211 protein-coding genes and 1 tRNA gene (2 of these 212 only partly in view) are annotated in these 230,686 nt (G+C 41.1%); 106 read left to right on the forward strand and 106 right to left on the reverse strand.

Annotated features, from left to right (window positions below):
• The 5 genes from GTQ34_RS08475 to GTQ34_RS08495 form a co-directional block, all read left to right on the forward strand.
• Nucleotides 1–1,463, forward strand: the 3' portion of a protein-coding gene (locus GTQ34_RS08475; protein WP_166523338.1) for a DUF4270 family protein. The gene continues 352 nt to the left of window position 1, outside the view; 1,463 of the gene's 1,815 nt are visible here — the last part of the coding sequence; its start codon lies off the left edge, out of view; it ends in the stop codon at nt 1,461–1,463.
• 109 nt (nt 1,464–1,572) lie between these two features.
• On the forward strand, nt 1,573–3,420 hold the full coding sequence (gene glmS / locus GTQ34_RS08480) for a glutamine--fructose-6-phosphate transaminase (isomerizing) (RefSeq protein WP_166523339.1): 1,848 nt from the start codon (nt 1,573–1,575) through the stop codon (nt 3,418–3,420).
• Between the two features lie 208 nt (nt 3,421–3,628).
• Nucleotides 3,629–6,421 (forward strand): TonB-dependent receptor, encoded by a 2,793-nt coding sequence (locus tag GTQ34_RS08485; protein WP_166523340.1) that lies wholly within the window; start codon nt 3,629–3,631, stop codon nt 6,419–6,421.
• Between the two features lie 162 nt (nt 6,422–6,583).
• Nucleotides 6,584–8,092 (forward strand): F0F1 ATP synthase subunit beta, encoded by a 1,509-nt coding sequence (gene atpD, locus GTQ34_RS08490; RefSeq protein WP_166523341.1) that lies wholly within the window; start codon nt 6,584–6,586, stop codon nt 8,090–8,092.
• A gap of 20 nt (nt 8,093–8,112) precedes the next feature.
• Nucleotides 8,113–8,391, forward strand: coding sequence for a F0F1 ATP synthase subunit delta/epsilon (locus tag GTQ34_RS08495; RefSeq protein ID WP_166523342.1), 279 nt, complete (start codon nt 8,113–8,115; stop codon nt 8,389–8,391).
• A gap of 51 nt (nt 8,392–8,442) precedes the next feature.
• Here the strand turns inward: GTQ34_RS08495 and GTQ34_RS08500 are convergent, their stop codons facing one another.
• Nucleotides 8,443–8,973, reverse strand: a complete 531-nt coding sequence (locus GTQ34_RS08500) for a GNAT family N-acetyltransferase (protein ID WP_166523343.1) — start codon at nt 8,971–8,973, stop codon at nt 8,443–8,445.
• A gap of 38 nt (nt 8,974–9,011) precedes the next feature.
• Here GTQ34_RS08500 and GTQ34_RS08505 point away from each other — a divergent pair, with 38 nt between their 5' ends.
• The 3 genes from GTQ34_RS08505 to bioD are packed head-to-tail and all read left to right on the forward strand — an operon-like array spanning nt 9,012 to nt 11,163.
• Entirely contained in the window at nt 9,012–10,166 is a 1,155-nt protein-coding gene (locus GTQ34_RS08505; protein WP_166523344.1) for an aminotransferase class I/II-fold pyridoxal phosphate-dependent enzyme, read from the forward strand.
• Nucleotides 10,166–10,552, forward strand: a complete 387-nt coding sequence (locus GTQ34_RS08510) for a putative signal transducing protein (RefSeq protein WP_166523345.1) — start codon at nt 10,166–10,168, stop codon at nt 10,550–10,552. Before GTQ34_RS08505 ends, GTQ34_RS08510 begins: the two co-directional genes overlap by 1 nt.
• Nucleotides 10,549–11,163, forward strand: coding sequence for a dethiobiotin synthase (bioD, locus tag GTQ34_RS08515; protein ID WP_166523346.1), 615 nt, complete (start codon nt 10,549–10,551; stop codon nt 11,161–11,163). Before GTQ34_RS08510 ends, bioD begins: the two co-directional genes overlap by 4 nt.
• Here bioD and GTQ34_RS08520 read toward each other — a convergent pair.
• Entirely contained in the window at nt 11,155–12,639 is a 1,485-nt protein-coding gene (locus GTQ34_RS08520) for an ArnT family glycosyltransferase (protein WP_166523347.1), read from the reverse strand. The two genes, bioD and GTQ34_RS08520, sit on opposite strands and share 9 nt — an antisense overlap.
• Before the next feature lie 80 nt (nt 12,640–12,719).
• Here GTQ34_RS08520 and bioA point away from each other — a divergent pair, with 80 nt between their 5' ends.
• The 4 genes from bioA (at nt 12,720) to GTQ34_RS08540 (ending at nt 17,278) form a co-directional block, all read left to right on the forward strand.
• The gene (bioA, locus tag GTQ34_RS08525) at nt 12,720–13,988 is read left to right on the forward strand and encodes an adenosylmethionine--8-amino-7-oxononanoate transaminase (RefSeq protein WP_166523348.1); all 1,269 of its coding nucleotides are present in this window, start codon (nt 12,720–12,722) and stop codon (nt 13,986–13,988) included.
• A gap of 9 nt (nt 13,989–13,997) precedes the next feature.
• Entirely contained in the window at nt 13,998–15,158 is a 1,161-nt protein-coding gene (locus GTQ34_RS08530) for a beta-ketoacyl synthase N-terminal-like domain-containing protein (protein ID WP_166523349.1), read from the forward strand.
• Between the two features lie 84 nt (nt 15,159–15,242).
• The gene (gene bioB, locus GTQ34_RS08535) at nt 15,243–16,343 is read left to right on the forward strand and encodes a biotin synthase BioB (protein WP_166523350.1); all 1,101 of its coding nucleotides are present in this window, start codon (nt 15,243–15,245) and stop codon (nt 16,341–16,343) included.
• Nucleotides 16,344–16,402: 59 nt separating this feature from the next.
• Nucleotides 16,403–17,278: a cupin-like domain-containing protein gene (locus GTQ34_RS08540; RefSeq protein WP_166523351.1), complete on the forward strand. Its 876-nt coding sequence runs from the start codon at nt 16,403–16,405 to the stop codon at nt 17,276–17,278.
• Nucleotides 17,279–17,280: 2 nt separating this feature from the next.
• On the opposite strand, the gene GTQ34_RS08545 is transcribed toward GTQ34_RS08540, so the two are convergent.
• The 4 genes from GTQ34_RS08545 to GTQ34_RS08560 form a co-directional block, all read right to left on the reverse strand.
• The gene (locus GTQ34_RS08545) at nt 17,281–17,757 is read right to left on the reverse strand and encodes a regulatory protein RecX (RefSeq protein ID WP_166523352.1); all 477 of its coding nucleotides are present in this window, start codon (nt 17,755–17,757) and stop codon (nt 17,281–17,283) included.
• Between the two features lie 2 nt (nt 17,758–17,759).
• Complete coding sequence (locus GTQ34_RS08550; RefSeq protein ID WP_166523353.1) at nt 17,760–20,138, reverse strand: alpha-L-rhamnosidase-related protein; 2,379 nt, start codon at nt 20,136–20,138, stop codon at nt 17,760–17,762.
• Nucleotides 20,139–20,231: 93 nt separating this feature from the next.
• On the reverse strand, nt 20,232–21,779 hold the full coding sequence (locus GTQ34_RS08555) for an Rne/Rng family ribonuclease (RefSeq protein ID WP_166523354.1): 1,548 nt from the start codon (nt 21,777–21,779) through the stop codon (nt 20,232–20,234).
• 270 nt (nt 21,780–22,049) lie between these two features.
• Nucleotides 22,050–22,340: an HU family DNA-binding protein gene (locus GTQ34_RS08560; RefSeq protein ID WP_166523355.1), complete on the reverse strand. Its 291-nt coding sequence runs from the start codon at nt 22,338–22,340 to the stop codon at nt 22,050–22,052.
• 121 nt (nt 22,341–22,461) lie between these two features.
• Between GTQ34_RS08560 and mutY the strand changes: the two genes are divergently transcribed.
• The 4 genes from mutY to gldD are packed head-to-tail and all read left to right on the forward strand — an operon-like array spanning nt 22,462 to nt 25,857.
• Nucleotides 22,462–23,499 carry an A/G-specific adenine glycosylase gene (mutY, locus tag GTQ34_RS08565; protein WP_166523356.1) on the forward strand — a complete coding sequence of 346 codons (1,038 nt, stop codon included), beginning with the start codon at nt 22,462–22,464 and terminating at the stop codon, nt 23,497–23,499.
• 23 nt (nt 23,500–23,522) lie between these two features.
• A complete protein-coding gene (locus GTQ34_RS08570) occupies nt 23,523–23,978 on the forward strand; it encodes a single-stranded DNA-binding protein (RefSeq protein WP_166523357.1) in 456 nt (151 codons plus the stop codon).
• Between the two features lie 24 nt (nt 23,979–24,002).
• Nucleotides 24,003–25,313 (forward strand): gliding motility-associated protein GldE, encoded by a 1,311-nt coding sequence (locus GTQ34_RS08575; RefSeq protein ID WP_166523358.1) that lies wholly within the window; start codon nt 24,003–24,005, stop codon nt 25,311–25,313.
• The gene (gldD, locus tag GTQ34_RS08580; protein WP_166523359.1) at nt 25,303–25,857 is read left to right on the forward strand and encodes a gliding motility lipoprotein GldD; all 555 of its coding nucleotides are present in this window, start codon (nt 25,303–25,305) and stop codon (nt 25,855–25,857) included. The genes GTQ34_RS08575 and gldD overlap by 11 nt, the downstream gene beginning before the upstream one ends.
• 3 nt (nt 25,858–25,860) lie before the next feature.
• On the opposite strand, the gene GTQ34_RS08585 is transcribed toward gldD, so the two are convergent.
• A complete protein-coding gene (locus GTQ34_RS08585) occupies nt 25,861–26,286 on the reverse strand; it encodes a hypothetical protein (RefSeq protein WP_166523360.1) in 426 nt (141 codons plus the stop codon).
• A gap of 159 nt (nt 26,287–26,445) precedes the next feature.
• On the opposite strand from GTQ34_RS08585, the gene GTQ34_RS08590 reads away from it, so the two are divergent.
• The gene (locus GTQ34_RS08590) at nt 26,446–26,829 is read left to right on the forward strand and encodes a hypothetical protein (RefSeq protein ID WP_166523361.1); all 384 of its coding nucleotides are present in this window, start codon (nt 26,446–26,448) and stop codon (nt 26,827–26,829) included.
• 69 nt (nt 26,830–26,898) lie between these two features.
• Nucleotides 26,899–29,010 carry a TonB-dependent receptor domain-containing protein gene (locus GTQ34_RS08595; RefSeq protein WP_166523362.1) on the forward strand — a complete coding sequence of 704 codons (2,112 nt, stop codon included), beginning with the start codon at nt 26,899–26,901 and terminating at the stop codon, nt 29,008–29,010.
• A gap of 120 nt (nt 29,011–29,130) precedes the next feature.
• Here GTQ34_RS08595 and GTQ34_RS08600 read toward each other — a convergent pair whose 3' ends face one another.
• The gene (locus tag GTQ34_RS08600) at nt 29,131–30,603 is read right to left on the reverse strand and encodes a M16 family metallopeptidase (protein ID WP_166523363.1); all 1,473 of its coding nucleotides are present in this window, start codon (nt 30,601–30,603) and stop codon (nt 29,131–29,133) included.
• Nucleotide 30,604: 1 nt separating this feature from the next.
• Nucleotides 30,605–31,927, reverse strand: a complete 1,323-nt coding sequence (locus tag GTQ34_RS08605) for a M16 family metallopeptidase (protein ID WP_166523364.1) — start codon at nt 31,925–31,927, stop codon at nt 30,605–30,607.
• 175 nt (nt 31,928–32,102) lie between these two features.
• Between GTQ34_RS08605 and GTQ34_RS08610 the strand changes: the two genes are divergently transcribed.
• The 3 genes from GTQ34_RS08610 (at nt 32,103) to rpmA (ending at nt 33,491) form a co-directional block, all read left to right on the forward strand.
• The gene (locus GTQ34_RS08610; RefSeq protein WP_166523365.1) at nt 32,103–32,549 is read left to right on the forward strand and encodes a DUF4199 domain-containing protein; all 447 of its coding nucleotides are present in this window, start codon (nt 32,103–32,105) and stop codon (nt 32,547–32,549) included.
• A gap of 105 nt (nt 32,550–32,654) precedes the next feature.
• Nucleotides 32,655–33,206 (forward strand): 50S ribosomal protein L21, encoded by a 552-nt coding sequence (gene rplU / locus GTQ34_RS08615; protein ID WP_166523366.1) that lies wholly within the window; start codon nt 32,655–32,657, stop codon nt 33,204–33,206.
• A 24-nt stretch (nt 33,207–33,230) separates the two neighbouring features.
• Entirely contained in the window at nt 33,231–33,491 is a 261-nt protein-coding gene (gene rpmA / locus GTQ34_RS08620) for a 50S ribosomal protein L27 (RefSeq protein WP_166523367.1), read from the forward strand.
• 59 nt (nt 33,492–33,550) lie between these two features.
• Here rpmA and GTQ34_RS08625 read toward each other — a convergent pair whose 3' ends face one another.
• Nucleotides 33,551–34,663: a D-TA family PLP-dependent enzyme gene (locus GTQ34_RS08625; RefSeq protein ID WP_166523368.1), complete on the reverse strand. Its 1,113-nt coding sequence runs from the start codon at nt 34,661–34,663 to the stop codon at nt 33,551–33,553.
• A gap of 144 nt (nt 34,664–34,807) precedes the next feature.
• On the opposite strand from GTQ34_RS08625, the gene GTQ34_RS08630 reads away from it, so the two are divergent.
• Together GTQ34_RS08630 and GTQ34_RS08635 are read left to right on the forward strand one after the other, a co-directional pair.
• Nucleotides 34,808–35,389, forward strand: coding sequence for a DUF3332 domain-containing protein (locus tag GTQ34_RS08630; protein ID WP_166523369.1), 582 nt, complete (start codon nt 34,808–34,810; stop codon nt 35,387–35,389).
• 201 nt (nt 35,390–35,590) lie between these two features.
• Nucleotides 35,591–37,486, forward strand: coding sequence for a M61 family metallopeptidase (locus GTQ34_RS08635; RefSeq protein WP_166523370.1), 1,896 nt, complete (start codon nt 35,591–35,593; stop codon nt 37,484–37,486).
• A gap of 72 nt (nt 37,487–37,558) precedes the next feature.
• Here the strand turns inward: GTQ34_RS08635 and ahcY are convergent, their stop codons facing one another.
• Nucleotides 37,559–38,875, reverse strand: a complete 1,317-nt coding sequence (gene ahcY, locus GTQ34_RS08640) for an adenosylhomocysteinase (RefSeq protein WP_166523371.1) — start codon at nt 38,873–38,875, stop codon at nt 37,559–37,561.
• A gap of 71 nt (nt 38,876–38,946) precedes the next feature.
• Here ahcY and GTQ34_RS08645 point away from each other — a divergent pair, with 71 nt between their 5' ends.
• The 6 genes from GTQ34_RS08645 (at nt 38,947) to GTQ34_RS08670 (ending at nt 46,136) form a co-directional block, all read left to right on the forward strand.
• Nucleotides 38,947–39,603: a 4'-phosphopantetheinyl transferase family protein gene (locus GTQ34_RS08645; protein ID WP_166523372.1), complete on the forward strand. Its 657-nt coding sequence runs from the start codon at nt 38,947–38,949 to the stop codon at nt 39,601–39,603.
• 30 nt (nt 39,604–39,633) lie between these two features.
• Nucleotides 39,634–39,894 carry a YkoF family thiamine/hydroxymethylpyrimidine-binding protein gene (locus tag GTQ34_RS08650; protein WP_166523373.1) on the forward strand — a complete coding sequence of 87 codons (261 nt, stop codon included), beginning with the start codon at nt 39,634–39,636 and terminating at the stop codon, nt 39,892–39,894.
• Nucleotides 39,878–40,513 carry a nicotinamide riboside transporter PnuC gene (gene pnuC / locus GTQ34_RS08655; protein WP_208103864.1) on the forward strand — a complete coding sequence of 212 codons (636 nt, stop codon included), beginning with the start codon at nt 39,878–39,880 and terminating at the stop codon, nt 40,511–40,513. The genes GTQ34_RS08650 and pnuC overlap by 17 nt, the downstream gene beginning before the upstream one ends.
• Nucleotides 40,474–42,573: a DUF4301 family protein gene (locus GTQ34_RS08660; RefSeq protein ID WP_166523374.1), complete on the forward strand. Its 2,100-nt coding sequence runs from the start codon at nt 40,474–40,476 to the stop codon at nt 42,571–42,573. The genes pnuC and GTQ34_RS08660 overlap by 40 nt, the downstream gene beginning before the upstream one ends.
• A 395-nt stretch (nt 42,574–42,968) precedes the next feature.
• A complete protein-coding gene (locus tag GTQ34_RS08665) occupies nt 42,969–45,092 on the forward strand; it encodes a TonB-dependent receptor (protein WP_235915015.1) in 2,124 nt (707 codons plus the stop codon).
• A 45-nt stretch (nt 45,093–45,137) separates the two neighbouring features.
• Nucleotides 45,138–46,136, forward strand: coding sequence for a Gfo/Idh/MocA family protein (locus tag GTQ34_RS08670; RefSeq protein ID WP_166523376.1), 999 nt, complete (start codon nt 45,138–45,140; stop codon nt 46,134–46,136).
• Nucleotides 46,137–46,140: 4 nt separating this feature from the next.
• Here the strand turns inward: GTQ34_RS08670 and GTQ34_RS08675 are convergent, their stop codons facing one another.
• Complete coding sequence (locus GTQ34_RS08675) at nt 46,141–46,584, reverse strand: Rieske (2Fe-2S) protein (RefSeq protein WP_166523377.1); 444 nt, start codon at nt 46,582–46,584, stop codon at nt 46,141–46,143.
• Between the two features lie 188 nt (nt 46,585–46,772).
• Between GTQ34_RS08675 and greA the strand changes: the two genes are divergently transcribed.
• Nucleotides 46,773–47,249: a transcription elongation factor GreA gene (gene greA, locus GTQ34_RS08680; protein ID WP_166523378.1), complete on the forward strand. Its 477-nt coding sequence runs from the start codon at nt 46,773–46,775 to the stop codon at nt 47,247–47,249.
• A 65-nt stretch (nt 47,250–47,314) separates the two neighbouring features.
• On the forward strand, nt 47,315–47,707 hold the full coding sequence (locus tag GTQ34_RS08685; protein ID WP_166523379.1) for an HIT family protein: 393 nt from the start codon (nt 47,315–47,317) through the stop codon (nt 47,705–47,707).
• Here GTQ34_RS08685 and GTQ34_RS08690 read toward each other — a convergent pair.
• Together GTQ34_RS08690 and GTQ34_RS08695 are read right to left on the reverse strand one after the other, a co-directional pair.
• Nucleotides 47,700–48,050: a hypothetical protein gene (locus GTQ34_RS08690; RefSeq protein ID WP_166523380.1), complete on the reverse strand. Its 351-nt coding sequence runs from the start codon at nt 48,048–48,050 to the stop codon at nt 47,700–47,702. The two genes, GTQ34_RS08685 and GTQ34_RS08690, sit on opposite strands and share 8 nt — an antisense overlap.
• Nucleotides 48,051–48,053: 3 nt before the next feature.
• The gene (locus GTQ34_RS08695; protein ID WP_166523381.1) at nt 48,054–49,205 is read right to left on the reverse strand and encodes a sensor histidine kinase; all 1,152 of its coding nucleotides are present in this window, start codon (nt 49,203–49,205) and stop codon (nt 48,054–48,056) included.
• 123 nt (nt 49,206–49,328) lie between these two features.
• Between GTQ34_RS08695 and GTQ34_RS08700 the strand changes: the two genes are divergently transcribed.
• From GTQ34_RS08700 to aat, 3 genes are read left to right on the forward strand one after another with little or no spacing between them, the layout of a single operon-like run.
• Nucleotides 49,329–49,706: a DUF3127 domain-containing protein gene (locus GTQ34_RS08700; protein WP_166523382.1), complete on the forward strand. Its 378-nt coding sequence runs from the start codon at nt 49,329–49,331 to the stop codon at nt 49,704–49,706.
• A gap of 6 nt (nt 49,707–49,712) precedes the next feature.
• The gene (locus GTQ34_RS08705; protein WP_166523383.1) at nt 49,713–51,092 is read left to right on the forward strand and encodes a short-chain fatty acid transporter; all 1,380 of its coding nucleotides are present in this window, start codon (nt 49,713–49,715) and stop codon (nt 51,090–51,092) included.
• A 31-nt stretch (nt 51,093–51,123) separates the two neighbouring features.
• Nucleotides 51,124–51,786, forward strand: a complete 663-nt coding sequence (gene aat, locus GTQ34_RS08710; RefSeq protein ID WP_166523384.1) for a leucyl/phenylalanyl-tRNA--protein transferase — start codon at nt 51,124–51,126, stop codon at nt 51,784–51,786.
• A gap of 1 nt (nt 51,787) precedes the next feature.
• Here the strand turns inward: aat and GTQ34_RS08715 are convergent, their stop codons facing one another.
• From GTQ34_RS08715 to GTQ34_RS08740, 6 genes are all read right to left on the reverse strand, one after another.
• The gene (locus tag GTQ34_RS08715; protein ID WP_166523385.1) at nt 51,788–53,446 is read right to left on the reverse strand and encodes an alpha-glucosidase; all 1,659 of its coding nucleotides are present in this window, start codon (nt 53,444–53,446) and stop codon (nt 51,788–51,790) included.
• A 17-nt stretch (nt 53,447–53,463) separates the two neighbouring features.
• Nucleotides 53,464–55,122, reverse strand: a complete 1,659-nt coding sequence (locus GTQ34_RS08720; RefSeq protein WP_166523386.1) for a solute:sodium symporter family transporter — start codon at nt 55,120–55,122, stop codon at nt 53,464–53,466.
• A 236-nt stretch (nt 55,123–55,358) separates the two neighbouring features.
• Complete coding sequence (locus tag GTQ34_RS08725) at nt 55,359–55,922, reverse strand: DNA-3-methyladenine glycosylase I (RefSeq protein ID WP_166523387.1); 564 nt, start codon at nt 55,920–55,922, stop codon at nt 55,359–55,361.
• 32 nt (nt 55,923–55,954) lie between these two features.
• Nucleotides 55,955–56,917 (reverse strand): sodium-dependent bicarbonate transport family permease, encoded by a 963-nt coding sequence (locus GTQ34_RS08730; RefSeq protein ID WP_166523388.1) that lies wholly within the window; start codon nt 56,915–56,917, stop codon nt 55,955–55,957.
• A 3-nt stretch (nt 56,918–56,920) separates the two neighbouring features.
• Entirely contained in the window at nt 56,921–57,214 is a 294-nt protein-coding gene (locus tag GTQ34_RS08735; protein ID WP_166523389.1) for a hypothetical protein, read from the reverse strand.
• Nucleotides 57,215–57,229: 15 nt separating this feature from the next.
• Nucleotides 57,230–57,466, reverse strand: coding sequence for a hypothetical protein (locus GTQ34_RS08740; protein ID WP_166523390.1), 237 nt, complete (start codon nt 57,464–57,466; stop codon nt 57,230–57,232).
• Nucleotides 57,467–57,547: 81 nt separating this feature from the next.
• Here GTQ34_RS08740 and GTQ34_RS08745 point away from each other — a divergent pair, with 81 nt between their 5' ends.
• Nucleotides 57,548–58,471, forward strand: a complete 924-nt coding sequence (locus GTQ34_RS08745; protein WP_166523391.1) for a LysR family transcriptional regulator — start codon at nt 57,548–57,550, stop codon at nt 58,469–58,471.
• Here the strand turns inward: GTQ34_RS08745 and GTQ34_RS08750 are convergent.
• The 3 genes from GTQ34_RS08750 to GTQ34_RS08760 all read right to left on the reverse strand — a co-directional run bounded on the left by GTQ34_RS08750 (nt 58,468) and on the right by GTQ34_RS08760 (nt 60,815).
• Entirely contained in the window at nt 58,468–58,839 is a 372-nt protein-coding gene (locus GTQ34_RS08750) for a hypothetical protein (RefSeq protein WP_166523392.1), read from the reverse strand. The genes GTQ34_RS08745 and GTQ34_RS08750 overlap by 4 nt on opposite strands.
• Nucleotides 58,802–60,241: an NADP-dependent isocitrate dehydrogenase gene (locus GTQ34_RS08755; protein WP_166523393.1), complete on the reverse strand. Its 1,440-nt coding sequence runs from the start codon at nt 60,239–60,241 to the stop codon at nt 58,802–58,804. The genes GTQ34_RS08750 and GTQ34_RS08755 overlap by 38 nt, the downstream gene beginning before the upstream one ends.
• Nucleotides 60,242–60,461: 220 nt before the next feature.
• Entirely contained in the window at nt 60,462–60,815 is a 354-nt protein-coding gene (locus GTQ34_RS08760) for a hypothetical protein (RefSeq protein ID WP_166523394.1), read from the reverse strand.
• A gap of 142 nt (nt 60,816–60,957) precedes the next feature.
• Here GTQ34_RS08760 and GTQ34_RS08765 point away from each other — a divergent pair, with 142 nt between their 5' ends.
• The 6 genes from GTQ34_RS08765 to GTQ34_RS08790 all read left to right on the forward strand — a co-directional run bounded on the left by GTQ34_RS08765 (nt 60,958) and on the right by GTQ34_RS08790 (nt 67,705).
• Nucleotides 60,958–61,635 carry a TetR/AcrR family transcriptional regulator gene (locus GTQ34_RS08765; RefSeq protein ID WP_166523667.1) on the forward strand — a complete coding sequence of 226 codons (678 nt, stop codon included), beginning with the start codon at nt 60,958–60,960 and terminating at the stop codon, nt 61,633–61,635.
• Entirely contained in the window at nt 61,636–63,303 is a 1,668-nt protein-coding gene (locus GTQ34_RS08770) for a peptidase domain-containing ABC transporter (RefSeq protein WP_166523395.1), read from the forward strand.
• 6 nt (nt 63,304–63,309) lie between these two features.
• Nucleotides 63,310–64,662, forward strand: coding sequence for an HlyD family secretion protein (locus tag GTQ34_RS08775; protein ID WP_166523396.1), 1,353 nt, complete (start codon nt 63,310–63,312; stop codon nt 64,660–64,662).
• Nucleotides 64,646–66,061 (forward strand): TolC family protein, encoded by a 1,416-nt coding sequence (locus GTQ34_RS08780; RefSeq protein WP_166523397.1) that lies wholly within the window; start codon nt 64,646–64,648, stop codon nt 66,059–66,061. The genes GTQ34_RS08775 and GTQ34_RS08780 overlap by 17 nt, the downstream gene beginning before the upstream one ends.
• Before the next feature lie 3 nt (nt 66,062–66,064).
• A complete protein-coding gene (locus GTQ34_RS08785) occupies nt 66,065–66,964 on the forward strand; it encodes a YitT family protein (protein ID WP_166523398.1) in 900 nt (299 codons plus the stop codon).
• Nucleotides 66,965–67,072: 108 nt separating this feature from the next.
• Entirely contained in the window at nt 67,073–67,705 is a 633-nt protein-coding gene (locus GTQ34_RS08790; RefSeq protein WP_166523399.1) for a thioredoxin family protein, read from the forward strand.
• On the opposite strand, the gene GTQ34_RS08795 is transcribed toward GTQ34_RS08790, so the two are convergent.
• The 6 genes from GTQ34_RS08795 to GTQ34_RS08820 form a co-directional block, all read right to left on the reverse strand.
• Entirely contained in the window at nt 67,688–68,404 is a 717-nt protein-coding gene (locus GTQ34_RS08795) for a hypothetical protein (protein ID WP_166523400.1), read from the reverse strand. The genes GTQ34_RS08790 and GTQ34_RS08795 overlap by 18 nt on opposite strands.
• An 84-nt stretch (nt 68,405–68,488) precedes the next feature.
• Complete coding sequence (gene truB / locus GTQ34_RS08800) at nt 68,489–69,187, reverse strand: tRNA pseudouridine(55) synthase TruB (protein WP_166523401.1); 699 nt, start codon at nt 69,185–69,187, stop codon at nt 68,489–68,491.
• A gap of 17 nt (nt 69,188–69,204) precedes the next feature.
• Nucleotides 69,205–69,723, reverse strand: coding sequence for a GNAT family N-acetyltransferase (locus tag GTQ34_RS08805; protein WP_166523402.1), 519 nt, complete (start codon nt 69,721–69,723; stop codon nt 69,205–69,207).
• Between the two features lie 9 nt (nt 69,724–69,732).
• Nucleotides 69,733–70,527 (reverse strand): undecaprenyl-diphosphate phosphatase, encoded by a 795-nt coding sequence (locus tag GTQ34_RS08810; RefSeq protein ID WP_166523403.1) that lies wholly within the window; start codon nt 70,525–70,527, stop codon nt 69,733–69,735.
• A 1-nt stretch (nt 70,528) separates the two neighbouring features.
• Entirely contained in the window at nt 70,529–70,792 is a 264-nt protein-coding gene (locus tag GTQ34_RS08815; protein WP_166523404.1) for a DUF3098 domain-containing protein, read from the reverse strand.
• Nucleotides 70,793–70,801: 9 nt separating this feature from the next.
• A complete protein-coding gene (locus tag GTQ34_RS08820) occupies nt 70,802–71,680 on the reverse strand; it encodes a cell division protein FtsX (protein ID WP_166523405.1) in 879 nt (292 codons plus the stop codon).
• 88 nt (nt 71,681–71,768) lie between these two features.
• Between GTQ34_RS08820 and GTQ34_RS08825 the strand changes: the two genes are divergently transcribed.
• The 6 genes from GTQ34_RS08825 to GTQ34_RS08850 all read left to right on the forward strand — a co-directional run bounded on the left by GTQ34_RS08825 (nt 71,769) and on the right by GTQ34_RS08850 (nt 78,258).
• Entirely contained in the window at nt 71,769–74,792 is a 3,024-nt protein-coding gene (locus GTQ34_RS08825; RefSeq protein WP_166523406.1) for a leucine--tRNA ligase, read from the forward strand.
• A 110-nt stretch (nt 74,793–74,902) separates the two neighbouring features.
• Nucleotides 74,903–75,157 carry a SemiSWEET family sugar transporter gene (locus tag GTQ34_RS08830; RefSeq protein ID WP_166523407.1) on the forward strand — a complete coding sequence of 85 codons (255 nt, stop codon included), beginning with the start codon at nt 74,903–74,905 and terminating at the stop codon, nt 75,155–75,157.
• A gap of 188 nt (nt 75,158–75,345) precedes the next feature.
• Nucleotides 75,346–76,446 (forward strand): alanine dehydrogenase, encoded by a 1,101-nt coding sequence (gene ald, locus GTQ34_RS08835; protein WP_166523408.1) that lies wholly within the window; start codon nt 75,346–75,348, stop codon nt 76,444–76,446.
• A 93-nt stretch (nt 76,447–76,539) separates the two neighbouring features.
• A complete protein-coding gene (locus tag GTQ34_RS08840) occupies nt 76,540–77,241 on the forward strand; it encodes a zinc metallopeptidase (protein ID WP_166523409.1) in 702 nt (233 codons plus the stop codon).
• A gap of 122 nt (nt 77,242–77,363) precedes the next feature.
• Nucleotides 77,364–77,711, forward strand: a complete 348-nt coding sequence (locus GTQ34_RS08845; protein WP_166523410.1) for a winged helix-turn-helix transcriptional regulator — start codon at nt 77,364–77,366, stop codon at nt 77,709–77,711.
• Nucleotides 77,712–77,715: 4 nt separating this feature from the next.
• Nucleotides 77,716–78,258 (forward strand): DinB family protein, encoded by a 543-nt coding sequence (locus GTQ34_RS08850; RefSeq protein WP_166523411.1) that lies wholly within the window; start codon nt 77,716–77,718, stop codon nt 78,256–78,258.
• 44 nt (nt 78,259–78,302) lie between these two features.
• Here GTQ34_RS08850 and GTQ34_RS08855 read toward each other — a convergent pair whose 3' ends face one another.
• The 4 genes from GTQ34_RS08855 to GTQ34_RS08870 form a co-directional block, all read right to left on the reverse strand.
• Complete coding sequence (locus tag GTQ34_RS08855; RefSeq protein ID WP_166523412.1) at nt 78,303–78,824, reverse strand: ferritin; 522 nt, start codon at nt 78,822–78,824, stop codon at nt 78,303–78,305.
• Between the two features lie 120 nt (nt 78,825–78,944).
• Nucleotides 78,945–79,265 carry a hypothetical protein gene (locus tag GTQ34_RS08860; RefSeq protein WP_166523413.1) on the reverse strand — a complete coding sequence of 107 codons (321 nt, stop codon included), beginning with the start codon at nt 79,263–79,265 and terminating at the stop codon, nt 78,945–78,947.
• 38 nt (nt 79,266–79,303) lie between these two features.
• Nucleotides 79,304–79,774, reverse strand: coding sequence for an Lrp/AsnC ligand binding domain-containing protein (locus tag GTQ34_RS08865; RefSeq protein WP_166523414.1), 471 nt, complete (start codon nt 79,772–79,774; stop codon nt 79,304–79,306).
• Between the two features lie 48 nt (nt 79,775–79,822).
• Entirely contained in the window at nt 79,823–81,196 is a 1,374-nt protein-coding gene (locus GTQ34_RS08870) for a saccharopine dehydrogenase family protein (protein WP_166523415.1), read from the reverse strand.
• Between the two features lie 79 nt (nt 81,197–81,275).
• Here GTQ34_RS08870 and GTQ34_RS08875 point away from each other — a divergent pair, with 79 nt between their 5' ends.
• Together GTQ34_RS08875 and pckA are read left to right on the forward strand one after the other, a co-directional pair.
• Nucleotides 81,276–81,668: a DUF423 domain-containing protein gene (locus GTQ34_RS08875; RefSeq protein WP_166523416.1), complete on the forward strand. Its 393-nt coding sequence runs from the start codon at nt 81,276–81,278 to the stop codon at nt 81,666–81,668.
• Nucleotides 81,669–81,731: 63 nt separating this feature from the next.
• Nucleotides 81,732–83,348 (forward strand): phosphoenolpyruvate carboxykinase (ATP), encoded by a 1,617-nt coding sequence (pckA, locus tag GTQ34_RS08880; RefSeq protein WP_166523417.1) that lies wholly within the window; start codon nt 81,732–81,734, stop codon nt 83,346–83,348.
• A gap of 51 nt (nt 83,349–83,399) precedes the next feature.
• Here pckA and GTQ34_RS08885 read toward each other — a convergent pair whose 3' ends face one another.
• Genes GTQ34_RS08885 through GTQ34_RS08895 form a run of 3 tightly spaced genes read right to left on the reverse strand, consistent with a single transcriptional unit; the run spans nt 83,400 to nt 86,464 of the window.
• On the reverse strand, nt 83,400–84,143 hold the full coding sequence (locus GTQ34_RS08885; protein ID WP_166523418.1) for a uroporphyrinogen-III synthase: 744 nt from the start codon (nt 84,141–84,143) through the stop codon (nt 83,400–83,402).
• A 6-nt stretch (nt 84,144–84,149) separates the two neighbouring features.
• A complete protein-coding gene (locus GTQ34_RS08890; RefSeq protein WP_235914997.1) occupies nt 84,150–84,767 on the reverse strand; it encodes a DUF4271 domain-containing protein in 618 nt (205 codons plus the stop codon).
• A gap of 35 nt (nt 84,768–84,802) precedes the next feature.
• Entirely contained in the window at nt 84,803–86,464 is a 1,662-nt protein-coding gene (locus GTQ34_RS08895; RefSeq protein WP_166523420.1) for an ArnT family glycosyltransferase, read from the reverse strand.
• Nucleotides 86,465–86,585: 121 nt separating this feature from the next.
• Between GTQ34_RS08895 and GTQ34_RS08900 the strand changes: the two genes are divergently transcribed.
• From GTQ34_RS08900 to GTQ34_RS08910, 3 genes are read left to right on the forward strand one after another with little or no spacing between them, the layout of a single operon-like run.
• Entirely contained in the window at nt 86,586–87,314 is a 729-nt protein-coding gene (locus GTQ34_RS08900) for a polyprenol monophosphomannose synthase (RefSeq protein ID WP_166523421.1), read from the forward strand.
• A gap of 2 nt (nt 87,315–87,316) precedes the next feature.
• Nucleotides 87,317–88,651: a dihydroorotase gene (locus GTQ34_RS08905; RefSeq protein WP_166523422.1), complete on the forward strand. Its 1,335-nt coding sequence runs from the start codon at nt 87,317–87,319 to the stop codon at nt 88,649–88,651.
• A gap of 3 nt (nt 88,652–88,654) precedes the next feature.
• Nucleotides 88,655–89,089, forward strand: a complete 435-nt coding sequence (locus tag GTQ34_RS08910) for a DUF4296 domain-containing protein (RefSeq protein WP_166523423.1) — start codon at nt 88,655–88,657, stop codon at nt 89,087–89,089.
• Here the strand turns inward: GTQ34_RS08910 and GTQ34_RS08915 are convergent.
• On the reverse strand, nt 89,073–90,077 hold the full coding sequence (locus GTQ34_RS08915) for an NAD-dependent epimerase/dehydratase family protein (protein WP_166523424.1): 1,005 nt from the start codon (nt 90,075–90,077) through the stop codon (nt 89,073–89,075). The two genes, GTQ34_RS08910 and GTQ34_RS08915, sit on opposite strands and share 17 nt — an antisense overlap.
• A gap of 84 nt (nt 90,078–90,161) precedes the next feature.
• Between GTQ34_RS08915 and tyrS the strand changes: the two genes are divergently transcribed.
• Nucleotides 90,162–91,457: a tyrosine--tRNA ligase gene (gene tyrS, locus GTQ34_RS08920; protein WP_166523425.1), complete on the forward strand. Its 1,296-nt coding sequence runs from the start codon at nt 90,162–90,164 to the stop codon at nt 91,455–91,457.
• Between the two features lie 56 nt (nt 91,458–91,513).
• The gene (locus tag GTQ34_RS08925) at nt 91,514–91,894 is read left to right on the forward strand and encodes a hypothetical protein (RefSeq protein WP_166523426.1); all 381 of its coding nucleotides are present in this window, start codon (nt 91,514–91,516) and stop codon (nt 91,892–91,894) included.
• On the opposite strand, the gene GTQ34_RS08930 is transcribed toward GTQ34_RS08925, so the two are convergent.
• From GTQ34_RS08930 to GTQ34_RS08950, 5 genes are all read right to left on the reverse strand, one after another.
• Nucleotides 91,891–92,877 carry a LuxE/PaaK family acyltransferase gene (locus GTQ34_RS08930; RefSeq protein WP_166523427.1) on the reverse strand — a complete coding sequence of 329 codons (987 nt, stop codon included), beginning with the start codon at nt 92,875–92,877 and terminating at the stop codon, nt 91,891–91,893. The two genes, GTQ34_RS08925 and GTQ34_RS08930, sit on opposite strands and share 4 nt — an antisense overlap.
• A 66-nt stretch (nt 92,878–92,943) precedes the next feature.
• Nucleotides 92,944–93,267, reverse strand: a complete 324-nt coding sequence (locus GTQ34_RS08935) for a T9SS type A sorting domain-containing protein (RefSeq protein ID WP_166523428.1) — start codon at nt 93,265–93,267, stop codon at nt 92,944–92,946.
• Between the two features lie 137 nt (nt 93,268–93,404).
• Entirely contained in the window at nt 93,405–93,713 is a 309-nt protein-coding gene (locus GTQ34_RS08940; RefSeq protein ID WP_166523429.1) for a T9SS type A sorting domain-containing protein, read from the reverse strand.
• A gap of 141 nt (nt 93,714–93,854) precedes the next feature.
• Nucleotides 93,855–95,060, reverse strand: coding sequence for a multidrug transporter (locus tag GTQ34_RS08945; RefSeq protein ID WP_166523430.1), 1,206 nt, complete (start codon nt 95,058–95,060; stop codon nt 93,855–93,857).
• A gap of 21 nt (nt 95,061–95,081) precedes the next feature.
• Nucleotides 95,082–97,907, reverse strand: a complete 2,826-nt coding sequence (locus tag GTQ34_RS08950) for a TonB-dependent receptor (RefSeq protein WP_166523431.1) — start codon at nt 97,905–97,907, stop codon at nt 95,082–95,084.
• 188 nt (nt 97,908–98,095) lie between these two features.
• Here GTQ34_RS08950 and GTQ34_RS08955 point away from each other — a divergent pair, with 188 nt between their 5' ends.
• The 9 genes from GTQ34_RS08955 (at nt 98,096) to GTQ34_RS08995 (ending at nt 104,609) form a co-directional block, all read left to right on the forward strand.
• A complete protein-coding gene (locus GTQ34_RS08955; RefSeq protein ID WP_166523432.1) occupies nt 98,096–98,782 on the forward strand; it encodes a response regulator transcription factor in 687 nt (228 codons plus the stop codon).
• Complete coding sequence (locus GTQ34_RS08960; protein WP_166523433.1) at nt 98,782–99,846, forward strand: sensor histidine kinase; 1,065 nt, start codon at nt 98,782–98,784, stop codon at nt 99,844–99,846. The genes GTQ34_RS08955 and GTQ34_RS08960 overlap by 1 nt, the downstream gene beginning before the upstream one ends.
• Before the next feature lie 125 nt (nt 99,847–99,971).
• Nucleotides 99,972–100,640, forward strand: coding sequence for a tRNA (guanosine(46)-N7)-methyltransferase TrmB (trmB, locus tag GTQ34_RS08965; RefSeq protein ID WP_166523434.1), 669 nt, complete (start codon nt 99,972–99,974; stop codon nt 100,638–100,640).
• Nucleotides 100,641–100,643: 3 nt separating this feature from the next.
• On the forward strand, nt 100,644–101,273 hold the full coding sequence (locus tag GTQ34_RS08970; RefSeq protein ID WP_166523435.1) for a LysE family transporter: 630 nt from the start codon (nt 100,644–100,646) through the stop codon (nt 101,271–101,273).
• A 1-nt stretch (nt 101,274) separates the two neighbouring features.
• Entirely contained in the window at nt 101,275–101,601 is a 327-nt protein-coding gene (locus tag GTQ34_RS08975) for an MGMT family protein (RefSeq protein WP_166523436.1), read from the forward strand.
• A gap of 120 nt (nt 101,602–101,721) precedes the next feature.
• On the forward strand, nt 101,722–102,861 hold the full coding sequence (locus GTQ34_RS08980) for an Mrp/NBP35 family ATP-binding protein (RefSeq protein ID WP_166523437.1): 1,140 nt from the start codon (nt 101,722–101,724) through the stop codon (nt 102,859–102,861).
• Between the two features lie 2 nt (nt 102,862–102,863).
• The gene (locus GTQ34_RS08985) at nt 102,864–103,103 is read left to right on the forward strand and encodes a NifU family protein (protein WP_166523438.1); all 240 of its coding nucleotides are present in this window, start codon (nt 102,864–102,866) and stop codon (nt 103,101–103,103) included.
• A 66-nt stretch (nt 103,104–103,169) separates the two neighbouring features.
• Complete coding sequence (locus tag GTQ34_RS08990) at nt 103,170–104,228, forward strand: NAD(P)/FAD-dependent oxidoreductase (protein ID WP_166523439.1); 1,059 nt, start codon at nt 103,170–103,172, stop codon at nt 104,226–104,228.
• A gap of 48 nt (nt 104,229–104,276) precedes the next feature.
• Nucleotides 104,277–104,609 carry a 2Fe-2S iron-sulfur cluster-binding family protein gene (locus GTQ34_RS08995; RefSeq protein WP_166523440.1) on the forward strand — a complete coding sequence of 111 codons (333 nt, stop codon included), beginning with the start codon at nt 104,277–104,279 and terminating at the stop codon, nt 104,607–104,609.
• On the opposite strand, the gene GTQ34_RS09000 is transcribed toward GTQ34_RS08995, so the two are convergent.
• Entirely contained in the window at nt 104,606–106,345 is a 1,740-nt protein-coding gene (locus GTQ34_RS09000) for an ABC transporter ATP-binding protein (RefSeq protein WP_166523441.1), read from the reverse strand. The genes GTQ34_RS08995 and GTQ34_RS09000 overlap by 4 nt on opposite strands.
• Before the next feature lie 75 nt (nt 106,346–106,420).
• Here GTQ34_RS09000 and GTQ34_RS09005 point away from each other — a divergent pair, with 75 nt between their 5' ends.
• Both GTQ34_RS09005 and GTQ34_RS09010 read left to right on the forward strand, forming a co-directional pair.
• Nucleotides 106,421–107,524 carry a TPM domain-containing protein gene (locus tag GTQ34_RS09005; protein ID WP_235914998.1) on the forward strand — a complete coding sequence of 368 codons (1,104 nt, stop codon included), beginning with the start codon at nt 106,421–106,423 and terminating at the stop codon, nt 107,522–107,524.
• Nucleotides 107,525–107,575: 51 nt separating this feature from the next.
• Nucleotides 107,576–109,738, forward strand: coding sequence for an acylase (locus tag GTQ34_RS09010; protein ID WP_166523442.1), 2,163 nt, complete (start codon nt 107,576–107,578; stop codon nt 109,736–109,738).
• On the opposite strand, the gene GTQ34_RS09015 is transcribed toward GTQ34_RS09010, so the two are convergent.
• The 4 genes from GTQ34_RS09015 to GTQ34_RS09030 all read right to left on the reverse strand — a co-directional run bounded on the left by GTQ34_RS09015 (nt 109,739) and on the right by GTQ34_RS09030 (nt 113,767).
• Entirely contained in the window at nt 109,739–110,383 is a 645-nt protein-coding gene (locus GTQ34_RS09015; protein ID WP_166523443.1) for a hypothetical protein, read from the reverse strand.
• Between the two features lie 74 nt (nt 110,384–110,457).
• The gene (locus GTQ34_RS09020) at nt 110,458–111,600 is read right to left on the reverse strand and encodes an acyltransferase family protein (RefSeq protein WP_208103865.1); all 1,143 of its coding nucleotides are present in this window, start codon (nt 111,598–111,600) and stop codon (nt 110,458–110,460) included.
• 92 nt (nt 111,601–111,692) lie between these two features.
• Entirely contained in the window at nt 111,693–112,871 is a 1,179-nt protein-coding gene (locus GTQ34_RS09025) for a helix-turn-helix domain-containing protein (RefSeq protein WP_166523444.1), read from the reverse strand.
• A complete protein-coding gene (locus GTQ34_RS09030; protein WP_166523445.1) occupies nt 112,868–113,767 on the reverse strand; it encodes a metallophosphoesterase family protein in 900 nt (299 codons plus the stop codon). The genes GTQ34_RS09025 and GTQ34_RS09030 overlap by 4 nt, the downstream gene beginning before the upstream one ends.
• Nucleotides 113,768–113,897: 130 nt before the next feature.
• Here GTQ34_RS09030 and GTQ34_RS09035 point away from each other — a divergent pair, with 130 nt between their 5' ends.
• Nucleotides 113,898–116,270: a GAF domain-containing protein gene (locus GTQ34_RS09035; RefSeq protein ID WP_166523446.1), complete on the forward strand. Its 2,373-nt coding sequence runs from the start codon at nt 113,898–113,900 to the stop codon at nt 116,268–116,270.
• A 2-nt stretch (nt 116,271–116,272) separates the two neighbouring features.
• Here GTQ34_RS09035 and GTQ34_RS09040 read toward each other — a convergent pair whose 3' ends face one another.
• A complete protein-coding gene (locus GTQ34_RS09040; protein ID WP_166523447.1) occupies nt 116,273–117,481 on the reverse strand; it encodes a Pycsar system effector family protein in 1,209 nt (402 codons plus the stop codon).
• A gap of 53 nt (nt 117,482–117,534) precedes the next feature.
• On the opposite strand from GTQ34_RS09040, the gene GTQ34_RS09045 reads away from it, so the two are divergent.
• Nucleotides 117,535–121,239 carry a metallophosphoesterase gene (locus GTQ34_RS09045; protein WP_166523448.1) on the forward strand — a complete coding sequence of 1,235 codons (3,705 nt, stop codon included), beginning with the start codon at nt 117,535–117,537 and terminating at the stop codon, nt 121,237–121,239.
• Here GTQ34_RS09045 and GTQ34_RS09050 read toward each other — a convergent pair.
• The 7 genes from GTQ34_RS09050 to GTQ34_RS09080 form a co-directional block, all read right to left on the reverse strand.
• Complete coding sequence (locus GTQ34_RS09050; protein ID WP_166523449.1) at nt 121,204–122,097, reverse strand: hypothetical protein; 894 nt, start codon at nt 122,095–122,097, stop codon at nt 121,204–121,206. The genes GTQ34_RS09045 and GTQ34_RS09050 overlap by 36 nt on opposite strands.
• Nucleotides 122,094–122,990, reverse strand: a complete 897-nt coding sequence (locus GTQ34_RS09055; protein WP_166523450.1) for a GyrI-like domain-containing protein — start codon at nt 122,988–122,990, stop codon at nt 122,094–122,096. The genes GTQ34_RS09050 and GTQ34_RS09055 overlap by 4 nt, the downstream gene beginning before the upstream one ends.
• 16 nt (nt 122,991–123,006) lie before the next feature.
• Nucleotides 123,007–124,341, reverse strand: a complete 1,335-nt coding sequence (locus tag GTQ34_RS09060; protein ID WP_166523451.1) for a vanadium-dependent haloperoxidase — start codon at nt 124,339–124,341, stop codon at nt 123,007–123,009.
• Complete coding sequence (locus tag GTQ34_RS09065; protein ID WP_166523452.1) at nt 124,338–127,589, reverse strand: VCBS repeat-containing protein; 3,252 nt, start codon at nt 127,587–127,589, stop codon at nt 124,338–124,340. The genes GTQ34_RS09060 and GTQ34_RS09065 overlap by 4 nt, the downstream gene beginning before the upstream one ends.
• Complete coding sequence (locus GTQ34_RS09070) at nt 127,582–130,923, reverse strand: CRTAC1 family protein (protein ID WP_166523453.1); 3,342 nt, start codon at nt 130,921–130,923, stop codon at nt 127,582–127,584. Before GTQ34_RS09070 ends, GTQ34_RS09065 begins: the two co-directional genes overlap by 8 nt.
• Before the next feature lie 365 nt (nt 130,924–131,288).
• A complete protein-coding gene (locus tag GTQ34_RS09075) occupies nt 131,289–132,884 on the reverse strand; it encodes a RagB/SusD family nutrient uptake outer membrane protein (protein WP_166523454.1) in 1,596 nt (531 codons plus the stop codon).
• 18 nt (nt 132,885–132,902) lie between these two features.
• Complete coding sequence (locus GTQ34_RS09080) at nt 132,903–136,028, reverse strand: SusC/RagA family TonB-linked outer membrane protein (protein ID WP_166523455.1); 3,126 nt, start codon at nt 136,026–136,028, stop codon at nt 132,903–132,905.
• 367 nt (nt 136,029–136,395) lie between these two features.
• On the opposite strand from GTQ34_RS09080, the gene GTQ34_RS09085 reads away from it, so the two are divergent.
• The 3 genes from GTQ34_RS09085 (at nt 136,396) to GTQ34_RS09095 (ending at nt 141,652) form a co-directional block, all read left to right on the forward strand.
• Entirely contained in the window at nt 136,396–137,415 is a 1,020-nt protein-coding gene (locus GTQ34_RS09085; RefSeq protein WP_166523456.1) for a LacI family DNA-binding transcriptional regulator, read from the forward strand.
• Nucleotides 137,416–137,477: 62 nt separating this feature from the next.
• A complete protein-coding gene (locus tag GTQ34_RS09090) occupies nt 137,478–139,784 on the forward strand; it encodes a glycoside hydrolase family 65 protein (protein ID WP_166523457.1) in 2,307 nt (768 codons plus the stop codon).
• The gene (locus GTQ34_RS09095) at nt 139,781–141,652 is read left to right on the forward strand and encodes an alpha-amylase family protein (RefSeq protein WP_166523458.1); all 1,872 of its coding nucleotides are present in this window, start codon (nt 139,781–139,783) and stop codon (nt 141,650–141,652) included. Before GTQ34_RS09090 ends, GTQ34_RS09095 begins: the two co-directional genes overlap by 4 nt.
• 51 nt (nt 141,653–141,703) lie before the next feature.
• Here GTQ34_RS09095 and GTQ34_RS09100 read toward each other — a convergent pair whose 3' ends face one another.
• Nucleotides 141,704–142,126, reverse strand: a complete 423-nt coding sequence (locus GTQ34_RS09100) for a hypothetical protein (protein WP_166523459.1) — start codon at nt 142,124–142,126, stop codon at nt 141,704–141,706.
• 178 nt (nt 142,127–142,304) lie between these two features.
• On the opposite strand from GTQ34_RS09100, the gene GTQ34_RS09105 reads away from it, so the two are divergent.
• Both GTQ34_RS09105 and GTQ34_RS09110 read left to right on the forward strand, forming a co-directional pair.
• A complete protein-coding gene (locus GTQ34_RS09105) occupies nt 142,305–143,057 on the forward strand; it encodes a glycerophosphodiester phosphodiesterase (RefSeq protein ID WP_235914999.1) in 753 nt (250 codons plus the stop codon).
• Nucleotides 143,057–144,322, forward strand: coding sequence for a BaiN/RdsA family NAD(P)/FAD-dependent oxidoreductase (locus GTQ34_RS09110; protein WP_166523460.1), 1,266 nt, complete (start codon nt 143,057–143,059; stop codon nt 144,320–144,322). The genes GTQ34_RS09105 and GTQ34_RS09110 overlap by 1 nt, the downstream gene beginning before the upstream one ends.
• Here the strand turns inward: GTQ34_RS09110 and GTQ34_RS09115 are convergent.
• Both GTQ34_RS09115 and glpK read right to left on the reverse strand, forming a co-directional pair.
• Nucleotides 144,319–145,047, reverse strand: a complete 729-nt coding sequence (locus GTQ34_RS09115; RefSeq protein ID WP_166523461.1) for an MIP/aquaporin family protein — start codon at nt 145,045–145,047, stop codon at nt 144,319–144,321. The two genes, GTQ34_RS09110 and GTQ34_RS09115, sit on opposite strands and share 4 nt — an antisense overlap.
• Before the next feature lie 12 nt (nt 145,048–145,059).
• Entirely contained in the window at nt 145,060–146,556 is a 1,497-nt protein-coding gene (glpK, locus tag GTQ34_RS09120; protein ID WP_166523462.1) for a glycerol kinase GlpK, read from the reverse strand.
• 68 nt (nt 146,557–146,624) lie between these two features.
• Between glpK and GTQ34_RS09125 the strand changes: the two genes are divergently transcribed.
• Nucleotides 146,625–147,170, forward strand: a complete 546-nt coding sequence (locus GTQ34_RS09125) for a DUF1697 domain-containing protein (RefSeq protein WP_166523463.1) — start codon at nt 146,625–146,627, stop codon at nt 147,168–147,170.
• Here the strand turns inward: GTQ34_RS09125 and GTQ34_RS09130 are convergent.
• Nucleotides 147,160–147,636, reverse strand: coding sequence for a TspO/MBR family protein (locus GTQ34_RS09130; RefSeq protein WP_166523464.1), 477 nt, complete (start codon nt 147,634–147,636; stop codon nt 147,160–147,162). The genes GTQ34_RS09125 and GTQ34_RS09130 overlap by 11 nt on opposite strands.
• Nucleotides 147,637–147,729: 93 nt before the next feature.
• Here GTQ34_RS09130 and GTQ34_RS09135 point away from each other — a divergent pair, with 93 nt between their 5' ends.
• The 5 genes from GTQ34_RS09135 (at nt 147,730) to GTQ34_RS09155 (ending at nt 152,750) form a co-directional block, all read left to right on the forward strand.
• Nucleotides 147,730–148,812: a diphosphomevalonate decarboxylase gene (locus GTQ34_RS09135; protein WP_166523465.1), complete on the forward strand. Its 1,083-nt coding sequence runs from the start codon at nt 147,730–147,732 to the stop codon at nt 148,810–148,812.
• A gap of 125 nt (nt 148,813–148,937) precedes the next feature.
• The gene (locus tag GTQ34_RS09140; RefSeq protein WP_166523466.1) at nt 148,938–149,876 is read left to right on the forward strand and encodes a mevalonate kinase family protein; all 939 of its coding nucleotides are present in this window, start codon (nt 148,938–148,940) and stop codon (nt 149,874–149,876) included.
• Between the two features lie 9 nt (nt 149,877–149,885).
• Nucleotides 149,886–150,791 (forward strand): geranylgeranylglycerol-phosphate geranylgeranyltransferase, encoded by a 906-nt coding sequence (locus tag GTQ34_RS09145; RefSeq protein WP_166523467.1) that lies wholly within the window; start codon nt 149,886–149,888, stop codon nt 150,789–150,791.
• The gene (locus GTQ34_RS09150; protein ID WP_166523468.1) at nt 150,791–151,744 is read left to right on the forward strand and encodes a carbon-nitrogen hydrolase family protein; all 954 of its coding nucleotides are present in this window, start codon (nt 150,791–150,793) and stop codon (nt 151,742–151,744) included. The genes GTQ34_RS09145 and GTQ34_RS09150 overlap by 1 nt, the downstream gene beginning before the upstream one ends.
• A 163-nt stretch (nt 151,745–151,907) precedes the next feature.
• Complete coding sequence (locus tag GTQ34_RS09155; protein WP_166523469.1) at nt 151,908–152,750, forward strand: pseudouridine synthase; 843 nt, start codon at nt 151,908–151,910, stop codon at nt 152,748–152,750.
• A 7-nt stretch (nt 152,751–152,757) separates the two neighbouring features.
• On the opposite strand, the gene argH is transcribed toward GTQ34_RS09155, so the two are convergent.
• The 11 genes from argH to GTQ34_RS09210 all read right to left on the reverse strand — a co-directional run bounded on the left by argH (nt 152,758) and on the right by GTQ34_RS09210 (nt 163,957).
• The gene (argH, locus tag GTQ34_RS09160; RefSeq protein ID WP_166523470.1) at nt 152,758–154,038 is read right to left on the reverse strand and encodes an argininosuccinate lyase; all 1,281 of its coding nucleotides are present in this window, start codon (nt 154,036–154,038) and stop codon (nt 152,758–152,760) included.
• A 76-nt stretch (nt 154,039–154,114) separates the two neighbouring features.
• The gene (locus tag GTQ34_RS09165; RefSeq protein WP_166523471.1) at nt 154,115–155,185 is read right to left on the reverse strand and encodes a M20 family metallo-hydrolase; all 1,071 of its coding nucleotides are present in this window, start codon (nt 155,183–155,185) and stop codon (nt 154,115–154,117) included.
• Nucleotides 155,182–155,961, reverse strand: a complete 780-nt coding sequence (argB, locus tag GTQ34_RS09170) for an acetylglutamate kinase (RefSeq protein ID WP_166523472.1) — start codon at nt 155,959–155,961, stop codon at nt 155,182–155,184. The genes GTQ34_RS09165 and argB overlap by 4 nt, the downstream gene beginning before the upstream one ends.
• Nucleotides 155,958–156,896, reverse strand: coding sequence for a Rossmann-fold NAD(P)-binding domain-containing protein (locus tag GTQ34_RS09175; protein ID WP_166523473.1), 939 nt, complete (start codon nt 156,894–156,896; stop codon nt 155,958–155,960). Before GTQ34_RS09175 ends, argB begins: the two co-directional genes overlap by 4 nt.
• Complete coding sequence (locus GTQ34_RS09180; protein ID WP_166523474.1) at nt 156,893–158,020, reverse strand: aspartate aminotransferase family protein; 1,128 nt, start codon at nt 158,018–158,020, stop codon at nt 156,893–156,895. Before GTQ34_RS09180 ends, GTQ34_RS09175 begins: the two co-directional genes overlap by 4 nt.
• Nucleotides 158,021–158,100: 80 nt before the next feature.
• A complete protein-coding gene (gene proC / locus GTQ34_RS09185) occupies nt 158,101–158,895 on the reverse strand; it encodes a pyrroline-5-carboxylate reductase (protein WP_166523475.1) in 795 nt (264 codons plus the stop codon).
• Between the two features lie 52 nt (nt 158,896–158,947).
• Nucleotides 158,948–159,922 carry an N-acetyl-gamma-glutamyl-phosphate reductase gene (gene argC / locus GTQ34_RS09190; RefSeq protein WP_166523476.1) on the reverse strand — a complete coding sequence of 325 codons (975 nt, stop codon included), beginning with the start codon at nt 159,920–159,922 and terminating at the stop codon, nt 158,948–158,950.
• Nucleotides 159,915–161,105, reverse strand: a complete 1,191-nt coding sequence (gene argG, locus GTQ34_RS09195) for an argininosuccinate synthase (protein ID WP_166523477.1) — start codon at nt 161,103–161,105, stop codon at nt 159,915–159,917. The genes argC and argG overlap by 8 nt, the downstream gene beginning before the upstream one ends.
• An 81-nt stretch (nt 161,106–161,186) precedes the next feature.
• Nucleotides 161,187–161,801, reverse strand: coding sequence for a GNAT family N-acetyltransferase (locus tag GTQ34_RS09200; RefSeq protein ID WP_166523478.1), 615 nt, complete (start codon nt 161,799–161,801; stop codon nt 161,187–161,189).
• A 202-nt stretch (nt 161,802–162,003) separates the two neighbouring features.
• Nucleotides 162,004–163,380, reverse strand: a complete 1,377-nt coding sequence (gene mptB, locus GTQ34_RS09205; protein WP_166523479.1) for a polyprenol phosphomannose-dependent alpha 1,6 mannosyltransferase MptB — start codon at nt 163,378–163,380, stop codon at nt 162,004–162,006.
• Between the two features lie 118 nt (nt 163,381–163,498).
• The gene (locus GTQ34_RS09210; RefSeq protein ID WP_166523480.1) at nt 163,499–163,957 is read right to left on the reverse strand and encodes a GyrI-like domain-containing protein; all 459 of its coding nucleotides are present in this window, start codon (nt 163,955–163,957) and stop codon (nt 163,499–163,501) included.
• Nucleotides 163,958–164,325: 368 nt separating this feature from the next.
• On the opposite strand from GTQ34_RS09210, the gene GTQ34_RS09215 reads away from it, so the two are divergent.
• From GTQ34_RS09215 to GTQ34_RS09225, 3 genes are read left to right on the forward strand one after another with little or no spacing between them, the layout of a single operon-like run.
• A complete protein-coding gene (locus GTQ34_RS09215; protein WP_166523481.1) occupies nt 164,326–164,784 on the forward strand; it encodes a MarR family winged helix-turn-helix transcriptional regulator in 459 nt (152 codons plus the stop codon).
• Nucleotides 164,785–164,789: 5 nt separating this feature from the next.
• On the forward strand, nt 164,790–165,305 hold the full coding sequence (locus GTQ34_RS09220; protein WP_166523482.1) for a PepSY domain-containing protein: 516 nt from the start codon (nt 164,790–164,792) through the stop codon (nt 165,303–165,305).
• Between the two features lie 52 nt (nt 165,306–165,357).
• Nucleotides 165,358–167,301 (forward strand): glycoside hydrolase family 3 protein, encoded by a 1,944-nt coding sequence (locus GTQ34_RS09225; protein WP_166523483.1) that lies wholly within the window; start codon nt 165,358–165,360, stop codon nt 167,299–167,301.
• Between the two features lie 150 nt (nt 167,302–167,451).
• Here GTQ34_RS09225 and GTQ34_RS09230 read toward each other — a convergent pair whose 3' ends face one another.
• From GTQ34_RS09230 to GTQ34_RS09250, 5 genes are all read right to left on the reverse strand, one after another.
• Nucleotides 167,452–168,174, reverse strand: coding sequence for a helix-turn-helix transcriptional regulator (locus GTQ34_RS09230; protein ID WP_166523484.1), 723 nt, complete (start codon nt 168,172–168,174; stop codon nt 167,452–167,454).
• Nucleotides 168,175–168,315: 141 nt separating this feature from the next.
• Nucleotides 168,316–169,800 carry a cellulose synthase family protein gene (locus GTQ34_RS09235; RefSeq protein ID WP_166523485.1) on the reverse strand — a complete coding sequence of 495 codons (1,485 nt, stop codon included), beginning with the start codon at nt 169,798–169,800 and terminating at the stop codon, nt 168,316–168,318.
• 1 nt (nt 169,801) lies between these two features.
• Nucleotides 169,802–170,491, reverse strand: a complete 690-nt coding sequence (locus GTQ34_RS09240; protein WP_166523486.1) for a glycosyltransferase family 2 protein — start codon at nt 170,489–170,491, stop codon at nt 169,802–169,804.
• A 105-nt stretch (nt 170,492–170,596) separates the two neighbouring features.
• Nucleotides 170,597–172,201 (reverse strand): 4Fe-4S binding protein, encoded by a 1,605-nt coding sequence (locus GTQ34_RS09245; protein WP_166523487.1) that lies wholly within the window; start codon nt 172,199–172,201, stop codon nt 170,597–170,599.
• Between the two features lie 10 nt (nt 172,202–172,211).
• Nucleotides 172,212–173,561 carry an NAD(P)/FAD-dependent oxidoreductase gene (locus GTQ34_RS09250; RefSeq protein WP_166523488.1) on the reverse strand — a complete coding sequence of 450 codons (1,350 nt, stop codon included), beginning with the start codon at nt 173,559–173,561 and terminating at the stop codon, nt 172,212–172,214.
• Nucleotides 173,562–173,711: 150 nt separating this feature from the next.
• Between GTQ34_RS09250 and GTQ34_RS09255 the strand changes: the two genes are divergently transcribed.
• Together GTQ34_RS09255 and GTQ34_RS09260 are read left to right on the forward strand one after the other, a co-directional pair.
• The gene (locus GTQ34_RS09255; protein WP_166523489.1) at nt 173,712–174,716 is read left to right on the forward strand and encodes a glycoside hydrolase family 113; all 1,005 of its coding nucleotides are present in this window, start codon (nt 173,712–173,714) and stop codon (nt 174,714–174,716) included.
• 156 nt (nt 174,717–174,872) lie between these two features.
• Nucleotides 174,873–175,766 carry a hypothetical protein gene (locus GTQ34_RS09260; RefSeq protein ID WP_166523490.1) on the forward strand — a complete coding sequence of 298 codons (894 nt, stop codon included), beginning with the start codon at nt 174,873–174,875 and terminating at the stop codon, nt 175,764–175,766.
• Here the strand turns inward: GTQ34_RS09260 and GTQ34_RS09265 are convergent.
• The 4 genes from GTQ34_RS09265 to GTQ34_RS09280 form a co-directional block, all read right to left on the reverse strand.
• The gene (locus GTQ34_RS09265) at nt 175,739–176,485 is read right to left on the reverse strand and encodes a TIGR04283 family arsenosugar biosynthesis glycosyltransferase (protein WP_166523491.1); all 747 of its coding nucleotides are present in this window, start codon (nt 176,483–176,485) and stop codon (nt 175,739–175,741) included. The two genes, GTQ34_RS09260 and GTQ34_RS09265, sit on opposite strands and share 28 nt — an antisense overlap.
• The gene (locus tag GTQ34_RS09270; RefSeq protein ID WP_166523492.1) at nt 176,472–177,215 is read right to left on the reverse strand and encodes a DUF547 domain-containing protein; all 744 of its coding nucleotides are present in this window, start codon (nt 177,213–177,215) and stop codon (nt 176,472–176,474) included. Before GTQ34_RS09270 ends, GTQ34_RS09265 begins: the two co-directional genes overlap by 14 nt.
• Nucleotides 177,216–177,323: 108 nt before the next feature.
• The gene (locus tag GTQ34_RS09275) at nt 177,324–178,139 is read right to left on the reverse strand and encodes a purine-nucleoside phosphorylase (RefSeq protein WP_166523493.1); all 816 of its coding nucleotides are present in this window, start codon (nt 178,137–178,139) and stop codon (nt 177,324–177,326) included.
• A complete protein-coding gene (locus GTQ34_RS09280; protein ID WP_166523494.1) occupies nt 178,136–178,750 on the reverse strand; it encodes a TIGR04282 family arsenosugar biosynthesis glycosyltransferase in 615 nt (204 codons plus the stop codon). The genes GTQ34_RS09275 and GTQ34_RS09280 overlap by 4 nt, the downstream gene beginning before the upstream one ends.
• A 198-nt stretch (nt 178,751–178,948) precedes the next feature.
• Here GTQ34_RS09280 and GTQ34_RS09285 point away from each other — a divergent pair, with 198 nt between their 5' ends.
• Nucleotides 178,949–180,502 carry a glycoside hydrolase family 32 protein gene (locus GTQ34_RS09285; RefSeq protein ID WP_166523495.1) on the forward strand — a complete coding sequence of 518 codons (1,554 nt, stop codon included), beginning with the start codon at nt 178,949–178,951 and terminating at the stop codon, nt 180,500–180,502.
• Between the two features lie 99 nt (nt 180,503–180,601).
• Complete coding sequence (gene gap / locus GTQ34_RS09290; RefSeq protein WP_208103866.1) at nt 180,602–181,594, forward strand: type I glyceraldehyde-3-phosphate dehydrogenase; 993 nt, start codon at nt 180,602–180,604, stop codon at nt 181,592–181,594.
• Between the two features lie 395 nt (nt 181,595–181,989).
• Here gap and GTQ34_RS09295 read toward each other — a convergent pair whose 3' ends face one another.
• Nucleotides 181,990–182,217 carry a hypothetical protein gene (locus tag GTQ34_RS09295; protein ID WP_166523496.1) on the reverse strand — a complete coding sequence of 76 codons (228 nt, stop codon included), beginning with the start codon at nt 182,215–182,217 and terminating at the stop codon, nt 181,990–181,992.
• A gap of 316 nt (nt 182,218–182,533) precedes the next feature.
• On the reverse strand, nt 182,534–182,827 hold the full coding sequence (locus GTQ34_RS09300; RefSeq protein WP_166523497.1) for a hypothetical protein: 294 nt from the start codon (nt 182,825–182,827) through the stop codon (nt 182,534–182,536).
• A 284-nt stretch (nt 182,828–183,111) separates the two neighbouring features.
• Here GTQ34_RS09300 and GTQ34_RS09305 point away from each other — a divergent pair, with 284 nt between their 5' ends.
• The 5 genes from GTQ34_RS09305 (at nt 183,112) to GTQ34_RS09325 (ending at nt 185,376) form a co-directional block, all read left to right on the forward strand.
• The gene (locus GTQ34_RS09305; protein WP_235915000.1) at nt 183,112–183,675 is read left to right on the forward strand and encodes an SOS response-associated peptidase; all 564 of its coding nucleotides are present in this window, start codon (nt 183,112–183,114) and stop codon (nt 183,673–183,675) included.
• Nucleotides 183,675–183,938, forward strand: coding sequence for a hypothetical protein (locus tag GTQ34_RS09310; RefSeq protein WP_166523498.1), 264 nt, complete (start codon nt 183,675–183,677; stop codon nt 183,936–183,938). The genes GTQ34_RS09305 and GTQ34_RS09310 overlap by 1 nt, the downstream gene beginning before the upstream one ends.
• 83 nt (nt 183,939–184,021) lie before the next feature.
• A complete protein-coding gene (locus GTQ34_RS09315) occupies nt 184,022–184,510 on the forward strand; it encodes a T9SS type B sorting domain-containing protein (RefSeq protein ID WP_166523499.1) in 489 nt (162 codons plus the stop codon).
• Nucleotides 184,511–184,548: 38 nt separating this feature from the next.
• Nucleotides 184,549–184,767 carry a hypothetical protein gene (locus GTQ34_RS09320; protein WP_166523500.1) on the forward strand — a complete coding sequence of 73 codons (219 nt, stop codon included), beginning with the start codon at nt 184,549–184,551 and terminating at the stop codon, nt 184,765–184,767.
• Nucleotides 184,768–185,022: 255 nt separating this feature from the next.
• Entirely contained in the window at nt 185,023–185,376 is a 354-nt protein-coding gene (locus tag GTQ34_RS09325) for a hypothetical protein (RefSeq protein WP_166523501.1), read from the forward strand.
• A 160-nt stretch (nt 185,377–185,536) separates the two neighbouring features.
• On the opposite strand, the gene GTQ34_RS09330 is transcribed toward GTQ34_RS09325, so the two are convergent.
• Nucleotides 185,537–186,211: a hypothetical protein gene (locus GTQ34_RS09330; RefSeq protein ID WP_166523502.1), complete on the reverse strand. Its 675-nt coding sequence runs from the start codon at nt 186,209–186,211 to the stop codon at nt 185,537–185,539.
• 132 nt (nt 186,212–186,343) lie between these two features.
• Between GTQ34_RS09330 and GTQ34_RS09335 the strand changes: the two genes are divergently transcribed.
• On the forward strand, nt 186,344–187,123 hold the full coding sequence (locus GTQ34_RS09335) for a hypothetical protein (protein WP_166523503.1): 780 nt from the start codon (nt 186,344–186,346) through the stop codon (nt 187,121–187,123).
• Nucleotides 187,124–187,141: 18 nt separating this feature from the next.
• Here GTQ34_RS09335 and GTQ34_RS09340 read toward each other — a convergent pair whose 3' ends face one another.
• Entirely contained in the window at nt 187,142–188,188 is a 1,047-nt protein-coding gene (locus GTQ34_RS09340) for an AbiH family protein (protein WP_166523504.1), read from the reverse strand.
• 86 nt (nt 188,189–188,274) lie between these two features.
• Nucleotides 188,275–188,347, reverse strand: a tRNA-Phe gene (locus GTQ34_RS09345).
• A 105-nt stretch (nt 188,348–188,452) separates the two neighbouring features.
• Between GTQ34_RS09345 and GTQ34_RS09350 the strand changes: the two genes are divergently transcribed.
• The 7 genes from GTQ34_RS09350 (at nt 188,453) to GTQ34_RS09380 (ending at nt 196,230) form a co-directional block, all read left to right on the forward strand.
• On the forward strand, nt 188,453–189,181 hold the full coding sequence (locus GTQ34_RS09350; protein WP_166523505.1) for a type III pantothenate kinase: 729 nt from the start codon (nt 188,453–188,455) through the stop codon (nt 189,179–189,181).
• Nucleotides 189,182–190,447, forward strand: a complete 1,266-nt coding sequence (locus GTQ34_RS09355) for a BamG family beta-barrel-assembly machinery protein (protein WP_166523506.1) — start codon at nt 189,182–189,184, stop codon at nt 190,445–190,447.
• A gap of 103 nt (nt 190,448–190,550) precedes the next feature.
• Complete coding sequence (locus GTQ34_RS09360) at nt 190,551–191,924, forward strand: hypothetical protein (protein WP_166523507.1); 1,374 nt, start codon at nt 190,551–190,553, stop codon at nt 191,922–191,924.
• Nucleotide 191,925: 1 nt separating this feature from the next.
• Nucleotides 191,926–192,528 (forward strand): LPS export ABC transporter periplasmic protein LptC, encoded by a 603-nt coding sequence (lptC, locus tag GTQ34_RS09365; RefSeq protein ID WP_166523508.1) that lies wholly within the window; start codon nt 191,926–191,928, stop codon nt 192,526–192,528.
• Nucleotide 192,529: 1 nt separating this feature from the next.
• Nucleotides 192,530–192,733: a hypothetical protein gene (locus tag GTQ34_RS09370; RefSeq protein WP_166523509.1), complete on the forward strand. Its 204-nt coding sequence runs from the start codon at nt 192,530–192,532 to the stop codon at nt 192,731–192,733.
• 2 nt (nt 192,734–192,735) lie between these two features.
• Nucleotides 192,736–194,025: a hemolysin family protein gene (locus tag GTQ34_RS09375; RefSeq protein WP_166523510.1), complete on the forward strand. Its 1,290-nt coding sequence runs from the start codon at nt 192,736–192,738 to the stop codon at nt 194,023–194,025.
• Between the two features lie 84 nt (nt 194,026–194,109).
• On the forward strand, nt 194,110–196,230 hold the full coding sequence (locus GTQ34_RS09380; RefSeq protein WP_166523511.1) for a peptidylprolyl isomerase: 2,121 nt from the start codon (nt 194,110–194,112) through the stop codon (nt 196,228–196,230).
• 48 nt (nt 196,231–196,278) lie between these two features.
• Here the strand turns inward: GTQ34_RS09380 and GTQ34_RS09385 are convergent, their stop codons facing one another.
• Together GTQ34_RS09385 and GTQ34_RS09390 are read right to left on the reverse strand one after the other, a co-directional pair.
• Nucleotides 196,279–197,187: a GYDIA family GHMP kinase gene (locus tag GTQ34_RS09385; RefSeq protein ID WP_166523512.1), complete on the reverse strand. Its 909-nt coding sequence runs from the start codon at nt 197,185–197,187 to the stop codon at nt 196,279–196,281.
• A complete protein-coding gene (locus GTQ34_RS09390) occupies nt 197,187–198,503 on the reverse strand; it encodes a hydroxymethylglutaryl-CoA reductase, degradative (protein ID WP_166523513.1) in 1,317 nt (438 codons plus the stop codon). Before GTQ34_RS09390 ends, GTQ34_RS09385 begins: the two co-directional genes overlap by 1 nt.
• A gap of 177 nt (nt 198,504–198,680) precedes the next feature.
• On the opposite strand from GTQ34_RS09390, the gene GTQ34_RS09395 reads away from it, so the two are divergent.
• Both GTQ34_RS09395 and GTQ34_RS09400 read left to right on the forward strand, forming a co-directional pair.
• Entirely contained in the window at nt 198,681–200,879 is a 2,199-nt protein-coding gene (locus tag GTQ34_RS09395) for a S9 family peptidase (protein WP_166523514.1), read from the forward strand.
• 16 nt (nt 200,880–200,895) lie between these two features.
• A complete protein-coding gene (locus GTQ34_RS09400; RefSeq protein WP_166523515.1) occupies nt 200,896–202,428 on the forward strand; it encodes a peptide MFS transporter in 1,533 nt (510 codons plus the stop codon).
• Here the strand turns inward: GTQ34_RS09400 and GTQ34_RS09405 are convergent.
• The 5 genes from GTQ34_RS09405 to surE are packed head-to-tail and all read right to left on the reverse strand — an operon-like array spanning nt 202,425 to nt 207,231.
• The gene (locus GTQ34_RS09405) at nt 202,425–204,443 is read right to left on the reverse strand and encodes a ComEC/Rec2 family competence protein (RefSeq protein WP_166523516.1); all 2,019 of its coding nucleotides are present in this window, start codon (nt 204,441–204,443) and stop codon (nt 202,425–202,427) included. The genes GTQ34_RS09400 and GTQ34_RS09405 overlap by 4 nt on opposite strands.
• Entirely contained in the window at nt 204,443–204,988 is a 546-nt protein-coding gene (locus tag GTQ34_RS09410; RefSeq protein WP_166523517.1) for a C40 family peptidase, read from the reverse strand. Before GTQ34_RS09410 ends, GTQ34_RS09405 begins: the two co-directional genes overlap by 1 nt.
• Before the next feature lie 33 nt (nt 204,989–205,021).
• The gene (gene lpxB / locus GTQ34_RS09415; RefSeq protein WP_166523518.1) at nt 205,022–206,134 is read right to left on the reverse strand and encodes a lipid-A-disaccharide synthase; all 1,113 of its coding nucleotides are present in this window, start codon (nt 206,132–206,134) and stop codon (nt 205,022–205,024) included.
• Nucleotides 206,135–206,173: 39 nt separating this feature from the next.
• On the reverse strand, nt 206,174–206,461 hold the full coding sequence (locus GTQ34_RS09420; protein WP_166523519.1) for a hypothetical protein: 288 nt from the start codon (nt 206,459–206,461) through the stop codon (nt 206,174–206,176).
• On the reverse strand, nt 206,461–207,231 hold the full coding sequence (gene surE / locus GTQ34_RS09425) for a 5'/3'-nucleotidase SurE (RefSeq protein WP_166523520.1): 771 nt from the start codon (nt 207,229–207,231) through the stop codon (nt 206,461–206,463). The genes GTQ34_RS09420 and surE overlap by 1 nt, the downstream gene beginning before the upstream one ends.
• 200 nt (nt 207,232–207,431) lie before the next feature.
• Between surE and GTQ34_RS09430 the strand changes: the two genes are divergently transcribed.
• Nucleotides 207,432–209,606: a carboxy terminal-processing peptidase gene (locus GTQ34_RS09430; RefSeq protein WP_166523521.1), complete on the forward strand. Its 2,175-nt coding sequence runs from the start codon at nt 207,432–207,434 to the stop codon at nt 209,604–209,606.
• A 94-nt stretch (nt 209,607–209,700) separates the two neighbouring features.
• Nucleotides 209,701–210,498 (forward strand): DNA/RNA non-specific endonuclease, encoded by a 798-nt coding sequence (locus GTQ34_RS09435; RefSeq protein WP_166523522.1) that lies wholly within the window; start codon nt 209,701–209,703, stop codon nt 210,496–210,498.
• Here GTQ34_RS09435 and rodA read toward each other — a convergent pair.
• From rodA to GTQ34_RS09475, 8 genes are all read right to left on the reverse strand, one after another.
• A complete protein-coding gene (gene rodA / locus GTQ34_RS09440; RefSeq protein ID WP_166523523.1) occupies nt 210,495–211,778 on the reverse strand; it encodes a rod shape-determining protein RodA in 1,284 nt (427 codons plus the stop codon). The two genes, GTQ34_RS09435 and rodA, sit on opposite strands and share 4 nt — an antisense overlap.
• Nucleotides 211,768–213,636: a peptidoglycan D,D-transpeptidase FtsI family protein gene (locus tag GTQ34_RS09445; protein WP_166523524.1), complete on the reverse strand. Its 1,869-nt coding sequence runs from the start codon at nt 213,634–213,636 to the stop codon at nt 211,768–211,770. The genes rodA and GTQ34_RS09445 overlap by 11 nt, the downstream gene beginning before the upstream one ends.
• A gap of 55 nt (nt 213,637–213,691) precedes the next feature.
• Nucleotides 213,692–214,198 (reverse strand): rod shape-determining protein MreD, encoded by a 507-nt coding sequence (locus GTQ34_RS09450; RefSeq protein ID WP_166523525.1) that lies wholly within the window; start codon nt 214,196–214,198, stop codon nt 213,692–213,694.
• Nucleotides 214,191–215,006, reverse strand: coding sequence for a rod shape-determining protein MreC (gene mreC / locus GTQ34_RS09455; protein WP_166523526.1), 816 nt, complete (start codon nt 215,004–215,006; stop codon nt 214,191–214,193). Before mreC ends, GTQ34_RS09450 begins: the two co-directional genes overlap by 8 nt.
• Before the next feature lie 56 nt (nt 215,007–215,062).
• Nucleotides 215,063–216,091, reverse strand: coding sequence for a rod shape-determining protein (locus tag GTQ34_RS09460; RefSeq protein ID WP_166523527.1), 1,029 nt, complete (start codon nt 216,089–216,091; stop codon nt 215,063–215,065).
• 53 nt (nt 216,092–216,144) lie between these two features.
• Entirely contained in the window at nt 216,145–217,677 is a 1,533-nt protein-coding gene (gene purH, locus GTQ34_RS09465) for a bifunctional phosphoribosylaminoimidazolecarboxamide formyltransferase/IMP cyclohydrolase (protein ID WP_166523528.1), read from the reverse strand.
• A gap of 92 nt (nt 217,678–217,769) precedes the next feature.
• Entirely contained in the window at nt 217,770–218,231 is a 462-nt protein-coding gene (locus tag GTQ34_RS09470) for a GAF domain-containing protein (protein ID WP_166523529.1), read from the reverse strand.
• A 47-nt stretch (nt 218,232–218,278) separates the two neighbouring features.
• Nucleotides 218,279–220,696 carry a hypothetical protein gene (locus GTQ34_RS09475; RefSeq protein ID WP_166523530.1) on the reverse strand — a complete coding sequence of 806 codons (2,418 nt, stop codon included), beginning with the start codon at nt 220,694–220,696 and terminating at the stop codon, nt 218,279–218,281.
• 165 nt (nt 220,697–220,861) lie between these two features.
• On the opposite strand from GTQ34_RS09475, the gene GTQ34_RS09480 reads away from it, so the two are divergent.
• The 4 genes from GTQ34_RS09480 (at nt 220,862) to GTQ34_RS09495 (ending at nt 224,688) form a co-directional block, all read left to right on the forward strand.
• Entirely contained in the window at nt 220,862–221,272 is a 411-nt protein-coding gene (locus GTQ34_RS09480) for an HYC_CC_PP family protein (protein ID WP_313790416.1), read from the forward strand.
• Nucleotides 221,273–221,355: 83 nt separating this feature from the next.
• On the forward strand, nt 221,356–223,590 hold the full coding sequence (locus GTQ34_RS09485; RefSeq protein WP_235915002.1) for a TonB-dependent receptor: 2,235 nt from the start codon (nt 221,356–221,358) through the stop codon (nt 223,588–223,590).
• A gap of 18 nt (nt 223,591–223,608) precedes the next feature.
• Nucleotides 223,609–223,977 carry a heavy-metal-associated domain-containing protein gene (locus GTQ34_RS09490; protein ID WP_166523531.1) on the forward strand — a complete coding sequence of 123 codons (369 nt, stop codon included), beginning with the start codon at nt 223,609–223,611 and terminating at the stop codon, nt 223,975–223,977.
• A complete protein-coding gene (locus tag GTQ34_RS09495) occupies nt 223,978–224,688 on the forward strand; it encodes a heavy metal translocating P-type ATPase (RefSeq protein ID WP_166523532.1) in 711 nt (236 codons plus the stop codon).
• A 50-nt stretch (nt 224,689–224,738) separates the two neighbouring features.
• Here the strand turns inward: GTQ34_RS09495 and groL are convergent, their stop codons facing one another.
• From groL to miaB, 7 genes are all read right to left on the reverse strand, one after another.
• Entirely contained in the window at nt 224,739–226,370 is a 1,632-nt protein-coding gene (groL, locus tag GTQ34_RS09500) for a chaperonin GroEL (RefSeq protein ID WP_166523533.1), read from the reverse strand.
• A 20-nt stretch (nt 226,371–226,390) separates the two neighbouring features.
• Nucleotides 226,391–226,669, reverse strand: coding sequence for a co-chaperone GroES (locus GTQ34_RS09505; protein WP_166523534.1), 279 nt, complete (start codon nt 226,667–226,669; stop codon nt 226,391–226,393).
• A 145-nt stretch (nt 226,670–226,814) separates the two neighbouring features.
• Nucleotides 226,815–227,186 (reverse strand): preprotein translocase subunit SecG, encoded by a 372-nt coding sequence (gene secG, locus GTQ34_RS09510; protein ID WP_166523535.1) that lies wholly within the window; start codon nt 227,184–227,186, stop codon nt 226,815–226,817.
• Nucleotides 227,187–227,193: 7 nt separating this feature from the next.
• Nucleotides 227,194–228,090 carry a hypothetical protein gene (locus tag GTQ34_RS09515; protein ID WP_166523536.1) on the reverse strand — a complete coding sequence of 299 codons (897 nt, stop codon included), beginning with the start codon at nt 228,088–228,090 and terminating at the stop codon, nt 227,194–227,196.
• A 4-nt stretch (nt 228,091–228,094) separates the two neighbouring features.
• On the reverse strand, nt 228,095–228,622 hold the full coding sequence (locus GTQ34_RS09520) for an LptE family protein (protein WP_166523537.1): 528 nt from the start codon (nt 228,620–228,622) through the stop codon (nt 228,095–228,097).
• A 22-nt stretch (nt 228,623–228,644) separates the two neighbouring features.
• Nucleotides 228,645–229,916, reverse strand: coding sequence for a sigma-54 interaction domain-containing protein (locus GTQ34_RS09525; protein ID WP_166523538.1), 1,272 nt, complete (start codon nt 229,914–229,916; stop codon nt 228,645–228,647).
• 82 nt (nt 229,917–229,998) lie between these two features.
• Nucleotides 229,999–230,686: the final stretch of a tRNA (N6-isopentenyl adenosine(37)-C2)-methylthiotransferase MiaB gene (gene miaB / locus GTQ34_RS09530; protein ID WP_166523539.1), read on the reverse strand. The gene runs 776 nt beyond the window's last position; 688 of the gene's 1,464 nt are visible here — the last part of the coding sequence; its start codon lies off the right edge, out of view; its stop codon occupies nt 229,999–230,001.

The raw sequence follows: 230,686 nt of genomic DNA on the forward strand, positions 1-230,686 counted from the left end.
CAGAAAACGAGACGGTAAAGGAAGTGTTTTTGTACATCCCATTTCAGCAACCACCCAGTTCACTTCAGGATAGTGATGGCGATGGGGTTCCAAACGAATTTGACAATGATTCCAGTAACCCAAATTCAGATGAGGATGGCGACGGGGTGTCGGATAATGATGAACGACTACTAGGATCTGACCCATTTGATCCCAATGAGGATGGCACCGGAGACGATTTTGTGGCCAATACCTTCCAAAGAACCTTTGATTTAGACAGTATATATGGAGATCGAAGCCAAACGTTCAATTTGATGGTTTCCCAATCAACATTTTTTCTTAGGGATTTGGACCCCAATACCAATTTTGAGGAAGCACAGACCTATTTTTCTAATCAGGACTTCTCCAGCTTTATAGGCATGGAGTTGTTCAATGGCGAGGTATCGATAGATAACAAGGAACTATTGTTTTTTGCGGAGGATGACCCTGATACAGAAGACGTAAACGAGTCTCTAACCGTGGTGGAGAACCGATTGAACCCTGGTATTCGGGTACCCTTAAATGCTGCGTTTTTTCAGGAAAACATTTTGGATAAGGAAGGCCAGCCCGAATTGTTGAGCCAGAATAATTTCAGAGATTTTTTTAGAGGAATACACTTAACGGGAGCTAGCGATTCGGAAGAATTAATGTTCTTGTTGGATTTAACGCAAGCCAACATCACAATTACCTACGAATATCAGGACTATAACGAGGCTAACGAAACCGTTGAGACTTCTGAAAGGGATTTTGTTTTGAACCTTATTCAAATTGCACAAAATGGCGGCCTTATAGGCAATGCGGTCAATACAATTGCCAATGACCCATTTTCACCAGATATCGTCAGCGCATTGGATACTGAGGAAAATGCCTCAAGAATATATGTAAAAGGAGGCGGCACGCTAACTGAGGTACGATTGTTCGATGAACTTGAAAACGGAGGTACAGAAATCATAAATCAAATAAAACAAAACAATTGGATCATTAACGAGGCCAATCTGGTGTTTTATGTAGATCAAAACACCTTAGGGGGTAATGTGATAGAGCCTCCGCGACTCTATTTGTACAATGCCGAAACCAACCAAGTTATTTTTAATCCCGCAACGGAAAATGATATTGTAGATGAGCCTCTAGGACGTTTTTTGAACTATGATGGCATATTGGAACAGGAGAACAATCTCGGTACAAAATATACGATCCGTATCACGGAGCATATAAACAACATTGTTGTTAGGGACTCAGCGAATGCGCGATTGGCCCTAACACTCACGTCGGACATTCGAAATGGATTTGTTTTTGAGTCATTGGGAGTTGGGGATTCAAGAATTGATATACCCGTGATGTCTTCCATCAGCCCTTTGGGAACTGTCTTATTTGGGAGCAATGTGGATGCCGCAAACGAGGATAAAAAACTAAAACTTGAAATTTTTTATACCGAAGCCAATTGATGAGGTGAACCATTCAAAGATTTTTTTAGTTATATAGCACAAAGAATAATCAAATTCATCTAATCCAGCGTACTTTTGGGCAACGTATATTTACTTAAATACTTTTCTTATGTGTGGAATTGTCGGATATATTGGTCATAGAGATGCCTATCCCATAATCATAAAAGGGTTGCAAAGGCTGGAGTACCGCGGGTACGATAGTGCCGGAATAGTTTTATTCGATGGAGTGGATACCCATTTGTCCAAAACCAAAGGAAAAGTGGAAGACTTGAAGAAAAAGTCAGAAAGTTCAATATCTCTTGATGGGAAATTGGGCTTGGGCCACACCCGTTGGGCCACCCATGGAGTGCCAAACGATATTAATTCCCACCCACACTATTCTAACTCGGGAGATTTGGTGATCATACATAACGGAATCATTGAGAACTACGAGTCCATTAAGAAAGCATTGATCAAGCGGGGATATTCTTTTGAATCTGACACAGATACTGAAGTACTTGTTAACCTCATTGAAGAAGTAAAAAAGAAAGAGGGTGTAAAGTTGGGCAAGGCGGTACAAATTGCGCTCAACCAAGTTGTTGGTGCTTATGCAATCGCCGTTTTTGATAAAAATAAACCAGACGAAATTGTCGTAGCCAAGTTAGGGAGCCCGTTGGCCATTGGAATTGGAGAAAATGAATATTTTATTGCCTCAGATGCATCACCGTTCATAGAATTTACCAATAACGCGGTGTATCTGGAAGATGAAGAAATGGCCATAGTCCGAATAGGGAAAGAAATTAAACTTCGTAAAATAAAGGATGATGCCATTGCCTATCCAGACATCTTGGAACTTCAATTGAATCTTGAGGAAATAGAAAAAGGAGGGTATGATCATTTCATGCTCAAAGAAATCTATGAACAACCCAGAGCTATCTTGGATACTTATCGAGGACGTTTGCTTGCGGACCAAGGAATTATCAGAATGGCGGGCATTGACCAAAACTTGGAAAAGTTCTTAAATGCCAACCGAATCATCATAGTGGCATGTGGCACTTCGTGGCATGCAGGTCTTGTTGCCGAATATATTTTTGAAGATTTGGCTAGAATTCCCGTTGAAGTTGAATACGCTTCGGAATTTCGTTATCGAAATCCGGTCATCACCGAAAATGACGTGCTGATAGCCATCTCCCAATCCGGGGAAACAGCCGATACATTAGCGGCCATAAAATTGGCCAAGGAAAAAGGCGCCTTTGTTTTCGGGGTGTGCAATGTAGTTGGTTCTTCTATCGCCAGGGAAACCATGGCAGGAGCTTATACCCATGCCGGACCCGAGATAGGAGTGGCCTCCACAAAAGCGTTTACGACGCAGATTACGGTGCTTACCTTGATTGCCTTGAAACTGGCCCACGAGAAAGGAATCTTCTCAAATTCAAAATATCACGAATACCTTACAGAGTTGGAGGGCATTCCGGCCAAAGTTCAAAAAACTTTGGAATCCAATGCATTGGTCGAGCATATCTCTGAAATTTATAAGGATTCGAGCAACTGTCTTTATTTAGGTAGGGGTTACAATTTTCCCGTAGCATTGGAAGGAGCATTGAAGTTGAAAGAAATCAGCTATATCCATGCTGAAGGCTATCCAGCGGCTGAAATGAAGCATGGCCCCATCGCTTTGATAGACGAACAAATGCCAGTTGTTGTAATCGCAACCAAAAAAGGACACTATGAAAAGGTGGTGAGCAACATACAGGAAATCAAATCAAGGAGTGGACGAATTATTGCTGTGGTCACCGAAGGTGATAAAACGGTAAAAGAATTGGCAGACCACGTTGTTGAAGTTCCAGAGACATCAGAAAGTCTTACTCCGTTGTTGACGACCATCCCTTTACAATTGCTTTCATATCATATTGCGGTCATGAGAGGTTGTAATGTAGATCAACCACGAAATTTAGCTAAATCGGTTACCGTCGAGTAACTTCCCAGAATATCATAATCTATGAAATGGCGCTGATATCAGCGCCATTTTTATTAACTATGCATATATTGAGGGGATTTTTTAGCAAAAAAGTATTATGCATGCATAATTTTTTTCAATTTTCTGGAAAGCAAATAAAAAAAAATGTATCTTCCCCAACCAATACTTAACACATACTTAATTCTAAATTAACTCTAATTCGAACCTAATGAGAAGACTAGTAATTATTTCCCTAATGCTGTTTGGCGTTTTCTCCTATGCCCAAACAACCGTACAGGGAAGTGTAGTTGACGAAGATAACAATCCCATCCCCGGGGCCAATGTGGTCCTGGTCGGAAAAGCGGAAGGAACCACTACGGACTTTGACGGTAATTTTACCTTCAATACATCAGAACAACCGCCGTTTCAGCTACGATTTACGAGTATCGGGTTTTCAGACTTTATAACCGATGTCACTTCAAACAATCAAACCCTGAACATTACGTTGAGCGAAGCATCCACTATCTTGGATGAAATTGTAATTTCTGCATCCAGAACACCCGAACGTATTTTTGAATCTCCGGTTTCTGTTGAAAGATTTGGACTCAATGATATAAAGAAGACCACGGCAGAATCGTTCTATGGAGGATTGCAAAATTTAAAAGGAGTAGATATAAATACCAACAGTTTAACCTTCCAGTCTATCAATACTAGAGGGTTTGCCACTTTTGCCAATAATCGATTCCTACAATTGGTCGATGGAATGGACAATTCTGCCCCTGGTTTGAATTTTGTACTAGGTAACCTTGTTGGAATGTCCGAATTGGACGTGCAGAGTGTGGAAATTCTACCGGGAGCATCATCGGCACTTTATGGAGCAGGTGCCTTTAACGGAATTCTGTTCATGAACAGTAAAAATCCATTTGACTTTCAAGGTATAAGTGCTTATGGAAAAACGGGGATAACCTCTCAAGAAGCCGCTGGGGACAACAACTATTACGATTTTGGAATACGGGCTGCCCACGCATTTAGTGATAAGTTGGCCGTGAAGGCAAATCTATCATTCCTGAAAGGGGAGGATTGGCATGCAACTAGTTTAGTAGATGTAAACAACCCTGGGGCAGATAGAACAGATCCAGGCTATGATGGTCTCAATGTCTACGGTGATGAAGTGGCGGATGTTATTGATTTTGATTCCTTTGCTGGTTTGCCTACTGGAACCATAGGAAGTGCTTTAGTTTCTAGGACTGGATATGAGGAAAGGGATTTGGCCAATTACAATGCCGAAAGTGTAAAAACCGATTTTGCAGTGCATTATCGTCCTTTTGGGAATGATTTGGAATTTATTTACAATGGCCGGATTGGTCGGGGTACTACAATTTATCAAGGGGCAAACCGATATTCCGTGGACGGGTTTACCATGCAGCAGCACAAATTGGAGATAAAAAATGACAATTTCTTCATTCGAGGATATATTGTGTCTGAAAATTCAGGGGATGCCTATGATACCCGTTTTGCCGCCATCAATGTTAATAGACAATGGAAGAGAGATCTTCCAAACCCAAATGATCCTAATGAAAGGTCCTGGTTTGGAGACTACATCGGAACTTATATCCCTACCTATTTGGGAGGTATCCAACAAGCGGGATTATCTCCGGAACAAGCTTCGGCTGCTGCCCATGCAGCGGCACGAGAATTTGCAGATGAGGGAAGATTAATTCCTGGGACGCCACAATTTGAGAGCGCTTTTAATACGGTAATCAGTGATGGGGATTTGACAACGGGAGCCAAGTTTATCGACAACACCAAGTTTCGCCATGTGAACGGCAACTATAACATTGCGCATTTGATTGATGATTGGGCAGACATTCAGATTGGAGGTTCTTTCAGGGAGTACGAATTAAATTCACAAGGAACTATTTTTACGGATATAGATGGGCCCATTACCTATAACGAATATGGCGCTTATGCCCAATTACAAAAGAAACTCTTGGATGATCGCTTGAAGTTTACGGGCTCCGTTCGATACGATAAGAATGAATTTTTTGATGGGTTCTTATCTCCAAGGGTTGCCTTAGGGTATACCGCAGGAGCAAGAAGAAATCACAATTTCAGAATTTCTGCTCAGCAAGGTTTCAGAAACCCTACTACCCAAGATTTGTTTATTGGTTTGAATGCGGGAAGGGCCATATTGGTAGGTTCTGCTCCTGCCAATTTAGATAGAGATGTTAGAACCTTCAATGATGTGAGCCTTAATGGTCAGCAAGTGATTGGCCAATCTTCGGTGCAAATCGTAGGTAGGGCGGCTTACGAAAATGCATTTTCCCTGAGCTCAGTACAAAGTGGAGCCCCCGAAGCTGTAAACACGCCTATCATTAAGCCAGAAGAGATTACCACATTTGAAGCGGGGTACCGAGGACAAATTGGAAAATTTACCATTGACTTAAGTGGATACTTTAACCGGTACAAAGACTTCATCGCAAACACTACTGTAGTCGTACCTTACTATGGAACAGCAGGAGACAATGCACTTTCACTTCTAGCGTTGCAGAATGGAGATTTCCAGCCCTATCAAACTTATACCAATGCCGAAGTGGATATTGACTCTTGGGGTGGCACGGTTGGTGTAGACACCAAAGTGTTCGGGGACTTTGATTTAGGTGTAAATTATACGTACGCAGAATTTGATTTTGACCAAGCACGCTTCCCGGATTTCAGGCCAAGTTTCAATACGCCCAAGCATAGGGTAAAGGCCTCTTTTGGGAACACAGAACTATTTAAAAACTTTGGATTCAATGTAAACTACAGATGGAGCGATGCATTCTTTTGGCAAGCTACATTTGCTGACGGTGATGTTCCAGCCTATACCGTTGTGGATGCACAGATAAATTACAGTGTGCCCAGCATAAAATCAATTTTCAAGGCGGGCGGCTCTAACCTCCTCAACGAAGAGTATTTTACTGCTTTTGGATCAGGTAATATCGGAGCTATTTACTATATCTCTTGGACCATCAATCCATAGATAACAAAACAAATACTATCAAAGAGGCACTGATTTTTTCAGTGCCTTTTTTATTGCCAAAAAAAGAGGGTTTTTAGTTTCTGAATAAAAACGGAAAAGTATATCTTTGCAGCCGGAAAAAAAGAGGATTTTTTCCATGAAGTAAATCAAAATAACGCACGAATGTCTAAAGTAACAGGTAAGGTTGCCCAAATTATAGGCCCGGTCATCGATGTTGAGTTTGAATCGGGAGTAGAAATTCCGAAAATCTACGATTCATTGGAAATCAAGAGAGAAGACGGCTCCATTTTGGTATTGGAGGTACAATCCCATATTGGGGAGAACACCGTAAGGACCATTTCGATGGACTCTACCGATGGACTGAGCAGGGGAGTTGAGGTATTGGCTACTGGAAATCCAATTCAAATGCCCATCGGAGAAGAAGTTTATGGCAGACTTTTCAATGTAATTGGTGATGCTATCGATGGAATGGAAAACCTTCCAAAAACTGGCGACAACGGACTTCCTATACACAGAGAAGCGCCAAAATTTGAGGATCTTTCTACTTCTACCGAGGTACTTTATACCGGTATTAAGGTTATCGATTTGATTGAGCCCTATGCCAAAGGAGGAAAAATTGGATTGTTTGGTGGCGCTGGTGTTGGAAAGACTGTTTTGATTCAGGAATTAATTAACAATATCGCCAAGGGACACGGTGGACTTTCTGTATTTGCAGGGGTTGGCGAACGTACTCGTGAAGGAAACGATTTGCTTCGTGAGATGTTGGAGTCCGGTATTATAAAATATGGAGATGATTTCTTGCACTCCATGGAAGAAGGTGGATGGGATTTGTCCAAGGTTGACAAAAAGGCCATGAAGGAATCCAAAGCCACTTTCGTGTTCGGTCAGATGAACGAACCTCCAGGAGCCCGTGCCCGTGTGGCCCTTTCTGGGTTGACCATTGCCGAGTATTTCCGTGATGGAGCAGGAGACGGTCAAGGTAAGGACGTACTTTTCTTCGTGGATAACATCTTCCGATTTACACAAGCAGGTTCCGAAGTATCGGCACTTTTGGGACGGATGCCCTCTGCGGTGGGTTACCAACCTACATTGGCCACAGAGATGGGTGCCATGCAGGAAAGGATTACATCCACCAAAAGAGGTTCCATTACATCCGTACAGGCAGTGTACGTACCTGCGGATGACTTGACAGACCCTGCACCAGCTACTACATTTGCCCATTTGGATGCAACAACCGTACTTTCTCGTAAAATTGCGGAGTTAGGGATATATCCCGCAGTGGACCCATTGGATTCTACCTCTAGGATTTTGAGCCCAGAGATTTTGGGCAAAGAACATTACGAATGTGCGCAACGGGTAAAAGAGTTGTTGCAACGGTATAAAGAACTTCAGGATATTATCGCCATTTTGGGTATGGAAGAGCTTTCCGAAGAGGATAAATTGGCTGTAGGTAGGGCACGACGTGTGCAACGTTTCTTGTCACAACCTTTCCATGTGGCAGAGCAGTTTACCGGAATCCCAGGAGTTTTGGTAGATATCAAGGATACCATTAAAGGATTCAACATGATTATGGATGGTGAACTCGATCACCTACCAGAATCTGCCTTTAACCTTAAAGGAACTATTCAAGACGCCATTGAGGCTGGAGAAAAAATGTTGGCTGAAGCCTAATCAGTACTGAATAAGAACTTATGTACTTAGAAATAGTATCACCAGAAGCCACCTTGTTTGCCGGAGAGGTAACTGCCGTTACCGTACCAGGAATAAATGGTGAGTTCCAAATGTTGGAGAACCATGCCCCAATCGTTTCCTTGTTACAAGAAGGCAAGGTCAAGGTAAAAGGGGACATCACCATCGATGAAGAATTTCAAAACAAATTTTCCAGGGGAAGCAATGGCGAGACCATACTCTCTATTACAAGTGGAACGGTGGAAATGAACGATAATAAAGTTATTGTTCTTGCTGATTAGATGAGAACGTTTTCTGATAATAAAAAAAACCGTTCACGTGAACGGTTTTTTTTATTCTAGAATAATTAGATGCCATTCCCTTCCTTCGGAATGGTATATCCTCAAAGTCTCAAATCCAACTGAAAAATGGGCAAAGAGTGACCGTTTGTTTTTTCCGTCAACCTCAGTGATTATAGTATCAAAACCAGGTGGTAGCTTGTTGTGCATGGTAGCATACAGATTTCGGAATACTCCTTTACCCCTATAGTTCTTGTCCACACAAACCTGACCCATTACCATGTAGTTGTCTTTTCCCCCAATTGCTCTGCTGATTTCTTCATACATTGGCCGCAAGACGGCAATGGAGTCAGCAAATTTGGGGTGCATGCATAGTGCATAGCCAACAAGCCGTCCGCCCTCCATAGCTATGATATGGGCACATTCATCATTCATTTCCTGTAAAATGTCCATGGTATGTTCCACGGTTAAAAAGCCGTCTACTTCCCTTTCAGAAACTGATAGCACATTCTTCAAGTTCTTTCGCTGAAGTTCCAGAATCTGTTGTAGTTCCTTTTGGGATGAAACTTGTTTGTAAATAATCAAACCAGCACGTTTTTGAATAAAGATAGTACATTTGAAGGATGGCAGAATTACCCAAAAAATTGATACAGAAACTGGAGAAAAGGCGTTCAGAAGACGCTTTAAGGCACTTGCCAGAATCTTTGGAGTTGGTGGACTTTTCTTCGAATGATTATTTGGGCTTTGCACAGAATGAAGATTTAACTAGAGCTACTACAGACTTAACGTCTATACCTATAAACACAGATGGGTCTACGGGATCAAGATTGCTTACTGGGAACCATATACTTTATGCACAATTGGAGCAAAAATTGGCCGATTTTCATGGTACACCATCTGCTTTGGTATTCAATTCAGGGTATGATGCCAATATTGGCTTTTTTTCTTCTGTCCCACAACGCGGTGATATTGTTTTTTATGATGAATTGGTCCATGCCAGTATACGGGATGGGCTGCAAATGGGTAAAGCCAACACGTATAAGTTTGCCCACAATAATTTGGAACAGCTTAAAGAAAAAACCAGGTTATTGCGAGCACGGACCAAAAGCGATAATCAAACAGTATATGTTGTTACCGAATCGGTTTTCTCCATGGATGGTGACAGCCCCAATTTAGGGGGCCTTGCAGACTTTTGTAGTGTAAACGGATTTCATCTTGTAGTGGACGAAGCCCACGCTGTGGGCATTTTTGGGAATGGAAAGGGACTGTTGAACCAACTTGGATTGGAAAACGAGGTATTTGCCCGCATCATTACTTTTGGGAAGGCATTTGGCCGTCATGGAGCAGCTATTTTGGCTGGAAACCGCTTAAAAGAATACCTGATCAACTTCGCACGCAGTTTAATTTACACCACTGCGCTTCCACCCCATTCCATTGCCGCCATTTTGGCTTCCTATGCACAAATGGAAACTAGTGGGAAAACACACCGGAAAAAGTTATTGGAAAACATTCGCCACTTTAACGATGAAATTATGGCTTTAGAGCTTATTGAGGTTTTCATCCCGAGCGATTCTGCAATACAATGTGCTGTAATCTCGGAAAATCAAAAGGTAAAAGAAATTTCAGGGCAGTTACAACAATCAGGATTTAACGTAAAGCCCATACTTTCCCCAACGGTAAAAAAGGGTGATGAGCGACTGCGCTTTTGTCTACATTCCTATAACACAAATGAAGAAATATCCCGAGTTTTGTTATTGTTGAAAAACCTTTTAACCTAATGCAATCAGAATTTCACACCTTGGGGACTTTCGAATTCCCGGCCGATGTACAGATAATCAAAGCCAAACTGGAATCTGAAGGAATTCCTGTTTTTCTTAGGGATGAGGCTACCATAAACTCAGACCCCCTAATTAGCTCGGCCATTGGAGGCGTAAAACTTCAGGTATATTCTTCGGATTGGGAACGGGCCAAACAGATTTATGACGAGGTACGGAATTATGCTACTGATGCAGAAGGAAATCCCATTGTTTGCCCCAATTGCAAAGCAATGAAATCGGAGATTTATTATTCCAGAAGGAATGTATTTTATAAGTTATTCCCTTTTTTCGAATCGAAGAAGTACAAGTGCTTGCAGTGTAACTTCATCACCAAACCCACAAAATGAAACTATTCGTCACTGGAATATCCACGGAGGTTGGGAAAACCATAGCCTCTGCCATTATAGTTGAAGCTTTGGAGGCCGATTATTGGAAACCCGTTCAAGCAGGAGATTTGGAGTACTCGGATAGTCACAAAGTAGAAGAACTTATTTCTAATGCCAAGACCAGAATCCATAAAAACAGTTATGCGCTTAATACACCAATGAGTCCCCACGCCGCTGCGGAGATTGATGGCATTACTATTCAATTGGATGAAATAAAGCCACCTGCTACGGACAATCATCTGGTAATTGAGGGTGCCGGAGGCCTATTGGTTCCTTTAAACGATACGGATACCATAATGGATTTGATTTTACCTGATTACAAGGTAATCGTGGTTTCCAGACATTACTTGGGGAGCATCAACCATACCTTGCTGACTTTGGGGAAGTTGCAAGAAAAGCATTTCGATGTCGGAATTATCTTTAGCGGGGATGAACACCCAACAACAGAAAGTATAATTTTAAATAAAACGGGAGTTACTTTTTTGGGCAGAATTAATGAAGAGCCTCAGTTTAACAAAGAAATTGTTTCGAAGTATGCGGCGAAGTTTCGGAATGCACTAAAATCATTCTAACCGTTGATAGATGAGACCTCGGTCTATGGTTGCCAAAAGGGTATAATGGCGTTCCAAATAGGCATCAATATAGGTATTGTACTCCACTAACTTTTTGTCGAATATTTCCTTGCCTTTGCGTGCTACCAATGTTTTGGGTTGAAGCTCTTCCATGATATATTTGAGTTCTTCTAGGCCTGTTTTTCTGGGATTGTTCATGTAGGGGAACAACGCATCACGGGTTATATTACTGGGGTGGGTAGCAACTTTGGTGGGAGGTTCCACGCCCAATACCCAGTAACCAATATGATATTCGGTAAAGAATAGATTTTTGGTATCTAAACTATTGTTCAAAATGTAATTGGGCACATCTATTCCCTCACCATTGAAAAAAGTGCCCTTTTCCCTTTTGTTTGAAATTACATTGGCATATTCCAAGTAAGCTTCCATGGGAATAAGCACAAGGACAAGAACAATCAAAGACCGATAAACTTGTTTCACTGGGGAAAGCTTCCCCAAAGCGATACCTATGGGAATCAAAATAAAAGGGTAAACCTGAATAAGATAATGCCCGTTCGCCCTTCCGGCCTGAACAAAGGATAAAAGTACCCCAATGACAATGACACTTAAAATTTGCAGTGGCTTTGATTTCAGGTCCAATACTTTCGAAGCAAATCCGGCAATCAATAATCCCAAAAAGAAAATGACCGCGGGCAATACTTTTAATCGTGAATTGAGCTGGTACTCAGAGTAAGCCAAAGGGGCTTCAAAAATGGACACCCACCATGTACTTATTTCATGTTGCAGATAGTAGGGGATAGCCGTAATAAAAACTACCAAAAACAATCCAACGCCCAATAGGACAAGTTTTCCAATTGTGTCTTTTAATCTGTTTTTGAGATGACCATCATACAGTAGGTAAAGTCCTAAACACAATAACGGATAAGCCATGTTCAGTTTGGACATGATAGATAGTCCAAAGAAAATACCCATGAAAAGACACCAAAATTTCTGTTCTTTGGCCAATAGCAGATATGTCCCCACCACAAAGAAAAAAGTACAAATGTGCTCAGACATCACCCCTTGTAAACTGCCAAAAAGGCTCTGCAGTAAAACGCAGAAAATAGCAATCCAAAATGCCACCTTTTGGGAAGTGATTTTGGAAGCCATTCCATAAGTGAACAGACCAGTGAGTGCTACCAGGAGCGTTCCAAAGAAACGAATGGCTATAAAGCTTTTCCCAAAGACTTTAATGATTGCAGCAAAGAACAAAAAGGTTACAGGTGGTTTTAAATCCCAAAGCCGGGTATAGGGTAAAAATCCATCCGCCCATGATTGCCCCATGATGATGAACGTGCTTTCATCCCTATCAATATAATCACGAAAAAAAAAGGGAAACCGGATAAAAAGGGCAACCAAAAGCAATACCCAAAAAACCGTACCCCATTTCAGGTTTTTATAAATAATGGTAAAAGGAGTGTTGGTTACTTTAAGCACGCTGAAGATTAAGTTTTTTGGCTATTAATTATCATATTTGCAAGATAGATAAATTGAGGCTTTTGACTAATCAGGCAACAGTGCAAAATTTAACGGAACGGGACAAAAAACATGTATGGCATCCATTGACCCAGCATAAGACACATCCAAATATGTTGGCTCTTTCAAAAGCTGAGGGAGTGATGCTTTTTGATGAGAAGGGCAATGAATATATAGACGGAATTGCATCGTGGTACACCTGTATGTACGGCCATTGCAACCCTTATATTTTGAAAAAGGTGTCAGCACAGATGCAACAACTGGATCAAGTGGTGTTCAGTGGTTTTACGCATGAACCGGCGGTTAAACTTTCCGAGGAACTCATCAAGGTGCTTCCAAAAAATCAGGAAAAGTTATTTTTTTCCGACAATGGGTCAACAGCAACCGAAGTGGGGATAAAAATGGCGTTGCAATACCACTTCAACAAAGGAGAAAAAAGAAATGTGCTTTTAGCCTTTGAGGAAGGCTTTCATGGAGACACTTTTGGAGCCATGTCCGTCTCTGGCCTTTCCGTTTATAATGGACCCTTTGAGGAACATTTTATTCAAGTGGAACGGATTCCAGTACCGACGAAAGACAATATTGGGGATATTTTGGCACAATTGAACTGTCGATTGGAAAAAGAGAACGTGGCCGGATTCATCTACGAACCTTTGGTTCAAGGAGCTGCTGCAATGAAAATACACGATGGAAAGGGGCTCAATCAAATCCTTGAATTGTTAAAGAAACATGATGTACTCACCATAGCCGATGAGGTGATGACCGGTTTTGGTAAGACGGGCCGCTTTTTTGCTTCGGACCATTTGGATTTGAAACCGGACATCATTTGCTTGTCCAAAGCATTGACTGCCGGATTAGTCCCTATGGGACTGACAACATGTACCGAGGAAATTTACCAAGCCTTTTATAGTGATGAAACGGCAAAAGGACTGTTTCATGGGCATACTTACACAGCAAATCCTTTAGCCTGCACAGCAGCCTTGGCTGCATTGGAATTACTTCAAACCAAGGAAATACAGGAAAACATCACCAATATTGCCAATTGGCATCAACAGTTTGATGAAGAAATTAGGAATTACCCAAAGGTTGCCAACACCCGACAATTGGGTGTAATCTATGCCTTGGATTTGGACATTAAGATGGAACGTTATGGCAATTTGAGGGATAAACTTTTCCATCATTTTATGGATCAGGGAGTGTTCCTTCGTCCTTTGGGCAATACCATATACATTCTCCCCCCTTATGTAATTTCCAAAAGACAAATGGAAAAAATTTATGAAGCTATAAAATCTGCCATTGAATTGGTATAGCCCCAAACTATGTTAAAAAATCCTATTTCCATTACTGCCCTGGCATCCATTTCCGCATTGGGAGACCATTGGGAAAAGGTATGGCCTGTTTATCAAACCCACAGGCATTACTTATCTGAAATAAATATTGACGGTCAATCGGTTTGGGCTGCCGTATTGCCCGAATCCATCAAATTGGAAATTGATAAAATAAGAGAAGCGGACGCCAAGTACGAACATTTGGATGATACTGTGCTCTACGCCTTGTACACTGCTCGTAAAGCATTGAAGCAAGCAGGTTGGCAAAAAGGCTGTGATTTTGGAATAAATATAGGTTCGTCAAGAGGAGCGACACACCTTTTTGAGAAGTATCATAAATTGTATTTGGAGGAAGGAAGGGCCTCGACCTTGACATCACCAACTACGACCTTAGGCAACATTTCATCTTGGGTCGCTCACGATTTGAAGGCTAGGGGACCCGAAATTTCGCACTCCGTCACCTGCTCTACGGCATTGCATGCTATGTTGAATGCTGTGGCTTGGATTCAGAGCGGAATGACAGAGAAATTTTTGGTGGGGGGAAGTGAAGCCCCCCTGACTCCATTCACCATTGCACAAATGCAGGCATTAAAAATTTATACAAGGAATACTGGGCCTTATCCTTGCAGAGCATTGGATTTGGAAAAGAACCAAAACACCATGGTACTGGGCGAAGGTGCCGGAGCAGCCTGTTTGGAAAAAGGGGAAAAAGCCAATGCACTGGCCCTAATAGAGGGAATCGGTTTCGCCACAGAGCCCCTTGAGCATAGCGTTTCTATTTCAGCCGATGCCCAGTGTTTTCAAGATTCCATGAAAAAGGCCTTGGGCGATATTGGGATTGATGAAGTGGATGCTGTGGTAATGCATGCCCCAGGTACTGTAAAAGGAGATTTGTCGGAGTACAAGGCTATCGAAAAGGTTTTTGAGGGAAGACTCCCTTACCTGACTACAAACAAATGGAAAGTGGGACACACCTTTGGTGCTTCAGGGCTTTTAAGCGTTGAAATGGCGGTGTTGATGATGCAAAAACAACAAGGTATTTCCACACCTTTTTTCAAAAACAAACCACGTCAAGAATTCAATAAAGTACTTGTCAATGCCGTAGGATTTGGAGGAAATGCGGTCAGTATACTATTGAAATGCCTTGGGTAATAAGAGATAGTTTCCTTAAATCTTGTGAAGCCTGTTCTTAATTATGAAGAATACTTTATTTTTAACCCCAGATATCCAACTAAGATGAGAAGTACAAAGCACGACTGGACGAAAGAGGAAATTCTTGAAATTTACAACAAGCCCATGATGGAATTGCTCTACGTAGCGGCCTCCATCCACAGGGAACATCATGACCCAAACACGGTCCAAGTGTCCACCCTACTCTCTATCAAAACTGGAGGATGTCCCGAAGATTGTGGTTATTGTCCTCAAGCGGCAAGATATCATACAGACATTGAAGGTAACGACTTAATGTCTGTACAGCAGGTAAAGGCGCAAGCACTGAGGGCCAAGGCCTCTGGAAGCTCCCGTGTTTGTATGGGAGCAGCATGGCGAAATGTAAAGGATGGTCCTGAGTTTGACCAGGTTTTGGAGATGGTACGGACCATAAACAAATTGGATATGGAAGTATGCTGCACCTTGGGAATGGTCACCGAAAATCAGGCGAAACGATTGGCTGAGGCGGGGCTATACGCGTATAACCACAATTTGGATACATCGGAAGAATATTACAAAGAAGTAATTTCTACAAGAGGTTATGAAGATAGACTGCAGACCATAGAAAACGTGCGGAAGACAAATGTCACCGTTTGCAGTGGTGGTATAATTGGTATGGGTGAATCGGTAGAAGACCGAGTGGGTATGTTGGTTGCCCTCGCTACTTTGAACCCTCAACCTGAATCGGTTCCCATAAATGCTTTAGTGGCCGTTGAGGGAACACCAATGGAAGATGAAAAACCCGTAGAGATTTGGGATATGATTCGTATGGTGGCCACAACGCGCGTCGTGATGCCCAAAACACAGGTACGATTGTCTGCTGGCAGAACTGAAATGAGTCGAGAGGGTCAGGCATTGTGTTTCTTTGTGGGGGCCAATTCCATTTTCGCTGGAGATAAGCTCTTAACAACCCCAAACCCGGATGTGAACGAGGATATGGAAATGTTCAAGCAGCTTGGATTAAATCCCCAAAAAGCATTTGTGAAAGCGCCGCAGCCAGAAACCGTAGAAGCATCCGAATCAGCGTATGAAGCTTTAGGTGAAAAACCAAAATGGACAAGGCCAGGACATTCTATTGAACGCAATGAAACTGCCAAACAAAAGCATAGATCACTTTCCGCCAAATAGAATTTATAAAAGAATTAAAAACCTTTTACTAATTTAGTTGGTTCAAAATCATTGAAATTTTGAAACTGAACCTTGAAAAGATCCCTAGGGAAAAAACGCTTTCCAAACAGGAATTCTTACGTAAATACTTCAAGCCCCAAAAGCCTGTAGTAATTGAAAGCTTTATTGATGATTGGCCGGCCTATTCCAAATGGAATTTGGACTATATGAAGCTTATAGCTGGAGAAAAGACCGTTCCACTTTATGACGATAGGCCCGTGAAGCACGACGAGGGGTTCAACGAGCCACACGCCAAAATGAAGATGTGCGACTATATTGATCTTTTGAAGAGCAGACCTACCAAGTACCGTATTTTTCTCTGGAATGTTTTAAAGGAAGTTCCTGAACTGCAAAAGGATTTCAAGTATCCAGATTTTGGTATCAGTTTGATGAAAGGATTGCCCATGTTGTTTTTTGGAGGTAGCGATTCGCACACCTTCATGCACTATGATATCGATTTGGCGAATATCTTTCACTTTCATTTTGAAGGAAGAAAACAGTGCATCCTTTTTCCGCAGTCAGAAACCAAGTTTTTGTATAAGATTCCACATTCCCTGATTACTAGAGAGGATATTGATTTTACCAACCCAGATTTGGAAAAATGGCCGGCATTGGAGCATGCAAAGGGGCACATTGCGCATCTAGAACACGGCCATGTGCTGTATATCCCAGAGGGCTACTGGCATCATATGAAATATATATCACCGGGGTTCTCCATGAGTTTGAGGGCCATTGCCAGAAAACCTAAAAATTTTGGAAAGGCCGTGTACAACATCCTCGTCATGCGGCATTTTGACAATTTAATGCGCCGAGCCCAGGGACAAAAATGGATTGATTGGAAGAATGACCAAGCCATAATCCGGACGCAAAAAAAAATCCATTCAAACGTAGCATAAGCTTAAATCAGTTCTTGGATTTTAGCATAAACCAAATCACTTTCCCAACCTCGATAAAGTAGATAGTCAGCTAGTTTTTTCTTTCGCTTCTGAATGTTGGTTTCGGTTAGTTGGGACAATCGTTTTTTCGCAAGTTCATCTAAGGTTTGCAAGTAATCCTCTTCTTCAATTTCCGATAAGGCACCTTTAATGTTGTACATAGAGATTTTTCGCTGCTTCAATTCTTGCACAATCCTTTTCTTGCCCCATTTTTTTATTCGGAATTTTCCTCGGGCGAAGGATTTGGCAAAACGTTCCTCGTTTAAGTAGTTCTCTTGGATAAGATGGGTCATAATTTGGTCAATCGCAGTGGGAATCATCCGAAGCGCCCTGAGTTTTTCAAACACCTCTTGATGACAGCGTTCTTGATACGCACAAAAATGCTCCATTTGTTTCTGGGCTTCCTTTACCGAGGTATGTTTCGAAGTGGGTCGATACATAGTTATTGGTTCAGGGAAATCAGCAATTGTTTGTCAGAGGAAGTAAAAATGGAAGAATTCCCTTCGGTTGAATGTTCCGAATTGCCTGTTACAATGGAATAATTGTTCTTCGGCAAAATCAGTTGTATTGTCCAATCTGGGTTGGACTGATTTACTTCTATTTTAAGATTGTTTCCATCTTTGTGGTATAAGATGGACACGGCGTTATCCGAAATTTTTACATTTTCCAGTTGGGCTCGGTCCCAAGCATCGGGCATTTGAGGCTCAATAACAACAATTTTTTTATGTGCCAGGGGCATGATCCCGAAGAACTGTTGCACAATGGGAATGGCATAGGAGTAAATATTCCAAGCCTGGGCCATCATCCCATAATCTGGCGATACTTCATACATACTACCAGGTAGAGCATAACTAAAAGTACGTGTCATTCTATTTAAATAATCCAGTGCCTCATTGGGACGGCCATAATTGTTCTCTGCAATGGCCTGTACCCCTGTGGGCAAGGTCATTACGGCTCCCGTGTAAGAGAAAACTTTGCTTCCTTTAAATGACCCCAAATCTTTGCCAGCAGAGTCATCCCTGTCAATTCCGGTTACGAAAACCCCAAAGGGGTTGGTGAACTTTTTGGCAGTATCTAAAGCGGTAATCGCTTTGGCCGAATCAGCAATTCCCATTTCCATGGGAGTGTTCACTACCCAGTTATGATGAAGCACAAAAGGTTTCAGTGCACCATGGGAAGGATTGCGTATAATCTTCTCTTTTGTTGTCTTCAATTCCTCAATGGCCCAAGGTTTATTTAGGGTATCGGCACGTACTATGGCATCTTCAATCAAATGTAAAGCCTGCTCATCCGTACCCAAAAAATCGGCGTAGGAGTCAAAATCTTCTGACCAGAATTCCTCATTTATTTTTTTCTTTAATGTATCAGCCAAGATTTTATATGACTTGGATGCTTCAGGTAGATTTAATTCAGCGGCCATTTTGGAAGCATCATCAAAGGCCCTTTGTGTATAGGCGGCCACATCGATCATTTCACTGTCCAGTCCGTGTATTTCCATCATACCGAAGCCATCGGGAAAAAGATTTTTGTTTTCATCGTTTTCCTTCAACAACCAATCAAGTCCTTTTTGTACCGTTGGGAAGTATTTTTCCAAAAATTGTTTGTCCCCATTCCATAAGTATATTTCCCATATCAAAGAGGTGAATTGAGGCGTTTCGTTTATGTTACCTTTATTGAAAACGGAACCGTTCGTGGACATTTCATGTAAAATTTTCCCGTTTCCGTTCACGTCCATGGATACACTATCCAGCAATTTGATGGTCTTTTCCACAATTTCATTCTGCCCGATGGCCATATACCCTTTCAGGGAATATTCGCTGTCCACACCAAACCACCAAGGATAGTCTGGGATTCCTGCTCCGATACCGGTTCCAATTTCTGGCACGGTGCGGACCAACCAATCACAGTTATATTTGAGCCATTCGAAGGTTTGTTGTAGATCAGCATTGGGAATTGTCAACTTGGTTTGTTCAGACAGTTTGTTATAGCGAGCTTTCTTTTGTTGGCCCAAATCATAGAATTCGTTTTGAATGGTTTCATAGTTCTTTTTGGCATCATCAAGTGATGTGTATGAACCTGCCACTGTAAAATTCAGATTGTGCCGAGACTTGGCCGCCAAAGAAATATTGTATACCAACTCGCCGGATAAATGGTTTTCTCCTTTCTTCCTGGGCAGTTTTCCATTATCGGAAGGTGTCCGATCTGAACCATAAATGTTGAACCATGGATTTGATTTGTCTTTTACAATCCACTTTCCTTCTTCATATCGTGCTTCATCCACATCATCATACATTTGTGTGTGCTCGCCAAGCCAAGTGGGTCTTAGGTCTGTGTGGCCAAAAAACTGAAAAGAGCCGGACATGTTCTCGTTCGAATCATTCTTGATGACATATTGAACGAATACTCCCTGTTGCCCGTCCGGAACAAATTGATAACGTTCCACAACCAAATTCTTGCTGGGAAATTCAAAAATATGTTTGTTGGCAAACGGATAGTTTACGAAACTTGAAGCTTGGTTCAAAGACAATGTATCGCCACCTATAATCACTTTAGCATCGAAACCGTCCATAAGTTTGATGGGATGGTTCCAAATCCCACCCATTTCTCCTTTAATATGCCATCCGAGGGAGGGAAAAGTTCCGTTTTGGTGACCCACCATATACACACGATCACCAGCGGTAACGAACGGAGAATCCAAGTAGGCTTCCTTGCCTTGTATTGATTGGGAATCCGTTAAAAGGTCGGACAGGTATAATGGCGCCTCTGTTGAACAACTTAAACATAGTATGGAGGTAAAGAAAAAAAGAAAGAATTGCCTCATAATATCGACCCAATTGGTGTGCTATAAAAGTAGTATTTTGAAATGAAAACCGATCTAAACAAAAAAAGCGACCTCATTACGAGGTCGCTTTTTTTATCTAATAATTTTACCTTCTTTATCCTTGAAATGATATTCAAGGTATTTATAGGCATCCCTAGGTTGTACCTTTATCCATTTTTTATAGGTTTTGAACCATTTGGAACGGATAGAGGGAAATCCTTTGGTGAGATAAGCAGCAATAAAAGGGTGAGTATTCAGCTCAATTCCCTTTTGCTTGTTGTTTCCGTTGAGGATTCTTTCTAAATCAACCTGGATCTTATCTATCAAAACTATAGGGGCCTCTACCTCGGCACCTGTAACATTGGGATTTTCCTCACTGGTTTTTATCTTCATTTCAGGACGCACCCTTTGTCTAGTAATTTGTACCAATCCAAATTTGCTGGGGGGTAAAATCTTGTGTTTTGCCCTATCATCCTTCATTTCTTCCCTTAGGTGGTCGAAGAGTTTTCTTCTATGGTCACCTTTGGTCATATCGATAAAGTCTATTACAATGATGCCTCCCATATCCCTTAACCGCAATTGTCTTGCAATTTCGGTTGCGGCCAACAGGTTCACCTCAAGAGCGGTGTCTTCTTGGTTTTTGGCCTTATTGGAACGATTGCCACTGTTTACATCAATTACATGGAGTGCCTCCGTATGTTCAATGATCAAATAGGCTCCTTTGCTCATAGAAGCGGTGCGCCCAAAAGATGTCTTTATTTGACGCTCAATCCCAAATTTTTCAAATATGGGAGCAGAGCCCGTGTAAAGTTTTACAATGGATTCTTTTTTTGGTGCAATCTCACTTAAATAATCCTTTATTTGATCATGTAGCACTTCGTCGTCAACATGGATTCCAGCAAAGGAGTCGTTGAAAACATCTCGAAGAAAGGAGGAGGCCCTATTGACTTCCACCAGCACTTTTGAGGGATGGTCTGCTCTGTGCAATTTCTTGCACATGGTTGTCCATTTGGACATTAAATTCTGGAGATCTTTGTCCAGTTCTGCAACTTTCTTGCCTTCTGCAACGGTACGTATAATTACCCCAAATCCTTTGGGCTTAATGCTTTTCACAAGACGTATAAGCCTGTTTTTCTCTTCCTTGGTTCCGATTTTTTGGGATACGGAAACACGATCGGAAAAGGGGACCATGACCAAATAGCGACCGGCTAAAGATAGTTCGGAGCTGATTCGTGGCCCTTTGGTGGAAATAGGTTCTTTTACAATTTGTACCAGTAATGACTGATTGGCCTTGATAACTTCATTTATACTGCCATTCTTGTCAATGTCTTTTTCAAATGGAAAATCTTTTAGGGAGAAATCCTTTAGTCTCCCTGTTCTTGCTTTTTTAATGAATTTAAGCATTGAGGACAATTGCGGGCCGAGGTCATGATAGTGCAGGAACGCATCTTTTTCATAACCTACGTTGACAAAGGCCGCATTTAGGCCTGTAACGGGTTTTCGTATCTTGGCTAGGAAGATATCCCCTACAGAAAAGTTGTTGTTGTCCTCTTCTTTATGTAGTTCAATAAGTTTTCCATCCTTTAGTAAGGCAAAATCGACTGCATCAGGACCAGATCTTACAATTAATTCTCTATTCACCTGAATCGATTTTTATTTATCCCTGTTCATTTTTGGGATAAATGATTAAACAATATGTAGAAATCGGCTATTTTTCAAACCGACTGAAATTCTTTATTTGAATCTCTATGTCAAAGAACGTATACGCTAAAAATGAAAAAGTAGTTACAACAACTACTTTTTCTTGTGTCGGTTAGCTCTCCTGCGTTTTTTACGCTTGTGGGTCGCAACCTTATGTCTTTTTCTTTTTTTACCACTCGGCATATGGCTCTTCCTTTTATATTAGTTATATTACTTTACTTGGACGTTGCTTTTTACACCCTCAACAAAAACCTTTGCAGGCTTAAAGGCAGGGATATTGTGTGCAGGAATTTTAATAGTTGTGTTCTTTGATATGTTTCTTCCTGTTTTTTCTGCCCTTGTCTTTATGATAAAGCTTCCAAAACCTCTTAGATAAACATTATCTCCATTCTCTAAGGATGATTTCACTTCGTCCATAAAAGATTCTATCGTTGCTTGTACGTCTCCTTTCTCAATTCCTAGTTTCTCCGAGATTCTAGTTACGATATCTGCTTTCGTCATTTCGTCTAATTATTTTCTGTTTTTTAGGGTTGCAAATATAAACATTAAAATTAATCTTTCATTTAATGCCTTTAATTTTAAGTATATAAACTACTACATTTGATCCCTAGTATTTCCTGCTATGCTTTTTTCCCAAAAAATATTGAAGTGGTATCACGAAAACAAACGGGAACTTCCTTGGAGAAGTACCAAGGACCCTTATCGAATTTGGCTCTCTGAGGTGATATTGCAGCAAACCAGGGTAGCACAGGGATTACCCTATTACCAAAATTTCTTGGAATCATTTCCCACGGTATACCATTTGGCCTGCGCTTCAGAACAAAAAGTCTTGAAATTATGGCAAGGACTGGGGTACTATTCCCGTGCAAGAAACCTGCATGCCACCGCTAAGATGGTTGTGGAGCATTACGACGGAAAATTTCCCAACACCTACGAAGAGCTCAAAAAACTCAAGGGGATAGGGGACTATACGGCCAGCGCCATTGCTTCAATTTGTTTTGGAATACCCGAACCCGTTGTGGATGGCAATGTGTACAGAGTGCTCGCTCGGTTTTTTGGCGTAGAGCTTCCCATAAACACCACCAAGGGCATCAAGTATTTTAAAAAATTGGCAAGGGAAGTCATGGATTCTGAAAATAGTGCCGATTATAATCAGGGCATAATGGAATTCGGGGCTGTGCAATGTGCCCCCAAAAATCCAAAGTGCCAAGAATGTCCATTGAATGCGGGTTGTAAAGCATTAAAGGACAATAAAGTGCAACTTTTACCACTTAAACAAGGAAAGACCAAGATAAAGAACCGGCACTTTAACTATTTGGTTTATTTGGATTCCAAAAAAAATACAATTCTTGAACAACGTCAGGGAAGGGGAATCTGGCAAAACCTATATCAATTTCCATTGCTTGAATCGGAAAAGGAAATGGATTTGTCAGAGGTTAAGGATAAGGCAAAAAACGCGGATTATTTACCCTCATGGGATACCGCTGACCTCTATAATGGGCAGCCGATAGTGCACAAACTTTCGCACCAACACCTCTATACCAAATTCTGGATTTTGAGAACGGAAGAAATACTGGTCGGTGCAACACCTTGGAACAAAATACATGCTTTTCCTGTACCTGTTTTGATTGCAGATTTCATCCAGAGATTTAAAATTTAGTACTTTTGCCTAATTAAACAGTTATGAGCGGAACATTAAACAAAGTAATGCTGATTGGGCATTTGGGAGACGAGGTGAAAATCCACTATTTTGAAGGGGGCAACTGTATTGCAAGATTTCCTCTGGCCACCAATGAAACCTATACCAACAGGCAAACTGGTGAAAAGGTTACCAATACTGAGTGGCACAATATTGTTGTCAGGAATAAAGCTGCTGAAATTTGCGAAAAGTATCTTAGCAAAGGCGATAAAGTATATGTGGAAGGACGATTGAAAAATCGGCAATGGCAAGGTGAAGATGGCAATATGCGTTATACCACCGAGGTGCATGTGCAAGATTTTACCTTTCTGTCTACCAAAAAGGAGAGTATGGCCAATTCCCAACAAGGTGCTGGCGCAATATCACAGAATGAGCCTGTAAAATCAGCGGAGACTCCAACGGTTCATGAAACAGAGGAAGATGATGACCTTCCTTTTTAGAAAATAAGTTTAAAACGATATACTTTGGATCCCGAGCCCCATTGTTTGGCGTTTTTCTTTACCGCATTCGGTGGAATATTCTATGTTAAGATAATTGTGCTTCTGCTTCTTTTAGGTTGCTCAGCCATGATTTCGGCTGCAGAGGTAGCCTTGTTCGGCCTTTCCCAAACCGATTTGAACGAAATGGGCGAAAAGGATTCCGCCAGGGGGAAGATTCTGATTTTGTTATTGGAGCGCCCAAAAAAATTGCTGGCCACCATTTTAATAACCAATAATGCCATAAACATTGGTATTGTTTTGCTGTTCAGCTCTATTGGGGACACTATTTTTACTGGGCTCGATGGTACGCTCCGCTTTGTGTCTGAGGTTGTTGTCGCCACCTTTTTAATTTTGATGTTTGGGGAGATACTCCCAAAAATATATGCCAGCAGAAACCGAATCCAGTTTTCCTACCTTATGGCATTGCCACTCAAATTTTTGAATGCTTTGCTAACACCATTAAGTGGCCCTATGCGTTCGGCAACCATTTTTATGGAAGAGAAATTGGGAAAACAAAAATCCAGCCTAAGTGTAAACCATTTGTCCCAGGCTTTGGAACTGGCTTCGGAAGGGGACACCACTAAGGAAGAGCAAAAAATTTTGGAAGGAATTGTAACCTTCGGCAACACCGACACCAAACAGGTTATGCGGCCCAGAATAGACATATTTGCCCTTAATGAAAAAATGAAGTTCCCTGAGGTTATCCGAGAGATAAAGAAGAACGGATATTCCAGAATCCCCGTTTTTTCCGAGAATATGGATAACGTGCTGGGGGTTCTCTATGTAAAGGACCTGCTTCCTTATCTGGATCGGAAAACTTTTAACTGGATGTCATTGATTCGTGAACCCTATTTTGTCCCAGAGAATAAAAAACTGGATGACCTACTGTTGGAATTTCAGGGTAAAAAAAATCATTTGGCGGTTGTGGTTGATGAATACGGCGGTACTTCAGGCATAGTTACCCTTGAAGATATCATTGAAGAAATTGTTGGGGATATCAGCGATGAATTTGATGATGAAGATCTTATTTTTTCCAAATTGGATGACCATACCTATGTTTTTGATGGAAAAACTGCCTTGAAAGATTTTTATCGAGTGGTCAAGATTGAAGATGAATCAATTTTTGAAGAACAAAAAGGCGAGTCGGAGACCATAGCTGGATTTGTCCTCGAAATTTCTGGAAGTTTTCCCAAAAGAGGGGAGAAAGTCCAGTTTAAAGACTATCAATTTTTAGTGGAAAGCTCCGATAAAAAAAGATTGAAACGCATTAAAGTAACTTTGCCCCATGAAACATAACCCTATCATTGCCCTTATCCTTATAGTGTTGCTTTCAGGGTGCAGGGATGAAGTGCAGCCCAAACCTAAGGCCATGTTGCGTCTGGAATATCCTAAAGCGGGATATCAAACCTCTGATTTAGGTTGTGCCTATGTTTTTGATCAAAATAAGCTATCCACCCTAAAGGAGAATAAAGATTGTTCTTTGGTTTTGGACTACCCCATGATGAAGGGGTCTATTTTTCTTACCTATAAAAAAGTGGATGGGAACATTCGGGAACTTTTGGTAGATGCTCAAAAGCTGACCTATGAGCATGTCGTAAAAGCCGACAACATAGCTCCAAAGGAGTACATCAACCGGGATGAAAAAGTGTACGGAATGTTTTATGAAGTAAGTGGAAACGCAGCCTCCCAATCCCAATTTTATGTCACGGACAGTACAGACCATTTCTTGACTGGATCACTTTATTTTTATGCCAAGCCCAATTATGACTCCATTTTCCCGGCTGCGGTATACCTACAAAATGATATTAAGCGAATAATGGAATCTCTACGTTGGAAGTAGCGACTATTCTTCTGACAACAACTGTTCTGCCTCGGCAATACTTGAATTGATTTGATTTTTAAGTGCCTTAACCTTTTCTTCCTCCTCGTTAAGCCACAGTTGTTTTTCCTCTGAAAGCGCTTTTCCCTCCAAAATCTCTTCAGAGTCAAAACGATCACCAAAGTTTTTCATCCAATCCATCATGGCAGTGTTGGCATCTTGTAAGTCTTTCATGGCAGCTTCGTATTGCTGACCCATTGCCGTGGTATCCACTTTGCTTTTAAGTTCTCCAACCAATTTGCCAAGCTTTCCCATTTTGGGCATTACCTCATCGTGTATGGCCATTACCTGTTCCATTTGAGAGGGTTTCTCATCTCCCTTTTTTTTCTGGTTACAGGAGATAAATGCAAGGCCGAACAGTAGAAGTGAAAGTGAAAGAATTTGTTTCATGCTGTAGATTTGAAAACAAATTTAACCAATGTAAATAGAAACCCTGTTGTTAAAATGTGCAATTTGATTTGGAAGGTGACTTATGTCACTTTTTAAAAAAGTGGACTTCCATATTTTTGCCGCTGAAACAGTTTTTGTATTTAGGATAAATAGATTACAGTGTCACCAAAGCAATACAAATCGCTTGCCTTTTCGTTGCTTTTCATCACCCTGATTTTGATGAGCAACCTGCGCTTTTCAGCGATGTATGTGTACTACAGTGTTGCCAAGGAAGACTTTATAGAGCGGCTTTGTGAAAACAAGGATAAACCACAACTTAACTGCGATGGTAAATGTATGCTTTCCCAGATGTTGGTCGCACAAAGTGAAGAGGAAGAACAACCTTTGCCGACCATTGGATGGGAGCAGTTGGTTTTATTTTTGCCTGAATATCCAAACTATGTTCTCGCAGACCTTACAAAAACCAATGAAGTAAACCACTATCCTCAAACCAATTATTCTTTTAATTTCATAGTTGTACCCTATAAACCTCCCATTTTTTAAGGTTTTGTATAAACAAGATGCGTTACGGCATCAGATAAAGAATACATAAACCTTAAATTTTAATACAATATGAAATCGTCAATATTGACAAAACTCTTCGTTTTGTCCCTTGGGACCTTGGGGTTCCATGTACAAGCTCAGGTTCAGCAAGATTCCCTTACCAACAAACTTGTTTCATTAAACGAAGTAGTTGTTGAGGGAGAAGACAGGTCGGACCCTGTTTTTTCCATGGTGGAGAGTGAGCACGCTAAGAAAGTGGTCCAACCCAAAAATGTGGCAGACTTGTTCAAAGACATTAATGGTTTTGCCCTGATCAAAAGAGGGAATTACGCTATTGACCCCTCATTTAGAGCTTCCCAATACGAACAATTGAACGTTCAATTTAACGGGGGCACCAAAGTGATGCACGCCTGCCCAAACCGGATGGACCCAATAACCACCCATGTTATTCCAGAGGAGATTGAGCGAATAGAGGTGGTAAAGGGGCCTTATACGTTTCGCTATGGGGCTACATTTGGGGGTCTGATAAATTTGGTCACCCATGATGTTGAAAAAGGAGAAAAAGGGTATCATGGTCGGGTAGAGTTTGGGGATGAGACCAATGGTAACTCCATCACTTCTTTGGTCAACCTTAAGTTGGTAGAAGACAAGTATGATGTCAACGCTAATTTTGGATATCGAAATTTCGGCAATTATGAGGACGGCAACGGAGTCGAAGTTCCATCCTCTTTTAAAAGCACGGATTATGGATTGCAAATGGGATATAACCTAGGCAAGAAACAACGTCTTCAAATGGAATTTAGGCAATCCTTTGGTAGGGATGTGCTTCATGCAGGATTGCCAATGGATACCGAGGAAGATAACAGTACGGTGCTATCACTCGATTACAAATGGCAGGATTTGGGCGGAATTTTGTCCACCTTGAGGAGCAAAGTATATTATTCAGGAGTAGACCACATCATGACCAACGAACTGCGCCCCAGTTTTATGATGACCGAAGCCGTTTCCAATGTGGATGCGGATACTTTTGGAGGTAGGTTGGAGTTAGAATGGAAACCTGTGGCCGATTTAAAACTCTTTACGGGAATGGATGCCCTTTCCATAGGTAGGGAGGGCGAAAGAGTTCGTTTGGTAAAAATGAACATGGCCGGAAACCCGCTACTTGTACCAATAGAATTTATAGATGACGTTTGGCAGGATTCCAAAATCGAAGATTATGGCCTTTTTGTTGAAGGCCAATATCCTGTAACGGACAAATTATTGTTGAAAGGCGGAGTGAGATATGATTTGGCACTATCGGAAAGCAGAGATCCAGATGAAGATTTTGCAGCACTCTATCCTGAGCTTGATTCAAGAACAGAAAACAATATCAGTGCCACGGCTTCTTTGAAATATGGCATTGCCAAAAACCTGTTGGTGGAGTTTGCCTATGGAAGGGGTGTTCGCTCTGCCAACATGATCGAAAGGTTCATCAACCATTTTAATGTGGGCCAGGATCCTTTTGAACATGTGGGAAATCCATTTCTTGAAGCAGAAGTAAACAACCAGTTTGAGGTAGGTGTAAAAGGGAAGGTTGATTTCGAAGGGCCTTTCGTGGACCAATTGCGCTATGGAGCTTCAACCTACTATTCAATCTATGAAAATTATATAGCTCCTCTGATTGATGAATCTTTGCAAAGGAAGTATATGCCCATGGCCCAACCCCAAGCGGTAAAACGTTTCGTGAACCTTGAAGATGCGTACAAGACAGGTTTTGAAGTTTTTGGGGAAATTCAATTTTTGGATCATTTCAACTTTAAGAGCGAGGTAGCCCATGTGTATACAAAAAATAAGGATTTGGATGAAGCTCTTCCTTTGACCCCACCCTTGGTGACGCGCTTTAACCTAGGCTTTGAAAGGGAAAAAATATGGGCAAGAGGTACCTACACGCTAACCTCGGAGCAAGCGGACATTGCAGATTCGTTTGGGGAGCAGGTAACCGCAGGCTATGGAGTGCTGGACCTCCGTTTTGGGGCCAAACCTTTTAAGCATGTCAATTTGGGCGTTGCGGCCATAAATGTTTTTGACAAAGCGTACAATAACCATTTGAACTTCGCATTTGTGAACCAAGCCGATTTTGGAAGAGTTCCCATAAATGATCCAGGAAGAAATCTTTCGTTTTTTGTGCAATACAGTTTTTAGAATTTACTGCCAATCAAAAAAGGACGCCAATTTGGCGTCCCTTTTTATTGAACAAATAAAGAGAGTTATTTGAGACCATCAGTCCAAAACCCTGAGTGACTCTGTTTTGCCAAAACCGATCTAGTCTTTTATTATTTTATCCTCTGGTAAGGAAATCTCATTGTTTGGTTTGTCGGCTTTGTTGGCATACTTATCATAGTACAAAACAGGAACCGCTTTACCATTAAAGGAAACTTTTTCCAGATTTTCCAAAACATCCTGCCCTCGTCCAGTAACAACAACTCGAGCGTTGGAAGTAGAAAAATATTTTTGTGCCGCTTTTTGGACATCCTCTCTGGTAACCGCTTCAATTCGCTCGAGATACGTTTTATAAAAGTCATCTGGCAGGTCTTCGGTTTCAATATTTAGGGCATAATTGGCCACAGTTTCAGGTTTTTCCAATGCCATCACAAAATTACCAGCGTATTTGGCTTTTGCATTGGCAAGCTCTTCGTCGGAAACCGGCTCTTTGGTTATCCTATCCAATTCGCTTAAAATCTGTACCACTGAACTATCAGTAACCGCATTGCGCACCTGGGCATAGGCACTAAAACGCATGGGGCTGTATTTGTTATCTCTAATGGAAGAATAAGCACCATACGTATAGCCTTTATCCTCCCTAAGGTTTACAAATAATCGAGCTTGAGACCCACCACCTAGTATTCTATTGGCCAAAAGAGCATCCAAATAGTCTTCATCCTTCATTTTAAGTTCCGTGATGTTCTGCACAGTTACTTCGGATTGCACCGCATTGGGCATATCCACAAAGTTAATCTGTGTGTACTGGGCATCACTGGGTTTGGTATAGGTAAACGAGGGAGGCACCGCTTTGGACCAGGGGGTAAAAGCCTTGGTTACCAGTTCTTTTACATTATCAAATTCCACATCCCCAATAACCACAAGGTAGGCATTGGCCGGAACAAAATAATTGCGGTAATGTTGCTCAACATCCATCAAAGCGACGTTGTTCACGGTTTCCTCAGAAGTGATTTGTCCGTAGGGATGTTTTTTTCCATATGCAAGTGCCAACTCAACACGGTTTGCAATGGCCGACACATCCTTTTCCTCTGACTTTATGTTTGTAAGAAGCTTGTCTTTTTCCTTTTCAAATTCTTCCTGTGTGAAATTGGGATTCAATGCTGCATCGGCCATTAGTTCCAAGATTCTTGGAAAGTATTTGGAAAGACAACTGGCGGAAGCGCTCTGCGCTCCAATGTTGATTGATGCACCCAGAAAATCCACTTCTTCATAAAAATCGTCTTTGGGAATGGAGGTAGAGCCCTTGCCCAACAAACTTGAAGTTAGGGAGCCAACTCCTGCCTTATCTCCCTCAAAAATAGGCGGATTATCAATCATCAATTGTATGCGCACACGCGGGAGTTTGTGGTTTTCGACCACCATGACCTTCAATCCATTGTTTAGTTCAAAACGTTCAGGTTCCTGAAGATTTATCTCTGGAGCTGGTCCGGGTGTGGGTTGTTTGGTCCTATCAATCTGGGCCAATGAAATTGACGTAAAAAATGATAGTGCGATCAGCAGAAAATATTGTTTCATCTTAATTGGCATCTTTTTGTTCTGGCAGATATTCTAGTTCTACCCGTTGGTTTACTTTTAAATATTTTTTGGCTACTTCCCTTATTTCTTCACGGGTTATTGATCGATAAATTCCAAGTTCTTCATTGATGAGGTTGGTATTGTCCCTGAGCATATAGTTTTCTGCCAGTGAATTTGCTATACCAGAAATACTGCTATTGGCGTTCACAAACCGGTTCTCGAACTTGTTCAGCAATTTTTGGTAATCCTTTTCTGAAATCAAATCGGTCTGGACTTTTAAAATTTCCGCATCTATTTCGTCTTTGATTTCTTGAATGGAATTGTCACCTACCGGAAGGCCACCAACAATGTAGGAACTGTAATCCTCTGCATCTATAGGGACCGAGAATATTTGGAGGGCAATTTTCTTTTCGTCCACCAGTTTTTTGTACAACTTGGAACTTTCACCGTCACTGAGGTAGGTGGATATCATGTTGATCACATAGGCATCCCTTTCCGCCTGCCCCGGGGTTCTGTAAGCCAATAGAATGGCCGGAATTTGGATATTCGGATCATGGTACTTTGCCATTATGGTGTTGGAAATGGGCTCCTCCCTTATTTCAGTTCTATCTATACTGGCACCTCGGGGAATGGGGCCAAAATAATCGGCTACCATTTTTTTGGTCTTTTCTTTATCAATGTCGCCGGCAACCACCAATACGGCATTATTCGGTACGTAATACGTTTTGTTGAATTTCTTGAAATCATCCAAAGTAGCACTGGCCAGGTGATCTAAAGAACCTATTACACCCCATCGGTAGGGATGTTTTTCATAAAGGTTTTTCAGTAGCTGTTCAAAGAAAGCACCATAGGGAGAATTGTCGACACGCAGACGACGCTCTTCCTGTACCACTTCTTTTTGGGTGTTGACCCCAATTTCTCCAATTATGGGGTGCATCATCCTTTCCGATTCTAACCAAAGTCCGACCTCCAAACTGTTTGATGGAAATGTCTCATAATAGTAGGTTCGGTCCAAAAATGTATTTGCATTGCCACTTCCACCATTGGAAGATACTATTTTGTCCCACTCGCCTCGATCAATATTTTTGGTTCCTTCAAACAAAAGATGTTCAAAAAAATGGGCAAATCCTGTTTTGTCCGGATCTTCATCTTTGCTACCCACATGGTACATAACCGCAGTGGTTACTACTGGGGCGCTATTGTCCTGATGTAGGATTACGTGCAGGCCATTGTCCAGGTCGTACTCTTCAAAGGTCACTTCTTGAGCTATCAGAAAATTAAGACTGACTAAGAGTACAAGTGCCAAAAGCAGATGTCTTTTCATATTATTAAATTTTACTAGGGTGCAAGTTTAAGGTTAGTAAGCGTTTTTTGATTGATGTTACACTAATATAGGATAAAATTTGAAAGTGCATTGTAAGATGGAAAGTCTTTAGAAAGAAACTATGTATAATTCGCAAACATTTGGTAAATTAAGCCATCGTTCATAACCTTGACAAATGAAAAATTTGACTTTGCCCATCCGTTTCGGAATAGTTACAAGTGCTGTGCTCATTGCCTATTTTTTAATTCTTTCACTAATGGGCAAGCATACCAATGTATTTTATAGCCTTTTTAATGGTGTGATTACTGGTTTTGGAATTTATGAGACCATAAAGTACACCAAAATCAAACTGGCCAAAGAGTTCAGTTATGGAAAAGGATTCACGGCAGGTGTGACCACAGGATTTATAGCTACGCTCTTGTTTACCATTTTCTTTGCTTTGTACAGTACTGAACTGAACAGTAACTTCTTGACCGACCTTTCTGAGGCATGGGCGAAGGACTTTAATCATTTTGAGGCTATTGTGTTTTTTACTGTTGCGATAATGGGTTTTGCCACTACCTTGGTTTTGACACTTTCCTTCATGCAGCTCTTCAAAACCTCCAATAACCCTAAAAAATAATACCCTTATTGCCTAAATTATACTTGTAGATTAAGGATTTAGCAGTATATTTGCACCCGCTAATTTTTGGAAAAGCGACAATATTTTAAATCTAATAAACGCATTATGTACGCAATTGTAGAGATGGCAGGGCAGCAATTTAAGGTTGCGAAAGACCAGAAAGTGTACGTTCACCGTTTGCAGACCGAGGAAGGAAAAAAAGTCACTTTTGACAAGGTTCTTCTTTTGGAAGATGGTGGAAACGTTACTGTAGGCGCCCCGGTCATAGAAGGTGCGGCCGTTGAGGCCAAAGTGGTAAAACACCTAAAAGGAGATAAGGTTATCGTCTTCAAAAAGAAAAGACGTAAGGGATACCGCAAGAAAAACGGTCATAGACAATTCTTGACCGAAATTGTTGTGGAAAGCATTGTTGCCAAAGGAGGTAAAAAAGCGGCACCGGCAAAAGTCAAAGCTGAAAAGCCCGCTGCAGAAACCAAAAAGGCTTCTGAACCAAAGGCAGCCCCTAAAAAAGCAACCCCCAAAAAATCAGCTCCCAAAGCTACAGAGGACTTAAGCTCCAAAACTGTGGCCGAATTGAAGGAAATGGCAAAAGCAAAGGGAATTTCTGGAATCTCTTCCATGAAGAAAGCCGAGTTGATAGAAGCGCTAAGTAAATAAGAAAAGAACTAAAAATTATATATCATGGCACATAAGAAAGGTGTAGGTAGTTCAAAAAACGGTAGAGAATCAGAATCGAAACGCTTGGGCGTTAAGATTTTTGGTGGACAAGCTGCTGTTGCTGGTAATATCATCGTAAGACAACGTGGTACCAAGCATAATCCTGGTGAAAATGTTTACGCCGGAAAAGACCATACATTACATGCCAAAGTTGATGGTCTTGTAAAATTTGAAAAGAAAGCTGGTGGAAAATCTTTTGTTTCCATCGAACCTTTTGAAGCGTAAGAAAAACTTTTAAATAGAACAAAAACTCCACCCCAGCGGTGGAGTTTTTGTTTTTAGCACTAAAACGTAATTTTCCTTTTTCTTGCTGTAATTTCCCAAGAATCGGTTTTTACTCCATTTTCAATAACGGAAACCTCATCATGTAGGTTGATAGTGGGGCAAATGTGGTAAGGAACACCATAGAGGACACTACCAACTTTCAAAGAATGCCAATCGGCCACTTTAAGCACGCCATGTTCCTCGCTTTGTGAAAGCAGTTCATAGTTGTCCAGATTGAGAAACTTTACCCGCTTGTCAATCGGATTTTCGGAAGCCACTGATTTATGGCCTAAATCTACCGTAACAATCTCTTCCGTAGGTTTTGAGATAATCCGGGTTACCAATAAGGCCGCATATTTGAAGTTCTGTTCAGTCAGTTTTTCTCCGTAACCCCAGTCCCAAAGCACACAGGTCCCTGGGCTAGTAATCCTGTTTTCTTGTTTTAAGTGGGAAGTAAATGAAGGAGTTCCTCCACAAATCATTTTTATATCTGGATGTTTCTCCCTTAAAGTATCAAAGTATGCGCTTACCTCTTCCAGACCTTTTTCAATTTTTTGGTTTCGTATGGAAAAATTATTGTCTCGAAGATGGCCATCATATACGTGCAACCCATTAAACTTTAGAGCATCACAGGTTTCAATAAAAGCTGCCAGCTTATCTAGACCAGCACCTACTTTGATTCCGGAACGATTCATACCATTATTGATGTCGATATAAACAGATACATTTAATCCTTTATCCAAGGCTTTTGTGTTCAATGATCGAGTTGTGTCTACATCATCCAAAATGGTTGCAAATTGAGTGTCCGGAAAATGCGCAATAAGCTTCAGAAAGCGGTCTATCTTAGGCCCTACCAATTGATGGGCAATCAATACGCTCTCGGCACCGGCATTAGAAGCCATTTCGGCTTCGGCAATCGTGGAAGCTTTAAAATTGGAAATACCAGAATCCAACAATTGTCGCATTACCATGGGCATTTTGTTGGTCTTTACATGCGGCATCAATCGGGATGCATCCCCACCGATTAGGGAAAGCATTTCTTTTATGTTGTATTTAAGATAGTCCAAATACAGAACTATTGAGGGGGAGTCAACAATTTCTATGTTTTCAATTTTAAACCAGTCAGGGCTCATACTTCTTTTTTTATAGTTACCCAATGTAAGCATTTCACCAATTAAAGGAAACTAAATACTTCGTTCAAACTTCGGTTGGATAGAGCAAAAAACTGTTTAGATCTTTTTGTAGCTTTAAAAACATTAACCATAAATCTTTACATGATGAAAAAAGCAATTAGTTGTTTACTACTATGCAGTGCGATTTTGTTCTCCAGCTGTTTGGGATCTTTTCGTGCTTTTAACAATTTGAAGGATTGGAACCAAGGGCTGACTGACAGTAAGTTTTTGGACAACCTTATTTTCTGGGGATTGTGGATTGTTCCTGTTTACGAGCTATTTTTCCTTGGAGATGCCATAATTTTTAATGTGATTGAATTTTGGTCTGGGTCCAATCCGATTGCCATGAAACCGGGTGAGTCCGAAACTCAGATGGTGGAACACGAGGGTAACACCTTTAAAATGGTGGCCACAAAAAATCGTGTACAGATTGCTGTGGTCGATGGGCCCAAAAAAGGAAAAAAACTGGATTTGGTTTACAAGCCTGATGAAAAATCATGGAATGCTATCCGTCCTAATGGTGAAATAATCAAATTATCCTCCTTCGAGGAAGGATTTTACATTGTATACATGCCCAATGGGGAACAAATAAAGATTGACCCATTAAAAACTAGAGAAGAAGGATTGGCTATCTTACAACAGAGCAAAACCTGCTATTATTCCGAAGGGATTTTGGCAGCGGATTGAGCCTGCCCACAGATTAACGAATCAAAGACCCATGGTACCCGCCATGGGTTTGTTGTTTATAAATGTGTGTTAGGTGTTTAGAGTCAATAACAAAGTTGGTTTAAAAGATGTCCATGAATGTAACAAAAAAAAGTTTTCGACTACCAATGGTAGTCGGAGACTTTGTTCTCTGTAATTTTAGTACTATTTAAATTGTAAGCAATGATTAAAAAGTTTGGACTTTTCGCTGTTGCCCTCGCAACAATCCTCTCCTGTGGCACCAAAAACCTGATCAATGATCTGGCAACGGACAACCCCATAAATGCCCAAATGGACTTGGTCAATATTCAAGACGACAAGGTCGATGTGACCATTGACCCTGGTAGGTTTGTTCAAGATACGGTAACCTATAGATTGCCAAGAGTGGTCCAGGGTACCTATGCTGTTTCTGATTTTGGAAAATATGTGGAAGCATTTAAAGCCTATGATTATGACGGCAATGAATTACAGGTCAGCAAGATGGACACCAATACGTGGATTCTCACGAACGCCAAGAATTTGGATAAAATCGCGTATGCCGTAAACGATACTTTTGATCAGGAAGTAGAAGGGGGTATCGGAGAGGAAGTGCCCTTTTCGCCATCAGGAACTAACATTGAGCCCAAACAGGTGATGTTGAATCTTCATGGTTTTGTGGGTTATTTTGATGAACTGCGGAACAATTCCTATAAGATAGATATCACTTCCCCTACCGACTTTAATTATACTTCACCGCTGCAAGAAATAAATTCAGGACAAAGTGAGGATGGGGCCACAAAAACTTCAACATTTTTCGCCTCCCGGTATTTTGAGGTTACCGATAACCCTATGATGTTTGGGGAAACAGAGGTAGAGGAATTTATGGTAGGGAACATCAAAATAGTGTTGAGCGTTTTTTCACCCAACGGGGTGCATAAGGCTTCTGAAATCAAACAAATAATGATTGAAATGATGCAGGCACAGAAAAGATATTTAGGGGATTTGAATAGCACCCCACGTTATGATATTCTGGTGTATTTGTCAGATACTGAAAAGGCGGATTCGCCAAAGGGTTTTGGAGCGTTGGAGCACCATACCTCAACAGTGGTGGTTCTTCCGGAGCAAATGCAACCCGAGGCTTTGGCCGAATCTATGATTGATGTGGTTGCCCATGAATTTTTTCATATCGTTACGCCCCTGTCAGTACATTCTGAAGACGTGCATTATTTTGACTATAACGACCCCACCTTTAGCAAACACTTATGGCTTTATGAAGGTGTAACAGAATATTTTGCACAGCACTTTCAGGTATATGAAGGGCTTATTGACCGAGATGAGTTCTATGTCCGTACCATGGAGAAAATCAACACATCAAAATCCAACTATGACGATACCATGAGCTTTACGCAAATGAGCGAAAACATTTTGGAAAATCCATACAAGGACAACTATGCCAATGTCTATATGAAAGGGGCCTTGATAGGCATGTGCATTGATATTTTGATGCGAGAGAACAGTGAAGGCCAGCGAAGTCTTCGTTCATTATTGGGTGAGCTTTCTGTTAAATATGGTAAAAACAAGCCTTTTGAAGATGATAATTTGATTGATGAAATCACCAAAATGACTTATCCGGAAGTTGGTGAGTTTTTTGACACCCATGTAGTGGGAACCACGCCAATTGATTATGACAAAATATTTGAAAAAGTAGGACTTTATTTTGCCGAGGCCGAGGTAGAGACCAGCTACATTCAAAATGCCGGCAATATTATTGTAGGAGCAGATCCCATAAAAAGAGCTATAAAGTTCAACGAACTTGTGGCCAACAACAGTTTCTGGAATGACAATGGGGCCAAGGCAGAGGATGTCTTCAAATCCATTAATGGAACCGAAGTGAGTTTGGCGAATGCGAACCAAGTTTTTGGTGATATGTTTTCATGGAAACCCGGCAAAGAAGTTGAAGTGGTTCTATTACGGGGAGATGAAGAAATTATGATAAAAACAACAACAACGCCCTCCTTTACCAAGGCCATTACCTTGTTGGAAAACCCAAATGCTACTGAAGCTCAAAAAGAGTTGCGCAAAGCTTGGTTAAAAGGATAGTATGGAACCTTTGAAAAATAAAAGCCCCGGTTACAAAACCGGGGCTTTTATTTTGGGTTGTACGACTATAATCTAATACCTATAATATTCAGGCTTATAAGGCCCTTCAACGGTGACGCCGATATACTCAGCTTGGTCTTGCTTCAGTTCGGTCAACTCAGCCCCAAGGCGCGACAAATGTAGCTTTGCCACTTTTTCGTCCAAGTGTTTGGGCAAGGTATACACCTTGTTTTCGTAGTTGTCATTGTGGTTCCAAAGCTCAATTTGGGCCAAGGTTTGGTTAGTGAACGAGTTGCTCATTACAAAACTCGGATGGCCCGTGGCACAACCCAAATTGACCAAACGACCTTCAGCCAGAACGACCAAATCTTTTCCTTCAATCGTGTATTTGTCCACTTGGGGTTTTATTTCATCCTTGGTATCGCCGTAGGCATCATTTAACCAAGCCATATCAATTTCATTGTCAAAATGCCCAATGTTACAAACAATAGCTTTGTCTTTCATGGCCCGGAAATGTTCTTCACGAATGATGTCCTTATTTCCTGTAGCCGTAATCACGATATCGGCCTTTTGGACCACGGATTCCAATTTTTTCACTTCAAAACCATCCATACACGCCTGTAATGCACAAATAGGGTCTATTTCGGTAACTGTGACAATGGCTCCGGCTCCACGGAAAGATGCTGCAGTTCCTTTGCCCACATCACCATATCCGGCAACTACTACCTGCTTTCCGGCCAGCATAGTGTCCGTGGCCCTTCGAATGGCATCCACAGCGCTCTCACGGCATCCGTATTTGTTATCAAACTTGGACTTGGTCACAGAATCGTTCACGTTGATGGCTGGCATGGGCAAGGTTCCATTTTTAAAACGCTCATACAAACGATGTACGCCGGTAGTGGTCTCTTCAGAAAGTCCCCTTATCCCAGCTGTTAATTCTGGATATTTGTCCAAAACCATGTTAGTGAGATCACCACCGTCATCCAAAATCATGTTCAGCGGTTTTTTGTCTTCTCCAAAAAATAAGGTTTGTTCAATGCACCAATCAAACTCCTCCTCGGTCATTCCCTTCCATGCATAAACAGGAATGCCAGCATCAGCAATAGCCGCCGCCGCATGGTCTTGGGTGGAAAAAATGTTGCAGGAGCTCCAGGTGACTTCGGCGCCAAGGGCAACTAGGGTTTCTATCAAAACAGCGGTCTGTATGGTCATATGCAGGCAGCCCGCAATCCGTGCTCCTTTTAGGGGCTGTTCTTGTCCATACTCTTCTCGCAAGGCCATAAGTCCTGGCATTTCCGCCTCGGCCAATTCAATCTCTTTTCGTCCCCAAGCCGCTAGGGAAATATCCTTAACCTTATAAGGTACATATGAAATTGTCTTTGTGCTCATACTCTATCTAATTTTACTTTTGTAGCTTCGCTTTATAGCGGAGCAAAGATACGAAATCACTTAGTTTAGTCGTGCCCATTTACAAAACCATAACAGTTTCCCCCACTACTTCGGTCTATATCTGGAAAGTCACAGAAAGAGAAGACGTGTTGTCTGACGGAATAGTGCTCACACCGCATTGCCAAAATCGGATGGATGGGATGAAATCTGAAACACACCGTAGAGGATTTTTGAGCATACGGCACTTAATGGCGGAGGCCGGTTACGTTGATAGTGACCTTTTTTATGATGATTTTGGAAAGCCCCATTTAAAAGATGGTAAATATATCTCCATTACCCATTCCCATAACTTTACGGGAATTATTGTGAGCAGTACCGATGAGGTGGGCATTGATATTGAGATGCAAAGGGAAAAGATTCTTCGTATCGCCAACAAGTTCACCCCTTTGGAAGAATATCGTACGTTGGCCAACACGGAGGCCGTAATTCGCAAATTGACCATTGTTTGGGGAGCCAAGGAGTCGCTGTACAAAATTTATGCTCAGCAAGGCCTTAGTTTTTTAAGACACATTAATATCATCGATTTTGCATTTGATGATGCACGCACGCTGGGTGAAATCTTGTATAAAGGGCGAAAAACGTACTACGAAATCGAGTTTTTGGAATTTGAGGGCTTTACTTGTGTCTTTGCCCTTAAAATGTTGGATGGTGGGCAGCAGTCTTTTTAGTAGTTTTGCCGGACAAAAGCCGCATAGCCCATGAATATATCCGTTGAGCTCACTTTGACCCCTCTTAAAGATGATTTTGAACCTCCCATCATTGATTTTATAAATAAATTACGGGCTTCAGGACTAACAATACTGGAAAACCCTTTGAGCACACAGATTTATGGGGACTACGATACTGTTATGGAACTGCTTCAATCAGAAATTAAACAAACCTTTTACAGACTGGAACATGTGGTTCTGACCATGAAGATTGTAAAATCGGATAGAAGCAAATATGAGCCCCATTTTTGAGTTTTTTTTAGGACCGTATCAAGAAAGGGAACTTTCTTTGATCATATTGGAGGCTACTGCTTTTTTCTTTGGAATAGCTAGCGTCATTTACGCTAAAAAGGAGGACATAATGGTATATCCCACCGGATTGGTCGCTACGGCAATTACCACTTATATTTTCTTTATTGACCGACTTTTGGGGGACATGATGATGAATTTCTACTTTTCCATCATGAGCATATATGGCTGGTGGAATTGGGCGCGTAGAAAACAAAATAGGGAGTTGGTGGTGCACATTTCAAGAACCAATGCCCGAGAAAAATGGATTGGTTTAGGTTTGTTCTTGGTTACAATATTCGTCACCTATGCTGTTTACAAAGGTTTTGGAGCAGAAATTGCCCCTACCAACTACGTTGACATCTTTACATCGGGCATCTTTTTTACCGCTATGTGGTACATGGCCAACAAAAAACTGGAAAATTGGACGCTTTGGATATTGGGAGACCTGATCACCGTACCTCTATATGCTTATCGGGGGTGGGGGATGTTTTCATTACAGTACCTCATTTTTACTATATTGGCTGTTCAGGGATATTTGGTATGGAAGAAAAGCTTGGTCAAGAGCCCTCAAACCTCATAAAAATTGTACTCTTCGGACCCGAGTCCACAGGCAAGACTACCTTGGCCAAGGACTTGGCAGAACACTACCATACCCAATGGGTGCCCGAATACGCACGTCAGTATCTACAAGATAAATGGGACCGGGAACAAAAAACCTGTGAGCCCCATGATTTATTGCCCATAGCCTACGGTCAAATGAATCTGGAAAACCAATTGTCCAAAAAAGCTAAAAATGTACTCATTTGTGATACAGACTTATTGGAGACCAAGGTATATTCCGAAGCCTATTATTTGGGATATTGTAATCCAGTTTTAGAGAAGTATGCCCTGCACAACCAATATGGCCTTTATCTACTTACTTATATCGATACACCTTGGGAAAAAGATGACCTTCGTGACAAGCCACATGAACGTGAACGGATGTTCAAGTATTTTAAAGATACCTTAAAGAAATACAATCGGAATTTTGTTATCTTAAAAGGGGATAAAAGGGCCCGGTTTAGAACAGCCGTAAAACACATAGATAAATTGCTGAAAAACATGATAGACTTAAGTCCAAAAGACTTGGAACAACTAAAAGATAAAGGAATTTCAAAAGAAAAAGTAGCGAATCAGATTCAAACCTTTAAGGAAGGAATCCCTTTTGTCAATTTGGTGAAACCGGCCGTGGTGTCGGATGGAATTCTTAGATTCTCTGAAGAGGAGGAGAAAGAATTGGCGCACTATTTTGAGCGTAATCAAGGTAATTTGAACCTGCTCAAGTTTGTACCAGCCTCCGGAGCTGCATCACGGATGTTTAAGGCCATGTTCAATTTTTTGGACACCTATGATTCAGATGAAGAAACTCTGGCCGATTACATAGAGCGCACAGGCGACAAAGATGTAAAGCAGTTTACGGGAAGCATGCATCAACTTCCTTTTTACGACCTCATCATGGAGAGAATAGCTGGCAAAGCATCCAGCAAAGATGAAGAGGCCTATCTATTTGTGAAAGAAATGTTGATGGAGGATGGGTTGAACTATGGCTTTTTTCCGAAAGGGCTGCTGCCCTTTCACCGCTATAAAGATGGCAGCGCAACCCCTTTTGAAGAACACCTAAAAGAAGCCGCACTATATGCAAAGACCAACGGCAATGCACATCTTCATTTTACCGTTTCCGAACAGCATGATGACATGTTCAAAGAAGAAGAATCCAGAGTTTCCCCAAAGATTGCATCCTCTACTGACACTTCCTTTCATATAACATATTCCAATCAAAAACCATCTACAGATACAATTGCAGTAGATATGGAAAACAAACCATTCAAGAACAATGATGGCTCTATTCTTTTTCGGCCTGGGGGACACGGGGCCCTGATTGAAAACCTAAATGATCAAGATGCCGACATCATCTTCATTAAAAATATAGATAATGTGGTAATCGAGCAGAATCTTGAAAAAGTGTCCAACAGCAAAAAAATGCTGGCAGGGGTGCTTAAAAAAGTGCAGGATAAAGCGTTTGCATATGCTAAACTTTTGGAAAAAGGTGAAATCTCATCGGATAAGGCCAATATGATAAAAACCTTTTTGGAAAAGGAGTTGAATGTTAGATTTCCAGACCATTATGCAAGCTTATCAGCTGAAGAACAGTCTGCTTTTCTAAACAAAAGCATAGATAGGCCTATAAGAATCTGTGGGATGGTCAAAAACGAAGGGGAACCTGGTGGTGGACCATTTTGGGTCACAGATTCCGAGGGCAAAGTTTCCCTTCAAATCATTGAATCGGCACAAGTTGATATGTCCAATGCAGAACAAGCGGGCATATTTAAAAATTCTACCCATTTTAATCCCGTGGACATTGTTTGTGGGGTGAAAAATCACAAAGGAGAAAAGTTCGACCTTTTGCACTTCGTGGATACCAAACAAGGATTTATTACGGGCAAGACCAAAGAGGGCAAAGAACTCAAGGCTCTGGAACTTCCCGGACTTTGGAACGGTGCCATGGCCTACTGGAACACCATTTTTGTGGAAGTGCCCTTGATTACCTTTAATCCGGTGAAGACAGTAAACGACCTCTTGAAACCTACCCACCAAGTTTAATTTGCGACAAATAGTGCATTGCTTTTTCTGTTGAAACAATGTTACTTTGATTATGAAATATTAATGGTAGGTGCTACCTTTGCACTATCTCAAAGGGGTGCTTTTGAAAAAAGGCTGAGATTATACCCAATGAACCTGGGCGGGTAATGCCGCCAAGGGAATGCGCAAAGCGCATCTTGGAATTCTAAGTTTCTTTAGAAACAAAAATCAAATAGCAACAAGAATAATGGCCCCTTTTATTCGTAAAAATTTTACGAATGAAACTGCTCTATTCAATTATTCATTACAAGACCGTTGAACCAAAAAGCGGAGTAAGGCGACCAAAAAATTATGCGATAAACAATCGCGTTAAAACTATTTCCACAACGATTGTTTTTCTTGGCTTGGCCCTTGCGATGCATTCCCAAGAAGAGTCAAAGGATTCTCTGGAAAACAGAAAAATCATATTGGACGAGGTATTGGTCCAGGCCATTCGGGTGACCAAGGAATTTCCCATTACATTTTCCAACCTGGAAAATGAGGAAATCGCTCCAAGGAATCTGGGACAGGATATTCCAATTTTGATGAACTATATGCCTGCGGTGGTAACCACCTCGGACGCTGGTTCTGGAGTGGGCTATACTGGAATTCGAGTACGGGGAAGCGATGCCACACGGGTAAATGTCACCATCAATGGAATCCCTTATAACGATGCCGAATCCCAAGGTACGTTTTGGGTAAACATGCCGGATTTCGCTTCCTCAACCCAAAGCCTTCAATTACAGCGGGGTGTTGGCACGTCCACCAATGGTGCAGGAGCCTTTGGGGCCAGTTTGAACCTTTTGACCGATGCCTTCTCCGAAGAAGCATATGGGCAAATATCAACTTCCATGGGGAGCTTCAATACACTGCGCAACAATGTAAAGTTCAGCACAGGTATCCTCAATAACCATTTTGAACTCTCTGGAAGGCTGTCAAGAATTACATCCGACGGCTATATTGATCGGGCGAGCTCCGAATTGGACAGCTATTTCCTGCAGGGAGTATACAAAGATGACAATACACTTGTCAAAGCATTGCTTTTTGGAGGTCATGAAATTACGTATCAATCTTGGTTTGGTATCGATGCCGAGACCTTAGAAACAAACAGGACCTTTAATCCAGCGGGTATCTTTACCGATGATAATGGAAATACCCAATTCTATGACAAGGAAGAGGACAACTATAAACAAGACCATTTTCAGTTGCATTGGAACGAGAATATCAATGAATATTGGAACACCAATTTGGCCCTCCATTACACAAAGGGGAGAGGATATTTTGAGCAATTTCGAGAAGATGATGACTTTGAAACCTACAGTTTTGAACCCATAAACGTGAATGGGGAAGAGGTAAACACCACAGATTTGATACGAAGGAGATGGTTGGACAATGATTTTTACGGTGTTGTTTTTTCCGCAATCTACGACAAAGGAAACCTCAAATTAATTCCCGGTGGAGGGTACAATGTTTATGAAGGGGACCACTTTGGAGAAGTAATCTGGGCTCGTTTTGCCACTGATAGCCAAATTCGGGACAGGTACTACGATGACAACTCCAGAAAAACAGATTTAAATGTTTATGTAAAGGCAAATTATCAATTGGCTCAAAAGTGGTCTCTTTTTGGGGACTTACAATACCGCGGAGTAGCCTATCAAGCCAATGGCGAAGATACTGGTTTGGTGGATGACACATTCAATTTCTTTAACCCTAAGGCTGGGGTCACTTTTGATTTAAACCGAAACAACAATCTATATTTTTCCTATGCCAGGGCAAACCGGGAACCTAACAGAAACGACTATGAAAATGGAAATCCCAAACCTGAGCGACTAAACGATTTTGAGTTGGGGTGGCGTTATGTATCGCCAGATTTTCAGGTAAACACCAATGTATACTATATGCGGTACAAAGACCAACTGGTGCTAACGGGTGAGTTGAACGATGTTGGGGCACCTCTGCGTGCCAATGTAGGGGACAGTTACCGATTAGGATTGGAAGTGGATGCTAATGTTGATTTGGGTGACAAATGGTCAATTCGTTCTAATATTGCGTTGAGCGATAACAAAAACATCGATTTTGTCTTCCAAAGGGATGGCGAACTACAGAATCTAGGCGACACCCGTATTGCCTATTCGCCTCAAGTTGTGGCTGGAAACATCTTATCTTTTCAGCCCAATCAAAAACTTCAGTTGTCCCTGCTGTCCAAATTTGTGGGCAAGCAGTATATGGGAAATATTGACTCAGAGGTTTCCGTTTTGGACAGCTATTCACAAACCGATTTTAATGTGCAATACGAACTGCAGACTAACTCCTTCATTAAAAGTATTGTACTTTCTGGCTTGGTCAATAACATATTTGATGCGGATATAGTCTCTAACGGATACTTTTTTACTTTTGACGACGATTTTACCAATCCGGGAACGGTGACCACCATTGAAGGTGCAGGCTTTTATCCCCAAGCGGGAATCAATTTTTTGGTAGGTGCGACATTCAATTTTTAAGACAAACCACAACAATTATAGGGGATTCTTTACTTTTAACCTGTGATGGAATCCCCTTTATCTTTTTCGGGAATAAATCCCTTACGTTGGGGCGTGATTGGCTGCGGAAGTGTTGCCGAGAAAAAGAGTGTCCCCGCCTATCAAATCACATCTGGATTTGAAGTACGCATGGTAATGCGGAGAAACGCCAAAAAGGCTCAAGACTATGCCAGAAGGCACAATGTTCCCAACTGGACAGCAAATGCAAAAGAAGTAATTGAAAACCCAGAAATTGATGCGGTTTATATTGCTACACCTCCCGATTCCCACAAATTGTATGCATTACAAGTGGCGGCCAAGGGCAAACCTTGCTGCATAGAAAAACCCATGGCCCCAAGTTTTAAGGATAGTCTCGAAATTTTTGAGGCTTTCCAAAAAAGGGATATTCCTCTTTTTATCTCCTATTATAGAAGGTCGCTGCCCCGGTTTCTTAAAATAAAGCAGTGGTTGAAAGAAAGACAAATAGGCGATGTAGAGCATATTCATTGGAAAAAGACCAAACCACCGAACGAGGTAGATTTTTCAGGAAAATATAACTGGCGAACGGATGGGCAAGTTGCAATGGGAGGATATTTTGATGATTTGGCCAGCCATGGATTGGATTTATTCATTTTCTTACTGGGAGACATTATTGAAGCCCATGGAGAAGCGACCAATCAACTAGGATTGTACACTGCTTTTGATCTAGTTTCCGGCTCTTGGAAGCATAAGAACGGAATAATGGGTAAAGGAGTTTGGGACTTTACCAGTAATGATCGTTCAGATGAAGTGGAGATTTTAGGTGCTAAGGGTAGGATCAGTTTTTCGGTGCTGGATGAGGCTCCAATTAGTTTGGAAAACCATAGTGGGATCAAAAAGTTGGATATTCCTAATCCTGAGCATATACAACAATACCATGTGGAGAATATAAAAAGTCATCTTTCAGGATTCAAACCCCATCCATCAATAGGAAAAACTGGATTGCATACCAGTTGGGTTATGGATAAAATATTGGGCAGGATTTGAACAATCAATTGGAAATTGTTACTGTACTTCCACTTTGGGTAGCCCTGTAGAAAAGCAAGTCGTAATACCTATTGCCATCATTTGGCCTATCCAGCTGTTGTCCTGTAAAAAGGCTATAAGTGTAGCCCTCACAATCACAGACTACGGTTTGGCCCTCAATGTTCATTGTGGAACAACTGTTAGGGGCATGGTTGGGGCAACTGGCCTCAAAAGCCACAAATTGCGTTCCGCTCAAACCGGCTTTCATTACAAATGCACCGCGAGTACCTACACCGTTGTTGCCCACATATACGGGATTGCCAATGTTGTTCAATCCGCTATACAAAGGAAGGTTCAAATTCAAATCGAACCGAAAACCCACTTCTTGAAGAAAAGGATTTCTATTGGTACTATCTGAACTGCATGAGAATAAAAAAATCAGCAGCACAAAACCATAAAAGCGCCTCATAGCATGTATTTCAAAGGGTTGCAAGAACAAAGTTGAACAAAAAATACCTATCTTTGCGTTAAATCCTCGCAAAAAAACCGTGCAGGTCATGGTAATCGTTGAGGATTTTTTGTATTTGCCAAATAGTAGTGCATTGAGGGGAATTTTTTTGTTTCCTTCAGTGTTCTTTTGTATTAAAAAATGACGGTATGAGTAAAATATCTTATTACACAGAAGAGGGATTGAAGAAATTGCGTGATGAGCTTAACCAGTTAAAGGACGTGGAACGGCCAAAAGCCTCACAGGCCATTGCAGAAGCCAGGGACAAGGGGGACTTATCAGAAAATGCGGAATATGACGCCGCCAAGGAAGCACAGGGACTACTGGAAATGAAAATAGCAAAAATGGAAGAAACATTGTCCAATGCCAGATTGATAGACGAATCCCAGTTGGATACTTCCAAAGCCTTGGTATTGTCCACTGTAAAATTGAAGAACCAAGCCAATGGTATGGAAATGAAATATACCCTAGTGGCGGAAAGTGAGGCAGACCTTAAATCGGGGAAAATATCCGTGACTTCCCCAATAGGTAAGGGGCTGCTGGGCAAATCGGTTGGTGATACCGCCGAAATTCAGGTGCCCAATGGAATATTAAAGTTTGATATTTTAGAAATAACAAGAGAATAGAAGCTTTCAAAATCCGTATATTTAATCCTGTCAATAGACAGGATTTTTTCATTTTAAACCAGCTTATGCCAAGCATATTCACCAAAATCATCAACGGAGAAATTCCTTGCTACAAGATTGCTGAGGATCACGACAATTTTGCCTTTCTGGATATAAATCCAAATGCTAAGGGGCATACCCTCTGTATTCCCAAAAAAGAAGTTGACAAGTTGTTGGACATGGATGAAGAAGATTACATGAAACTAATGGCATTTTCCAGAAAAGTGGGCCAGGCCATACAGGCCGCCATTCCATGTAAACGGGTGGGCATGTCAGTCATTGGCCTGGAAGTCCCCCATGTGCATGTACACCTGATTCCCTTGCATAGCATGCAAAATGTTACTTTTCGGTACAAGGAAAGTATGACCCCAGAAGTATTTGAAAGTACCGCGGCCAGAATCCGGGAGCATCTTAAATAAGCCCTTCCATACGTAGGTAAATGCCTGCAGCCACCAAGGCAATCATTAAAATAAGAAGAGCAAAAAACAGCCAAGTGAACCTCACCGAGGCGCTATCTGGCTCGACCAACTTATTGTAGTAATCGAACACACGTTCAATATCAGGCGTCCAGTTGACAGGATAGATAATGGAATGACACTTTTTGCATTGTATTTCATGGGTAACCTGATTCGTGGTCCTATGAAATAGTGCATTGTACGTATGTTTTTGATAAAAACTGATTTTCAGTTCTTGGTTGAAGCACTCAGGACAGTTATTGGTAATATCGGCTTCCTTGATTGCAATTCTCTTTTCCTTTGCCATAGTTCATTGTTCATTTGATTTTAGGGTAATCTGCATAATGGTACCTTCCTTATTGGATGAAAGTACTCTAATTTTTCCTTTATGATATTCTTCCACAATCCTCTTAACCAAGGAAAGTCCTAGACCCCAGCCTCTTTTTTTGGTAGTTACACCAGGGTTGAAGATGTTTTGAAAATCACTTTTGGGAATCCCGTGACCTGTGTCCGAAACAAGAATGTTTACATGGCTACCCTTCTTCTCAATTTGAATACCAATGCTGCCCTTTCCCTTCATGGCATCGATACCATTTTTTACCAGATTTTCAATACTCCAATTGTATAGGGGAGGGTTCATTAGCACAGGAACGGCCCCTATATTTGAGCTAAAGGAGAAATGGACCAGTTTCGAACTTCTTTGTTTCAGGTACTGATAGGCTTTTTCTGTTTCTTCCACAATATCATGGACTTGCAACTCGGGAATAGACCCAATTTTGGAGAATCGCTCGGTAATGGATTGCAAGCGATTGATGTCTTTTTCGATTTCTTTGGTAATCTCTGGGTTGATTTTTTCCGTTTTCAACAATTCGTTCCAGCCCAAAAGGGAGGTCAGCGGTGTTCCAATTTGGTGGGCCGTCTCCTTGGCCATGCCAGCCCATAATTTATTTTGCTCCGATGCCTTATTGGTCTTGAAGAAAAAGAAAATGACGGCACCAAAAAGGAATATGATCAACAATAGCGCCAATGGGTAATATTTCAATTTGTTCAAAACCTCAGAATTGCCATAATAGAGTGTTTCCAAAAGCTCACCCTCCTGAACAATTTGTATGGGTTCGTTCTCGCTTCTGAACTGCCTTATTTTTCTTTGGATGTAAACACTGTCAGAAGCTTTTTCTTCCGCAATATTATGAGTTTTAAAAGAACCCTCTTCATTTACCAGAATCATTGGGGTAGAGGTATTGTTGCCCATAACTTTAAGGGTCAGGTTGCCCAATTCTTGATCTACTGAAGATTGGATGAGCTCCAATTGGGCCGTGGCCCAAATCTCCATTTTTAACCGCTCCTCTTCCTTAAACTTTTTGAAAAAACTATTGGTGTTCCACAAAATGAGGCTAACAATAACAAAGGCTGAAATCAACAGCACAATATTGGAAGCTTTCTTCTTGGGGCTAAAGTTCATTTTTTTGGTAGAATTGTGAATAAAGATAGCGGAAAATGGAAAACATGTTGATACTTCCTTTAGTTTACAATTCAGAATAGGGCTCATTTTATGTACATTTGAAGCTTATAAAAACTGGCTTACATGGAAGTTCAAGGAAGAATAAAAATGATAGATGAAACCAAAACCTACGGTAGCAATGGTTTCAGAAAAAGAGAAATGGTAATTACCACAGAAGAGCAATATCCACAGCATATTTTGGTGGAATTTGTTCAAGATAAATGTGATTTGTTGAACAACTACAACGAGGGTCAACAAGTGAAGGTGAGTATCAATCTTAGAGGCAGGGAATGGGTAAATCCCCAAGGGGAAACCAAATATTTCAACTCCATACAAGGTTGGCGTATTGAAAACCTTGAGGCCGCAGCGGGAGGTGAAAACATGCCACCTGTTCCACCCATGGAGGCCTTTGAACCAGCCGAGGATTTAAACGAAGAGGAGCACGACGATCTACCATTCTAATCTGTTTTGGGTGCGACCAAGGCAATAGAGCAACTTTTTAAGAGGTTTCTGCCGACCCCGTTCACCATAGCTGTATTGCTTACTGCTGTGGCCATGGTAATGGCACTGGTTTTTACTGAGAACACATCTGGGGAAAACCATTTTTTCAACATTATGTCCCATTGGGAAAATGGGATTTGGAACACGGGTCTTTTGGTATTTGCCTACCAAATGATGCTCATTTTGGTTTTGGGCCACGTGCTGGTGCTTAGCCGACCTATGGAAAACCTAATCCTGAGCATCACAAAATTGGTTACCAATCCGTGGAATGCTGCCATACTGGTAGCCATGCCAACGATGTTGGTCTCATTTTTTAACTGGGGACTTGGTCTCATTTTTGGGGCAATTTTGGCCAGAAAAGCGGGAGAATCGGCAAAATCACGCAACATTCCAATCAATTACCCATTGATTGGAGCTTGTGGCTATACAGGCCTGATGGTATGGCATGGAGGCATCAGTGGGTCTGCACCCATCAAGGTGTCGGAAGAAGGGCACTTGACTGAATTGATGCAAGGAGTCTCCCAAACAGGATTATTGTCCAAACTGCCAGAGTCAATACCTACCTCCTTGACCGTTTTCAGCTATTGGAACCTCATAGTGTTCGCCCTTGTCGTGGCCTCAATCTCCATAACCGCCTATTACTTGGGAAAAAGAACAGACGCCACCCAAATTGATTTGCCTCAATACAAATTCAAATCCCATGATGGGACGGAAAAATTGAAGGGAGCGGAAAAGTTGGACTATTCAAAATGGCTTTCCACTTGTTTTGGCCTATTGATTCTTTTCGTTTTCTTGCTTCAATACCTACCTGCTCTTACAGCCTTGAACATTACGCCGAACATGCTCAACTTTTTTATGTTGGGATTGGCCATTGTCCTTCACGGAAGTTTCAAGAGTTTTTTGACAGCCTTGGAAGAGGCAATTGGAGATGTGGCGGGAATCTTGATTCAATTCCCTTTGTATTTTGGCATTATGGGAATCATGGCCGGAAGCGGAATGATCAATGCAATTTCCGATTTCTTCGTGTCGATAAGTTCCTCAACCACACTACCGATTTTTACTTTTTTTAGTGCAGGACTTGTAAATATTTTCGTTCCCAGCGGAGGAGGACAATGGGCGGTTCAGGGTCCTCTGGTCTTGGAGTCGGCCTTGCGATTGGGTGTTCCTTTGCCCAAAGCCGTAATGGCCTTGGCCTACGGCGATCAAGTAACCAATATGTTACAGCCTTTTTGGGCACTTCCCCTATTGGGGATTACCAGATTAAAGGCTAAGGAAATACTGCCTTATACCCTTATTTTTATGATAATAGGAAGCCTAATTTATTTAGCAGGGCTGCTGATTTTTTAGACCTATTCGTATTTTTATAAAAAAATAGCCCTTGGAAAATAACGGAAATAACTTCCCCCTATATTTTTTGGGAGAACGGTTGGAGTTTCCTCCTGTTGAACAAGCAAATCAGGATGGTTTGTTGGCTGTTGGGGGTGATTTGTCCACTGAAAGAATGCTACTTGCCTATAAAAGCGGAATTTTCCCATGGTTCAATCAGGATGCCCTGATTCTGTGGTGGAGCCCCGATCCTCGAATGGTCCTTTTTCCCGAAAGGATAAAAATTTCGAAGAGTATGCGTAAAGTAATGAGTAGCCAACAGTTCAATCTCACTCAGAACACTTGTTTTGAAGCCGTGGTAGAAGCCTGTTCCCAAGTTGAGCGTAAGGGTCAGGAAGGTACTTGGATAACGGAAAACATGAAATCTGCTTATTTGGAATTGCACAAAAAGGGATATGCCAAGTCTTATGAAGTTTGGGAAAATGAAAAATTGGTTGGCGGGCTTTATGGAGTGGATTTAGGCCACGTTTTCTGTGGAGAAAGCATGTTCAGCCTCACCCCGAACGCATCCAAGTTTGCATTTATCAAGTTAGCGGAAGAACTGGCAAAAAAGAAATATAGAATGATAGATTGCCAGGTGTACACGAATCACTTGGAAAGTCTTGGTGCTGAGGAAATACCGAGGGCAAAATTCTTGGAAATCCTACAATCCTGAGCTACACTATCTTCAATATCTTACTCTGCCAAGGGTCCAAACTAAAATTATTCAATTTATTGGTATTGAGATTGGATTTGGCCAAAGTGTAGTTGTTTTCTTTTAAATCCGCGTTAAAGGTTTGGGGCGCATCACTAAAATTATGCAGTACCAGAAAATCCCCATCTGCATCCCAGCGGCGATACACATATAACTGCCCATGATTTTCATCCAAACAAGCATAGTTTCCATAAACTAGAGCGGGATTGGCCTTTCTAAAGGCAATCATTTCACGGTAATAATTTAAAATGGAGTTTGGGTCTTGTTCTTGTTTTGCCACATTGATGTGAGTATAATTCGGATTTACCTTTAACCAAGGTTCTCCTTTGGAAAAGCCGGCATTTTTATCGTCATTCCATTGTACAGGTGTTCTGGCATTGTCCCTACTTTGGGAATGAACTATGGATAGAAATGCATCCATATCTTCACCCTGCTGTTCGGCTTCTTTCCAAGCATTAAGGGTCTCTACATCATTATAATCCGAAATACTGTCAAAGGCAACATTGGTCATACCGATCTCATCCCCTTGATACACATAAACGGTACCTCGAAGCGTAAGTAAAAGGGTTGCCAAAAGTTTAGCTGAAGCTTGATGGTACCGGCCATCATCCCCAAAACGTGAGACCATGCGCGAAAAGTCGTGATTGCCCAGAAAAATGCTTCCCCAGCCTTTATCCTTTAGGACATCGTCCCAATTTGTAAAGACTTGTTTAAAATCATTTAAGGTAAAAGGTTGGGGATCGTACTTGCCACCAATTCCACAATCGATGAACATGTGGTCAAAATGAAACACCATATCCAATTCCTTTCTTTCCTCGCCTACATATAAAGGGCCATTTTTTAAATCGATTCCAGGACCTTCACCAACAGTCATGATGTCGTATTTTGAGAGAACTTCTTGGTTCATCTCTTTGAGATAGTCATGAATTTTGGGCCCATTGGCATAGTCGTGTACAATGGTATCCTGGAACTTCTCATATTTGGTATTGGGAAGGCCTTCGGGTTTTGAAATCAGGGAAATTACATCCATACGAAAACCATCAACCCCTTTTTCGAACCAATATTCGACAACGTCAAAAATTTCTCTTCTCACTTTGGGGTTTTCCCAGTTGAGGTCGGGTTGCTTTTTGGTGAAATAGTGTAGGTAATATTGCTGGGTAGCTTCATCATATTCCCAAGCACTTCCACTGAAGAAAGAAGTCCAATTGTTGGGCGGCCCACCATTTTTTCCATCTTTCCAAATATAGTAATCCCTAAAGGGATTGTCTTTTGATTTTTTGGCTTCTTGAAACCAAGCATGTTCATCAGAGGTATGGTTAGCCACTAGGTCCATGACCAATTTAAGCCCCTTTTTATGCATTTGTTCCAAAAGTTCGTCAAAGGCATTTTGACCTCCAAAATCCTCAGAAATTTTACGATAATGGCTTATGTCGTAACCATTATCATCATTTGGAGATTCATAAACCGGACAAAGCCAAATCACATCAACCCCAAGAGATTTAATATAATCCAGCTTTTCGAGGATTCCCCAAATATCTCCTACGCCATTTCCCGTAGTATCCCTAAACGAACGCGGGTATACCTGATACACCACGCTCTCTTTCCACCATTTTTTTTTCATCAAGTTGTCCTGGCTTATTAAGAGAAGACAAAATATGTGCTAATTACCAAAATAGAAATGAAGGCACCAACGACAAAAGCATATTTCCAAGGGGTAATATCGATAACATCGGTACTTTCTTCTTTTGTCACTTCTTTTTTGGGTCTTATTTTACCGAAGAGTAGCATCACCAGAATGTTGAACACAAATAAAATGCCCATTACGTGAAGATAATGTGGATAGGCTTCAGCTTTTATTATGCTCAACTGTGAAACATCGGTTATACCTTGGGCCTGTGCAAGTGCAACGGCACTTTCCCTAAAATTGGGTTCCAAAATCAACAAGCTGATCAAGTAAAGAATCACTCCTCCAATCATCACCACCTTGGCACCCAAAGCAGGAACTCTTTTGGTCAAAATTCCTGTCATCACCACGGCCAAAATAGGAACACTCAAGCTTCCCAACGATTGTTGAATGTAACTGAACAGGCCGTCTGGAGCATTGGCAATAAAGGGAGCAATGATCATGGAAACGATTCCCAGTCCAAGGCCAAATCGTTTCCCTGCCTTTACCGTTTCCATATCTGTGGCTTCCTTGTTGAAGAAGAATTTATAAAGATCGAAACCAAACAAGGTTGCACTACTGTTCAGCAAACTATTGAAAGAACTTAGGACCGCTCCAAAAAGTACTGCTGCAAAGAAACCTGTTAATCCCGCAGGAAGCACCTTTGCAACCAAAGCAGGATAAGCTTGATCCGCATTTTCCAGCTGGCCATCAAAAACATGCCATGAAATAATACCTGGAACCACCACAATGATGGGGATGAGGAACTTAACAAAACCGGCAAGCAACATTCCTTTTTGTCCCTCTTTTAAACTTTTTGCACCAAAAACACGCTGCAAAATGGATTGATTGGTCCCCCAATAGTAAATTTGGGCAAGCATCATTCCGGTAAAAACAGTCCCGAAGGGGATTGAGGAGTCCACCGCACCTTTCATTACGAATTTATCCGGATTGGATTCCCAGAGTGTATCCAGTCCTTGTGAAAAACTTCCATCTCCAATAAGCATCAATCCAAAAACGGGTATTAACAGACCACCTACCAACAACCCGATGGCATTGATGAGATCGGATACAGCAACAGCCTTTAACCCACCAAAAATAGCGTACACCATACCTATTAAACCTATGGACCACACACAAATCCAAATCACGGTCCATGGTTCCATGCCCAGCACATTGGGCAGGTCGAACATGGTACTGAACGCCAGCGAACCAGAATAGAGTATAGTTGGTAAAAGCACCACACCATAGGCAAAAAGAAAAAGAATGGAGAGCAGTGCCTTGGTCTGTTTGTCAAATCGATTTTCTATAAATTCTGGAATTGTGGTAATCCCTTTTTTCATGTATTTGGGGAGCAAAAATATGGCGGTAAAAACCATCGCTATAGCCGCTAGGGTCTCCCATGCCATTACCATAAGTCCTTCAGAAAAGGCCTGCCCGTTCAACCCTACAATTTGTTCTGCTGAAAGGTTGGTCAACAGCAGTGACCCTGCAATAGTTACAGCGCCGAGGGAGCGCCCTCCCAAATAATATCCATCAGCTGATTTTTCATCGGTTTTACGGGTGGCATACCAGGCCACCACGGCAACAAATAGTGTGAATCCCGTGAAAGAAATAAGTGTAAGTACTCCCATGGTAGTGAATCAAGTTAGTTTGTGTTGATTTCAGCAAGATAGAGAAATTTCTATGTGTTTGTAAAAATATGGCTTGTAAGTTTGTGCTGGGGGGACCCATAAGCGTTGTTGACATCACGTGTAAAGTTGTAATGAAATAACTGAAAAACAAAACAGGAATTAACTATATAATTAAAAATCAAATACTTACAAAAAATAAGTTATATCGAGCCAATTATGGGAAAAAACAAAAAGGGCTAAACCTCATGATATCTAAAACAGGTTATTTCATGGTCGTTCACCATGCCCGTAGCCTGCATATGCGCATAGATGACGGTACTGCCCACAAATTTGAACCCTCGCTTTTTTAAGTCTTTGCTAATGACGTCTGAAAGAGTTGTCGTAGCCGGTGCATCCTTATAATTTTTCCATGTGTTCTTGATGGGTTTTCCATCCACAAAATCCCAAATGTAGTCACTAAAACTTCCAAATTCCTTTTGTGCTTCCATAAAGGCCTGGGCATTGGAAACTGTGGCGCGCACTTTTAGTTTATTTCTTATGATACCGGGATTCTGTAGCAATTCTGCAATCTTGTCTTCGTTGTAGTTGGCAATTTTTCTATAATCAAAATCGTCTAGGGCTTGCCGAAAGTTCTCTCGTTTTCTCAAAATGGTGATCCAGCTAAGTCCTGCTTGAAAGGTTTCCAAGATCAAGAATTCAAAAAGTGTGGCATCATCTTTTACAGGTACTCCCCATTCGAGATCATGGTATTCCTCGTATAGCGGGTCTCCCACACACCAACCACAGCGATGTTTTTCCATTTGTACTTCTTTTCACCAAAAATAAGCGAAAATCAGAACCATTGGATGATTACGAGATACAGGGGCATGCCAAGTGTGATGTTGAATGGGAAAGTGACGCCCAGGGCCATGGGCAGGTAAAGACTGGGATTGGCCTTGGGAGCTGCTATTCTCATGGCAGCGGGCACAGCGATGTAAGATGCACTGGCGGCCAATATGGCAAATAAAAATCGATTTCCTATACTTTCGGTGATATATTGGCTGAACCAAGCTACAAAGCATCCATTGATAATGGGTAACCCTATGGAAAATACCATGGCAAACCACCCTTTTTTCAGAAAATCGTTGAGTTTTTTACCGCTAGTTATGCCCATATCCAAAAGGAACACCGCCAAGAACCCCTTAAAAATATCGGTGGTGAAGGGTTTTATGCCTTCGGCCTGTTGGTCGTTAGCCAAAAAACCAATGGCCAAACTGCCCAAGATAAGCAGCACGCTACCGTTGGTAATGGAATGGTGCAAGACCTTAGAAAGTTTTCCTTTTTCTTTTTTGTCCTTTCGGAAAAGGTTCATCAAAAGTACTCCTATAATGATGGAAGGTGCTTCCATAAGGGCCATTACCGCCACCATGTGCCCGCCAAACTCAATCTGTTCCATTTCCAGAAACGAAATTGCGGTCACAAAAGTGACCGCACTTACCGATCCGTAGGCTGCTGCAATGGCCCCGGAATTTTCAACACTAAACTTACGCCTCAGAATAAAGTAGGCAAAAATGGGGACGGATATTGCAAGAAACACTCCAAAAAAAAGTGACCACACAATCTCCATGTTAAATTGGCTGTGGGACAACTCCAACCCTCCTTTGAACCCTATGGCAAAAAGCAAGTATAGGGAAATGAACTTTGATGAGTTTTGGGGAATTTCAAGATCACTCTTGACTTGTACCGCAAAAATCCCTAAAAAGAAAAATAATAAAGCAGGATTTGTGAGGTTGTCAATCAGCAGGTGCAGATCCATCCACTATTCTTCTAGGGTAATTTTAAGAATCCCATCGATGCGAAGTCTTTTTCCTTCTCCGCGAATGCTGTTAATGAAATCCTTGGCAATTCTCTTTTCTTTTTCAAGTTCTTTTATCCTTTCATCGGGAAATTTGGTATTGGCATTTTTGTCACCCTCGCACCAAGATAACCGTTGAAGCTTGTGGAAGTTGATTTTTTCATCAAGCAGCGCCTGGATTACATCATTGGCTTCCGAAGCGGTAAAAGTACCATCTACCAATTGTATTTTTTGTTTTGTGTCTATCATTGTTTCCATGATTATATGTTTTTGTTATGATCTTTTTACTTGACTTTTCCCCATAAGATGAATAAACATCAGCCCGAGAACAATGGCCATCGAAATAAGTAGCCAGCCAAAGAACAGATAGTTGTTCAGTGCGGACATCATCAGTATGATAGCGAACATGAAACCCATCAGGGTAAAATAAATAGGATAGTAACGCTCTGAATTTTTGGTTTTTTCCCTGGTTAGAGAAAATCTGGAATCTTGAGTTATTTTTTCAGCCATGATTAATATTTTATGCAAATCTCTGATAAATTATTTATATAATTTTATTTATATTTATTATGCTTTATATTATTAATATTTATGAATTATACTTTAAATCAACTTCGTATTTTCTTGAAAATTGTTGAAAAACAAAGCATTACCAAAGCATCTGAAGAACTTCACCTGACCCAGCCAGCGGTTTCTATTCAGCTGAAAAACTTTCAAAATCAATTCCCAATTCCTTTGACGGAGGTGGTGGGAAGGCAACTTTTTGTTACCGATTTTGGACAGGAAATTGCAGAAGCTGCTAGACGAATTTTAAAGGAAGTGGATGGTATCAACTACAAATTATTGGCATATCAGGGAGAGTTGGCGGGCAGGCTGAAGATTTCTGTCGTCTCTACGGGAAAGTACGTCATGCCTTATTTTCTTTCCAATTTCATGCGTGAAAACCCCGGAGTGGACTTGGTGATGGACGTTACCAATAAATCACGGGTAGTGGAAAGTCTGGAAGAAAACCAAGTGGATTTTGCCTTGGTGAGTGTTTTGCCCCAACACCTGAACTTGAACAAAGTGGGTTTGATGAAAAATATCTTGCATTTGGTGGGCAATCCCAAATACTTCAACAAAGTAAAATTGGGCAAGAGTTCATTTTCGAAGGATACGCCGTTGATCTTCCGGGAAAAGGGCTCGGCCACTAGGGCAGCCATGGAAACCTATCTCACCAAAAAAAATGTAACAGTGAGCAAGAAAATTGAGCTAACATCCAACGAGGCGGTAAAACAGGCCGTTATTGCAGGTTTGGGATGTTCTATAATGCCTTTGATAGGTGTCAATAATGAACTAAAAAAAGGGGATTTAAAAATAATCCCCTTGAAAGACCTTCCAGTTATCACCACATGGAACCTAGTATGGCTCCAAAACAAAAAACTATCACCCGTCGCTTTGGCCTTGTTAGATCATTTAAACGCGACCAAGGAGAAAGTCATCAAGGACAACTTTGCATGGGTTCAAGAATACTAGGTGTTCTGAGGTGATGGCATTTTAGGGGTTATTTTTATGGTGCTGTCTATTTGTAGGTTCCAACCGTTATTACGAGCTTCCAAAACCAACTTGGTCACCTCCTGTTTTGCAGCCTTTAGGGCATCAATACGCTTTTGGGAGTTCTCGGAATCAGCGTTTTTCACTTCTTTTAGGTTTAAAAGTCTAACCGAATGAAATTTTACCTTATAATTGAGAAGGGAAAGCAGAACCTCTGCGGATTCTGCTGGTTCAAATTCACCTTCTACCAAGCTAACTTCAAATTTGGGAGAAACATCTGACGGCTGGTCGTTTTGGGGCAGTGTTTTCGATTTACTGCCCCTGAGCCATTGAAAAAGCTTGTTTTCCATCGAAAAAGTATAGGTTTTCCGTCTTGATTACATCAAGATTGTTTGCAATTGCATTTTGCAGCAACTGTGGAATATCTGCCTTTGAAGGATGGACGTTATCTTCCAAAGCGATAAATCGACATCTCCAGTGGTCCGTGCAGAAAGTTTCCTCAAAGCCATTGGGCCAAACCTTGACCCCACGGTTAGTGATAACCTGCAGTTTTAAATCTTCAGTTTCAATTTGTTGCAGTTTGGAAGCTATTTCATCTGGATTTTCCCCCGACCAATCAACAAAAAGGTCAACGCCTCTCAACTGCTTATCCCGAGACTTTTTCCGCTCAGCCTTTGGAATACTTATTGGAGCACTGGTTTCATATTTTACTTTTTTGAGCGTTTCAGGTTCGTTGCCCAAATTGGCTATAACAGCATCCGCAAATTCTTGGGTGCCAACTTTTCTGTTGCTGACGGTTTCGTCATATACGTCATACGTATGGATGCCATCTTCCATGGTTTTTAGCCAAGCATTTTCAATTTTTTCAGCTATTTTGTTCTGTCCTAGGTGGTTGAGCATCATGACCGCGCCTTGAAGCAGACCTGAAGGGTTGGCTAGATTTTGACCGGCTCTTCGGGGTGCGGACCCATGAATGGCCTCGAACATGGCGCAGCTTTCACCGATGTTCGCGGAACCGGCCAAACCTACCGATCCTGTAATTTGGGCCGCTACATCAGATAGCACATCACCATAAAGATTGGGCATAACGATCACATCAAAGTTCTCTGGAGTATCAGCCAGTTTGGCAGCACCTATGTCCACAATCCAGTGTTCGTTTTCAATTTCGGGGTATTCAGGGGCTATTTCATCAAAAACTTGATGGAACAATCCATCAGTTTGTTTCATTATGTTGTCTTTAGTGAAACAGGTCACCTTTTTTCTGCCGTATCTTTTGGCATACTCAAAAGCATAACGGACAATTTTTTCACAGCCTGGTCTGCTGATGAGTTTAAGACACTGCACCACCTCATCGGTCTGCTGGTGCTCTATACCAGCGTAAAGGTCTTCTTCATTTTCTCTTATAATTACAACGTCCATTTTTGGATGCTTTGTCTTAACAAAGGGATGGATGCTACGACAAGGTCTTACATTGGCAAACAATCCCAAGGATTTACGCGTGGTTACATTAAGACTTTTGTAACCACCACCCTGTGGGGTGGTTATGGGAGCCTTTAAAAAAACCTTGTTCCGTCGTATTACTTCCCATGAATCTTTTGAAATACCAGAGGTGTTTCCTTGAAGATAAACACTTTCACCAACCTGTATTTCGTCAATTGCCAATTGTGCGCCCGCCGCTTTTAAAATTTTCAACGTGGCATCCATAATTTCGGGACCGATTCCGTCCCCTTTTGCTATTGTAATTCTATCCATAGTTTAAAATTTGGACAAAAATGAAATTAATTTTGCATATATTTTTATTTATATTAATTATCGATAACATTAAATAAAATTATATCAATCAGAAATAGATTGCGTTTGAATAGCATCATAGCCTTGACTTTGGGACGCTGATTCATGGCTCTAAGAAGCAGACTTTTAAGTGTTCAATAGGTTTTAGAAAAGCTGACTGTTCCTGAAAATTGTCAGGCACTTACTGAAGATTTTTGCTCAGAATAGCTCGTATTGTTGGTTTGTATCCATAAAAATCTTTGCCATCTTCACGGCGCAATACAACCTGAGTGGTTCCGTCCGGCATGGTTTCCATTTGATCAACGACCACCACGCTTCCATAAAGGTTTAAAGTCATGCCAAAACCAGATTTGGAGTTCAGCGAATTGTTCATGATCACAACTTGGGAGTTGGGAATTTCGAGCAGTAAGGTCTCATGCGCATCACCACGACTTTCTGAGAAATGTTCAACGGTCATTATCTGTTGCTGTTGAGAACTAACATTAAATATGACTAGCAACATGAAAATTGAAAGTGGGAGTATTCTTCTTTTCATAAGCCTAAAATTTTATATAACTTTAAATATAAGCATTAATCGCCCATCAAAAAGTAATGCTATTGTTAAAAAGTAGTTAAACTATTACTAATTGATAGTATTACTTTTATATTTGAATCTTGTAATAATTAATTGAATGGATATGGACCGATTGATGCAGTCTTTGCGAATAGGAATAAATGAAAAAATCTATGTAAAGGATCCAGAATCTTCCGATTTGGGTAAAAGGATCGTGGAGCAAAGCATCCTGATGATAAATGAAATGGGCTTTGAGAGTTTCACTTTCAGAAAGCTTGGTAACCGTATCGGCTCCAACGAAAGTTCCATTTATAGATATTTTGAGAACAAGCACAAGCTGTTGTTGTATCTTACCTCATGGTATTGGGGATGGTTGGAATATAAAATGGTCTTCGCCACCAATGGCATAGCCAACAAGGTTGAAAAGCTTAAAAAGGCCGTGGAGATTCTTACACAAACCGTAGAAAAAGATAACTCCTTCTCCCATATTGATGAGATAAAGCTCAATGAAATTGTAATCAATGAATATTCCAAGTCCTATCTCACCAAAGAGGTGGACCAAGAAAATAAGGAAGGTTATTTCGAAATCTATAAAAGACTGGTCCAACGCCTAAGTGAGATGATTGTGGATGTAGATGGGGAATACCCATATCCATCCAGTCTTGCAAGCTCTATATTGGAAGGTTCGCTGCATCAATATTTTTTGAAAGAGCATTTTCCCATGCTTACAAATTGTGACGACAAAGTTACCCCAACACAGTATATTGCAGACTTGGTTTCCAGAACCCTTAACACGGCATAAATGGCAAAAAATATACTTACCGCATGGCAACGCCTTATGGGATTGCTTGCCTTGGACAAGAAAGACATTTTACAAATATTTTACTACGCCATTTTCGCCGGCTTGGTAAACCTATCCCTGCCTTTGGGAATTCAGGCCATCATTAACCTGATTCAGGGTGCACAGGTTAGCACTTCATGGATTGTTTTGGTAATCTTTGTGACCCTGGGAGTTGCCTTTGTGGGAGGGCTTCAGTTGATGCAGATACGCATCATTGAAAATGTACAGCAGAAGATATTTACGAGGTCTTCCTTTGAGTTCGCCTATCGTTTTCCAAAAATCAAGATGAGCCAATTGCGAAACTATTATCCGCCCGAGTTGGCCAACCGTTTTTTTGATACCTTGACCATTCAGAAGGGGCTCTCAAAGATTTTGATAGACTTTCCGGCAGCGCTCTTGCAAATTATTTTCGGACTGTTGCTTTTATCCTTCTATCACCCATTTTTCATCATCTACGGGCTGTTGTTGCTCTTATTGATTTATGTCGTCTTTAAGTTTACCGCCCAAAGAGGACTGGAAACAAGCTTGGAAGAGTCTAAAAACAAATATAAAGTGGCCCATTGGATTCAGGAGGTGGCAAGGTCGATTGTAAGTTTTAAATTATCGGGAAAAACATCCCATGCCATTGATAAGAACGATACCTTGGTGGCGGACTATTTAGATGCCAGGGAAAGCCACTTTAAAGTTTTGGTGCTCCAATTCATCCAAATGATAGGGTTCAAGGTATTGGTCACTGCAGGATTATTGCTTATAGGTGGACTTTTGGTACTGAATCAAGAAATGAACATCGGTCAGTTCGTTGCGGCAGAGATCATCATACTTTTGGTTATCAGCTCCGTTGAAAAATTAATACTCGGATTGGAAACCTTTTACGATTTGCTCACTTCCCTTGAAAAGTTGGGTCAGGTCGTTGATAAAGAACTAGAGCCACAGGAAGGAGAAAAGCCATTTGCAGAGGACCAAGGATTCACGGTGGAACTTAAAGACGTGGTTTATAATGTTCCGGACAGGGAAAAAAGAATAATTGATAACGTTTCCTTGACCATAACGCCGACCTGTGTTATTCTGTTGAATGGCCCAAGTGGTTCAGGAAAATCCACCCTGCTTAGGCTTATTGCGGGCATATTGGAGCCCGACAGCGGAAAAGTATTTGTAAACAATGTAGCATTACAGGGATTAAATCTGAATTATTATCGGGCTCATTTAGGTCAGTCCTTAACAGAAGAATCACCTTTTGAGGGGACCATTTTAGACAACATTACCTTTGGCAACAAAAACATATCCAAAGAAGATATATACTGGGCTTTGGAGAATACCGGATTGACACAATTTGTAAAAGAACAACCACAAGGACTCAACACCATGTTGTATCCTGAGGGGAAACAAATACCCTACACCATTGCCAAGAAAATAGTATTGGCAAGAAGTGTGGTCAACAGACCAAAAATGTTGATTTTAAAAGATCCGTTGGATCAATTTGGAGAGAAGGAATCAGAAAGAATCATCAAGTTCCTTACCGACCCGGCCAATGGTTGGGCCCTGGTAATCGTGAGCGACAATCCAAAATGGGAGCAACGCTGCAGCAGGATTATTACCATGGAAGATGGAAGATTGATAAACGAAAGATAAAAGACCATGCTCAACATAACAGATAATAAGTTAAACCAAAAGGTGGACATTACCGGATACAAAGCGGGCCAGAAAGTATTTCATGCACGCCACTATAAGCACTTTAACCGATTTCTGGCGGCTTTTTCCATTATCATGCTCATTGTCCTTTTCTTACCTTGGACCCAGACTATCTCTGGAAAAGGATACCTGACCACCTTGACACCGGACCAAAGGCCACAAACCATACAGTCCCCCATTCCAGGACGTATAGAGAAGTGGTATGTACGCGAAGGTGACTTTGTAGAGAAAGGAGATACCATACTGCACATTTCCGAGGTAAAAAGTGAATACTTCGACCCCAATTTGGTGCAACGAACCGGACAGCAGATTAAAGCAAAGTCTATGGCCGTAAACTCATATCAGGGAAAGGTAAAAGCACTGGAAATGCAAATAGGAGCACTCACTAGGGAGCGTGGATTGAAATTGGAGCAGGCCAAGAACAAGCTCATGCAATCAAAGCTTAAAGTGGAGAGCGATAGTATTGATCTTGAGGCCGCAAACACAAATATAACCATTGCCCAGAGGCAGTATGACCGTGTGGTTCAGTTGGAAAAGGAAGGTCTTAAGGCTGTGACCGATGTGGAAGAAAAAAGGTTGAAACTACAGGAGACCCAAGCAAAGCTGATTTCTCAGCAGAACAAGTTGTTGGCCAGCAAGAATGAGGTAATTAATGCCAGGGTAGAAATCAACCGAGTGCAGGCGGAATACACGGACAAAATTTCAAAGGCACAGAGCGAAATGTTCACAGCCCAATCCAACCAGTTCGATTCGGAGGCCCAAGTGACCAAGTTGGAAAATGAATATACTAACTATGAAATGAGGAACAATTTGATGTACATACGTGCACCTCAGAGTGGTTTCATTAACAAGGCCATTCAATCGGGTTTAGGAGAAACCTTTAAAGAAGGAGATCGACTTGTGGGGATAATGCCATCCAAATATGACATGGCGGTGGAAACCTTTGTGGAGCCTATCGACCTACCTCTGGTGCACATAGGCGAAGAGGTTCGAATCCAGTTTGATGGATGGCCCGCGATTATTTTCAGTGGTTGGCCCAATGTATCCTACGGTACTTTTGGCGGAAAAGTGGTGGCCATAGAAACGTTCATAAGTGATAACGGTAAATATCGTATACTTTTGGCCCCAAACGAGGAAGAGGCTCCTTGGCCGAAAGACTTGAGAGTGGGCTCTGGGGCAAATACCATGGCCTTGTTGGAAGATGTGCCCATTTGGTTCGAATTGTGGCGACAGCTTAATGGCTTCCCACCCAATTATTATCAACCCGAAAACACGACAGCCGATGTCAAAAAGAAGTAGAAGAATACTTTCCTTGTACATTCTATTTTTCACGGTGTCTCTCCAGCTTTCTGCTCAGCAGGACACGTTGGTGCTCACCTTTAAGGAGTATTTGGGCTATGTGAAAAAGTATCACCCCGTTGCCAAGCAGGCCCAATTGACCATTGCGGTAGGCCAGGCCAATCTTATGCGGGCTAGGGGAGGCTTTGACCCAAAGGTAGAGGTGGACTATGAGCGAAAAGAATTTAAAGGCACGGAATATTGGGATAGATTGAATACCACATTCAAAATACCCACCTGGTTTGGTATCGAACTCAAAGGTAACCTGGAACAAAACGAAGGAACCTTTATAAATCCCGATGAGACCGTTCCGGTAGATGGACTTTACAGTGCAGGGGTGTCCATGTCGCTGGCTCAAGGATTTTGGATAAACGAAAGAATGGCCACCTTACGTAAGGCCAAGTTTTTTAGGGAGCAATCCAAGGCTGACCAAGATTTGCTTGTAAACAAAGTGCTCTACAATGCCTCACTTGCCTATTTTGACTGGTTAAGAGCCTATCGTGATGCGGAGGTATACCAAGACTTCTTGCGGAATGCTGAAGTTCGGTTTCAGGGAGTCAAGAGTAGTGCTTTAGCTGGGGACATTGCCATTATTGATACGGTTGAGGCAAAAATAGCGGTACAGAACAGAGCGCTTGGCTTGGAACAAGCTAAGGTAAAGTTGATGAAAAAGTCTTTGGCACTCTCTAACTTTCTATGGATCAATGATGTTCCTGTTGAATTACAGGAAAATGTGATTCCCAATTTGGAATCAGAGGGAGAAATAGATACCACACTGGAAATAATGGGTAAGCCATTGGACAGCTTTACATTGGAAAACCACCCGAAAATAAGGTCCTTGGAATTTAAGATTGATGGTCTGGTTGTCGACAGACGATTAAAGGCCAACAAACTCCTTCCCAAATTGGATGTGGAGTATAATTTTTTGACTGAGACCCCCGAATTGGCCAATTCTTTGGTCACTGACAACTTTAAAGGAGGCTTGACCTTTCGTTTTCCCTTGTTCTTGAGAAAGGAAAGGGGTGATCTTAAATTGGCAAAGTTCAAATTGCGGGATGCGGAATACGAACGAGATAATGCCCAGGTTGAAATACAGAACAAAGTAATCGCCATTTATCGGGAGTTGGATTCTTACACTATCCAAAACATGTTGATAGCCAATATCGTAAGGGATTATGGCACCTTATTACAGGCCGAGGAAAGGAAGTTCAGTTTTGGAGAAAGCTCCCTATTCTTGATAAATTCCAGGGAAAGCAAGCTTATCGACGCCTTTTTAAAGAGGAACGAGATGCAAAACAAATTTTTTGAGGCCAAGGCACAACTTTTTAGAAGCTTGGCAATAAATCCGCAAAACCTATAGACCATGCTACAAAAACTAAAAAAAGGTAAGAGGTCTGTATCATCAAAATTAATCCTTAAGGACACAGGTTTTATAATTTTGGGAATAGGTTCGGCTGCTTTTGGCTTAGAAAGCTTTTTGCTGCCAAATCGATTTATTGATGGTGGGGCCACAGGGGTATCCCTACTTATAACTGAAATTTTGGGATGGCCGCTTTGGTTATTGATCATTCTGGTCAACCTTCCCTTTTTGGTTTTGGGTTACCAAACCATAGGTCGGTCGTTTACCATAAAGGCCATTTTGGCCATACTGGGCCTGGCCGCTACCCTGGCATTGGTGACTTTTCCAGAAGTAACGCAGGATAAACTGTTGGTAGCCGTATTTGGTGGCTTCTTTTTGGGTGCAGGTATTGGTCTTTCCATTCGGGGAGGTAGTGTATTGGATGGTACAGAGGTACTAGCCATTTTTTTGAGCAGAAAGTTTTCTTTAAAGATTGGGGATGTCATCATTTTGATAAACGTTGTCATATTTCTAGCAGCAGCCTATCTTCTTTCCATAGAAGCTGCACTTTATTCCATGCTCACCTATTTATCGGCCTCGAGAACACTGGATTTTGTCATAGATGGTATAGAGGAGTACACCGGAGTTACCATTATTTCAAAAAGCAGTGATGAGATCCGTCACATGATTTCTGAAGAAATGGGTAGGGGTTTGACAATATACAAGGCCAAGGGAGGTTATGGCAAGGATGGAATCCATAACGAATACGATGTAATTTATACGGTGATTACTAGACTGGAAATACGAAAACTTAATATTGAAGTCAACAAAATAGACCCCAAAGCCTTCGTAGTCATGAACAGCATCAACGACACCCGAGGGGGAATGGTAAAGAAACGGTTTATGGACAAACCCGCTTCATGAACAAATCATAATGCTCCAGATGACTTACCAAGCTGTAAGGATTCCATTGAAGATGCAACAAAGAAGGCACAAAGTTATAACACCCCATTTCAAAATATTAATTGAGTTATGGAATTATTAAAGGGTAAAACTATGGCCAGTAAACAAGAACTTGTACAAAATGCAACCAAACGAAGTATGGTGTATAAGGAATATAAAAAGCTGGTTCAAAGGTTGGCAGAAGAATCAAAAACTACGGGATTTGTTCAATCCGAAGCTAATATCAACTACACCCAACTCAATAATCGTCGCATGGGCAGATGGGACAAAACGTTAAAGATTTCCAATGAAACAGCGAAAAAAATCACCAAAATAGATTCCAAGCTTTTATTCCTTGTTCTTACTGAAAGTTGGTGTGGTGATGCTGCCCCAAGTTTGCCTGTCATGAATAAAATAGCTGAGCTAAACCCCAATATTGAGTTGAAAGTTGTACTTAGGGATGAAAATCTGGAATTAATGGATGCTTTTCTGACCCGGGGTGCTAGGTCGATACCAAAACTCATTATCCTCGACAAGGAAAAGGAAAAAATATTGGGAGAATGGGGTCCTAGGCCAAGTATAGCCACTCAAATGGCAGCGGAGTATAAACAAAAACATGGAAAGTTATCTCCAGAATTCAAGAAGGACCTTCAAGTGTGGTACAATAAGGATAAGGGAAAAAATATTCTAGAAGACCTGGTGGCTTTACTTACTTTGAAATAAATAGGTAATGGTACCAATTTGAGAAGCCTTTGAATCGCTGCTGAAACGTGCCTTTAGCGCATAGGCAATGGCATTGTCCACCAAACAACCATTACTGGTACCCGAACTTTTATCGTTAAAATCCGCTTCCGTGACAAATCCGTTGGAATCCACCTTAATATTGATAACAACTTTGCCTCCCTCAATACAGGTATAGATTGGGGGCGGTAAGTGGTAGGCGTTTCTGTCTATCAAAGAATAGGAAATAGAGGTACGCCTATCTTTTAAATAGTCGGTGAATTCTTCCTTTTGAGCTTCACGATCCCCCAACTGTTGTTTTCTCTCATCACGTTGGGCCGCCAATTGTTTCAGCTGTTCCGAGAAGTCAGAATCTCCTGAAGGTTCCCCATCTTCGCTGTTCAATTCCCTTTCTTCCATCAGTTCCTCCAGGGTTTTCAGCGGTTCGGGATTACCAATGGTGGGCTTGGCAGTTTCGTTAAGGGCCATATGGCTTTTAATGGGGTCGTTTTGGGCCAGTTCTTCCAAACGCTTTTCTTCTTCCTCCAACAATTTCTGGATGTCCTCATCGGCCAGACTCATTTCAATAACATATTCATCCTCCTTAATGCCACCCAAGTGAATGTTAAACAATAACAAAACAACGATGGACATGGAGAAGAAGGTTATTATGAATGATAACTGACTTCTGTTGAGGTTCATGGTTCTAGTATAACCGTTTTTTTACCAAAATATTTTATTTTATCGGCACCCACAATTCATTTTTGTAGAGCAATTTAACGTTTTTCAAGAGAGGTTTTCCCTGAAAACATGGGGAGTGCTAGCATTATTTACGTTGAAATCGCCTATTTTGGTTCTTCGCAAGGACGATAAATGGGCTCCTGAGCCTAAGGCCTTTCCAAAATCATGGGCCAAGGAACGGATGTAGGTTCCCTTGCTGCAAACTACCCTAAAATCTACCTCAGGAAGTTCAATACGGGTAATTTCAAACTCAAATATTTCTATTTGGCGAGGTTTTACTTCCACTTGTTTTCCTGCTCTGGCCAGTTCATACAATCGTTTTCCATCTTTCTTCAATGCAGAAAATATGGGCGGAATTTGCTCAATTATTCCTATGAATTGGCTAGTAGTACTTATTATCTTTTCATCTGTCAAATGTTCTATAGGATAGGTTTGGTCCACCTCAGTTTCCAAATCATAGGAGGGTGTGGAGGCACCTAAAGTGAATGTTCCGGTATATTCCTTTACCTGCCCTTGAAATTCTGGGATTTTTTTTGTGAATTTCCCTGTACAGATAATTAAAAGCCCCGTAGCAAGAGGATCCAAAGTTCCGGCATGTCCAATTTTTATTTTCTTAAGCCCAAACTTCTTGCGGATGGCCCATTTTAAGGCATTCACCGCTTGAAAGGAGCTCCATTCCAAGGGTTTGTCGATCAAGAGAATTTGACCGTTTAAAAAGTCGTCTTTGGTTTTAGGTGTGGTCATCGTTTCATGGACACATTTTATTTGAAAACCTTATTCATTACCAAATTGACATAGGTATTGGTTTCCATTGGAAAATCAACTTTACCCAACAATTTATAACCATGTTTTTCATAGAATTTTATCGCTTTCAAATTATTTTCCCAGACCTCTAGATTTAGCTCTTTATATCCTTTGAGCCTAGTTATTTCCTCTACTTTTTGCATGAGATGGCCCGCTACACCTGTTCGATGAAACCTTTCAAGAACATATAATTTCCCCAATTCCGGTGTAGCAATCTTTCTAATCGGACACTCACTATTATAAATAATTTCAGCTATGCCGATTGGGTTGCCATTGCAATGGCAGACTAATAAATTATCAGGGTTTTCTTTTATTTTTTCTTCAATTTTTTCTTTGGAAAATTTTTCTTCGATAAAGTTGGCAAATTCAAAAGTTATCCCCTCAATGGCATAAGCTTGAATATAGACTGTTTTTAGAAGGATAGAAATTCTCAGTGAGTCGCTAAGTCTGGCTTTGTCTAAGCTAAGGTTGTCCATACTTAATAATTATCCCCAAATGCTCCAAGCTATGGCAATTAGTCCAACGATAAGGCAATAGATTGCAAAATAGCTAAGCTTGCTCTGGCGAACCAATTTTATCATCCAGGTACAGGCAGCGAGACCAGCAGTAAACGCAGCCAAAAAGCCAGCTCCCATTGCTATAGCTTGTTCCCCGACAAAATTTACTTCACCTCCCAAAAGGTCCTTGGCCATTTTCCCAAGAATCAATGGCACCACCATCAAGAAAGAAAACCGTGCTGATTTGGTCTTGTCCACCCCCAAAAGAACGGCAGCAGAAATAGTAGCACCACTGCGTGAGATACCCGGCAATATGGCAACGGCCTGCGCCAAACCAATTATAAAGGCACCGTTGTAAGAGACCCCTTTGTCCGTTGTCTTTGACAAATCGGCCAAATAGAGTAAAACGGCGGTGATGATGAGCATAATGCCCACGATAATAATGGCGCCATCAAAAAAGACCTCCAAAAAATCTTCCAGAAAAAAGCCAACCAAGGCCGCGGGAATCATAGAGATGACAATTTTGAGCGAAAATTGGGTTTCTTCATTCCATGAGAACTGAAAAAGTCCTCTAAAAATTTCCGCCACATCTTTTCGAAAAACAATTAGTGTGCTCAAAGCGGTGGCAAAGTGGAGTACTACTGTAAACAACAGACTCTCTTCAGGGAGTGCCTGTGCACCCAAAATGGCTTTGCCCAACTCCAAGTGACCACTGGAGGATACAGGCAAAAACTCGGTCAACCCCTGGATGATTCCAAGGATGATAGCATCAATGATGTCCAAACTATTTTTTGTTTTTGTTCGGGTTCAACAAAATGGCATAGACTTGAATCCCCAAGCCTATCAATACCAATGTAGGGGCCAATCGAATTCTCCTAAAATTGTAGATGTCGGGATTGAATACATTGGGGTCGTCACTGCCACCGCCGCTCATCAATATGAATCCCAAGACAATAAAGGCCAAACCTATGAAAAGGAAAATGTAGTTCTTCCTTTGAAAGGTAAATTCCACCTTAGGTTTTTGGACTTGCTTATTTTTCTTGCTCATGCCGCAAAGTTAATAATAAAGATCGTCGGTCCTTAAATTTAGGAATCGTTGCGTGGCAAAATGGGTGCTTGCCCATGATATGATGACGCCAAGACCAAATACTACAACAAACAGGGCAATGAGCAACAAATAGTCTTGAAAGAGTTGCAATTCCGGAAAGTTTTGATCTACATAATACAGCAAAACGCCTAAGGCGATAAGGGCGAGCCCGGCGCCCAACATGCCCAGTTTAATGTTGGTCCAAATAAAGGGTCTTCGGATAAACTTTTTGGTGGCGCCCACCATTTGCATGGTCTTGATGATAAATCGCTTGGAATAAATGGAAAGCCGAATGGAACTGTTTATCAACAGAACGGCAATAACAGTGAATATGGCACTCGCAATCAAAATCCAAAGACTGATTTTTTGAACGTTGTCACTGAGCAATTCAATGAGCGGTTCGTCATAACTGACTTCGTCCACATAGGTTTTTGAGGAAATGTTGTTGGCAATTTCCGCAACTTGGTCCGGGGAGACAAAATCGGCCTTTAAGTTCACATCTATGGAATTTTTTAGCGGATTGTAGCCCAAAAACTCCACAAAGTTTTCCCCAATATCCTCACTGTACTGTTCTGCAGCGTCCTCTTTGGAAATATATTCGGCCGACTTGGTATATTCGGCCAAAACGAGACTTTTTTGCAACTGATCGATTTCCACCGGTTTGGCGTTGTCCTTTAAATAGACTGAAATGGTGATTTGCTCCTTAAAATGATCGGCCAATTTTTTGGTGTTGAGAACCAAAAGCCCTAAAACACCCAACAAGAACAGCACAAGTGCGATGCTCAAAACCACAGAAAAGTAGGAGGAAATCAACTTTCTACGTTGATATCGTTCAATATATTGACTCATATAGTGGAATCAGTATGTAAAAATAGAAAAGTAAATTGTATTTAGGGGATTAAAGCTATTTTTGCACTCGAAAATGAAAGTGAATAGCATGAACTACGATTTCCGTAAGATTGAAGCCAAGTGGCAGGAATATTGGGCAAAGCACGAAACCTTTAAGGCGTCCAACAATTCTGACAAACCGAAATTTTATGCACTGTCCATGTTTCCTTATCCTTCAGGGGCAGGCTTGCATGTGGGTCACCCGCTGGGCTACATTGCCACGGACATCTATTCACGCTACAAAAGGCACAAAGGATTCAATGTGCTGCACCCGATGGGCTACGACTCCTTTGGATTACCCGCGGAGCAATATGCCATCCAAACTGGACAACATCCGGCCATTACCACTGAAAACAACATCAAAAGGTATCGGGAGCAGTTGGACCAATTGGGTTTTTCCTTTGATTGGAGCCGTGAGGTACGAACTTCCAATCCCCAATACTACAAATGGACGCAATGGATTTTTATTCAATTGTTCAATTCATGGTACAATAAGAAATCTGACAAAGCGGAGGACATTGTTGATTTAGTTGCTCTATTTGAAAAAGAAGGCAATGTAATTGTTGAAGCAGTTTGTGATGAGGATACTCCTATTTTCACTGCAGACGAATGGGCCAGTTTTTCAGAAAAGACCAAACAAGAAATTTTACTGAAATATAGATTGACGTATCTGGCGGATACCGAAGTTAACTGGTGTCCCGCATTGGGCACCGTATTGGCCAACGATGAAATCGTAAACGGCGTTTCGGAACGTGGCGGGCATCCTGTTATCCGAAAAAAAATGACCCAATGGAGCATGCGCATCACCGCTTATGCCCAACGCTTGCTGGATGGATTGGACAAAATCGATTGGCCACAGCCCTTGAAAGACTCCCAGACCAATTGGATCGGTCGCTCCGAAGGAGCGTCTGTGACTTTCAATGTCATTTCGAGCGATAGCGAGAAATCTCAAGACACCATTGAAGTCTTCACCACCCGCCCCGATACCATTTTCGGTGCAAGTTTCATGACCTTGGCCCCCGAACACGACTTGGTGCCAAAAATCACGACCGAGGCCCAAAAAGCAGAGGTGGAAGCCTATGTGGAGGCCACGGCAAAACGTTCTGAGCGCGACCGCATGGCAGATATCAAAACTATTTCCGGGGTTTTCACCGGAGCCTATGCAGAGCATCCGTTTACCAAGGAACCTGTTCCCATTTGGATTGGCGATTATGTCCTTGCCAGCTATGGAACCGGAGCGGTAATGGCCGTGCCGTGTGGGGATCAACGGGACTACGATTTTGCAAAGCATTACAACATTCCCATTCCCAACATTTTTGAGGGAGTGGATATCTCCGAAGAGGCTTTTGCCGATAAGGCCAATACCGTTATTGCCAATTCTGACTTTTTGAATGGACTTTCCTATAAAGAGGCCACCAAAAAAGTGATTGCGGAATTGGAAAGGATAGGCCATGGGCAAGGAAAAGTGAACTACCGATTGCGTGATGCCGTTTTTAGCCGTCAGCGGTATTGGGGGGAACCCTTTCCAGTCTATTATGCGGATGGGATGCCACAAATGATTGACGAGGAACACTTGCCGTTGGAACTTCCCGAAGTGGAAAAATACCTCCCCACCGAAACGGGCGAGCCGCCCTTGGGCAATGCTACGCACTGGGCCTGGGACCGCCTCAAGGCGGAAGTAGTCAGTAATGACCTCATTGATCATGTTAACGTGTTCCCACTGGAGTTGAACACCATGCCGGGTTGGGCGGGAAGCTCCCAATACTTTAATCGCTACATGGATCCACGGAACGATGAGGCTATTTTCTCCAAAGAGGCGATTGGCTATTGGCAGGATGTGGACCTATATATTGGCGGTAGCGAACACGCTACGGGCCACTTGTTGTATTCCCGTTTTTGGCAAAAGTTTATGTTCGACAAAGGCTATGTGCCCAAGGATGAGTATGCCCAAAAGTTGATCAACCAAGGGATGATTACGGGGTCTAGTGCTTTTGTATTTAGATTGTTATTAGAAGCTCGTCAAGCAGACTCAATATATGACAAAAAAGAAGTTGAAGATTTTTATTCTAAATTACTATCAGGGAACCCTGTTTTGGTATCTAAAAGAATAAGAAATCAATTGGTTCATACTCAAGACTCATTGCCCTTTGATAATTTAAAAATCCGATTAAAGGATTTGTTCTTCAAACTTGAAAATGAGGTTAAATCTAAATTTCCAGAGGCAGAGCTTGTTTCAATTGATTTTGACCGTCGAATCGGAGGCATAGTTCCTATTCATGCAGATGTTTCCTTAGTAAATGCTTCGGACGAACTGGATATCGAAGCCTTCAAGGAATGGCAACCCGAATATAAAGATGCCGAATTCATCCTTGAAGAAGGAAAATACATTGTCGGTCGCGAAATCGAAAAAATGTCCAAATCCAAATATAATGTCGTCAACCCCGATGCCATTTGTGAGGAGTATGGCGCCGATTCATTAAGACTCTACGAAATGTTCCTTGGGCCTTTGGAGCAATCCAAACCTTGGAACACGGCCGGGATAACCGGGGTGCATTCGTTTTTAAAGAAAATGTGGCGCCTTTATGAAACCATTGAGGACGTTGAGCCCAATAAGGATAATCTAAAAACACTGCATAAGACCATTAAAAAAGTGGAGGAAGATATCGAGAACTTCTCGTTCAACACTTCGGTAGCCACTTTTATGATCTGCGTCAATGAATTGACCGCCCAAAAATGTACCAGCAAGGCCATCTTGGAGCCTTTGGCCATTTTGATCTCACCTTACGCCCCCCATATTGCAGAAGAGCTTTGGGAGCTACTGGGTCATGCCGAATCCATCGCCGAGGCCCCATTTCCCAAATTCGAGGCTAACTATTTGGTGGAAAGCAGCAAGGAATACCCCATCTCCTTCAATGGAAAGCTTCGCTTTAAACTGGAACTCCCTTTGGATATGGGCAAGGATGCCATTGAGGCTGCGGTTATGGCCCATGAAAAGACCCAGGAGCAATTGCAAGGACGCACTCCCAAGAAGGTTATTGTGGTTCCCGGTAAAATCGTCAACATCGTAGGGTAAACAAGAAGAAATTCTTCTCGAATAATGTCATCTTGAGCGCAGCTGAAAGGTGACTGGTGTATACAAAACAATCATTTAAGTTTCTACCTTTAGAGCTTAAACGATTTTCCATGGACACTATTGAAATCCTTGGGTTGGTTGCCGCCAGCCTTACCACCTCTGCTTTTGTTCCCCAAGTATACAAGGCTTTAAAGCACAAATCCACTGCTGATGTTTCCCTGACCATGTACATTGTACTATTGGTTGGCCTAATTCTTTGGGTATTCTATGGGGTGTACCATAACAGTCTGAGCATCATATTGGCCAATGTGATCACGGGTATTTTGGCCTTGACCATGTTGATACTGAAATTGAAACACAAGTAAATCACATTAAAACCGAGGGGTCTGGTTAAAATATTTTATATTATTTTCATATTACCCCCTAATCTTATAGGGTATAATTTCAAAAACTTGTCTTTTTAATCATATAACCCCTACTTTTTATCGATTTTATTTCTTCATTTGTTTTTTTTATAACACTTTTGGGGTATTAACCATAAAACAATAACAAAATGGTCGTAGGGGTACCCAAAGAAATCAAAAACAATGAAAGTCGGGTTGGCATGACGCCAGCCGGGGTTTTCGAAATGGTAAAACACAATCATACCGTCTATGTGCAATCTGGAGCGGGTGTCGGCAGTGGTTTTTTTGATAAGGATTACCAAAAAGTGGGGGCTCAAATCTTGGATACCATGGCTGAGGTGTATGCCAAAAGCGATATGATTGTAAAAGTAAAGGAGCCGATCCGTGAAGAATACAACTTGATCAAAGAGGGTCAGATTGTATTCACCTATTTCCATTTTGCTTCCAGCGAAACCTTGACCCAAGCGATGATTGATAGCAAAGCCATTTGCATTGCCTATGAAACGGTAGAAAATGAAGACGGTTCGCTGCCCTTGCTTACACCCATGTCGGAAGTGGCTGGACGTATGGCCATTCAGCAAGGAGCAAAGTATTTGGAAAAACCGGTTAAGGGGAAAGGTGTGCTTTTGGGAGGAGTTCCCGGCGTATCTCCAGGCCGTGTTTTGGTACTTGGGGCCGGCACGGTCGGTGTTCAAGCTGCAAAAATGGCAGCCGGATTGGGCGCCCATGTAACGATTATGGATGTGAACATGAAAAAGCTACGCTATGTAAATGATATCATGCCCAATCACGTAGTAACGGAATTTTCCAATGAACTCAATATCAGAAAACACATCAAATCACACGACCTGATTATTGGGGGAGTACTTTTAAAAGGGGCAAAGGCACCCAACCTGATAACGCGGGACATGCTAAAGGAAATGCATCCCGGGACTGTAATTGTAGATGTTGCAGTGGATCAAGGAGGTTGTGTGGAGACCACCAAACCTACCACACATGAAGACCCCACTTATATTATTGATGATGTGGTGCATTACTGCGTCGCCAATATGCCAGGAGCAGTTCCTTATACCTCTACGGTAGCTTTGACAAATGTAACGCTGCCATATGCACTTAAGCTGGCCAATATGGGTTGGCGAAGTGCCTGTAACCTGGATAAGACGCTTGCCAAAGGATTGAACATCGTGGAAGGCGAAGTGGTTTATAAGGAAATTGTGGAAGCTTTTAAATGGGAGCCGGTTTTGGCCTAACATACATTTTGTCAGTAAACATTGCCCTGCCATATATTGGCGGGGTTTTTGCTTTATTATGGTATATTTATAGTTACAAAAAACAGAAACGTTATGATGACATATTATATATTGATTGGTGGAATTGCATTGATCAGTTGGCTGGTCAGCAGCAGACTAAAAAGCAAGTTCAAACAGTATTCCAAAGTGCACCTACGTAATGGAATGAGTGGGGCCGAGATTGCACAGAAGATGCTGGATGACCATGGAATCCGTGATGTGAAGGTTATTTCCACTGCGGGAATGTTGACGGATCACTACAACCCGAAGAACAAGACCGTAAATTTGAGTGAAGGGGTTTATAGCCAACGCAATGCGGCTGCGGCTGCAGTTGCCGCGCACGAATGTGGTCATGCCGTGCAACATGCACAGGCCTATGAGTGGTTGACCATGCGTTCCAAGCTTGTACCCGTGGTAAGTGTTACTTCAGGAATGTCCACATGGATTGTGTTTGGAGGTATTGCCCTTATGGCAGCTACCGGTGTGGCCGGCGGAATCGGATTTTACATCGCAGTCGCTGGGTTGGCTATGATGGGCATGGCCACCTTGTTCAGTTTTGTCACACTTCCGGTGGAATATGATGCCAGTAAAAGGGCTTTGGTATGGCTGAAACAAAAAAATATGGTGAGCCAACAGGAGTATGCAGGTGCCGAAGATGCCTTAAAATGGGCAGCAAGAACCTATTTGGTTGCCGCGCTGGGTGCACTCGCTTCCCTACTATATTGGGCCTTCCAAGTTTTTGGGGGACGCGATTAAGAAACGTCCATGAATAATAACAACCTGTTTGGGAACTCCTGAACAGGTTTTTTGTTGGTAGAGACAACAATAGTTTTTATGATGCTACAATTTTTGTAGTTTTGCTATTAAAATTGTAGCATATGATAATTCCTAAACCCGGATTACCAGTTAGAGGCTCCAAAACGGGCCAACCCATTATGGCCTTGCTCGATTTATTGGGTAGAAGCTGGGCCATGGGGATTGTATGGCATCTCTACAAGGGACCAAGTACCTTTCGAGAATTACAGGACTATTGCGAATCGATATCCCCGACCACCCTGAACACAAGACTTGGCGAACTCAATAAGTGTCATTTGGTGGAAAGATGCCTGGAAGGTTATGTGCTTACCGAATATGGTAGAGAGTTGTTCGAACTCTTGGAACCCATGGGGAGTTGGGCGCGACATCGTTGGGCAAAAAGTTTTGAAGAAAACGATAGGAAAAAATAGGACAATGAGATACATCAATAAACCGGCAGAGGATGAATATCCTGCCTATTCACATATCTATATGGATTTGTTGGAAGATGATGGCAAAGTGTTGGAGCATCTATGGCAAAATTTCTTGGCAATAAAGGAATATGTCTATGCCCTGCCAGAAGAAAAACTGGCGTACCGATACGCAAAAGATAAATGGACCATCAAGGAGATTTTGGTTCACTTGATTGATGATGAACGCATTTTTGCATACAGGGCGCTTCGCTATGCACGGAATGATGACACACCACTACATGGCTTTGATCAAGACAGCTATACAAGGTTTTCCCGAGCTAATCAGCGCAGTTTGGATAGTATTTTTGAAGAGTATGAATGGGTAAGAAAGTCCACGCTAGCCCTTTTTCAGTACTTGCCCGAGGAAAGTTTTACCAGGGGCGGTGAGGGAATTGATTATGATGGGAGTATTATAAATAGGAGAACAGTTCGGGGTTTGGCGTATCACATTGCAGGACACGAACTACGGCATTTTAATATCATCAAAGAGCGATATATAAACTAAAAAAGGGGCATTCGCCCCTTTTTAAATAAAAAGTCTCTTAGATGCTATTCTTCAATCCAGTTGCCAACTTGGTTATCAATCATCTGAAGTCCTACACCTTCAGTGCCCGTTACTTCAATCATATCCAAGATGTCACGGATGGTGTTTTCTTCTTCAACCTGCTCCAGCACAAACCAATCCAAAAAGCGTTCTGTGGCAACATCTCCAATTTCTCTTGCTTTTTTTACGATATTGTGGATTGCCTTGGTCACAGACACTTCATGTTCCAACGTGCTTTCAAAAACATCTACAATAGATGAATAATCATGATTGATGTTGGTTACTTCTGGGGAAACAGGGCTTCCTCCCGTATCTATCAAAAAGTTGAAAATTTTCATCATGTGTTGGCGTTCTTCCTCCGTTTGTTTGAAGAAAAACTTGGCACTTGTAAAAAAGCCGTTCTGCTCACACCAAGATGCCATTGCCAAATAAATTGCTGAGGCCTTGGCTTCCATTTTTATTTGCGCATTGAGCATATCCATGGACTCCACTTTTATGCTCATACTTTGTCGTGCTATATCTTTCATGGATTTATTTTTTATCAAATTGTTTAACAAAAATACGGAATTTCAAAACGTATAAAAAGTAATCCCTTAGTTTTAGGGTAGTTTAAGATAGGATAAAAATAAGAGAGCAACGGGCCGAGATTAAGCGGGCACCACATTTTTTGCTGCAGCAAGACCAAGGGCCACAAAACCTTGATCAATAAGTTCCTTTAAATCCAAAACTTCCAAGGTATTTAGGATGAATAGATGTTCTTTGTTACAAAGCATTAAAACTTCGAAACCATGTCGGTTCAAGTCGCTGTCAAAATGGTCTTCAATGGAAATATCAAACACTTTTTGCCTTAGTGAAAGTAGTTGGCACAAGGACATTCGGACCGTTTTTTGACCGAAATCCACATAAAAGCAGCGCTCTCCAACAGGCTGATAAAGGGAATAGTATTTTGAGCTATGAACTAACTTCACAAGACAAAAGTAAAGCTTATTTAGATTGAATACAAATATTAAATTTGTATTTGCCTATCAATCTGTTGATTCAAGGAGATAAAGGTTTCGGTCCGGGACACGCCTTCAATTTGTTGTATCTTTTTGTTCAAAACTTGCATAAGGTGTTCGTTATCCCTACATAAAACTTTTATGAGGATGGACCAATTACCAGTAGTGTAATGGCATTCCAATACCTCGGGAATCTTTTCCAACTCTTTTACCGCACTTGGATTGGCCATGGCCTTATCTAAAAATATGCCTATGTATGCCATTGTGGTATAGCCCAACACCCTGGGGTTTATAATGAATTTTGAGCCTGAAAGCAGCCCTGATTTTTCAAGTTTACGGAGCCTTTGGTGGATAGCAGCCCCCGAAATCCCAATGTTTCTGGCAATCTCTAAAATCGGTTTGCGCGCATCGGTCATCAGAAACCTGAGTATTTTTTTGTCTATGCCGTCAATTTTAACGGAATTGTTATTGTTTTTCATCAGATTCCTTCAATATGAAACCTAAAGATAACTAAAAGCCTTTGAATGTTATCCTCCTACATTATCCGGGTTGTATCCCAAATAGGGAACTTCGTACTCTTTAAATTCCATGCCATAGGTTTTTAATTCAGAGAGAATAGGATGATATACTTCAGCGCTTATGGGTATTTGGACCCCGGGTGTCTTTATTTTGCCGTTCAGTATTTGTAGTGTAGCTATGGCCACGGGAAGCCCTACAGTTTTGGACATGGCCGTAAAGGTTCGATTTTCGCCCAATACCACCATATTGGCATCAATCTGTTTCTTTTGACCGTTCATCTCAAAACCGAACTTATGGTACATAACGATCATGTCTTTTTCATCTTCCTGCAAGGTCCAGCTATCCTCTAAAATATACTGGAGCATTTGGGCGGGCGTCGCCTTTTTGAGTGGTATCTTTTTTGTACGATCAAAAATGTTCAAATCCAACAATTTGCCCCAACGAATATCATCTTGGTCGATTTTGAGATAGTGGCGCAGTTTAAGTTCCACCGAATCTGTTGGAGAATAGGGCAAAAACAGATTTACAAATTCCCGGTAGGACATACCTTCGGAATTTTCGATTACGTAGGTGTCATCGGTCATTCCCAAAATAACAAACATGTGCCAAGCTTTGGAAAATCCAACCCGTCGCATGGTTCCTCGGAAAAGGGTCAATGCTTCTTGAAGCCCGTAAGCTTCCCTATATTTTAAAGAATCTCTATTGGCATAGGCTTCGAAAGTGCCGTAACCTTCCACGTCCAAAAATTCAGTTCGTCTAAAAAGCTTTTGATACGGAATGTACTTATAGCTGCCTTCTTGGATGAACTTTGCCGCTCCGCCTTGACCCGCCAATACCACATTTCTTGGGTTCCACGTGAACTTGTAGTTCCACAAATTGGAATCGCTCTCTGGCGCCACCAAGCCTCCTGTAAAAGACTCAAAAAGGAGCATTTTGCCTCCCTTGTCCGTGATGCGGTCTATTACCTCCATGGCGCTCATATGATCGATACCAGGGTCGAGGCCGATTTCATTCATAAATACTAGACCTTTCTTTTTGGCCTCATCATTCAATGCTTCAATTTCTTTGCTTACATAAGATGCTGTGACCAGATGCTTCTCAAACTGGATACAATCCACGGCAATTTTGATATGCAATTTCGGAGGAAGCATCGAAACCACTATTGAGGCCTCTGCAATGGCCTTTTTTCGACTATCATCCTGAAAAATGTCCAGGGCAATTACCTTGCAATTGGGATGTGATGAAAATTGTGTTGGAATATTCTCTGGATGCAGATCTCCGATGGTCAAAAGCAACTGTTCTTCTTCGGATTTATTTAGAAGATAATCCAATAGATAGGAGGTTGATTTTCCAGCGCCAAGAACCAAAATCGTGCGGGCCATAGGTTTTAGTTACTTTTGTTTTAAACGGATACTAAAGTATCAAATTGTTATATTTTTAAAAAAATGAAGGGTTAAAGTTATGAACAAAACAATTTTATTGACTGGAGTAGTCTTTGGGCTTTTAGCTGTTGTTTTTGGAGCTTTTGGCGCCCATGGACTGGAAAAAATGGTGGAACCAGAGGCCATATCTACATTTGAGATAGGTGTACGCTACCAAATGTACCATGCCTTGTTTCTACTATTTATAGGATTATGGACAGGTTTGAAAGCAAATAAAAAGCGGATTGTCTATACTTTAATCGTCTTGGGCATTGCTCTGTTCTCCTTCAGTATTTATGGTCTTGCACTGAACAGTATTATCAAATTTGACTTTAGATCCATCGCTTTTTTGACCCCTATCGGAGGTGTTTTTTTGATTTTTGGCTGGTTTTTTACAGGATACTTCATTTTGACCCAAAAACGTATCAATTAAGCCTTTTGAATTGCCCTAAAAGCATTTATTTTTCTAGCTTTGCACCAAAATAAATAACAAAAAATGAAAGCTTATACACCGGCTTCGAAAACGATTTCGTTACAACCTTATGGAATACAGCACGAAAATGTGCGCTATCAACTTTCACCTGACGAATTGCATGACCTTACGATTGAAGAAGGAATGGGCAAAGAAGCTTTTTCGGGGGCATTGGCCGTAAGTACCGGCGAGTTTACAGGAAGGTCACCCATGGACCGCTTCATAGTCAAGGACAGTATCACCGAGGACAAAATTTGGTGGGGAAAAATCAACATCCCCTTCGAAAGTGAAAAGTTTGATAAATTATACGATAAGGTAATAGCGTACCTCAATGAAAAAGAACTCTACGTTCGGGATTGTTTTGCCTGCGCAGACCCAAATTACAAATTGAATATTAGGGTAGTAAACGAATACCCTTGGTCAAATATGTTCGCGTATAACATGTTTTTGAGGCCCACGGAGGATGAGCTGGAAGCCTTTGAACCCGAATGGACCGTAATCAACGCCCCAGGATTTAAGGCCGATGCTGAAATTGATGGAACCCGTCAGCATAATTTTGCCATTTTAAATTTCACCAAAAAGATTGCGCTAGTAGCTGGCACCGGATATACTGGGGAAATCAAAAAGGGAATTTTCTCCGCATTGAATTTTATTTTACCAGTGGACAAGAATGTTTTGCCCATGCACTGTTCGGCCAATATGGGCGAGGACGGCGATACCGCTTTGTTCTTTGGACTCTCCGGAACAGGAAAAACCACACTTTCCACCGATCCCAACCGTAAATTGATTGGAGATGATGAACACGGTTGGACAGCCAAGAACACCGTTTTTAATTTTGAGGGTGGATGCTACGCAAAAGTCATTGATCTCTCTGAGGAAAAAGAACCAGAAATATATGGTGCTATAAAGAAAGGGGCCATTCTTGAGAATGTGATCATGGATGAACGGGGTGTGGTCGATTACTCGGATACATCCATTACCCAAAATACAAGGGTTAGCTATCCCATTTATCACATTGAAAACATTCAGGAACCTTCCATTGGGGAGAACGTAAAAAATATTTTCTTTCTTACTGCAGATGCCTTTGGCGTTCTGCCCCCCATCTCCAAATTGACACCGTCGCAAGCGGCCTATCACTTCATTTCGGGCTATACGGCAAAGGTAGCAGGTACAGAGGCAGGTGTGATAGAACCACAACCATCTTTTTCTGCTTGTTTTGGAGCTCCCTTTATGCCGTTGCATCCGACAAAATATGCCGAAATGTTGAGCCGTAAAATGAAGGAATCTGGAGTGGACGTTTGGTTAATCAACACAGGGTGGACCGGTGGACCTTATGGCGTGGGCACTCGAATGAAATTAAAATACACAAGAGCCATGATCAGTGCGGCTTTAAATGGAGAGCTCGGACTTTATTCTTATGAAAATTACCATATCCATTCCGTATTTGGGGTGGCTCAACCCAGGGAATGTCCTGGGGTTCCCACAAAAGTGCTCAGTCCAAGGGCTACTTGGAACAACGATGAGGCGTATTATAAAACGGCATTCAAATTGAGCAACGCTTTTAGGGAAAACTTCAAAAAGTTTGAACCCTTTGCCAGTGAAGAAATACGGCGTGGAGGCCCACAGCGCTATGCCTTTTAAAAGAAAAAGCCCGGTTTTGCCGGGCTTTTTCTTTATCTAGTCTTTTTCAATTTATTTATTTACGCTGGTAATATACTTCTGCAACGCCATGGTCATCGAAGGTGTTTCAGGGGTCGGTGCCTGAATGTCGATACGCAGACCTGCATCTGTGGCAGCTTTTACCGTGCTGTTTCCAAAAACTGCGATACGGGTGTCCTTCTGTTCAAAATCCGGAAAATTTTTCAATAAGGATTCAATTCCGGAGGGGCTAAAAAACACTAGCACATCATAATAAACATTCCTTAAATCGGAAAGGTCGCTAATGACCGTTTTATAGAAGATCCCACGTTTCCAATCTATCTTCAAATCATCCAAAGCTTGGGGAACTGAAGGTTTAAGCGTGTCTGAAGATGGCAAAAGGAATTTTTCGTCCTTATACTTTTTGATAAGAGGGATTAAATCAGGGAACGTTCTCTTGCCCACATAAATCTTGCGCTTTCTGTAGACAACATATTTCTGTAGATAATAGGCAACTGCTTCCGACTGACAGAAATACTTCATGGTATCAGGCACCTTAAAACGCATTTCTTCAGCTATTCTGAAAAAATGGTCCACCGAATTTCTACTGGTGAGGACAATGGCCGAAAAGTTGTTCAAATCAATTTTTTGCTGCCTTACATTTTTGGCTTCAACCCCCTCCACGTGTATGAAGGGTCTAAAATCTACCTTTACCTTTTCTTTCTCAATCAATCGGGAGTAGGGAGAATTTTCGATTTTGGGTTCAGGTTGGGAAACCAAAATTGTTTTTACTTTCATAAGCTTTCAATCTTTTAGATAGCTTCCAATTACCACTAGGGGTGCAATTTCGAGTGTGCAAAGGTACAAAATAAAATAGAAAAAATTGGGCAGGAGTGTTTTTTGATGGTTCTTCAACAGCTTGGCAATTCCAATGCCATTAATAAAAACAATCAACAAGATTGTTCCATAAATTACGATTTTTGAGTCTTTTAGAATGTAGATTAGAAGTACATTCCCAGCACAAATAAGTAGGCCGCTATAGTTGAGATAGGAAAATTTGCTGAATATCAATTGCGATATAAGCTGCTGTGTATTGAAAACATAGGCTTTAATTCTTTGCAGGACAAACTTGCCCGTTTGAAAAAGAATCAAAAATCCCAGAATATAGAAGAAAGCACTCTTATCAGCACCAACAGGAGCATTCAACAGCACTTTTTGCGCCAAGAAAACAAAGAGCGACAAATTGATGAGCTGAAATGCGGTCAAAAGGATATGGAACACATTAAAAAATTGCCTTTTCCTATGGTCCAGGGATACATATTTGTCGTTGAAGGGCAGCACAATAAAATTCACAAAACGCGCCTGAAAAAGATACTTTCCAAGCGCTAGCAACAGCAGACTTAAAAAAACGGATAGCGTCATCCAATCCAAAGAAAAATTTGTGCGCTCTATCCAATTCATGGTGCTAAACTAATGGGTTTGCCATTTAGTCCGGGAGGAAGACCGTGTTCCGAAATACCTATCCTGAAATAACCGGGATTTTCCATTTTCGGCAAAGGCAATCTAAAATTAAAGAAAGCAGTGTCTTTTGGTTCCAAAAACTGCTGATATTGCTTTTTAGCTGTTACCTTCAATGGCAGTAATTCTTGAACCTGTTTATGCTTGTTGGAATAGGCCACTGAATATTTCAGAGCATCCAAAGCAATTGCAAAATCATACGGATTATACACTTTCAATATATTCTCTGAACCATTGTTAGTTTGTTCTACAATACATTTCAAGTTGCGGTAAGACTGAAAGTCATCCTTAATAAAACCATTAAAAACGGTACTGTCCAAATGCATGTACCTTAAATCTCCACCTTTCCGGTATTTAGTCACGTATACTACTTTTTTCCCCCGCACCCTTTCCTCTGAATTGTCAATGGAATACTGGTTTTTTCTATACATATAGTTGTTAAGTGAAATCGCGGGAATTCCCGTATAAAATTCATATTTCGGCGCCCGCCGATAGGAATTTTCAAAGATAATAGGTAGGTTTCCGGCCTTTGATTTGAGTTCGGCGACCCACTTTTTGTTGCCATGTGTTTCGTAGATGACAGGGGGAAACAAAGGTTGATAAATCAACCATGCCCTTGCGTACAAAAGCAACACCAGACTCACGAGACCAACCCGATACATCAATTTCCTGCTTTTGGCATTCTCAAGCAAATGATTAAAAGCTATAACAATCAAGGGAATGGAAATTACAATGGCCCACTGGGCCTGCACCCTTCTGTTGAAACTGGATATAAAAAAGAAAATCAGCACTCCATAGATCAAATAAACCATTGCCTTCGAGAACTGATCTTTCACTTTAAAACGAAACAACGATGCATAAACCCAGTAAAAAAGTAACCCAATAATCACTATGAGGTTAAGAAAATAACCCAACGTAAAACCTTCAAAGGAATAGGGCTGGTTGGGCCGCTCATATATGTGGAATTGAATGGAGATAAAATCATGCTGGCACAACCAAAAAAAGTGCGGCAAATAGCAAACCAATGCCAAAACCAAAGCCAACCAAGCTTTCTTTTGGGTGATGAGTTTAATATTGGAAACAAACACAAACAAAATCACCAAAACAGCATGGTATTTGCTATACATCAATGCCGCCATCACCAGTCCCAGCAACACGGTCACCCACAGCGAAGGATTTTGCAGGTATCGTTTGTACAGCAGTAAAAAGAGCGCCGTAAAGAATAGCAATGGAGTATCGGGCAATGTCAAAAAACCATAGGCGTTCATAAGTGTAAAGGAAAACACCAATAAGAAAAAATGGATGACATAGTCCTTCTTCTTGGGATTGTCGATCAGCAACCATAAAACAAAATAGGTCACTACCGAAAGCACGCAACTCATAAAACGCACCCCAAGCTCTCCATTAAAAAACCAACTACCGATCCAAATCAAGAACGCCACCATTGGAGGATGGTCAAAATAGCCCCAATCCAAATTTTGGGCGTAGTACCAATAATAGGCCTCATCGTAAATGAGTTCGGTAAAATGACTCTGAATCAGATTGAGGACAAAAAGCACAGCGGATAGAATGAGAAATAGCCGGGGAAATTTTTGGATCATCAATCTGGATTTACAATGGCCCAAAGTTACAAATATTGACCAACTGCGAATCAATCAAAATGTGCAAACCGGTTATACAACAAACCAGAAAACCGTATTTTTACGCTCTAATCTTGTGCGAATGGCAGACGGCTTGGTCATCATACCCACCTATAATGAGATAGAAAACATTGAGGCCATCATAAAAACGGTTTTCGACCTTAAAAAAGATTTTCACATCTTGATCGTGGATGATAATTCTCCCGATGGAACCGCAAATGTCGTAAAGAAGTTGCAAGAGCAATTTCCTGAAAGACTTTTTTTAGAGGTCCGAGAGGAAAAATCCGGTTTGGGAACTGCCTATATCCATGGTTTTAAATGGGCACTTAAAAGGGGCTATGACTACATTTTTGAAATGGATGCCGACTTTTCCCATCGACCTGCGGATTTAATACGCTTGCACCGTGCCTGTCTCAATGGTGCCGATGTGGCAGTGGGCTCCAGGTACAAAAAAGGAGTGAACGTGGTCAATTGGCCACTGTTCAGAATTTTACTGTCCTATGGCGCTTCATTCTATGTGAAGATCATCACAGGAATGAAAGTTCATGACCCGACGGCAGGCTTTGTTTGTTATAAGCGGGAAGTGCTGGAAAATATCAACTTGGATAATGTCCGATTTATCGGGTATGCTTTCCAAATTGAGATGAAATACAGAGCTTATCTAAAAAAATATAAGATAGAGGAGGTTTCCATCATTTTTACCGATAGGGTAAATGGAAAGTCCAAAATGAATTCAGCGATTATTAGGGAAGCCATTTTTGGAGTGATCGTCATGAAATTGAGAAGCATATTCTACAGAAAAAAATTTTGATGATGTCAAAAACCATATTGAAGAATGCTAAAGTGGTGAATGAAAATGCCATTTTTGAAACGGACGTGCTTTTGGAAAACGACTTCATAACCAGAATAGACGATAGCATTTCTGATGCCAACGCCGATGTAATAGAACTGAACGGGAACCTGCTCCTTCCTGGAATAATCGATGACCAAGTACATTTTAGAGAGCCAGGACTTACCCACAAGGGAACCATAGCTACTGAAAGTAGGGCCGCCATTGCTGGAGGCATCACCTCTTTTATGGAGCAGCCCAATACCAATCCACAAACCACCACGATTGCGAAACTGGAAGAAAAGTTTGCCATAGCTGCCAAAGATTCCTTTGCCAATTATTCTTTCAAATTTGGAGGCACCAACGACAATTTGGAAGAACTAAAGCGGCTTGATAAAAATACGTGCTCTGGAGTGAAATTGTTCTTAGGGTCTTCCACGGGAAATATGCTGGTTGATGATGAAGAGGTCTTGGAAAAAATATTCAAAAACACTGAAATGGTAATTTCGACCCATTGTGAGGATGAGACTACCATAAGGGCCAATTTGGCAAAATATCAAGAACAATATGGAGATGATATTCCTATTGAGCTCCATCCCATAATTCGAAGTGCTGAGGCGTGCTATCTTTCTTCTTCAAGAGCCATTGCCTTGGCAAAGAAAACTGGAGCAAGGCTACATGTTTTTCATGTGTCCACAGGACAGGAAACCAACCTGTTCATCAATACCATTCCTTTGGAACAAAAGAAAATAACGGCAGAAGTATGTATTCACCACCTTTGGTTTTCTGACGAAGATTATGAAAAAAAGGGCACCTTGATCAAATGGAACCCCGCAGTGAAGACCAAGGAGGACCGAGATCAACTTTGGAAGGCACTTTTGGATGATCGTATTGATGTGGTTGCCACAGATCATGCTCCGCACACTTTGGATGAGAAAAACAACCCCTATACAAAGGCTCCCTCAGGCGGACCTTTGGTTCAGCATGCCTTGCAGGCCATGTTGGAGAAAGAAACTGAAGGAAAAATAAGCTTGGAAAAATTGGTTGAAAAAATGTGTCATAATCCGGCCAAGCTCTTCGATTTGGACCGACGCGGCTTTATAAGGGAAGGGTACTACGCCGATTTGGTGCAGGTAGACCGTAATGCTCCAAACAAAGTGGAGAAGTCCAACATCCTATATAAATGTGGATGGTCGCCGTTTGAAGGAACCACTTTTGGTTCACAAGTTGTGCGAACTTTTGTGAATGGACATCTGGCTTATGATAGAGGGCGTTTTTCCGAAAAGAAGAATGCCAAAAGACTTACCTTCAACAGATAAAATATGAAAAAGTTTGTCCTTTTTTTTCTTTTACTGTCCATCGGAAGCTGTGCAGAAAAAGTCATGGAAAAGCCCGAAAATCTTATTCCTAAAGAAAAAATGGTGCTGATATTGCACGATTTGGCTATCCTGAATGCCGCCAAATCATCCTTTAAAAGTATGTTGGAGAAGAATGAAATTGAAACCATGGAATTTCTCTATGAAAAATATGGAATAGATAGTGTGCAGTTTTCGCAAAGTGACCTGTACTACGCGTCTGTTCCCTTGGAGTATCAGGCCATTTATGAAGAGGTAGATGCCCTATTGGAAAAAAAGAAAAAAGTATTGGAAGACTTCACCAAACAAAGAAATGATAGTATTAGAAAGATAAACCAAAAGACAAAGGACAGCTTACAGGCCAAAGATTCCGTACTACAGAAAACTACTTCCGACTCTTAAACCTCTCGCAACAAAAAGCAATAGCGTGGTCCAGATTCTCAAAATCAATGTTAAGGGTTGTTTTTAGCTTTTCACTGCTATACGTATCTTGACGATATAGTCCTTTCATCATGGTTTTGGTCAGCCTTCTTCTTTTTCCTCTAATATTACTGCGTAACCAGTCCCACCGCCAAAAAAGTTCCAATACCCAAAAAGGCACTTTTTTTGAGGGAGGATCTACCCCTAGCTTAGGGGCTATTTTTTGAAAAAGGGTTTTGTAACTCCAATTTTCACTGACAAGGATAAAGCGTTCCCTTTCCACATTGGATTCCATCAATGAAATCATCGATAACACAACATCGTTTACAGAGACAAAACCCGTTCCACCCGGAAGAAACGATTTCTTGCCTTTGGCAGCATACGTAAAAAAGGTGCCGCTCCCAGTTCTCCAAAACCCTGGGCCAATTACCACACCTGGATTCACGATTACAGCAGGCACACCTTCTTGTGTGCCACGCCAAACTTCCAGTTCAGCATTATGCTTGGTGAGCCCATATACAGAAACATTCCCATCGTGCCAAGGATTTTCCTCAGTAACCATTTTGCCTTTACTGCCATTACCAATGGCAGCAATGGAACTCACATAACAAAGTTTCTTTACTTGGTACTTGTTACATAAATTGACCACATTGGCCGTTCCCTCCACGTTGGCCTTTACCAACGACTTGTAATCTCGGGGGTCAAAAGAGATAAGGGCCGCGGAATGATATACGTGTTCTATCCCTTCAAACGCGCTGTCCAAACTAACAAGGTCAATAATATCTCCCTTGACCCACTCAATTTTATCAAAAGCTGTCGAAGGGTCATCGGAATAAAATCCAAAAACATGGAGTACTTTCTTCAGCGAGTCTTTGCTACGGTAAAGCGCTCTGACCTTTTTATGCTGGTTCACCAAATGGTACAACAAGTGGGAACCTATCAAACCTGTGCCGCCAGTAACTAAAATCATTTGATAAAAGTACCCATTTGTAGTTGATTTATTAAAGGATGTTCTAAGTTCATTTTATATTTGCAGCTATCCTAATTGATTACAATGGAGAAGAATTTTGTTCAAGAACTACAATGGAGGGGAATGGTGCACGATTTTATGCCAGGGGTTGAGGAGCATCTCATGGAAACTATGCGTGCTGCCTACGTGGGAATAGACCCAACAGCAGACTCCCTGCATATCGGACACTTGGTCAGTGTAATGATGTTGAGACATTTTCAATTGGCGGGACACAAGCCTTTTGCCCTAGTAGGAGGAGCAACAGGTATGATAGGTGACCCTTCAGGAAAGTCACAAGAACGTAATCTTTTGGATGAAAAAACATTACGACACAACCAAGAAGCGATTAAGGAGCAATTAAGTCGTTTTTTGGACTTTGACAGCAATGAACCCAATGCAGCCGTTTTGGTGAACAACTACGATTGGATGAAAGATTTTTCTTTTCTGGATTTCATCCGGGATGTAGGGAAACACATTACTGTGAACTATATGATGGCGAAAGATTCTGTAAAAAAAAGATTGATGTCCGATGCCAAGGAAGGCATGTCTTTCACAGAATTTACCTATCAATTGGTACAGGGATATGACTTTTTATATCTGTATCAACATCACGATTGTACCTTGCAAATGGGTGGAAGCGATCAATGGGGAAACATTACCACAGGAACGGAGCTTATTCGTAGAATTGGTGGAGGAAAAGGTTTTGCCCTTACATGCCCCTTAATCACCAAAGCCGATGGCACCAAGTTTGGCAAAACAGAGGGTGGAAATGTTTGGTTGGATGCGGAAAGAACCTCCCCGTATAAATTTTATCAGTATTGGTTGAATACTTCGGATGAAGATGCCGCAAAGTATATCAAGATTTTCACATTCATGGAACGTTCCGAGATTGAGGGTTTGATTGAAACACATAAAGAAGCTCCCCATGCAAGAGCATTGCAAAAAAGATTGGCGGAAGAGATTACGACTATGGTGCATTCCAAGGAAGATTTGGAAAATGCGATCAAGGCAAGTTCCATACTTTTTGGCAAATCGACTTCTTCAGATCTAAAACAGTTGGACGAGAAAACGTTTTTGGATGTTTTTGATGGAGTGCCCCAAGCCAAAATTTCAAAGTCAGAGTTGGATTCTGGACTGGACATGATTGCAGCATTGGCAGCCAAAACAGGTTTTTTGGGATCTAATGGAGAAGCCCGAAGGGAATTGAAGCAGAATTCCATCTCCGTGAACAAAGAAAAGGTCAAAGAGGATTATCGTATTACTACCGATGACTTGATTAACAACCGTTTTGTTTTATTGCAACGGGGCAAAAAAAATTATTTTGTGCTAGTAATGCAATAGGCCACGCAACGGATATTCCGAGGAACCATCCTAAAAGAGAATCCACCTCGCAAAAGATGAAGAAAACAATCTTGATGTTATGTGCTTTGGGCATTGTTGCGTGCAGTAGCAATGACAATAATGATATTGAACCCACTGGCGAAAAATGGGTCTTGAACAGCGTGGTCTGTTTTTGTTTCTTTGGGGATAATGTAGATTTTAGCACTCATACAATTCAATTTGACCGTACAAACAAAAACGTGGTCATAGAAAATGATGAAGTAATACAGTTCTTGGCACCAGAGGGTACATATCCATATACGGTTGATGGTTCGGTGATTACCATTTTAGAAAGGCAATACCGATACCAAGAAGATGGCGATTCTCTAATTTTGACCTTTGTGGATGAACCGCTAATAGCCGATGATGAGATTACCTACTTCTATTCCAGAAACTAAAGCGCCATTAAATTACATCCCCTTATATCTGAATGGTCAAAACGCCCCAAGACTTCAAAAGACCCATTCGAAAATGTTTTCCCTAAATCCTGGGTTGCAATAAAACTGCAGGAGTGGACATTGGCGAGATCAATAATATTAAGTCCACCAGTTTCCCCATACGATTTTGTAGAAAGTGGGTCTTCGGGGTCCCGCACAAGAACACGCATCCAAGGCGGGGCATGAAAAATTCCATCACCTTTGGAATAGGCTTGGGACAGTAGTTCTGTCATTCCATATTCCGAATGTACATGGGATGTGCTAAAGGCATTTTTTAAGATGGTGTGCAGCTCTTCGCGTATTAGTTCTTTTCTTCTCCCCTTCATTCCACCTGTTTCCATAACGGTGGTATGTTTTAGAGGTAGTGGAAACCGTTCAGCCAAGTCAAGTAAGGCAAAAGAAACACCAATTAACAGTGTTTTGGTCTGTTTTTTTTCCAACTGTATAAGTTTTTTGTTCAGAACCTTCAAATCATAAAGGTAGAAACCACTTTGCGAATGTTTTGAACGTTGCACCAAATCGTTGACCATATAAATCAAAGACGAACCTTGGCGTTCCAAATAGGAGGGCAGCAGGGCCAAGATGCAATAATCATCAACCGGACCGTAAAATCGTTCAAAACCTTTTCTAAAACTTTGTCCATACAGAGATAGATCCGCAATATAGTGTTTGCTTGTTCTGGTGCCCGATGTGCCACTACTTTCAAAAACGGCTTCGATTTCTTTGTCCGCTGAGGTTACTTTGTGCGTTTTGAAAAATTGGATGGGCAAAAATGGCACATCATCAATGCGGGAAACATTGGATGCCGATTTTCCCAAATAATTACAAAAGGTTTGATAAACGGAATTGTGACGGTATTGAAATTTAAAAATTTCCATAGCCAACTGATTGAATTCAGCGGCATTGGAAATTGAGAAAACATCTTGAATACGGTGCAGATCCATTTGGGCATAAAAGTACCCAAAAATAAAAAGCGCTTCGGGGAGAAACGCTTTTGCTAGATTGTTCTTTTACTTTACCACGAGTTTTCGGGTCATGGTCTTTTCCCGTTCGGTCACTTGAAGTACATAAACACCAGGAACCAGTCTAGAAATGTTCAACGTATTTGTTGAGATTCTTTCAGTAAGTACCACATCACCAAAAACATCAAATATTTTAATTTGTTTGCTTCCGTTGGTTTCGGTAGTTATGTAAACTTCCTCCCCATAGGCCGGATTCGGATACATTTTGAATCCTTCCAGTTCTTGCGTTTGTTGGGTGTTGACTGTAACCAGTTCTTGACCAAATGAGAATAGGGGTAAAGCCATAATAAGAATAAAGTAGAGTTTTCTCATATACTCCGATTTGGGATTATGCGGAATATAAAAGTATGTAAATCAATGGGGAAGGGCCATAAAATGTTGTGAAACGGCCTATTTTGTTGGGAAAGGGGTGAATTTTGATGTTTACTGGAGATAAAACAAGAGCAAAACTACTTGATAATAAGCTTTCTAGTAGCTACGCGATTGTTTTCAAAAACTCGCAGAATGTAGACTCCTTTGTCCAATTGTGAAAGATTCAACTCCCTGCCCAGAATGGTTGTTTTAAGCACTTGGGTCCCCAGTACATCAAATATAAAGATTTGTTTAGGGGCATTTTTTGGAGTTTGGATGTAAACTTTACCTTGTGTGACTGGGTTGGGGTACAACTTCAGGCCATCAATATCGGTACCTGCTTGGTTGTTTTGTGCAAAACCAAGGGAGCAGACCGTAAAGAAGAGAACAAAGTAAAGTTGCTTCATAAGGTATTGATAACAAAGGCTATGCCACAAAGATATAAAAATATAGAAGTGACCGCGTGCAGTTTGACGAAAAGGTGTTTTGAATTGATGAATACAAAAAAGCCCCTTTTTAAGGGGCTTTTTCAATTAATTCAAGATGTTTTAGTTGATACCCACGGTCCAACCAGCGCCCCAACTGGCCACATCGGTACCTGTACCGTTTCCAACGCCAGAGATAACATCAGTTTCGTCGAAAACAAATCCAGTATCATTTTTCAAGTTTGTAGTAACGTTATTGAAAGTTACATCAACAATGTTCAACAAATTATCAAGTACCCCTTGACCGGTTGGGTTATCGCCCATGTCCCCGTCCAGGTCAAATGCCTCATCATAGTTATTGATTACCACGTTGGTGAAGACACCTTGTGTACCAGCTCTCAATCGTATGGCTTCGTCATCATCAGCGGTACCATCACCCACAATTGTAACATTGGTCACGGTAGGGGCGGAGAAATATCCACCTTCGTTGCTAAAGTCGGTATTATAACCATCACATTCGAAAGCCTTGTCGTGGGAATCACCATGCTGAATATAAACATCGGTCAAAGAACCAACAAAACCTTCGGTCCAGTCTATGGAATCGTCTTCGGAGTTAACAACGACCAAATGACTTGCATTAACGGTTCCACCGAAAAATTCAAATCCATCGTCAGAACCCTCAAAAACTTGTACAAAATCGATGGTAGTTCCAGTTCCGACACCGTAGATGGAAACCCCATTTAGCTCAGCATTGCCATCTATGGCACCACCCGCATATTCCACGCGAACGTATTCTAAAATACCAGAGTCATCGGCAGCATTATTACCACCAAAAGATAGACCACCTACTTCAGTTGTTGCGGTATCATCAGAACCATCAGGGGTCGAGTTGATGGGCGCTCTTCCACAAAGCACGATGCCGCCCCAGTCTCCAGAAGAGGGATTGTCTGCATTTGAAGTAAATACAATCGGATTATTAGAGCTGCCATCTGCAATTATCCTTGCACCTTGTTGAATGGCGATATAGGCATTTACACCAACAGGTTCAGCTCTAACAGTCATTCCTGCAGGTACAGTTAGGGTTGTTCCTGAGGACATCAGTACAGGACCGGTAATTAAATAATCAGTATCTGGGTCCAAGATCAAATCTTCCGTATAAACACCACTAAGGCTAACAGCATCATCTGTAGTGGGTTCATCGCTGCCACCAGTATTGGTGGTATTGTTTGTTACACTGTTATCATTGATAACAATATCGGAGGTATCGTCACTTTCGCAAGCAATGAACAAAGCAGTGGCTATACCTAAAAATAAAAACTTGTTTTTCATTTGTTTGAGTTTAAAAAAGAATTAAAATTTATATTTAAGGGTTAGCCCAACGTTAACCCCAAGGCTATACTCTCGTATTACAATATCTCCAATACCCGTGCCTTGACGAATAAAAGAGATGTCTGGATCTAAAATGTTCTTGGCAGAAAGATTGGCTTCAAAATGCTCACCAAAGGAGTTTTGCCAAACAAAATTCAAAGTAGGAACAGCCTTTTCCACAATATTGCCCAAGCTACCTGCTCCCAAGGAAAAAATACGATTGGAGAAATAGGAAAAGGCCACTGTGGCTTTTGGCTTATAAGTGCCAAAAATGGGACTGAAGTTTAAGTCCGCGTTCATTATGAAAGGAGATGCTCCTTCCAACTCGTCCGAATCCCTATCGAACGTAGTGCCAAAAGTATTTTCCTCACCAGCGGGAATATCTATCAAATCTTGTTCTGTGTGGGTATAAGCTGCATTAACACCTACCGAAACTATGGCATTGTCATCAGCATCCGTGTACAGATTTTTTCTTACCTCCAATTCAATACCGAATATATCAGCTTGGTCCCCGGTTCTAAAATAACGCTGGGTTCCCGTAGCATCGGCGGCCACGACACGATTCACCGGATCCTTTATGGTTTTGGCGAAAGCTGCAAGCGATATAATTTCTCCTCGTTCCAAGAACCATTCATACTTGAGGTCATAGTTGTAGATATCTGAATAGGTTGCTCCAGTTCCGTCCAGTCCTCCTAAAAGATCAGGGTTACCACCATACCTTATGGTCACTGCTTCGTATACGAAAGGTGCCACTTCCTTGAATTCGGGAAAAGAGGCTGTTTTACTGACTGCAAACCTCAAATTTGAATTTTCGTTCAATTCATACCTTACGTTTAGGCTTGGCAGAAAGATGTTCTCATAAACGCTTCTGAAGCCTGGATCATCTGGTCTTATGTTGATCACATCATAGACAATGTCCTGATCAAAGGTTTCTACCCGAAAACCGGGAACAAAAGTCCATTTTTCGCCTACCTGAATGTCAGCTGCCGCATATACCCCATGAACATCTAAGTTTCCAGTATAGGTGTTCTCAGGTAATCCGGGGCGGTTACGGTTACCAATATCGTTGTTGATGGGATTTAGGACGAGAAGATCCCACAATCCTTCTCCGTTGGGAATATTGATATTGTTTACATCAAAAATGCTGTTGAAATTGTTGACATCTGCAATGGGTGTGCCATCACGATCCTGAATTTCATAACCATATCGGATACTATTAAATCTGCGCTCCTTTGTCCTTCCATTGTATCCAAAGTTTAGCTTGAACTTATCGGATACTTGATATCCAAGATGTATAAAACTATTCAATTCATCATCCTCGATGCTTTGAAAAAAACGTTGATTATCAAAAGGAATATTGGTATAAAATACCGGATTGGTATTGGTATCAGTATCTAAAGCCAATTGATAGTTTTCCAACGTTATCCTTTTTCTATCGGGTTCATCAGAAAAGACCTTGTTGAAGCCTATGCCCCAATCCATATCCAACTTCTCATTGAAAACATGCTGTCCCGTGAGTTGATTTACAAAAATCATATCTTGATTGAACTGTACATTTTGTACAAAGAAACCTTCATCAGTAGTTAGAATTGCATCTCTATTGGTGCCTTGCCCATTTATACCATAAAATCCAACAGCATCGGCAGAACTGTTGATGAAAAGAGAACTTAACTTTACCTTGTGGTCATTGTTTATGCGATATAAGACATTTCCCAGTGCAGTGGTATTGGTTGTATAGGCAAACTCGCGAACATTGGGAAAATCAACCTTGAGAACATTGGTGAAGTCCCGTGCTGGCCCTTCCCAAATTTCATAGCCGTTGTTGAAACTTGCAGCTCCGAAGAAGCTCAATCTGGAATTGTCTTTGTTGAGGTTAAAAGAATAACCCCCTTCAATGGCAGCAGAAAGGTTAATAGGACTCCAAGCTTCTTGAGGGTCAACGCCATGAGAAAGAACCACGGCAAAAGGATCATTATCATAGCGATTGTAGAATCCGAAATTGCTTGGCCCTTCGCTTCGCACAAAATCTTCGCCAGATGCATTGGTATTTATGCCACTTCCCAAAGTGACCTCCACATATCCGTCACCGGTATACTCCTTGGAATCAATATTTACATTACCTGCGGCAAAGTCCCCAAAAAATGATGAGTTGTACGCCTTGCTGACCGCCACATTTTCAATAATACCTGATGAAAATAAATCGAGATTAATGTTCTTTTTATTCACATCGTTGGAGGGAAGGGAAAGACCGTTCATGGTAGTGTTCTGGTAGCGGTCGCCCAAACCCCTTACATAGACATTACTTGATCCCTGCTGCTTGGAAATACCTGAGATTTGGGCAACAGCCGCCGCCGCATCATCTATTCCTTTTAATGTAAGCGCTTCGGCACTAATGGCTTCTTGTATGACCAAAGCTTGTTTCTGTGCTAATAACAGGGCTACTTCAGAGTCTTTGCTTGCGCTGGTGGTTACAACCACCTCATCTAAACCCACGCTTGCCGCCCCCAATCCTGCATTTATTTGAGTTACTTTCCGCGGTTCTACCAACACGTTGGGAACTTCCAAGGTTTCATAGCCCAGAAAGCTTATCACCAATGTGTAGGTTCCAGGTTCTACCCCATCGATTTCGAAAAGACCATCAAAATCGGAAGTGGTTCCATTCGTGGTCCCCTTTATCAATACATTAGCAAAAGCCAAAGGCTCGTCGTTGAGCTCCTTATCTGTCAATTGACCAACAATGCTTCCGTTTTCTTGACTAAAAGCTACGACGGTAAAAAGAGATAATAGCAATATCAGAGTAGTTTTCATGCGATCTGCAGTACAGTTTGATTTCGGGGGCAAAGAAAGGGGGGGGTTGTAAAAGCCGTGTTAGCTGTTTGTTAAGTATTTATTTGAAAACCGTTACAATAAGGTTATGACATTAAATGAACGTTAAGCGTTTATGCCGTTATAGTATTATCTTTACATTTGAATGATAAAAGACAAAAAAACTTTCCATGAAGAATAAGGATATTAAGATCCTCCTTGTAGATGATGAACCGGATATTTTGGAAATAGTTGGGTATAATTTGTCCTCCGAGGGTTATGAGGTTTTCACGGCAAAAAATGGAGCCGAAGGTGTGGCAAAGGCCAAGAAGAAAAAACCCCATTTGATCATTCTAGATGTTATGATGCCTGAAATGGATGGCATAGAAGCCTGCGAGATAATCCGAAACACTCCAGGATTGGAACATACCATCATCACATTCTTAACCGCACGTGGGGAAGACTATTCCCAAGTGGCAGGTTTTGAGGCCGGGGCCGATGACTATATCACCAAACCCATAAAACCCAAAGTTTTGGTGAGCAAGGTGAAAGCGCTACTGCGTAGGCTGAAGGAAGATAAAAAAGAGGTCGAGGATATTGTTAAGGTTGGGAATATCGTCATCAATAGGGAAGAATACAAGATAGTGAACGATGGTAAAGAAATCATTTTGCCCAGAAAAGAGTTTGAGCTTTTATCACTACTAACATCCAAGCCCAGCAAAGTGTTCAAGCGTGAGGTGATTTTAGATAAGGTATGGGGCAACGAAGTGGTCGTTGGGGGCAGAACCATTGATGTGCACATTCGAAAACTTCGCGAAAAAATTGGGGACCACCACTTCAAAACCGTCAAGGGAGTGGGGTATAAGTTTGTTCTGTAATGGCCATTAAGCTTAGGAAATCCTACAAATTTGCCTTTAGATCCTCTCTTTTCATCACCATTTTTATTACGGCATTATTTCTGATTTTTCTTTTGATAGTTGAAAATCAGTATTGGTTTTATGCCCTTCCTTTTGCCCTACTATGTTTTGCTATATGCTTTATAGTTCTTCAAATTCGCGTAGAACGTTTCATATACAGGAGAATCAAAAAAATATATGATGATGTGTCCCTGCTTGAATCTTCCACTTTTTCTTCCAGACCTGTGACCACGGATATGAAAACCCTTACCGAGGAAATTGAAAAGTTTGCAGAAGGCAAGAAAATAGAAATAGACACCCTTAAAATACGTGAAGAATATAGGAAGGATTTTTTGGGGAATGTTTCCCATGAGCTTAAAACACCTTTGTTTACAGTTCAAGGGTATATTCTAACATTATTGGATGGTGCCATGAAGGATAAAAAGCTCAGGGAAAAGTATTTACAGCGTGCCAGCAAAGGAGTAGAACGACTCATCTATATTGTTAAAGATCTTGATTTGATCACTAAACTTGAAGTGGGTGGATTGAAATTGGAAAGAACGGATTTTAACATCATCGAACTCATTCAAAATATCTTTGATTTATTGGAGATGAAAGCGGCCCAAAAAGAAATTACACTGACATTTGATATGGAGTACGAAAACCCCATTTATGTTAATGCGGATAGGGAGAAAATCCAGCAAGTCATCAGTAATCTTTTGGTGAATTCCATAAAGTATGGATCTCCAAACGGCACTACAGAGGTCAGTGTAGAAAACCTTATAAAAAATAAAGTCATTGTCAGAGTTACGGATAACGGTGAGGGAATTCCAAAACAGCACATCCCAAGACTTTTTGAACGATTTTACCGCGTGGACCAAAGTGGTAGCCGCAGTGAAGGCGGTTCAGGCCTTGGATTAGCCATTGTAAAACACATCATTGAGGCGCACGGTGAAAAAATCTATGTTGAAAGTGAAGAAGGCGTAGGTTCTGAGTTTTCATTTACTTTGGAAAAACGGAGGACGAATCTTCCTGAACAGCACTAAATCGGGCAACAAGATTATTACCTCTCCAGGTTGAGGATATGCGGTTAAATATGTATGCCATTTGCCCATCATCAAGATTGCCTTAGCTTTGTCAAAAACCATAGGTTTTTTCAATCTATATCAAAGTGGGAAGTAAAAACAAGTTAAAAAGGTTTAAGGAGAACGAGAGTTTTGGCAACGTGGTCCAGCCCACTCGGGAAGAAGCATTAAAGGGATTTAACCTGCAAGGCAATTGGGCCTCCTTTTTTAACAATGACCATCCCATAATTTTGGAACTTGGCTGCGGTAAGGGAGAATATACCGTGGAGCTGGCTAAGCGGAATTCAAATAAAAATTACATTGGTGTTGACATAAAGGGAGCTCGTTTTTGGAGAGGGGCCAAGGCGGCATTGAATCAAAAGTTGGACAACGCGGCTTTTCTTAGGACACAGATAGAGTTGATTGATTGTTTTTTTGGGGAAGAAGAGGTGGATGAAATCTGGATTACCTTTCCAGATCCCCAAATAAAATATAAGCGCACTAAACACCGACTGACCAACCCACAGTTTTTAGAGAGGTACAAGCGAATTTTGAAGAAAGGGGGAATCCTCCACTTAAAAACGGACAGTGAGTTTATGCATGGCTATACGTTGGGGCTGTTGCAAGGTCTAGGGCACGAAATTAGCTATGCCAACCATAACGTGTACCGAAATGAAGGCAGTCCTGCCGAAGTTTTGGAAATTCAGACTTTTTATGAAAAACAGTATCTTGAAGAAGGAAAACCAATAACCTATATCCAATTTAGGATCAACTGACCAATGACCCACATTTTAATTCTCTTTTTTGCGACTTTTTCAGCAGCTTTTATGGCTACCGTGCCACCCGGCTTGCTCAATATGAATGCAGCCAAGACCAGTGTGGAAAAAGGGAAGAAAAATGGGGTGATTTTTAGCTTGGGAGTCTCTACAATGATTATGATACAGGCTTATATCGCTGTGCACATATCCAAATTTTTGTATCGACATCCTGAAGTAATTGACCTATTATTAAAAATAGCGATAGCCGTTTTTGCATTTTTTGCCATTTATTTCTTCATCACTGCCAAACGGAAGAAGAAACAAAAGATGAAAGAAGTGAACCTAAGCAAAAAGAACAGCTTTTATAAAGGCACATTGTTGGCAGCCTTGAACTTGCTGACCATACCTTATTACAGTGGACTCAATGCTATGTGGAACGAAGCCGGTTGGATACAATTTAAGGCACAAGACATTATCACTTTTGTACTAGCTGCCGGAATGGGCACATTTTCAGTGTTATATCTGTATACCTTTTATTTCAATAAATTGGAGACCAAGACCAATAGATTTTCCAAAAACTCCAATTATATACTTAGTGCCTTGATGCTAGTGCTTTTGGTCATTACCCTAATCCGGATTTTTTATCGCTGACATGGAGGAACAAAATTTTTTTGACAACGTGTATGAGGTGGCAAAGCAGATTCCCTACGGTAGGGTCACCTCGTACGGAGCCATTGCCAAATATTTAGGAGCAGCTCGAAGTGCACGCATGGTGGGTTGGGCGATGAACAATTCATCGGGCAAAGATGTTCCAGCACACCGCGTGGTCAACCGTATTGGAGTATTAACGGGAAAGCATCATTTTGATGGAACAAACTTAATGCAACAACTGTTGGAGAACGAGGGCATTGAAGTGGTCGATAATCAAATTGTGAGTTTTAAGGAACATTTTTGGGATCCAGCTAAAGAGCTTGGATAGTATAATTCGTTACAATCCCACCATCTTCATTTTCAATGGGCCAGCTTCTTTAGATCGGCCTTAAGGCGTATCTTTGTAATTTAGAATCAGTACAAACGACTGCATAGAAAATTAGGACAGATGAAGCTGAAAAAGGCAGACATTCTCAAAGCATTGGAAAAAATATCCGCCCCCGGCGAAGGTAAAAATCTCGTGGAAAGCGGTGCAGTGACCAATGTACAGCTGTTTGGAGATGAGGTTGAGGTGGATGTTACCATCAAAAACCCAAGTCTTCAGGCCAAAAAGAAAACCGAAGTGGAGATTTTGAAGATTATCCACAGTGAGGTATATGAAAAGGCTAAGATTAAAATCAACCTAAAGGTTGATGCCCCACAAAAGCCGAAGGTAAACCAGATCAAAGGGAAACCGATACCCGGAATCCAAAACATTATAGCCGTAGCTTCAGGAAAGGGAGGTGTTGGAAAATCCACAATAACAGCGAACTTAGCGGTGACCTTGGCTAAAATGGGCTTTAAAGTAGGACTGTTGGATACTGATATTTATGGACCGTCCATGCCCATTATGTTTGATGTCACTATGGAAAAACCATTGTCCATCAATGTGAACGGAAAGGCCAAAATGAAGCCTGTGGAGAACCACGGTGTCAAATTGCTTTCCATCGGATTTTTCACTCAACCCAATCAAGCAGTTATTTGGCGGGGTCCCATGGCCTCAAAGGCATTGAACCAGATGATTTTTGATGCCCATTGGGACGAGCTGGATTTCTTGTTGCTTGACCTGCCTCCCGGAACGGGTGACATTCATTTGAGCATTATGCAATCCTTGCCGGTGACTGGTGCCGTGGTCGTGAGCACACCGCAAGAGATTGCATTGGCAGATGCCAGAAAGGGGGTTGCTATGTTCCAGCAAGAGGCCATCAGTGTTCCTGTGCTGGGTATTGTTGAAAACATGGCCTATTTTACTCCTGAGGAGTTGCCTAACAACAAATACCATATCTTTGGACAAAATGGAGCCAAAAATCTGGCCGAGGACTTGAAAGTGCCATTCTTGGGCGAGGTTCCCCTAGTGCAAAGTATTCGCGAGGCTGGAGATGTGGGCAGACCGGCGGCGTTGCAAACGGCTACCCCTTTGGAGGAGGCTTTTGAAGAATTGACTAAAAATGTAGTTCAGGAACTGGTCAGAAGAAATGAGGACCTGCCCCCCACCGAAGCAATTAAAATAACAACAATGGCTGGTTGTGCCGCTGTTAAAAAGAAATGAGCATGACATCGGAAGAAATCAAAATTAATGTTGAAAAGGCCTTGGAAGAAATAAGACCCTTTCTCCAGAGTGACGGAGGTGATATCACCTTGGTTTCCATAGAGAACGATACTTCTGTCAAAGTAAGGTTGGAAGGCAACTGCATCGGGTGCAGCGTCAATCAAATGACCTTAAAAAGTGGGGTTGAAATGACCATTAAAAAATATGTCCCACAAATTGAAGAAGTCATTAACCTAAGTTAAATGACAAATATCATAGACACTTCCCATCGCAAGCAATAAGTTGCGCTTTCAAAAAAACACATTTAAATGATTAAAACCGATATATTGATCATTGGAGCGGGGCCTACGGGTCTTTTTGCCGTTTTTGAAGCAGGTCTTTTACAACTTAAATGCCATTTAATAGATGCTCTGCCCCAACCTGGAGGGCAATGTGCTGAAATTTATCCCAAGAAACCTATCTACGACATTCCTGGGTTTCCTGAGGTGCTGGCAGGAGAGTTGGTGGATAACCTTATGGAGCAGATAAAACCATTTCAGCCAGGTTTTACTTTGGGAGAACGAGCTGAAACCATTGAAAAATTGGAGGACGGTTCTTTTTTGGTGACCACCAATAAAGGAACCAAGCATCAAGCCCCTATTGTTGCCATTGCAGGCGGATTGGGAAGTTTTGAACCCAGAAAACCGCTGATGAAAAATCTTTCGGATTATGAGGACAATGGTGTGGCCTATATGATCAAGGAACCTGAAATTTATAGAGGAAAAAAAGTATTGATTGCCGGAGGAGGGGATTCGGCCCTGGACTGGTCCATTTTTCTGACCGAAGTTGCCGATGAAGTTACTTTGGTGCACAGGCGCAACGAATTCAGGGGGGCTTTGGACTCTGTGGAAAAAGTGCAGGAGCTTAAAAACCAAGGAAAAATCCATCTGATTACCCCAGCAGAAGTGGTTACGCTTCATGGTGAAGGAAAATTGGAGAAAGTCACGGTGAGAAAGACCGACTCTGATGAGGAAGTGGATGTTGTTGTAGACAATTTTATTCCCTTATTTGGCCTATCTCCAAAGCTTGGCCCTATAGCCGATTGGGGCTTAGAGATTGAAAAAAATGCCATCAAGGTTAACAATGCGCTGGATTACCAAACCAATATTCCCGGAATATATGCCATTGGAGATGTCAATACCTATCCAGGTAAACTGAAACTCATCCTTTGTGGGTTCCACGAGGCGACACTGATGTGCCAAAGTGCTTATCAACGCATTCATCCCGACAAAAAGTATGTAATGAAATACACAACTGTTGGTGGTGTCATAGGATTTGATGGTAGTAAAAAGGAGGCTCCAAAAGCCGTAGTCAAAGCAATTGATTAACAGTAATTGTCTCCTCAAGGGGACTTTAGGGGTGTTACCCAATTAACTATGAGCGACATCAAAATTAAGATTACCGACCGAGAAGGGCTGTTGCATGAAGTTGATGCACCCACAGACATGAACATGAATTTGATGGAGGTAGTGCGGTCGTACGAACTTGCTCCCGAGGGAACTATTGGAATCTGTGGAGGCATGGCCATGTGTGCCTCTTGCCAATGTTATATAAAATCCAATCATACGCTTCCAGAAAAATCGGATGACGAAGAAGCCATGCTATCCGAAGCTTTTTTTGTTGAAGAGAATAGCCGTTTGGGCTGCCAAATACATATGACCCCTGAACTCGATGGGCTTGAAGTGGAATTAGCACCTGAAGAAGCCTAAATCCTAGCCTGATAGGTAAACAAATTATAATACCTTCCTTCAGAGGCAATCAGCTCTTCATGGGTGCCTTGTTCGGCAATCCTACCATTTTCAATGACTAAAATCTGGTCTGCTTTGCGGATGGTGCTCAAACGGTGGGCTATTACAAAGGTGGTCCTTCCCTTGGTAAGTTCTGCCAAACTTTTTTGAATCAAAGCCTCAGATTCCGTATCCAAACTGGAGGTAGCTTCATCCAAAATCAAAATCCTCGGATCGGCCAAAACTGCTCTTGCTATGGCAATACGTTGGCGTTGTCCCCCGGAAAGCTTCACACCACGTTCGCCTATCAAAGTATCTAACCCATCATCAAAACGGTCGGTAAATTCATCAACATAAGCAGCTTTGACTGCTTTGACCAATTGCGCTTCGGTCGCATCTGGTCTTGGAAAGAGGATATTTTCGCGAATGGTTCCCTCAAACAAAAAATCGTCTTGAAGGACAACACCCAAAAATTGTCGAAAACTTGTCAAATCCACTTTGGCCATATCATTTCCATCAATGGTTATCCTTCCCGAATCAGGATTTAAAAAACTTGCAGCCAGACCCGCGATGGTCGATTTTCCTGATCCTGAACTGCCTACCAAAGCAATTACTTCACCCGAGCCAGCTTTAAAACTTACATTGTGCAGCACTTCTTTGTCTTCTTCATAAGCAAAAGAAACGTCCTCAAAATTTATGTCTCCCACAATATTTGAAAGAATTATGTTTCTTTCTTTGTTGTCTGCTTCCACTGTTTCGTTCATCAATTCTTCGGTACGGTCAAGCCCAGCAAGCGCTTCCGTCAACTGGCTTCCAATATTGCTCATTTGAACGATGGGCGCTACCATCAAGGCGAGCAAAAAGGTAAATTCAAAATATTGGCCGGTGGTCAAATCACCTTGCATCATTTTATAACCTCCGTACCCCATCATGATTCCGGTAGTGGCAAGTCCCAATAGAAAGGTCGAGGAACTCGTCATGACGGCTGTTGCGGTAAGACTCTTCTTTACATTTTCATAGAGTCGTTGTACACCGTGTTCAAAAACTTCAGCTTCTTGAGATTCAGCATTGAATCCTTTAATTACCCGAATTCCACCTAATGTTTCGGTAAGTCGACCTTTAACTTCTGCGTTGATTTTTCCACGGTCCCTAAAAACGGGGCGAATTATTTTAAAGGCTTTCAAGGCAATTAAGGCAAATACAATCAGTGGAATGAACGTTAGCAGGGTCATCGTAGGGCTTATCCGTAGTAGTAAAATTAAAGATACCACCGCCGTGATGGTCCCACCAACCAGTTGTACCAACCCAGTGCCAATTAGATTTCGGACTCCCTCAACATCACTCATAATACGAGAGACCAATGCTCCCGATTTGGTGTTGTCAAAAAAACGTACCGGGAGGGCAAGGACCTTTTTTTGAACCTGTGCCCTTAGCTCAGATATCATATATTGTGCTTGAATGCTCAACACTTTGGTCAAAAGAAAGGACATCACGGCCTGTACCAGAAAAGCCAAAATGACAACTATGACCAAAATTTTGAGTAAATCGTAATTTTTATTGGGGACAATGTCATCTAAAAAATAGCGAAGCGAAATGGGTGCCACAAAACTGGCTGCTTTACTTATTACGATGAGCAGTAAACCCATAAAAACCAGATTTCTTCTGGGCCAGATTATTGTTTTGAATGCCTTTAAAATGCTTACCTTTTTTTCTGCCATGCTTTTTTTGAAAGAAGATGCAAGTTAGTTCAAATTTAGGGTACGTAAAACCTTAGGGGGCAAACATCCATTCAAATGGAAAAACACAAAAAACAAATAATATCTTTAAATGTTTTTAGTCATACAATGGTCCAGAAAGTGTCTCTATATTTCTTCCTGTTATTTGTTTTGTCCGTAACCGCACAAGAAAAGTATTTAACGCTGAGTGAAATTGTAACGGATAACGCTAAAATATTAACGCCGGAACAGTTAAGCCGATTAAGGTCAAAGCTTACCCAGTTTGAGAAAGAAACTACGCATCAATTGGTTGTTCTGACCATTGAAGCCCTACCCAATGAAACCATAGAACAGTACACGAATGGGACCTTCAACCAGAATAAGTTGGGGCAAAAAGATAAGGACAATGGTATTTTAATCCTTTTTGCGGAAGCAGACAGAGAGGTTCGTATGGAGGTAGGATATGGACTTGAATCGTACATCACGGATGCTGTGGCCTCTCGAATTATCCGAAATACGATGATTCCCAATTTTAAAGAAGAAGAGTATTTTGCCGGAATTGATTTAGCCACCGATCAAATTATACTGCTTCTAACTGATTCGGAAGCCTTGGAGGAATTCAAGAAGGAAATAGAAGAAGAAGGTGAAATGGGCCTGGGGTTAAAAATATTTGTGTTGTGTTTCCTATCAATTTTTGTAGCTGCAGGGGGCTTCATTTTTTACAAAACCTATTCCAACATTATTGAGGTTTTCAGAGGAATATTTATTGGAAAACTAGGGTTAATACCAGGTTTGTTGATGGCCGCCTTTAGTTTGATTCCTGTAGTTTTCTCATTGGGTTTCATTATAATGCCGTTGGTTTTTGCAACTGTATTCCTTGATTTTGGATTGGATTTGGAGCAATATGAATATTTGCTCGATAATCCTAGGTGGATAGGGATTGTTCTCATCGGATTTTTATTATTCACCATATTACTGGCGTTTTTTAAAATACTGCTTAAGGGTAAAGAGGATTTTAAGCTTTCGTGGCTCAAAAATGACAAGAAATATATGTCTAAAACCTTTTCTTCAGGAGGTACACATTCTTTTGGTTCAAGTTCTGGCAGTGGTTCCAGCGGTTCCAGCAGCTTTTCAGGAGGTGGTGGAAGTTCAGGAGGTGGTGGAGCTAGCGGAAGTTGGTAAATGCCAAGGAATTCCCGTATTTTCACAATATTAAGTTTTAAAATAACCATAATGAAATTAGTTGTAGTTGCAGCTTTTGTATTGTTGACCTCTTGTATTCAAAAGCAGGAAGATGAGGTTGAGAGATGGGAAGCACAGGCGGAAAACGTAACCATCATAAGGGACGATTTTGGAGTACCCCATATTTATGGAAAAACCGATGCCGATGCTGTTTTTGGATTGCTTTACGCTCAATGCGAGGACGATTTTAATCGTGTGGAGCAAAATTACATCTGGGCCACCGGACGTTTGGCCGAAGTAGAAGGCGAAGAAGCGTTATATAGTGATTTGCGGGCCAATTTGTTCATGACTCAAGAAGAGGCTGTGGAAAAATATGAGAATAGTCCTGAATGGCTTAAGAAATTGTGCATGGCTTTTGCCGATGGCATCAATTATTATCTACATACCCACCCCGAAGTAAAGCCTACGCTATTGACCCGTTTTGAACCTTGGATGCCCATGTATTTTAGCGAAGGATCCATTGGAGGTGATATTGAAAGGATTTCCACTGAAAAAATTAAGGCCTTTTACCAGAGTGATATGGAAATTCCCCAATTAGATTTGATGAAACAAAGCAAAGAAGCCAAAATGGCTGAGCCTCAAGGGTCAAACGGTATCGCCATTTCTGGAAAACTGACCCAGTCTGGCAATGCTATGTTGCTTATAAATCCCCATACCTCATTTTACTTTCGAGGAGAAGTGCATGTAGTAAGCGAGGAGGGCCTTAATGCATACGGTGCGGTGACTTGGGGACAGTTTTTTGTCTACCAAGGCTTCAACGAAAAAACAGGTTGGATGCATACGTCTACATATACTGATGTGATGGACGAGTTTAAAGAAACAATAGTGCAAAACGATGGCAACCTGTTTTATCAATATGGACAAGAATTGCGTCCTTTGGATTCTTTGGAGGTGATACTTAGGTACAAAGACGGGAACCAAATGAAGGAAAAAACCTTTCCTATGTACCGTACTCACCATGGTCCAATAACGCACAGTGTCGATGGCCAATGGACCTCCTCTGCCATGATGTGGGAGCCTGTAAAAGCATTGGAGCAATCCTATATTCGAACCAAACAGGATGGGTATGAAGGTTTCAGAAAAATGATGGACATTCGCACAAATTCTTCCAACAATACGGTATATGCCGATGCTGAGGGGAACATTGCCTATTTCCATGGAAATTTTGTCCCTAAAAGGGATACCATTTTTGATTTTACCAAACCCGTGGACGGCAGCAACCCAAAAACAGACTGGCAAGGTTTGCATACGGTGGATGAAAATATCTTAGTTCTGAATCCAGATAATGGATGGATTCAAAATTGTAATTCCACGCCCTATACGGCAGCTTTGGAATTCGGTCCGAAGCGAGAGGATTATCCAAGATATATGTCCCGTGACCAGGAAAATTTTAGAGGGATACATGCCATTGCATTATTAAAAGGGCGAAGTGGGTATACACTGGATAGTTTGGTCCAATTGGCCCATGACCCTTATCTACCGGCGTTTGAAGCTTTGATTCCCGGGTTGGTAAATGCCTTTGACAAAAACCCTTCTTCCGAATTGCAAGAATCGATTGAGGTATTAAGAAATTGGGATTATATCACTTCAAAAGAATCTGTTGCTATGACCTTGGCCCATTATTATGGGACATTATGCTATCAAAAAGCAGAAAGACCTGAGGGATTGTACGCTATGCAACTCGTTCAATATTGGGGGAGTGACTCTCCAGATTCCGAAAAACTGAAACTGTTTCAAGAAGTCATTGAAAAACTTTCTACTGATTTTGGAACTTGGAGAATGCCTTGGGGCGATGTTCACCGATACCAGCGATTAAATGGGGACATTCGCCAAGCTTTTGACGACAACAAGCCCAGTATGCCCATTGGTTTTGCCAGTGGAAGATGGGGTGCTTTGGCAGCTTACGGTGCTCGATATGACAACAATACCAAAAAGATATATGGTACACGAGGGAACAGTTTTGTGGCCGTAGTGGAATTTGGCGACAAAGTGAAGGCCAAAACAATTCTTGCCGGAGGCCAAAGTGGTGACCCAAACTCACCGCATTTTGATGATCAAGCCCAACGTTATGCCGATGTCAACTTTAAAGATGCGGCTTTTTATAAAGAAGATGTCTTGAATCGTGCAGTGAGGACATATAAACCAGGGGAGTGATTATTCACCTTCCTTTATTATGATAAGGCTCGCTTTAGATCCCGTAGAGAGATTCCAGCGGTTATTGTGGATTATTTTCCCCTCTTCATCAGCCACTACAACTTGGGCAGTGTTAGGTCCTGAAGAGCCCTGATTGAGTGCTTCAAATTCAATTCTATTAAAACCTTCGGTCAAATCCACATTTACACCTTTGAAGGAACCGGTTAGCAGCACATTATACTCCACGATTTCTCCGTTGAGGTATATTTTTATTCGGTCACCGTCCACATATTCATGGTCTCGACATACAACGCCGACAAATTTTGCGGTGGTTTTAACATCCCCTAAATATTGGTCGCCATAATGTTTATTGGAGCTTTTCTTTTCTTTTTCGCCAACTTTGGGATCAATTACAAGGTCGTGCCCAGCTTTAACCAACTCCTTGTCGGGTAACATTTTTACTCCAGGTTGGTCGTCTTTTGAAGTAAGATTTTCATCAATGACGGAGGGCATACGGAGCAAAGTTCCTTGATTGCTCGCTTTTACATCCAAGTTATTGTTGTCACCAACTTGAAGCGGACGCGTCGTGGGAATATCCGATTGTGCAAGCAAACTCAAAGGAGCTGCCATGCAAAATACGAACAATAAGAAAATCAGCCTTTTCATAGCAATTAGGTCGAATGGATATATTAAAGTTAACAAATACCTTGCCATGAACATGATAAAAAGGCGTTAAATCGTTAAGTGGCAGCCTGTTTCTTTTTCTCCGGCTTTAATCCAAAAAGTGGATGTAGCCACGGTAATGGTAAAATTATGAGATGATAAATCAACCAACTGATACCAAACGTACCTATTGTCAATATTGTTGCTTTGAGAAGAAATCCCCATTCTAAATGGATAAGAAAATATGCTATTATAATGGTGATGGTTTGATGCAGTATATAAAACGGATAAACGGCCCTATTGGCATAGGCGATTTCTTTGCTTGGACGGTTTAAGTGCTTGGCTCCATAACCAAAAAGAATCAATATCCATGACCAAAGATTGACCACCTTGACCATACCTTCGATAAAATGGATAACGATACTGTCCTCAAAGAAAATCCAAACAAACAATAGTGTGACAAAGGCAACTGTTCCCATAACCAGGACTTTCTTTCTTATTTTGACAAGTGTTTCCCAAAAAACATCACCGCATGCGATGAGCATAAAACCATAAAAGAAGAGAATACTATAAAATGTAATCGCAAACCAATCGCCAACCAAGGCGTGATTGGCTGGAAAGAAGGGTTCCATGAAAACCTCTACTAGATACAACGGTATAACAAATAAATATATGCCCCATGTTTTTTGTATCAATCTTTGGATTGATTGGATGAAAAGGGTATCATGTTTTCTAAGAAAGACGAATAAAGGAGCAAGTAACAGGGAGAATAAGAAAAGATAGGGCAAAAACCAGAGATGGTGCCAGCTTACGTTGCCTTCTGGATAAATACCATCAAAAGCTACTGAAGTAAAGTACTGAAAATAAGAATGGGTAAAATCGCCGTCCACCAAACGTTCAACATATACCTGCGGAGGCACAATCAATAGCATGCCAATGAATAAGGGTATGCCCAGTCTAAGATAGCGTTCCAAAATAAACTTGCCGATGCTTCTTTTGCCCAAAGCATAGTAGGTTCCCATACCTGAAATTACAAATAGTATGGGCAACCGCCATTGATTTAAAAAAAGCATGGGCCATTTTAACCAATCATAAATCACATTGTTTTTAATATGCCAACCCCAAGGAACGAAAAACATGCCCACATGATAAAAAATGAGCAAAGCAAAAACGATTACTCTTAACCAGTCCAAATCGTATCTTCTAATCTGTGTTTCCATATCGAGAATTCTTTGCCCAAAGATGACACGCTATATTGAAACAGGATGATATTTGAGGATTGGAAATGTCCTAAATTACAATGTGGGAGGAATTAGTCGTCTTTTTGAGCATTTTGAGTCTTCAAAAAAGAAGAAGGAGATTCACCAACATGTTTCTTGAAGGCATTGTAGAATGCAGATTTAGATTTAAAACCAACGGAATGTCCAATGGCCTCCACGGTAAGGTGGGCGTAGTTGGAATCACATAATCTCTCCTTCGCCATTCGCACTCGTTTTAGATTGATGTAATCATTGAAATTGGAGCCAGTTTTAGAATTGATCATTTTTGACACCAAGTTGGAATTGGAACCAAGAATATCCGCCAGACTTTTGAGCGAAGCATTCTCATTTAAATAAAATTGCTCACTTTCTGCAGCATGTTCAATCTCCTCAAACGCGATGCTGTTTCCCTTAAGCGTTTCATACTTATCCGCTACCCATGATTTCTCAAAAAATCGCGATTCCATAAGAATTATAGCTGATGTTAAAAAGGTAATCGCAGTATTGAAAATGCCAATAAGGTGATCACCACCATCATCTTCGTAAGAATAAAAAACAGAGAATAACACTATGAAAAGAGCGGTCAACACCAAAACGGAATTTCGAGTAAAGGTATACTTGTCTTTCTTTGCATTTCCTGGGAGGGAAGCAATTCTTTTTCGTTCTTTCCATACCAACGCAGCTGACAAAAGGCTATAGAAAAGGAAACTGAACAGAACCAGATAGTGAAAATAATCTTTTATCCAATGGTATCCATGGGAAAAGGAGTCTGGGACATTTGCCGTATCGAGATGGGAATGATAAGCACCTAGGTAAGCATTAAGCTTTACCTCTATTGGAGCTGTATAATATGGAATTTGGGTTAGGGCGTACCCTACAGGTAGTATAAAATGAATCCATATTTTTTTAATATTCAATGGTTTACGAACAAGCAGTCTATGGATGAAAAAATAAATAGCAGGTCCGATTAGAAGTACAATGGGCTCAGTGGAATCATTCCAGGGGATTACATATTTCATTAACCCGGTATAACATAGATAAACATCAAGAAAAACAATACTCTGAAATAACAAGGTCCATCCGAGAAAGGCAACAGCCGCATTTTTTGCAGCCCTAAACATGATAATCAGGGACAGGAAAACCCCTTGAACTATACCGATCAACATGATATGCGAAGCCAAGTCGTGCCAAACAGAAATTTGGTCTAGGATATGGTGCACATTGCCAATCATTGTTTGAGAATGTAGTTTGCCAATTTTTGGGGACCCTCTAGCAGAACCCGGACAATTTGCAATGTACCGTCCTCCTTGGTGTCAATATGCCATTTTATAAGAGAAATTTGTCCTTTTTCAATTTCTATACCAGTAATGCTTCGTGGATGCACACAACTACCATCATTAAAAAATGGAATTTGACCAGGCTCTGGAAAACGTGGCCTATGGGTATGCCCAACTAGGGTAATTTGGAGGTTTTTCTTTAAAATCCAACGTTTGATACGCTTTTCTATCCGTATAAGTTCTTTGTAGTTTTTCGCTGGACTTGTAGGATCGGCAATGCCCCACACCTGTAAAGGTTTCCAAAGCACCCGCACCAGAAACCGACCTATCCTCCAGCACACATAGTTCCACCAGTCGGCTTGATGCCCATGCACGCAGAACAAGGTTTGGCCTGTTTTTTCATGTTTTAGGATCAGCGCCTCATGATAAGTGATTCCTTCAAAAAGTTGTTTGTCCTTGCCATCAATGGGTTCAAAATATTGTGTGAGATGCTTGTCCACGTACTCTTGATTTTGGTAGATCATATCGTGGTTACCCCAGACCATATGTAGCCTTTTTTCTAGATGGTATCTCCGTAAAAGTTGGTATACGTTTTTGTGTGCCTCAAAAATTGCCTCAAAACTCAGATTCTCCCATAATTCGTCGCCATCCCCAAGCTCACAATAGTGGAACCCTTCTCGATAGTAGTGATTAAGCGCATGAAAGTAAATATTCCGATTGTTGGCAAAATCGTCCGCAAAACTATTGTCACCTCTATGGCAATCACTAAAAAAGATGAACTTGGAGTCATCATTAAAAGAAATGGTCTTGGCTTTTTGGTAGGCCCTGTTCAATCTGCGGGTAGAGGACATGAACTATTTTTTCTTAAATATCCTGAAAAAATGGGGATTAATCCATAATTAGACGGTTTACAAGATTCGCAAAGCTACTTTTTGTAACTTTATCGGTCCAATTGCGACCAATCGCATACAACCTCGTACAATGGAAAAACACTATCAGGGTGAGGCTCCTTTGATTCAACTTGTAAGTTTCAACAAATTGTTGGAGCATTACGACGAATTGGCCGAAAGCGAAGATACCTTTGCTGCATCGCGAGCACAACATATTTTGGATGCCCAGGCACCATATCCTGAACTTAGGGAGGGTTTTGACGATCTTTCCATTCTTGAAGAGCGCAAGGAGGTCATACACACCATTTTGGCAGATACCTTTTCCACGGCTTTGACGCATAATGAAATCAAGGCAGCATCCATTGCTTTTGCCAACTTGGTTTTCAATTCTTCAAAAAGGTTTCAAAAAATTCTTGAGGATGCAGGCGATGATTTTGAATTGGAAATCCAAAACATGTCAGATGACATACACTACATTATGCAGTGTACGGTAATCCTCAGCTTTTATTATGGATTCAAAGTGGACTTCAGAAGACCGTTGTTTTTTGACATACCGGATGCTAACGGAATCATGCGACATTATCGCATTCTGTACAATGCAGACTTTATGGAATTGATACCTACTGAAAAAGCAAAGAAGCTTACCCAGGCCGATTTTGATGAGTTGTTGGAGAATTTTGAAAATTTGGATCTGTGGAAAGAGAAAATACCCCCAAACAGTTTTATTTCCAAAGGGTTTGTGATATGTAACATGTTCGATGTAACAGCCGAACATTCCATTTCCGAAATAAAATCGACACTGATAGGAAGTAACAAGCGGGGCAATGAAAATTTCATGGAGAATTTTCAGTCCACCTTTAGATCGCTTTTTAACCTAAAGAACATCAATGTGGGTTTTGCAGGGTACGATGCAAGTGCCAATCGGTTTTTGCGGATATATGGCAAGGGGATATCAAGTTATATATTAAAGGGTTTGGAAACAGAATCTTGCGATATCATGCTATGTGAGTATTCCCATGCCAAACTTTTTAAGGAGAACGCCTACTTCGCTATTCCGAATGTAGAAAAGTACTTTAAAAAATCAGAAGGGGCTCAGCCCTATAAAAATCTTCATGAGCAGGGAATAAAAAGTGCCATTTTGGCCCCGATTGCGGACGATGGTAATTTGTTGGGAGTGTTGGAGCTGGTCTCCAAAAAAACCAATGAACTCAACAGCATTAATGCCAACAAGTTGGATGATGTAATGCCCTATATTGTATCGGCGGTGCTAAGGTCCATTGAAGAGGAGCAAAATCTTGTAGATGCCATTATCCAACATGAATGTACCACGGTGCACGAATCGGTATATTGGAAATTTCAACAGGAAGCCAAACGCTTTATGGTAGACGACATTGCCGGGAAACAGCCGGTTTTCAATGATATAGTCTTCAAAGATGTTTACCCCTTATATGGGCAGACAGACATTAAGGATTCTTCCCGAGAACGCAATCTTGCCATCCAAAGGGATTTAATGATTCAGCTCTCCGAAATAAATGGGATTTTGAAAGAAGCTATTAAGGAATACAAACTTCCTATCTACGAGGAACTTATGTTTCGGGTAGAAATGTATCTGAAGGAAGTGAAAGAGACCCTGTATACACATACGGAGCAGGCTGTATTCGATTTTGTCAAGGAGGAGGTGAAACCTGTACTGGAACATCTAAAAGGAGAGCATAAATTCCTTAGTAAAAAGATTGAGGAATATGATTCCAAAATAGATGAGACCACCGAATCCTATTACGACCACCGACGTAATTATGATGACAGTGTTATGGAGGCCAACATGCAATTGGCAGTCCTATTGGACAAAAAGCAGGATGAGGCCCAGGCGATGTTCCCCCATTATTTTGAACGGTACAAGACTGATGGAGTGGAGCACAATATGTACATTGGAAGTTCCATTTCCCAAAACAAGTCCTTCAGTGAATTGTATTTAAGCAATTTACGACTGTGGCAGCTTCAGGTCATGTGCGAAATGGAAAACAAGTATTACAAGCTAAAGCCCCATCTGCCAGTAAAGTTGGACGTGGCTTCTTTGATTTTGGTCTATAGTACTTCGCTTTCCATACGATTCAGGATGGATGAAAAACGCTTTGATGTGGATGGTACCTACAATGCCAGATACGAGGTCATCAAAAAACGTATTGATAAGTCATACATAAAGGGCACCAACGAAAGGCTTACCCAGAAAGGAAAATTGGCCATCGTATATTCCCAATTAAAAGATGAAAGGGAGTATATGCGGTACATACAATTTTTAAAGGCGAAAGGCTATTTCACCAACAATATTGAGATTGTGGAGTTGGAAGGGCTTCAGGGAGTGTCCGGCCTTAAGGCCATACGTGCCGAGATACTCTACCGCAAGGATAAAAAATCCGAAAAGACCTATACCTACGACGACTTGATGGAAGAATTAAAGAATTAACATCATTCTACCTTAGGTAACTCAAGCACTCTTTCAGGCCCAAAAAATTCCAATCCTACAAAAAAAGCGATTACGGATAAGATCATGCCAATCATGAATATGGTGTAGGTCCATCTGAGCAATTTGTACTTCGTGTTCAAAACCACCCCCAAAAAATAGAGATCTTTCGTCAACGAAGAGTACACAAATTTTTTGTCCTTTATCAATTCCTGGATGGCCCATTCGTATTCTGGAAGTTCCATTTTATGAAAGTTGCCAAAGAACAACAGGTTAACCTTTTTTTCCTCTACATCTTTTTTGGTGAACTGCCCACTGGTTACATTGGGTCTAGTGGCCAAAATGGCAAAAATCATGGAGATAACACTAAAAAGCACGAATATGGCGGTAGGATAAATTAGATAGTCGTTGGAAGGATTGTCCAATTTTGGAATAAGATTGGCAAGCACCAGTGAAATAATAATCGCATTGACCGATAAAAGAATGTTGGCTTTGGTATCGGCAATATCGCTGAGCTTTAGATGATTTCGCATAGTAACCCTGAACATGGTTTGGATGCCACGTTCGGGACTTTCATTTTTAAACTTCGCCTTTAACTGTTCCTTCTTTGCCAGCTTTTTGCGACTTTTTTTCGCTTTTACCAGCTTTCTAAGATTTTTATCTTTCCGTGGTTGCCAGTTTTCTATGGCATAATCTGTATAAAATCGATGTTCTGTTCGAAACATTTCAATATTGAGCTCGCGCCATTCCTCAGATGAGTATTGGCCAATCCCCAATCTAGAAAGTTCTTCCCTAAGAAGCTCACTGGTTTCAATATAACTTTTCTGACCTAAGTGTGAAGCATCGGCATCCCTGATGATTTCTTCATCGAGACCCCTGGGCTCATAAAAGCGCTCGGTAGCCATGATCAGCCTGGAGATTTCCTGTATCCTCTTGCCATCAAGATTATGCTCGTTTAAAAATGTTTCGCTTATTGAACAACTATTTTTTTCATGATTGGGCACTCCCTTGGTGTATCCCGTATCGTGAAACCATGCAGCAAGCTCAAGATCTTCTGCCTTCGTAGTGCCCAGCTCATAATGCTCTATAAGCTCTTTGGCGTTTTCTACGACACGCTGAGTATGACGCAAATTGTGGTACAAAAAATCAGGATTTAGCTCATTTGTCAACAGATCTGTAACATAATTTTCAGCTTTTTGAAGGATTTCCGACATAGTTGTATATTGAAGTATCCAAAATACAAAATTTTGGAATCAACCCAGATATCATGAAAAAACATTACGTGCTCTTTTCCTTGCTCTTTTTGATATTTAGCTGTGCTACTTACAAGCCAAAATATGCGGAGCCGTTTGTGGAAAATGGTAGTAATTCGGACAAGGAAATCGAACATACCTTCTATTTAATCGGTGATGCCGGGAAATCGCCAATAGGGGGTATGAATAATGCACTAAAGGCTTTTAAAACCGAACTGGACAAGGCCGATAAGAACAGCACAGCGATTTTTTTGGGAGACAATATCTACCCAGCTGGTCTCCCAGATAAAAAGGATTCAACAAGAGCTTATCTAGAGGCCAAAAACCATTTGGATGCTCAGCTTGCCACCTTGGATAACTTTAAAGGCAAAAGAGTTTTTATACCGGGCAACCATGACTGGTATACCGAGGGCCTAGTTGGCTTAAAAAGGCAAGAAAAGTACGTGGAAAAACAGCTCAATAGCAAGGAAGTCTTTTTTCCTGAGAACGGGTGTCCCATGGAGACCATAGAGATAGGTGATGATATTGTGGTCATTGTTATTGATACGGAATGGTATCTCACAAATTGGGATAAGAGACCGGATATTAATGATGAATGTGAAATTAAAGACCGCGAACGTTTTTTTGTGGAGTTGGAAGATGAAATAAAGGACTACAGACAAAAAACTACCATAATAGCCATGCATCACCCCATGTTTTCCTATGGGCCTCATGGCGGCCAATATGCATTTAAAAAACATCTCTATCCGAATAACGGAAAAGTGCCCATGCCCATTTTGGGAACCTTAGTGAATATCTTAAGAAGAACTTCAGGAGCTTCCATTGCCGATATTCAGAACAAAAAATACAATACATTGAAGAAGAGGTTGCTGACATTGGCACAGTCTTCTGAAAAAGTGATTCTTGTATCAGGCCACGAACATACGCTACAATATATTGTTGAGGAAAACACGCCCCAAATAGTCAGTGGATCTGGCGCAAAAAAAGGACATACACGTCTTTTAAATGGGAGTAAATTCAGTACAGGGCACATGGGATATGCCATTCTAAAGGTTTTTAAAGACGGTTCTTCCCACGTTGATTTTTATAGTGTTGATGACGATGTAGAATCGCCAATTTTCAGTTCAATTGTTCTCCCTGCAGATAGAAAAGAAACACCTTTTAGTGGAGCAGTTAATTTTCCGTCAAATATTAAAGCCTCGATCTATACTAAGGAAGAGGTTGAAAAGACCAACTTTTTTAAGGCCGTGTGGGGAGAGCGTTATCGAAAATATTATGGCACCGAGGTGAAAGTCCCGGTAGTAAATTTAGATACCCTTTATGGCGGTTTAAAACCTATACGAAAAGGAGGGGGACATCAATCCAAATCATTGCGATTGGAGCATTCCGACGGTAGACAGTTTGTGATGCGGGCACTTCGTAAAAGTGCTGAACTTTATCTGCAGGCCATAGCATTTAAGGATCAGTATGTAGTCGGCGAATTTGAAGATACATTTACAGAAAAACTCCTGTCCGATTTTTATACAGGAGCACATCCCTACGCGCCTTTCACTATTGGTAAATTATCCGATGCAGTTGGTATTTACCATACCAATCCAAAACTGTTCTATGTTCCCAAACAAAGGGCTTTGGAAGATTTTAATACTGACTTTGGTGACGAACTTTATATGATTGAAGAGCATGTTTCTGAAGGACATAAGGTGCCCAGTTTAGGCTATGCAAAAAAGATAGAAAGCACAACAGATGTGATTGATAAGCTTCGACGGGATGAGGAATATAAGCTTGATTCCCGCAGCTATGTTCGAGCAAGACTATTCGATATGCTTATCGGGGATTGGGATAGGCACCCCGACCAATGGCGTTGGCTAGAAGTGGATGATGGTGAGGGCAACACTATTTTTAAGCCCATACCTCGCGATAGAGATCAAGCTTTCTCGATCATGGGGGATGGAGCACTCATGGGACTGGCTTCAAAAGTGGTCCCATCACTTCAATTGTTTGAGGGATATAGCGCGGAGATAAGAAGCGTAAAGGGTTTCAATTCGTCACCAAAAACATTTGCATTGGATATGGCATTGCTCTCCCAGACCTCTTTGAATGACTGGATAGAAGAAGCAAGATATATTCAAAACAAAATAGATGGATCAGTAGTGGATAGTGCCTTCCAGGCTTTTCCCGAAGAGGTGCGTGATGAAACCGTTTCCGAAATTAAAAGAATTCTTCTGGCAAGAAAAAAGGATTTGGTCAATACGGCAAAAAAATATTTTAGGGTGATCAATAAGTTTAGTGTAATTACAGGCACCGACAAAGATGACCACTTTGTGATCACACCTAGGGAAAATGGGGGCTTGGATGTGAAGGCATTTAGAATAAAGGACGGAAAAAAGACAGACTTATTCTTTAATAGGCAATATGATAGCGAATACACAAAGGAAATATGGGTTTATGGGTTGGATGATGATGATGTTTTTGAAATTTTGGGGAACGAAGGAAAGATAAAAATAAGACTCATAGGAGGACATAATAACGACATCTATAAAATAGCCAAGAAGGCTAAAAGAGTGGATGTATATGATTTCAAGGCTAAGAACAACACATATGATGAGGCTTTTGGCGGAAATATTCACAGGCGAAATGATTATGAGACAAATACGTACCAGTTCAACAAGATCAAGGCCAGTAACAATCAAATTTTACCCTCTCTTGGTTTTAATCCGGATGACGGCTTTCGAATAGGATTGAGCAACACGTATACCTACAATGGATTTGGGCAAAACCCCTTTACACAACGGCACATTGTTAATGCAGCATTCTACTTTGCCACAAGTGGTTATGACATTGGCTACAAAGGAGAGTTTGCAAACATTGCCAACAACGTGAATGTGGAGTTGGCCGCAAAATTTACAAGCCCCAACTTTAGTATTAATTTTTTCGGATTTGGGAACGAGACTCCAAATTTTGATGATGATTTAGGTTTGGATTTCAACAGGGTAAAAATCCGGACTTTAAAATTTGCACCCTCTTTGGTGTGGCGAGGACATTTAGGGTCAAAAGTGAGGGTAGGAGTGTCCTATGAAAACTACGATATAGAAGAGACCGAGAATCGTTTCATAGAAGGATGGTTTACCGACAATGGGCAAGATACCGAACAAGATTTTTTCGGAGTTGATGCTGAATATGCCTATTCCAATAGTGATAATGAAGCATTTCCAACCATGGGGATGGCTTTTTCGCTTATTGGTGGCTACAAAACAAACTTGAGTGATACAAGTAGGGCATTTGCATTCATAATACCATCACTTTCGTTCGATTACAAAATCAGTTCTGATGGACGTTTGGTCTTGGCGACCAAATTTAAGGGCCATTTTAATTTTGGGGATGAATTTGAATTTTATCAAGCGGCCAGTATAGGGGCAAATAATGGCCTCCGAGGATTTAGGTTTCAACGTTTTACGGGTAAAACCGCATATTATCAAAATACGGACTTAAGATATAGTTTCAGGAAAACACAGACTGGTTTACTGCCAGTAACTCCCGGTGTTTTTAGTGGATTCGATTATGGCAGGGTATGGTTCCCCAATCAGTCCTCAGATAAATGGCACAATTCTTATGGTGGTGGGTTTTTTGTGAACGCTTCAAATATAATCACTGCCAATTTAGGGTTGTTCAACAGCACAGATGGCCTACGGTTTTCTTTCGGGCTTGGTTTTGGATTTTAGATAATCCTTTATGGAAAGCTTATAAAGATTGCGTCCATTGGTTTTGTTCTCTTCATCGGCTATCAACAGGGTGTTGTTGTTGAGAAAACTTATGGATTCGGTTTGTGATAGATGTTCGAGGTCGATGGTCATTATTTCGGAATTGCCAAGATCGGCGAAGTCAAAATCAGTAATCAAAAAAACAAGCCCATACCCCAAAAGGGCAATGGTCTTTCCATCAGCAGAAATATCGGCCCCAGTGACCGAACATTGGTCTTGGTTTCTACAGAGTACCAAACTTCCCAAAAACTGTGCATCATATTCACCCTCTTTGGATGGAATTTTATAGACCAAGGTTTGGCCATTATATGGTCTTGTTCGGTTTTTGGTAAAAACATAGAGACTGTCGTCCCAATGAAAAAAACCTTCAGTATCAAAAAGAAGGCTGTCTTTTTTTGGTGGAAAATCTCGTTGTTCGGGATATCGAAACTTAATTTTTTCGGCTTGAGGTTCCTTCTGCTTCAATTCTGACCGAGATACTTTGTAAATAGTAAGTTTTTTTCTGGTATTGTTATTGTTCCCGAAATCTCCGATGTATAGATTGCCCTCAAGGTCCATGGCTAAATCTTCCCAATCGTCATTCTTGGCGTTGTCAATTTTTAGTTCCTTGGTAATTTGCGCCTTTCTGTTGATTCTATAAACCTTGTCCTTGGTGCCACTGTCTTCTATCACCCAAATACTTTTTTGGCCAACTTCCATCCCTGAAACTTCTTTAAGTTTTGAGGGGAAGGTTCCTTGATAAAGCATGGGGCCAAAATGTGCCTGCTGCGCACAACCTTGAAAAAACATAATGAGTAAAACAGCTGCGAGTCTGCTCATTGGTCATCTTTTATGGGCATGAAAACCTCGGTTCTCCATTGTAACTCGTCTCCTCCAAAATTTGGATTATTGTAGAACACTTCAATAGGTTTTGCCTCTATGGGGATGTCATTCTTTTTTGCATAATGCAAAAGGCTATACCATGCCCTGTCTGAGGTAATATAATTGCCATGGTATTCAGCTTTGAGCGCTCTTTTACTGAAAATACGCTTGTATGATACATCAGGATGTCTAGGCAATTTTTCCGACCGGACAATGGGAAAACAGAAATTATAGGTAAGACTGTCTTTTTCCAAATTCCAATCCACAACCTCTAGAAAAGGTGGACCATTGGGCTGCACCGCATTTTCAACAATTATGGAACTTAAGAAAGAGTAATTATCCATAATTCCCCCTGCTTTCATAGCTTGTGAGGTCTTTAGAGAAACGCAAGCGCAAAAAGTACTGAAAAGTTCATCCTCTCCAATAATTTCTACCTTGATTTCATCCAAGTGATTATTTAAAAATTGATTAAAATCCAACAAAGTTTTCCTTGCGCCTTTCTCAAAATCTGTATCGGAAAAAGGTATTTTTATTTTATTCATCAAGGAATGGTCCGGGTCAGAGATGTTCACTTTTACTTGACTTAAGGAGTCGTGGATTGAAGAAATGTTCCATTTATACACGTGTATGGAATCTTTGATTGTGATTGTCTGTTCAAAGTTGGACAGACTAACGTACTTAATTGGCTGAGGGTTGTCCAAGGTCAAATTCCAGGCCTTTACAGTTTCATAAACGGTTCCCGGAAGTGCTTTGACTTTAAAACTTACCTGATAATCTTGGGGCTTTAGAAAAAGATACCAAAATATGGTCAGAGTTATAAGAGCACCAAAGGCAATAAAAAACTTCTTCATTCTTAAATAAATACGTTTATTTACTTTCCATGCTTAAATTATCCACTACAAACTGTCCAAGATCGCGCCCTTGTTTTATACCAATTTCTACTGCTTTGCGATAATGAATCCCGCCGTACATTCTACTAATTGCGGCTTCATCGGCGGCCTGTTTGAAAGAGGTGAAGGAACGCACTGGCAAACCATAAGGGACTTCGGTATCATCGTCAAAGGCAAAGTCATCGCCAAAAACACTGGTCAGGGCAGTGGCCGCAGCACCTGAAACAACGCTGTGCCCACTTGTATATTCTGGGAACGGTGGAGTTTGCAATATGGGTTCCCAACTGTCGTCAATATGCTCGTTTATCAGAGTTTCGGGGCGAATGAGGTTACTACGATATTTTTCATCCCAACAACTGATGAAAGCATCAGCGATGGCAATGGAAGTTTTAGTATAGGCGTAAACCGTTTTGGCAAAATCTGAATTGGCCTTTCGGGAGGCGATTTTGACAATGCCGATCCAATGAGCGCCCGGAGTTATTTTTTTAGTAGCGAACATTAAGTGCCCCCTTGTGACCGATACATAGGGATTACAATCCCAGAATTGGGCAATCTCAACTTCCTCTGAATCATCACCTTCAGCGGTTATTTGGTTGCTGATGTCATACACCTCTTTTACCTCATTAAAAAAATCGGAACCTTCTTCCATTGAAAAAGGTGGCGGTGGGGCAGGCTTGAACTGCGCTGAAGAATCAATTACAAAAGGTCTTATTTTATTCCAGTGCGGCTCTATCCCATCCATGTATGAAGGAGGCGTAGGTTGCCATCTTGAAGGCTCATTTGAGTTTACAGTGAACTTCGGCATGGTACGGGTTTGTTTGTAGTTGTCCTTATCCATCCACAGGGCAACGTGCTCTGCAACTTCAAGACCGTAAGCCTTTGAAACGTTGAATTCCTTTTCGTTTGTGTTCTCCCAGGTACGATACAAACTATCTCGATATACGTTGATACGATCCTCGGAGAATATGAGTCTTCTGCTAAGGTCAATATGAGAGATCAAGGCGGCTAGTTCATAGTTCAGTTCTTCCTTGTTCCCGGGTTCCGGAACTGCGTCGAGATCCCTTAATTGACCCGATAGGGATTGATAGTCCTGATTTTTTTTAGCCATAATTTCATAGGCCGCTATATTCGGATAAACATATATCCTACTGGCAACTGGAGGCGAAAATATATCATGGATCATTACCTCGGTTACCTTGTCCACGGAGTTATGGTAATCTTCAGGCCCAATGGCAATATGTTCGCTTTTTTTTGTGCAAGACGTTAAGGCCAATAGCGCCATGGACATCAGTGCTCCAACTTTTTTCATCATCTTTCTTTTTGTCTGTTCATTATTTGGTAGACCTCCAAGTTTGCATTGTTGAAAATGGCAAGTAGATAACTTTGGCCGCCCATTTCCAGTACGTGCAAATGCCTTAGGGATTTCTGGGTAAAATCCAATCCTAATTGGTTGCCTAAAATTATATTTTTTTCGTTGTTTATCAAGGCTCCTGGGAAAGAATCAAAACGTCCGTGATAAGGCTTTACACCAAAATAGTTGCCTCCCACCAGTACTTCACGTTCATTATCCGCATCGAAATCGTAGGAAGCAAATGCCATGATGGGAGCGACTTGCAGTTCGTTTTTAAAAGGAACAAAAGTGAACGTCCCGTCTGCGTTTTTCAGGTATCCTGATGCCAAAGTGTTTACTTCCCATATTGTGGACTCCTCCAGCTGTTCTTTAGAAAAAATCTCTTCAACAGTTTTTCCTGCGAAGGATGAATAGGAAGTGTAGTTTTTCTTTAGGAATACCATCTGACCAGCAAGTCCATCCAAGCCTTCAAGGGTGTAATATTTGTTGTTTTTTGGAATGGCCACAACGGTTTCCGTTTGCCCATTTCCATCAAAATCATGATAGTACATACGCAAGGGGCTTTTTTTGGAGGCGTTGAATTTGTTGTTTGTTCCCCAGTTCCCCAAAAGGTAGTCCATATCACCATCTGCATCAATATCAAAAGGATGGATTATCTGCCAAAGCCCGGAAACTTCCAAATCAAAGGCTTCTTCGAACTGACCATCGTTGTTCCTTAGAAATAAAGGTGACATCCATTCCCCGACGACAATCAAGTCTTTTTGGCCATCACCGTCAAAATCATTCCAAATAGCATCGGTAACCATTCCATTCACTTTATCAAAACTGTCATCTATAGTGAACACCCCCTTTTCGTTTTTCAGTAAATATGAAGGAACCGCCTTTCCAAAATTTCCAGTTTCGGCATGGCCCCCGACGAAAAGGTCCAAATCTCCATCGCCATCATAATCACAAGGTTTAACCACCGATGTGTTTTGAAATAGTTCAGGGAAAGTTCCATCTGTAAATGCCGTATCTTTTTGGATAAGATAAGTTTCTGTAAGCCTTTTGGACCTTCCATAGAAGTCGCCTCCTGCAGCACCGAGCACAATATCGTTTTTATTATTTCCAGTGAAATCGGCTATTATGGCAGAAACTTGTTCTTTAATGGAATCTTTTCTGATTGCTTCAAAGTTTTGCGGAACGAAAATACTGTCCTGTTGTAGAAAGACTTTTGTTGGATCAAACTTTGAACCTCCCAGCAGAATGTCATCTTTCCCATCCAGGTTCAAGTCGCCAACTGCAAAAGCGGGTCCTCGATCTGATATTTTATATGGAATCAATTTTTCCCGATTAAAATCGAGATAGTTGTCTTCTTTGTGTAAGTACTGTAGGCCCAAGTTTCCATCGGTCAGTTTGAACAGAGGTGTAGCGACTTTGTTTGAAGAAACACCAGAATGGGATTTCGTATTTTTCGGTTCCAGGGTCAATTCCTGATTTACTAAGACATTTTTTATGGTTTGACAGGTTCTGTCTGGCCAAACCACTTTGAGCGAATCTACTAACTCTTTCTGTCTAAAGCCAAAATGGACTATAGGTTCAGAGGAAGCTTGAAATCCTCTAGCGGGAAATAATTCTTTGAATTGAAGCGTGCCATCCGTATAGGCGTATACCTTGGTTCCTATCCCGTATGGATTTTTCCCTTTAAAACGCAGCTTGACTTTTAGAAAATTTGCTTTATTATTCGTTTTGTTCACATATATTGATGGGGGAGCATTTAAATTATTAACAACAAGATCCAAATCTCCGTCATTATCCAAATCTCCATAAGCTGATGCCCCCGAGATAAGTTTTTCTGGAATCATCCAATTGGTTGACATATCTTCGAAAGTAAGGTCATCCCTCCCTTGGAAAATGTAATTGTGGTGTACCCCAGAAGGCATCATATCCATCGCTTTTTGATCTACTAATCTGGTGTTGTTTATCTTACTTTGGATTTGGTCGCTTGATACGAACTTTATAAAATCAAGATCATTGGGTCTTTTGGGAATACCATTCGCCACAAAAAGGTCTTGATTTCCATCTTGATTGTAGTCGGCGAAAAGGGTTGCCCAGCTCCAATCGGTCGCAGCTACGCCGCTTAAAAGCGCAGTCTCCATAAATTTTCCGTCTGGCTGATTTACATAAAGCATATTTCTGGTGAACTGGTAGTGATATCCATATTGCTGGGTACGGAGTTGTTGTATTTGGATGTCCTCATCCCCTTCAGAAGCTTTCAAAGGAACCTCTTCCTCTGGAAGCATATCCAGAGAAATCAAATCGGGAAGGCCATCATGGTTGATGTCGGCCACATCACTACCCATTGAAAATCTTGTAGTATGGCCAAAATATGTACGAAGACTTTCAGTAAAGGTCCCATCGCCATTGTTCAAATAGTAGTAGTCATCCTCGTGGAAATCGTTGCCAACATAGATGTCTGGATATCCATCTACGTTGAAATCGGAGACTGCGACACCTAGGCCATAACCATTAATTCCTCCATAAATCCCTGCCTCTTCACTTACATCCTTAAATTTTCCGTTGTCGTTCCTAAGGAGTTTGTCTCCGGTTTCATAGTTTCTTTTAGTTCTGAGACTTGCTTTTCCAAAAGATCCTGAAGTGTGCACGGCATGGTTTAAAAGATAAAGATCTAAATCACCATCTGTATCATAGTCAAAGAATGCTGCTGAAGAGCTGTATGAATCGAAATCAAGGCCATATTTTGAAGCACTTTCGGTAAAGGTACCGTCTTGATTATTGATGTAGAGTTCATTATAGCCATCGAAACCATTTATTCCTACTACGGCGCAAACATAGATGTCCAACCAACCGTCTCCGTTTACATCAGCCATTACGGAACCTGTGTTCCATGAACTATTGCCCTCAAGCCCGGAAGAATCTGTAATATCCTCAAACTTTAGGTCACCTTTGTTGAGGTAAAGCTTGTTCTTCACTTGGTTTCCTGAAAAAAAGATATCCGGTAAATTGTCATTGTTGACATCTCCGACAGCGACACCACCACCATTGTAAAAATAGAGATAGTCCAAAATGCTCAGGTCATTGGTTTCCGTAATACTGTTTACGAAATCGATTCCTGTTTTTTCTGGTAATAGGGTATCGAACAATTCCCCGCCTTTTTTACATCCAGCAAGTAAAAAACCGATAGCAAGCGCAGCGATTATCTTATTCATCCAGCGCAAAGATTTTTGGTTTTCCATCGTTAATTGCAGCTAGGACAAACCTATTATTATCCTTGTCTTTTACCAAGCCCAAATGTTTTACCTCTTCACGGATAAAAAACCCACTTTCATCGTAGTTTTTCCATTTAAAGTTAAAGTTACCATCTCCCAAAAGTACATTGCCGTAGTTGGCGTCCAATCTTGAAAATTGGGGCTTAAATTCAAAATTGTTCCCGGCCATGATCAAATCTAAATTGCCATCTTTATCCAAATCGGTACAGGTAATACCACAAATACAAGAGAACTGTGCACGACTCGGCAATTTTTTGATGCTAAATTTCCCCTTGCCATCGTTAATAGCTACCACTGAAGCTGAAATAAGGCTTTTTTTGACTATGGATTGGTCAATTATTTCTTTTGGGAAAAGTTCATGAATAGTTCGCTTAGCGTAGTCAGAAGCTTTTAGGTTTTGCTTTTTCAAAGATACTAGCTGCCCTGTAAGTTCCTTTTTTTGGTGGATTGGATAATCACCACCGTTTTCATGGACTGTCACAATCTGCTCAATGGTTCCGTTGTTATCAAAATCGTTGACCCATAGCTTCATGGGATTTCCGTCTGATGGTTTATAATGCAGGTTTTCTCCTTGATTGCCCAAAACCAGGTCCAAATCTCCATCCTTATCCAAATCAACTGCCTCAACGGTATTCCACCATCCATGGAGACTGTCCAAACTGGAATTCATTTTTGAGATTCTCCTTCCAGAATTTTTATAGATTTTTGGGGTGTCCCATTCCGAGACTGTGATCAAGTCCTGTTTTTGATCACCATCCAAGTCGGCCCAAATGGCATGCGTAATCATCCCTTCATCTTTAAGATCATAGGCTCTGCGTTCAGTCACATCTAAAAATTGTCCTTCTTGATTTTCAAGAAACAGATGGTCCGGATTTGGCCCGTACACACTAACTATACTTCTTGAACCTATGAAAACATCAAAATCTCCATCTCCATCAAAATCACTTGGCGCAATCACTGCAATATTCTTAAAGGTGGAAGGCAATGTTTGTCCGGAATTTGAAAACCTACCTTTTCCGTCGTTCAAATATAATCTGGGCCTATATTGGCGCTCCTGTGCAAATTCATTTCCCCCACTACCTACCATCAGGTCCAAATCACCATCCGCATCGGCATCTAAAAAGGCCGCTGAGGTGTCCTCGAATTCCTTATCATTTTCAAAGACTGCCTGTTTTGATTCGGAAAAGGAGCCTTTACCTCCATGTCTATAGATGAACCCTGATTTGCCTTTTGCTCCTCCGATAAAAACATCTTCGTTTCCATCGCCATCCACATCACCTATTGCCAAAGCAGGTCCTTCTTGAGAGAGTTTTTTATAGATCAGGCCTTCATAGTCAAAGTCATTGTAGTTGTTTTCTTGATGTGCAGTGAAATTGGTATTGTTCAGTTCTTTCAAAAGCGGTTTTACGTCGCTTTTTTTCTGAGGATTATATTGCGCGGTTGCTTGCTTTTGGTTTAGTGTAAGTACTTGGTTTGATTTAACATTGGTCAAAAGAATGGTTCTATCATTTGGCCATACCACTCGGATGGAATCCAAGGTTTTGTGTTTACCCAGACCTAAAGTCATTGTATAATCCATTGAAGATTGAAAACCACGTGATGGAATCAATTCTTGGTTCACGGTGTTGTCTCCAAAATAGAACTTAACTAGAGACCCGACTGCAAAGGGGTTTTCTCCCTCCCCAATCAGTTTTAGCTGAATATAATTGTTGTCATTAAGCTCATTGGAGTTATTTCTGTAAACAAAAGTTTCGGTATTTACGTTGTTGATGACCAAATCCAAATCGCCGTCGTTGTCCAAATCACCATAAGCCGCACCGTTAGACCTTGTAGGAATATCAAAACCCCATTCTTTGTTGGCATTTTTGAAAGTAATGTCTCCATTGTTCTTGTAGGCATAATTGGGCTGGGGTTTGATGGGCATTTTGTTGATGATCGTATCAATAGACTCCTTTTTTCCCGTCAAGGCCATTTTTTGGATAATCTCATTTGCAAAAAAATCCACAAAGTCAAGGTCCGTGAGGTCGTGGTTTATTCCATTGGTCACAAAAATATCCTTCAACCCATCATTGTCCATATCGAATATAAGGCCGGCCCAACTCCAGTCCGTGGCATCTATTCCACTATAATAGGCCACTTCTGAGAATGACCCATTTCCATTGTTCAATTGTAGGGTATTCTGAATGTACTGTTGGTAGAAATCTTTGCTTCTTTTTAGGTCAAAAATGTTATAGCCCTCAAACTCCATTACGGATTTAACCCGTTCCTCGGGTTCTGGCAACATATCAGTAATAAAAATGTCGTTATGTCCATCGTTATTGATATCTGCAATATCAATTCCCATTGCGGATAGGCTCAAATGGGAAGTATAGTTTTTTATTTCCTCGGTGAAAGTGCCATCCTTTTGATTAATGTATAGATAATCCCTTTCGTAAAAATCATTGGAGATGTATATATCAGGATACGTGTCATTGTTAATGTCAGTCACAAGAACACCAAGGCCAAAACCAATTAAACTACCATAAATACCGGCATCTTCACTTACATCCACAAACTTTCCATCATCATTGCGCAAGAGCATGTCACCCACACCTCTGAAAATATGCGGAACACCTTCCCAATCTTGGGCCCTCACTTCACGTTGTTCGGCATAGCCCAAGCTACTTACGGGAATGTTACTATTGTTAAGAATATAGACATCCAAATCGCCGTCTTTGTCATAATCAAAAAAAGAAGCATGTGTGGAGAAACCAGTCTTGGCCAGGTTATACTCATTTGCTTTTTCAGTAAACGTAAGATTGCCATTGTTTATATAAAGATCATTGTCATGGTTGTTACCCTCCAGATTACCTGCGTTGCTCACATAAATATCTAGAAGGCCATCGGCATTTACATCCGCCATTACAACTCCGGTGGACCAAGGTTTGCTTCCTCCTACACCAGCCTTTTCTGTGATGTCCTCAAATTGAAGATTACCTTTATTCAAATATAGTTTATTGGGTTCCATGTTGCCTGTGAGATAAATATCAGCAAGCCCATCATTGTTGATGTCGCCAATACCTACACCGCCACCATTGTAGAAATTACGATATTTGAAGATGTTGAAGTTTTTTTGATTTTCTACCTTGTTCACAAAAGTAATCCCAGTTTCCTGAGGTGAAAGCAGTGTAAAGAGTGTTTCTGTAGTTTCATCCGTTTGATTCTTTTCATCTTTATTTGAACATGATGACAGAATTAGCAAAGAACCCAAAAACAATAGTGCATATTTCTTCATTACAATTTTATTTTTTTAGCTACTGATGCGGGTTGGTAATTGCAGTTTACCAAATAGTTCATTGTACTAGATTTAGTCTTTTTACAACACTATTCACTTACAAGTGTTGATTTTGTTATCAGAAGAAGTCCATTGATGTCATTTTGTAAAATTAGTTTAAGAAACTCATCTAACCTACTCAAGTGGACGTTAAAATAGCTATTGTTGGCCTAAGTATCCAAATCTCTTTGATTACCCAAATTGACATTGCCGTACCTTTCGTTGCAGGTAATTCTATTTGGAGACAAGTTGGTAAGTTGGAAGAAATTGATAAATAAAAAAACCCGCCAAACGGCGGGTTTTTTTATTTATAACGTCTCCAAATTTTAGTAACCAGGATTTTGCTGCAAATTTGGATTTGAAAGCAATGCAGTTTGTGGAATCGGGAAGATATTTTTGGTTTCATCACCCGAAACCTCTTTAAGTGCCCAATCGCTTGTAAATTGACCAAAACGAATCATATCGGTTCTTCTTACAAACTCGGTGTAAAGCTCACGTCCTCTTTCGTCAAGCAATTGTTGCTCGCCAACGGTTCCTAGGGGAGCTGCTCCACGTATAGTTCGAAGTTCATTAACCATAGATGTTGGGTCACCTCCAGTTCGCATAATAGCCTCAGCTTTCATCAAATGGGCATCTGCATATCTGAATATAACTTTATGGCTGTTGAAGGCGCCATATCTGGCAGCGTATTTTTGAACCCTAATTCCAGTACGTTCGTTGTTACCTATTAGTGAGGCAAACTCTTTTTCAAATACTAGGGGGTTGCCCGGACGGTCTTTTAAAGGAGTGCCATCCAATGCATATTGCTGACCAATCAAAAATCCGAGACCTACATTGGAACCGTCCTCAAATCCGCCATTGTCTGTTGTACCATCAGCACCTGTGAAGGGAGTCCCTACAGAAGGCACCCAACCTCTTCTTTCTTCCTGACCATCCAATGGAGTCCCGTCAACCTCACCTCGGTTACTGTTAGGGTCTCCTTCAAACAAATCGTAGAACTCAGCCAATGTACTGAAACCGTTCCAACCTCCCCCACTGATTCCTGTGGAATTATAGTGAAGACCGTTAAAAATATTGTTCCCTACAGCAGTTTGTGCCCACCAGATGGTTTCAGAATCCGCAGAGTCCCTAAAAATATCAAAATAGCCAGCTTGTAATTCGTAACCGTCAGCGGCGATTTCATCTACCAGAGCAATTACTCGATTCATATCGGCTGAATCGGGAGTACCTGATCCATTGTAGATGTGATTGTTCAACAATACTCTAGCCAATAAAAACTTTGCAGCTTGAGCGCTTGCTCTTTTTAGGTCACCGGTACCAGCGGCCACACTGGGGAGACTAGGAATGGCCTCTTCTAAATCGGCAATTACAAGTGCAACGGCTTCTGTTCTTGTTAGAACACTTGGGTTAATTTCCGGACCTTCATCTACTCCCCTAAAGGGAACTTGGCCAAAGTTATCCAAGATAACCCATGTGGCCCAAGCACGAATAAACTTTGCTTCAGCCAAAGTTAAAGCATCAGCGTTACTTCTGGAATCGATAACCTCAGAGGCCCTAAAAATAGTCTGGTTATAATCATTCCAAGTTCTAAGAATGAAGAGGTGAGAGAAATCCCAGGTATGCGTATGCAGTACCCTCCAGATTCCATTATCTCCCCAATCCGTTCCCCTAGTTGGAACCAGGTGTTCATCTGTGGTAACCTCAGACATGGCATATAGGTTTTCTTGATTTCCCAAAAATCCCCATACGTTGTTGTAAAGGTCGGTTACTTGACTCGCTGGTTCAGTAACCCCAGTAAATCCTGTTCCAGTGTCCTCTGGAATAATTGAATCCGTTTCTTCAATTTCAAGATTGGTACACGAGAACATCAGCATAGCCGAGCTAGCGACTATCGATAAAAGTTTAAATTGATTTCTTTTCATTTTTGTACAATTTTTTTATTAAAATGATGCATTTAAGCCAAACGTAACTGTTCTTGGTCTTGGAAAGGACGTATAATCAATACCTGCTGTTGGAATACCGTTCAATACATCACTAACACCGTTATTTGGTGTTCCAGCTTGAACGCTGATTTCAGGATCCAAACCACTGTAATCGGTAATCAGGAATAAATTTTGCCCAGTTACGGATAGTCTCAAACTTTTCAAAACGCTATCACCACTAAGAGGTACAGTATACCCAAGGGTTGCGTTCTGTAGTCTAACAAAATCACCATCTTCTAAAAATAAGGTGGATACAGGAGCAGAAGCAAAATTACTTTCTCCGCTTGTAAGAACGTCTGGTGTCACATTTCTACCGTTACCTATGGAACCAGCGGTGAAGAAAGCATTCCGTGTGTTGTTGTACACCGAGAAACCAAACTGTCCTGCCAAGTAAGCGGAAGCATCCCAATTCTTATAGTTCACGTTAAGTGAAAGACCTGCATTAATGTCCGGAAGCGCATCTTCACCAACAAAGGTCTGATTATCTATTCCTCCTTCAAAAGTTGGAAGACCAGCACTATCGAATCCAGTAAACTCTCTTAGGAAATACGAGAAAAGGGGTCTGTCTCCCGCTAAAATTTGTGAGAAAGCCAGTGATAGTCCTTGCCCTCTAATGGTACCAGAAGGAATTTGTCCATCAAAATCGGTAAGTTCATTATCGTTGTATGCAATGTTAAAAGCAGTGCTAAAGCTAACATCTTCCGTTTGCACCCAATCCACATTGATATCAAACTCAACTCCTTGGTTAATCAAAGTGGCATCCAAATTTTGGAAGAAACGTGGTTGAGGCGAAGGCTGAGCAGCCTCTATGTTCAGCAATAAATCCGTTGTTTCCTTACGGTAAACGTTAATGCTACCCGAAACCCTGTCATTGTTAAATCCGTAGTCAATACCAATATTGAAATCCAAAGTTTCTTCCCATTTCAAGTCAGGATTTCCAAAGGTAATGGGAAGGGTTCCTGCAGGCTGCCATTCTCCTCCATCATTAATAGAAGGAGCACCATATCTTTCCCTTCTAATAAATTGACCAAAAGTAAGGCCTTCTTGGTTACCAGTAATACCGGCTCCCAATCGTAACTTAAGGGTAGAGAAGGTGTCCCCCATAAAATCTTCTTCATGAATTTTCCATGCGAAGGCACCTGAGGGGAAATAACCATATTGGTTGTTGCCACCAAAGCGGGAAGAACCATCAGCCCTAAGGGTCGCTGTGAAAAGATACTTGTCAGCAAGGGTATAATTAATTCTTCCAAAAAACGATTGAATTTCGTCTGTGTTATCAAAGGTATCCGCTGCAATCGATCGAACTGGACGAGGTGCGGTAGTTGAAATATTTTCGGTTGTAACAGTGGGGAACAGACGCTGTACTATCAGATCGCCCGATCTAGGATCGTATCCAAATTGTTGAAAAGAACCATCAATTTCTGCTTGTACTCCTTCGGTGGATATTCTCAAATCTGACTCCATCTCATTTAAGTCATTAGTGCTAAAACCGAATCCTTCAACGTTACGTCCCGTATTTCCAAAATCCTGAAAAGAATAACCTACAAGAGCATCCAAATACGAATTTTCGAACTCTTTTCGATAGTTTAAGGTAGCTTCCAAAAGGCGGTTTTCCAGTTCCAGAGTGTTGAAGTTTCCACGGCCATTCCCAAAAGCATTTCTACCAATATTAATGGCAAGAGGGGATGTGATACTGAAAGTTTCACCTTCAGACTTGTCATAACCAATATTAACTTTAGCGGTCAATTCAGGCGTTACCTTATACTCTGCGGATGCATTAAGGAGCACACGGTCAACATTGCTTAAAGTTCTGGTGTATCTTAACAATGCAGCAGGACTTAATAGACCCCCTGCAGCTGAAAAATCAGGATTAGTCGGCCATGTTGGGTTCGCAGAATAGGCAGCACCTAAAAGGTCACCGTTAAATCCGGCGCTACCACTTAAGGGCGCTCTCTGCTCATTGACCCTGGATATAGTTCCCTGAAAATTTACAGTCAAATTGTCGTCCAAAAATCGATGTGTTGCATTGATTCTTCCAGTGATTCTTTCAAGGTCTGAATTCTCTACAACACCAAACTGTTTTCCATAACCAAAAGTGGCCCTAACATTTCCTTTGCCGTAGTTGTGAGAATAGGAAAGGTTTTGATTTTGTGAGGCAACGGTACGCGTAACAAAGTCTTGCCAGTTTACATTGTTGCCAAAATCCTGTGCATTTCTATCTCCGCCAAATTGTTCTATCCCATCCAAAAACTCCTCGCTGTTCAGTAGGTCCCATTCATTGGCGGGCGTAGATATACTTAAACTTGAGGAAAACTCAAATCTTCCTCCTGCACTGCCTTTCCCGCTTTTAGTTGTTATAATAACGACACCATTGGCACCACGAGAACCATAGATCGCTGTTGCCGATGCATCTTTCAAAATACTGATACTTTCAATATCGGATGGGTTAAGAAAGCTCAGCGGGTTTGAACCAGCAGAAGTACCTAAACCTGTATCACCACTCGAAGGAGCTGTATCTGCACCTGAAAGTGGCACACCATCCACTACAAATAATGGATTGTTATTGGAACGTACGGAATTAGAACCCCGGATTCGAACATCGATACCGGCTCCAGGAGCACCACTGGACTCAGTGATCTGAACACCCGCAGTTTTACCTTGTATTAATTGTTCTGGGGATGCAATTACACCGGTATTAAAGTCTTCAGAGGTAACTGCCGATACAGAACCGGTGGCATCTTTAACGGTTGTTTGTCCATAACCGATGATCACTACTTCATCCAAAGCTTGTGCATCTTCGTCAAGTACTACATCAATGGTAGCCTGGCCCGCATACGATATTTGTTGGGTAGCATAGCCAATATAACTGTACACCAATACCGAACCGTTGGGGACGTCGTTTAAAGTATAGTTACCGTCAAAATCAGTTTGCGTACCGGTAGTGGTACCCTGTACGACAACACTTGCTCCTGGCAAAGGACCGGTAGCATCAGAAACAGTACCAGATACTGTTTGAGCTTCTGCCATGGCAAAACATAAAAATGCGCCCAACAGCAAAAAGCTTCTAAGTAGCGTAATCTTCATAAATAATGGATTTTTGAGTTTAGTTAATTTTAATTCAAGTGTTAAACATATATAAAAAAAAGGTTAATCAAAATTTAAGCATATCTTAACAATGAGCGAAAACGGTTTCGTGTTGATAACTTTGAAGACATTGAAGGTTGACAAAACTATAACAGTTCAATTGTTTAAATCACAACATACTGATCTGGATTTAAGAAAATCCATAACACAGCCACTAAGATAGCATTATTTTTAATATGGCATCGATGTATTTAAAAGGGTTTCGTAAATTTCGGGGCTTTTTTGTTTAAAGTATGACGGGGATGAATGTCCTTGTCGGTATTCATTAATTCTCATAACCATTTTGATGGGATAAATCGTTTCTTTTTTGAAAGCAAAAATAACTTTAAAGGATATTGCCAGGGAGTTAGAAGTATCCATATCTACGGTGTCAAAGGCGTTGAAGAACAGCGAAGAGATCAGTCGGGATACCAAGGAGAAGGTGCAAGCTTTTGCCAAGCTCTACAATTATAAACCCAATAACATTGCAATAAGTCTAAAAAACAAACGGACTAAGAATATTGGTGTCGTAATTCCAGCCATTGTACACCATTTTTTTACAACGGTAATTCGAGGTATTGAAAAGTATGCCAATGCAAAAGGATATAATGTTATTGTTTGTTTATCTGAAGAGTCTTTTGACCGGGAGGTGATTAACATGGAAATGTTGGCCAATGGAAGCATTGACGGCTTTATTATGTCCTTATCCTCAGAGACCCAGCAGAAAGGAGACTATAATCATTTGAAGGAGGTGACCGAACAGGGAATACCTTTGGTTTTGGTGGATAGGGTAACCAACGAAGTCGATTGTGACAAAGTGATTATAGATGATGAGCTGGGGGCCTATATGGCCACAAAAAAGTTGATAGAGCAAGGAAGAAAAAAAATTGCCCTCATCACAACAGATGATTACCTAAGTGTTAGCAAGGCACGGACCGAAGGATATAGAAAGGCGCTTTTGGAAAGCAATATGGATATTGATGAAAACAGGATACTCAAGCTGTCCTCCATGCAGATGGATGAAAAAAGTATTGAGGTCTTTTTCAGCAAGAAGAAGGTTGATGCCGTTTTGTGCGTGAATGAGATATTTACCGTCTTCAGTATGCGGTTGGTCCAGAAAAAAGGACTTCGCATACCCGACGACATCTCATTTATAGGGTTTACCGATGGGGTGCTGTCCAGATATGCCAATCCAAGTTTGACAGTAGTGGCCCAACATGGGGAAAGAATGGGTGAAATCGCAGCCCAAATGCTAATAGATAAAGTAGAGAACGAAAACGAAGAAGGGAACTATCAAACAAAAATTTTGGAACCCACTTTGGTGGTTCGGGATTCCACAGTGAATTAATTTTGTTTTAACTCATAACAGCAAGAAATATTAATTGCTGACTAGCCATACATTTTATTAGAATGAATCAAGATTATATTATACCAGATCCATGGTCCATTATAGAAGAAGGTTTTGACAAAGAAAGGGTAAAATCTTCCGAGAGCCTTTTTAGCCTTGGAAACGGAGCGATGGGTCAACGCGCCAACTTTGAAGAAAGCTATTCAGGCGACACCTTTCAAGGTAGTTACATAGCAGGAGTATACTATCCGGACAAGACAAGGGTGGGGTGGTGGAAAAATGGATATCCCGAATACTTCGCCAAAGTGCTCAATGCACCCAATTGGATTGGCATTGATTTGAAAATAGATGGCGTTTTCTTGGATTTGAACACGTGCAAAAAGGTTGCAAACTTCAAAAGGCAGCTCAATATGAAAGAAGGCTGGTACAGGCGAAGCTTTGTTGCCACCATGCCCAACGACTTGGAAGTGGCTTTCGAAGTTACCCGGTTTTTAAGTTTGGATTTGGATGAGACCGGAGCCATACAACTAAACCTTCAAGTTTTAAATTCCGATACCGAGGTGATTTTAACACCGTATCTAGATGGTGGCATCAAAAACATGGACAGCAACTGGGACGATAAGTTTTGGGAAATTACCGAAGTGGAATCCGAAGGCAATCGTGCTTTTATCCAGTCGAATACCAACAAGACCAATTTCGCTGTCTGTACTTTTATGCACAATGAGGTATATTTAGATGGAAGTCCTACTGAAGCAAGCCCTATTGCAATAAAAAACGAGACCTCAGTGGCGCATTCGTATTCTCAGCACGTTAAAAAAGATACCACACTTACCATAATAAAATATGGGGGGTATACGGTTGATAGAAACCATCCTAAAAACCAATTGCAGCATGCTGCAAATAGTGTGTTGGACCAAGCTTCTCAATTGGGTTTTGAAGAACTGTTGAGAAAACAAAAAGAGGCGTGGGCACAAATTTGGGAAATGAGCGATATCACCATAGAAGGTGATGTGAAGGCGCAGCAAGGAATTCGCTTCAATATATTCCAGCTTAATCAAACCTACTTGGGCAAAGACTCTCGATTGAATATTGGCCCAAAAGGTTTCACCGGGGAAAAGTATGGAGGAAGCACCTATTGGGACACAGAAGCTTATTGCCTGCCTTTTTACATGGCCACTAAAAATCAAGAAGTAGGGTGGAACCTGCTTAAGTATCGATATAACCATTTACAGAAGGCTATTGAAAATGCCGAAAAATTAGGGTTTTCAGATGGAGCAGCGCTTTACCCCATGGTCACCATGAACGGTGAAGAATGCCACAATGAATGGGAAATAACCTTTGAGGAAATTCATCGAAACGGTGCCATTGCTTATGCCATTTATAACTATACCAGATATACAGGGGATTATAGCTATATCCCTCAAATGGGATTGGAAGTATTGGTGGGCATTGCCCGATTTTGGCGCCAACGGGTAAATTTTTCCCAAGAAAAACAACAGTATGTCATGTTGGGCGTCACCGGTCCCAATGAATATGAGAACAATGTCAACAATAATTGGTATACTAACTATCTGGCCAAATGGTGCATAGATTATACTTTGGAACAGCTTAAAAAAGTCGAAGAAGAGTATCCGAAAGATTACGCTCGAATTGTGGACAAGACCAAAATAAGCCCAACCGAGACCAAGGATTGGGTAAGAGTTAGCGGGAATCTATATTTTCCATACTCTGAAAAATATGAAGTTTTTTTGCAGCAAGATGGATTCTTGGATAAAGAAATGATAAAGGTCGAAGATTTGGATAAATCGGAGAGACCCATCAATCAAAAATGGAGCTGGGACCGAATTCTTCGTTCTCCTTATATAAAGCAAGCCGATGTGCTACAAGGTTTTTATTTCTTTGAAGACCATTTTAGTCAAGAAGAATTGAAACGGCATTTTGACTTCTATGAGCCATTCACCGTGCACGAATCCTCTCTGTCGCCCTGCGTGCACAGTGTTCAGGCAGCCAAATTGGGTAGAATGGAGCAGGCCTATACCTTTTACTTAAGAACTTCAAGACTCGATTTGGATGACTATAATAAGGAAGTGGAAGAGGGACTGCACATTACATCCATGGCAGGTACTTGGATGAGCATTGTTGAAGGTTTCGGGGGTATGCGAATGATGGATGGCCAATTAAGCTTTACTCCTCGAATCCCCACAGGGTGGGATTCCTATTCATTCAAAATCAATTTTAGGAACCAAATTATCACTGCGAATGTAACCAGGGACATAACTTCTTTTCAGATTTCTGGTGATGCGGATTTATATATTATGGTACATGGAAAACGGCTGAAATTGATTCCAGGAGAAACTGTTATGGCATGAAGTTGAATCATCTTACCCATATTTTGATTACGCTAATAATAGCCGTATCGTGCGAGGAAAAACCCAAACAGAAACCCATTGAAAAACCCATGAAAAAAAAGACCGTAGTATATCAGGTTTTTACACGATTATTCGGAAATACAAATACAACCAATAAACCTTGGGGGACCCTAGAGGAAAATGGTGTGGGAAAATTTGACGACTTCACAGAAAAGGCCCTACAAGAAATAAAGGATTTGGGTGTGACCCATATTTGGTACACAGGAGTTCCCCATCATGCGGTGATTAATGATTATACCGAATATGGAATATCCAATGACGACCCAGATGTGGTCAAAGGTCGTGCAGGTTCGCCCTATGCTGTAAAAGATTATTACAATGTCAATCCAGATTTGGCACTGGACCCTGCCAATAGATTGGAAGAATTCAAGGCATTGGTCCAAAGGACACATGAGGCCGGCATGAAAGTAATCATTGACATTGTACCCAACCATGTTGCGCGTAATTATGAGGGGTTGACAAACCCAGAAGGGGTGTCTGATTTTGGAGCTCACGATGATACTTCCAAGGAATATAATGTCAACAATAATTTCTATTATATACCGGGACAGGCATTTCAAGTTCCAGAATGGCAGAATGGATATGTGCCGCTTGGTGGTGAACAGCATGCTTTGTCCAATGGAAAATTTGAGGAAAATCCTGCCAAATGGACCGGGAATGGGTCGCGATTGGTTCGTCCTAATTTCAATGATTGGTATGAAACGGTCAAGGTAAATTATGGAATTCGCCCAGACGGAAGCAAAGACTTTGAGGAATTACCAGAGGAATTTGAAGATAAAGATTACAGGGTACATTTCGATTTTTGGAAAAACAAGACCCTACCGGATTCTTGGAACAAGTTCCGGGACATTACAAACTACTGGCTTGATTTTGGAGTAGACGGTTTTCGTTTTGATATGGCGGAGATGGTCCCCGTTGAGTTTTGGAGTTATCTGAACTCAAGTATTAAAATGAAGAACCCAGATGCTTTTCTGTTGGCCGAGGTATACAATCCCAGTTTGTACCGCGATTATATCCACAAGGGAAAAATGGACTACCTCTACGATAAAGTGGAACTGTATGATAGCATAAAGCATATTATGAAAGGCTATGGGTGGACAGATCATATCCCTATGGTTCAAAAGGGAATGGCAGATATCGAGCATCATATGCTTCATTTTTTGGAAAACCATGATGAACAGCGAATAGCAAGTCCTGATTTTGCAGGTAACGCCAATCTAGCAAAACCGGCCATGGTTGTCTCCGCAACGCTGAGCACCTCGCCCACTATGATTTATTTTGGGCAAGAGGTGGGAGAACCCGGTGCTGAGGATGCCGGCTTTGGAAAGCCAACAAGGACCTCCATTTTTGATTATATAGGAGTGCCGCACCATCAGCGTTGGATGAACAATAAAAAGTTTGATGGTGGTCAACTCAAAGAAAACGAAAAACTACTCAGGGATTTTTATAAAAAGCTGCTCAACTTTACTATTAAAAGTGACGCCTTGATGGGAGACTATCAAGAAATTCATTTTTACAATAAAGATCATACGGAAGGATATGATCATAGGATATTGTCGTATGTACGTTGGTCCGAGGAGGAAAAACTGATTGTTGTGGCGAATTTTGGTGCCGATAAACACTACAAACTGGATTTGAAAATTCCAGAAAGTGTCATCGATAACTGGAAATTGAATAACGAAGAGTACAAGTTGGAGGAACAGTTATATGGGCAAGTGGACCGAATACTCTCTGTGAACGAAGGGCTTGGGATTGTTCCCATCGAACTGGCCCCATTGGAGTCTAGGATTTTTGCTGTTGAGGAATAAAAAAAGCGGATTGTTCCCAATCCGCTCCTTTTAGGCTGGTTAGTTGTTTAGTTAATCTTTTTTAGTGGCCGTTTTTTGGTAAATCAAGGCAATTATGGAACCTATTATTCCATAATATATGATATCGATTATAGCTTCAACAACGTGTCCGGTCAAATCCATCCAGTTGGCAGTGGCATACCAGATGAGCCCCATTCCGATGCCCACGAAGACACCTATCCAAGCACCAAACTGAAAACCCTCACCTACAGAATGGTGTCCTCGGGCCCATTTACTGTATAAACTGCTCAAAACAAATGCACCAACAAGATTACCCAAGGCTATAAGCCCAAGATTGGGAACTTCTTTCATGGTGTTCACAATAGTATGCTCTTCAAAAAAACTGACAGTGGCGATCCCCCAAATAAGGTACCCCAAAAAGAACATCACAATCGCCGCAACTAATGTGGCAATTAAATTAGATTTTGAAAACATGCTTAATTGATTTATTGGTTATAGATTTGATAAAAGTATTAAATATTTATTAACGATTTAATAAAAAATTAATACAAAAATTGCCTTAATGACTTTTATTGCAATATTTTAAGGTACTTTCTTCAATGGAGTTGATTTATTTTCAAATCGTATTTTAGGGGTCAAAATCGAGAACTTTATGAAAAGAAATGTACTATTTGCATTGGCACTTGTTTTTTTGTTCAATAACTGTAGTATGATGGATTCCAAACCAATGGTCATAGGTCACAGAGGTGCCATGGGGCACGAAACGGAAAATACGTTGGCATCTGTTCAAAAGGCCATGGATTTGGGGGTGGATATGATTGAAATTGATGTTTTTAAAATTGAAAGTGGAGAAATTGTTGTATTTCATGATGAGCGCGTGGAACGTCTCACCAATGGTGGTGGAAAAGTGGAGGAATATAACATTGTCGACCTACACCAACTTATTTTGGATGGGGGACACAAAATACCCATGATTCAGGAAGTTCTAAAGCTTATTAACAATCAAGTGGCATTGAACATTGAGTTGAAAGGTGCGAACACGGCGGACAGGGTAAATTTCATTCTCGATTATTACGTTCGGGAAAGAGGATGGACATGGGACAACATCCTTATTTCAAGTTTCAATTGGGATGAGCTTCGTGAAATGCGCAAACTGAACAGTGGGATAAACATAGCTGTGTTGACGGAAGATGACCCTTTGCAAGCGATTGACGTTGCCAAAGAGTTGAATGCTGTAGCCATAAATCCTGATTACAAAACCCTTACTGAAGAAAATGTGGCCCAAATCCAAGAGGTAGGATTCAAAATCTACACTTGGACCGTAAATGAGCCAAATCAAATTGAAAAGATGAAAAATTTTGGGGTGGATGGCATTATTAGCGATTACCCAGAACGGGTCCATTAATGTATGAAGTAATTATTGTTGGCGGAGGAGCTGCGGGATTTTATGCTGCCATTCACATTGCGGAGCAAAACCCTAAATTGAAGATTGCCATTCTGGAAAGGGGAAAGACGATTCTTTCCAAAGTAAAGGTTTCAGGAGGTGGAAGGTGTAATGTGACCCATGGGGAGTTTTTACCAAAAGCACTTGTGGTTAACTACCCCAGGGGACAGAAAGAATTATTGGGTCCTTTCCACCAACACTCGCCCTTGGATGTTATGGCGTTTTTTAAACAACGGGGAGTGCCTTTGAAAATTGAAGAAGATGGCCGTGTGTTTCCCCAAAGCGATTCCTCTCAGACCATAATAGATTGTTTCGAAAGTGAGGCCAACAAGTTGGGTGTGAAAGTATTGAGAAACACTTCGATGGTCGGACTCAGAAAAGATGGGGATTTTTGGTTAATAGAAACAAGAAATACAACATATAAGGCCAAAAGACTGATGTTGGCGACGGGTAGCAATCCAAAAATTTGGAATTTGTTGAAAGCAATTGGACACACCGTAATTCCACCTGTTCCATCGCTTTTCACATTTAATATAGATGATGATCGAATACGTGATATACAAGGGATAAGCACCTATGCCTCGGCCAAAGTACTTCCAAAGGAATCCCCAAAACCAGGGTCACCATTGAAAAGTCTCTCAAAAGAATCCCCAAAATTGCAGGCCGAAGGCCCTGTCTTAATTACACACTGGGGCTTAAGTGGGCCTGTTATTCTAAAGCTATCCGCTTGGGGAGCATTAATTTTGAAGCAATACGATTATAAGTTCAATGTAGAGATTAACTGGATGCCCGATTATACTACCAGTTCAATGGAAGGTTATCTAAGGGAAATAAAAAAAACCGAAGCCAAAAGGACAATTTTAAGGACCCATGCGATGGACCTGCCTCGAAGACTATGGGTCAAATTAGTACATGCAGCGGGTATCGGAAATGATCTTAAATGGGCGGACACGAATAAGGAGCAGTTGCAAAAATTAGCGGAGCAACTCACAGCCTCAACATTTAAGGTTGATGGGAAAAGCACCTTTAAAGAAGAATTTGTAACCGCAGGAGGTATTGACCTAAAAGAAATAAATTTTAAGACTTTCGAGAGTAAACTGCACTCTAATCTTTTTTTCGCAGGAGAAATCATCAATGTGGACGCCATCACCGGGGGGTTCAATTTTCAGAATGCCTGGACAGGCGCCTATATCGCGGCCAAAGCCATTGCTTCCAAAAACACTTAGTTCAATGTCATAGCCAAGCCTGCAGCAAGTATACCTCCTAAAATAGGTCCTATAACAGGAATCCATGAATATCCCCACCCGTTGGAACCCTTGTCCTTTATGGGCAATAAGGCATGAACTATACGTGGTCCCAAGTCCCTTGCCGGATTTATGGCGTACCCAGTGGTTCCGCCCAGTGAAAGACCAATGCCCCAAACCAATAAGGCCACTGGAAGTGCACCAAGCGAACCCAATCCAATAACGGTGTCATCAGAGGATATAACGGCATCCGTAAAATACAGCACAGTGAAAACCAAAACGAAAGTCCCTACAGCTTCCATCAATATATTTAGTCCAACATTGGGTATTGCAGGAGCTGTACAGAACACACCTCTTTTAGTATTCCCATCTGGAGTTGCATCAAAATGTGCTTTATGGGTCAACCATACCATAAATGCAGCGAACATGGCACCGATAAACTGAGCTAAAATGTATGAAGGGACATCGCCCCATGGAAATTCACCTGCCGTGGCCAATCCTATAGTCACTGCTGGGTTAATATGTGCCCCACTATGAGGTCCGGCAACCACGACACCGGTATAAACGGCAAAGGCCCATCCGGTAGTGATCACTATCCATCCAGAACCACTACCATAGGTTTTTTGAAGGGAGACATTGGCATTGACACCACATCCCAAAAGCATCAACAAAAAGGTGCCCACAATCTCTGCGATAAACGGAGTCATAGAAAATTTGATTTATTTGTTTTTACTCCAGTGTTCCAGTGCATCAATAGCGCGATACCATCCTTTTATGCCTTCTTCTATGGGTTCTCTATTCGTGGAAGGGTTAAAATGCACGTCGGTTTGCCAAATGTCTTGGATTTCTTCAGGACTTTCCCAATAGCCCACGGCCAATCCAGCCAAATAAGCAGCTCCCATCACTGTGGTTTCCACGATTTTGGGACGAACTGTTACTGTGTTCAACACATCCGATTGAAATTGCATAAGCATGTTGTTCACTGTGGCACCCCCATCCACGCGAAGCTCCTTGATTGAAATACCGGAATCCGCTTCCATAGCTTTCAATATATCCATGGTCTGATAGGCAATCGATTCCAAGGCGGCTCTGGCAATATGTGCATCTGTGCTGCCCCGAGTCAAACCAAAAATAGTCCCTTGGGCACGTTGGTTCCAGTGGGGAGCTCCCAATCCGGCAAAGGCTGGCACAAAATACACGCCATCCGAGCTTTCCACAGAACCTGCTAATTTTTCTACCTCAGAAGAAGTTTTGATGATTTTAAGACTATCGCGAAGCCATTGCACCACAGCACCCGCAATGAAGATGCTTCCCTCCAATGCATAATGCGTCTTCCCATTGATTTTCCATGCGACTGTGGTCAGCAAGTTGTTTTTAGAAACGATGGGTTTCTCCCCAATGTTCATCAACATAAAACAGCCAGTACCATAGGTGTTCTTGACCATACCCTGCTTCGTGCACATTTGACCGAAAAGTGCAGCTTGTTGATCTCCAGCAATGCCCGCAATGGGTATTTTGGAAGCAAAAAAGTTGGGGCTGGTATACCCATACACCTCGCTGGACTGCTTTACCTTGGGCAGCATACTTTTAGGGACTGTCAATAATTCTAGGAGTTCATCATCCCAATCCATGGTATTTATATTGAAGAGTAGCGAACGGCATGCATTGGTAACATCGGTAATGTGCAGTTTGCCCTCGGTCATTTTCCAAATAAGCCAAGTGTCGATTGTGCCTAACGCCAAATCACCCGCCTCTGCTCTTTCACGAATACCTTCCACATTATCCAAAATCCACTTCACCTTGGTGCCGGAAAAGTAGGCATCGATGACCAATCCCGTTTTTTCACGAATCATCTTCGAGTGACCTTTATTTTTTAACTGATCGCAGTAATCCGCAGTCCGTTTATCTTGCCAAACAATGGCATTGTAAACAGGTTCCCCTGTGCTTTTATCCCAAATCACTACGGTTTCACGTTGGTTGGTGATGCCGATGGCGGCCATTTGTTCTCCTTTCAATCCTTTTTTGCTGACTGCTTCAGCGGCAATCCCTGCCTGAGTGGCCCAAATTTCGTTGGGATCATGTTCCACCCATCCGGGTTTAGGGAAAATCTGGGTAAATTCTTTCTGCGCTACGGAGATTATGGTACCCTTTTTATCAAAAATAACGGCTCTGGAACTGGTGGTGCCCTGATCCAAGGCGAGGATGTATTCGCTCATTTTCATTAAATTAAATGCGCCTGAATTTAATAAAATAAATTCGTGAAACCTTTTTTTAAAATTGGAATATGCAAACCTATGTGGCCCTGTTACGAGGAATCAATGTAAGTGGACAGAAAAAAATTCTAATGCCCGACCTAAAGGCGACATTTGAAAATATTGGATTGAAACGCGTTGTCACCTATATCCAAAGCGGAAATATAGTTTTTGAAAGTACTAGTTCCAATATCAAGGAACTGGAAACTAGCGTTCATCGAGCAATTTTAAGGGATTTTGGCTTTGATGTTCCAATATTGGTTATGGCCGCAAATGATATAGTTAGCATATTGGAGTCTAATCCGTTCGCAGAGGAAAAAGAGAAGAAAGGCCTGTATTTTGTTCTGTTGAAGGAAACACCTAATAAAGAACGGGTATCTAAGTTTAACAACCTCAAATTTGAGGATGAAGAATACTATATTATATCTACCTGTGTGTATTTGAACTGCAAGGCAGGATATGGCAAAGCCAAACTGAACAATAACCTTATTGAAAGGAAGTTAAAGGTAGAAGCTACCACCAGAAACTGGAAAACGATGCAAAAACTGTTGGAGCTTGCAGAGCAAATCAAGGATTAAGATCCCAGATCTTGTAATTCAACAAAGCGGCAAAGCATACCCATGCCAAATAGGGAATCATCAAGTAGGCCGCAGGCTTACTGACCACTTTGAACCAGCGTATTGTAAGCATGATCATGGAGAGGAGGCCCAAAATTACAATAAGTGCCCAAAACGGACTTTTCAAACCAAAAAAGATAATGCTCCAAAGTGCATTTAGGAGCAACTGAAAACCAAAATGATAGAGTGCCGTTTTTACCCAAATATGATGGAAACCTTTGGACCATACAATTCCAGCGGCAGTTCCCATCAACACATACAAAACTGTCCAGACAGGTGCAAAAAGTTCATTAGGTGGATTAAATGTTGGTTTTTTAAGGTTTACATACCAATCGTTCACCGAACTTTGTGTCGCAAAACTGGACAAATAACCAACCAATAGACAAAGGACAACACAGATGGTTATGTAAAGAATTCTTTTTTTCATGGTTGGTGCAACTCCGTCTAAAATAAGAATTTATTTATTTCCACTTTTAAAGAAGCAATTTGCATGGGTTATATTTGCCAAAATGAATCACGAATGACCGAAAAAGACTTTCTGCCAAAAGCCTATTCAGTATTACCAGCAGAAGCAAAAGTGACCTGGAAGGCACCCAGTAACATCGCCTTGGTCAAGTATTGGGGGAAGCACCCGAACCAAATTCCTGCCAATCCATCAATTAGTTTTACCTTGGATGCTTGTTCCACTACCACCTCGGTTTCATTTACAAAAAGGGATTCCAAAGACACTGATTTTTCATTTGATCTGACCTTTGAAGGAAAATCCAAAGAGGATTTCAAACCCAAGGTGAACACTTTTTTGAATCGAATCGATAGGTATTTACCTTTTTTAAAGGAATATCATTTCAACATAGAAACGTCCAACTCGTTTCCGCATAGCAGTGGAATAGCTTCTTCCGCCAGCAGCATGGCCGCTTTGGCCCTTTGCTTTATGGACATCGAAAGACAACTGAATCCCAAAATGTCCAATGATTTTTTTAACATGAAGGCCTCGTTTTTGGCCCGTTTGGGATCAGGCAGTGCTTGTAGGAGCATTGAGGGCGATTTAGTCACATGGGGGGAACACGGGGGGTTGACAGAAAGCTCAAATCTATATGGAATCAAATACCCATTAGAGGTGCACCCCATTTTTAAAAAGTATCATGACACCATTATGTTGGTGCATAAAGGACAGAAACAAGTAAGCAGCACTGTGGGGCACAATTTGATGAAGGGGCATCCTTATGCCAAACAGCGTTTTCAACAAGCTCACCAAAATTTGGATAGACTGAGGTCTATCTTGGCCCAAGGAGACGTGGAAGACTTTATAGAAGTGGTGGAAAGCGAAGCGCTGACGCTGCACGCCATGATGATGACCAGCACTCCTTATTTTATTTTGATGAAACCGGATACCTTGGAAATCATCAATAAAATTTGGCATTTCAGGAAGGAGACCAAGACTCCTATTTGCTTTACGTTGGATGCCGGGGCCAACGTTCATGTGCTGTATCCGGAGTCGGTCAAGGAAAAAGGCAATCAATTTATTCAGGATGAATTGGTTGCGCATTGTGAAAAGGGACATTACATTTGTGATCGAATTGGAAATGGGGCAAGAAAATTGTGACTAAAAAATAAACGTCAAAACTGTTTTTTTGCGTTATTTGTCCCGATAAGATAAATCAAAAATATTTTGTTTAACCTCAATATTCAAAAAATTAAACAAAATAATTACTATCTTAGCATAAGCTTATGAAAGGACCGCTGTTTTATTCCAAAATTCTGTTGTTTGGTGAATATGGTATCATCAAAGACTCCAAAGGTCTTTCCATTCCTTACAATTTTTTTAAGGGAGCCTTGAAAAAGGAAAAGAATCCATCCGAAAATGCCAGACAATCAAATCAGGCATTGCATGAATTTGCATCCCACCTAAGCAAGCTGCAAACGGAAGAACCCGATTTGGTTTCATTTGATTTAAAATCACTTCAGCACGATATTGACCAAGGAATGTATTTTGACAGCTCCATTCCGCAGGGATATGGAATTGGCAGCAGTGGTGCTTTGGTAGCGGCGATATATGACAAATACGCCCACGATAAAATTACGGTGTTGGAAAATCTGACCCGGGATAAATTGTTGAAATTGAAGGAGATTTTTGGCAAGATGGAATCCTTTTTCCATGGAAAATCCTCGGGATTGGACCCCTTGAACAGTTATTTGAGCCTACCCATTCTCATTAATTCCAAAGACAATATAGAATCGACCAGCATCCCCTCGCAAAATGCAGAAGGTAAGGGAGCCGTGTTCTTGTTGGATAGTGGCATTACTGGTGAAACGGCACCTATGGTGCAGATTTTTATGGAGAAGATGAAGCAGGAAGGTTTCAGAAATGTGATCAAAAATGAATTTATCAAACATACCGATGCCTGCGTGGAAGATTTTTTGAGTGGAAACGTAAAATCGCTTTTCGGAAACCTCAAACAGCTTTCCCATGTGGTTCTAGATCATTTCAAACCCATGATCCCTTCAAAATTTCACCAACTTTGGCAGCAGGGCATAGAGACCAATGATTACTACCTAAAACTTTGCGGTTCAGGAGGTGGAGGATATATATTGGGCTTTACCCAAGATCTTGACAAGGCCAAAACGGCACTTGCCGGCCATAAATTGGAAGTGGTGTACAACTTCTAAGAAAATCCCATGCTTAATAGAAAAAACAAACTCATGCTTTTTAAGCTGTTGAGTCTGTTTTCAGTGGTGCGGGGATATAATATTTTGGTCATCACTTTGGCCCAGTATCTGGCTTCCATCTATATTCTAGCGCCAGATTTGCCCTTGCACGAGGTGATTTTGGATCTAAACCTGTTCCTTATCGTGACCGCTTCGGCCTTGGTTATCGCCAGTGGCTATATCATCAATAATTTTTACGACGCGGAGAAGGACTTGATCAACAAACCTACCAAAAGCATGTTGGATCGTTTGGTGAGTCAGCGTTTTAAGTTGACGACCTATTTTATCCTCAACTTTTTGTCTGTTTTAGCTGCGAGTTACATCTCTTTTAGGGCAGTGTTGTTTTTTTCCGCCTACATTTTTGGCATTTGGATTTATTCGCACAAACTAAAAAGAATTCCCTTTTTGGGAAACTTGGTTTCGTCCACTTTGGCCATAGCCCCGTTTTTTGTAGTTTTTGTCTATTATCTAAATTTTGAGACCGTCATCTTTGTGCATGCCCTTTTCCTGTTCTTACTGATTTTAGCAAGGGAAATGATTAAGGATTTGGAAAACATGGCGGGTGATATGGCTCAAAACTATAGAACCATACCAATACTTTTTGGTCTTAAGACCTCCAAATTCATGATTACCTTTCTCATTTTACTGACCTGGGTGCCAGCCTTATTGCTCATCAAAACCTTTGATGTAGGCTATATGTACCTTTACTTCTGGCTTTGCATTGTCCTTTTGGGACTGTTTCTTGTTTTACTATGGAAATCCAGTGGGAAAAAACATTATGTTTGGCTGCACAACATACTTAAATTCATCATCGTGTTGGGCGTTTTCAGTATTTTATTGATTGATATTGATTTGGTATTAAATCGAATTCTGTAATGGAAAACCTATTAAAAGTGGCCATGGCCCAACTAGCTCCTGTTTGGTTGAACAAAACGGACACCCTAAACAAAATTGAATCCACCATTGAGGAAGCTGCCAAGGAAAAAACAGAGCTTTTGGTTTTTGGGGAGGCCTTTTTGCCGGGATATCCCTTTTGGTTGGCCTACACGGATGGTGCAGCTTGGGATTTAAAAGTAAACAAAGAACTGCATGCCCATTATGCACGTAATTCGATCCAGATAGAAACAGGAGAACTGGACGCCATTTGCCAAATGGCCCGCACCCATAAAATGGCCATTTATCTTGGAATGATTGAACGCGCCAAAGACCGAGGCGGACACAGTTTGTATTGTTCGTTGGTTTATATAAATCAAGATGGGGAGATAAAATCGGTGCATAGAAAACTCCAACCTACCTATGATGAACGCTTGACTTGGGCGCCTGGCGATGGAAATGGTCTGAGGGTTCACAATTTGAAAAATTTTACCGTAGGCGGACTCAATTGCTGGGAAAACTGGATGCCGCTTCCCAGAACAGCATTGTATGGCCAAGGTGAAAATTTACATGTGGCCGTGTGGCCGGGAGGTGTGCACAATACCAAGGACATTACACGATTTGTTGCCCGGGAATCAAGAAGCTACGTGATATCCGTTTCTTCTTTAATGACGACTTCAGATTTTCCAAAGAACACGCCCCATTTGAACAAAATTTTGGAAAAAGCCCCAAAGGTTCTGGCCGATGGTGGCAGTTGCATCGCCGGACCTTATGGGGAATGGATTGTGGAGCCTATTGCCCGCAAGGAAGGCATATTTTATAAAGTATTGGATTTTAATCGGGTGCTGGAAGAACGTCAAAATTTTGACCCCGTAGGGCATTACTCCCGTCCCGATGTCACCCAATTGACCGTCAATCGAGAACGACAATCCACAATTAAAATAAAAGACCAGTAAACTTAAATGTGCCATTTCCCCCGACTGGGAGAAATCCAAAAACTAGATTTCCTCAGTCGTCCCGGTTGCAATCGGAACTCCTTCGAAATGACTATAGTAAATTATTGCACCTTTGAGAAAACATCACAAGTGTTTGACTACATTTGCAAAAAATTAAAGACTGATGGCGAAATCAGACAGTAACCGCGGCAGAAGACCTGCCAAAGGTTCCAAAAAAGGGAATCCACAAAAACCTTACGGTAAAAAACATACCCCCAATCCTCGACAAAAACCAGTTCACAAAAAAAGCAATCCTGATGAGATTCGTCTCAACCGTTACATTGCCAATGCAGGTATTTGTTCCCGAAGGGAAGCGGATACCTATATCGCTGCTGGAAACGTTACGGTGAACGGCAAGGTCATCACCGAAATGGGCCATAAAGTCAAACGTTCCGATGATGTCCGTTTTGATGGGCGAAAGCTCAACTTGGAGAAGAAGGAATATGTGCTGTTGAACAAGCCTAAGAACTTTATCACCACAACCAGTGACGAAAAGGGAAGACATACGGTCATGGAGTTGGTTTCCAGCGCCTCCAAGTCCCGTTTGCTGCCCGTGGGCCGTTTGGACCGAAACACCACAGGACTCTTGCTCTTCACCAACGATGGCGACCTGACTAAAACCCTGACCCATCCCAAGCATGGAGTGCGTAAAATTTATCATGTGCATTTGGATAAAAGTTTAAGTATGCGCGACCTACAACAAATCGAAGAAGGCTTGGAACTGGAAGACGGGTCTATTACGGTGGATAGTATCAGCTATATTCAAGGAGCACCCAAACGGGAAGTAGGTGTTGAAATCCATAGTGGGCGTAACCGCATTGTACGTCGCATTTTTGAACACCTGGGCTATAATGTGACTAAATTGGACCGGGTCATTTTTGCTGGACTTACCAAAAAGGACCTTCCACGAGGTCACTGGAGGCATTTGACCGAGCAGGAGGTGATCAATTTGAGGATGATAAAATAATAGCTATTCAAAATAGTTTATCCATTTTCTCTCGAATTTCCTGCAAACACAAATTCCCCAAACCACCTTCATGGGTATGTTCAATATCCTTTTTTGGTTTGAAGTTTCCATTTTCAATGGCTTTCCCCATGGTTTTGTAGGCATCTCGAAAGGGCACTCCATTTTTTACCATTTCATTGAGGGTGTCCACACTAAATAGGTAATCGTATTTTGGGTCTTTCAAAATGTCTGTATTTACCTGAATTTCTTTCAGACTAAAGGACATCATTTCCAAACAGGCTTTTAGGTCTTGAATTGCTGGTACAATGACATCCTTGACCAACTGGAGATCTCTATGATAACCACTGGGGAGGTTATTGATGATTAAAATTAGTTGGTTGGGAACCGCCTGAATCTTGTTGCACTTGGCTCGAATCAGTTCAAAAACGTCCGGATTCTTTTTATGTGGCATGATACTGCTTCCCGTGGTGAGCTCATTGGGGAAAGAAATAAAATCGAAGTTCTGGTTCATATACAGACAAATGTCCATAGCCAGTTTCGACAAGGTTGCTGCAACACTGGACATACCAAATGCGGCAGACTTTTCCACTTTACCCCGTCCCATTTGGGCCGCCACAACATTGTACTTTAAGGTGTCAAAGCCCATTTCGGAAGTGGTAAAACTACGGTCAATCGGGAACGAACTCCCATAGCCTGCCGCACTCCCCAACGGATTTTGGTCCGCAATTTTGTAAGCTGCCTGCACCAGATATAGGTCGTCCACCAAGCTTTCAGCGTAGGCGGAAAACCAAAGTCCAAAAGAGGAAGGCATTGCAATTTGCAGGTGGGTGTATCCTGGAAGCAATACATTTTTATGTTTTTCGGCAAGTTTGAGCAGCAAGTCAAAAAGCGACTTTATTTGTAGTTTGATTTCCGAAAGCTCATCTTTCAAATACAACTGCATCGCAACCAATATCTGATCATTTCTGGATCGGGCCGTATGGATTTTTTTTCCAGTATCACCCAAGGTTTCGGTCAACAGATACTCAATTTTGGAGTGCATGTCCTCAAAATCATCCTCAATGGTAAATTTGCCTTTTTCAATATCCTTGGCAATGTTCTCCAATGCTTTGACCAAATCGGCTGCTTCTGTCTCAGAAATCAAACCTACTTTTCCAAGCATTTTGGCATGGGCCTTCGAGGCGATGACATCATATTTCGCCAAGACCAAGTCCAATTCACGGTCGTTACCTACTGTAAAGTGGTCAATTTTTTTATCGGTGATGAATCCTTTGTCCCAGAGTTTCATAGTGTAATTTTTGGTCATTCCCATAAAAATGGGAACCTTATTAAATTGTTCTTGACTGCGCTCGCACTGACATTGTTCATTGTAAAAATCCGTTTAAGATTTTTATGTATAGGTCTATTCCCTCTTCAATTTCCTTTATATATATAAATTCGTCTGCTGAATGGGAACGGGTACTGTCACCGGGCCCTAATTTTACCGATTGGCAACTCAATGCCGCTTGGTCGGAGAGGGTCGGGGAGCCGTATGTTTTTCGTCCTAGGGCAATCCCACTTTTCACCAAATTATGATTCGGATCGATGCTCGATGAATTCAAACGCAGCGAACGGGGTGTCAATTTGCAGGGAGCTTCCTTTTGAAGCGTATCCGCTATTTCTTGGTTGGAGTAGCAATCATTCACCCGTACGTCCACAACTAAATCCACCTGTGCAGGCACCACGTTGTGCTGGTTCCCAGCGTTGATTTGGGTAACGGTAATTTTTACCTCACCTAGGGCATCAGAAACTTTATCAAAAGAAAACTCCTTGAACCATTGTAGTACATCAATGGCATTATAAATGGCATTATTTCCATTAGGATGCGCTGCGTGCGAGGGAGTGCCCTCCACAACCGCATCAAAAACCACAAGTCCTTTTTCTGCAATGGCCAAATCCATTAGGGTAGGTTCGCCCACTATCGCTACATCAATAGCGGGAAGTATGGGCAAGAGTGCACGAATGCTTTTTTCACCAGCATTTTCCTCTTCTGCCGTTGCCGCCATAACAATATTGTGGTTCAGTCTTTCCTGTTCGAAAAAATGGACAAAGGTCGCCAGTAAGGAGACCAAACAACCTCCGGCATCATTACTGCCCAGACCAAACAGTTTGCCATCTTGAATATGCGCATTGAAAGGGTTCTTGGTGTAGGCGCTGTTAGGCTTAACCGTATCGTGATGCGAATTCAACAATAATGTCGGTTTTCTCGCGTCAAAATGCTCGTTGAAAGCATACACATTGTTGTATTGCCGTTTCGATGGGATGCTAAAATCATTCAAAAACGCTTGAATAATATCGGCAGTTTGGTGCTCTTCTCCAGAAAATGATGAAGTGCTTATGAGTTCTTTCAGCAGATCAATAGCTTTTTCAGTCAATATGTTTTGATTGATTTTCATAGCGTTAAGGTTGTAAAATTTGAGTTGTTTTCACTGAGCATGCTATCATCTCCGATACAGACCTTGGCGACATTATTCCTGAGCGCATAAAAGCAATTGTGCATTTTGGGCAACATACCATCGGCAATTATACCTTTGGCCAATAACACATCATAATTTTTCGAGTCAATATGGGTGATAACCGAATCTTCATCCTCAATGTCCTGCAGCACTCCCTTTTTCTCGAAACAGTAGTACAATGTGGTATCAAAATCTTGGGATAACCCAATGGCCACTTCAGCAGCAATGGTATCGGCATTGGTGTTGAGTAATTGTCCTTTTCCGTCGTGCGTAAGGGCACAGAAAACGGGTGTAAAACCGACTTGAAGCAATTGAAAAATACCATAGGCATTTACTTCTTTTACATCGCCCACCAGACCAAAATCCACATCTTTTACTGGTCTTTTGTAGGCTTGAATGGTATTTCCGTCGGCTCCACTCATACCTAAAGCATTAATCCCTATTGCCTGTAATTGGGCCACAATGTTTTTACTGACCAATCCGCTATAGACCATTACGGCGACATCTAGGCTTTGGATATCAGTAATACGTCTACCGTTGCTCATCTTGGTTTCTATGCCCAACTTGTTTCCAATTTCGGTCGCCTTTTTACCTCCTCCGTGAACCAGTATTTTGTTTCCCTCTATTTTGGAAAACAAGTCCAGTATTTTGGATAACCTAGCTTCCTCCTCAATGAGGTAGCCACCTATTTTTACTATGGACAATTTTTGTTTCATAATGATTCCAATAGTTTTTTGAGTACAATTTGTGCTGCAAACGTTCTGTTATTGGCCTGTTCTATAACCAATGATTTGGGGCCGTCCAAAACGGTATCTTCTACAACCACATTTCTTCGTACGGGCAAGCAATGCATGAACTGTGCGTTACCCAATTTTTCCTGTGTCATCATCCAGCTTGCATCTTGATGAAATACTTTGCCATAGTCGGAGTAGCTACTCCAGTTTTTCACATATACAAAATCGGCATTTTGAAGGGCTTTATCTTGGTTGTGTTCAATTTGGCAACCTTGGGTGATTTTGGAATCCAACTCATACCCCTCTGGATGGGTGATTACAAATTCCGCATCCTGTAACTTCATCATTTTCACAAAAGAATTGGCCACGGCATGGGGCAGGGCTTTTGGATGAGGTGCCCAGGACAATACAACCTTCAATCTGGATTTAGGCCTGTGCTCTGCCAAAGTAATGGCATCGGCCAAAGCTTGGAGCGGATGCGCCGTAGAGCTTTCCATATTTACTATAGGAATGGAGGCATATTTGACAAATCCGTTAAGTATTTCCTCCGCTTCATCCTTTTCTTTGTTTTTTAAACCAGCAAAAGCACGGATAGCTAGAATATCACAATATTGCGAAACGACATGTGCTGCTTCTTTGATGTGTTCGGAAGTACCTTGATTCATAACTGTGCCCTCTCCAAATTCTAATGTCCAGCCTTCCTTCCCAAAATTCATTGTCATAACCTGAATTCCCAAATGCAAGGCAGCTTTTTGAGTACTCAATCGGGTACGTAAGCTGTTATTAAAAAACAAAAGACATAAGGTTTTGTTTTTACCCAAATTCTGAAAATGATATGGGTTTTCTTTTATAATGCGAGCCTCTTCCACCCATTTGGGAAGTGAATCGATATCGTTTATGGTCAAATAATGCTTCATTGCAATGCTTTTTGTAGCGCTTCAAAAAATTCATCAATTTGCTCTTTGGTAATGTTCAATGCTGGCAAAAATCGAAGTAGTTTCTTGTTCTTGGCACTTCCGGTGAACATATGATGATTGTAAATCATTTGTTTTCTCAGTTCGGCTACTTCAAAGTCATACTCAATACCCAACATTAATCCTTTCCCCTTTATTTTTCTGATTTTTGGAATTTTGGCTGCCTTTTGCTTAAAATAGTCGCCCATTTTTGCGGCGTTTTCCAGAAGACCTTCATTTTCCAAAACTTCTAAAACCGCCAAACTGGCGGCACAAGCCAAATGATTGCCCCCAAAAGTGGTGCCCAGCAGTCCATAGGAAGGCTTGAACGACTCATGGATCAGGATTCCACCCACGGGGAAACCGTTTCCCATACCCTTGGCTATGGAAATGATATCGGGTTGGACGCCGTGATGTTGGAATGCAAAGAATTTTCCGGTCCTTCCATAGCCCGATTGAACTTCATCGGCGATGAGGACTACGTTGTTTTCTTTACATTTTTTGGCAATGAATTGATAGAATTCCGTCGTGGGTTCATCCAATCCTCCAACGCCTTGGATAGCTTCGATGATTACCGCGCAGTACCCACCCGACGTGATGGTTTTTTCGAACGTCTCAAAATCGTTTAAAGAAAGAAAGGTAACTTTCTGTTGTTTGTTGATGTGTGCCTGGATACTCGGATTGTCCGTAGCGGCAACGGCGGCGGAGGTTCTGCCATGAAAGCTGTTGTTAAATGCTATCACTTTTGATGTACCAGTATGGAAAGAAGCCATTTTGAGGGCATTCTCGTTAGCCTCGGCCCCAGAGTTGCACATGAAAAGGGCGTAATCACCACATCCGGACATTTGCCCCAGTTTTTCCGCTAGCTTTTGTTGAAGTGGATTTTGGATGGAATTGCTGTAAAAGCCCATCTTATCCAGTTGATTCTTGATTCGCTTCACGTAATGCGGATGGGAATGCCCAATGGAAATCACGGCATGCCCCCCGTAGAAGTCGAGAAATTTTTGGCCTTTATCATCCCAAACTTCAATGCCTTTGGCAGAAACAGGGGTAACATCATAAAGGGGATATACGTCAAATAGTTTCATTATTTTGATTTTTGTCATTTCGAATTGCCCTTGGGCGGTGAGAAATCTAGATATCTCACATTCGTTCGATATGACAAGGTTTAACCTTTTCTGATATCACTTATTTTTTCATACGAGGTTACAATGCCCCTGATCAACGAAGAACTCAACCCTTGATGCTCCATTTCATTCAGTCCTTCAATGGTGCACCCTTTGGGTGTGGTGACCCTGTCAATTTCCTCCTCAGGATGATGTCCAGACTCTATTAACAGACTGGCAGCCCCATTGCATGTATGCATGGCCAGTTCTTGGGCTTCCTTCGAATCGAACCCCAATTGAATGGCTCCTTGCGTTGTGGCCCGAATCAATCGCATCCAAAAGGCGATACCACTGGCACAAATCACCGTCGCCGCTTGCATTTGCTCCTCTGGAATTTCCAATGTATGCCCCATTCGATTAAAAATGGCCTTGGCCAAATCGATACGTTTTTTACCCAATTCGTTACTACAGATGCACGTCATGGATTTCCCTACCGAAATGGCCGTATTGGGCATACTTCGGATAATAAATTGGTCAGAGCCTATGATTTCCTCGATTTTTTGAATTCCAAATCCAGTGATGGTACTAATCACCACATGGTTTTCTTCCAAGAGGTCCTTGGTTTCTTCCAGAATGGAACCAAAGTGGCCCGGCTGCACGGCAAAAATGAGGATATCAGAGTTTTGAACGGCTAGCCTGTTATCCGAAGTGACAGTCACATTACCATACTTTTCAAACTCTTGGATTTCAGCGGTGTTTCTTTTTGTGAGGTACATGGTGGTGGCTCCATTACTATGTAAAATTCCCTTGGCAATGGCCAGTCCCAAGTTTCCTGCTCCTATAATTGCTATTTTCATGTTTTTTTTATTTAGTCATCTCGAGCGGAGTCGAGAGATGGATCTTTCTTTTTTAAAAAACTCCTGCTTTTAGTTTTAATCCCTCACCTTCATCAAACCCGAACATCAAATTCATGTTCTGAACCGCCTGTCCCGAGGCTCCTTTCAATAAATTATCTATTGCAGAGGTGATCAATAGCACATCTTCATGCTTGTGCAGGTGTATGTGGCAATTGTTGGTGTTTACCACCTGTTTAAGATGAATGGGCTCATCCGAAAAATGTGTAAAAAGGGAGGTTGAATAAAAATCATCATATATTTTCCTTGCTTCTTCCAAAGAACCCTCAAATTGGGTATAGGCCGTCGCCAGAATCCCTCTGGTAAAATTTCCCCTATTGGGCAGGAACAGTAATTTACCTATTTGGTTTCCAAACGACTTCAAACTTTCCCCAATCTCACCCAAATGTTGATGGGTAAAGGGTTTGTACCAAGATATGTTGTTGTTCCTCCAACTGAAGTGTGAAGTTTCGGAAGGTTTTATGCCCGCACCTGTGCTTCCGGTCATCGCGTTGATATGCACTTCGTTGTCAAGTAACCCATCCTTTGCCAAGGGCAACAGGGCCAACTGAATAGCAGTGGCAAAACAGCCTGGATTAGCTATGGTCATGGCATTTTTAATGTGCTCTTTATTCAACTCCGGGAGACCATAAACGAAGTGATTTCCGCCAAAAGCAGCATTTTCGCGCAGCCTGAAATCATTACTCAGATCAATAATCTTGGTTTTGGTGGCAAAAGTATTTTCGCTTAAGAACTTCATGGAATTGCCATGCCCCAAACACAGGAATACAACATCCACGTCTGGGTTGATTTGCCCAGTGAACCCTAAATCGGTCAGACCCAAAAGATCCTGATGTGCAGAAGCGATTGGTTTCCCTGCCCTTGTTGTACTGAACACAAAGTCAATTTCTGTCTCGGCATGATTTAACAAAAGCCGGATTAATTCACCTCCTGTGTATCCCGAACCTCCTATGATTCCAGCTTTAATCATTTCCTTGATTTACATGGTTTGCAATTTTTCCCGAATTGGAAAGTATTTTGATGAATCCTTTGGCATCATCTGCGGTCCAACCTTTATTGACTTCCCCGTAACTTCCAAAGGAAGCATTCATCAAATCGTGTTTTGAGGTAATCCCGTTCAACTCAAATCGGTAAGGATGGAGTGTCACGAAAATCTCACCCGAAACATTCTTTTGGGTATCGGCCAGAAAGGCTTCAATGTTCCGCATCACTTCGTCCAAATAGTTGCCCTCATGGAGCAACATACCATAAAAATTACCCAATTGCTCTTTTTGGTATTGTTGCCACTTGCTCAGCGTATGTTTTTCCAATAAGTGGTGGGCTTTTATAATTATTAAGGGAGCTGCGGCTTCAAACCCTACCCTGCCCTTTATTCCAATGATGGTATCGCCTACATGAATATCCCTGCCAATGGCATATTTTGACGCAATGGCGGACAACTTTTCAATATTGGCAACGGGACTGTCTTCTTCACCATCCAGAGCAACCAATTCCCCTTTTTCGAATGTCAACCTCAGTTCCTTGGGAATCTCTTTTTCCAAAGGATTTGGATAGGCATTTTCTGGGAGGGGTAGATGTGAGGTCAGGGTTTCATCACCCCCCACAGAGGTGCCCCAGAGTCCTTTATTGATGGAATACTTGGCCTTTTCCCAAGAGTAGTCAATACCGTTTTGCTGTAAATAATTTATTTCTTCCTCTCGAGCAAGTTGATTGTCGCGAATAGGAGTGATGATTTCAATTTCTGGCGCCATGATTTGAAAAATCATGTCAAATCGAACTTGATCATTACCAGCCCCTGTACTACCATGTGCAATATATTTTGCCCCAAGTTTTTTGGCATGATCTACAAGCTCTATAGCCTGAACGATTCGTTCAGCGCTCACGGAGAGCGGATAGGTATTGTTTCTGAGCACATTTCCAAAGATGAGGTATTTCACCACTTTCTCGTAGAAATTGGAAACGGCATCTATCGACGTGTAGGAAGATGCGCCCAAAGCCAGCGCCTTCTGTTCTATTTGAGCGATTTCAGCTTTGCTGAAGCCTCCAGTGTTTACGCTCACGGCATGTACTTCATACCCTTTTTCTTGGGATAAATATTTGGCGCAATACGATGTGTCGAGTCCTCCGCTATATGCTAATACTAATTTTTTCATGTCTTGTTTATTCAATTTCTGTTGTTATATTGTACACAGTGGAGATGTGATGTTGTTCTCGACCGCGCCCAAAAGGACATCTTATTTCAATTTCTTTTTAAGGAATAGGGTTTCTTTCATTTTTTTGAGTCTTTGAAAGGCTCTTCCATTAATTTTTCTCGGATCTGATTTTTTTGCGTGTGGGTCATACAACATTCCAGTGCACAGACACATTTTTTGTTCGGTTCGGGTCAAAATGTCAAAATTCTTACAGGTTTGGCAACCTTTCCAGAACTCGGGGTCATCGGTCAGCTCGGAAAAGGTGACTGGTTTGTAGCCAAGTTCGTAGTTCATTTTCATGACAGCCAACCCGGTGGTGATCCCAAAGATTTTGGCATCGGGGAATTTTTTTCGGGACAGCTCAAAAACGGCTTTTTTTATTTTTTTGGCCAATCCCTGGTTCCTGAAATCGGGATGAACAATTAGGCCAGAATTGGCTACAAAGTTTTTGTTTCCCCAGACTTCGATGTAACAAAAACCGGCAAACTTTTCACCTTCCAAAGCAATAATGGCGTTGCCGTTTTGCAAACGTTTTATGATGTATTCGGGAGTACGCCTCGCAATACCGGTACCTCGAACCTTGGCAGATTCGGTTATGGTGTCGCTTATGATCTGTGCATACTTAAAATGTGATTCGTTGGCAATTACAATTTCCATTGCAAGCGTTTAAACTGAAAAAAATATTGAAAACTTTGGTTGTGTTGCGGAAATGGACTCACCTATTTCCATGAATGAAGTGCACCCTTACGGGCGACGGCGTGGAGCGAATGGACGTACTGGAGCAGGGCTGCTCAAGGTGAATATTATGTACTCTAGTCCTTTCATGATGGAATAAATGTACAAATTAATTCCAATTGGCCTAAGCGTCGGGCCAATTTTTGAAGAAATATAACTTTTTGATGTCATAACCCAACATTTCATAAATGAACAGGCCCATCACCAAAATATATTCAATGGCCAGGAGCCATAGGTTTTCAGCATAATCGGGATTGGAGTAGGCATAATAACTCAAAATAACCAGAAATGACCACAGGATGGGAAACTTATATTTGGTGAACATGCCCAAGCCCAAAAGAAATATCAGGTACCAGGGATGCACGGTACTGGAAAGCAAATAGTATGCGCTCAATGCCAACAGCATAGAGATTATTACACTCTGCAATGAGTCATTCTTTCGAAGAAAGGATATAAGTAAGATAATTGCTATGGTGAAACCAATCACAATGGTGCCGTAGACTTCAATCAGTTCCCAGGGCTTGGCCTTAAAAAAGTCAACGGCGATTATTTTGACAAGATTATAGATGCCGGCATTGAACTCGAAATTGGAAAACCACAACCCCACGGTTTCGGAATAATGGTCAATAAAGGTTGATGCGTAAAAAGGAAGCAGTAGGAGAATACAGCCAACCCCAACGGAAATATAAAAGAGCAGACTTCTTTTAAACCCAAAAAACTTAAGGAAAATGGGTAAAAACAACAGGGGGATAAGCTTTACCATAATGGAAATAGCATATACTGGGGCTGCCCAAAGCCATTTGTTTTTGGATATTAGGTATATGGACAAAATAAAGAAAAAGAGCATTACTCCTTCAAAATGAAGATTTCCAGTGAGTTCAATAATGACGAGGGGATTTAGGAAGTACCAGAAAATATTATGGGTAGGCTTGTCAAGATGTTGAAGCAGCTTCCTTCCCCAAAAAAGAATTCCAATATCGGCCAAGATTATGGTCGCCCGCATAACGATTATGGAACCCAGCAGGTTTCCATTACTTATTAGGGAAGCCAAGGCGAATATTACTTGGTTAACAGGGGGATAATTGCTGTAGTGTTTGGCACTCAGTTCTCCCATACCATCAACCAGGTTGTGTGCGTTGGGAAAGATCAGTTGGTTTTGCGCTAAAATTTCGTTTGGCGTGAACAGATAAGGATTGATACCATTATTGATAAGCTCCCCGTCCCAGATGAACCGATAAAAATCTTGGGAGAGGTTAGGTTCCGCAGAGAAAAAAACCAATCGAAAGAGCACTCCGGCAATCAAAAGAAAGTTGAAGTTCCAATGTTGAAGTTGTATGAGTTTATAGTAAAAGTAGAATGCTCCTGTGTAGAGCATAAGGAGTTTTATGAAGTCGGCGCGATTTAAATCGTATCCAAAACTCCAATAAAAGACTACACTGCCCAACGTAAAAAGCAAAGGGTATTTATGGAGTTTCCAGAACGTTATTATTTTATGGGCCATTGCCAACGACACTTCTTAGGTCGGCAATAAATATAAATAATATTGAATTGGGAGTGCTATCCTGCCATCTAATGGCAATGGCCTGTGCAAAACCCAGTTGGCAGGATAGCAGTTACTCCTATACGGTTGCCACCAAAATCTCGGCTTCACCGTTCGTAGGGTTCATGGCTTTTTCTCCATAAATTTCAATGTCCGTGGTAAAGGTGCGATTTAAATCGGTGTTCCATATTTCCATCCAGGTGTTGATGATGGCATCCTTGGTCAAGTCGCCTTTGGCGATGAATTGGGTATAGTTGGACTCGGGTACGATTTTTACGGTCATATCCTCGGGGATATTGTCCAAACTGGACACATTACAACCAATGACCACGGTATAGGGTTGGGTTTGATTTCCTTCGTAATCCGTGTATATGGCATAAATGGTATGGTCCACTTTGTTTGGGATGCGATTCATGATGTTTTCAGCCATGAATTTCTCCCATAAATTTGGGATGTCCTTGTCACCTTTTCCGGGTTCGTTTGAGGTTCTGGTTGCGATTCCAACAATGGTCAATTCTTCTTTTTTTGTGTTTGTCATGATGTTGTATTTTTAGATTTGCCCAAAAATATTCTCAGTTGATGACAAGGGTATGTCAGGGGTGTTTGAAATGGATCAATTCATCTCTTGTTTTCATCAAGTGCATCCGGATTTATAAGTTGAAAATCGGTAACTTCACTTATCGGACGATATACTTCATTAAAACGAAGCATATCTTAATTGTTACAGTCAATTTTGACCCACCGATTATTATCTTGGCAACACGCTACACTACCCTTCCATTCTACCTTCAAATCTTTTCTCCTATTTCTTGAAGTACAAGTTTTCACTTAAATCAAAACCACAAATTTGCATATTGTTGTCGTGTATATTATATTTGCGACAACATTTTAATCAATGGAAATTATATGAAGCATGAGCCAGACCCCGATAAGCCCGAAAATGATTTAGGCTTTTTACTATGGCAGATAACCATGACTTGGCAAAGAAAGTTAAATAGAGCTTTAGATGAAATTGATTTAACGCACACTCAATTCGCTATTATATCAGCGCTAAGGTCTTTGCTCAAAGAATCGAATACTGTTACACAAAAATCTATTGCAGAACGAAGTAATACCGATACTATGATGGTTTCTAAAGTGCTTCGAACTCTTGAGAAAAAAGGCTTCGTAGAAAGAAAAGAGCACGAAACAGATACCAGGGCAAAATGTGTATTTCTTACATCAAAAGGAATAAAAACTTTTAAGCATGCCTTTAAAATCACTTCGGCAGCCAATCAAGATTTTTTAAGTAAACTATCAGATAAAGATAAGTTTATCAAGGAGTTACAAAATATAGTGCGAATTGATAAAATATTCAATAAATAACAGATATGGAGCTAAATAACAGACAAATAAGTTTAAAAGCTAGGGTACTACATCGCTATTTGGGGTTTTTCTTATCTGGTGTAATGGCGATGTATGCCATTAGTGGCATCATTATGATTTTTAGAGAAACGAATTTTTTAAAAACAGAAACCGTTGAAACCCGACAATTAGAACCTAATCTAACAGGTGGAGAATTAAGTCCAAAGCTGCGAATGGGTGTAAAAGTGGAGAAGCAAGAAGGTGATGTCTTATATTTCAAGGAAGGTAATTATAATCAAGCGACGGGAGTGGCGACCGTTAAAAAAATGAAATTGCCATTTGTACTTGAAAAGATGGAACGACTACACAAAGCAACTACAAATAGTCCATTCTATTTTTTCAATATCTTTTTTGGTTTGTCATTACTCTTTTTTGTACTCTCGGCATTTTGGATGTTTTTACCCAGTATGCCCATTTTTAAAAAAGGCTTAAACTATGCAATTGGTGGTATGATACTGACGCTTATCATGTTGTTCTTCTAGGGAATGACTTCTTTTTAAAATATAAATAGATTAATACTAATTCGATAAAATTATGCGTAAATCAATATTGATATTTTTAGGGCTTGTACTGCTGACTGCTTGCAATCAAACTAATCAAAAAAAGAAAGTACCTCAATATTTAGAGTTATTGAGTAAAAAGTCTCAAGTCTTACTTGAAAAAAAAGGTGTCACATTTAGAGATTTAAACAACAACGGGAAATTAGATATCTATGAAGATGTCAATCAAACTATCCAAGATAGGATTGAAGATTTGTTAAGCCAAATGACTTTGGAAGAAAAAGCAGGTATGATGTTCATTAACGGGACACCTGTTAGTGCTGACGGAAAACCAGATGGTAAAGAAGGCCTTGAAGGCCATTTGTCAAGAATGCCTTCCGTTGTAGAAAATATGGACAAACTAAAAATGACACATTTTAATATTTGGAGTATTCCACCTGACCCAAATATTTTTGCAAAATGGTACAACAATACGCAACAAGTCGCTGAAAAAACAAGATTAGGTATTCCAATTACTATTGCATCTGACCCAAGACATCATTTTAGTAATACGATTTTTTCAATGAGTGCAAAAGGTTTCGCTCAATTTTGTGAAATGCCAGGTTTTGCGGCTATTGGCGATGAAAAATTGGTAGCAGAATTTGCCAATATCGTCCGTGAAGAATATTTGGCTGTTGGTATTAGAGAGGCATTACATCCTCAAATAGACTTAGCTACCGAACCTCGTTGGGCAAGGATTAGTGGAAACTTTAGTGAAGATGCGGAATTGACAGCTCGATTGGTCAAACCTTATATTAAAGGTTTGCAAGGTGACAAACTAAGCAATGGTGTAGCTTGTATGACGAAACACTTTCCAGGAGGTGGCCCACAAAAAGAAGGTTTAGACCCACATTTTTCATTTCAAAAAGGACAAATATATCCTGGTGATAATTTTGACTATCACTTGATTCCTTTCGAAGCTGCTTTTGAAGCAGGGACGGCCGCAATCATGCCTTACTATGGTGTACCGACTGACCAAACGGATGAGAATGTAGCGATGGCTTATAACAAAACCATCATTACCACTTTATTGAGAGAAAAATATAAATATGATGGTGTTGTCTGTACCGATTGGGGCTTGATTACTGACCGACCGATGGGACCCGATGTGGTTTGGAAAGCAAGGGCGTGGGGCGTAGAAGATTTGAGTGCGGCAGACCGAGCGTTGAAAATTATTGAAGCAGGTTGTGACCAATTTGGTGGTGAGAACAGACCGGAGTTGATTATTCAATTGGTCAAAGAAGGTAAATTGACTGAAGAACGCATTGATGTTTCCGTAAGACGTTTGCTAAAACAAAAGTTCCAATTAGGCTTGTTTGACAACCCTTTTGTAGATGAAACGAAAGTCAATGAAGTTTTTGGTAAAGAATCATCAAGAGCATTAGGAGAGAAAACACAAAAAATTTCAATGACACTTTTAAAAAATTATAAATCAACATTGCCATTAACACAAAAGAAATTTAAGGTATACATCGAAAACATAGATAGTACAACGGTAGCTAACTATGCCGAAGTAGTTACAACACCCGAAGCGGCTGATTTTGCTATTATTAGATTAAATACGCCGTGGTACCCTGCTGAGACAAATGTTCCTATGGCAAAAGGTTTTCATCATGGTGATTTGGATTTTAAAGGCGCTGAAAAGCAGCGAATTTTAGATTTATTGAATAAAGTACCAACAGTTGTTGATATTTATTTAGATAGACCTGCTGTAATCCCTGAAATCACTAATGCTGCAACGGCTCTAATTGCTAATTATGGTGCAAGTGATAAATCAGTTTGTGAGGTACTTTTTGGAAATACTAACCCGCAAGGAAAGTTACCTTTCGAGTTGCCGTCTTCTATGCAAGCCGTAGAAAATCAAAAAACGGATGTGCCGTATGATAGCGAAAATCCATTATTTGAATTTGGGTTTGGATTAGAGTATGAAAAGAATTAAAAACTGACTGTAACAACGTATATAAAAAATAGCGGTTTAGGTAATTACCTAAACCGTTTTTGTGTTTAATTGAGTATCTTTCTTTCGGGAGAAGTAAAACATGAAAATCCGCTACTTGCCATATACAATACCGATAAGTGCAACTGATTTTTATTGGTCTTCTGAATTAGAATAACTCGCATTATATTTATCATATGACTTATAATACTCCTCCAAGGTCATGTTATGGGATTCAAAGGTCTCATAGGTATTGGTGATTTTTTGGATAAGGTCTATCCGGAACACCCGAAACGCCTTTCTAAGGCGGCAATAGGCGATGAGCAACCATTTTTCTTCGGTACTGTATAGGGCAAAAGGCTCTATGTTTCTATTGGTGAGCTTGTTTTCCAGGGACCTATACTCGATATTCAGCACCTGAAAATTGGTCAATGCCGATTGGATGCGCATGAGATAATTGCTGGTTCTTTGGTGTAGATAATTATCGGTAAAATAGATGCGGTCCTTAAGCAAGTTGGCCTTGTCCTTTTGTGCACCCTTCAACAGCGCTTTTATTTTTAGAATGGCATCGGCATAGTATTGCACAAAGGAGGCATCCTTGTTTTTGAGCACCAATTGTTCGGCGGTGATCAGTGCATTGGCCTCATCTTCCGTGAACATGACCGGGGGCAGTTGATAGCCTTCCATCATGGAATATCCCTTTCCTTCTTCGGTGACCACGGGAACCCCGGATTTTTCCAAAGTACGGATGTCCCGATATATGGTCCGTATGCTGACGTTGTGTTTTTCGGCCAGCGTTTTGGCGGTAACAATCCTAGAGGATTGTAATTGGGTTAAAATAGCTGTAAGTCTTGAGAGTCGCGGTTTTTCTTCCATGCTACATTAGAATGCATTTCTAAAGGCATAAATGTAGCCATTTTGGTTTCCATCGCAGAAATGATATCACAAGTTCGGTTTCGAGGAACACTTCGACTTCGCTCAGTGTCCTAAACGTAAATAAAAATAGGGGCAAAAGGATTACGCCTTGGCCGTCAAGGATTTAAAGAATACAAAGCCAAATCCTAGGAACAACATTAAATGAAAAGGAAATAATCCGAAATCATTTAAAGGAATAGCACTGTACATACCGAACAGGAAGTAAATCATTAAAGCGAATTCCAAAATCATGTTGGGGGATAGTTTTTTCGCCAAATATTTATTGCCTTTCCAGGAATCGGTAAGGTTATTGATATTGAATTTGGGTGTGCGTACAAATTCACTTCGCTTGCCCAAATGGCCTTCCAAAACAGCCACGGTATTGTGCAAGGAGAATCCTAAGGCAACCGAAAAGAAGGTAAAAAAGAGTTTGATGTAATCCACAAAATTGTCAAAACTGCTGCCTTGGATACTTTTGTAGGTGAACCAGTAACAGATGAAAAGGATGATGGTACTTATGATGAAAAAGCTGGTCACTTCAAATACCCAATCCAGGTGCCCAAATGTGTTTTTGATGTACAGCATGGGGATGCTCAGCAACGCCACGATGAATACGCAAAGGAACATGGAACTGTTCAACAAGTGCATCACTCCATGGAATTTGGTCTTGAAAGGAATATTCTTTGCTTTGATTACACTCCAAACTGTTTTTCGGAAGTTTTCGGCACCACCCTTGTTCCATCGGAATTGTTGCGAACGTGCGGCACTGATGACCACGGGAAGCTCCGCAGGGGTTTCCACATCTTCCAAGTATTTGAACTTCCAATTCTTCAACTGGGCTCGGTAGCTCAAGTCCAAATCTTCAGTCAAGGTATCGCCCTCCCAGTTTCCAGCATCATAGATGCATTCCTTTCTCCAAATACCCGCGGTACCGTTAAAGTTGATGAAATGACCTTTGGAATTTCGTCCTACTTGTTCCAATGTAAAGTGTGCATCCAAAGCGAAGGCTTGAATACGCGTAAGTGTGGAATAATCTCTATTGATATGTCCCCAACGGGTCTGCACTACGCCAATTTCTTCATCTTTGAAGTAAGGGACGGTCTTTTTTAGCCAATCACTCTCTGGAAGAAAGTCGGCATCAAAAATGGCGATGAAATCACCTTTGGCAATGGCAAGTCCCTCTTTCAACGCACCTGCTTTGAAACCTTGTCGGTTTTCCCTTCTTATGTGTTGAATGTCAAGACCGTTTTTTTGAAGTTCCTCAACACGCTTAGCAGTTTCATGAACGGTATCATCGGTAGAGTCATCCAAAACCTGAATTTCCAATTTGCTCTTGGGATATTCTATCTTGGCAATGTTGTCCAACAAGCGCTCCATTACGTATTCCTCATTGTAAATAGGAAGTTGAATGGTCACGAATGGTATTTCCTTGGGATCTAAAAGGTTGAATTTAGGCGCTTCGTCATTTCGTTTTTTGTAGCCGAGATAATTGATCAGTAAATTCAACTGGGAGAGGCTGTACAGAAAAATTAAGACTAAGGCTGTACTATAAATGGCTATGATAATGTATGTAATAGTGAGTCCCATGTTACTTTATACTGTATTTAAAAATCCAACCTAAAATTTTTACGCCTGCAAATATAGTACCTTTTACTGTACCTGATACCTTGGAAACCCCAATTCTTCGTTTGTAACGCACTGGTACTTCGATATATGTCATGTTGTTTCTCAAAACTTTCAACTGCATTTCCACTGTCCATCCATAAGTTTGGTCCTTCATGTCCAATTTTTTGAGCTTTTCATACTTTATGGCCCTAAATGGGCCCAAATCCGTAAATCTTGCGCCAAATAGTATTTTCATTAAAAAAGTGGCCAATCTATTGCCAAAAACCTGTTGTGGTGTCATCGAACCAGGTTCCCTAAGGGCTTTTTTCCTTGCGCCAATCACAAAATCAACACCATCTTCCAAAATAGGGGCTACCACTTTATCCATCTCTTCAGGATAATCTGAGTAATCTCCGTCAATAAATACGATAATGTCGGGTGCTTTGGATTGTTTGGCGACATAATCTAGACCTTTTAGGCAGGCGAACCCGTATCCCCTGCGATTTTCGCTGATAACAGTGGCCCCTGCCTTTTTTGCATTTTGCATAGTATTGTCGGTGGAGCCGTTGTCCACAACAATGATTTCGGAAACGGAGGACGGCAGTCCAGAAACAACCTTGGCAATAGAATCGCCTTCATTGATGGCCGGGATGATAACCTTGATATCTGGCATTGCCTAATTTGAAAGTGTTACTTTTTGTTTTAGGATTGCAAAACTAAGTCATTCCCCATATTTCTCTGGATGTGATTTTGGAATAATTGAAATGCATGGTTGGACCTACTTCTGATTTACAAGTGACATCAAATCAACATCATTGCCCAATAGCACTTGATTGCTGTCAATCCTGCCTTTTAAGGGTCCATTTTCCAATTTTAACACTCCTCTTGGGCAAACTGCGGAGCAAATACCGCAACCCACACAACTGGAACGTACAATGTTCTCGCCTTTTTGGGCATAAGCACGCACATCGATACCCATTTCACAATAGGTGGAACAGTTTCCACAGGAAATACACTGCCCCCCATTGGTGGTGATTCTAAATCGAGAGAAAAGTCGTTGTTGAAACCCTAAAATGGCGGCCATGGGGCAGCCAAAGCGGCACCACACCCTATTTCCGAAAATGGGGTAGAAACCGGTCCCAATAACTCCGGAAAAAATGCTTCCAATCAAAAAGGAGTAGGATTTGCGGAGTGTTTCCGATTTAAACAGAAATACATTGCCATCACCACTGAAAAAGTGCATACCGATCAAGGCCATGATGATTACGAAGTATCCGATGGCCCCATATTGTGCATCCTTTTGCAACTGTTCTCTTTTGAAAAGCATCACCCAAGCGAAAACTAAGGTCAGCAAGCTGGCAACTCCAATCAAAAAGGTGCTCTTGGTGAGCCAATACTTGCTGGTGTCGGTTCCCAAATAGGAATAAACTACCGCAGTGGTCATCAAAGTGACGAAAACCACCACACTGTGGACCACCCAACGTTCAATTTTCCATGCTTTCAGGGATTTATCGCTCAATTGTCTGAAAGAATCCCCTGCAGTTTCTGCCAATCCACCACAACCGCAAACCCAAGAACAGTACCATCTTTTACCATATTTATAGGTAAGGATGGGTGTGATGACGAATATGGACAGGATACCAAATATCAACAAAGCAAAACCGATGTCTCCAGAACTTAGAAAAGCCTTGATCCTATAACCTTCAAAATTATAATAGTTCAAGGGCCAGACATTTTTTAGATCATAATAGGGAAGACTTCCGCCATTCAATATTTTATCGCCGTTCAAACGGGCCATCACTTCTGGAATAATGAAGGCAAAGGCCGTCTGAAAAAACATAACGCTCATGGTTCTAATACGCTCATAACGGTTGTGACGGTATTTCCACATGAACTTGATGCCAAAGGCCAAAATAGCCACGGTGTAAAGGGTGCCATACACAAACCACTGACTTGCCGGATTTCCACTCAAAGCCTTGCTCAAGGGGTCAAAAAGAGCAATTACACCTTTGTTGTCCCCATCACGAACAAGTCCTAAATATTCTGGATAGAAATAAAGTACAATGTAAAACCCAGTTAATGCGATACCAGCAATCCAACCCCAAAAACCACGACTGGAAATCGATTTGAACCAGACCCCATCATTTTTAATGCCTGGCAATTTATGTGAATAGGCCTCCCATGAAAACCACAGTGTTCCCGTGAAAATGGCCGCAAGCGAAATAGAAAGCCAGAGTCCCTTTTGGGGAAAGGAAACATTAAACATGGCCAATAGCATAATTGTCAGACCGAACATACCGATTAGGGTGGCTATTTTCTGATGCCTGTTTAAACTTTTGGGAGGTTGCCCAGTAAGGGCCATACTTCTGTCGTAAGTGCTCATTATATTTATTTTAGGAGGTCTGGAATATGCGTTTTAAGCTTTTCTTTTTTGGTACAATCGATTTTCCGTATTCTGTGTTGAATTTATCCGCAATTTCCGCTTCATAATTCTTGTAGAACTCAGGATCAAAGTTGGCGTCTATGAGATGTTCCACCACATAATCTACATCCTTTTTCTCCGTCAGCCAACGGTCAAAGACTTCATGTCGCATGCGTATACCGAAGGTGTTGATGCCCAAAAATGCTCTTGAATCTTTGTCAAAGGCCACTGTAATGCAGACTTTTTCTGTTGCATGGCGCCAATGGAAATGCTTTTCATACTCTTTTTTGCTTCTTTCGGAAAAGACCCAACCGTAGGTTTGGTACTCGATATCCAGAAACTTGGCAGAATTGAACCAATGTCCAGGTCTGTATTCTATTTTGTTGCCACAAATGGTTTGCGCAACGGTTTCTCCCATCATGCGCCCTGTGTACCAAACAGCTTCAATCGGTCTACGGTTGCCGATGGCCTGGTGCTGTTCCGCACAATCACCAATGGCATATACATCTTCCACATTGGTTTCCAAGAATCGATTTACCTTAACGCCCCGACCGAGTTCAATTCCAGATTCCTTCAGAAAGTCAATATTGGGTGAAACCCCGGCGGTAAGCCCCACCATATCGCAGGTAATTTCCTCTCCTGTTTCGGCCACGATAATGGATTTGACCTTGCCATTCTCATCAGAAACAATTTCTTTAAGGTTAGAACTTAACCTTAAGTCGATATGGTGTTCTGAAATATGTTCGTTGATCATTTGTGATTCTCCCTCCGGCAAAACCCCGTTCCAAAAACTACTTTCGCGTACCAAGAATGTTACCGGGATGTCACGACTTCGTAACATTTCAGCCAACTCAATGCCTATCAAACCTCCACCAACAATAACCGCTCTTTTACAGACATCTTTATTCGGTGCATTGGTTTCCAAAAGGTCCAAATCTTGCTTGGAATATAATCCTTGCACTCCATGCAAATCCTGACCTGGCCAGCCAAACTTGTTGGGCTTGGATCCTGTTGCAATTATCAGTTTGTCATAGTGTAAGCTTCTTGAACCATCAACCACAAGTTGTTTGTTTTCTGTAATCACCTGGGTGACAAAACCTCGCATGAGCTCAATCCTATTTTTCTCCCAAAACCAGTCTTCATAGGGTTGTATGTGTTCAAACTTCATGTGTCCCATATAGACGTACATGAGAGCCGTTCTTGAAAAGAAATAATCGGTTTCGCCCGATATGATGATAATTCGTTTGTTGGAAAGCTTTCGGATATGCCTGGCCGCAGTGACTCCGGCAATGCCATTTCCAATAATGACGATGTTCTCCATGAGGTGGTTGTTTGTGGCTATTGTGTCGTTTTTAAATATAGGAACTTAATTCTTTGGAATAATTTAGAAAGAATTTAATTAAAGTGTTGTATTATTTTTAGATTCTCTTAACTTTTAAATAGCTATTTTCGAAAAGGAGATTGCATCAAAATGAAAAAATGGTTTTTCATATGGGCACTGGTTTTATATTCCTGTAGCGGCCAGAACGGGACTAAAATCAATGGAGTAAGCTTTGTAGGTTCTCGAGAACCTGTTGATCAAATCCATGTAAATCCTGTACTGGACATTCATGCCAATTATGCTGCCGTTATGCCCTTTGGTTTTTTGAGAAGTCCCAATTCTCCCAACCTCATCTTTGATACAGAAAGACAGTGGTATGGAGAAACCAAGCGGGGAGCGCACCAATATATAGAAACGCTGCACAAGAATGGGGTTCAAGTAATGTTGAAACCCCAAATTTGGATTTGGAATGGCGAATTTACCGGGGATATGATGATGCAGTCCGAAAAGGATTGGAAAGCATTGGAAGAATCCTATTCGAAGTTTGTCATTACTTTTGCAGAACTGGCCCAACTGACCCAATGCGACATTTATTGCATCGGAACGGAACTGGAGGAATTTGTAAAACATCGGCCTGAATTTTGGCAGGAGTTAATTACCAAAGTCAAAACAGTATATAAAGGAAAGCTTACGTATGCGGCCAACTGGGACGAGTATACCTGGACACCTTTTTGGGAGCAATTGGATTACATTGGGGTGGATGCTTATTTCCCATTAACGGATAAGCGTGTCCCAAGCATTGAGGAATTTAGACAGGGTTGGCAACCTTGGAAAGAGAAATTGCACAGTTTCTCAGAGAATCTTGATAAACCCGTTTTATTTACCGAGTTTGGTTACAGAAGTATGGATTATGCCGGAAAAAAACCATGGTTGGTCGATAGAAATCAAATGCAGGTAAATCTAGCGGCCCAAGAAGCTGCCACTCAAGCTATATTTGAAGAATTTTGGAACGAGGATTGGTTTGCTGGAGGTTTTCTCTGGAAATGGTTTGTAAATCACAAGGAGGTGGGTGGACACTCGGACAATAGATTCACGCCACAGAACAAACCAGCCGAGAATGTTATCCGAAAGCACTATGCTGGGTTAGGAAATTGAAACCTAAAGGTTATTGTTATTAACTTTTAGGAATCTTCCAGTTGTTTTTTATATCTCGTTTAGGTTTTTTCATCACTTTTGCAGTATTCCCCTTGTCAATAGTTTAAAACAATGAAATCGGTATCGTTTTTCTTTTTTTCGATCCTTTTTTGCGTCATGGTATGGTCCCAAAAAGACCATTACACAGTGGTGGCGGAGCAAGGGGATGGCATATTTTCATTACTGCGGAAACAGGGATTGGACCCTGTTGAACATTACGTTGAATTTGTTGAACTCAACAAGGATGACCTTAGGAAGGGAAGCCAATTACAATTGGGTATGTCCTACAAAGTGCCTTACAGTTTGGATTCCTTCAAAAAAACAGGAGTTCGTGTGGATATGGTTGATGGTACGGAAACATCCCTTTTTGAAAAGGAACTTTCCAAAATGTCTTTGAAGAGCAATAGACTCAAGAATGCTGTGTACTATTTATTGATTGAAAATCACGTCCAAGAAAATTCTGGATTTCTACAGCAGATGACCAAAAAGTTGGCGGCGGACCTTATGGTTCAAGGTGCCCAGATATACGTTTTGGATATGATGAATTCTATTACGGCACAGGAAGACACAGTTGATATTGGCACCGATAAATTGGGCCAGTGTGTCGATGCTGTCAATAAAAGATACCTCAAGCACAATAAAAAATATCAACGGGTGCTTTTGCTTCGTCTAAAGAACGCTGTGGACGATAGTAAAATGAACCTGGCCTTTTCCCATTATCAGAACAGTGGGGATGGACAACGTTTTGCTGATAACCTCCAAGGAGTGTTCAAAAAACATGGAATAAATAAAAGAGGGGAAGAAACAGAGGGCAGTTCCATATTTGAGGACAAAAGCACGTTGTTCCTGGCCAAAAATTTACTTCCAACGGTAACCTTACTCACTTTGGACAATAATTCCGAATCCATAAATGGAGAGCAGTTGCATATTCGTGTGGACAACAAACGTTTTGCCCAATTGTTGGGCAATGGCATCTTGAAAGACTATGCAGACCTTGAGATAGAAGATTGAATGGCATCACTTCCGGTCAGAATGTTTTTTCTATAGTATCGGTAAAGTTCATCCGGTCCCGCTCCCAAATAGTTTTTGAGATGGATCATGGCAAAGTGAAATTGCAATCGTAACAAACCCAGTTCACGATATTTTCTTGCCGAGGTAACCACATAATTTGGCAATACTTTGAATCGTGCATGCTTGTACAATCGACGGATGAATTCCGTGTCCTCATAAATTAGATACGCTTCGTTAAAACCCGTCGTCTGTTTGAAAATGTCCTGCGTAACGAAAAGGGATTGGTCTCCTCCTCGGCAAAGTGAATGGTTTATGCGCGAAAACCATGCAAAAAACCTTAGAAACAGATTCTTCGTATCAAATTGCATTCTAAAACAACCTGTTTCAAAACCGTTTTCTACAGCATTTAGAATCATTTTGTCAAAATGCTCTGGGGGAAAAGTATCCGCATGTAAAAAATACAGGATATCTCCTTGGGCATATTTTGCTCCATGGTTCATCTGTTTTGCCCTGCCCTTTCTTGTCTTTATAACCTTGGCACCGTGGTACTTTGCAATGCCTTGGGTGTGATCTCGACTACCACCATCCACACATAGTATTTCCACAATATTGGATGCCGTAGCATTTTGATTTAGGTGGCTTAGCAAGGTGCCAATGTAATGTTCCTCATTGAGCACTGGGATGATAATGCTTATTTTCTGAGAGTTATTTGGCTTCATTGAGGCTCCAGTCATAATCCAGATAGTCTATATCCACATCCTCAGGTATAGGTTTTTTCAAATAGGAGTTGATAAATCCCAGTAAAGAAGATTTGCCGGTGAAGTCTCCTTTAAACCACTTGAATATTTCGGAGAGGTAGGCCGTGTCCATTTCAAACCGATTGCGTTTCGGGTCGTTAATGAACTCTTCAGCAGCTTTAGAAAGTAGTGCTTCCATGTTTTCTGCGGTAAACGCTATGTTTAGCAGCTTGGGGCATGAAAAAGAGGCACAATTAATGGCAAAATGGATTCTTGGTTCATTCATTTTACGCAGCACCTTGTGCTCAATATCATTTAGTGAGGTAACCTCTTGGCCTACCTTGATCCATTTCTTTTTCCAACGGAAGGGAATATCCTTGATGCTTTCCACGGGGTAATTATCCACAATCAATTTTATAGTGGCCGCATTATACAAGTTGATGAAGTAGGCCAATTTTTCATTTTTGGACCAAATACTGGCCGGAGGGTTTTCAGCGAGATGGGTTAGATAATCTTCTAACTGCGATGGATGCTTTGCGATGTTCTGGTAATCCACATTACCATTGTCATCAACATAATTTCGTAGCATATCATTCCATTGGGTATGGCTTGGTTTTGATAGGGAAACATGGTCTTGTGCCAGAAGATTTTCAGTATTGCCTTTGCATGCAATCAGCAGTAGGCCAAAAAATAGGTACGATATAAAATTCATGTATAATGACTTGGATTCGAAAAGAATAGTCTAAAAAGTGGGTTCAACCTTTCATCACACATCAAAAGTTTTGATAAAATCACCTGATTGAACATGCCCCCGAACTTTTTAGGTGGCTTCTATAAGTCCTTGGAACAACTGTATCATTTTTGGTTCTGTTTGACTAGCTATGGCAATAATTTCTTCAATGTCGATGGGCTCAAGATTGTCCGGATCACATTCATCGGTTAAAACAGAAACGGCCACAACGGGCAGTTTTAGGTGGTTGGCCACAATAACTTCTGGCACGGTGCTCATGCCTACGGCATCTGCCCCCAAAGTCTTCAACATCCTATATTCTGCTTTGGTCTCCAACTGAGGCCCTACCACTGAGGCATATACACCTTTTTGAAGCGATACACCCTCTTTTTTGGCGATGGCTTCGACCTTTTGACGCATTTCCAAATCATAGGGTTCACTCATGTCCACAAACCGCTCCCCAAATTTGGAAACATTTTTGAAGGCGAGTGGGGAACCTCCCTGAAGATTGATGTGATCTTCAATGAGCATGATATCTCCTCTTTTGAAATCGAGGTTGATGGCCCCGGCTGCATTGGAAATGAATAATTTTTTAATCCCCAATTGGTGCATAACTCGAACAGGATAAGTAATGTCAAGAAAATCATATCCCTCATACAGGTGAAACCGGCCTTGCATTACAACCACTTTTTTTCCTGCAATGGTACCGTAAATCAATTTTCCTGAATGAAACTCTACCGTAGCTAAAGGAAAATAGGGGATGTGGTTGTAGTGGGCCACAATGGAATCCTCTATTTTATCGACCAATTGTCCAAGTCCAGTTCCCAGCACAATGCCAAATTCAGGTACATCAAAACCTCTTTTTTTGAGGTAATCAACGGATTCGTCAAGTTGTTTTTTTGTCATTCTTTTATATGTTTTAGAAAGGGCTGGAAAGCCTCAATATCTTTTATGTCTTCGTAAAAGTCCACGTCGTTTTTCTCCGATAGCAAATGTACCATGTGACCATTCATATCCTTTAAAGTGTTGGAAAGAACCCTATCGCCTCCCCAGGATTTATTCATGAACAACTCAGGTTTTAAGGATTTCATCCCCAAGAGATAGTATCCGCCGTCGACCGCAGGCCCGACTACAAAATCGTGGTGTGCAAGACTTTCGAAGGCTTCTTCAATATCTTGTTGGCGAAGGTCGTACATATCACTGCCAATAATAACGATTTTTGCAAAACCGGCATCCAACCCATTCTTGAAGGCGTTCATCATCCGTTCGCCTAAGTCCTGTCCCACTTGAACTCTTTTCTCATAGACCGTGGGATCCCACATATCGTTGTCTTCCACTTTTTCGGAGTAGAAGACCCATTTTGTTGTATTTAGGTCTTTGGTCACGGACACAGTATGTTCCAGAAGAAATTTATATATCTCCAAAGCAGATTCGTCACCCACCTTGGCTGCTAATCGAGTTTTGCACTTTCCCAATTCGGGATTTCTGGTCAATATGATGAGTAGATTATTTTTCAAAAAAATAGTTTGGAACGAAAGATACGCAGAGATTGGTCAAAAAACGGATGTAAAACTTATCATAACAACCTAATTTTATGTTGTTCGTTTGCCCTATTTTTTGCAAATCGTTTGAAAAAAATTACGATTAACGATAATACATTGAAAGTGTAACATAATGTTTATCTTACTCTTACCAATTAACCCATTCCAAGTCAGATGCGAAACAAGTTTTTGTTGATTTTTTTGATCTTGTTTGTTTTTTCATGCAATAACAAGGAAAAAGAGAAGAAAACGAAAAAAAAGCCAATCAAGGCTTTTACGGAACAGTATCGACCACAGTTTCACTTTACACCTAAGGAAAAATGGATGAACGACCCGAATGGATTGGTCTATAATGATGGGATTTATCATTTGTTTTACCAATATTATCCGGATGACATTGTATGGGGTCCCATGCATTGGGGACATGCAATAAGCACGGACATGGTACATTGGGAGCATAAGCCGATAGCCCTCTATCCTGATGAGAATGGACTTATTTTCTCGGGAAGTGCCGTGGTGGACAAAAATAACAGCTCAGGATTTGGAAAAGATGGAGAAGTGCCTTTGGTGGCCATTTATACCTATCATTTAATGGAGGGGGAGAAAGCCGGTAGAAGTGACTTTCAGACCCAAGGAATCGCCTATAGCTTGGACAACGGAGATACTTGGACCAAGTATGAACGGAATCCGGTGATTGGAAATGATGGTATTCGTGATTTTAGGGATCCCAAGGTGTTTTGGCACGAAGAATCCCAAAATTGGATTATGGCCTTGGTCGCAGGAGATCATGCGAAGTTTTATCAATCCAAAAATCTAAAGGATTGGAAATATTTGAGTGATTTTGGCAGATATCAAGGGGCCCATGGTGGGGTTTGGGAATGTCCCGACCTTTTTCCCTTGGGGGTTGATGGAACGGACGAACAAAAATGGGTACTGCTGATCAGCATTAATCCAGGAGCTCCCAATGGGGGTAGTGGCACACAGTACTTCATAGGTGAGTTTGACGGCAAGAAGTTTACCTCAGATCAAAAAGACCCAAAGTGGCTGGACTATGGGACAGATAACTACGCCGGTGTCACCTATAACAATGTGCCTAATGACGACCGCATATTTATAGGATGGATGAGCAATTGGGATTATGCCAGAGATACCCCGACAAAAAAATGGCGAAGCGCAATGACCTTGCCTCGAAAGCTTGCGCTGCAAAAGCATAAGGATGAATATTTGCTTGTCAATTATCCATTGCCTTCGGTTGAAGCATTGGCTTCTTCCACAATGGTAGAAAATGTTACTGTGGCTGCTGGAAAATCACAAACACTGGAAATTGATAGTTTGAATCAGTCCAAGATTCGACTGAAAACAGCTTCTAAGGATTTAAAGCTGATATTCAAGAATAATCTGGATGAAACCCTGGAACTGACCATGGACTCCAAAAGCAAGGCTTTTCTTTTAAATCGGATGAATTCTGGCCAAGTGGCCTTTCAACCAGAATTTGGAAATAAAAAACACCATATGCCGCTCGATTTTCTACCGGACGACCGCTATGAAATGGACATATATTTGGATTGGTCGTCCATAGAGGTTTTTATAGCTCAAGGTCTTTTGGTTATGACAGACCAGATTTTCCCCACGGAACCCTACAACACCTTGATCGTTGAAAATAATGACCAAGAAGACCCCGTTGAAATACTAACGGTGAAGCACATTATGTCCATTTGGCAAGAATAAGCCCGTCCCATTATTTTTTATGGCTTTTGAGTTTAGGGTTACTCATGTAATTTAAGAGCAGAAATAGAGACTAAGTTTGCTGTAACAAAAGATACAATTATGAGAATAGGAATAAACGGAATGGGTCGTATTGGACGTGCGGCACTAAAAGTAATTAATGATACACCAGGGTTGAACGTTGTTGCAGTCAATGACATTGTACCCATAGAAAATACAGCATATCTTCTGAAATATGATACGGTTTATGGTGTTTACGAAAAGGAGGTGTCCCACGAATCTGAAACTTTGCTGGTGGATGGACAAAGAATTCACTATACATCCTTTCGGAACCCTGAAGAATTGCCTTGGAAAGAAGACCAAGTGGATTTGGTGATTGAAAGTACAGGAGTATTTACCAAGGGAGAGGACGCAGAGCGACATTTAAAAGCCGGTGCTAAAACAGTTGTAATTTCTGCACCTACCAAAAGTGTAGATACCCCAACGGTGGTCCATGGTGTAAATTCAGAGGAGGGAACTTCCAATGTATTTTCTTGTGCCAGTTGTACCACAAACAATATATCACCCATTGTGGAGATTTTGGGAAGAAGGATTGGAATAAAAAAAGGCATAATGACTACCATACATGCCTATACTGCATCACAAGGCATTGTGGATGCTCCTTCCAAAAAGAATTTTAGAATGGGAAGAGCGGGTGCGCAAAACCTTATACCTACCACAACAGGTGCGGCAATTGCAACCACAAAGACACTACCACAGTATCAGGGCAAATTTGATGGGGTCGCCGTAAGAGTGCCCGTGCCTGTGGGATCTATATCAGATTTGGTTTTTGTAATGGAAAACAAAGTGACACCGGAAGAGGTGAATGCCATCTTGATGGAAGAGTCGAAAACGGAACGCTATAAAAATGTTTTGGATACCACGGACGAACCCATCGTGTCATCGGATATCATAAAAAGTCCCTATGCGTCCACTGTGGATTTATCCATGACCAAGGTTGTGGACGGTGACCTGTTGAAGGTGATGACCTGGTATGATAATGAATGGGGTTTTACCAATCAAATGATAAGGCAGATTCTTGAAATGAAAGGATAAGGAAATAGTAAAAGGGCGCCAATGAAGGCGCCCTTTTTTTGAGACATGATTAACTACTTCAATTTTTGATTGATGGTAACGTCTGCACTAGGCTAGTTCATATAGAGGTATAAGCTGTTGATAAGTGAGCAGATAGACATTGCTATTACAAAATACCAAAAAAGATAGCCCAATTTTTCTTCTATGGTGTTCATTATGATATAGTGTTTGTTTAGGTTGAGATGAATTTCAATACTCAAAAGTATCGAAAATAGAGGGCCGACAATTTACAATTATGCCTGTGGTAAAGAATGTGATACAATTGGTGCCAAAAGTTTTGTGGATGGCAAAGTATGGCTAACAAAAAAGGATTTCATTTCGAAATCCTTTCTGTACATTAAAAAATCGAAAGTGCATTAAACCAGAGGAGTACCTTTAAGACGTTTCTCAATCTTGCGTTTTTTTTCGGTCAAACGCTTCATGATGTCCATTAGGTTGGCGTCTTTGGTTTTCTTATATATTTCGTTGATGGATAATATGAGCTTCTTTGCTTCTCTTGAAGCGGCAACCCTATCGCTGGTAGACATATGGCTCAATTTTCTATTCTCGAACTCTTGGGCCTTTGCAAGTAAATCCTGAGTCATTTTTGTTTAAAATTAATCTAGATAGGCTAAATATAAGAGTTAGTTTGATATTTAATGCCTATGGTGACATTCGATTTTCATATTTATGAAATTATTAAGAATTTCACTACATATTCATAAGCAAAAAACCCGGCTAAATTGCCAGGTTTTCATTTTATGTGCTACAAGATCACCTCAATTTTTTATACAGTTCCATTTCTTTTCCCCTCGCTCCCGCAAGATTGTATCTTGGGTACCAATTTGCTGTATTAAACCGCTAATAAAATAAGGTAGACTTGAGATTGGTTGACAATTTAGTTGATACTAGAGGGCTATTTCAATCCAAACCATGCCTTTCTTTAACCCGGTTGCCATACTTTCTAGCAATTTGAATATACTCGTTTAGAATGGTTTCTTTGAGGACCTGAGCATCCATGTCATTTCTCGGTATTGGAGCAATTCGTTCCATCTCATACCTAAAGTTGTGTATCATATCCAACAACCTCTTTTCCGCCTGGGTGGGTGTATTGTAAAAGAATTTGTCCTTTATGTCCTCCCTGAAATGGTTATAGTGCCGCTTAAGTTCTTCTCGGCAAAGTTTATGGTATCTATCTTCAAAACTAATGGACATACTCCAAAATTATGGATAATATCCATCATTTTCATATCTTGTTACTGTTAAAACTTATAACTAACTGAAACCAACAACCTCAATCCAATGTGTTACGATGTTAAAGCCCTGTATGAGTCACAATTGAAACGGGCAATGCGCGACGGCGATGAGCACGCCATCCGTGAGATAAAGGAAAAACTTGCTAGGGAGACGGATCTTCCACTGTTCCATGTTTCGGGCTTCCAACATCCAAAAATGTTCATCTATACAAGTGAAAGCCCTTACTATCCCGTGGTATCACAATGGGGTCTCGTTCCGAGTTGGGCAAGGGACAAAAGGACATCTGGAACAAGACACTCAATGCCAGGGGAGAGACGATTTTCGAGAAGAACTCCTTCAAGAAATCCGCACGGGACAAAAGGTGCATAATATGCATAGACGGTTTTTTTGAGCACCACCACCACGGGAAGGAGACCATTCCATATTACATATCGAGAAAAGATGGGCAGCCAATTTCATTGGCGGGACTTTGGAACGAATGGACCGACCCTGAGACGGGAGAGGTGTTGAACACATTTTCCATAGTCACTACGGAGGGCAACCCCATGATGGCCAAAATACACAACAACCCGAAACTGATAGGACCTAGGATGCCAGTTATACTTCCTGATGAATTGGAGGACAAATGGCTCATCGAGGTAAAGGACGAACTTGACATAAAGGAACTGGAGGAACTTTTGAAGCCCTTCCCCGAATCCGAAATAAAAGCACACACTGTTGGGAAACTCAGGGGCAAATATGCTGTTGGAAACCAACAAGAGGCAACGGACTATTTTGAATATGAAGGGGTAAACGAAGAATACTGATGGAATTGTACGATTATTTGGCTCTGGACAACGAGGAACAATGGGACATCCTATGGGACAAAGGAGAGTTCGTGGACACCTTTGTATCATTCGACTGTTGTTATCACTTGTTCTCTGTGAACAAATTCTTCATAGAAGTGGAAATCGAACCTACGAACGGAACCATAATAGGTAAGAGCGAATTTATACATGGCTCCAAGATGAACAAATACACTAGGAGTATGGACTTAAAAAAAGCTCCTTGGGATGACTTCGATAATTAACAATCAGATTTCTCCAAGTTATCGTGATTATTTATATTTTGGGGTTTAATATTTCACGTGCAATCAAGAAATAAATATAGAATATGAAAAGAATACATTTTTTGGTTTGTCTAATACTCGTTATTGGTTGTTCATCTGACAACAATAGTTTCGAAGAGGAATTGGAGAGCATTGATTTTTCTTGCTGTGGTCCTAATCCTTTTGAAGATACCAACGTAGACAATTTAGATCAATCCAGAGGTGAGATTCAATTACAAGGCTTAATCACTCCAAATAATGACGGAATTAATGACTTTTGGATTGTTAACAATCTAGAATTATACGAGAATTTTACTTTACAGATTTTTGATATAAATGGAAATCTTGTTTTTGAGGCTGATGAAAATTCAGAAAATTTCGGATTTACTGAAAGTGATTTTCGAAGCAATAAAAATAGTGTTTTCGAGTACAAATTGGTAATCGTCGACGAAGCAACATACTTAAATCAAGGCTATTTTTGCTCGTTCACTGGGCCTGAAAAAAGATCAGCAGGCAATTGTACTACTGTGTTTAGAGATCCCATTCTGGAATAACAGCGTTTTCAAATGAATTATTCATAATCTTAAATTAAATGGTTCAACCTTACAAACTTGCCACAAGAATCCAAAAAGCTAAAACCTTTCAAGCAGCACTATTTGGCAACTATATCGAGTTCAGTAATGGTACTTATATGAACGAATATGTTGAGAACGAAAGAAAGATATTGGCCATGGGGTATTATGGCGTTGAAGAATACCACTCGAAAGTAAACGAATATTTGAAGTTTTTGGATGAGGTGATTTTAAACTAAAAGTTGTTTGCCAAATATTTGAATTCAAAACAAGCAGAGTCTTTTTTAAACCAATTTTGAAGTATTGAAAAGATATGGTGATATAAATCAATGAGATATCTGAAAATTAAGAAAAAAATTGATTATTATTTTAAAAAAATGTTAAAAACATATTGAAAAACATCTAATGCCATACTTATTGCCGTATAATATTTTGTAAGTCTTTTTGAGCAACATTTCAGAAAATATTTTTTAATCCAATTTAATCCCTTTCTTATGAGAGCACTACCTACTTTTGCGCTTACCCTAGTATTTGTCTTTTTTTCTCTTACAATTTCTTCCAAAGCAAATAATCCAGCTTTGGTCGGACCAGTAATTTCGATTTGTGATTTTGAAGAAAATGACTTAATTGACGTTTTTCAGATTTATTCCGTTAGCCAGCGCGGAAGCAATCTATTATTGAACTTTAAAGGTACTTATAAAGTAAGGGTGCATACTGGTAATACTTATACACCTTATCAAGAGTTGACTACCTTCAATGGTTACAATCTTAGTGTTTTAAAGGGCCAGTGGTGTGAGATCAAATTAAACGGTGTCTGGTCGTTTATGACGGATGCGGATAACCGTTAGCCGATGTTTCAACCTACCTATAATTAAACCTTAAAGGTTAATATTAACCTGGTAACTAAAGAATTGTAACGGTTGAAGGCAATAATATGGAGTGGGTTTTCAAAAATCTACTCCTTTTTTTATTGAAATAAGGTAACAATGAACGTGCGCGATTTGGCTTTTAAATAGACAAACCAAAATCATAAATAGCTATTCCATCTTTCGTTGTTCGCATCATAGACCCTTGTTGGATTATTAATCCACATGATTGCAACAACGAAAATTCACTCTTTTTGAATCCTATATTCTCAAGCCACTCTTCGGTTCTAGTGTGATAGTGATAATCCCATCTTCCACCATTTCCCATTGCCTCTAAAATCTTCAATGCCCTTACCGTAATTGATTCCAAAATCTCCAAAAGATGATTTAATCTTTCATAGTCGTAATGGCCGTTAATATATGCCCTGAAGAGATTACCCATTATTTTTGCTTTAATAGTCTTGTTGAACCTTTCATTATGGACTATTATTAACTCTAGTACTTTGTTCCTAAATTTTGGATTACCTTCAAACTTTGTTTTGAATTTATCTAATTTCTCTGGAGATATTACGCCTGAATGAAATTCACCGAGAAAGGTCAATATATTCCTTATGTGATGTCTTTTGTGTAGTTCCTTTCCAACACTATAGAAAGCCACAGCGGTCTTCACAATCGGTATTTCTTTGATTAAATCATTTTCTAAAATTGTATCAAGACCGACTTCGGCAAAATCTAATGATAAATCCAGACTTGTTTCAAATATCTCCTTCTCAATATTGGCTGGCAATAAATTTTTCTCATCAGTGTGTTCTTCCAAACTTTTCAGATTTATTATTAAGTACTTAGGTCATGATAAAAGTATTAATTTTAATCTGTAAACATTTACCTACAAAGGAAAAAGGAGGATGTAGAAATTTGGAAAAAATCATTAATAATTCTTTCGAAAATAATGGTGCCTGGAATAGCGGCAGCGTTAATAGGAGACCCTGTATATGCCCAGGGGGTTGCCACCTTTACCTTGGAAATTTTAGGACACGCCCAATCAGAGACCAAGATAAAAAGAGTTGAATCATTGTTATTTGGGTTGGAGGAATTGCTAAAAAAACATGACCCAAAATTTGAATTCGAAAAATCGAGTAGCCAAGAGGTCCGGGATTTATTGGAGACTGCAATAATCAATGCAAGTAGGGCAAACACTGAAAGTAAAATTGAAAGATTGCGTAAAGTTGTATTTGGACATATTGTGGATCCCCAACCTTATGATTACACAACCCGGTATTTGGATTTGGGTGTTAGGCTAAATGATGATCAGGTATTGATTTTAAAAATGTTCGTTGAAACAGAGGTTGATCTACATGATCTGAGGGAAAAATTAAAGGATTTGCGAATTATAAGTGAAAACGCGAAAGATGTGGAACTAGCCATGTTTGCATCTGACTCCAAAGCTTCAAGTAAGCAAAAGGAAGTATTTAAGTATAAAAAAGATATACATAAAAAGGAAATGGAGAACACAGAATTTGATTTTGAATCAGTGGTGAATAAACGAAGAAGAATGATAAGTAAGTACCCAGAAGATGAATTCCAATTTCTTTTTAATGACCTTAGAGTATTGGGACTCATTTATAATCCAGCTGAAGGGAGAGCGAGCAATACAGGGGATCAAGCTTACTATCAATGTACTGCATTGGCAAATGGTTTTATGAAATATCTTTCGGAAGATTCTGGTTGAGTAAGACATTAACTGGAATCACCGATTAAACTTTGGGCACTGGGGTTCAATCATGATTTTTTGCCTGAATTCGTACATGCTCTCAATGTGCCTTGAAATGCCGGTTTGAAGTTTAAAATAATTATTGACACCTTTTCTTAAATATGGAACAATTGAGAAACAATTTCGATGCTCGAATATAGTAGATAGCAAAACTCTATCACTAAGAGCGCAAGAGTGACCGATTAGATGAACATCAAAACTTTGGGCTGAAATAAAATTGTTTAGCAATCTTAGATTGTTTGTTCTCGAATACTTGTATGACTTAAAATGTTCTAAATGATCATCACTATTAAGATCTTTCAGTTTGTTGAATTCAGGATGAGTTTCATCGCCATATCCAAAAATGATTGGGTTCATTTCTGAATCAAGTTGGCCATGAACATGAATGATATCTATGTCTTTTCCATTATCACCAAGCAACTGTATTAAATTCGAGGTAGTAGAGGTATAATTGAAATTAAGAACAAGTATTTTTTCAATATTGTAGTTAAAGGGTTCAAATCCAGGATTGGACGGCTCATCAACAAAATTTAAATCTATAGGTTTGAAAAGCTCATTGAATTCAAATGGCTCGTTAACACTCCCCAAACTGTCAATGGATTTTAGATATTCTGTCAAAAGGATTTCTATCGAGTTTAATTCTTTGTTCAATTTTATAACGATCTTTAAACTTGCCTGATGCTTACATAACAGTTCAAAATAGCTCGATTCAAATCCACCCCAATTGCTATTTAATTTACTGACCATGGTTTGCAAAAGGAGCGGCAACGACTTTGATGAATTTGCCTGATTTGCGGCTATAATGGCTTCAAATGTAGGTTTAAGGTTTTTTTTCTGACATCTATCCGGAACGTAAATTCCCATTTTTAAGTCAATTAGCCATAAATCATCTTCATAGCTTCTTTCGTACGTAAGACTCGGAAGCACTTTATTGTTCAAATACCACACCAAAAAGTCTTGATACGTAGTTGGTATACCCAAAGCAATATCAAAACCATTTCCTATAATCGCAAGTCTATTCATTCATTTAAATAATTAGAATATTGTCAACCCTTTTGTCAACCAAAAAACAAAACCCCCACTATCATTGAAGATGTGAGGGTTTGGGGTGGTACCTCCAGGAATCGAACCAGGGACACACGGATTTTCAGTCCGTTGCTCTACCAACTGAGCTAAGGTACCATGCTTTATAATTAAGCGGGTGCAAATATAATTTCAAAAATAGGATATACAAACAAAAACCGGAAAAAAGGCATTGGTTTTTTTCCAAATCTCCATCTTTGCAATATGAACCTGGTCATTGACATAGGCAATACCTTAATCAAGTATGCTGTTTTTAGAAATGGCACGATGCTTTTTTACGACAGCTCGGAATCGGAACTGTTTTTATCCAAAATAAAAGAAATCTTTGACCACTACCCCAACATTGACCATGCCATCATTTCCTCGGTAGGAAAACTGGATAGAAAAGAGCGTGATATCGTGGCCTTATTTAGTAAGGTCCATGTACTTTCCAGTAGTTCGAAGGTACCTTTTAAAAATAGTTATACAACCCCCCATACTTTGGGTATGGACAGGGTGGCCTTGGCCACGGCGGCCTTTTACCATAATCAAAGAGGAAATACCCTTGTCATTGATGCAGGTACCTGCATTACGTATGATATGGTAAACGACAGTGGCGAATATGTCGGAGGGGCCATTTCACCAGGAATCCGAATGCGGTATAGAGCCATGCACAACCAAACGGCAGAACTTCCTATGTTGGAACCTGAAGAATTGCTGGATTTTATTGGAAATTCCACGGCGGCATGCATGCATAGCGGAGTTATCAACGGTGTTTCTACGGAAGTGGACGGGGTAATAGACCAATATCGTTCCCGCTTTCAAGATTTAACAGTTATTTTAACAGGCGGCGACTCCCATTTTTTTGCCAAAAGACTAAAAAACACCATATTTGCGAATTCTAAATTTCTCCTGGAGGGGCTAAATCACTTGCTAGAATACAACAAACGCTAAATGGTTAGGAAATTCATCATTGCATTTTTTTGCGTAGTGGCCCATGGTCTTTTCGCGCAAAATGGTACCATATCACCATATTCATTTTTTGGCATTGGAGATTTAAGGAACAACGGAACGGTAGAAAATCAAATGATGGGGGGAATAAGCATGTATGCAGATAGTATCCACATCAATCTCAATAATCCAGCAGCCTATTCACAACTGAAACTTACCACATACACCGCGGGACTTTCACACACCGAATTTAGATTGAAGGATTTTACCGAAGAACAAAATATTGGTGTGACCAATTTGGATTATCTATCAATTGGTTTTCCTGTTGGTAAAAATGTTGGAATGGGTTTTGGTTTGATGCCTCTTTCCTCGGTAGGCTATAGTTTAAGGCAGGAATCCACCAATACCGATGGTTCCACGGTGACCAATGTTTTTACAGGTGAAGGAGGGCTCAATAGGGTATATGCTTCCATAGGATTTCAACCGATCAAAAACTTGAGTCTAGGAGCCACAATCAATTTCAATTTTGGAAAATTGGAGTATGAGCGCATTCAAAATGTTGAAAACGTCCAGTTTGGTACATTGGACAATAGAGAATCGCGCATTAATGGGTACGATTTCAACTATTCACTAAACTATACACCAACCATAAAAGATAAGTATACGCTTTACACTTCCGTAGTGGTCAACACCCAGGGCAACCTTGTTTCCAAAAACTCGGAGCGTTTGGGTTCTTTTTCTTTGGTGACCGGCGACGAAATAGAGGTTATCGATGTTGATTTGGATGCAAGAAACCTTAGAAACACAGAATTGAAAATACCAACTAGAACAACTGTGGGACTCGGTTTTGGGGAAAATAAAAAGTGGTTCATGGGAGGGGAGTACAGTTTTCAAAACTTTGGGGACTTTGACAATGCTTTTTTGGGGATAGATAATGTAGCCTATAACGATGCGAGTACGTTCGCCTTCGGCACTTATTTTATTCCCGATTACCGTTCACTCTCCAGTTATTTTAAAAGGATTACCTATAGGGCAGGGGTACGGTACGATGTTACAGGTTTGGAAGTGAACAATAAGGAAATAAATAATTTTGGCATAACTTTTGGGTTTGGGTTACCGTTGGGCAACAGTTTTTCCAATCTCAACTTAGGATTTGAGTTGGGCAGAAGAGGAACAACAGATGCCAACTTAATTGAAGAAAGTTATTTTAAAATCAATGTAGGATTGTCTCTAAATGACAGATGGTTTATTAAACGAAGGGTGAATTAACAAGAAAATTTTTTCAAAAATCCTTAAACAACCATTCTTATACATTTCTTTAAGATGTTTTTTTAATGAAAATTTGTACATTAACCACTTTAAAATTAGTAAGATGAAGAAGAAATACTACTTAACGATGATAGCGGCAATCATGTCGGTGGGATTAAGTATGGCTCAAGCACAAAATCCAGAGTGCATGACCAATCTTTCCATTTATGCAGAACACGCAAAGGTTAAAAATTACGATGCAGCCTATGAACCTTGGAAAATGGTCTATGAGAGCTGTCCAGATATTAACAAGGCCAACTTTTCCTACGGGGAGAAGATTTTGGCTCACAAAATCAAAAATTCCTCAGGGGCCGACAAAGATGGATATGTCCAAGACCTTATGGCTTTGTATGACAATAGTCTTAAGTATTTCCCCAATAAATTTTCCAAAGCAGGGGTTGCGATAGACAAAGCACTCCTTTCCTATGATGAAAAAATGGCTTCCGACGAACAGCTTTATACAATGCTGGACAAGGCCTTCAAGGAAGACAGGGTAAATTTCAAAAACCCCAAGGCACTTTACCTCTACTTTTCCAGTTTGGTAGATCTTCACGGAGCAGGCAAAAAAGACCTTCAGGAAGTGTTTGATGTATACGATGACGTAACTGAAAAAGTAGAAGAGGAAAACAAAAAGTTGACCGCTTCCCTTCAAAAGATCTTGGAAAAAGAAGATGCAGGAACTGCACTCACTTCCAAGGAAAAAAGAGGAAAAAAAGTTTATGAGACCAATTCTGAATCGTATGGTAAAATAGCCGCAAGTATCGATTCAAAATTGGGTGCACTTGCCGACTGTGGCAATTTGATTCCTCTTTACGAAAAGAGCTACGAGGCCAAAAAAGGTGACGTAAATTGGGTAAAGCGCGCTGTAGGTAGAATGTTCTCCAAAGAATGTACCGATGACCCGATGTTTAGAAAATTATTTGAAGCACAATTGGCCTTGGAACCTTCAGCCAGTGCCTATATGTATGGTGGGGTATTAAAACAAAAAGCCGGTGACAATAAAGGTGCCATAGCTGACTTTAACAAAGCAGTTGAGTTGGAAACGGACTCCTATAAAAAATCCAACATCCTATACAAAATTGCCACTACAGTGCGCAGAAGCAGCAAGTCTCAGGCTAGAAGCTATGCTCTTAAAGCGGTGGATGCCAACCCGTCCAATGGAAAAGCTTATTTGCTTATCGCAAACCTCTATGCTAGCAGTGCCAATGCATGTGGAAGTACTCCTTTTGAGAAAAGAGCCATTTACTGGAAAGCAGCCGATATGGCCAGAAAAGCCGGTAGGGTAGATCCATCATTGAGCGGTAGGGCCAGTCAGTCCGCAACCAGCTATGCGGCCAAGGCACCTACAAAGGAGATGATTTTCAGCTCTGGAATGGCCGGCAAGACCGTTTCTTTTAACTGTTGGGTTGGAGGTAGCGTAACAGTGCCGAATCTATAATGTGAAACAAACATTTGTACATAACTTAAAGTGTTTTGCCACGGCTTTCGCCGTGGCAATCCTTTTTATATCCTGTGAGGATGACTATAAAAGAGTTGGAGAAGAAGCGGTAAAACCAGTTTTTCCACAAGGCGTGGCCAAAAATTTTACCCTGACCTATACCGAAGCAGTAAAAGAATTGAATACCCAAGACTCTTCTAGATCAAGGGTCATAGCTATATTGACCAGTCCAGTAACCGAGGACTATGACAACCAAAACTTTAAGTTTCGTACCTTTCCAGAAGGTTTGAAAGTGGATTTTTTTGACGAGAATGACCAAAAAAGTGTTATTATCGCCGATTATGGTATTGTGTATTCCCAAACCAATCTCATCGATCTGCAAGGCAATGTGGTTATAGAAAGTCATGATGGAAAAAAATTGGAGACCCCACAACTGTTTTACGATCGAAAAAATAATTGGATTTTCACCGAGGAAACATTCACCTATACAAATCCAGAGGACGGTACGGTTATGGATGGGGAGGGGATGGACTTCAACAAAGATTTTAGTTTCTTTAAAGCCCATAAGACTTATGGCCTAATGACCATAAAAGAAAAAGACTGATATGATCAAAATTTTACGATACACCGAATACCTCTATTTGGCCGTGGCTGTAATATCCATATACAAGATAGCCACACTTTGGAGCGCAGAACCGAAGGAAACCTACATTTTCATCTTTTTTGCCGTAGTTTCCATAGCCATGTTCATCTTCAGAAGAAGATATCGCAAGCGATTTGAACAAAGAAAAAAGGATAATCAACAATAACGTTGGATACCTCCCTGCTCATAATAGTACTTTCTTTGCTGTTTTCAGCATTCTTCTCCGGAATGGAGATCGCTTTCGTTTCTGCAAACAAAATTCATATAGAGATTGAAAAGAAACAAGAAGGTCTCTTGGCCAAAGTGCTTACGTGGCTAACCGAAAAACCCTCCAAATTTATTGCTACCATGCTTATAGGCAATAACGTTGCTCTGGTTATTTATGGGCTGTTCATGGGGGATTTATTAATGGAATGGTTTCAAGAACTCCTTCCCACTGGGTCCCAGTTTTTCGATTCCCTGCTGACGCAGTTCAGTCTGTTGAGCCAAACGCTGATATCTACAATTATAATTTTGCTCACCGCCGAGTTTTTGCCCAAGGTCCTGTTTCAAATTTACTCCAATACCCTTTTAAAGATTTTTGCTGTTCCAGCCTATTTCTTTTATATCCTTTTCTCCTTCATCTCATGGTTTGTTATCAAAGTATCCGATTTTGTCTTGAAAACATTGTTCAAGACCACGGGTGATGAGGTACAGCTCACTTTCACCAAACTGGAATTGGGAGATTATATTACAGAACAAATGGAAACCGTGGAGGAAGAGGACGAAGTGGATTCTGAAATTCAGATTTTTCAAAATGCCCTACAGTTTTCAGCTGTAAAGGCTAGGGAAGTAATGGTACCTCGAACCGAAATCACTGCAGTCGATTTGGATGAAACCCCAAAAAACCTCACCAAATTGTTCACCGAAACCGGATTTTCCAAAATATTGGTGTACAAAGAAAGTATAGACGAGATAATCGGATATGTGCATTCCTACGAGCTTTTTAAAAAGCCCAAAACCATCCGTAGCATCCTGTTGCCGGTTGAGTTCGTACCAGAAACCATGCTCATTCAAGACATTCTAAATGTCCTTACCAAAAAAAGAAAAAGTATAGCCGTTGTTTTAGATGAATATGGAGGAACTTCTGGAATTTTGACCGTGGAAGACATCATAGAAGAACTATTTGGAGAAATAGAGGACGAACACGACAGCACAGACCTTCACGAAGAACAGCTCAGCGAAAATGTTTACAAGTTTTCGGCGCGGTTGGAAGTGGACTACATCAACGAAAACTACAAGTTGGAGCTTCCGGATAGCGAGGAGTACGAAACTTTGGGCGGATTAATCGTAAACGAAACAGGAGAAATCCCGGAACAGGACTCCGAAGTTAAACTGGATAATTTCACCTTTCATATCCTCGAAGTGTCCAATACCAAAATTGACCTGGTCACCGTGCATGTTCATAGCGAGGATTAACAACATCCACAAGCTTTTAAGCTTTCCTATTTGAAAAGAAAATAGTATTTTCGCCCACTGAAATTATAGAAAACACGCAGTAAAATGGCAATATTAGAGAATATTAGAAAACGCACAACAGTGCTTATCCTTATTATAGGTATGGCATTGTTTGCCTTTGTAATATCAGGGGTCTTCACAAGCAACGACTTTGGTGGGGGCAAAGTGGGCTCCGCTGTAGCAGAGATAAATGGAGAAAATATTTCCATTGACGACTTCAGAAAGGAAGTGGAGACCGCTTCCCGCAGATATGGACCCAATTTTTCCTCCATGCAATTGGTGAACACGGTTTATGATCAAGAGGTAAGAAAAGCAATTCTAAACCAACAATTCGAAGATTTGGGCATTGAAGTTGAAAGTGACCAGATCATAGAATTCGTCAAAACTTCGGGGTATGCACAAATCCCAGATTTCCAAGATGAGAATGGAATTTTTAATGAAGAGGTTTTCAAGAGTGCCATTGCTGATTGGAAAGCCAACGATCCCCTGCGCTATGATGCATGGCTACAAGACGAAAAGTCCATCATACAAGCCGCCAAGGAACGTATTTACTTCAATTTGATAAAAGGTGGGGTTGCTGCCACTCTTGCCGAAGGGGAGTTTGATTATAACGCATCCAACAAAAAAGTGGACATCCAATATGTTCGTGTTCCTTATAGCAGTATCCCAGATAGTACCATTCAGGTGTCCAAGAGCGAAATTCAGGCGTATATCAATCAACATAAGGATGATTTTGAGCAGGAAAAGGCCAGAGACATCCGTTTTGTATATTTTGAGGAAAAACCTTCCGCAGAGGATGAAAAGGCAGTAAAAGATGCGGTGGTCTCATTGGTTGGCGATACCGTGGAATATATGGAAGAAAGAAATACAACCGATACTATTTCGGGCTTTAGAAATACGCAGAATATGGAAGCTTTTTTGGATAGAAACTCGGATATAAAGTTCGATACCATTTACAAAGCAAAGAAAGATTTGCCATCCAGTGTGGCGGATACCTTAATGGCTTTGTCCGTGGGAGAGTTACATGGCCCATATCGTGATGGTGACTTCTTCAAGATTTCCAAAATCATGGACAAGAAAAGCAATGGTTCGGTAAAGGCCAGCCACATTCTTTTTGTGTGGGAAGGCGCTGAAAGAGCCAACCCCAACATAACCAGAACCAAAGAGGAAGCAGAGGCAAGAGCAAAGGAAATTTTGGCCGAGGCACAAAAAGCGGATGTAGTGTTTACCACATTGGCGAGAGAAAATTCAGATGGGCCCTCCGCGCCAAGAGGGGGAGACTTGGGTTACTTCCAAGAAGGAGTAATGGCAGATGCCTTCAACGATTTTGCTTTTGGGAATCCTGTAGGAACCATTGGTTTGGTCGAGACCCAATTTGGGTATCACGTAATCAAAATAGACGACAAACAAGATGTTGTTCAGGTGGCTACGTTGGCAAGGGAGGTTGAACCTTCAGAAGAAACCATAAATACGTTGTTCACCGAAGCTACCAAGTTCGAGATGGAAACTTTGGATGCTGAACCAGAGGCTTTCGGAGACATTGCCAAAGACGGAGGCTTTACAGTACGTCCAGTCAACAAGATTAAGGAAATGGATGAAAACTTGCCAGGTCTTGCTTCGCAGCGAAGCGTGGTACAATGGGCTTTCAACGATGACACTAAAGTGGGGGATATTCGAAGATTCAATGTAAACAATGGTTATGCTGTGGTACAGCTGACCAAAAAGTACAAAGAAGGATTGATGACCCCAGAAGAAGCATCGGCGACCGCTTTACCAGAAATTAGAAAGGAAAAGAAAGCAGAACAGATAATCGCGGCCAACCAAAACAAGGATTTGGATGCAATAGCTTCGGATAATAATGTAACTGTGAACAGTGCCTCTGCATTAACCATAAAATCTCCGACAATTCCAGGAGCGGGAAGAGAACCTCTGGTCGTAGGGACGGCATTTGCTTTGGACCAAGAGCAAACATCGGATTTAATTGAAGGTGAGACTGGCGTATTCAAAATAAAGGTCACCAAAAAAGAGGATGCCCCCAAAGTTGAAAATTTTAGCACCTATGCCAACAGCCTTAAAACCAGTGCTGCGAACAGGGTAAACGGTGAAGTTTACAATGCATTGAAAGAAAAAGCGGAGATAGAGGATAAACGAGCTACTTTTTATTAAGAAGTAATTTAGAAAGTTTAAAGCCCCATTTATGGGGCTTTTTTTTTCTCATAAAATCAATTTTGAAAATGGGATTGCGGTATTGAAACCTCTCTTAGAAAAATAACGCAAAGGATTCTCATTTGCCGTAGCCAAAACAAAATCCCCGCCCCAAGCACCAAGACTTTTGATTGCGCCTGGAAAATCTGGGAATAGTAGAGATTTGACGGTAGGTATGCCAAGCACTCTTGAAAGGACATTCTCATGTTCCATCATCAGGGTTTCAAATTCCTCCAGACTTTGAGCGGAAATCATCTTTTTGGTTATTAAAGAAATGTTGTAAACAAGTTGAGCGGTGTCAAATTGCTTTTTTCGATAGTTCGCAATGGCCTCCTTACTACTTTGCTTTTTGTTGAGGTACACAAAATAAAGACCATCCTTAAAAAGGGGTGAAAATGACACTTTTTTCACTATGGGAGTGCTATTCTCCAATTGATAAGTAATCGGGCCATCATTTTGCGCACAGGCAATATCGTATCCACTACCACCAAAGGCATTCCATAATAATTGATAGGCATCAACTTGAGCCCATAGAGCAATATTGTTGATCAGAGTGGAGGACGAACCCAATCCCCATTCCCTCGGGAAGTCGATCTTGGTTTCAATTCGTACACCTTTGGAAGAATAAAGAAAACTTGGATTCTGCGATTTGGCTTCCAACAATAATTTGGTCAAGGCTGCACTAACTGCTTTGTCTGAGGAAGAAATAACGGAAAGGCTTTTTAAGTCAAATCTGCCTTGGAACCATGCGGTGTTTTTTTCATCCAAACTTGTCCATTCCAAAAGGCCTGAGGCCATGGAGGTCACTTTTAGGGATTGTCCATATTTTGTTGGAACGGCCAGACCAAGAGCACCATCCAAAATGGCATACTCTCCAGAAAGCAACAATTTGCCATTGCTGTAAAATTCCCGTTGCATTATTTTGATTGGATTCTTTCTAACGCTTCCTTTACCGAAGCGTTGGTTACAGTGTGGTCTTTAAAATAAGTTACCAATTGCTTTTTTTCATGTTCCGAGGCTCCCAATTGATTCAGCATGTTCAACAAATGCATTTTCATGTGTCCCTTTTGGATACCTGTGGTCACCAGCGAGCGCAGGGCGGCAAAATTTTGTGCCAATCCAGCTACCGCAACAATTTGCATAAGCTCTCGGGCTGTGGGTTCTTGCAATATTTCCAAAGCTAGTTTTACCATGGGGTGCAAAGAAGTCAAACCACCAACTGTACCCAATGCTAGTGGCACCTCAATCCAAAACCTGAAAACGTCATTTTCAATACTGGCATGGGTCAAGCTACTATAATGTCCATCCTTGGCGGCATAAGCGTGTATTCCTGCCTCCACGGCCCTAAAATCATTTCCAGTTGCCAAAACCACGGCGTCTATACCGTTCATAATGCCTTTGTTGTGGGTAACGGCGCGATAGGGTTCCGCTTTGGCAATGTCCACCGCACGCACCAATTTTTGCGCAAAAACCTCCCCAGATATATCACCTTCATCCAAATCCGAAATTTTGCAACTCACCTCGGCCTTTACCAAACAGTTGGGTACATAATTGGATAAAATGCTCATGACCACCTCAAGATCCTTTTCTTCAGTGGTAAATCCTGAATATGAACTGGCTTTTTCCTTTAATGTCTTTGCAAACTGTTCCAAGCAGGAATTGATGAAATTGGCCCCCATCGCATCCAAGGTCTCAAACGTACAATGCAGCTGGTAGTACCCTTGGATTTTTTCGCTAAAATTACGCAAGGCAATCTCTTTGACTCCACCGCCCCTTTTTTCCATCTTTTGGGTTATAGTGGAAACGCTGGCCAAGAGCTGTGGTTTTATTTCCTCAAAAAAAGCTTCCAATTTTTTGTAATCCCCAGTGTATATGAAATGAACTTGACCTACTTTTTCGGTACCTAAAATCTTAGTTTTAAACCCTCCCCGATCCGACCAGAACTTGGCAGCTTTGCTAGCGGCCGCCACCACGGAACTTTCTTCAATGGCCATGGGAATGGCATAAAGCTTTCCATTGATCAAGAAATTGGGAGCTATGGCAAAGGGCAAGTAGTAATTGGATAAGGTGTTTTCTATGAACTCATCGTGCAGTTTTTGCACTGCTTCCTCAGGGTTCCAGTACCGTTCCAACAGCTGTTTGGCAGTTGTGGGATTTTGGGTATAGTTCTTAGTAATCCAATCAATTTTTTCGGCCTTGGTCAGTTTTGAAAATCCTTCTACAGGAGCGTTCATAAAGCTGGGTTAAAGGATTCAAAGATAAGGATATTGCCGATTTGGGCTGTACACTGCAACGCTACAGGTTATTTGCCTGCAATTTTTGTACTGATTATTGTTATAAATATAACAGCAAAGTTTAATTTCTGAATAAATATTAGTAAACTTGATAGTTTTTAATCAATTTTTTACTTCATGAAAAAACAGTTCCTTCTGATTCTGTTTGTTTTCGGATTCCTTACATTTTCATTGGCCCAAAAGAAAAGAATAACCCTAGAAGAAATCTGGGGAGGTGCGTTCAGGACTGAGCAAATGGATGTGCTACGATCTATGAAAAATGGAAAACAGTACACCATACTTAATTTTGGTAGCATACCGCAATCAAGTAGTATTGACAAGTACGACTATGAGTCGTTAGAAAAGGTGGAGACCATTGTTGCTTCCTCAGCCATTGTGCCTTTTTTTACCTCTTACGAATTCAGTGAAGATGAGTCAAAAGTAGTGCTGGCCACCGAAATTGAACCTATATTCCGTCGTTCTCGCTTGGGCATTTACTATGTGTATGATATAGCTTCCAAAAAGCTGATAAAGATATCAGAAACCAAGATTCAAGAGCCCACACTCTCTCCAGATGGTTCAAAAGTGGCTTATGTGCTGAACAACAACTTATATGTATTTGATATCGCTTCCAGAACCACAAAGCAGATTACCACCGATGGCGAAAGGGGAACCATTATCAATGGGGTGACCGACTGGGTATATGAAGAGGAGTTTGCATTTGTTCGGGCTTTTGAATGGAATAACAATGGAACCAAGATTGCTTTCTTACGATTTGATGAGACCGAAGTGCCCCATTTTTCGATGGACGTTTACGGACAGAACCTGTATCCCTTTCAATATGAATTCAAGTATCCCAAGGCAGGGGAAGAAAACGCTAAGGTTACACTCCACGTATACGATGTCGATTCTGGGGAAATTTCCAATGTAGATTTGGGAGGCGCTTACTATATCCCAAGAATAAAATGGATGAACAATCCAGACCATTTGAGCGTTCAAACCATAAATAGACATCAGAATGATTTGAAACTCCATAAGGTGGATGTCAAAGACAATTCGGTGTCCTTGCTTTTGCAGGAGAAAGATGAGGCCTATGTTGACGTGGACGATGACTTGACTTTTTTAGAGAATGACAGTTTTATTTGGACCAGCGAAATGGATGGATACAATCATTTATATCTATATAAAAAGGATGGAAAGCTAAAAAACCAAATAACCCAAGGACCTTGGGAAGTCACAAGTTATTATGGATATGACCAGTCCAAGGACAAGGTTTATTATCAATCTGTGGAAAACGGATCCATTAACAGAGATGTATACAGCATCTCAAGTAATGGTAAAAATAAAGAGAGGCTGAGCAGCAAGACCGGGACCAACTCAGCATCCTTTAGTGCTGATTATACCTATTACATCAATACCTTTTCAAGTGCTACTACTCCCTATGAGTTTACATTGCACAAAGTGGCAAAAGGTAAGCGAATGAAAGATTATAATCAGGATAATGAGTTGATTTCGAAAGGCCGATTGATTAAGGACAATTCGGACTTATTGAATAAGTTGGAAGGGTATGAATTGGTTCCCAAAGAATTTTCCACCATCAACATTGATGGAAATGATTTGAACATGTGGATGATGAAGCCGGCCGACTTCGACCCAAACAAGGAGTATCCTCTGCTTATGTTCCAATATAGCGGTCCAGGCTCTCAGCAGGTGGCGAACAAGTGGTTTGCCAGCAACGATTATTGGCATGAAATGCTGGTTTCCCAAGGCTATATTGTAGTTTGCGTAGATGGCAGGGGAACTGGATATAAAGGGCGTGACTTTAAGAAGGTAACCTACCTGAATTTGGTGAAATTCGAAACCGAAGATCAAATTGCTGCTGCCAAAAAGTTGAGTGAACTGCCCTATGTGGACGAGAAAAGAACCGGTATATGGGGTTGGAGTTTTGGGGGACATATGAGTACCAATTGCTTGTTGAAAGGGAATGATACTTTTGAGATGGCTATTGCCGTGGCACCAGTTACTTCATGGCGTTTCTACGATACCATTTATACAGAACGTTTTCTGCGTACACCTCAAGAAAACCCTGGAGGATATGATAATGAATCTCCTTTTAATTATCCAGAATTGTTGAAGGGTAAATATCTGTTGGTCCACGGGTCAGGAGATGACAATGTACATGTACAGAACTCTATGCGGATGATTGAAGCCCTAGTGCAAGCGAACAAGCAATTTGATTGGGCCATCTATCCCGATAAAAACCATGGTATTTATGGAGGCAATACCCGTTTGCACTTATATACCAAAATGACCAATTTCATCAAGGAAAATTTGTAACCAAACACCAAAATATATGTCACAAGTTGTAAAACCCGCCGGCGAGAAAACCATTCTCGGGCATCCCCAGGGCCTTTTCTATTTGTTCTTTGCAGAGCTTTGGGAACGTTTTAGTTTCTATGGAATGCGTGCCTTGCTCACGCTCTACATGGTCAATGTAATTTTCGAGGCCCTGACCACTCGGGACTACGCTGCGGCCGCAGTGTATGCATCATACGGCTCCTTGGTATATGCATCTACAGTTATTGGGGGTAAAATATCAGATTCTATTTTGGGAATGCGCGCCTCCATTTTCTTGGGAGGAATTTTAATGGCCTTGGGACATTTTGTACTTGCCATTGAGAATAACACGGCCTTCTTTTTGGCATTGGCCTTCATAATTGTGGGCAATGGTTTTTTCAAACCCAATATCTCGACCTTTGTGGGAACGCTGTATAAAGCTGGTGACCCTCGAAAAGATTCTGGATTCACCATTTTTTATATGGGAATCAATATAGGTGGTTTTATTTCACCATTGCTGTGTGGTTGGTTGGGTCAGACCTATGGGTGGCACTACGGATTTGGCTTAGCTGGAATTGGGATGTTAACCGGACTGCTTTTTTTCTGGAGCGGAATTAGAAAGAATGTATTTGGAGAAGGGGGAAAACCCCCAAGCATGGAGGTATATGAAAAGAAAGTGATTGGCATACCAAGGCATAGGCTGGTTAGGATTTTGGCCTTTTTATCGGCACCCTTGATTGCTTTTTTGTTGTACTCCTATAAATCCTTGGGTGGGGAGGGAACCGCTTTGGAGGACACCAATATTGTGAATCTATTGTTCTACGTAATCGGAATTTCTGTACTGGGTTATATGGCATACATCATGTTCAACGCAACCATGGATGAGCGTAAAAAACTTTTCATGGCCCTGTTGATAACCTTTTTTATGACCATATTTTGGGGTTTTCATGAATTGCACGGAAGTGTAATAACACTTTTTGCTGCTCGTAACGTCAACCTGTCTTTAATCAATGCAAGCCAAACGAATGCCTTGAACTCCATGTTCATTGTTATTCTTTCTATTCCAATATCCATCATGTGGACTTATTTGGCCAAGAAAAAAATAAATCCAAGGACGCCTTACAAGTTTGGAATGGGACTGCTTTTGGCAGGATTAAGTTTTTATATTGTTTCCCTTAGCGGTGGAAGTGCTGACGAAAATGGGATGGTGCCATTTTCATATCTTTTGGCTTTGTACTTCATAATTTCTGTAGGCGAATTGTTTATGTCACCTGTAGGCCTGTCGAAGATCACCGATTTGTCACCAAAACGAATTGTAGCTTTTATGATGGGGGTTTGGTTCCTATCTTCCGCCTTTGCTTTTCAAATAGTCGGATTCATTTCCAAACAATTGGCCATTGAAAGCACTGATAGCAATGTAGGGGGTTTTGATACTTTAAACGTGTATCTGGATGGATTTAGATTGATTGCAATTTATGCACTGGTGGCAGGAGCAGTTGTATTGGTATTTGCCCCTTTGATGAAGCGTTTAATGGGCAACGTACATTAATCGCCCTTTAAATTAAAAGTATAGTATCCCTTTTCACCTGTGTTGTGAAAAGGGATTTCTTTTTCAGCACAGGTTCGTCCCCAACGCATAATATAATTCTTATAATTGCTTCCATCGGCCAAAACCATTTTTGGATTGATAGAATCCAACAAACGTTCCAGATTTATTTTGGGAGATTGAGTAAGCAATAGAAAGTCCAAAGACGTTGTATTCGGATAAATGCCCAAGCTGTCCATAATGTAGATGCTTTTTCCATGGATAGTATAATGATTCCTCAATCCCACAAAAGAAGATGATGTAATTCGCTCTGCCACCATATAATCGGTTTTAATTCGATTGAGTCGGGTGGTGTCTTTAGTATAAATGTGTAAACCACTTCCTATTTGATGCAGCAAAACAGTATTTCGTGCTTTGTGTACCAGCAAGAGCTTTTCTCTGTTGGTCAGTTCCCATTGGTTCCAAATGGCATGTACCTGTAAACCAATGGTTCCGAAAGCCAAAACGAGAGCGATTTTCCATTTGGGACGAGATAGAAAAAGCACCATCGACACAATCACCAAATAGCCCAATAGCATTTGAAAACCATCAAAAGGAATTTCTTTTATGACAAAATTTTCCTGTTGGGCTACACTGTCTATAATTGAATTCATAGCACTAATCAAAGTGTTGTACACTTGTACCAAAAAGTTGGGCAAATGATTGACTAAAGCAAGGAAAATGACCAACACACCCATACCCAAGATCAGGCCTAAAAAGGGAACAATTATCAAGTTGGATACAAAAAACAAACTTGGAAATTGGTGAAAGTAATAGAGACTGATAGGCAATACCCCCAATTGGGCTGATACACTTACCGATAACAACTGCCAGACTTTACGTACCAACCAGTTTTCGGGAAACCAGAACTTTTGGAGCTTTGGATAGATCCATACAATCGAAATAACAGCTGCATAGCTCATTTGAAATCCCACTTGAAACAGCATCAATGGTTTTATCAATAAAATGAAAAGCATGGAAAGCGCAATGATATTGAAGGAATTGGTTGGGCGGTTCAGGTATAGTGCATAGGCGAAAAAAGAGAACATGGTCACAGCCCGGATTATGGAGGGGGATAAGCCGGCAATAAAGGCATAAATCCAGAGCAGGAGTACGATTAAAAGTAGTTTCAGGGTCCTTCCGTTGGGAAAGCGTTTCAATGGGGAAAGTAAGAACTCGAGCAATAGGAGCAAAATACCCACATGCAACCCAGAAACAGCCAAAATATGTACGGCTCCCGCATTCTTGTAATTGTTATAGGTATTTTCTGAAATATCATCCCGCTGCCCCAATAATAAAGCTTGTATTACAGCCAGTTCGTCTTTACCGAAGTGTTGTTCTTTTAGTTGGGAGATAATTTTCTTGCGTACTTGGGAAGCCAATCCCAAAATGGTTCTGGATGATTGTCCAACAACCACTACGGCTTCAAGATCAGCCTTAATTTGATGATGAATGCCTTGCTTTTTAAGATACTCTTTGTAGTCAAACTGATGGGGATTTATGGGAAGGGGGATGGGTTGTGACTTGCCATATATAATAATCTCGTCATCAATGTTAAACCTTTTGGCCGTAGAATCTGAGTTAGTTTTTAGCATCAATTTTCCAGAACTTTTTTCATTTCCGACTGCAATTACTTGAGTAAAATAGTTTTGGGAATATGGGTTGGGCTTAAGAACTTCTTTAATTTTCAGATGCCAATATTGTTCTTTTGGTTGTTTAAATTGGGAGTAGTTGCTAGGCATTTTTTGAGAGAGGCCCACTATCAGAATTCCCAAGGCCATCATACCGAACGCCACCGCCAATTCGAAAAAAGGGAAACTTTCCCTGTCTATATTTTTGTTGATCCAATATAGAAAAGGAAACAGCGGAAGTAGCACCAAAAAGGAAAGTTGAGGGCCTAGCTCAAAATTGTACCCTGTTAAAATACCCACGATAAGGCACAGGGTCAGTTTTATGGAAACAAAATTGAAGTTGCGCATTAAAGAATACGCATGGCCTTTACAAAAGCATGGTTCCAATATCCTTCACGTAAGGAAGAAACCAAAACGCCTCTGGAGGTTGTGGCGTGAATAAATTGAATGTCATTTCCCTTCACATCGACAACAAGCCCCACATGGTTGATGCGTTTGCCACCCTTGCTGGTTTTGAAAAATAGCAGATCTCCTTTTTCAACCTGTTGGACCTTTATTTTTTGTCCTTCTTGCGCCATCATATACGAGGCCCTGGGAAAAACAATATCATTTTCCTTAAGGGAAACATAGACCAGACCTGAACAGTCCATGCCGCTTGTTGTGGTGCCGCCATATTTGTAGCGTGTGCCCGAAAAACTTATGGCGGTGGAGATAATGGCTTCGGCCTTAGCGTTTTTTCTTTCCTCCTTTCTGGATTTCTTCGGTGGAGTGTCGTTTTCGGAGGACCCCGCTACCGTAATGGTCCGGGTCTTGCTGTAGGATTTTCTTTTTTTACCCGGGCCACATGCCGTAACGGTAAAAACTAATAGTAAGATAATGGTTTTGTGTAACATCCAAGAATAGTATTACTTTCTTGGACGCTAAATCTAAGCATTTTTGATGATTAATTCAGCTGCCAATTGACTGGCACCCTTTCCGCCCAATTTTTTCTTCAAGGCTTTGTAGTCTTCCAGAATACCCTCCCGAGTTTTGCCCACTATTATTTTGGAGAGCTCATCTTTAAGATTTTTAGAATTTAATTCACTCTGTATCAATTCTTTAATAACTTCTTTTTCCATTATCAGGTTCACAAGGGAAATATAATCCAATGTAATTATTCGCTTTGCAATTTGATAAGATACCCAATTGCCCTTATAACACACCACTTGAGGGATTTCAAAAAGGGCCGTTTCCAAAGTGGCCGTTCCGCTGGTCACCAAAGCAGCGTGGGAATGCTTGAGTAAGGAGTAGGTTTGGTTGGATACAAACCCTACCTGGTCATTTTTCAAAAAAGGAGCATAAAACTCATCGGACAAGCTGGGCGCTCCTGCAATTACAAACTGGTATTCTGGAAAACCGTTGATGACCGAGAGCATGATGTCCAACATTTTTTGGACTTCCTGCTTCCTGCTTCCTGGGAGCAGCGCAACAATGGGTTTTTCCTTTTGAAGGCCATGCCCCTTTCTGAATGTTTCTGCATCAACAAGGGTAGTGTTCTCAATCGCGTCAAAAAGTGGATGGCCTACAAAATGCACGGGATAACCATGTTTCTTCTCGTAAAAATCTTTTTCAAAAGGTAGAATAACATACATGTTATCAATATCCCTTTTGATTTTTTTTATTCTGTTCTCCCTTGAGGCCCATATTTGCGGGGAGATATAATAATTGGTGCTGTAACCGTTCTTTTTGGCCCACTTCGCTATACGAAGGTTAAAACCGGAAAAATCAATGAAGATGACAACATCGGGATTGAAACTTTGGATGTCTTCCTTACAAAATGCAATGTTCTTGAAAATAGTCGGAATATTTTTGATCACCTCCAGAAATCCCATAAAGGCCATTTCCTTGTAGTGCTTGGCCAATTGCCCTCCTGCGTCTTGCATTAAGTCACCGCCCCAACAACGTATTTCAGCCTCTTCATCCTGATTTTTTAGCGCTTTGATGAGGTTTGACCCATGCAGGTCACCTGATGCCTCACCCGCTATGATATAATATCTCATGAAAAATTTTAAGTTGAACTACCAAGTGCTGGTTCATTTTTACCAGAACACTTTATAAAACAATATAATCAAAGCTGTCAGTAGTGTCGCCATCATTACGCCTCTTGCTCTATGCTCTCTTTTTATCCGAAGAAAGCCGAAGAAGGCCACTAGGTTCAATATGGCTCCAAGGGCCAACAAACTCCCCAAATGGCCTTGATCCATGGCAGCTACAAACGTTTCGGAAACACCCAAGTCTGAAAAAATGAGTATGTAAAGCAATGTGCCAAAAGTATTTGCGATAAGGCCGACAATAAAACCGATTAAAACTTCTTTTCTGTTGTTCATTAAAAATCCCAATTATTTATTTGCGGTATGGCGTGGTGTGCGGTCAAATCAAATTGTGTCGGCACCAAGGAAACATATCCTTGCGACAAGGCCCATTCATCGGTGTCCTGTCCTTTGTCCAATAACTCAAACTCGCCGGTCAACCAATAATAATCCTTACCAGAAGGGCTGGTTCTCTTGTCGAATTTTTCGTTCCAATTACCCCTAGCCTGTCTACAGACCTTGATTCCTTTTGGCGGATTGTTTGTTTTTGGAATATTCACATTGAGAACTGTTCCCTTGGGAATCCCATTGTCCAAAGCCTCCTTTGCAATTTTTTTGACCATAGAGACCGAGGGCTCAAAATTGGCCTCCCAAGAATAATCACACAAGGAAAAACCGATGGCCGGAATACCCTCAATACCCGCTTCGATGGCGGCACTCATGGTGCCCGAGTAAATTACATTGATGGAAGAATTGGAGCCATGGTTTATACCGCTTACACAGATATCCGGTTTCCGGTCCAAGATTTCGCGAAGTGCCAATTTTACACAATCGGCTGGGGTTCCACTACAACTGTACTCGTTTGGTGCCCCTTCCATATGGTCTACAACCACTTTTTTGGAAAACAAGGTGCTATCCACGGTAATGGCATGTCCCATGCCCGATTGTGGACTATCTGGAGCGACCACGACCACTTCCCCAAGTTCTTTCATAATACGTATCAATGTCCTTAAGCCTGGGGCGGTGATTCCGTCATCATTGGTGACCAAGATGAGTGGTTTTTTCATATTGTATAATTAATGGCATAAAAATACGTTTTTCAAAAGGATATGAACCTCTGGGTGTTTAACAAAAAATTAAATGCAAACCTCAGGGCTGGCATGGTTTTTTCAGTATCTTAGAGATTCATTGAAATAGAAATGACGCACGGTGTAATGAAGATTTGACAGCATAATGTCAGATAATCTTGCCCCCAAATAAAAATACCATGAAAAAGAATTTCATCTTGGCACTTTTAATCATGCTTATTGCAGTTGCCTCCTGCAGTTTTACGAACAAGTCTTTTGAGAATGATGATAAGGACAAATTGTTGTTGGATTTGATTACCTACGTACTGGAGCGGGGGCATTATGAGCCCAAGGATTTAAATGACACTTTCAGCTCCAATGTTTTTGATGATTTCATTGATATTATAGATCCCACCAAACGCTATTTTCTTCAAAGCGATATAAGGGAATTTGAGAAATATAGGTTCATGATCGATGATGAGATTAGGAACACCGACATTACTTTTTTCAACGTGGTGTATCAGCGTTTGATGAAACGTATGGAGGAAGCTAAGGAAATATATAAAGAAGTTTTGGCAGAACCTTTTGACTATACACTTGACGAAACGATTAATATCGATTATGACGATCAAGAGTTTGCTTCCAACAAAAAACAGCTAAAGGAGCGTTGGAGAAAGCAATTGAAGTACAATACGCTGGCAGTTTTCGAGAATAAAGTGGAAAACAAAATTGTCGAGATTCAACAATCCTCTGGAGACGAAGTGGCATCCGTAAGCTATACCTTTAAGGAAATTCCAACTTCCGTGGACAGGGCATTGACAGAAGAAGAAGCTCGCGAAAACACCAGAAACACCTTGGATGAATTCTTTGATTTTGTAGAAGACCTTGAACGAAAGGATTGGTTTGTACAGTACATCAACACCATAGTTGATGAATTTGATCCACATACCTTTTATTTTGCGCCAGATGATAAAGAGAAGTTCGACATTGGGATGTCGGGAAAATTTGAAGGCATTGGTGCCCGATTGCAAAAAAAACCTGAGGGAGCCAAAATAGTTGAGATCATATCTGGCGGTCCCGTATGGAGAGAACAAAGTCTCGAAGTGGGCGATGAGATTCTAAAAGTAGGTCAAAAAGGCGAAGAGCCGATTGACATTGTTGGAATGCGTTTGGATGATGCCATAAAACTGATTAAAGGTCCTAAGGGTACCGTGGTTACTTTGACAGTAAGAAAAGTGGATGGCACCATTGAAAAGGTTTCTATAACCCGCGATGTGGTTGAGCTTGAAGAATCTTACGCTAAATCAGCTACAATCCAGAAGGAAGAAAACAAGTATGGATTGATAAACCTTCCCAAGTTTTATGTGGATTTCGAGGATTATACCGAAAGGAACGCTGCCACGGACGTAGCCAAGGAAGTAGAGCGTTTGAAAGAAGAGGGAGTTGAAGGCATTGTACTTGATCTAAGGGACAACGGAGGCGGTTCTTTGAAAACAGTTGTCGAAATGGCCGGTCTCTTCATCAAGGATGGACCGATAGTTCAGGTTAGATCTTCTGGACAACGAAAGGAAGTGCACGAAGACAAGGATGAGCGCATTCAGTGGGATGGACCTTTGGTAATATTGGTCAACGAGCTTTCCGCATCGGCCTCAGAAATTTTGGCCGCTGCCATGCAAGATTACAAAAGGGCCGTGGTAATTGGAAGCAAGCAGACCTTTGGTAAGGGAACCGTTCAGAATGTGATTCCTTTGGACAATATTGTGCGAAGCAACGAACATGGTGATTTGGGAGCTATAAAACTAACCACCCAAAAATTCTATAGAATCAATGGTGGGTCCACCCAATTGGAAGGAGTTAAGAGCGATATAGTGATTCCAGACCGTTACAGTTACATTGATTTGGGTGAGCGCGATCAAGAAAACCCATTGGGTTGGGATAAGATCACACCTGCCGATTATAAAGTATGGGATGGCTATATTGATTTTGAAAGTACCGTCACCAACAGTAAAAAACGATTGGCCAACAGCCCTCAGGTTAAAATGATAGAGGAAAATGCAAAATGGCTGAAAGAACAGCAAGATGAAACTGTGATATCTTTGAGCTATGATGCTTACGTGCAACGTGGGGAGCAAGCTAAAAAACGTTCTGAAAAATTCAAGAGTTTGAGAGATTATGACTCTGAATTGACATTTCAGTCCCTCAAATATGAAACCGAACTGTTTACACAGGACTCAGTCTTAAGAGAAAAACGTGATAGATGGCACAAAGAGCTGGCTAAGGATATCTATGTAGAGGAGGCCGTGAATGTATTGAAGGATCTGCAATTGAACAACATTAAGAGCAACGAGCGCAAGTTGGCCAGTGTAAAAGGATAAGACCAATTTTTTCAAATAACTAAAAAACCGACCTGGATGGTCGGTTTTTTTAGTTACTAGAGTTGTTTAGTTTTGTACAATCAATCGTATCAATTTGAAGAACAAGATACTTTACACCCTTTTATTTATTATTTGTGTGGTAGGTTTTTGGATTTTCGAGAACTTTTATACCCCATCCGAATATACTGACCCAAATAATGCAAGGGCCACTGAAGTAGCAACCAATCTTTTGCCTAGCTCCACCACTGGAGCTGTGGTTAAACATCAACACTATATACTTTCATATAACGAGCCCTATGAACAGGCTGAATGGGTGGCCTACAGACTGGAGAAAACCCATTTGACCCATGATGACCGCGAACGACCTCATTTTATTGAAGATCCTTATCTAAAAACAAAGTCTTCGGATTGGAGAAACTATCGCGGTTCTGGATACGACCGAGGACATTTGTGTCCGGCAGGAGATCGCCGCTTTTCTGAATACGCCTATAATGAAACGTTCTATACCAGCAATATTGCTCCTCAAGACAGCGATTTTAATGCGGGGATTTGGAACCGCTTGGAGCAACAGGTACGCTATTGGTGCAAAAAATATGGAGGGATAACCATCATCACCGGAGGAGTTTTGGAAGAAGGACTAGAGGAAATCGGTGAGGAAGATGTGGATGTGCCGGAGGCGTTTTACAAAATAGTCATTAGAGGAAATGGCAGTTCAGCAAAAATAGTGGCCTTTCTAATTCCCCATCGTGAAAGTTCAAAGACATTAAGTTCCTTCTTGGTTTCAGTTGATGAGATAGAAAGAGTGACAGGTATCAATTTTTTCGAAAAACAGCCTCGTTCGTGGCAGGAAAAATTTGAGTCTGAAATTCTAAGTAAAGATTGGAAATTTTAAATCCCGTCACGCAATCGGTTGGAGTCCAACTTCAAGAAAATAAAAAGAAGCATGGTGAAAAAGATCAGTCCTGATCCTCCATAGCTGAAAAAAGGTAGTGGCACACCAATAGTGGGCAAAAGTCCTATTACCATTCCTATGTTTATGAAGTAATGAAAGAGTAAAATGGAAATGACCCCATACCCATACATCCGGTTAAAATCACTTTTTTGCCTTTCGGCTACCTGGATCAATCGCAAAAAGAATACGGTAAAAAGAAGAATAACAGTGCCTGTGCCTACAAAACCCCATTCTTCACCTACTGAGCTAAAGATGTAATCTGTATGCTGTTCCGGAACAAAATCCCCTTTGGTGCGTGTCCCTTCCAAAAATCCTTTCCCAAAAAAACCGCCAGATTCGATTGCTTTCTCAGATTGATAGGTATTATACCCTATGGTTTTCCGAATTTCTTCCAATTTGTTCTCATCCTTTTCCAAACTTAGCCATAGAGCAAACCGATCACGGTGACGTTGTTCAAAGACATTGTCATATACAAAATCCACGGAAAGAGAATACAGCACAGCGATAACTATAACACCTAAAACCGGGATGAATGGAATTTTTGTGGATGCTTTTTTAAACGTGTACACCAAAACGGTCAACACTATCAAACCGATGGCCACCCATACGGTTCCAAACATAAGAGTTGTAGCGAACAGAATTACCAAGAATAACAAAATGGCTAAATAATATAAAGGCAGGCCTTCCCTAAAAAGGACAAAAAAGAGCGAAAAATAAATTAAGGCGCTGCCAGGGTCGGGTTGGGGCAGAATTAAAAACGCGGGAATCAAAATAATAATAATGGCATACAGCTGATGCCTAGGTTTTTTGATATCAGTTTGAATATCACTCAAAAATTTGGCAAGGGCTAGAGCTGTTGCCACCTTTGCCAATTCTGAGGGCTGCAGGTTGAAAAAGCCAAGGTCATACCATGAAGTGGCTCCAGCAATAGTTTTTCCAAACAAGAAAAGCCCCAACAACAAAACGAGGGATATGATATAAAAAATGGAAGAAAAGCGCTCAAAAAAGTTTGTTTCTATAAAAAGGACCAGCAGTATTCCCAAACCCGCCAAGCCTATAAAAAAAAGCTGTTTACCATAGAGGGTAGAAAAATCAAAAATGGAAACATTGGGGTCACTTAGTGTAGTGGAATAAATATTGACCCACCCGATGAGAACCAAAAGTGCATAAAGGAATACGGTAAGCCAGTCTATTCTGCCAAAGAGTCCCCTACCAGACATACTCGTTTATCTTGAAAGGTTCGCCACTATATGGTTTGGCGTATTCATGTTCCAAGGTCTTCTCCAGCATCCGCTTCTCCAAATCCTTTCTAGTGATTTCTCCCTTAATGTATTTTTCAATTAATAATGAAGCAATATGGCCTGCATAGCGTGCCCCATAATATCCATTTTCAATATAAACAGCTATAGCAATTTTGGGATTTTCAACAGGGGCAAAGGCCACAAAAACGGAATGGTCCGTAAGCTGCATGCGCTCACCGTTTATTCGGACAAAGTTTTCTACCGTACCTGTTTTTCCTGCAATTTCAATTTCCGGAACTTGAAGCCATTTTGCGGTACCATACTTATACACATTGGCCATACCTTCCACAACAGGCTCAAAATGTTTTCGATCTATGGTGGTGTAGTTGGGTTCGGTAAATTTTGGATCTATTGATCCTTTGTTCCCAATATTTTTTATCACATGAGGCGTGTAATAATATCCACGATTAGCAATGGCTGCTGTCATGTTGGCCAACTGCAAAGGCGTTGCAGCTACTTCTCCCTGTCCGATGGAATTGGAAATTATAAAAGAGGACGCCCATCGGTTATCGCCATAAGCGCGATCATAATATTCTTTACTGGGAATTCTTCCGGGACTTCCCGTAGGGAGGTCGGTACCCAAATAATCGCCAAGGCCAAAACTTTTCATGTGCTTTTCCCAAACATCCATACCCTCATCGGTAGTGGCGTATTTAGCATAAATTTTTCTAAAGGTGCCAGCGAAATAGGCGTTACATGAACGATAAATACCAGTGTTCATGTCCCTTGTTCCACCACCGCAATGACAACCTCTTAATGTATTGCCCACGTAAAATCCATTATAGCATTTAAATTTGGTGGTGGGTTCAATGACCCCTTCTTGTAAGGCCACAAGGGCATTTAATGTTTTAAATGGAGAACCTGGAGAGGGTTGCGCCAATATGGAACGGTCCCAAGTGGGTTTGGAAATGGTGTCGTAGTGGAGCTTGCTGTAATTTTTTGAACGTTGTCGACCTACCAATAGGGAGGGATCATAAGTAGGGCCAGAGATCAAGGCCAAAATTTCCCCTGATTTGGGTTCCAGGGCCACAATTCCGCCCCGTTTTCCGTGCATCAATCTTTCTCCATACTCCTGAAGATTTTTGTCCAAGGTTATTTGGATTTCTTTTCCTTGTTCTGGAAGTGTATCCAATTTACCTCCCTTATATGGGCCTATATCCCGATTGAAACGGTCTTTTTGGATAAATTTCACTCCTTTTCGACCCCTTAATACTTCTTCGTATTGTTTTTCAATTCCTGTACGGCCCTTCAATTCTCCTGCCCTATAGTATAGATTATTCTTAAGGTCCCATTCGCCTACCTCACTAATATACCCCAACACGTTGGCAGCACTATTGGTTGCATAGTACCGCAATGATCTTTTTTGGATATAGAAACCTTTAAAATGCCGCATTTTTTCTTGCAGTCGGGCGTAGTCTTCTTTAGAAAGTTGGTGAATCAAAACTGAAGGAAGCCTGGGAGAGTATGTCCTGGCTTTTTTCATTTTATCAATGAAGGTGGTTTTGTTGATTCCCAAAAGACCGCAAAACTCCAAAGTATCCAAAGGCTTTACCTCCCTAGGAATAACCATTACGTCGTAAGCTGGTTGATTTCCTACAAGTAATTCACCATTCCGGTCATAAATGTAACCGCGTTCAGGATAGTCATAGATAGCTTTTATTGCGGGGTCTTCAAATGTTTGATCGGGAGAAAAACGAAAAAGCTGCAAATAAGAAAGCCTACCTATAAAGGTGAATCCTATGATAACGATTATGGATGACAACAGGATTTTTTTCATGGATGTACAAATTTAGGGCTCCCGACCTATTTAGCTTAACGAAAGATGAACTTTTTTATTCGCTTGGGGGACTAAAAAGTGAGCTAAAAAGCACACATAATATCAAAGTTACCATACCAACAGCAAATACTCTTTTCAAAATAAGCAAAAGATGTGATAAGCTCAATATCTCCAAAGAAAAGAAAACAACATGGTGCAATAGCACCACCAATCCCAAAAAGGTGACCCGTTGTACTTTGGTCGTATTCTTAAAACTAAAATTTTGAAACTCATAGTTTATTCCAAAGCAGAAACGCATGATCACCGGCCTTGCATAGGCCACGGTAAGTGATGCGATAGCGTGCAAAGCTAAAGTATCTGAAAAAACATCGATAATGAAACCCAACAGAAAAGCAATGAGCATAAAAAGGGCCCTATTGCCCTTAATCGGGTACCAATAAAAGAATACAACATATACCATGGGGTTGATATAGCCTAAAAAACCTAGCGTGTTGAAGATGAGAACCTGGGCCAGGACCAACAACACAAACCGAACAATATTGACTGCTACTACACTATTCATCCAAAGTTATTGACTCTAAGGTTTTGACTTCGTCCTGATTTTTGTTCTTGATCAAATACACATTTTTTACGTTGGCCATATCATTGAAAAGTTCCACATCAATATTGTAAAAGCTTTTCGATGTATTTAAATCATACTTCTTAATGACCCCAATAGGGATGTTCTCGGGAAAAATGCTGGACATTGCTCCTGTAACAATCGTATCACCAACCACCAAAGGCACCAATCGGGGAATGTCTACCAGTTGAACTATCCTATAATCTTCGGCATTCCAAACAAGGGAACCAAAATAGTTGGTGTTCTTAATTTTTGCATTGATGTTGGATTTGGTGTTCAAAACACTTTGGACCGTTGCAAAATTGTTGGATACATTTTCCACTATACCTAAAATTCCCTTGGTTGTAATTACTCCCATATCCTGCGTCACACTATCCTTTTTACCGCGGTCTAGAGTCAGATAATTTCTAGGAGATGCAAAACTGTTCTTAACAAGTTGGGCACTCATCACTTCAAAATCGATGGAAGCTGTATCTAAAGTCTGGGCATTCGAAGTCTTTATGTTGAAAAGCATCCTACGCAGTTGCTCATTTTCTTTTACCAATCTTTGGTTTTCCTCCTTTAGCCCAAAATAGGATGAAATTTTGGCCCCTGTTTGATAAACATTTCCAGTTAGCCATTTGGAGGAGTTAAAAAATTTAGATTGATGATAGGAGTGGGACCGTACTGTAATGATCAACGAAAACAACGCGAGAAATCCATAAAGAAAAGCATTTCGGTAATGAAGAATAAAATTGATGATGCGTTGCATGTCATCTAAATTAGAAAGAAGGCTTTAAGTAGGATGGCAAAATCCAGTGGCCTACGCTATTTGATCAAAATGCTCTTATAGCGTTCCAGATTTTTAAGTGCTATTCCAGTTCCACGGACCACAGCCCTCAATGGATCTTCGGCAATATAAACCGGTAGATCGGTCTTTTGGGACAATCTTCGGTCCAATCCCCTTAGCATAGATCCGCCACCCGCCAAATAAATACCAGTGTTGTAAATATCGGCTGCAAGCTCTGGTGGAGTTTGGGACAACGTTTCCATTACCGCATCTTCCACCCTTAAGATACTTTTATCAAGTGCTTTGGCTATTTCACGATAAGAAACATGCACTTGTTTGGGTTTGCCCGTCAAAAGATCACGTCCTTGTATGGATTTATCATCTGGAGGCGATTTCAAATCCTCGGTAGCAGAACCAATTTCAATCTTAATGGCCTCCGCAGTGCTCTCACCTACATAAAGGTTGTGCTGGGTGCGCATGTAATAGATGATGTCATTGGTGAACACGTCTCCCGCAATTTTAACAGACTTGTCGCAAACAATACCTCCCAATGCAATTACTGCTATCTCGGTGGTACCGCCCCCTATGTCCACGATCATATTTCCCTTGGGCTGCATAATGTCCAGGCCAATACCAATTGCTGCTGCCATAGGCTCATGGATAAGGTACACTTCCTTCCCATTTACACGCTCTGCGGATTCACGGACGGCTCGCATTTCAACCTCGGTAATGCCCGATGGAATACAAATCACCATCCGTAATGCCGGTGGGAACCATTTTTTCTTTAAGGCCGGAATATTCTTGATGAACATATTGATCATCTTCTCCGAGGCATCAAAGTCTGCGATTACCCCATCTTTCAAAGGCCTAATGGTTTTTATGTTTTCATGGGTCTTCCCCTGCATCATATTAGCCTCTCTACCCACTGCAATAATTTTCCCGGATATACGGTCCCTCGCCACAATGGATGGGCTGTCCACAACCACTTTGTCCATGTGGATGATCAGGGTGTTTGCAGTTCCGAGGTCAATGGCTATTTCCTCGGTCATGAAATCAAAAAATCCCATAAAAACTTCAGTTTTTGGAGTTAGCGCAAAAATTATCGGCTAATGTACTAAAATTAATGCTTAAAATGTCTTGTGCCCGTCATTACCATAGCAATTCCATTTTCGTTGCAATAATCGATGCTCAATTGGTCCTTAATGGATCCACCAGGTTGGATTACACTTTTTATTCCTGCTTTGTGGGCAATCTCCACACAATCTGGAAAAGGGAAAAAAGCATCGCTGGCCATTACGGCACCTTCCAAATCAAAGTTAAAGGATTTGGCCTTATGGATGGCCTGGTTCAGAGCATCAACACGTGAGGTTTGTCCTGTGCCACTGGCACACAATTGTTTGTTCTTGGCCAGAACAATGGTATTGCTCTTGGTGTGTTTACACAATTTGGAGGCGAACAAAAGATCTTCAATTTCCGATGGGGACGGCTTTTTAGCAGTTACATTGTTCAAATCTTCCTTGGAATCGGTTTTAAAATCCTTGTCTTGCACCAAAATCCCGTTCAGGCAGGTTCGTACCAAAGTTTCGGGTAATGCAACATCATTTTGAACAAGGATAATGCGGTTCTTTTTTCCTTTGAGGACTTCTAGCGCTCCTTCTGAATAGCTCGGGGCAATGACTACTTCACAAAATAATTTGTGGATTTCCTCAGCGGTTTCCACATCTATTTCAATGTTGGAGATCAGTATACCACCAAAGGCTGAAACAGGATCACCTGCCAAGGCATCCAAATAAGCTTGTTTTATGGTAGCTCGAGTTGCCAAACCACAAGCATTGTTGTGTTTCAATATGGCAAAGGTAGGATTATCCTCCTTAAATTCTCCCATCAAATTGACCGCGGCATCCACATCCAAAAGATTGTTGTACGAAAGTTCCTTGCCATGAAGTTTGGTGAACATTGCATCAAAATCCCCGAAGAAAAATCCTCTTTGATGAGGATTTTCACCATAGCGCAGCACTTTTCCTTTGGTCTCACTGATTTTCAAAACGGTCTCGCCTTTATCTTTATTAAAATAATTGAAAATGGCCGTGTCGTAATGTGAGGAGACATTAAATGCCTTCGCTGCGAAACGCTTTCTGTCTTCCAAGGTAGTAGTGCCGTTTCCTTCGGAAATTACATTCAAGAAACTTTCATAATCTTCCATGGAGGATACACAGAGCACATCCTTGAAGTTTTTGGCAGCAGCCCTGATCAGGGAAATCCCTCCAATATCAATTTTTTCAATGATATCCTGTTCGGAAGCTCCAGTGGCCACTGTTTTTTCAAAAGGATAAAGATCTACTATTACGATGTCCAACTGTGGAATATTGAACTCATCCATTTGGGCCACGTCGCTTTCGTTGTCCTGTCTATTTAAAATACCACCAAACACTTTTGGGTGTAGTGTCTTGACCCGTCCTCCCAAAATGGAGGGGTAGCTGGTAACTTCCTCAACGGGTACAACTTCAATACCCAAATCCCGTATAAATTTTTCGGTCCCCCCAGTAGAATAGAGGGTGACTCCGAGTTCGTCCAATTTTTTTACAATGGGTTCAAGGCCGTCTTTGTGAAATACAGAAATTAATGCGGCTGAGGCTTTTTTGGCAATGTTCATTTGGTGTCTTAAAAATCAGGTTCTTAAGCACACAAAAGTAATTTTTTTGTCACTATTAAATAAGATGGGTTATCAACAAAATGGCATAAGTTTTACAGAATTTCGGCCACGTTGCTGTTGATGAACTCTAAAAAACGTTCATCTTCTTCGGTAAACGGGTCAGGGGTATTGGAATCGATGTCAATTTGTCCCACATTTTTGCCGTTTACGAACAATGGAACCACTATTTCGGACTTTACATTTATGCTGCACGCAATATAATTGTCTTGGGCAGCTACATCCGGGACCACAAAGTTTTTATTGCTCACAGCGACTTGCCCGCAGATGCCTTTTCCAAAAGGGATCACAGTATGGTCCGTGGGAGCACCGGCATAGGGTCCAAGTATCAATTCTTCTTTATCTCCATTCTTGAAGTAGAAGCCGACCCAATCGTAGTAAGTAATTTCATTGCGAAGTATCTCGCAGACGGTCTGCAGACGTTCATCTACCGAAATAGCATCGTTGTAGATAATTTGTTGGACCTGTTTTTGGAGGGGACTAAAATTTTTTGGCATTTGCAACCTATTATATTTTGGTTTGAATGATGTAAAAGTCTACAAATCTATTCAAAACTTACGGTTTGGTATTCCGAAATCAGCGTGCCATCATCCGCAACACCTTCCACGTAGACTTTGGCCCCTTCTTGTTTCAATGTGGGAACCACGAATTCGGCCTCACCACTTTCATCAACATTCAACTGGTTTTCCCAATGAAGTGTACCATAGGACTTGAATCTTTCGCTGGTTACAGATGCATACTGCGGGTTATAGAATTCTTTGGGTCTTTGAAAACCTTGGGTGGCCACAAATGATGCAAAACGTTCCTCTGGTTTTTCCCCAACGGCACTTCCATATTTTCGATAGATATAAATGACGGGCCTTTGTCCCATTTCAATGGGTTGATGGGTGTAATATATCTCGTCGATTCCTGCAGTATCCGAAGTTAAAAGATCATGAGGGAGGTTGAATATGTTTCTTGATGGATTGAATACTTGAATATCATCAACAATGACGACTGGAGGCCTGGCACCTCCTGGACCTTTGGCACCAGGTTTAGGCAATATAATCCCTTCCCCTAAAGGAGAAATTACTATCTGGTAACCTAAATTCTGAAGGACCAACTGCAAAGTAGGTCTTTTCTTTACTTCCTCCTCCGTGATCTTCAGGCCTTCAAAAATGGAATAGCTTATTGCTGCGGGTTTATGGACCAGTTTTTTCTCGATTTTTTCTTCAGTGACCGTCACCTCGTCAAGTGCGATTGTTCGGTCATTAACCAAAAAATATTGGCTCGATTGTAGAGATTCCTCTTCTTCATTTCCGATAGTGTCCATGGGCAGAGCATTTAAAAAAAGTGCTGAAAGCACAAGGTCCGAATCCTTGTAAGACGGGGTGATTTCCACGGTGATTTTGGGTTCTTCCGTTTTGTTCCGGCCATTGAGTAAAGTTGCATAAACCTCCTCACCCTTGTGAAGCACCATATTATCGACCTTAAAGTCTTTGTTATTGTCAATCTCGGCCTGATACATTTGGGGATGGCTTTTTTGGTATATCGCTAAAAATTTGTCCTTCTCCGGTTCAGCGTTCATTACTTTGCCTGCCAGTTGAAAACCATTTCCAACAGCGAATCTTTCCGTAGGTGGATAACCAAAGATATCGGACCAATCGTAACGGCCCCAGCCGAGGGTCAACAACATGTTGTCAAGCTCATACTTTTTTGTTCTGTCCAAGTTTCTCAGATATTTGGCAGCATTCCGCAATGGACTTTTCACGTAGGGTTGAATCAAGAAGGCCGAGAGTATGGACTGTTCGAGGGACATGGATTCGGTTTCTTCGGGCAATACCGAAACACTGAGTCTTGCTTTGGCCTGTGTTTTGGAAAACAAATTGATTTTCAGTCCTACGGAGTCTTTTTTTCCAAAATTGGCAATTTTCGAAACGGAAGCTTTTGTAGTGTTCAGGTTGGTCTCATTGAAAATCAATCGTTCTAAAATTGGATTGAGATCATGGTCAAAAACCGTGATAATGTTCATACCTTTCAACAACTTGTCCTTTGAGACCAAAATGGAATGTTCGCTATCATTGAACTGAAAAGCGTTCAGTATTAAAATACCATCTCGGTGTATAGCAACAAAATGGTCCTTTCCTTTGATGTTTTCCAATGTTTGTTCATTGGTCTTTAATAAGATGGCCACCTTGTCATCAAACAAATTGTTTACAGAAAGGGTTATGCCCTGGGGTTCGGCCTTTCCCAACTTCGTCAACATTTTTTCTCCATTTTCACCCTTTCCTCCCACATAATATTCTTGGTCCGATAATGGAATGAACTCGAACTTGCCAATTCCATCTTCATTGGTCTGTATGGACTGGACCAACACGGTGCCATCCTTGGAAAAAAGTCTGAGGCTCTTAAAATCGGAGTCTGGAAGGTCCAACAGTTTCAACCCGACCGTATTGACCGTATTGGCCAACAGATGGCCTCCTTCCGGCATCAATGCAATGTTGTTTTGAACTTCAGGAATCCCAGATTGAGATTGGGCGATGGGTTTTGTATAGGCCCCGACCAGTTTCAAGGGTGCTGTGAATGAATCGTCTTCCTTGAAGTTTTTCATCCATTGGGTTCTTGCCTTGAGGAAAATCCTTTCTCCCTCTATGGATTTGGGAAGTTCCATGTGGCCCGACCCTGTACCATTGATGACATTGACGAGAATGTCCTCTATCTTCTCTCCCTTTTCATTGAACAGCGCACAGAGTAAATTGGTGTTTGTGGCGTAAGGAACGTTCTCTGCTCTATTATACAGATAAGTGTTGAACCAGATGGTCTCACCGGGCAGGTATGCGGTCTTATTGGTATGGACAAATAGGGTTTCCCGGGGAAGCTCAAAATAGTTCTCGTAAGAGTCCAGGATTTGGTTCAATGAACTTTGCGCGAAGATGATGGAGGAGAGCAAAAGGGACAGAAGGAGTGGCAGCGGTCTTTTCATAGGATTTTTTTTACAAGATAACATTGGTAGGTTATTTTTTTTGTTTAAAAAGCGTTAAAAAAGGACTAAAACGGGTTGAACAACAACAACTTGACAAAAAATGAAATTCCCAATATTTGGTTAATACCATGTCGCACATAATCGATAAATTTTAACTTTACCCTTGTGAAACAGGGTTTTCATCATATCACATCCGTATTTTTAGCCATCATGCTGCTTCTTTCCACTGTTTCGTGGACTGTGGACAAACACCTATGTATGGGCAGGGTAATGGATGTTTCTTTCTTTATGGATGCCGAAGACTGTGGCATGGAAGCCGCAATGGATGCCATGAGTGATCAATTGACCCAAAACCAATGCTGTGATAATGAATCTTTCACGGTTACAGGACAAGACGACCTAAAGCTTACTTGGTTTGACCTTGATTTAGAGCACCGGATTTTCTTGATTGCCTTTTCACAAACGTATCTGGAATTATTTGTCCCACTCAAGGAACTTCCAGTTTCCAACGAAAAATATCCACCTCCCATCTTGGTCAAGGATATCCATGTCTTGGACCAGGTCTTCTTGATTTGATGTATTGAATTAATACAGGTAACCCGTCTCAATGTTGATTCGGGCTTGGACTTTTACACCAGTTTAATTTGATTCAATACAACATGAAGTACTTTTTATTACTACTTTTTTGGTTTCCAACCATCATTTTTGCCCAAGACGAAATCAAGGGCATGATTATGGAGGCCAATACCGAGAACAAACATATTGGGCTTGCCGGCGCGAATGTTTATTGGCAAGACTCCCCAATTGGAACTATAACAAAGGGGAATGGAACCTTCAGCATTCCTTATTCCGAGGAATATAACAAACTTATCATTAGTTATGTAGGGTTCCAGTCCGATACGTTGACCGTCGATGAACCCAAAATGATTCATCACTGGCTTCAGCCTTCCAATCAGTTGGATGAGGTGGTTGTGGAGCAAGAGCGGGAAGCGGTTCAAAAAACCATATTTTCTGCACAGAATGTAGTAACCATAAATAGCGCAGAGCTACTAAAAGCTGCTTGTTGCAACCTTTCGGAAAGTTTTGAGACCAACCCGGCCATTGACGTAAACTTCAACGATGCACTGACAGGCACCAAACAAATACAGATGTTGGGGCTTACCAGTCCATATTTGCTCATAACCCAGGAAAACATTCCCATGGTAAGAGGGGCGTCGCAGGCTTTTGGACTCACTTTCACGCCAGGAACTTGGGTAGAGAGTATACAGATTACCAAAGGGGCTGGAAGCGTGGTCAATGGTTATGAAAGCATATCTGGACAAATAAATACCGAATTACAAAAACCGTTTGCGGATGTTCCTGTTTTTGTAAATGGGTATGCCAATCTCAATGGTCGTTTGGAACTTAACACCCATTTAAACACCAAACTGTCTGATAAGTGGAGTACAGGGCTTTATCTGCATGGTAACAGAAGGGACATAGAGGTGGACAATAATGATGATGGTTTTTTGGATACCCCATTGGCCAATCAAATCAATGTGATGAACCGTTGGCAGTACCAAAACCCCGAAAAAGGATGGGTCAGTTTTTTCAACGTCCGTTTTTTGAATGATGAAAAACAAGTAGGCGAAACGGACTTTGATCCAGATACAGATCGGTTCACCACAAACGCATGGGGAAGTGAAATCGATACCCGTCGATTTGATGGTTCGCTGAAATTGGGATATGTGTTCCCAGAATTGCCGTTCCAGAGTTTTGGGTTCCAAGCTTCCTATAGCAACCATGCGCAGGACTCGTACTATGGATTCAACACCTACGATATCGACCACGAAAGCATCTACTCCAACTTGATTTTCAACTCCATTCTGGGCAATACCAAACATCAGTTCAAAACAGGGTTGACAGCTGCTTACGATGGTTACGATGAACTGGTCAATGGACAAACTTTTTCAAGGTCGGACCGCTCTGCAGGAGCTTTTTTTGAGTACAGTTATACCAATTTGGAAAAATTGAGCCTTACGGCTGGCCTCAGGTTCGATACTCATAATCGCTTGGGCAATTTTTTCACACCCAGGCTGCACGTTCGATATACCCCGTGGGAAAAGGGAAGTCTGAGGGGATCTTTCGGATTGGGTAGAAGAGCGGCCAATATTTTTGCTGAAAACCAAAGAATGTTCGCTTCTGCAAGAACCATTCAATTGGATGGCAACGGTGGCAACATTTACGGTTTTGATGCTGAAAAGGCAGTCAATTTTGGCTTTGGGTTTATCCAAAGATTTAGCTTATTCGAGCGATCAGGAGATTTTTCAATAGATTTTTATCGTACCGATTTTGAGAACCAAGTGGTGGTTGATTGGGAGAATCCCAGGGAAGTTCGGTTTTCCAATTTAGACGGCAAAAGTTTTGCCAATAGCCTTCAGGTTGAATTCAACCACGAAATTTTACCTAAAGTTGAGCTGAGAACAGCCTACAAGTACTATGATGTGAAAACAGATTTTCAGACAGGTTTGTTTCAAAAACCCTTGCAAGCAGAGCATCGATTTTTTGCCAATTTGGGATACAACACCTCGCCAAAAGAGAATGGTTCACAATGGCGATTTGACTATACGCTCAACATTTTGGGAGAACAGCGGTTACCCAATACGGATGCCAATCCAGTGGATTTTCAATTGGGAGATTTTGCTGACGGTTATTCGCTCATGAATGCTCAGGTTACCAAGGTGTTTTCCAATAAGTTCGAAGTATACATAGGCGGTGAGAATTTGACTAATTTTAGACAACCTAACCCTGTTTTAGGTGCAAATGACCCATTCGGAACAAATTTTGATACCACCATCGTATATGCCCCAATTTTTGGAAGAATGCTTTATATGGGCTTCAGATTTAAATCATAATTACAAATGCTAATTAATATGAAAACACAATTTTTACTACTGCTATGTCTGATGGTTTCTATTGGCAGTATAGCACAGGAAAAGAACAAAAAAATGACCTTTGAGGTCGATGGTAAGTGTGAAATGTGCAAGATGCGCATTGAAAAAGCTGCCCTTAACGTAAGTGGGGTGAAATATGCACTCTGGGACATTCCCACGCATCAATTGTCTCTAGTGGTCGATGAAAGAAAGACCAATCCGATGGCCATAAAAGTGGCGTTGGCCGAAGTGGGACACGACACCAAGGAGTTGAAGGCCACACAAGAGGCCTATGACAACGTTCATCCTTGCTGTAAGTATCGGGAGGATGACTCGGATGATAGTGACAACCACGAAATGAAACACTAGATGAAGCATTCCTACCAGATAACAGGTATGACTTGTCAAGGATGTGTAGCCTCGGTTCAGGAAAGTTTGCTAGAGGTTGATGGTGTACAACAGGTACAAGTGGATTTGGAAAAAGCAGAGGCTGAAATTGTAATGAAACAGCATGTACCTCTTCATATACTAAAATCTACTTTGCCAGATAAGTATGCCATAACAGAAAAAGGACACCATACCATGGAAACTGCTCCTCCAAAGGAAGAATCCAAATGGGTACAGTTGCGTCCGCTTTTCTTGATTTTTGCCTACTTGTTTGTCGCTTCTTTTTTGTTGAACTATAAAGATTGGGATTTAGCTGAGGCCATGCTGGATTTTATGGGGCTTTTCTACATTGTGTTCAGCTTTTTCAAACTCTTGGACTTGAAAGGCTTTCCCGATAGTTTCAGCATGTATGACCCATTGGCCAAGATAGTTCCCGCATATGGTTGGGTTTATCCCTTCATTGAATTGGGGTTGGGACTGTTGTTTTTGATGCGCATACAAATAGAATTTGCCTTGATTGCAACTATTGTTATTCTGGGAATCACCACATTTGGAGTTATCAAAACCCTTTTGGATAAGAAAAGTATCCGATGTGCATGTTTGGGAACGGCGCTCAATCTTCCGATGACGGAGGCCACCTTTATTGAAAATGCTATAATGCTGATCATGGCTGTTTGGATGTTGGCGATATAAAAAAAAACCGCACCCAAGGTGCGGTTTTCTATTATTCTTAGTAAAAAGATTTACATCATTCCGGGCATTCCGCCGCCGCCCATTGGAGGCATAGCAGGAGCATCTTCCTTAATATCGGTCAATGCACACTCGGTGGTCAAAATCATTCCCGCTACAGATGCGGCGTTTTCCAAAGCAATTCGCGTTACTTTCTTTGGATCAATGATTCCTGCTTTTAGCATGTCCACATATTTATCGGATTTGGCATCATATCCAAAATCTTTTTTGCCCTCCAATACTTTGGAAATAACTACGGAACCTTCACCACCTGCATTTTCCACGATGGTTCGCAAGGGTGATTCGATGGCCTTGGCCACTATTTGAACCCCAGTGGTTTCATCCAAAGATTCAGTTTCCAATTTTTCAAGGACCTTCTTGGCACGCACCAATGCAACACCACCACCGGCTACAATACCTTCTTCCACCGCAGCACGGGTAGCATGCAGGGCATCGTCCACACGATCCTTTTTCTCTTTCATTTCCACTTCAGAGGCAGCGCCCACGTACAATACGGCCACACCACCAGCCAATTTGGCCAAACGCTCCTGAAGTTTTTCCTTATCGTAATCGGAAGTAGTGGTTTCTATTTGTGATTTAATTTGATTTACTCGAGCCTTTATGTCGGAAGCTTTACCAGAACCGTTTACGATAGTGGTATTGTCCTTGTCAATGGTCACTGTTTCCGCGGTGCCCAGCATATCCAAAGAGGCATTTTCTAAAGAGAAACCTCTTTCTTCAGAAATTACAGTACCACCAGTCAAGATGGCGATATCTTCCAACATGGCTTTTCTTCTATCCCCAAAACCGGGGGCTTTTACGGCAGCTATTTTTAATCCACCTCGCAATTTGTTTACTACCAAGGTGGCCAAAGCTTGACCTTCAACGTCTTCGGCAATGATGAGCAAGGGTCTTCCAGATTGGGCCACAGGCTCAAGGATTGGAAGAATTTCTTGTAGGTTGGAGATTTTCTTGTCGAAAAGAAGAATGTATGGGTTCTCCAAGTCGGCAATCATCTTGTCGGTATCGGTCACAAAATAGGGAGAAAGGTAACCCCTATCGAACTGCATTCCTTCAACGACATCTACATAAGTATCTGTCCCTTTGGCTTCCTCCACAGTAATAACCCCTTCTCTGCCCACTTTGTCAAAGGCGGTTGAGATAAGGTCGCCAATGGTTTCATCATTATTCGAAGAAATAGCGGCCACTTGTTTGATTTTATCAGAATCGCTGCCCACTTTCTTGGCTTGTTTTTCCAAATCGGTAACTAAGGCGTCAACAGCTTTGTCAATCCCTCGTTTCAAATCCATAGGGTTGGCACCTGCTGCCACATTTTTTAATCCTTCTTTTACAATGGCTTGGGCCAAAACGGTTGCAGTTGTGGTACCGTCACCGGCTTGGTCATTGGTTTTGGAAGCAACTTCCTTGACCATTTGCGCACCCATATCTTCTAGGGCATCTTCCAATTCAATTTCTTTTGCGACAGTAACTCCATCCTTGGTCACTTGGGGAGCGCCAAACGATTTGCTAATAATCACGTTTCGTCCTTTGGGACCTAGGGTAACCTTTACGGCCTCGGCCAGTTTGTCAACACCTTTTTTAAGGCCGTCGCGTGCTTCTATATCGAACTTAATATCTTTTGCCATTTTCTAGTTAATTTTTTAAATTAAACAATTGCTAAAATGTCGCTTTCGCGCATAATCAAATAATCCACACCGTCCAGTTTCAATTCGGTACCTGCATACTTTCCATATAGGACCATATCGCCCACTTTTACGGTAATAGGTTCGTCCTTGGTGCCAGGACCTACTGCGACAACTTTTCCTTTTTGGGGTTTTTCCTTTGCAGTATCCGGAATTATTATACCTGACGCTGTTTTGGTTTCGGCCGCTGCAGGTTCTACAAGAACCCTGTCAGCCAATGGTTTGATATTTACTTTAGCCATATTTGTTAATTTTTAGGTATTTGTTTTAAAATTCTCCATTCATTGTGGCAGAAATTATGCCATTGCCCAAAAACTGACATTATGGAAAACAAAAATGCCAGCTTGTCATTCAAACTGGCATTGTATATATTTTCTACTCACTGTTTCAGTTAATGGTGTCGGCCGGATTTGTTCCGTTATCTGTAGGAGGAAGTTGTTCTGGTACTTCCTCAGGCAAGGACTCGGGTATCGAGGTTTCCGTATCATCTCCTTGAAGCAATTTGGAGTCCGCTTGACTGTAGCTTCCTTTCAAGGAAACGTTGGACAATAGAATCAATACAATCAAAAGCGTTGCCAAGGTCCATGTACTTTTATCCAAAAAGTCGCCCGTTTTCTTGACACCGCCAACAATCTGATTTCCACCACCACCAAAGGAAGAGGAAAGTCCACCACCTTTAGGGTTTTGGACCATGATGACCAAAACCAACAATAGACAGACTATAATGATCAGGATTAAAAAAATGGTAAATGTGCTCATTGCTCAGTTAATCTTTTTCGTTCTGCAGCTTTTTCACCGCCCGAATTTGGTCTGCAAAGAAACCACTTTTTTCTGGATATTTCAAACGTAATATTTTAAAGGCTTGGATGGCTTTTTTGTACTTTTTTTGCTCCAAATAAACCTTCGCCAAAGTCTCTGTCATCAGCTCGTTTGTGTCGATTGTGGTTGACTCCTTTATGTTGACCTGTACCTTTATATTTTCCTTGGGTACAATTTTGGGATTGTTTTCAATAAACTTGTCAAGCAGGTCAAACTTCTGCTTTTTATGGAGATTATCGGTAGCTGTGCTTTCAGATGGCGGTGTTTTTTTCGTTTTGGTAAGTTGCAACCATTCGGTAAAGGAGTGCTTCTCTTTTTTCGTAAATGGAAGGGGTTTTCCCAGTTGCAGGTCTTCTGAAGGATTGTTTTTTTTGTCAGCTCGAGATTGTCCAGCAGTTGAATCGGGTGTTTTGGATTTTTTTGAACCGAAGAGTTTGGGGTCTAGTATTTTTTCGGCGTCATGGATATTCTGGGGAAGTGCCTCCCCGGATCCTCCCTGAATTGTAACTGTTTCTGGATTGGGTTCGATTTCCTCGGAGACCGCATTTTGGTCCTCCAATTTACTGGTTCTCCCCGAAATGGTATCGGCAATGCTGTTTTGCAAGAACTCTTTGGAGGTGATATAATCGAAAAGAACGTCACGATCGGTGGTATGGGCAGCAGTAAGTTTTAGGGCATTGTTGTATTTGTAGCTATCCAGATTTTTAAGGCCTTTTAAGTGCAAGGCCCGGGCCGCTTGAAAATAGGGGTATTCTTCCAAAATATCTTCTAGCTCCCTGGTCTGTTGCGGGGAAAGGATTGTATTTGATTTATGAAGAAGATGTAAAAAATCCGATACGTTCATTGAGCTACCAGTTTCCGAGTGATGCATTAAAGATATCTTGGGTTAAACGTTCAAAAATCTCTTCATGGGCCTGAGCCTGAATAGAGGTCAACGAAGCGGCAGCGTCAAAATCAAAAAAGAAGGAGAAACGACGTTCAAAATCGGCGTCATCCTTGGTGTTGTTGAAAAAGCGAACGTTAACACTCATGGTAAGTCGGTTTTGGTTCGTCCGCTGGTCTGCTGTTGCGGTCATGGGCACAACCTTGTATTCCACAATTTCACCTTCGTACAACAAATCCCCATTACTGCCTGTGAGCGATAAGCTGGTAAGATTGTTTATGAGGTCTTGGAGTGCCAAAGTAAAGTCACGGTCCAATCCGGGTACAATTGTTGATCCAGGTGTCTGATCCGCATAATTCTGGAAAAAGTTCACCTGAAAGGTTTGAGCGGTTCCTATGTCCGCTCCTGAAAAATTATACGCTCCGCAGCCGTACAATGAAAGAATCAATCCCAGCAATCCAATTTTAAAGCCCTTTGTTTTTGTCAATGTCATGTTCATTGGATAACCCCCTTTGTTATAGATCGTATTGCTTTATTTTTCGATACAAAGTCCGTTCGGAAATGCCCAATTCTCCTGCTGCGGCCTTTCGTTTACCACGGTTACGTTCAAGCGCTTTTTTTATTAGTTCTATTTCCTTCTCCTGTAAAGATAGGGTTTCTTCTTCTTGGATTTCTTCAGCAAAATGGTAACGGTCTTCTTGGGTTTGAGGTATAGGAGTGGCTTCTGTTGTTTCAACTATGGGTTGCGGTAAATGCAATACTTTAGCCTCGCTACTTTCGGTAGATGCATTTTCTTTGTTCCCATATATTTTACGAATCAAGGTTTCATTCTCTTCCTGCACTTTTTCTGAATCGTCATGCTTCAACAATTCCAAAGTAAGTTTTTTGAGGTCGTTGAGGTCACCTTTCATGTCAAAAAGTACCTTATAGAGAATTTCCCGTTCGTTGCTGAAATCACTTTCCTTTTTGGACTGATTCACCACAGCGGGGAGATTGGAATCGCCAGCTTGTGGTAAATAACCGTTCAAAGTTACTGCGGAAATACTCCTGTCTTCCTCCAATACAGAAATTTGTTCTGCTATGTTCCGCAGCTGTCGTATGTTTCCGGGCCAACGGTATTTTTGCAACAATTGAATTGCGCCCTCTTCCAATCGAATGGTGGGCATTTTATATTTCTGCCCAAAATCCGAGGCAAATTTTCTAAAGAGTAAGTGAATGTCGTCCCTTCTTTCCCGTAGGGGAGGGAGGTGTATTTCCACGGTGCTCAACCTATAATAGAGGTCTTCCCTGAACTTCTCTTTTTTAATGGCTTCAAACATATTGATGTTGGTGGCCGCCACAATGCGCACATCTGTTTTTTGTACCTGAGAGGATCCAACTTTTAAGAACTCGCCATTTTCCAAAACACGCAGCAATCTCACCTGTGTGGTCAAGGGCAGTTCTCCTACCTCATCCAAAAAAATGGTGCCGCCGTCGGCCACTTCAAAATAACCGCTTCGGGTTTGGGTCGCTCCCGTAAATGCTCCTTTTTCGTGTCCAAAAAGTTCACTATCTATTGTCCCTTCTGGTATGGCCCCGCAGTTTACCGCAATGTATTTAGCGTGTTTTCTATGGGAAAGGGAATGAATTATTTTGGGAATAGCCTCTTTACCAACCCCACTTTCTCCGGTTACGAGAACTGAAATATCGGTCGGAGCCACCTGTATGGCCTTTTCCAGGGCTCGGTTAAGCTTTACATCGTTGCCGATTAGCTCGAATCGTTGTTTTATGGATTGAACACTTTCCATTTTTTGTCATTCCTGTGTAGGCAGGAATCTTTTATGTTTTTAAATAATGGATTCCGCACCCGATGCGGAATGAAATCTATTACTAATTATTTTCACTTAATCCAACCGCTTCGCCAATCAATGTGGCGGAGGTACAATCATTTATTTTCACGTTGACGAAATCACCGACCTTGTAGTTTTCCTTTGGAAAGACCACTACGGTATTTTGGGAATTACGACCCATCCAATGAGAATCCGATTTTTTTGAAGGTCCTTCTATAAGCACTTCTTCAATTTTGCCAACATGCTGTTGGGTGCGATACAATCCATGTTGTTGTTGCAAGGCAATAATTTCGCGCAAGCGCCTTTTTTTGGTTTCTTCGGAAACATCATCCTCCAATTTTCGGGCCGCCGAAGTACCCGGTCTTTCGGAATAGGCAAACATGAACCCAAAATCGTATTTCACATATTCCATGAGACTTAAAGTATCTTGATGGTCCTCCTCGGTTTCCGTTGGGAACCCGGCAATCATATCTTGGCTAATGGCGCAATCTGGAATTATTTTGCGGATATTGTCGATAAGCTCAAAATATTCCTCACGGGTGTGCAAGCGATTCATAGCCATTAGAATTCTGTTGCTCCCACTTTGGACCGGAAGATGGATATAGTTACAGATGTTCTCATATTTGGCCATGGTCTCAATCACGTCCAAGGTCATATCCTGAGGATTGGAAGTTGAAAACCGAATACGCATTTTGGGTTGGGCTTGGGCCACCAGTTCCAATAGTTTG

Source organism: Flagellimonas ochracea, assembly GCF_009903685.1.
Taxonomy (GTDB): Bacteria; Bacteroidota; Bacteroidia; order Flavobacteriales; family Flavobacteriaceae; genus Flagellimonas; species Flagellimonas ochracea.

Coding starts and splice junctions, on each gene's coding strand:
- GTQ34_RS09235 (WP_166523485.1), bottom strand. CDS start 169,800: ATGGGACTCACTATTACATACATTATCATAGCCATTTATAGTACAGCC.
- GTQ34_RS09360 (WP_166523507.1), top strand. CDS start 190,551: ATGAAGAAGAAATACTACTTAACGATGATAGCGGCAATCATGTCGGTG.
- GTQ34_RS08935 (WP_166523428.1), bottom strand. CDS start 93,267: ATGAGAAAACTCTACTTTATTCTTATTATGGCTTTACCCCTATTCTCA.
- GTQ34_RS08570 (WP_166523357.1), top strand. CDS start 23,523: ATGAGCGGAACATTAAACAAAGTAATGCTGATTGGGCATTTGGGAGAC.
- GTQ34_RS09355 (WP_166523506.1), top strand. CDS start 189,182: ATGGTTAGGAAATTCATCATTGCATTTTTTTGCGTAGTGGCCCATGGT.
- GTQ34_RS09300 (WP_166523497.1), bottom strand. CDS start 182,827: ATGTCCATTAGTTTTGAAGATAGATACCATAAACTTTGCCGAGAAGAA.
- GTQ34_RS09285 (WP_166523495.1), top strand. CDS start 178,949: ATGCGAAACAAGTTTTTGTTGATTTTTTTGATCTTGTTTGTTTTTTCA.
- GTQ34_RS08815 (WP_166523404.1), bottom strand. CDS start 70,792: ATGAGCAAGAAAAATAAGCAAGTCCAAAAACCTAAGGTGGAATTTACC.
- GTQ34_RS09135 (WP_166523465.1), top strand. CDS start 147,730: ATGACCGAAAAAGACTTTCTGCCAAAAGCCTATTCAGTATTACCAGCA.
- GTQ34_RS08485 (WP_166523340.1), top strand. CDS start 3,629: ATGAGAAGACTAGTAATTATTTCCCTAATGCTGTTTGGCGTTTTCTCC.
- GTQ34_RS08530 (WP_166523349.1), top strand. CDS start 13,998: ATGTTAAAAAATCCTATTTCCATTACTGCCCTGGCATCCATTTCCGCA.
- proC (WP_166523475.1), bottom strand. CDS start 158,895: ATGAAAATAGCAATTATAGGAGCAGGAAACTTGGGACTGGCCATTGCC.
- GTQ34_RS09010 (WP_166523442.1), top strand. CDS start 107,576: ATGAAATTAGTTGTAGTTGCAGCTTTTGTATTGTTGACCTCTTGTATT.
- GTQ34_RS08650 (WP_166523373.1), top strand. CDS start 39,634: ATGAATATATCCGTTGAGCTCACTTTGACCCCTCTTAAAGATGATTTT.
- GTQ34_RS08770 (WP_166523395.1), top strand. CDS start 61,636: ATGGCAAAAAATATACTTACCGCATGGCAACGCCTTATGGGATTGCTT.
- GTQ34_RS08700 (WP_166523382.1), top strand. CDS start 49,329: ATGGAAGTTCAAGGAAGAATAAAAATGATAGATGAAACCAAAACCTAC.
- GTQ34_RS09485 (WP_235915002.1), top strand. CDS start 221,356: ATGAAGTACTTTTTATTACTACTTTTTTGGTTTCCAACCATCATTTTT.
- GTQ34_RS08875 (WP_166523416.1), top strand. CDS start 81,276: ATGAACAAAACAATTTTATTGACTGGAGTAGTCTTTGGGCTTTTAGCT.
- GTQ34_RS09025 (WP_166523444.1), bottom strand. CDS start 112,871: ATGATTGGCAATGTGCACCATATCCTAGACCAAATTTCTGTTTGGCAC.
- GTQ34_RS09075 (WP_166523454.1), bottom strand. CDS start 132,884: ATGAAAAGAAATCAATTTAAACTTTTATCGATAGTCGCTAGCTCGGCT.
- GTQ34_RS09180 (WP_166523474.1), bottom strand. CDS start 158,020: ATGAAACTATTTGACGTATATCCCCTTTATGATGTTACCCCTGTTTCT.
- GTQ34_RS08950 (WP_166523431.1), bottom strand. CDS start 97,907: ATGAAAACTACTCTGATATTGCTATTATCTCTTTTTACCGTCGTAGCT.
- GTQ34_RS09220 (WP_166523482.1), top strand. CDS start 164,790: ATGGAGCTAAATAACAGACAAATAAGTTTAAAAGCTAGGGTACTACAT.
- GTQ34_RS08785 (WP_166523398.1), top strand. CDS start 66,065: ATGCTACAAAAACTAAAAAAAGGTAAGAGGTCTGTATCATCAAAATTA.
- surE (WP_166523520.1), bottom strand. CDS start 207,231: ATGAAAAAACCACTCATCTTGGTCACCAATGATGACGGAATCACCGCC.
- mptB (WP_166523479.1), bottom strand. CDS start 163,380: ATGGCCCATAAAATAATAACGTTCTGGAAACTCCATAAATACCCTTTG.
- GTQ34_RS08510 (WP_166523345.1), top strand. CDS start 10,166: ATGCAATCAGAATTTCACACCTTGGGGACTTTCGAATTCCCGGCCGAT.
- GTQ34_RS09385 (WP_166523512.1), bottom strand. CDS start 197,187: ATGCAACGGGAATTTTACAGCAATGGCAAATTGTTGCTTTCTGGAGAG.
- GTQ34_RS09000 (WP_166523441.1), bottom strand. CDS start 106,345: ATGGCAGAAAAAAAGGTAAGCATTTTAAAGGCATTCAAAACAATAATC.
- GTQ34_RS09325 (WP_166523501.1), top strand. CDS start 185,023: ATGAGAGCACTACCTACTTTTGCGCTTACCCTAGTATTTGTCTTTTTT.
- GTQ34_RS09020 (WP_208103865.1), bottom strand. CDS start 111,600: ATGGAAACACAGATTAGAAGATACGATTTGGACTGGTTAAGAGTAATC.
- GTQ34_RS08765 (WP_166523667.1), top strand. CDS start 60,958: ATGGACCGATTGATGCAGTCTTTGCGAATAGGAATAAATGAAAAAATC.
- GTQ34_RS09155 (WP_166523469.1), top strand. CDS start 151,908: ATGGCGAAATCAGACAGTAACCGCGGCAGAAGACCTGCCAAAGGTTCC.
- GTQ34_RS08845 (WP_166523410.1), top strand. CDS start 77,364: ATGATAATTCCTAAACCCGGATTACCAGTTAGAGGCTCCAAAACGGGC.
- GTQ34_RS08605 (WP_166523364.1), bottom strand. CDS start 31,927: ATGAAAAGACATCTGCTTTTGGCACTTGTACTCTTAGTCAGTCTTAAT.
- GTQ34_RS08975 (WP_166523436.1), top strand. CDS start 101,275: ATGGAGGAACAAAATTTTTTTGACAACGTGTATGAGGTGGCAAAGCAG.
- rodA (WP_166523523.1), bottom strand. CDS start 211,778: ATGTCTGGTAGGGGACTCTTTGGCAGAATAGACTGGCTTACCGTATTC.
- GTQ34_RS09245 (WP_166523487.1), bottom strand. CDS start 172,201: ATGAGCACTTACGACAGAAGTATGGCCCTTACTGGGCAACCTCCCAAA.
- glmS (WP_166523339.1), top strand. CDS start 1,573: ATGTGTGGAATTGTCGGATATATTGGTCATAGAGATGCCTATCCCATA.
- GTQ34_RS08550 (WP_166523353.1), bottom strand. CDS start 20,138: ATGAGGCAATTCTTTCTTTTTTTCTTTACCTCCATACTATGTTTAAGT.
- GTQ34_RS08945 (WP_166523430.1), bottom strand. CDS start 95,060: ATGAAAAACAAGTTTTTATTTTTAGGTATAGCCACTGCTTTGTTCATT.
- GTQ34_RS09200 (WP_166523478.1), bottom strand. CDS start 161,801: ATGGAAATTGTAATTGCCAACGAATCACATTTTAAGTATGCACAGATC.
- GTQ34_RS08840 (WP_166523409.1), top strand. CDS start 76,540: ATGATGACATATTATATATTGATTGGTGGAATTGCATTGATCAGTTGG.
- GTQ34_RS09370 (WP_166523509.1), top strand. CDS start 192,530: ATGATCAAAATTTTACGATACACCGAATACCTCTATTTGGCCGTGGCT.
- truB (WP_166523401.1), bottom strand. CDS start 69,187: ATGACCACACCTAAAACCAAAGACGACTTTTTAAACGGTCAAATTCTC.
- GTQ34_RS09110 (WP_166523460.1), top strand. CDS start 143,057: ATGTATGAAGTAATTATTGTTGGCGGAGGAGCTGCGGGATTTTATGCT.
- GTQ34_RS09445 (WP_166523524.1), bottom strand. CDS start 213,636: ATGAAAAAAATCCTGTTGTCATCCATAATCGTTATCATAGGATTCACC.
- GTQ34_RS09130 (WP_166523464.1), bottom strand. CDS start 147,636: ATGAAAAAAAGAATTCTTTACATAACCATCTGTGTTGTCCTTTGTCTA.
- GTQ34_RS09340 (WP_166523504.1), bottom strand. CDS start 188,188: ATGAATAGACTTGCGATTATAGGAAATGGTTTTGATATTGCTTTGGGT.
- GTQ34_RS09070 (WP_166523453.1), bottom strand. CDS start 130,923: ATGAAGAAATATGCACTATTGTTTTTGGGTTCTTTGCTAATTCTGTCA.
- GTQ34_RS08990 (WP_166523439.1), top strand. CDS start 103,170: ATGATTAAAACCGATATATTGATCATTGGAGCGGGGCCTACGGGTCTT.
- GTQ34_RS09040 (WP_166523447.1), bottom strand. CDS start 117,481: ATGTCGGAAATCCTTCAAAAAGCTGAAAATTATGTTACAGATCTGTTG.
- GTQ34_RS09405 (WP_166523516.1), bottom strand. CDS start 204,443: ATGCGCAACTTCAATTTTGTTTCCATAAAACTGACCCTGTGCCTTATC.
- greA (WP_166523378.1), top strand. CDS start 46,773: ATGAGTAAAATATCTTATTACACAGAAGAGGGATTGAAGAAATTGCGT.
- GTQ34_RS08745 (WP_166523391.1), top strand. CDS start 57,548: ATGAATTATACTTTAAATCAACTTCGTATTTTCTTGAAAATTGTTGAA.
- GTQ34_RS09305 (WP_235915000.1), top strand. CDS start 183,112: ATGGGGTCTCGTTCCGAGTTGGGCAAGGGACAAAAGGACATCTGGAAC.
- gldD (WP_166523359.1), top strand. CDS start 25,303: ATGAAACATAACCCTATCATTGCCCTTATCCTTATAGTGTTGCTTTCA.
- GTQ34_RS08885 (WP_166523418.1), bottom strand. CDS start 84,143: ATGAAAGTAAAAACAATTTTGGTTTCCCAACCTGAACCCAAAATCGAA.
- GTQ34_RS08630 (WP_166523369.1), top strand. CDS start 34,808: ATGAAAAAAGCAATTAGTTGTTTACTACTATGCAGTGCGATTTTGTTC.
- GTQ34_RS09400 (WP_166523515.1), top strand. CDS start 200,896: ATGTCACAAGTTGTAAAACCCGCCGGCGAGAAAACCATTCTCGGGCAT.
- GTQ34_RS09140 (WP_166523466.1), top strand. CDS start 148,938: ATGAAAGGACCGCTGTTTTATTCCAAAATTCTGTTGTTTGGTGAATAT.
- GTQ34_RS08960 (WP_166523433.1), top strand. CDS start 98,782: ATGGCCATTAAGCTTAGGAAATCCTACAAATTTGCCTTTAGATCCTCT.
- GTQ34_RS09100 (WP_166523459.1), bottom strand. CDS start 142,126: ATGTTTTCAAAATCTAATTTAATTGCCACATTAGTTGCGGCGATTGTG.
- GTQ34_RS08545 (WP_166523352.1), bottom strand. CDS start 17,757: ATGTATCGACCCACTTCGAAACATACCTCGGTAAAGGAAGCCCAGAAA.
- mreC (WP_166523526.1), bottom strand. CDS start 215,006: ATGCAACGCATCATCAATTTTATTCTTCATTACCGAAATGCTTTTCTT.
- argG (WP_166523477.1), bottom strand. CDS start 161,105: ATGAAAAAATTAGTATTAGCATATAGCGGAGGACTCGACACATCGTAT.
- GTQ34_RS08625 (WP_166523368.1), bottom strand. CDS start 34,663: ATGAGCCCTGACTGGTTTAAAATTGAAAACATAGAAATTGTTGACTCC.
- GTQ34_RS09250 (WP_166523488.1), bottom strand. CDS start 173,561: ATGGAGAACATCGTCATTATTGGAAATGGCATTGCCGGAGTCACTGCG.
- GTQ34_RS09270 (WP_166523492.1), bottom strand. CDS start 177,215: ATGAATTTTATATCGTACCTATTTTTTGGCCTACTGCTGATTGCATGC.
- GTQ34_RS09315 (WP_166523499.1), top strand. CDS start 184,022: ATGAAAAGAATACATTTTTTGGTTTGTCTAATACTCGTTATTGGTTGT.
- lpxB (WP_166523518.1), bottom strand. CDS start 206,134: ATGAGATATTATATCATAGCGGGTGAGGCATCAGGTGACCTGCATGGG.
- GTQ34_RS09525 (WP_166523538.1), bottom strand. CDS start 229,916: ATGGAAAGTGTTCAATCCATAAAACAACGATTCGAGCTAATCGGCAAC.
- GTQ34_RS09055 (WP_166523450.1), bottom strand. CDS start 122,990: ATGAAGAAGTTTTTTATTGCCTTTGGTGCTCTTATAACTCTGACCATA.
- rpmA (WP_166523367.1), top strand. CDS start 33,231: ATGGCACATAAGAAAGGTGTAGGTAGTTCAAAAAACGGTAGAGAATCA.
- GTQ34_RS09125 (WP_166523463.1), top strand. CDS start 146,625: ATGCAAACCTATGTGGCCCTGTTACGAGGAATCAATGTAAGTGGACAG.
- GTQ34_RS09390 (WP_166523513.1), bottom strand. CDS start 198,503: ATGAACGCTCCTGTAGAAGGATTTTCAAAACTGACCAAGGCCGAAAAA.
- GTQ34_RS09395 (WP_166523514.1), top strand. CDS start 198,681: ATGAAAAAACAGTTCCTTCTGATTCTGTTTGTTTTCGGATTCCTTACA.
- argC (WP_166523476.1), bottom strand. CDS start 159,922: ATGATTAAAGCTGGAATCATAGGAGGTTCGGGATACACAGGAGGTGAA.
- GTQ34_RS08855 (WP_166523412.1), bottom strand. CDS start 78,824: ATGAAAGATATAGCACGACAAAGTATGAGCATAAAAGTGGAGTCCATG.
- GTQ34_RS09045 (WP_166523448.1), top strand. CDS start 117,535: ATGAAAAAACATTACGTGCTCTTTTCCTTGCTCTTTTTGATATTTAGC.
- GTQ34_RS09495 (WP_166523532.1), top strand. CDS start 223,978: ATGAAGCATTCCTACCAGATAACAGGTATGACTTGTCAAGGATGTGTA.
- GTQ34_RS08995 (WP_166523440.1), top strand. CDS start 104,277: ATGAGCGACATCAAAATTAAGATTACCGACCGAGAAGGGCTGTTGCAT.
- GTQ34_RS09145 (WP_166523467.1), top strand. CDS start 149,886: ATGCTTAATAGAAAAAACAAACTCATGCTTTTTAAGCTGTTGAGTCTG.
- GTQ34_RS08780 (WP_166523397.1), top strand. CDS start 64,646: ATGTCAAAAAGAAGTAGAAGAATACTTTCCTTGTACATTCTATTTTTC.
- GTQ34_RS08495 (WP_166523342.1), top strand. CDS start 8,113: ATGTACTTAGAAATAGTATCACCAGAAGCCACCTTGTTTGCCGGAGAG.
- GTQ34_RS09255 (WP_166523489.1), top strand. CDS start 173,712: ATGAAAAAATGGTTTTTCATATGGGCACTGGTTTTATATTCCTGTAGC.
- GTQ34_RS08910 (WP_166523423.1), top strand. CDS start 88,655: ATGAAAAAGTTTGTCCTTTTTTTTCTTTTACTGTCCATCGGAAGCTGT.
- GTQ34_RS09460 (WP_166523527.1), bottom strand. CDS start 216,091: ATGGGATTTTTTGATTTCATGACCGAGGAAATAGCCATTGACCTCGGA.
- GTQ34_RS08665 (WP_235915015.1), top strand. CDS start 42,969: ATGCATTCCCAAGAAGAGTCAAAGGATTCTCTGGAAAACAGAAAAATC.
- pnuC (WP_208103864.1), top strand. CDS start 39,878: ATGAGCCCCATTTTTGAGTTTTTTTTAGGACCGTATCAAGAAAGGGAA.
- GTQ34_RS08870 (WP_166523415.1), bottom strand. CDS start 81,196: ATGGCCCGCACGATTTTGGTTCTTGGCGCTGGAAAATCAACCTCCTAT.
- GTQ34_RS09215 (WP_166523481.1), top strand. CDS start 164,326: ATGAAGCATGAGCCAGACCCCGATAAGCCCGAAAATGATTTAGGCTTT.
- GTQ34_RS08660 (WP_166523374.1), top strand. CDS start 40,474: ATGGAAGAAAAGCTTGGTCAAGAGCCCTCAAACCTCATAAAAATTGTA.
- GTQ34_RS09505 (WP_166523534.1), bottom strand. CDS start 226,669: ATGGCTAAAGTAAATATCAAACCATTGGCTGACAGGGTTCTTGTAGAA.
- GTQ34_RS09210 (WP_166523480.1), bottom strand. CDS start 163,957: ATGACAAACACAAAAAAAGAAGAATTGACCATTGTTGGAATCGCAACC.
- GTQ34_RS08925 (WP_166523426.1), top strand. CDS start 91,514: ATGAAGAAAACAATCTTGATGTTATGTGCTTTGGGCATTGTTGCGTGC.
- GTQ34_RS08740 (WP_166523390.1), bottom strand. CDS start 57,466: ATGGCTGAAAAAATAACTCAAGATTCCAGATTTTCTCTAACCAGGGAA.
- argH (WP_166523470.1), bottom strand. CDS start 154,038: ATGAAACTCTGGGACAAAGGATTCATCACCGATAAAAAAATTGACCAC.
- GTQ34_RS08900 (WP_166523421.1), top strand. CDS start 86,586: ATGGCAGACGGCTTGGTCATCATACCCACCTATAATGAGATAGAAAAC.
- glpK (WP_166523462.1), bottom strand. CDS start 146,556: ATGAGCGAATACATCCTCGCCTTGGATCAGGGCACCACCAGTTCCAGA.
- GTQ34_RS09310 (WP_166523498.1), top strand. CDS start 183,675: ATGGAATTGTACGATTATTTGGCTCTGGACAACGAGGAACAATGGGAC.
- GTQ34_RS09350 (WP_166523505.1), top strand. CDS start 188,453: ATGAACCTGGTCATTGACATAGGCAATACCTTAATCAAGTATGCTGTT.
- bioB (WP_166523350.1), top strand. CDS start 15,243: ATGAGAAGTACAAAGCACGACTGGACGAAAGAGGAAATTCTTGAAATT.
- argB (WP_166523472.1), bottom strand. CDS start 155,961: ATGAAACAAAAATTGTCCATAGTAAAAATAGGTGGCTACCTCATTGAG.
- GTQ34_RS08825 (WP_166523406.1), top strand. CDS start 71,769: ATGAACTACGATTTCCGTAAGATTGAAGCCAAGTGGCAGGAATATTGG.
- rplU (WP_166523366.1), top strand. CDS start 32,655: ATGTACGCAATTGTAGAGATGGCAGGGCAGCAATTTAAGGTTGCGAAA.
- GTQ34_RS08775 (WP_166523396.1), top strand. CDS start 63,310: ATGCTCAACATAACAGATAATAAGTTAAACCAAAAGGTGGACATTACC.
- GTQ34_RS08830 (WP_166523407.1), top strand. CDS start 74,903: ATGGACACTATTGAAATCCTTGGGTTGGTTGCCGCCAGCCTTACCACC.
- GTQ34_RS09090 (WP_166523457.1), top strand. CDS start 137,478: ATGAATCAAGATTATATTATACCAGATCCATGGTCCATTATAGAAGAA.
- GTQ34_RS09005 (WP_235914998.1), top strand. CDS start 106,421: ATGGAAAAACACAAAAAACAAATAATATCTTTAAATGTTTTTAGTCAT.
- pckA (WP_166523417.1), top strand. CDS start 81,732: ATGAAAGCTTATACACCGGCTTCGAAAACGATTTCGTTACAACCTTAT.
- GTQ34_RS09225 (WP_166523483.1), top strand. CDS start 165,358: ATGCGTAAATCAATATTGATATTTTTAGGGCTTGTACTGCTGACTGCT.
- GTQ34_RS08675 (WP_166523377.1), bottom strand. CDS start 46,584: ATGAGGCGCTTTTATGGTTTTGTGCTGCTGATTTTTTTATTCTCATGC.
- GTQ34_RS09275 (WP_166523493.1), bottom strand. CDS start 178,139: ATGACAAAAAAACAACTTGACGAATCCGTTGATTACCTCAAAAAAAGA.
- gap (WP_208103866.1), top strand. CDS start 180,602: ATGAGAATAGGAATAAACGGAATGGGTCGTATTGGACGTGCGGCACTA.
- GTQ34_RS09080 (WP_166523455.1), bottom strand. CDS start 136,028: ATGAAGATTACGCTACTTAGAAGCTTTTTGCTGTTGGGCGCATTTTTA.
- GTQ34_RS09175 (WP_166523473.1), bottom strand. CDS start 156,896: ATGAAGCATTATTTGACCATAAACGATATCGATTCACTTCCCAAATGG.
- GTQ34_RS08955 (WP_166523432.1), top strand. CDS start 98,096: ATGAAGAATAAGGATATTAAGATCCTCCTTGTAGATGATGAACCGGAT.
- GTQ34_RS08905 (WP_166523422.1), top strand. CDS start 87,317: ATGTCAAAAACCATATTGAAGAATGCTAAAGTGGTGAATGAAAATGCC.
- GTQ34_RS08610 (WP_166523365.1), top strand. CDS start 32,103: ATGAAAAATTTGACTTTGCCCATCCGTTTCGGAATAGTTACAAGTGCT.
- GTQ34_RS08730 (WP_166523388.1), bottom strand. CDS start 56,917: ATGGATCTGCACCTGCTGATTGACAACCTCACAAATCCTGCTTTATTA.
- GTQ34_RS08670 (WP_166523376.1), top strand. CDS start 45,138: ATGGAATCCCCTTTATCTTTTTCGGGAATAAATCCCTTACGTTGGGGC.
- GTQ34_RS09380 (WP_166523511.1), top strand. CDS start 194,110: ATGGCAATATTAGAGAATATTAGAAAACGCACAACAGTGCTTATCCTT.
- ahcY (WP_166523371.1), bottom strand. CDS start 38,875: ATGAGCACAAAGACAATTTCATATGTACCTTATAAGGTTAAGGATATT.
- GTQ34_RS08795 (WP_166523400.1), bottom strand. CDS start 68,404: ATGAACCTCAACAGAAGTCAGTTATCATTCATAATAACCTTCTTCTCC.
- purH (WP_166523528.1), bottom strand. CDS start 217,677: ATGAACATTGCCAAAAAAGCCTCAGCCGCATTAATTTCTGTATTTCAC.
- GTQ34_RS08685 (WP_166523379.1), top strand. CDS start 47,315: ATGCCAAGCATATTCACCAAAATCATCAACGGAGAAATTCCTTGCTAC.
- GTQ34_RS08985 (WP_166523438.1), top strand. CDS start 102,864: ATGACATCGGAAGAAATCAAAATTAATGTTGAAAAGGCCTTGGAAGAA.
- GTQ34_RS08690 (WP_166523380.1), bottom strand. CDS start 48,050: ATGGCAAAGGAAAAGAGAATTGCAATCAAGGAAGCCGATATTACCAAT.
- GTQ34_RS08750 (WP_166523392.1), bottom strand. CDS start 58,839: ATGGAAAACAAGCTTTTTCAATGGCTCAGGGGCAGTAAATCGAAAACA.
- GTQ34_RS09260 (WP_166523490.1), top strand. CDS start 174,873: ATGGTATGGTCCCAAAAAGACCATTACACAGTGGTGGCGGAGCAAGGG.
- GTQ34_RS09295 (WP_166523496.1), bottom strand. CDS start 182,217: ATGACTCAGGATTTACTTGCAAAGGCCCAAGAGTTCGAGAATAGAAAA.
- GTQ34_RS09410 (WP_166523517.1), bottom strand. CDS start 204,988: ATGTTACACAAAACCATTATCTTACTATTAGTTTTTACCGTTACGGCA.
- GTQ34_RS08755 (WP_166523393.1), bottom strand. CDS start 60,241: ATGGATAGAATTACAATAGCAAAAGGGGACGGAATCGGTCCCGAAATT.
- GTQ34_RS09490 (WP_166523531.1), top strand. CDS start 223,609: ATGAAAACACAATTTTTACTACTGCTATGTCTGATGGTTTCTATTGGC.
- GTQ34_RS09475 (WP_166523530.1), bottom strand. CDS start 220,696: ATGAAAAGACCGCTGCCACTCCTTCTGTCCCTTTTGCTCTCCTCCATC.
- GTQ34_RS08970 (WP_166523435.1), top strand. CDS start 100,644: ATGACCCACATTTTAATTCTCTTTTTTGCGACTTTTTCAGCAGCTTTT.
- GTQ34_RS09430 (WP_166523521.1), top strand. CDS start 207,432: ATGAAAAAGAATTTCATCTTGGCACTTTTAATCATGCTTATTGCAGTT.
- GTQ34_RS09265 (WP_166523491.1), bottom strand. CDS start 176,485: ATGAAGCCAAATAACTCTCAGAAAATAAGCATTATCATCCCAGTGCTC.
- GTQ34_RS09515 (WP_166523536.1), bottom strand. CDS start 228,090: ATGAACGTATCGGATTTTTTACATCTTCTTCATAAATCAAATACAATC.
- GTQ34_RS08695 (WP_166523381.1), bottom strand. CDS start 49,205: ATGAACTTTAGCCCCAAGAAGAAAGCTTCCAATATTGTGCTGTTGATT.
- GTQ34_RS08930 (WP_166523427.1), bottom strand. CDS start 92,877: ATGGATCTGCACCGTATTCAAGATGTTTTCTCAATTTCCAATGCCGCT.
- GTQ34_RS09105 (WP_235914999.1), top strand. CDS start 142,305: ATGAAAAGAAATGTACTATTTGCATTGGCACTTGTTTTTTTGTTCAAT.
- GTQ34_RS08600 (WP_166523363.1), bottom strand. CDS start 30,603: ATGAAACAATATTTTCTGCTGATCGCACTATCATTTTTTACGTCAATT.
- GTQ34_RS08940 (WP_166523429.1), bottom strand. CDS start 93,713: ATGAAGCAACTTTACTTTGTTCTCTTCTTTACGGTCTGCTCCCTTGGT.
- GTQ34_RS09095 (WP_166523458.1), top strand. CDS start 139,781: ATGAAGTTGAATCATCTTACCCATATTTTGATTACGCTAATAATAGCC.
- GTQ34_RS09450 (WP_166523525.1), bottom strand. CDS start 214,198: ATGAATAGTGTAGTAGCAGTCAATATTGTTCGGTTTGTGTTGTTGGTC.
- GTQ34_RS09035 (WP_166523446.1), top strand. CDS start 113,898: ATGGAAAAACACTATCAGGGTGAGGCTCCTTTGATTCAACTTGTAAGT.
- GTQ34_RS09240 (WP_166523486.1), bottom strand. CDS start 170,491: ATGCCAGATATCAAGGTTATCATCCCGGCCATCAATGAAGGCGATTCT.
- secG (WP_166523535.1), bottom strand. CDS start 227,186: ATGAGCACATTTACCATTTTTTTAATCCTGATCATTATAGTCTGTCTA.
- GTQ34_RS08715 (WP_166523385.1), bottom strand. CDS start 53,446: ATGAAAAAAAAATGGTGGAAAGAGAGCGTGGTGTATCAGGTATACCCG.
- GTQ34_RS08915 (WP_166523424.1), bottom strand. CDS start 90,077: ATGATTTTAGTTACTGGCGGCACAGGTTTGATAGGTTCCCACTTGTTG.
- ald (WP_166523408.1), top strand. CDS start 75,346: ATGGTCGTAGGGGTACCCAAAGAAATCAAAAACAATGAAAGTCGGGTT.
- GTQ34_RS08595 (WP_166523362.1), top strand. CDS start 26,899: ATGAAATCGTCAATATTGACAAAACTCTTCGTTTTGTCCCTTGGGACC.
- GTQ34_RS09165 (WP_166523471.1), bottom strand. CDS start 155,185: ATGAAAATCAATCAAAACATATTGACTGAAAAAGCTATTGATCTGCTG.
- GTQ34_RS09050 (WP_166523449.1), bottom strand. CDS start 122,097: ATGAGCAGACTCGCAGCTGTTTTACTCATTATGTTTTTTCAAGGTTGT.
- GTQ34_RS08865 (WP_166523414.1), bottom strand. CDS start 79,774: ATGAAAAACAATAACAATTCCGTTAAAATTGACGGCATAGACAAAAAA.
- GTQ34_RS08890 (WP_235914997.1), bottom strand. CDS start 84,767: ATGACGCTATCCGTTTTTTTAAGTCTGCTGTTGCTAGCGCTTGGAAAG.
- GTQ34_RS09230 (WP_166523484.1), bottom strand. CDS start 168,174: ATGGAAGAAAAACCGCGACTCTCAAGACTTACAGCTATTTTAACCCAA.
- GTQ34_RS08725 (WP_166523387.1), bottom strand. CDS start 55,922: ATGGAAAAACATCGCTGTGGTTGGTGTGTGGGAGACCCGCTATACGAG.
- mutY (WP_166523356.1), top strand. CDS start 22,462: ATGCTTTTTTCCCAAAAAATATTGAAGTGGTATCACGAAAACAAACGG.
- GTQ34_RS08850 (WP_166523411.1), top strand. CDS start 77,716: ATGAGATACATCAATAAACCGGCAGAGGATGAATATCCTGCCTATTCA.
- GTQ34_RS09320 (WP_166523500.1), top strand. CDS start 184,549: ATGGTTCAACCTTACAAACTTGCCACAAGAATCCAAAAAGCTAAAACC.
- GTQ34_RS08790 (WP_166523399.1), top strand. CDS start 67,073: ATGGAATTATTAAAGGGTAAAACTATGGCCAGTAAACAAGAACTTGTA.
- GTQ34_RS08735 (WP_166523389.1), bottom strand. CDS start 57,214: ATGGAAACAATGATAGACACAAAACAAAAAATACAATTGGTAGATGGT.
- GTQ34_RS09335 (WP_166523503.1), top strand. CDS start 186,344: ATGGTGCCTGGAATAGCGGCAGCGTTAATAGGAGACCCTGTATATGCC.
- GTQ34_RS09060 (WP_166523451.1), bottom strand. CDS start 124,341: ATGATGAAAAAAGTTGGAGCACTGATGTCCATGGCGCTATTGGCCTTA.
- bioD (WP_166523346.1), top strand. CDS start 10,549: ATGAAACTATTCGTCACTGGAATATCCACGGAGGTTGGGAAAACCATA.
- groL (WP_166523533.1), bottom strand. CDS start 226,370: ATGGCAAAAGATATTAAGTTCGATATAGAAGCACGCGACGGCCTTAAA.
- GTQ34_RS08980 (WP_166523437.1), top strand. CDS start 101,722: ATGAAGCTGAAAAAGGCAGACATTCTCAAAGCATTGGAAAAAATATCC.
- GTQ34_RS08820 (WP_166523405.1), bottom strand. CDS start 71,680: ATGAGTCAATATATTGAACGATATCAACGTAGAAAGTTGATTTCCTCC.
- GTQ34_RS08560 (WP_166523355.1), bottom strand. CDS start 22,340: ATGACGAAAGCAGATATCGTAACTAGAATCTCGGAGAAACTAGGAATT.
- GTQ34_RS09520 (WP_166523537.1), bottom strand. CDS start 228,622: ATGACATTGACAAAAACAAAGGGCTTTAAAATTGGATTGCTGGGATTG.
- GTQ34_RS09115 (WP_166523461.1), bottom strand. CDS start 145,047: ATGACTCCGTTTATCGCAGAGATTGTGGGCACCTTTTTGTTGATGCTT.
- GTQ34_RS08635 (WP_166523370.1), top strand. CDS start 35,591: ATGATTAAAAAGTTTGGACTTTTCGCTGTTGCCCTCGCAACAATCCTC.
- GTQ34_RS09030 (WP_166523445.1), bottom strand. CDS start 113,767: ATGTCCTCTACCCGCAGATTGAACAGGGCCTACCAAAAAGCCAAGACC.
- GTQ34_RS09470 (WP_166523529.1), bottom strand. CDS start 218,231: ATGCCAAAAAATTTTAGTCCCCTCCAAAAACAGGTCCAACAAATTATC.
- tyrS (WP_166523425.1), top strand. CDS start 90,162: ATGGAGAAGAATTTTGTTCAAGAACTACAATGGAGGGGAATGGTGCAC.
- GTQ34_RS08805 (WP_166523402.1), bottom strand. CDS start 69,723: ATGGACAACCTTAGCTTAGACAAAGCCAGACTTAGCGACTCACTGAGA.
- GTQ34_RS09015 (WP_166523443.1), bottom strand. CDS start 110,383: ATGAAAAGGCTGATTTTCTTATTGTTCGTATTTTGCATGGCAGCTCCT.
- GTQ34_RS09420 (WP_166523519.1), bottom strand. CDS start 206,461: ATGAACAACAGAAAAGAAGTTTTAATCGGTTTTATTGTCGGCCTTATC.
- GTQ34_RS09150 (WP_166523468.1), top strand. CDS start 150,791: ATGGAAAACCTATTAAAAGTGGCCATGGCCCAACTAGCTCCTGTTTGG.
- GTQ34_RS09065 (WP_166523452.1), bottom strand. CDS start 127,589: ATGAATAAGATAATCGCTGCGCTTGCTATCGGTTTTTTACTTGCTGGA.
- GTQ34_RS08505 (WP_166523344.1), top strand. CDS start 9,012: ATGGCAGAATTACCCAAAAAATTGATACAGAAACTGGAGAAAAGGCGT.
- GTQ34_RS08760 (WP_166523394.1), bottom strand. CDS start 60,815: ATGAAAAGAAGAATACTCCCACTTTCAATTTTCATGTTGCTAGTCATA.
- GTQ34_RS08895 (WP_166523420.1), bottom strand. CDS start 86,464: ATGATCCAAAAATTTCCCCGGCTATTTCTCATTCTATCCGCTGTGCTT.
- atpD (WP_166523341.1), top strand. CDS start 6,584: ATGTCTAAAGTAACAGGTAAGGTTGCCCAAATTATAGGCCCGGTCATC.
- GTQ34_RS08720 (WP_166523386.1), bottom strand. CDS start 55,122: ATGGGAGTACTTACACTTATTTCTTTCACGGGATTCACACTATTTGTT.
- GTQ34_RS08585 (WP_166523360.1), bottom strand. CDS start 26,286: ATGAAACAAATTCTTTCACTTTCACTTCTACTGTTCGGCCTTGCATTT.